The organism is Micromonospora sp. NBRC 110037 (assembly GCF_001652995.1).
In the GTDB taxonomy this organism is placed as follows: domain Bacteria; phylum Actinomycetota; class Actinomycetes; order Mycobacteriales; family Micromonosporaceae; genus Micromonospora; species Micromonospora chalcea.
Genome location: NZ_BBVA01000009.1, coordinates 112098 through 281828 on the forward strand (window position 1 = coordinate 112098; position 169731 = coordinate 281828).

Consider the following 169731-nt stretch of genomic DNA (forward strand, 5'->3'; position numbering starts at 1 on the left):
GGTCGCCGAGATCGCCCCCGCCTACCGGGACACGGTCCCGATCGTCGGCGTCGCCGGGCTCGGCGAGCAGAAGGCGATGAAGGACTTCGTCACCGAGTTCGACCTGGGCGGCACGACCCAGATCGACGACCGCAACGGCGCGCTGTGGCGCCGTTTCAAGGTGACCGAGCAGAGCACGTTCGTCGTCCTGGACCGGACCGGCCGGGTCGTCCACCAGGGATTCCTGGACGGTGAGGCGCTCACCCGGCAGGTCGAGACGCTGGCCCGGGGATGACCGGCGCGCTGCTGCTCGCCCTGACCGCCGGCATGCTCGGCGCGGTCAACCCGTGCGGCTTCGCGATGCTGCCCGCGTACCTGTCACTGCTCGTCGCCGGGCCCGACGGCGGGCGCGGCGCGGTCGGCCGCGCGCTCACCGCGACGGCCGCGCTCACCCTCGGGTACGTGCTGGTGTTCGGCGCGTTCGGGCTGGCCGTGGCACCGGCCGCCGACTGGTTGCGCCCTCGGCTGCCGTGGCTGACGGTGACGCTCGGCGTGCTGCTGGCGCTGGCCGGGTGCTGGCTGCTCGCCGGCAAGCGGCTGCCCGCCCCGGGCCCGCTGCGCGTCGCGCCCCGGCTCACCCGCACCTGGCCGTCCATGGTGCTGTTCGGCGCGGCGTACGCGCTCACGTCGCTGAGCTGCGCGATAGCGCCGTTCCTGGCGATCGTGGTGACCAGCATGCGGGCCGGGTCGCCGCTGCGCGGGCTGGCGCTGTTCGGCGCGTACGCGGTGGGCATGGCGCTCGTGGTCGGGGTGGCCGCGCTCGCCGTGGCGCTGCTGCGCGGCCGGGTCGTGGCGCGACTACGCGGCGCGGGCGCCTGGGCGCCGCGTCTGAGCGGCCTGGTGCTCGTGGTCGCGGGCGGCTACGTCGCCTGGTACGGCTGGTACGAGGTGCGCCTCGCCCAGGGCCGGTACGACGCCTTCACCGACCCGGTGATCCGCGCCGCCGCCCAGCTCCAGCAGACCCTGGTGAAGGCCGTCGACACTCTGGGCCCCGCGGTCCTCGCGGCCCTGCTCCTGGCCGCCGTGCTCCTCACCCGCCGCCGCCCCCTTTCCCGCGATCTTGCGGTTGGGGCCCGGGCGGAAGGGGTGAAGCGGACTTCTCGCGGGCCGGAAGTGCAAGATCGCGGGGAAGGGGCGGGGACGGCGGCGGCGGGGGAGCGGGTCAGCGCGGGGTGAGGCGGTCGGTGCCGAGCTTGTCGCGCAGGACCTCCGGGACCACCACCGAGCCGTCGGGCTGCTGGTGCTGCTCCAGGATGGCCGGGAACAGGCGGCTGGTGGCCAGCGCCGAGCCGTTGAGCGTGTGCACGAAACGGGTCTGCTTCGCGCCCGGCTCGCGGTAGCGGATCGCCGCCCGGCGCGCCTGGTAGTCACCGGCCCAGGAGACCGACGACACCTCCTTGTACTTGCCGGTGCTCGGCATCCACACCTCGACGTCGAGCGTCTTCTTCATCGAGGCGCTGGCGTCACCGGCGGCCAGCAGGCTGGTCTGGAAGTGCAGACCCAGCTTGCCGACCAGGCCCTCGACGTGCCCGACCATCGCCTCCAGCGCCGCGCCCGCCTGCTCCGGCAGCGTGAACTGGAAGATCTCCACCTTGTTGAACTGGTGGCCGCGCACCGTGCCGCGCTCGTCGGAGTGCGAACCGGCCGCCTCGCGCCGGTAGCACGGCGTGTACGCGAACGCCTTCAGCGGCAGCTTCGGCGTCTCCAGGATCTCGTCCTGGTACGCGCCGAGGATCGCCGTCTCCGCCGTGGGCAGCAGGAACTGGCCGCGCGAGGACGACTGCTTGTCGATGTGGTAGACGTCGTCGTGGAACTTGGGAAACTGCCCGGCCGCGTAACCGGCGCTGTCCAGCAGCAGGTGCGGCGGGAGCAGGAACTCGTAGCCGGCCTGGATGTTCTGCTCGATCAGCCAGTTCACCAGCGCCCACTCCAGCCGGGCGCCCAGACCGGTGTACATCCAGAAGCCCGAGCCGCCGAGCTTCACGCCCCGCTCGTGGTCGACCAGGCCGAGCGCGCGGCTCAGCTCCACGTGGTCGCGTACCTTCTCGATGGCCGGCGCCTCACCGAACGTCCGCACCACCCGGTTGGCCTCCTTGCCCCCGGCGACCACGTCGTCGGCGGGCAGGTTCGGCAGCTCGCTCATCACCGCGCGGAGCCGGGACTGCACCTCGTCGAGCTGGGACTCCAGCTCCGCGAGCTGCTTGCGCTCGGCCTCCGGGGCGACCGGCTGCGGCGTGCCGCCGGACCGTTTCGCCTCCGCGTACGCCCGCGCCTCGGCCTTGCGGCGCTGCCGCTCGGCGTCGATCTCCGTGATCAGGGCGCGTCGTTCCTGGTCGAGCCGCTGGATGTCGTCCAGCGTCCGGGTGACCTCGGCGGGATCCAGACGCTTCGCCAGCGCGGTCGCCACCGCCTCGCGATCCTTCCGGATCAACTCCATGTCGAGCATGCTGCTCGTACGCCTCCGTCCAGGCAGTCAGGTGGGACCTCCAGATGCTACCGTCGCGCCCCCGTCGCCCCGGCCCGGCCCGCACAGCCCGCCGCCACGGGGCCCGTTTCGGTGACGGCGCGTGACGGTGGTGTTGTCGGAGGGGTGTACTCACAGTCCGTGACGGTGTGCTGGTGCCCGCTCCGACCCGCGTCCGCTGGTCGGCGTGCTGACCTGGTCAATCTGACGGATTCGCCTTCGGGCGGGTGTGCCCCTTCGGCGACTTTGCTCTGCAGCCACCGACGCGGCGTTCGACGCAGCGTCAGCGTCGCGCGGATGGCTGCAGAGCAAAGTCCGCGAAGGGCAAACATCCCGGGGGAGCGTTCGCATCACGCACAGTCACTGACGTCTTCCGCCGGGGCCTGGCGGAGGCCGGGTGGCGGAGGCCGGGTGGCGGAGGCCGGGTGGCGGAGGCCCGGGAGCGCTGAGCGTCAGAGGCGTACCGGCATCAGGACCGAGAAGGCGTGCGCGTCGTCGGTCCGTCGCACGGCGAGCGGGGCGATCGGGCCGTCCAGCTCCAGCACGAGCTGGCCGTCGCCGGACCCCAGCGCGTCCAGCAGGTACTCCCGGTTGAGCCCAACCCGAAGCGCGTCAGCGCCGGCCGCGCCGGCCGGGTCGACAAGGCGCAGCTCGCCGCGGCCGTCCAGACCGAGCGCCACCACCTCGTGCTCGACGCCCTCGTGCGCGCGGTGGCAGACCGGGACGCCGTCGGCGGTGAGCGCCGCGCGCAGCGCCGCGCCGTCGACCGGGATCCGGTACGCGGGTACGTCACCGAGCTGCGCGCGCAGCAGCCGGCGGTAGTCCGGGAAGTCGTACGGCAGCGGTACGGCGGTCAGCGGCCGGCCCGCCACCGTGACGGTCACCCGGCCGGGGGCGACGACGACCTCGGCGACGTCCGAGCCGTCGAGGCCCGACACCGAGCCGGCAGCGTCCAGCAGCGCCCGCAGCTCGTCGACGGCGGCCACCGGCAGCAGCACGCTCACCGGCGGGCCGTCGACGGTGCCGGCGACCCGGGCCACGGCGAGCCGGTGCCGGTCGGTGGCGACCAGGTGCACCCCGTCGAGGGCGACCTCCAGCAGCACGCCGGACAGGACCGGCAGCTCGGGGTCGGCGCCGACGGCGAAGCGTACGGCGTCCACGGCGGCGGCCAGGTCGGTGCGGGCCAGCGCGAGGCGGGTGGTCACTGTGGGCTCCTCCGGGTCGATCAGGCAACGGATCCGGGAGAGCTCACGACGCGCGTCGGCCAGGCCGTCCTCCAGACGGCGCAGGTGCGCGTCCAGCAGCCGGTGCACCTCGGCCGGCCGGTGCCGGTTCCGCAGCGCCTCGGCGATGCCGGCCAGCGGCATCCCGACCCGGCGCAGCCCGGCCACCAGCCGGGCCGGGTCCACCTGCTCCTCGGTGTACCAGCGGTAGCCGGTCACCGGGTCCACCCGGGCCGGGGCCAGCACCCCGGAACGGTCGTAGAACCGCAGCGCGCTGACCGTCAGGCCACTGGCCCGGGCCAGCTCGCCGATGCTGCGAAGCTCGCTCTCCACGGCCGTCATCCTGTGACCTCAAGCGGGTCGAGGGTCAACCTCACGCCGACAGCGTGCGGAACGTGATGCCCGCGCGTACCAGCCGGTCCAGCAGCGCGTCGCCCATCGCCGCGACCGGCGTGACCTGCCCGGCGGTCTCCGGCAGGTCGTCGAAGGCCAGGCAGAGCGCCGACTCGGCGAGCATCTTGGCCGTCTCGTCGTAGCCCGGGTCGCCGCCGGCCACCTCGGTCACCACCCGGCGGTCGCCACCGGTGCCCACGAACCGCACCCGGAACCACGACTTGGCCCGCTGCTCGGCCGTCGGGCCCTGCCCGGAGGCGAGCCGCCCGAGCAGCCAGCGCCGCGTCGGCGCCACCTTCACCAGCCCCATCACACCGGCCAGCCCGACACCTGCGACGAGCACCGTAGGCAGCCGCTTCAGCGCGGCGAAGTGCCGGTAGCGGAAGTCCGGGCCGTACTCCGGGCGGGCCGCCGCGGACCGGCGGACCACCTGCGGGTCGATGGTGGGCAGGGGCACCGCCCACTGGCCGAACTCGCGTACCCGGCCGACCTTGCCCGGCACCGCGCGGACCCGGCGCCCGTCGGGCTTCGGCTCCATCGCCCGCCGCGCCCGCGCCGCGCGGCTCGTCTCACCGGTACGGGAGAACGCGGTGAGCGCCGAGTGGTACGTGCCGGCGGAGAACCGGCCACCGGCCCGCACGTACCCGTCCACGGCGATCGGCCCGTCTGCGGGCAGTTGCTTGACCGTGTACCAGACGCCCAGGTCGTGCGGGATCGAGTCGAAGCCGCAGGCGTGCACCAGGCGGGCCCCGGTGCGTACCGCCTCGGCGTGGTGCCGCACGTACATCCGGTCCACGAACTCCGGCTCACCGGTGATGTCGAGGTAGTCGGTGCCGGCCGCGGCGCACGCGGCCACAAGCGGCTCGCCGTGGTGCACGTACGGCCCGACGGTGCTGGCCACCACCCGGGCGCACTCCGCCACCGCGCGCAGCGACGCCGGGTCGGTCACGTCGGCGGTGAGCAGCGGCAGCTCGGCCAGGGCCGGGTCGATCGCGGCGAGCCGCTCCCGCACCGCGGCCAGCTTGTCCGGGTTACGCCCGGCCAGCGCCCAGCGCAGCCGCTCCGGCGCGTGCCGGGCCAGGTACTCGGCGGTCAGCCCGCCGGTGAAGCCGGTGGCGCCGAACAGGACGAGGTCGTACCGACGGTCTGCGCGCATCCGCCGAGTGTGCCATCCACGGCGCTCACCTTCACGGCGTGAAGACCACCCGGACGCAGCCGTCGGCCCGGTCGCGGAACAACGCGTACCCGTCGGCGCCGCGCTCCAGCGGCATCCGGTGCGTGGCCAGATGCTCGGTGACCAGCTCGTCGCGGGCCATCCGGGCCAGCAGCTCCGGGATCGCCGTCGCGCCCCGCCGCCGGGCCGCGCGGACGGCGAGGCCCTTGTCCGCGAGCGCGCCGAGCGGGAACCGGTCCACCACCCCGGGCCGGGCGTCGAGCACCACCACGACGCCGCCCTTGCGGCACGCGTGCACCGCCTCGCGCAGCGCCGCCCCGCCGTCCGCCTCGGTCAGCGGCCACCGGTTCGGCTCGGCCGGCACCCCGGAGGCGTCGACGCAGACGTCCGGGCCCCGGCCGCCGCTGCGCTCCCGCAGCTCGGCGAGCACGTCCACGTACCTGTGGTTGAGCGCCTCCACCCCGGCGTGCCGGGCGACCATGCTCATCCGGTCGTCCCGGTCGTCGACCACGATCACCCGGTCCGCGCCCCGGGCCACCGCCGCCCCGGCGGTGAGCTGGCCGACCGCGCCCGCGCCCCACACCGCCACCACGTCGCCCGGGGCGACCTCGCCCAGCTCCGCGCCGTACCAGCCGGCCGGCGCGGCGTCGGCGGCGAACACCGCGCGGTCGTCGCTCACCGACTCCGGTACGGCGAACGCGCCCACGTCCGCGTACGGCACGCGGACGAACTCGGCGTGGCCACCGGCGAACCCGCCCAGCCGGGCCGGCCGGCCGAAACCGCCCGCTGACGGCTGGCCCCACTCCGGCTCGGCCGTCACGCCGCTCGTGCCGTTGTCGCAGCAGGCGAGCAGCCCCTGCCGGCAGAACCAGCACGCCCCGCAGGCCACCGCGGCGCCCACCACCACCCGGTCGGCGACCCGGTGCCGGCGTACCTCCGTACCGACCTCGACCACCTCGCCGAGGAACTCCCGTCCGAGCACCTCCCCGGCGGACGCCTCGGGCACCCGCCCGTCCAGGAGCGGCAGGTCCGCGCCGCAGGTGATGCTGCGCCGCACCCGCACGATCATGTCCTGGGCGTTGCGCAGCTCCGGGTCCGGGACGTGGCGCACCTCCACCGCGTCGGCCCCGGCCCAGCACAGCGCCCTCATCGCACCGGTCCCGGCCGCTCCAGCGGCGAACGGTCCGCCCGCAGCACCTCGCCGGTCTCCAGGAGCTGCTTGGTCTGCCGCAGCACGTGGCGTAGGTACCGGCCCGGGTCGTCACCGACCAGGTGCGCGGCGAACCCCGGCAACGTGCACTCCCCGCCCAGCGGACGGATCGCCAGCTCCGTGCCGCGACCGCCCGGCGCGGGGCGGGCCCACACCTCGACCGCCCCGTCGAGACGGCGCAGCGGCTCGGGCCACCGTCCGGCCGGGAGCACCCGCTCGGGCTCGGCGGCCACCGTCACCTTCTGCCAGCGCCCCGGCCGTGGATCCGTTGCGGCCCGCTGCGGCAGGCGATCGGCCAGCCTCCGCGCCCCGCCGGCCGCCAGCGCCAGCGCGCCCGCCGCCAGCCGTCTGATCCGCGCCACCTGACCTCCCGAGGTCCCGGCCTCGGGCGGCCGGCGCTGCCCGGCCGGCCGCCCGCGTGCCTCCAGGGTGGGCGAGGGGCGGGTGAGCCGGGGTCGCCCCGAAGGGGTGAACCGGCCCGGTTCGGGTAACCGCTGCCCGCGTCGACAGGGGGAGGGATGCATGCCGGAGGAGGCCGACCAGGTCCGGTTCGTGGCCGCGCCGCACGACACCAGCGAGATCACCGGTACGTCCGATCTGCGTACCGCCGGCATCGATTCGCCCGACCTGGCCGGTGGTCCGCTGCCGGGCGGCCCGCCGCTGCTGGCGTCCCGGTTGACGCCGCCGCCGCCACCCGAGCCGGGTCTGCTGCGGCCCCGGCTGGTGGAGCGGGTGGAGCGGGGCGCGAGCGGGCCGGTGACGCTCCTGCTCGCGCCGGCCGGCTGGGGCAAGACGGCCGTGTTGTCCACCTGGGCGCGGGCGGAGCGGGACGGCCCGGCGCCGGCCTGGGTGACGGTGGGTGAGGGCGACACGGCACGGCGGCTCTGGGGCTACCTGGCGGCGGCCCTGCGGACGGCCGCGGTCGACGACCCGGACGAGGGACCACCGCCACCGGTGCCGGACGGCCCGCCCCGGCCGGAGCAACTGGAGTCGCTGGCCGCCGCGCTGGCCGGACGGGAACGGCCGGTGCTGCTGGTCCTCGACGACCTGCACCGGGTCACCGACCCGGCGGCGCTGTCCGGGCTGGAGTTCCTGCTCCAGCACACCGACGGGCGGCTGCGGCTGGTGGCCGGCGCGCGGCGCGAGCCGCCGCTGGCGCTGCACCGCTGGCGGCTGGCCGGCGAACTGACGCTGATCGGCCCGGACGAGCTGGCGTTCACCACCGACGAGGTCGCCGACCTGCTGGTCGCGCACGGTGTGCCGGTGCCCGCCCCGGCGGTGCCCCGGCTGGCCGAGCGCACCGCCGGCTGGCCGGCCGGGCTGCGCTTCGCCGCGCTCGCGCTGGCCGACGGGACCGACCCGGCCCGCGCGGTGGACCGGTTCGCCGGTGACCAGCCGGACGTCGCCGCGTACCTGCGGGACGAGGTGCTCGCGCCGCTGGGCCCGGCGACCCGCGACGTCCTGCGCCGCGTGGCGGTGGCCGTCGCGGTCCGCGCCGACCTGGCCGCCGCGCTGACCGGGCGGGCCGACGCCGGGCAGGTGCTCGCCGAGGCGGCCCGGGACGGCGGCTTCCTCCTCCAGGACGGCGGCAACCCGCAGTGGTACCGGCCGCATCCGCTCCTGGCCGACGTGCTGCGGGACGAACTGGGCCGGCTGCCCGCCGACGAGGTGCGCGAGCTGCACCGGCGGGCGGCGGACTGGTACGCCGCCCATGACCGGCCGGCCGAGGCGGTACGGCACGCGCTGACCGCCGGTGAGTGGACCGCCGCCGCCGAGCTGCTGGTCAGCCGCTGGCCCGAGCTGACCCCGGACGAGCCGACCGCCGCGCCGGCCCCGCCGGAGCCGCCGGCGCACCAGGTCCGCCGGGATCCCGAGCTGGCGCTGGCCGCCGCCGCCGAGCGGGCGTACGCCGGTGATCCGGCCGCCGCCGACGGGCAGCTGCGGCGGGCGCTGGCCCACGCCGACGACCTGCCCGCGCCGCGCCGCGACCGGTTCCGCCGGCTGGCCGCCGCCGTGGAGCTGAGCCTGGCCCGGCTCGGCGGGAACCACCAGGGGGTACGCGAGGCCGCCGACCGCCTGCTCGCCACCGCTTCCGGCCTGGCAGCCGACGCGGGAGCCGACCCGCGTGCCGGGGCGGCCGAGCGCGACGACGTACGCGCGGTGGCGGGCGCCGCGCACGGACTGGTCGCGCTGGCCGAGGGGGAACTGCCGGCAGCCCGTACCCGGTTCGCCGAGGCGCGGGAGGCGGCGCGCCGGGCCGGGCGGCCGCGGACCGAGCTGCTCTGCGTCAGCCGGTCGGCGGCGCTGGAGGCGGCCCGGGGCGCGTTGCGGGCGGCCGAGGAACTCGCCGGGGAGGCGCTGGCGATGCCGGCCTGCCAGGGCTGGTCGGCGCGGGCGGACTGCGGCTACGCGTACCTGGCGCTGGCGCTCGTGGCCTGGCACCGGGACCGGCCCGCGGAGGCCGTGGCCCACCTGGCGCTGGCCGGTCCGGCCACCGCGGAGCCGGGGGGAGCGGCGCTGGCCGCGCTCTGCCGGGCCGGGCTGCTGGCCGACGGCGACGACCCGGCGGGCGCGCTGCGCACACTCGCCGGCGCGCGGGCGGTCGCGCCCGGCACGGAGCTGGGCGGGTGGCTGGCCGCCGAGGAGGCGCAGGTACGCGCGGCGGCCGGTGACGCCGACGGCGCCCGGGCGCTGCTCGACGCCACCGGCGACGGGCCGGCGCCGGCGCTGGCGTCCGCCCGGTTGCTGCTGCGCGCCGGTGACGCCCGCGCGGCCGAGCGGACGCTGCCCGACTGGGCCGGGCCCGGCGCGGCGGACTGGCCGCTGCCGGTGCGGCTGGGCGCCGGGCTGCTCGACGCGGTGCTGGCCGGGGCGTCCGGGGACGCCCGGCGGGCCGGGCGGGCGCTGGAGGAGGTGCTGGCGCTCGCCGAGCCGGACGGCTACCGGCGCGTCTTCACCCGGACCGACCCGGGGGTACGGGACCTGCTGGCCGCGCACCTGGACTCCGGAACCGCGTACTGGGCCACGGTGAGCGAACTGGTCCGGGGCGCGGACGCGCAGCCGGTCACCGGGCCGGCGGACGGCGCGGCGCGCGGGCTGGACGAGCCGCTCACCGAGCGGGAGCTGACCATCCTGCGGTACCTGCAGAGCATCCTGTCCAACGTGGAGATCGCCGCCGAGCTGTCGCTGTCGGTGAACACCGTCAAGACGCACGTGCGCAACATCTACCGCAAGCTCGACGCGACCCGCCGGCGGGACGCCGTCCGGCGGGCGCGCGAGCTGCGGTTGATCTGACTCAGGCGTCGGCCGCGGCGTCCACCGCTGTCAGCAGTTCGGCCAGGTCGTAGCCGCCGTCGTGGCGGACGCCGTTGACGAACAGCGTCGGGGTGCCGTTGACGCCGCTGCGGATGCCGCCGACGAAGTCCTGCCGCACCCGGTCGGCGTACTCCTGGCGGCCGACCTCCGCGGCGATCTCGTCCGGCGACAGTCCGATCTGCTCGACGCCGAGCGACAGGTGCACCGGGTCGAGCTGGTCCTGGTGCTGGAAGAGCCAGTCGTACATCTCCCAGAACCGGCCCCGGGCGGCGGCCGCCTCGGCGGTCTCCGCCGCGCTCTCCGCGTACGGGTGGATGTTGGCGATCGGGAAGTGCCGGTACGCCAGCCGCACCACGTCGGCCCGCTGGCGCAGCACCTCGGTCAGGTTCGGGTACGCGGCGCCGCAGAACCGGCACTGGAAGTCGCCGTACTCGACGATCGTGACCGGCGCGTCCGCCGGCCCGCGGACGTGGTCGTGTTCGGTCACCGGGGTCCGCAGCCGCGCGGTGGTGACCTGAAGTGGCGTGGTCATCGGGCGCTCACCCGCCGATCCGCGTCCAGCCGCTCCAGCGCGTCGAGGATGCCGTCCACGCCCGGGTTCACCTCGGGCGGCGACAGGTGGCTCCAGGCCACCCGGCCGTCCGGGTCGATCACCACGAGCGCCCGGTCGGACTGCCCACGCGGCGCGTACGCGCCGTACCGGCGCGACACCTCGCCTTTGGGCTCGAAGTCGGCGAGCAGCGGGAACCGGATGCCCTGGCTCTCGGCGAACGCCCGGTGCGAGTCGACGCTGTCCACCGAGATGCCCAGCAGCACCGCGTCGTACCGCTCCAGTTCGGGCAGGGCCGCCTGGTAGAGGGCCATCTGCTCGCCGCAGACCGGTGACCAGTCGGCGGGGTAGAAGGCCAGCACCACCGGACGGCCCCGGAACTGCCCGGGACCCACCTGTCGCCCGTCCGGCGCCGCCGGCAGCGTGAACCCGGGGGCGGCCCGCCCGGGTGTGATCAGCCCGTTCGGATCACTCATGCCTCCCACCATGGCGGGCGCCCGGGTGAGGCGGGCTCACCCGGGCGGGGTGGTTCGGCTCAGCGCACGACCAGGTGGTTGTGCACCTCCCGGATGCCGGGGGCGTTCCACACCACCCGCTCGATCTCCGCGCGCTCGCCGGGCGAGTGGACCTGCCCGCCCAGCACGACGGTGTCGCCGTGCACCCGGACGTCGACGCTCTCGGCCTCGGTGGCGGCGTTGCGCGCGAGCGCGTCCACGATCCGTTCGGCCAGGTCGTGGCCGTCGGCGCGGACCGCCGGGCGCACGGCGATCCCGTTGCTCACCCCGCGTACGCCGGTGAGCCGGGCGACCGACCGTTCGGCGGCCCGCCGCTGGTACTCCCACTCGACGTCGCCGTGCAGCGTGACCCAGCCGTCGGAGACCGTCACCTGCAGCGTCTCGACCGGCACGAACGCGTCCCATTCCAGCGCCCGTACGGCCGCGACGGCGATCTCCGGGTCCTCCCGGCCGGCCGCGGTGGCGATCTGGACGGCGAGGTCGTTGGCGACCGCGCGGACCCGGGCGGCCCGGTGCGCGGCCCGCTCGGCAGCCCACTTCTTGGCGTAGCTGTCCACCCGGCCGGTCAGCGTCACCACGCCCTCGGTGACGGTTACGCCGATCTCGTCCGGGCCGACCCGGGGCTCCCAGGTCAGTTCGTCGAGCACCGCGGACTGGATGTCCCGGTCGGTGCGCGTGATCGTGTCGGTGGCCATCCGGCTCTCCCTCCGTCGATGGCGGCGCGGGCACGCGGTCCCGCACCCGCGATCCTGCGCGTTTCCCGGGTGACCGGCCCTCACCCGGTCCGGGTGGGGGAGAGCACCACGCGGCACGGTGGCCGCCCCCGGGAGTGCCGGGAGCGGCCACCGTGCCGGTCGGGTGGGGTTCAGCCGTCCAGGCCGGCCGGGGAGTTCGGGCGGTCCACGTCCACGAACTCGATCTCGTCCGCGGCGCGGTCGCGGCTGCCCGCGGCGCGCGCGGCGGTGCCGGCGGCCCAGCCGATCGCCGCGCCCGCGAGCGCCGCCGCGATCAGCAGCGTCCAGGGCAGGGCGGGCCGGCGTCCGGCCAGCGCGTCGAAGGCGAGCGTGGCCCGCCGGCGCGCCTCCTCGGCGGCGGAGCCGACCAGGTCGGTGGCGTCGTCGGCGAAGCCGGAGGAGTTGCGGCGGGCGCTGCGGGTGGCGTCGCGCACGCTGTCACCGGCGGAGCCGGCCGCGGAGAGCAGGTGCTGCCACGCCTGGTCGGCGACCCGCTCGGCCTTGCCCCGGCGGTCCAGCAGGTTGGATCCGAACATCGTTCTACCTCCTCGGGTGCCGAAGGCCGGCGGCCACTTCGGACTCCGGTGTCCATCCGGCGCGTTCACTGTCTCGGGGCAGTGCCCCACCGGCGCACGCGGCAAACCCTCGCGGTGGTGCCCGGCTCGTGAGCAGCGAACGGGACGAACCACCCGAACGCGCCGGGACCGGTGCCGACGGGACGTGCGCGCGCCCGCTACCCTGGTCGGCGGATCGACGGGTCCGACCGGCCGTACGGCTGGCCGCGGCCCGCGTCGAAGGGGAAACTGGAACCCGGAGGTCCGGATTGGGAGCGCCCAGGTGTGCCCAGTTCGCGAATTGCTCATCCCGGGGGGTGGCGACCGGGCCGTTGGAGGAATACTCTCGGTCGCGGCCCGCGTACTGATGAGGCGCCCGTCAAGGGCGAGTGGAGGTGCTCGCGTGAGCCTGTCGATCGTGAAGTCGGTGCGGCCGGGTGGTGTCGTCCAGATCGCGCCCCGTGGGGAGATCGACGTCGACACCGCGTACGAGGTGCGGGAAGCGATCGCCGAGGTGCTCGCGAAGGGCCGTCCCTCGCGCATCGAGCTGAACATGCGGCTCGTCACGTTCATCGACTCGGTCGGCATCAGCGCCATGGTGGCCGGCTTCCAGACCTGCGAGGTCAGCGGCGTCAAGCTCGTGGTGACCGAGCCGAGCCGGTTCGTGCACCGGCAGCTCTGGGTGACCGGCCTGCTCGGCCTCTTCGGCGCTCCCGAGCCGTGGTTCGCCGACGACACCCCCGAGGTGCTGCCCGGCGCCTGAGCGCCGTTCGCACCCCCTGCGGCCAGGGGACCTTCTACCCGTTGCCAGCCCGGCGTCGGTACGGGACGATCGTCGCGACGTACGACGGCGAGGGGGCCCGCTTGCAGAGCAGCGACAGCTTCAGCTACACCGTGCAGGCCCGGTGCAGCCGGGCCGACGCGGTGGCACTGCTGGGTGACCTGAGTCGCCAGGGCGAGCTGCATCCGCTGATCGTCCGGGTCCGGCAGCTGCCGGCCCGGCCGGGCGCGCTGGCCAGCTACGCGATCACCGACCGGCTGCAACTGGGCCCGCTGCACTTCCCGGTCACGTACCAGGCGGACGTGCTGGTCGCGAGCGAGGACGAGGTGGTCACTGTCGCCCGGCAGCAGCCGGCGACGACGGTGCGCAACCACACCCGGCTACGCGACGAGCCCGACGGCACCGTGCGCATCGACGTGGAGATCACGCTCACCGCGCCGGCGCCGCTGTTCGGGTACGCGTTCCGCCAGGCCCGGGCGGCTCACCTGAGCCTGGCGGCCCGTCTCGGCGCGACGCTGGAGGGCCGGCCCGATCCGGCCGGCCCCCCGGGAGCGCGCTAGTACACCGACAGGTGCACGTGGTTGGTGTGGTCGCTGGACGGGTCTCCGTTGCCGCCGCTGTACGACTTCCACCCGCTGCTGGGCAGCCAGATCTGCTTGAACCAGATCACGTAGAGCACGGCGAGCGGGTCGGCGTTGCGCACGAAGTACGCGGCCAGGTTGTTGCCGTACGTCCGGTCACCGCCGCTGGCCACGCCGCCGAAGCCGTTCTTCTGGGCGGCGAAGTCGCAGGCCCGCCCCTTCGGGTGCTCGCCCGAGCCGCTGGGCCGGTGGCACGAGACGTACCTGGTGAAACCGGCCGCCTTGGCCTGCTGCAGCGCGTGCAGCGTCCGCGGGGTGATGCAGCCGTTGGCCGGGGTCGGGTCGTTGACGCTGCACGACTCCGACGGCCACGAGCCGTCCGAGTTGCGTGGCGCGGGCTTCGCGTTCTTGCTTGAGGTGCCCTGGACGCTGCCGCCGCCGCTGCTGTTGTTGCGGGCGGAACGTTCATTGGCCACTTCGAGCGCGCGCTCGGCCTGCTCCTTGCGCTTGCCCATCACCTCGACCTGCTTGCGTTGCTCGCGGATCTCGGTGTCGAGCGCGGCCCGGGTGCGGGTGGCCTCGTCCCGGGTGGTGATCAGCTCGCGCACCGTGCGGTCCTCGTGCGCGGCGACCTGTTCCAGCGTGGCGGCCCGGTCCATGAAGCCCGCCGGGCTGCTGCTGTCGAGCAGCGCGGCGGCGGTGCCGAGCCGGCCGGCGCGGTACGCCACCCCGGCGATCTCACCGACCTTGGCGTCACGTACGGCCAGCTCGGCGCCGACCTTCGCGAGCTGGTCGTTGAGCTGCTTCTGGCGGTTAACCGACCGGTTCAGCGCGGCCTTCGCCTCCAGCCAGCCCTTGCTGGCCGCGTCGAGTTGGGCGCGCAGCTCGGGCGTGCCGCCCTCGTCGTCGCCGGGCGCGGCGGCGAGCAGGGCGGTCCGGGGCGCCGCCGAGGCGGGGGAGGCCGGAACGGTCGCGACGCCGACAGTCAGCGTCGCGACGAGCAGGGCCGCCAACCGGGCGGCCGTCCGTCGTACAGGTGCCACTGGGGGCATTCACATGTCCTTCCGTCAACCGCCGACCGGGTTAGCTGACGGGTTCGGGACGGAAGATCCCTACCGCTGACGCGGATGCACCCCACGTACGTGGTTCCCCGGCTCGCCCCTTCGGGCGATTAGGCGACGGCCACCCCACCTGCGCCGGTGACGCCGGTGGCTGCGGCCGCGACCGAGCCTACCGGCGCGGCCCGGGCGTGGCTCCGTTGCGCAGTGCCGCATGGTGGGGCAAAACCGACATAAGTGTACAGCAGTCACGGTGATTTAAGTCTGCCCTAATCACCACTCGGTCTTTCCGCACACTCCGGCTGACGCTCCGGGTTCGACCTGCAACGTGGCGTGATCGATGGAGAAGTCCTCGTGCAGCGCCGTCCGCGCGGCGGCCAGCACCCCGGCCGGGTCCACACCCGGGTCGGTGGTCAGGTGCGCCGAGGCCACCTCCATGCCCGAGGTGAGCGTCCAGACGTGCAGGTCGTGCACCTCGGCCACGCCGGGGACCGCGGCCAGCCGGTCGTGCACGGCGGTCACCTGGAGGTGCTCCGGCGCCGCCTGCACCAGGATGCGCACCGCGGCCCGGCCGAGCCGCCAGGTGCGCGGCAGGATGAACAGGCCGATCCCGACGGCGACCAGTGGGTCCGCCCACCACCAGTCGGTCACCGCGATGACCAGCGCGGCGGCGATCACGCCGAGCGAGCCGAGCAGGTCGCCGAGCACCTCCAGGTACGCGCCGCGCAGGTTGATGCTCTCCTTCGCCCCGGCGCGCAGCAGCGCGAAGGCGACGATGTTGGCGAGCAGGCCGAGCACCGCCACCACGAGCATCGGGCCGGCCAGCACCTCCGGCGGCTCGCCGAAGCGGCGTACCGCCTCGATCAGGACGTAGACCGCGACGGCGCCGAGCAGCACGGCGTTGGCGAGGGCGGCGAGCACCTCCAGCCGGTAGAGGCCGAACGTGCGCTGCGGGTCGGTGCCGGCGCGCCGGGTGGCGGTGATCGCCGCGAGGGCCATGCCGATGCCGAGCACGTCGGTGAACATGTGCCCGGCGTCGGAGAGCAGGGCGAGCGAGCCGGTGGTGAAGGCGGCCACCGCCTCGACCACCATCAGGACGGCGAGCAGCGCGAACGCGGCCCAGAGCCGGCCTGCGTGGCGGTGTGCCGCGTTGGCCACCGCGCTGCTGTGGTCATGACCTGCGCCCACGCCAACACCCTCCCTGCCGCGTACCGGCCGGGCCCAATGTATGCTCACATCGCTATGTATGCAAGTGAACTGTGGGTGGCGCGGGCGTGGCCCCTCACCCCACCGGGTCGAGCGTGGTGAGGCGCTGGGTCGCCCGGGACAGCGCCACGTAGAGCGTGCGCACGCCCGAGCCCGGATCGGCCCGGATCTCGCTCGGCGCCACCAGCACCACGCCGTCGTACTCCATGCCCTTGGCCTGGAGGCTGGTCACCACCTGGAGCCGGCCCGCGCCGAGCGCGCCCAGCCAGCCGGCCACCTCGTCCCGGCGCGGCACCGGCGTGATCACGCCGACGGTGCCCTCCACCTGGCCGAGCAGCGCCTCGGCCGCCTCGACGGTGGCCGCCGGCAGCTCGGCGGCGGGCACCGTGCGTTCCACCGGCGGAACGCCGGTGGACCGGACCGCGTCGGGCAGCGGCAGATCCGGGTAGAGCCGGCGGATCTCCGCCGCCGCCACCGCGAAGATCTCCGCCGAGTTGCGGTAGTTGGTGGTCAGCTCGTAGCGGTGCCGCTTGCGCCGGCCCAGCGCCTGGTCCCGGGCCCGGTCCAGCTCCTGCGGGTCGCCGGTCCAGGCGGTCTGCGCCGGGTCGCCGACCACCGTCCAGGACGCCAGCCGCCCGCGCCGGCCGATCATCCGCCACTGCATCGGCGAGACGTCCTGCGACTCGTCCACCACCACGTGCGCGTAGTCGCGGTAGTCGGCCGGACGCTCCCGGGCCGCCGCGCGGGCGGCGCGCTGCCGATCGGCGTACGTGCTCAGCTCGCGCACGCCACCGGCGAGCTGGTACGGGTCGCGCTTGGGCCGGGCCCGCTGCACCGGCTTGCCCAGCAGCGCGTCCAGCTCGTCCAGCAGCGCGATGTCCGCCACCGTCAGCCCGTCGGTCGCGAGCGTGCGGTACGCCTGCCCGAGCAACCGGATCTCGGCCGAGGAGAGGATCCCCCCGGCGTAGCGGCGCAGCCGGTCCGGGCGGGCCAGCCAGTCCAGCACGTGCCGGGGGTGCAGCCGGGGCCACCACGCCTTGAGGAACTCGCGGAACTCCGGCCGCTCGATGATCTCGTCCTCGAACGCGGGCTGCTCCGGCAGCCGTCCCACCCGCAGCGTGCGGGCCTGCGCGTAGAGCGCGGCGAGCACCGCGTCGAACGCCGCCCGGCGTACCTCGTTGCGGCGCGCGCCCCGGGCCAGCGTCCGGTCCCGGATCGCGTCCAGCGCGGGGCGCTCCAGGCGCAGCAGCTCACCCCGGTACAGCAGGCGCAGCTCGGCGGGGGAGTCCGGCACCGCGTCGCGGACCGCGCGTTCCAGCACCCGGCGCATCCGCAGCGAGCCCTTCACCGCCGCCACGTCCGGCGGGTCGGTCCGCGACGCGGACAGGCCGGGGAAGAGCGAGCCGAGCGAGTGCAGCGTGGCGGTCTCCTCGCCCAGTGAGGGCAGCACCGAGGCGATGTACTCGACGAACACGCCGGACGGGCCGACCACCAGGATGCCGCCGCCGGCGTACCGGGCCCGGTCGGAGTAGAGCAGGTACGCGGCCCGGTGCAACGCCACCGCCGTCTTGCCGGTCCCCGGGCCGCCGGAGACGATCGTGACGCCGTTGCCGGGGGAGCGGATCGCCTCGTCCTGCTCGCGCTGGATGGTGGCGACGATGTCGCGCATGCCCCGGCCGGTGGCCCGGGACAACGTGGCCAGCAGCGCTCCGTCACCGACCACCGCCATGTCCGGCGGCGCGGCCTCCGGGTCCAGCAGGTCGTCCTCGATCCGGGTGACCTTCTCCGAGGCCGACTGGATCGTGCGCCGGCGTACCACGCCGCGCGGCTCGGCGGGCGTGGCCTGGTAGAACGCGGCGGCGGCGGGCGCCCGCCAGTCCACCACCAGCGTCTCCGCGTCCACGCCCCGCACGCCGAGGCGGCCGACGTGCAGCACCTGCCCGGTACGCAGGTCCAGCCGCCCGAACACCAGCCCCTCGTGCTCGGCGTCCAGCACGTGCCGGCGCTGGGCGGCGTGGAAGACCATCGCATCCCGCTCGACCAGCGCGCCGAAGTTGCCGACCCGGGCCAGCCGGTAGCCCTCCCGCTCGGCGTCGGCCGCCGACCGGCGCAGTTCGGCCAGCCGGGCGTACACCCGGTCGAGGTGGCGCTGCTCGGCGGCGATCTCCCGGTCCAGCGTGGTCTGGTCGGTCAACGCGGATGCTCCTGTGGTCGGACGGCACGACGGGCTGAATGAGGGTACGGGCCCTCGGCAACCGCAGCGCCGGGGCATGCCGTCCGCGTGGCGTACGTCAGTGCCGTTCCGGAGCGGGAGACGCTCAGAGGCGGGCCGCCGGACGGCCGGTCAGCACCCGGTCCAGCACCCCGGCCACGGCGTCGTTCACCTGGTCCGGGCGCTCCATCATCAGCATGTGACCGGCGCCCGGGCAGACGGTCAGCTCCGTGGTGGGCAGCGCCGCCGCGATCGACTCGGCGCACGGCGGCGGGGTGAGCCGGTCCCGGTCCCCGACCAGCGCGGCGGCCGGCAGCCCGCCCAGCGCGGCGAGCGTCTCCAGCCGGTGCTGCGCCCCGATCGAGGCGCGGAACCCGCCGATCGAGCGCAGCGTGGCCCGGGCCACCGCCGAGGTGACCAGCCGGATGTCCGCGGGGTCGCAGCGGTCGCCGAACAGCATCCAGCGGATGCTCGGGCGCAGCGCGCGCAGCAGGGCGTGCGGTGGCCGCCAGCCGCCGCACCGGGCCAGCACCCCGGCGCCGGTGGTCTCGGCGAGCCGGATCAACCTCGTGATGCGGGGGGACAGGCCGTAGACGGTGTGCGTGTGCCCCTCGGCGGTGGTCGAGACGAAGACCAGCCCGGCGGTACGCGCCGCGAACCGGTCGGCGTGGCGGTGGGCGTACTCCATCACCGTCATTCCGCCCATCGAGTGCCCGACCAGCACGATCGGCCCGGACGGGGCGATCTCGTCGACCACGGTGGCGAGGTCGTCGCCGAGCTGGGCGAGCGTGGCGTCGCGCAGCGCCAGGCAGCTCGACCGGCCGTGGCCGCGCGCGTCGTAGGTGACCAGGCGGACCCGGTCGCCGAACCGTTCCCGCAGCTCGGCGACCTGACGGTGCCAGCTGCGGCCGTCGAGCGTCCAGCCGTGCAGCATCAGCACGGTGACCTCGGCGTCGACCGGCCCGGTGACCGTCACGTGCAGGCGTACGCCGTCCGGAAGCCGCAGTTCCATGTCGCCACCCCCGAGCCCGTCCGGTTTGCGTCCACCGGGTGTCCCGGCGGTGACACCGGCGTTACCCGTCATGACACCACGGCAACCGGGGCGGGGAGAAGATTCGCGTCCGGCCTATGGACGAGCCGGACGCACATCCACCGGCGATCCGCCACCGGTGAGGTGACGCTGCTGCCGCAGGAGCAGACGCGAAACCGCCCGCCGGGGTGATCCCGGCGGGCGGTCGCGGTGGTGCGGGTGAAGGGTGCTCAGCCCTCGAAGACGCCGGCCTCGACCAGGCGCTTCTCGGTGGCCTCCCAGCCGTGGTCCGGGTGGGCGGCGGCGAGGCCGTTGATCTCAGCCCGGATCTTGGCGGCGTGGCCGGCGGCGGCCAGCACCCGGATCTCCTCGACGAAGGCCTCGGAGTCGGTGCGCAGGTGCGCGGTCTTGCCGTTGGTCAGGTTGCGCACGTAGGCGTGCTTGCCGCCGTTGAGCGGGATCAGGTACTTGAACTCGCCCAGCACGCTGAGGGCGCCACCCTGGCCAGCCTGGCCGGCCCGGACTGACGCGCGCGCGGTCTTAGAGGTGTTGCTCGCCACGGAGGTACTCCTTGCAGACGTACGGTGGGGACGGAAAGCCGTCCGGGGGCTGTGCGAGTGACGCCCGGGTTGAGCGCCTGCCCGCGAAGATGTACGGCGGCACACAGAACCGCCCAGAGAACTGTACACGACCGCGACACCTGGCTGGTCGTCGCGGCGTCAGAGGGCACAACCGACTCCACCTCCCGGGTATTTCCCGCCGGCTGGGACCGGCGAATTTTCCGATTCGCTGGCGCACCACCAGTCACACGGGTCATCATGTGTGTCCAGGTACCACTCGGTAGGACGAGGTCGTAGGGGAAGACGCACCTCGGCTCACCGGGAGGTCACCGTGCCAACGCGTGGCGTCGTATACGTCCACTCGACCCCGCTCGCCGTGTGCTCGCACGTCGAGTGGGCGATCGCGCGCGTCCTCGCCGCGCCGGTCAACCTGCACTGGACGGCGCAGCCCGCCGATCCGGGCGCTCGTCGCGCCGAGTGCGGCTGGACCGGCAGCCCGGGGACCGGCGCGGAGCTGGCCGCTGCCCTCCGGCAGTGGCCCATGATCCGTTTCGAGGTCACCGAGGAACCCAGTCCCGGCGTCGACGGCGAGCGTTTCATGTACGTACCGGGCCGGGGCCTGTTCCGGGCCGCCGTCGGCGCGGCCGGTGACATCCAGCTCGGCGAGGACCGGCTGCGCAGCCTGATGGCCGCCGCGCGCAGCCCGGAGGCGCTCGCCCACGCGCTGGACAAGGCGCTGGGCACCGCCTGGGACGCCGAACTGGAGCCCTACCGTTACGCCGGCGACGGCGCCCCGGTGACGCTGCTCACCCGGGTCGGGTGACGGCGGCCGAGTTGCCCCGATACGGTGGGCCGCGTGTCGATTTCCCCGCGGCGCTCCGCCGTCGCGCTCGCCGCACTGACCGCGCTTCTCGTCTCCGGGTGCTCGGACGGGCCGGACCGGCCCCGTCCCACCCCGACGAGTCCGGCGCCGTCGTCGGCCGCGCCCGCGCCGAGCGAGTCGCCGGCCGCTGACCCGGCCGCCCGCGCCGCCGCGCTGGTCGGCACGCTGAGCGACGAGGACCTGGTCGGGCAGGTGCTGATGCCGTACGCCTACGGCAGCTCGGCCACCGAGGTCTCGGCCGGCTCGGCGGCCGGCAACCGCGCGCTGGCCGGCGTCGACACCCCCGCCGAGATGGTGGCGAAGTACCGGCTCGGCGGCGTCATCCTGGTCGGCTTCAGCGCCGACGACCCCACCTCCGGCAACCAGGCCACCACGAACGTCGACAACCCGAAGCAGGTCCGGGCGCTCACCGACGGGCTGCGCGCCGCCGCCGGCAAGCTGCCCGCCGGCGCCGCGCCGTTCCTGATCGGCACCGACCAGGAGTACGGCGTGGTCACCCGGATCACCGACGGCGTGACGCTGCTGCCCAGCCCGCTCGCGGCCGGCGCCGCCGGGAACCCGGCGCTGACCGAGGCCGCCTGGCGGGCCGCCGGGGCCGAGCTGGCCGCGATGGGCATCAACCTCGACTTCGCCCCGGTCGCCGACGTCCTCGTCACCCGCAGCACGGTGATCGGCTCCCGGTCCTTCGGCGCGGACCCGGCGACCGCGTCCCCCCAGGTGGCCGGCGCGGTACGCGGCCTGCAGGCCGAGGGCGTCGGCGCGGCGGTCAAGCACTTCCCCGGGCACGGCCTGAGCGCCGAGGACTCGCACACCGAGCTGCCCGTGATCAAGCAGTCCCGCGCCGACCTGGACCGGATCGCGTTCCCGCCGTTCCGGGCCGGGATCGGCGCCGGGGCCATGGCGGTGATGTCGGCCCACCTGGACGTCAAGGCGGTCGACCCGGGCACCCCCGCCACGTTCTCCCGCAAGCTGCTCACCGACGTGCTGCGCGGCCAGCTCGGCTTCCAGGGCGTGGTGATCACCGACGGGATGAACATGGCCCCGGCCAAGAAGTGGTCACCCGGTGAGGCGGCCGTGCGCGCGCTCAACGCCGGCAACGACCTCATCCTGATGACGCCGAACGTCACCCAGGCGTACGACGGGCTGCGCGCCGCGCTCAAGGACGGCTCGCTGCCCCGCGCCCGCCTGGTCGAGGCGGTCACCCGGGTGCTCACCATGAAGTTCCGGCTGGCCGGGCGGGACACGCCCGCGCTGTCCACGCTCGACGGCGCCGACCACCGCAAGGCCGCCGACGACCTGGCCACCGCCGCGGTGACTGTGCTGCGCGGCAAGTGCGGCGGCGCGGTGACCGGACCGGTCAGCGTGACCTCCTCCGGTGGCCGGGAGCGCACCCGCAAGCTGCTGACCGAGGCGCTCACCGCGGCCGGCGTCAAGGTGGTGCCCTCCGGCGGCACGGTGGTGCACCTGGTCGGGTACGGCGACGGCGCGAAGGACCTGCGCGCCGACGCCGCCGTGACGGTGGCGATGGACACGCCGTACGTGCTGTCCGGGGCGAAGTCCCCGACGCTGATGGCGACCTACTCGTCCACCCGGGCCTCGATGAACGGCCTGGCCGCGGTGCTCGCCGGCAAGGCCCGCCCGGGCGGCCGCTCCCCGGTGCCGGTCTCCGGCCTGCCCGCCACCGCCTGCCGCACCTGACCGCCGCCGCCGGTAACTCGGGTGCGGCCCGGGGCGGCCGGCTGGCAGGGTGGCGCCCATGGGAGAGGCAGCACAGGGATTCCGGTACGTCCAGCGCGCCGACGGCACGGTGGTGATCACGCATCACGGCCGGGTCGCGGGCACGCTTCGCGGCGGCCGGGCGGCGCAGTTCCTGGCCGAGGTCGACGACGATCCGCAGCTGGCCATGGCCCGGTGGACCGGCAACTACCGGCGGGGCAACGAGCGCACCGCCCGCCTACACCCCCGCAACCGCTGAGGTGTAAGGAAGGGCCCCCTGTTAACGCCTGCGGTAGAGGAAGGGCCCCTTGTTAACAGCAGCAGTCGCTGTTAAGAAGGGGCCCTTCCTTACGTCAGGGGCGGGTGAAGACCAGCGCCACGTTGTGTCCGCCGAAGCCGAACGCGTTGTTCAGCGCCGCCGGGATCTCCATGTGCCGCGCCTTGTGCGCGGCGACGTCCAGGGTGAGGCCCTCGTCCGGGTCGTCCAGGTTGATCGTCGGCGGGATCACGCCGTCCCGGATGGCCAGGATGGTGGCGATCGACTCCAGCGCGCCGGCCGCGCCGAGCAGGTGCCCGGTCATCGACTTGGTGGCGGTGAGCACCGGGTGGTCGCCGACCGCCTGGCGCAGCGCGCCGATCTCCAGCATGTCCCCGACCGGGGTCGAGGTGGCGTGTGCGTTGACGTGCACGATGTCGGTACGGGCCACGTCCGCGTCGGCGACCGCCCGGGCGATGGCCCGGATCGCGCCCTCGCCCTCGGCGTGCGGCTGCACGATGTCGTACGCGTCCGAGGTGATCCCCGCGCCGGCCAGGCGCGCGTACACCCGGGCGCCCCGGGCGGCGGCGTGGTCGGCGCGCTCCAGGATCACCACGCCCGCGCCCTCACCGAGGACGAAGCCGTCGCGACCGGAGTCCCACGGCCGGGAGGCCCGCTCCGGCTCGTCGTTGCGGGTCGACATGGCCCGCATCGAGCTGAAGCCGGCGATCGGCAGCGGGTGGATGACCGCCTCGGTGCCGCCGGCCACCACCACGTCGGCCCGGCCGGCGCGGATGATGTCCAGACCCAGCGCGATCGCCTCCGCGCCGGTCGCGCAGGCGCTGGCCACGGTGTGCACGCCGGCCTTGGCGCCCAGCTCCAGCCCGACCCAGGCGGCCGGACCGTTCGGCATCAGCATCGGGATGGTGTGCGGGGAGACCCGCCGGGGGCCCGACTTCTCCAGGATGTCGTCCTGGGCGAGCAGGGTGGTGGCGCCGCCGATGCCCGAGCCGACGCTGACCGCCAGGCGCTCCGGGTCCGGCCCGGCCTCGGCCAGCCCGGCGTCGGCCCACGCCTGCCGGGCGGCGATGATGGCGATGGCCTCCGAGCGGTCCAGCCGGCGCAGCTTCACCCGGTCCAGCACCTCGGACGGGTCCACCGCCAGCTGGGCGGCGATCCGGACGGGCAGGTCCGCCGCCCACTCCTGGGTGAGCGCACTCACCCCGGAGCGGCCGGCGAGCATGGCGTCCCAGGTCGACGCGACGTCCCCGCCGAGCGGGGTCGTCGCGCCGAGCCCGGTGACGACGACGTCGGGACGACTCATGATCAGGACTGCGCCTCGATGTAGCTGACCGCGTCACCGACCGTCTTGAGGTTCTGCACCTCGTTGTCCGGGATCTTGACGCCGAACTTCTCCTCGGCCGCCACCACGACCTCCACCATGGAGAGCGAGTCGACGTCGAGGTCGTCGGTGAAGGACTTCCCCTCGGCCACCTCGTCCGGGTTCACCCCGGCAACCTCTTCGAGGATCTCGGCGAGGCCGGCGGTGATCTCGTCACGGGTCATTACGGTTGGTTCCTCTCATCGGGGGTTACCGGTGACCGGCGTCGCCGGTCACGCGCCTCGGCGCGTTCGCGCCCGAGGGGGTCTCAGGGGCAGCGCACGACCTGACCGGCGTAGGTCAGGCCGCCGCCGAAGCCGAACAGCAGGACCGGGGCGCCCGAGGGCACCTCGCGCCGCTCGACCAGCTTCGACAGGGCCAGCGGGATGCTCGCCGCCGACGTGTTGCCGGACTCGACGATGTCCTTGGCGATGATCGCGTCCGGAATGTTCAGCCGCTTCGCGATGCCGTCGATGATCCGGCCGTTGGCCTGGTGCGGCACGAACGCGGCGAGCTCCGACGGGGCCACGCCGGCCCGCTCGCAGGCCTGCAGCGCGAGCGGGGCCAGCGCGGTGGTGGCCCAGCGGAACACCGACTGCCCCTCCTGCGCGATGTACGGCTGCCAGCCCTCGATGCGTACCGCGTCGCTCTTCTCCGGCGCGGAGCCCCAGACCACCGGCCCGATCCCGGCCGGCTCGTCGTCGGCGGTCGCGGTCACCACGGCCGCCCCGGCGCCGTCGGCGAAGATGATGCAGGTCGAGCGGTCGGTCCAGTCGGTGAAGTCGGAGAGCTTCTCGGCGCCGACGACGATCGCGTTGCGCGCCGCGCCGGCCCGGATCGCGTGGTCCACGGTGCCCAGCCCGTACGCGAAGCCGGAGCAGGCGGTGTTGAGGTCGTACGCGGCGGGCGCGGTGACGCCGAGCTTCGCCGCGACCCGGCAGGCCACGTTGGGACTGCGGTCCACCGACGAGCAGGTGGCCACCACGACCATGTCGATGTCGGCGGCGGTGAGGCCGGAGTTGGCGAGCGCCTTGCCGGCGGCGGCGGTGGCCATGTCGGCGACCGTCTCGTCGCCCGCGATCCGCCGGGTGGCGATGCCGACCCGGTCCCGGATCCATTCGTCGCTGGTGTCCACCATCTGCGCGATCTCGTCGTTCGTGACGACGCGGGAGGGCTGGTAGTGCCCCATCGCGACGATCCGGCTGCCGGCCATTTAGTGCGTTCCTCCGATGCGGACGAGGGGCTGGCCCGGGGCGACCGGGTCGTCGTGGTGCGCGAGCCACTCGGTGAGCAGCCCGTTGTCGTGTGCGGTCACCTCGACCGGCCCCTGCGCTCCGGTGACGTGGCCGAGGACCTGGCCGGCGCGTACCTCGGCGCCCACCGTCGCCTCGGCCGCCCGGGCGAGGCGGCCGGCGGCGGGGGAGACGACCATCCGGAACCACGGCGCGTACGGGCGGGCGGGACCGGCGTGCCGGGCGACCAGCCGCCGCGCGGCGGGCAGGTCGGCGGGGGTGTTCAGGGTGACGATCTCGGGCGCGCCCTCGCCCTTGAGTTCCCGCTTGACCAGTCCGGCGAGGGTGCCGGCGGGCGGCAGCTCGATCACGCCGGTGACCCCGAGGTCGGCCAGCGTACGCATGCACAGGTCCCAGCGGACCGGGGCGGTGACCTGCCGGACCAGCCGCTGCAGCGTCTCCGGGCCGTGCCCGACCGGCGCGCCGTCGAGGTTGGACAGCAGGATCCGGGCCGGGGCGGAGGCGGTGACACCGGCGGCGACGGCGGCCAGCGCGGCCTCGGCCGGCGCCATGTACGGCGTGTGGAACGCTCCGGCCACCTGGAGCCGGATGATCCGGGTGCGGGCCGGCGGTTCGGCGGCGAGCTTGTCCAGCCCGTCGATCGCGCCGGCGGCCACGATCTGACCGGCGCCGTTGCGGTTGGCCGGGTGCAGCCCGTGGGACTGGAGCGCGGCGAGCACCTCGTCCGGGTCACCGCCGAGCACCGCGGCCATCCCGGTCGGTTCCAGCGCGCAGGCCGCGGCCATCTCGTGTCCGCGTACGCCGGCGAGCGTCACGGCGGCCTCGGCCGGCAGTACCCCGGCCAGGGCGGCGGCGCCCAGCTCACCCACGCTGTGCCCGGCGACCAGCGCGACGTCGTGCATCGGCAGGTGCTCGGCGGCGAGCAGCGCGGCGGCGACCAGCAGCGGCTGGGTACGGGCGGTGTCCTTGATCTCGTCCGCGTCCGCCCGGGTGCCCAAATGGATCAGGTCCACCCCGGCCAGGGCCGACCACCAGCGCAGGCGCGCCTCGACACCGTCGAGGTCGAGCCACGGAGCGAGGAAGCCGGGCTTCTGCGAACCCTGTCCCGGAGAGAGTACGGCGAGCACGTGTACGACTCTGACGGATACTCGCGGGTCGCGCTGTAACGCACGGCACGAAACCGCACTAGAACCTTTGGAGGAAACCTACAAAAATCGGTGGGCGGTCATCGCCGGTCGGAGACCCCCGGTACCACCGGGTCGAGCCTACCCACAGTCAGCGCCACCTGCAGCGCGAAGGCGTCGCGCGGGGCCAGCGGCGAGAAGGCGGTCACCTCGGCGATCCGCTTCAGGCGGTAGCGCACGGTGTTCGGGTGCACGAAGAGCGCCCGGGCGGCGCTCTCCAGCGTGCCACCGGCGGCGAAGAACGCGTCCAGCGTCTCCAGCAGCTCGCCGCCGGAGCGGGCCAGTGCCGCGTACACGTCGTGGCGCAACCGGCGGCGGGCCTCGGTGTCGCCGGCCAGCGCCCGTTCCGGCAGCAACTCGTCCGCGGCGACCGGGCACGGCGCGGTCGGCCAGGCCGGCGCGGCCCGGAAGCCGGCCAGCGCGGCCCGCGCCGACTCGGTGGCCTCGTCCAGGCTGGGCACCGCCGGGCCGACCACCACCGGCCCCTCACCGAAGGCGGTACGCAGCTTCTCCGTGGCCGCCACCGGGTCGGCCGCCCCGCCCAGCACGATGACCAGCCGGTCGCCGTGCACGCCGCCGATCACCTCGACGCCGATCCGCCGGGCCTGCCGGTAGACGGTGTGCAGCACGGCGGCCACCTCGCCGCCGGGGGACCGGCCGACCGCCACCGCGACCGGTGGGGCGTCCGTCCAGCCGAGCGCGGCGGCCCGGCTGGCCAGCACGTCCGGGGAGTCGCCGCGCAGCAACGCGTCGACCAGGAGCGCCTGCAACCGGGCGTCCCAGGAGCCGCGGCTCTCGGCGGCCCGGGCGTAGACCCGCGCGGCGGCGAACGCGATCTCCCGGGAGAAGCGCAGCACCGCCTCCCGCAGCGACTGCTCCTCGCCCGGCACGGCCAGCTCCGACACCTGCTCCTCGACCACGTCGATGGTCACCTTGATCAGCGCCACGGTCTGCTGGAGGCTGATCGAGCGGGCCAGCGCCTGCGGCGCGGCGGCGAAGACCTCGTCCGACACCTCCTGGGTGCGGTCGGTGGCGCCGCCACCCTGGCGCAGCCACTGCACCAGTGACCGCACGCCGGCCTGGGCCACGAGCATGACCCAGGAGCGCTGGTCGGCGGGCAGGTCGCGGAACCAGGGCAGTGTCTCGTCCATCCGGGCCACGCTGGCGGTGGCCAGGCCGCCCGCCGCCCGTTCGATACGGCGCAGCGTCGCCGACGTCTCCGTGCCGCCCGGTTCGCTCACCGCACCAGCCTGACATGCGCTGAGCAGCGGTTCCACTCCGAGGTGGCGGCTTCGCCGTGGCGTGACGATCTCCACCGGTACGCGCTGGCGATCTTGTCCGGGTGGGCCAGTACGGTGTCAGGGCGCGCCCGGGCTGTTCCGGCGGGCGCGCGAGGGCGACGGTGAGGAGGCCGGGATGGCGCAGGGGGAGGCCGAGCACGGTTGCGCCCAGGGCGAGCCGTGCCGGCGTGGCCACGACCAGCCGGTCACGGCCACGCACCCGCGTCGGCCGTGCCTGCACCACCAGGGCGAGCAGGCCGTCGGCCGGGCCGCGGAGCGCGCCGAGGACGAGCCGGCGGTGCCCCGTCAGCGGGCCGTCGAGCCGGCGCATCTCGCGGACGAGGCGTCGCCGGAGCAGGGTTGTCGCAGCGATCTGGCGGGCTGGGCGGGCGCCCACCGCCACGGCGCGGTACGCCCGCGCAACCGTACGGTCCGCCGCGAGCGCCCGCCGCGTCGCTGGTGCTGACGCGGAGCCGGGCGGGTTGACGCCGACGCGGTGTCGGGCCGGGCTCAGCGGGTGCGGCGGCGCACCAGCAGCGCGATGCCGGCGAGCCCGGCGGTGATGACCAGCACGACGCCCACGTTGAGCAGCAGCAGCCGCTGGAGTTCGCCGAGGGCGGTGTCGAGTTCGCCCACCGGGTCGAGCGCCTCCTCCGGCAGTACCCGCTCGCCGCCGCCGATGCCACCGGCGAGCGTGTCGAACTGCGCCGGCAACGGCACGCCTACCGAGCGCAGCGTCTCCGGCATGTTGAGCCGCCCGAGGAACCAGCCCGCGCGGAGGTTGCTCCTGTCCGGCTGCTTCGCCGGCCGGTAGACCCGCGGGCCGCCCTTGGCCAGGGGAAAGAGGTCGTAGGTGCGCTGCGGACCGGCGGCGACGTGCACCACCACCGTGTACTTCGGACCGAGGTCCGCGGCGGCCGGGCCGCGCAGCTGGCCGGTCGCGCCCAGCCACTTGACCTGGTCGATCACCAGGTGGACGTCGGCCGACCGGCTGTCGGTGCGCAGCCGCAGCGGCTCGTCGAGCTTGTCGCCGGTGATGTCGACGCCGGTCGGGGCGGGCGCGGGCGTCGGTTTCGGGGCGGCGTGGGCCGCCGTCGCGCCGGTCAGAGCCAGTGTGCACGCGAGGGCCGCCATCGTCCCGGTCACGGCGATCAGCAGCCGTCTCACCTTCCGGATCATCGCCGCCTCCTCGCCCCGTTCGATGGCTGGCTTCCGCTGCAGTCACACTGGACCGGTGTCCACCACAAAGACTCCGCAGAACGGCGCTCGGTTGCAGCAGGTGGAAGAGTATTTGGAACTATTTGCGAGCTGAGACCGACCAACGAGCGGTCGATGATCATCGGCCGGATCTTACCCGGACGGAGGGAACCATGGGGGGCAGGGTCGCCCGTACGGCGCGCACCTGGCTGGTGGTGCTCGGGGTGGTGGCGGCGTTCGCGCTGCTGCCGGCCGCGCCGGCCGCCGCGCACAACTCGCTGACCGGCAGCGATCCGCGCGACGGGGCCCGGCTGGCCGCCGCGCCGGAGCGGATCGAGCTGCGGTTCCTGGCCACGCCGAAGGAAGCCACGACCGAGGTCACCGTCACCGGGCCGGACAACGTGGCCGCTGCCGGCGGCGCGCCGACCTTCTCCGGCAAGCGGGTGACCGTGCCGTTCCGGCCGGGCGCGGCCGGGCTCTACATCGTCACCTACCGGCTGGCCTCCGACGACGGCCATCCGATCAAGGGGGAGATCCGGTTCACCCTGACCACCGGCACCCCCGCCGAGGCGCCGTCGGCGAGCGCGCCGCCCACGAGTGCCGCGCCCGCCGCGCCTACCAGCGCGGCGCCGAGCCCGACCCCGGCCGCCGCCGAGGCGGACGACGGCGGGGGTACGGGCTGGCTGTGGGCGGCCGGCGCGGTGGTGGTGCTGGCCGCGCTGGGCGGCGGGCTGCTACTGCGCCGCCGGGCCGCCCGCCGCTGACGCCGGCCGGTCAGCGGGAGCCGGCTCGCGGGGAATACTCCGCGTGACGCGGCCGGCGCAACGATCGCCGAAAACGCATATGCCTCTGAGTCATAATCATGACTCAGAGGCATATCGCTCGACAGGGTCACCTTCTCCCGGCCACGACACGCCCGGGCCGTCGGCGGGCCTGCCGCTCAGACCAGGCGTACGCGGGCGGCGCGCAGCCGGGTCAGCGTACGGTCGCGGCCGAGCACCTCCAGCGACTCGAACAGCGGCAGCCCGACGGTGCGGCCGGTGACCGCGACCCGTACCGGCGCCTGCGCCTTGCCCAGCTTCAGCCCGCGCTCCGCGCCGACCGCCTCCAGCGTGGCCTTGAGCGACTCCGCGTCCCAGGACTCCAGCGCCTCGAACGCGACGATCGCCGCGTCCAGCAGGTCGGCCGCGCCCTCCTTCATCGCCTTCGCCCACGCCGCCTCGTCGATCAGCGGGTCGGCCAGGAAGAGGAAGTCGACGTTCGGCACGATCTCGCTGAGCACCGCGATCCGGGTCTGCGCCAGCGGAGCCACCGCCGCGAACGCGGCCGGGTCGAACTCCTCGGGCTGCCACGGCGGCGGGGCGATGGTGTCGGTGCCGGTGAGCCACGGCTGGCAGGCGGCGACGAAGTCCTCCACCGGCAGCGCCCGGATGTAGTCGCCGTTGAACGCGCGCAGCTTCTTCTCGTCGAAGAACGCCGGGGACGGGTTGACCTCGTCCAGCCGGAACTCCTCCTCGATCACCGACCAGGGCACGATCTCCCGGTCGCCCGACGGCGCCCAGCCCAGCAGCATCAGGTAGTTGCGCATCGCGTCGGCGAGGTAGCCCTCGTCCCGGTACGCCTCCAGCGCGACCTTGTCCCGCCGCTTGGACAGCTTCTGCCGCTTCTCGTTCACCACCACCGGCACGTGCGCCCAGATCGGCGGCTTGACCCCGAGCGCGTCCCACAGCAGCTGCTGCTTCGGGGTGTTCGGCAGGTGCTCCTCGGCCCGGATCACGTGGGTGATCCCCATCGACATGTCGTCCACGACGTTGGCCAGCAGGAACACCGGGGAGCCGTCGCCGCGGGCGATGACGAAGTCCTCGATCAGCTTGTTCTCGAACGTCGGCTCGCCGCGCACCAGGTCGACCACCACGGTCTCGCCCTCGTCCGGCGTACGGAAGCGCAGCGCCCGGCCCTCGCCCGGCCCCAGGCCGCGGTCGCGGCAGAAGCCGTCGTAGCCGCGCTGCTGCGGCCCGGTACGCGCCTGCACGTCCTCGCGGGTGCAGTCGCAGTAGTAGGCCCGGCCGCCCTCGTACAGCCGCTGCGCGGCGGCCCGGTGCTCACCGGCGTACGAGGACTGGAAGTACGGACCCTCGTAGCTGCCCCGCGCGATGCCGATCCACTCCAGCGCGGACAGGATGCCCTCGGTCCACTCGGGCTTGTTGCGGGCCGCGTCGGTGTCCTCGATGCGCAGCACGAACACCCCGCCCTGCTGCTTGGCGAAGATCCAGTTCTGCAGCGCCGAGCGGGCGCCGCCGACGTGGAACATACCGGTCGGGGAGGGGGCGAAGCGTACACGTACCGTCACGTCCCCCAGCCTACGGCGGGCCGCCACCGAGAAAGGAAGGGCCCCTTCTTAACGCCTCCGGAGGTGAAGGGGCCCCTTCTTAACAAGCGCGGCAGCCGGCGGGCGTCACGGCACGGAGCGGATCTTCACGACCAGCGCGCTGCCCAGCACGGTGACCGCCGCGGTGACCGCGTACAGCGTCGGGTAGCCGCCGAGGTGCACCACGATCGGCGCGGACAGCGCCGGGCCGAGCACCTGCGGCGCCGAGTTGGCAATGTTGATCACGCCGAGGTCCTTGGCCCGGTCGGTGGCGGCGGGCAGCACCTGCGTGATCAGCGCGGCGTCCACCGACAGGTAGACGCCGTACCCGGCGCCGAGCAGCAGCGCCGCGACGATCGCCATCGGCCAGGTGGGTGCCACCGCCAGTAGCGTCGCCGCCACCGCCATGATCAGCCCGGAGGCGATCACGAAGACCTTGCGCCGGCCGGAGCGGTCGGACATGCGCCCGGCGGTCACGGCGGTCAGCATCATGCCGACCGTGTAGAGCAGGATCAGGATCAGCAGCGAGCCCTCGGGGTCGGCCACCCGTACCCCGTCGGTGAGGAAGTAGAGCAGGTAGAGCGTGCCGAGCGCGTTGCCGGTCTGCACCAGGAACCTGGTGAACCACGCCCAGGCGAAGTCGGGGTGGCGGCGCGGGCTGATCCACATCGAGGAGAACAGCGAGCGCAGCCGCAGCGGCGAGCGGTGCTCCCGGGGCAGGTGGTCGTCCTGGGTCAGCAGCGCGAACGGCAGCGACAGCAGCAGCACGGCGAGCGCGATCGCGGCGTACCCGGCGGCGTTGCCGGTCACCACGGCCGTCACCAGCACCGCGCCCAGCACCAGGCCCAGCGCCTGCGGGATGCCCACCCAGCCGGACACGCCGCCACGCTGCGCCACCGGCACCCGATCGGGGATCGCCGCGGTGAGGCTGGCCAGCATCGCGTTGAAGCAGACCTGCGCGGCCACCCAGGCCACCGCCACCCCGGCGATCGTGTTCTGCCGGGCCAGCAGCACCAGGGCGAGCGCGCCGATCACCGCGCCGAACGCGGTCCAGACGTGCCGGCGGCCGAAGTGGCGGTTGGCCAGCCGCAGCGAGGTGCGGTCGGACAGCGCGCCGGCGAGCGGGTTCGCCAGCACCGCGGCGAGCGCGCCGATGCCGGTGACCACCGCCAGCATCGCCTCCTTGTCGGCCGGCGCGATCCGTTCCACCTGCTGCGGCAACAGCACCTGGATCGGGGTGAAGAACGCCATCCAGACGCCCAGGTTGGCCGCGAAGATCAGCGCGATCCAGCTCCGCCGTACCGGCACCGTCGGTTCGGCGAGCGCCGCCGGCAGCGAGGCCGGCGTCGGGTTCACAGTGGTCACCGCCGGACCAGGTCCCGGAACCAGGCGTACGACGACTTCGGCGTCCGCCGCTGCGTGTCGAAGTCGACGTGCACCAGGCCGAACCGCTTGGTGAAGCCCTCGGCCCACTCCCAGTTGTCCAGCAGCGACCAGACGAAGTACCCGGTCACCGGCACGCCCTCGGCCATCGCCCCGCGCACCGCGCGGACGTGCCCGTCCAGGTACGCGATCCGCTCCGGGTCGTGCACCCGGCCGTCGGCGTCCGGCGCGTCGTCGTACGCGCAGCCGCTCTCGGTGATCTGGATCGGCGGCAGCGCGTCGCCGTACCGCCGGTGCAGTTGGAGCAGCAGGTCGCGCAGGCCGTCCGGGGCCACCGGCCAGTCGAACGCGGTACGCGGGTAGCCCTCCAGCGGCACGATGTCGAACGGCAGCGGCGAGCCCGCCTCGGGCGCCCGGATGGCGGTCGGGTTGTAGTAGTTGACCCCCAGCACGTCGATCGGCGCGGCCAGCACGTCCAGGTCGCCGTCCCGGATCACCGCCGGGTCGAGGCCGGGAGCGTCCGGGTAGCCGCGCCCGAGCAGCGGATCGGTGAACAGGAGGTTGTGCAGCGCGTCGTACGCCGCGGCGGCGGCCCGGTCCGCGTCGGTGTCGCCGGCGACCCGCACCGGGGAGTAGTTGTTGGCGATCGCCACCGGGGACGTGGTGCGGGCGCGCAGCGCGGAGACCGCGAGACCGTGCCCGAGAAGCTGGTGGTGGGCCACCGGGAAGGCGTCGAACAGCAGCATCCGGCCGGGGGCGTGCACGCCCATGCCGTAGCCCATGCTCATGTGGATGAACGGCTCGTTGAGCGTGATCCAGAGCTTCACCCGGTCGCCGAGCCGGGCGGCGGCCAGGTCGGCGTACTCGGCGAAGCGCGCGGCGGTGTCCCGGTTCAGCCAGCCGCCGGCGTCCTCCAGCGGCTGCGGCAGGTCCCAGTGGAACAGCGTGGCGACCGGGTCCACCCCGGCGGCGAGCAGGCCGTCCACCAGCCGGTCGTAGAAGTCCAGCCCGGCGGCATTGGCCGGGCCCGTGCCGTCCGGCTGGATCCGGGGCCAGGCGAGCGAGAACCGGTACGCGGACACCCCCAGCCCGGCCAGCAGCGCGGTGTCCTCGGCGTACCTGTGGAAGTGGTCGCAGGCCCGGTCGCCGGTGCTGGCGTCGGCGACCCGGCCCGGCTCGTGCGCGAACGTGTCCCAGATGGATGGACCGCGACCGTCGGCAGTGGTCGCGCCCTCGATCTGGTACGCGGAGGTGGAGACCCCCCAGCGGAAGCCGGCGGGGAACTCGGGCATCGGCGCGGTCGTCAAGGCACCCCTCCAAGACATGAAGCGTGCTCGCGACTCTAGGGCTCGGCGGACCGCCGCGCCATAGGCCGAGATGACTGGGTGGCGCAAGGGAGTTCGGCGTGTCTTTTCCGAACCCGTCCGCTTAAGTCCGATTTACACATAGAGTGCCAAATATCGCGGATGTGATTTAAGTGGGGGAAAGATACTCATGATCCTCGTGGAACGAAGCGCGCACGTGGCGGCGCCGGTGGATGTGGTCTGGGACGTGGTGCAGCGCGCCGAGCAGCTGCCGGCCTGGCTGGCGGGAGTCCGCGCGGCCGAGGTCCTGTCCGGGGAGGGATTCGGGCGGCGGCAGCTGGTCCAGGCCGGACGCGGCGCCGCGCACGAGGCCGAGGTGATCGCCTTCCAGGAGCCGACCCTGATCGGCTGGCGCGAACGCGCGAAGGGTGCCGGCGCCCGAGCCGAGGCGCGCACCGAGATCTACGTCCAGCTGACCCCGGACGAGGAGGCCGGCGGCACCGTCGTACGGCTGATCGTCGTGCGGTGGCCCGCCGGACCCGTCAAGGCGGCCCTGCTCCGGCTCGGCCTGCGCCGGGTCGGCGCCGACCTGGAGGACTCGCTGGCCCGGCTGACCGACCTGGCCGCCGTCGGCTGACCGAGCCCAGTCCCGGCGTCGCCCGCGATGGTGACGGCCCGGCGTTCCCGCCAGGGACGCCGGGCCGTCGTTCTACCCGAGGTGTGAAGAAGGGGCCCCTCCTCTACCGGAGGCGTTAAGAAGGGGCCCTTCCTTTCAGCTGTCGCCGCCGGTCTCGCCGACCGGGGCGGCGTTGACGTCGTCCAGCGCGTACTTGCGGGCCGCGTCGGCCGGCACGTGCGCCGGCACCACACCGCGCAGCGCGAGCTGGCGCAGCGTGGCCACCGCCACCGACTCGGCGTCCACGTGGAAGTGGCGGCGCAGCGCGTGCCGGGTGTCCGACATGCCGAACCCGTCGGTGCCGAGCGAGGTGTAGTCGCCGGGTACCCAGCGGGCGATCAGGTCCGGTACCGCGCGCATCCAGTCGCTGACCGCGACCTTCGGCCCGTCGGCGTCGGCCAGCTTCCGCGCGATGTACGGCACCCGCGGCTCCTCGCCCGGGTTGAGCAGGTTGTGCTCCTCGCACTGGACCGCGTCGCGGCGCAGCTCGGTCCAGGACGTCACCGACCACACGTCGGCGGCCACGCCCCAGTCCTCGGCGAGCAGCTGCTGGGCCTTGAGCGCCCACTGCATGCCGGTGCCGGACGCGAGGATGTTCGCCTTCGGCGCGTCGTCGCCGACCTGCGGCGCGGGGGAGTAGCGGTGGATGCCCTTGACGATGCCCTCGACGTCCACGCCCTCCGGCTCGGCCGGCTGGAAGATCGGCTCGTTGTAGACGGTGAGGTAGTAGAAGATGTTCTCCTGCGCCTCGCCGTACATCCGGTGCAGGCCGTTCTCCACGATGTGCGCCAGCTCGAAGGCGAACGCCGCGTCGTAGGAGACCACCGCCGGGTTGGTGGCGGCGAGCAGCAGCGAGTGGCCGTCCTCGTGCTGCAGGCCCTCACCGTTGAGCGTGGTCCGGCCGGCGGTCGCGCCGAGCACGAAGCCCCGCGCCATCTGGTCCGCCGCCGCCCAGAACCCGTCGCCGGTGCGCTGGAAGCCGAACATCGAGTAGAAGATGTACAGCGGGATCATCGGCTCGCCGTGCGTCGCGTACGCCGTGCCGGCGGCGGTGAACGAGGCCACCGAGCCGGCCTCGTTGATCCCCTCGTGCAGGATCTGGCCGGTGGTCGACTCCTTGTAGGACAGGAACAGGTCCCGGTCGACGGCGGTGTAACGCTGGCCGTGCGGCGAGTAGATCTTCTGCGTCGGGAACAGCGAGTCCATACCGAACGTACGGGCCTCGTCCGGGATGATCGGCACCCAGCGCTTGCCGAACTCCTTGTCCTTCATGATGTCCTTGAGCAGGCGGACGAACGCCATCGTGGTGGCGACCTTCTGCTTGCCCGACCCGCGCTTGACGTCGGAGAACCGCTCGCTGCCCGGGATGGCCAGCGTCTTGCGGGCGGTGCTGCGGGTGGGCAGGTAGCCGCCGAGCTGCTGACGCCGGTCCTTCAGGTAGGTGATCTCGTCCGACTTCTCGCCCGGCGTGTAGTACGGCGGGAGGTACGGGTTCTCCTCCAGCTGCTTGTCCGGGATGTCCAGGTAGAGGCGGTCGCGGAAGAGCTTCAGGTCCTCCAGCGTCAGCTTCTTCATCTGGTGCGTGGCGTTGCGGCCCTCGAAGTGCGAGCCGAGCGTCCAGCCCTTGATCGTCTTGGCGAGGATCACCGTCGGCTGGCCGGTGTGCTCCATCGCCGCCTTGTAGGCCGCGTAGAGCTTGCGGTAGTCGTGGCCACCCCGCTTGAGGTTCCAGATCTCGTCGTCGGACAGGTGCTCGACCATCTTGCGGGTCCGCGGGTCGCGGCCGAAGAAGTGCTCCCGCACGTACGCCCCGGACTCCGCCTTGTAGGTCTGGTAGTCACCGTCGGGCGTGGTGTTCATCAGGTTGACCAGCGCGCCGTCGGTGTCCGCGGCGAGCAGCGGGTCCCACTCCCGGCCCCAGACGACCTTGATGACGTTCCAGCCGGCGCCCCGGAAGAACGCCTCCAGCTCCTGCATGATCTTGCCGTTGCCGCGGACCGGTCCGTCCAGGCGCTGCAGGTTGCAGTTGATCACGAAGGTGAGGTTGTCCAGCTCCTCGCGGGCGGCCACGCCGATCGCGCCGAGCGACTCGACCTCGTCCATCTCGCCGTCGCCGAGGAACGCCCAGACGTGCTGCTGGGAGGTGTCCTTGATGCCCCGGTGCTGCAGGTAGCGGTTGAACCGCGCCTGGTAGATGGCGTTCAGCGGCCCGAGACCCATGGAGACGGTCGGGAACTCCCAGAAGTCCGGCATCAGCCGCGGGTGCGGGTACGACGGCAGCCCGCCACCGGGGTGCGACAGCTCCTGCCGGAACCCGTCGAGCTGGTTCTCGCTGAGCCGGCCCTCCAGGAACGCCCGCGCGTACATGCCGGGGGAGGCGTGGCCCTGGTAGAAGATCTGGTCGCCGCCGCCCGGGTGGTTCTTGCCCCGGAAGAAGTGGTTGAAGCCCACCTCGTAGAGCGACGCGGAGCTGGCGAACGTGGAGATGTGGCCACCGACGCCGATCTCCGGGCGCTGCGCCCGGTGCACCAGCATCGCGGCGTTCCACCTGATGTACGCCCGCAGCCGCCGCTCGACGTGCTCGTCACCCGGGAACCACGGTTCGCGCTCCGGCGGGATCGTGTTGATGTAGTCGGTGGTGGTCAGGGACGGCACCCCGACCTGCCGCTCGCGGGCCCGCTCCAGCAGGCGCAGCATGACGTACCGGGCTCGCTTTGTCCCGCGCTCGTCGATGACACCGTCGAGCGACTCGACCCATTCGCTGGTCTCTTCAGGGTCGATGTCCGGAAGCTGGCTCGGCAGACCAGCGGTGATCACCGGGCGCTTGCGTTCCGTAGCCACAGGCGTTCCCTCGGTTTCGTGTGGGATAGGTCTCTAGCGCCATCCTGCCCCCTGGTGGCGCGTGCCGTCACCTCTCCCACCCTCAGACGCGACGCTGAACACAGGTACCCATCAGTAACTTTGCGCGATCACCGGATGCGCTATCGGCGGGCGGGGCGAGGAACCGGGCGCTGCGGCAGAATGCGCCGTATGCGCAGTGAGGTGATCACCGTCCGGACCGGCTCCCGGCCGACCGTCCGGGACATCACGAGCGAGGCCGAACGGTTCGTGTCCGGCGCCGGCGACGGCCTGCTGCACGTCTTCGTCCCGCACGCCACCGCCGGGCTGGCGATCATCGAGACCGGCGCCGGATCCGACGACGACCTGCTGCGGGCCCTGGACGACCTGCTTCCCACCGACGACAGGTGGCGGCACCGGCACGGCTCGCCCGGGCACGGACGCGACCACGTGCTGCCGGCGTTCGTGCCGCCGTACGCGACGCTGCCGGTGCTCGACGGGCGGATCCAGCTCGGCACCTGGCAGTCGATCTGCCTGGTCGACACCAACGGCGACAACCCCGACCGCCAGGTGCGCTTCTCGTTCCTGCCCGGCTGAACGGCGGCGCAGATAGTGGAGTACGTCAATTGTTGACTGGTCACGTACAATCGACTGATGGCGCACTCCACTGTCTCCGCTGAGCAGCCCGGTCCGGGTGACCGGCCGGGCCTGGCCGGGGACACCGTGCGCCGGATCCTGCACGTCGCCGCCGCGCTGCGCCACCACCAGGACGAGGCGTTCGCCGACCTGGGGCTCACTCCGGCGGCCGCCCGCGCGCTGCACCAACTGGACCCGGACCGCCCGCTGCCGGCCCGTGACCTCGCCGAGCAGCTCGGCTGCGACAGGTCGAACGTCACCGGCCTGGCCGACCGGCTGGAGCGGGCCGGGCTGGTGGAACGACGCACCGACCCGGCCGACCGGCGGCAGAAGGCGCTCGTGGTCACCGAGCGCGGCCGGGAGGTCCGCGAGCGGGTCGCCCACGTCATGTCCGACCCCCGGCTGCTCGACGACCTGAGCACCGCCGAACTGGCCGCGCTACGTGAACTCGTCTTCAAGGTCTCCGACGGCGGCTGTCCGGAGGAGTGCGGCGAGGTCTGAGCCACGCCGGGCGGAACGTGTCCGACTGGGCGCGGCGGGCCCGAGTCGGTAATGCTGTCCGACGTGACCACCCCGCACGATCTCGACGACCGGCTCCGGGCCGAACTGGCCGCGCTCGGGGCGCCCGAGAAGCGGCGCGACCTGGGCGAGCGACTGCCCGACGGCGGGCCGCTGTCCGGGGCGCAGGCGCTGGCCCTGTTCGACGCGCAACTGACCAGCCGGCTGCTCGACCTGGCCGGGCAGTGGCTGCACGGCTTCGGTGAGGGGTACCACACCATCGAGTCGGCGGGGCACGAGGGCAACGCCGCCGTGGCCGCCGCGCTGCGGCCGACCGACCCCGCGCTGCTGCACCACCGCTCCGGGGCGTTCTACTGCCTGCGCGCCGCCCAGGCCGCCGGCGCCTTCCCCACCGCCCCGCCGCCGCCCGTCCCGCCGACACCCGCCCCGGAGGCCGATCCCGACGCCGCCGTGGACGCCTCGCCCGATGCTGGTCCCGGCACCGCCGCCGGCTCGCCCAGGGCTGCTCCGCCGGCTGCCGCCGGCTCGCCCGGCAGCGCCGTTGACGGCTCGCCCGCCGCCGACGGCTCGCCCGGCACCGCTGCCCGCGCCGAGGTTCACGGCTCGTCCGGTGCCGTCCCCGGCACCTCGAGCGGTGTCTCGCCCGACGAGCCGGCCGCATCCTCCGCGCAGCGGGCCACCCCCGCCTCGTCGGCTGTCGCCCCCGCCTCGTCGGCTGTCGCCCCCGCACCGTCTGCTGTCATCCCGGCCCCGTCGGCCACCCCGGCCCCGGCGGCCGCCCCGGCCCTGCCGGCCGCCGTGCACGAATCGCACGACCTGCCCGCCCAGCGCGGCACCGGCCAGGATGCGCACATCAATCCCACCTCCCAGGAGCAACGTTCCACCTTCCGGGAACCGGAGAGATCTTGGAACGAAAGTGCCCCTATAGGGGCCGTTTCGTACCAAGATCTCGAACGGCCGGGGGCGGCGGGTGAGGCGGGCAGCCTTCCGGCGGGAGCGCCCGCGATCGTGGTGGACGCGGACGGTGACGCGACTGTCGGCGTACCCGATCTGCCACAGCCCGCGCCCGACGACGCGTTCGCGGCGGCGGCGCGCGACGTGCTGCGCGGCATTGTCGCGTCCGTGGAGGAACCGGCCGCCGGCGGCCGGCAGAAGCTCTTCGGCCGCGCCGACCTCGCGGTCGTGCCGACCGCCGCGAACGCCGGCTCGCACCTGCCCCGCGCGGTCGGCCTGGGGCTGGCGCTGGAGCGGCTGCGCCGGGGCGCCCGGCCCGCGGACGGCGAGCCGGAAGCGGCGGCCTGGCCCGCGGACTCCGTGGTGGTCTGCTCCTTCGGCGACGCCTCGGTCAACCACGCCACCGTCACCGCCGCGCTCAACACCGCCGGCTGGTACGACCACACCGGCCTGCGTATCCCGGTGTTGTTCGTCTGCGAGGACAGCGGTGGCTCCGCCGACGGGTGGGTGGCGACGACGCTGCGGTCCCGGCCCGGCATCCGCTACTTCGCGGCCGACGGCACGGACGTGGCCGAGAGCTACCGGGTGGCGGCGGAGGCGGCGGCCTGGGTGCGCCGGCACCGCCGGCCCGCCGTGCTGCACCTGGGCGCGGTCCGGCTGATGGGCCAGGGTGACGCGGCCCGCGACCCGCTGCTGGCCACCGCGCGGCTGCTGGTCACCTCCGGGTACGCCGGGGGCGAGGAGCTGCTCAGCCGGTACGACGAGCGGGGCTGGCAGCTGCGCCGCATCGCCGAGGAGGCGCTGGACGAGCCGAAACTGGCGTCCGCTGTCGACGTCGTGCGGGAGCTGGCGCCGCGGCGGCCGGTCCGGGTGGCCCGGGCGGTGGCCGAGGCGGCGGAGCGGGCGGCCGGGCCGGGCGCCGGGGCGCGGGCGGAGGCGTTCGGCGGCAAACCGCCGGAGCTGACCGGGCGGCTGACGCTGGCGCAGAGCATCAACGCGGCGCTCGCCGACGGCATGCTCGACCACCCTCGGATGGCGGTGTTCGGCCGGGACGTGGCCGCCGGCGGCGGGGCGCACGGGGTGACCGAGGGGCTGCGGGACCGGTTCGGGGCGGCCCGGGTGTTCGACACGCCACGGGACGAGACCTCGATCCTCGGGCTCGGGCTGGGTGCCGGCCTGGCCGGGATGCTGCCGGTGCCGGAGATCCGGTACCTGGCGTATCTGCACAGCGCCGAGGATCAGCTGCGCGGCGAGGCGGCCACCATGCGGTTCTTCTCCCGGGGCGCGTTCCGCAACCCGATGGTGGTGCGGGTGGCCGCCCTGGCGGGTGAGGACGGGCTCGGCGGCCACGCGCGCAACGACAACTCGGTGGCGGTGCTGCGGGACGTGCCGGGGCTCGTGGTCGCCGTGCCGGCGCGGCCGGACGACGCCGCGCCGATGCTGCGTACGTGCCTGGCCGCGGCCCGGGTGGACGGCAGCGTCTGCGTCTTCCTGGAGCCGGCCGCGCTCTATGACGCCCGTGACCTCTACGCCGACGGCGACGGCGAGTGGACGGCCGAGTACGCCGAGCCGGGCGCCTGGGCGGACCGGCACGTGCCGATCGGGCGGGCCCGCGTCTACGGGATCGGCTCGGCCGAGGACCTCACCATCATCACCTTCGGTAGCGGGGTGCGGATGTCGCTGCGCGCGGCGGCCACCCTCGCCGCGGAGGGCGTGGGCAGCCGGGTGGTGGATCTGCGCTGGCTGGCCCCGCTGCCGATGGCCGACATCATCCGGGAGGCCTCGGCGACCGGCCGGGTGCTGGTGGTGGACGAGACGCGACGCTCCGGCGGGGTGGGCGAGGGCGTGGTGTCCGCGCTCGTCGACACCGGGTACGTCGGCGCCGCGCGCCGTGTGGCCGGACTTGACTCGTTTGTACCATTAGGTCCGGCCGCTCGTCAGGTTCTGGTCTCCGAGGAAGCCATCACCCAGGGTGCCCGTACGCTGCTGGCACGGTAAATTCCGTTCCACCCGGTGCGCCACTTGCGCGGCGAGCCGCAACTGTGTGGACTGGGCCCGACGGTGTCACCCGACGCCACGAGCAGGGATAGATGAGGAGGCACGCGACAGTGAGCGCGACCGCTGGCCAGGCCGACGGGGTACGCAGCCTGGCGGACCGGTTCGGTATCGAGCCGGGCATGGTCGTCATGGAGATGGGCTACGACGACGACGTCGACACCGATCTCCGGGACGCCCTGACCGACCGCTGTGGGGAACTCGTCGACGAGGACACCGACGAGGTGGTCGACGCGGTTCTGGTCTGGCACCGCGACGGCGACGGTGACCTCTTCGAGCTCCTCGTGGACGCCCTCGGGCCGCTCGCCGACAACGGCGTGGTCTGGCTCCTGACCCCGAAGGCCGGCCGCGACGGCCACGTCGAGCCGAGCGAGGTCGCGGAGAGCGCGCAGACCGCCGGCCTCCAGCAGACCTCCACCATCAACGCCGGCCGCGACTGGAGCGGAGCCCGCCTGGTCATGCGGCGCGGCTCCAAGAGCAAGAAGTAGGAGCGCACATGCCCGTCGAGGTTGGCGCCGAAGCGCCCGACTTCCTGCTCAAGGACCAGAACAACCAGGAGGTACGGCTCGCCGACTTCCGTGGCCGCAAGACCGTGCTGCTCGTCTTCTACCCGCTCGCGTTCACCGGCGTCTGCCAGGGCGAGCTGTCCGAGGTGCGGGACAACCTCGACGAGTACGCCAACGACGACGTCCAGGTGCTGACCGTCAGCGTCGACTCCGTGTACGCCCACAAGATCTGGGCCGAGCAGGAGGGCTTCCAGTTCCCGCTGCTCGCCGACTTCTGGCCGCACGGCGCGGTCGCCCAGGCGTACGGCGTCTTCAACGACGTCGCGGGCATCGCCAACCGGGGCACCTTCGTCATCGACAAGGCCGGCGTGGTCCGCTTCGCGGAGATGAACATGCCCGGCGAGGCGCGCGATCAGCAGGGCTGGCGCAAGGCGCTGGCCGAGGCCGCCGCTGCCTGAGTCCCACACCCAGGTACGTCGTTCGACCGGGCCGGAGGCGGGCAGGTAAGCTGGCCGCTCCGGCCCGCCGTACGGGCGTTCCGGGCGCGTAGCTCAGTGGGAGAGCACTCGCCTTACAAGCGAGGGGTCGCAGGTTCGAAACCTGCCGCGCCCACCTTTCACATCAGCGGGAACCGTCCCGAGAAGATCACTCCTCGGGGCGGTGACTCGACGGGCTCCACGTGTTAGATCCGTTGCCATTGATGCCGGGACCAGGGCGGCTGGGGTCCGGGAGAATGAGCCTGTGGCCTCTGACCAGGAAGCGCTTCCGCGCCTGCGGGAATGCCCTACCGGGCCGGCGCTGCATTCCGCTGCCAGGCCACACCTCGCAGGACCGCTACCTCCCCCGAGCGGTTGCCGCAGACGTAACCCTCGCCTGCACTGCTCCTCGGAGGTGAGACGTGGCTACCGTGGACCCGGGTTTGCGGCCAGAGATGGTGCAACGAGAAGGCCGGGAAGCTTTCGAGCGGCTTCGCACGTACTCCATAATCGCTGTTCAGGCGGGTGTGGCCGCTGGATTGTCCTGGTTCATCGCCAGCGACGTGCTGCACAATCCACAGGCGTTGTTCGCCCCCGCCGCCTCGATCGGCACGGTCGCAGCAGCCCTCGGCAATCGGATCAGGCGAGCGGCGGAACTCATCGCCGGGGTGATCCTCGGGGTGGCGGCCGGGCAGTTGATCATCTTCGCCATCGGGACGGGGCCGATACAGATCGCCGTGATCGTGGCATTCGCGATCTCGTCGGTAGCCGTGATTCGCGGGGGCGGCGCCGTGATGGTGCACGCAGGAAGCACCGCGGTGCTGCTGGGGACGCTGACTGCGCAGCAATCCCACCTGGCTGTGGCGCGGACGGTCAACGCGTTGATCGGGGGCGCGACGGCCATCGCCGTGGCGTTGCTGATCCTGCCGGCCAACCCTGTGCGCGTCGTGCACCGCTCTGCCGGTCCGTCGCTGGATGTTTTCGCCCGTGCTCTCACGGCTGTCGCCGAGGCGTTGGATCGGCGTGAGGTTCAACAGGCCGACGACGCCTTGCAGCGCCTGATCGCGGTAGAGCAGGAAAGAGACAAGACGATCGAGATGGTCGCCGCGGCGGGGGAGATCGCGCTTCTCTCACCCTGGCGGTGGCGACGATTGGGCATCCTGCGCCGGTATCAGCGCGCCTCCGAGCACCTCCAATCCGCCTACTCCAACAGCCGCGAATTGGCGCACTGGGTCGTATCGGCGGTACGGCTGCGTGAACCCGTACCCGCCGGCCTCTCAGCGTCGATCGAGCACCTCGGCCAAGCGGTGCGGCTGCTGCATCGCGATTTCGTCGCCGGCCGAGAGCCCGACCTTGCACGCGCGCGGGCGCAACAGGCCATCGAGGAGGTCAACCAGGCCTGCGCCGAAGAGATCGGATTCTGCGAGATGGTCCTCATTTCCCGGCTGCGCCTTGCCATCAGCGACGTGCTTCAAGCGTCCGGACTGCCAAAGGCAGAGGCAAATCAGCAGGCGGGGTTGGCCGCCGACTCGAGCTGATTCAACAACAGGTGTTCTTGCCGCGTTGCGGAAGCCGCAGCCGCGACTAGCGGCGGACGACACGGGAGAGCAAGCGACAGCTCGCAGCTCCGAACCGGCCGCACCCGCCGCTCACGCCAGCCAAACCGCCGGTGCGGTGACGGCACGAGTAGCCCGTTGACGACCTGCAATGAGGTCAGGCGCTCCAGCCACCGACGCCACCGCTGCCGGTGTTGCCGCCGTCCGTCCGGTTCCGATGGTCGTCGAGCCTGCGGCGGGCCTCGGCGGATGCCTGGAGGTCACGCACTTGGCCGCCGTCGACTGGTGTCTTCCGGCTATGGCGCCACAGTGCGACCGCAGCGACGGCCGCCGCGATGATGATCAGAACGATGAGCCAGCGCACTTCGACCTCCCTGGGTGAGATGCCTGCCCCCACTGTGAGGCAGCCGGTCAAGGCTGGTTCCAGGGCGCCTCGACAACGAATGAGCCGCCGGAGATCAGGCTCGGAGCCGTACCCTCCGGGGCTGTGGAACTGGACGATGCATCGTGGGGCAGGGCACTGGTCCTCGTTCGGGAACTGCGCGACCCCGCCATTCCTGACGTCGAGGGGTTCGGGGCGACCGACCTGCGCCCTGTTGACCTTCATGCGAGGATCTGAGGTGTGATTCTCCACCGAAGGGGCAGTGCCTCGTAGGCAGCCGCAGCCCCGATCACTTCGCCGCCGCGTGCGCATCACGCGAAGCCCGTGGGCCCGTTATCGGGATGTTCCTGGACTCTCCGGTCCCGCGAACGCTGCCATCCGTCTGGTGGAAGGGCGGCGGTGGCTCCCGGGCACGGTGGCCGCCGCCATCAGGATCTGGGGCGCGCATGCGTACGGCAGCCGGCATCGGTGGAAGCCGTGGGAAGCGGAGTTCGCCTGTTCCTGCTGTGGCGAAGCCTGGGCACGACTGCGCTTGGAAGAGGCAATCGTCTCGCTGCCAAGCCATGCCGGGCGAGAGCTTCAGGTAGTTGTCGACCGCCTGGACGACGCATTGTTGAGGCGTACCCATCACGATCCTCAAACGCCCGGTCACGACCCCTGGTGGCTGCGCCGCTGTTGATCAAGCGGAAACGCTCTTACTACGTCGTTTTCGTCGGGTGGAACCGCCGGTAGATGGCAGGTAAGAACAGCAGAATCAGGACGACGATCGCTGCTCCCACGAGTAACGGTGGCCCCAGCGAGTCAGCGAGGCGGATCCCGCTCGGTGCCGAGGTGTGCTGAGGCGCGTTCGGGTTGTCAGGGCTTCCGGCGAACGAGCCCCGATTTGCGATGAACGCCTGGCCGCAGCAGAGGGCCATTGGAATGGTCAGGATGCAGGTCATCGTATGTGCCCACGCTCTGCCTCGCACGAGACCCACCAGCGACAGGAGCAGGCCGGCCATAGCGAGACCGGACAGGACCACCGTCAGCCGGCCGACGACCTCGGCCCCCAGGTCGGCAAGCCCGTTCCGGTTCGCTGCCTCCTCCGGCGACACGTGGTACACGACGTCCCAGTGCGTGAGGTCATAGAGGACTGTTACGGCGTTGAGCGTCAACCCGAGCACCAGTAGGCCGACCGCGACGGCCGGTGCGAACAGCGGCCATCGAGACGTCGACCCTCGCCGGCGGTTGGCCCTCTTGATGATCACTCGGCGGACCATACACAAGCTGATCTGGCGTCAGGGGCACATCGCTCTTGGGGTGACAGCAACGCCGATAGCAAGAGGCCCGGCGAGCGGCGGATGGCTGGAGATCAGGCTTGGAGCCGTACCCTTCGGGCTGCGGATCCTGCGCTGCCCGGACGTCATCACCCTGATGTTCTTCAACCAGCCCGAGTTGACGGACGAGGAGGTGATAGATGGTCGTGCAGGAACGACCGCGCCGCCTCCTTCATGGCCGCCACCGCCTCCTCCGTCTGATCCGGCGCTGCGCCGCAATCGGCGTACAGGTACAGAAAGCGGTAGCCCACCTCGCGCAGCTCCTCAGAGGGAAAGTAGGCCGACTGCCAGTAGATCTCGTGCGCCAGGTCCTCGGGATCGCCCTCTCCGGCGATGATGCTCGCCGCTGCCGCACGCATGAGGTGCAGCCGGGCGCCGCTCTCGTCCGGGACCGGCGAGCCGAGTTCCTCCATCGCCTGCCGGAACAGGTCGACGGCTTCCCGGGACTGGCCCTTCGACAGACCGGCGAGCTCACGCAGGCTCGGCGAGTCGACACCACGGGCCAGAGCGTGCGCGGCCGCCATCGCCAGGTCGTCGCCGACCGGCTCGTCCATCGCCAGCCGGACGGCAAGGTCACGCAGTCGCTCCATCCCCGAGAGGCTAGGCGGTACGCGGGCCGGTATCCGCCCATGGGGACGCGATTGCGCGACGGGTCAGCGAATGCCCGCGTCGTGGAGCCGCCGGGTGGCACCCGGATCGATGGTGGTCCGCACGAGCGAACCGGGCGCGTCTGAGGATCCGGTACTGAACGCGGTCACCACCAGCACGACGACCAGCACCGGCATCAACAGCGTCCGGACCAGCATGGCCCAGCACGCCTTGAGGCCGATCCGGCCGCCGTCCCGGGCTCGTACGAGTTGGGTGCCGGTGAGCAGCGCGCCGAGCGCCCGGCCGTTGCCGTAGCAGAGGCCGTAGAGCAGCGGCACCACCACGAGCAACGAGAGGCTCGCCCCGGCGGCGAGGTTGTCGGACAGGGTGACCGCGCGGTCCACCAGAGACAGGGCGACGACGCCCGCCCCGACACCGAACAGGAACACCGTGAAGTCGACGAGCCAGGCCATGATCTGTGCCCCGGTGCCGGCCCGGACGTACAGGCCGCCGTTGCCGAACGTCGCGATCCGCTTCGCCTTCCGGGGGCCGAGTACGTGCTCCGCGTGCGCCTGGGCGGCTTCCAGTCGGGTCAGTGGCCGGCCCGTGGCGCGGACTGTCACAGCGCTCTCCTGTTGTGTCGTGGGCACCGGGCGTTCCGCTGGATCCGGACGCCGTGCCGTCTCGTACCCCAAGTGCAGAGTAGTCGGCGCCAGAACAAGGCCACGGCGCTATGTCGCTGAGGTGTTGTACCGGTCCAGCGTCGCCTTGGAGGTCGAGGCGTCGCGGAAGACGAGCTCCCACGGGCCGGTGTTCACATCCATGTCTTTGCCGAACCCGACCCACTTACCGGCCATCCGTCGCCCCGTCGGCTCGGCCAGAAGCTGGATCGCCCCGTGATAGCGGGCACCTCGGTAGTAGCCGGCCGGGTCGGTCTGCTCCACCCAGGTGCCGGTGACAACGGCCCCGTCCACGGTCAGGTCCAGCGACAGAGATGAGGACGCCGACCCGGGCAGGCTGCGCGCGGTCAGCCTGTCGCCGTGCTGGAGCAGGACGACGAAGTGCTGTCCGGCGAAGGACTCCTCCCGTCCGCTGGAGTAGTACTGGTAGCGGCTGAGCCACACGCCCTCGTACGACCTGTGCGCCGTGCTGGGCTTGGCAGCCGGCGTCGGCGTGGCCAGGTTCGATACGGGTGAGGTCAGGTCGTGGCCACCCTGTTGGTCGTCGGCCACGTGCCCACCGGGCACCGCGGCGAAGCCGAGCAGTGAGATCGGCAGGCCGGTGACGACCTCCAGCGCGCGGGCGTAGACGGGGCGCGGCGCGGCGATCGCACCGGACTCCCATCGCTGGACGAGTCGCTTGTTGGCGTCGTTGGGCTCGCCGACGCGGTGGCCCGCGGCCTGGAGCGCGCGGGCGAAGTCGTCCTGGCTCATGCGCATCCCGGTACGGACGCCGCGGAGAACCGTGTTGGGGGCGGTCATGCTCGCCACGATAATGCTATGTCGCCTCAATGTCGCCACCTATGTGGCCGGATTGTCGGTCCTTGTGTCGTCGCGATCGGTGACGCCGGGGCGTCACTGTAGACAGGCGGCGGACGAGGGTGTCGCCGCGTTCCCTGGCGGAGGTGGAGATGCCGAGCACTGGCGACCGACCATCGACCGCACTGGCCCGGTACGAGATCGCGTTGCTCCTGCGGCGGCTCGTCGGTCGGTACCTTCCGTCGTCGGCGGTGTCCGGCATCGGTGAGCGCATCCAGGCGGTGGAGCAGGAGATCGCCCGAGGGCGATTGCTGGACCAGGCGCTGGGCGGGCAATGGTCCCCGGCAGACGATGCCTCGCGGGAGCGCCGCGTCTCGTACGACGCTTACCTGTCCGCCGCCGCGTTGACGTTCGCCCGGCGGCATCGGCCGGTGTGGTGCTGGCGGCGGTGGAGACGGGTTTGCCGGTGCGGAGCCGAGCTGCCCTGTCATTCGCGGCATCGGATTCCGATCAATCGCGGTCACTGGCCACAGGCGAGCGACGAGTGATCGCCGGGCCGGAGGAGACGATCCTCGCGGTACACGTGCGGGGACTCGACGGCATGTGTGCCGGGTGCCGGGCGTGGTGGTCGCTGCTCACGCCGTACCCGTGCTGGCAGGCGGAATGGGCGACCAGTCGGCAGGCGCGGGCGATCACCGCACGGTTCTTGGAGGGTGTGCGGTGACCACCCACGGCCCGGTCATGCCGGTCTGGAGTTGCGGCGGCTGCGACCTGCCGTGGCCGTGCCCCACTCGCAGGCGGGAGCTGCGGGCGGAGTACGCCGGCGCGCCGGTGTCGCTGGCTCTGTATCTCGGCGCCTACCTCGTCCAAGCCTCCGAGGACATGCCCTGGGCACCTGCCGGCGCGCTGCACCGCCGCTTCGTCGGGTGGACCCGGGAGGCCGGTCCGCAGGGGCGGTGACTACTCAGAGTCGCCGCTCCCGCAGCCGACGCCGGAACCGCATCCATTCGGCCGGCACGACGAGGCAGCCCGCCACCGCAGGTGGCACGGTCACCAGGAAGTCCGGCCACCGCCAGATCGGCGCGTCCGCTTCCCGCAGGTGGGTGGGGTGTCGGGGGTCGTACCGGACCGCTATCACGTCGCCCGCGGCCGGCCGGTGCACCGGGTTCTCCAGGATCGCCGTCGCGCCCACCGGCCCCGACAGGTAGACGACGTTCAGGGACTTGCCGCGCCCTTCGTAGTTGGCGCGCACCACCTGCGCGTCGCCGATCCGGCCCCTGGTCTCCAACGCGCGGTTCTCCCACACCTGCCAGCCGACGAAGGTCAGGAACAGCGCGGTGAACAGGGAGGTGACGAGCAGCCAGAGACCGGCTGTCAGCACGGTCGCGCCCTCGCCCCGTAGCAGGCCGAGGACGACCTCCTCGTAGCGCGAGGGGCGGCCGTCGGGGCCGGCGCCCGCTCCGTCGACAGCCATCCCGCCGCTCCTTCGCCGACTGCCCCGGACATCCACGGTAGCCAGCGAGTCCAGCCCGGTGAGGAATAGGTGACGAGAAGTCGATATGACTGAGAGGCATATTCATGACTCTCAGTCATATCGCTCGGGAGTGTCAGTCTTCCGGCCGGGCATCACCCTCCGTGACGGAACGACCTGGCACCGCCGGGGCGGTGAGCGGCAGCGTGGGCCACGCCGCGAGGTCGTGGAGCATCTGCCGGTCGTGGGTGGCGACGACCACCGCCGCCCGGGCCGTCAGCAGGGCAGCGGTGAGGTCGTCGACCAGCGGCGCCGACAGGTGGTTGGTGGGTTCGTCGAGGATCAGCAGGTCGGGACGTTCGGCCAGGCGCAGCGCCAGGTTCAGCCGCCGTTGCTGTCCGTGCGACATCCGGCCGACGGGGGTACGCCGGGCCTCGGCGTCGAGCAGGTTCGTCGCGCTCAGCGGCAGGGCCGTGCCGGAGCCGACGCGCCCGGCGGAGCGGAGCCGGCCCACGTGCTGCTCGTACAGGTCGTGCGCGAGCAGCGCCGGTGGCCAGTCGGGCACCTCCTGACCGAGGTACGCGACGCGCGCGCCGGACAGGCGTCCGTCCTGCCAGGCGGCGTCGTCACCGGCGCAGGCGGGCGGAGGCCTCGGCGTCGAGCAGGTCGTTCACCGCCAGCGCCGAGTTGATCAGGGCGAGGTGGCTGAACGCCTGCGGATAGTTGCCGATCTGCTCACCGGTGGCGGCGATCTCCTCGGCGTAGAGGCCGAGGTGGTTGCTGAAGGTGAACATCTTCTCCAGGGTGAGCCGGGCGTCGTCCAGCCGGCCGGAGCGGGCCAGCGCCTCCACGTACCAGAACGTGCACATGTTGAACGTGCCCTCGTGGCCGGGGAGCCCGTCGGGGGAGTGGACCGGGTCGTACCGGTGGACCAGGCTGTCCGAGACCAGGTCCCGCTCGATCGACTCGAGGGTGGACAGCCACAGCGGGTCGGTGGGCGTGACGAAGCCGACCGCCGGCATGTAGAGGAGGGCGGCGTCGAGCACGTTCTCGTCGTACGCCTGCACGAAGCTGCCGCGTTCCCGGTGGAAACCGCGGGCCATGACCTGGTTGTAGATCCGGTTGCGTTGTTCGGTCCAGCAGCTCATGTCCCCGGGGCGGCCGGTACGGGTGGCCAGCCGGATGGCGCGGTCCAGCGCCACCCACGACATCACCCGGCCGAACGTGTAGTTGCGGGGGTGGTGGCGGCTCTCCCAGATGCCGGCGTCGCGCTGGTCCCAGTTGTGGCAGAGCCAGTCGATCAGCCGCACGGTGCTCTTCCACACCTGGTGCGACACCCGGATGCCCTGCTCGTCGGCGAGGTGCATGGCGTAGAGCGCCTCGCCGTGGATGTCGAGCTGGATCTGGTCGGCGGCGCCGTTGCCGATCCGCACCGGACGGGAGCCGCGGTAGCCCTCCAGATGGTCGAGCACCTCCTCGTGCAGGTCCGAGGACCCGTCCACCCGGTACATGATCTTCAGTGGGTCCTGGTGGTCGCCGGCCTCGCGGATGCGTTCGTCCAGCCAGTCCATGTACCGGCTGACCTCCTCGGTGAACCCGAGGCCGAGCAGCGCGTGCACGGAGAACGAGGTGTCGCGTACCCAGGTGTAGCGGTAGTCCCAGTTGCGGGAGCCGCCGACCAGCTCGGGCAGCGCGGCGGTCGGCGCGGCGATCATCGCGCCGGTCGGCGCGTACGTCATGAGCTTGAGCGTGATGGCCGAGCGCTCGACCATCTCCCGCCAGCGCCCGGTGTAGCGGGAGCGCTCGACCCAGCGCCGCCAGTAGTCCCGGGTCCACTCGAACATGCCCTGGACCTCTTCCGGCGGGATGATCCTGGGCTCGTCGCTGCCGGTCTCCAGGACCACCCCGCCGGTGTCGCCCTCCTGCAACGTGCCGTAGGCGATCAGGTCGCCGTCCTCCATGCGGATCTCGCCGGTCTTGGCCCAGAGCTGCCGCACCGGATCGATCGGGTTGAAGGCGAGCGTCGCCGACCGGCTCCGGAACAGGTAGCCGTTGCGGTGCCGCTCCAGCTCGTGGCTCTCCCGGGCGAAGTCGAAGCGTGGCCGGCACTCGACCCGGAAGCGCATGGTGCCCCGCACCATGTTGACCATGCGGACGATGCGGTGCGAGTCGGTGACCCGCTCGCCGGTGACGGGCATGAAGTCCATCACCTCGGCGACGCCGTCCGCGCTGATGAACCGGGTGATCAGGATCGGTGTGCCGGGCAGGTAGAGCTGCTTCGTGACGTACCGGACGTCGTGCGGGGCGATCTGGAAGAAGCCGCCCTTGTCCTTGTCCAGCAACGCGCAGAAGACGCTGGGCGAGTCGAAGCGCGGCGCGCAGAACCAGTCGATCGTCCCGTCACAGGTCACCAGCGCCGCGGTCTGGAGGTCGCCGATGAGCCCGTGATCCTCGATCGCTGGATAGCTCTTCACGTCGCCCCCCAGGTTCCGACTGCCCTCTCCGACTCAACCTAGGGGAAGAATTGTCAGGTTAGAGGGGATTCGTGGTCACCCACCCTCGCGCGTCACGCCGCGCCTCGACCGCCCGGCGGGTCTCCTCGTTCACCAGTTCCGCGTTGATCATCGCCGCGGTCCGGGCACCAGCCGCGGCAGCGGCCCCGACCTGCGCCGACAGGTCGGTCACGTTGCCCGCGACCCACACCCCGGGCACCTCGGTACGCCCCGACTCGTCGGCCGGCAGGTACTCGCCCATCCCGCTGGGGTGCGGTTGCGGGCGCAGGCCCAGTCCGGCCAGGAACCCGGTGCGCGCGACCATCCGGGGCGCGACGGTCAGCACCTCCCGGTCGACGGTGCGGCCGTCGCGCAGGCGTACCCCGGTCACCCGGTCCCCGGCCGTCTCGACGGCCGCGACCTCGCCCTCGACCACCGGCACGCCGCGGGCGGCGAGCTGCTCGGCCTGCTCGTCGGTCAGCGGCGGCGCGGTGTGCCGCAGGTAGACCACGTCGTCGCTCCACTGCCGGAACAGCAGCGTCTGGTGCACCGACATCGGGCCGCTGCCGATCACCCCGATCGGCCGGTCCCGCACCTCCCAGCCGTGGCAGTACGGGCAGTGCACCAGGTCCCGGCCCCAGCGCTCGCGCAGGCCCGGCACCTCGGGCAGCTCGTCGACCAGGCCGGTGGCGACGAGCACATGACCGGCGCGTACCCGCCGGCCGTCGGCGAGCGTCACCTCGAAGCCGTCGCCGTCGCGGCGTACCGCCTCGACCCGGCCCTCGGCCAGGTGCCCGCCGTAGCCGCGGACCTCGTCCCGGCCGCGCGCCAGCAGTTCGGCCGGCGGTACGCCGTCGTGGCCCAGCAGCGCGTGCACGCCGTCGGCGGGCGCGTTGCGCGGTTCGCCGCCGTCCACCACGAGCACCGACCGGCGTGCCCGGGCCAGCATCAGCGCGCCGCTCAGCCCGGCCGCGCCGCCGCCGATCACCAGTACCTCGTAGTCCTCACGTAGCTCGGTCATCGTGACCACCTCCGCGACCAGACTGCGGCGGGGAAGCGCAGAACCGCAAACTCTCTTGCTGATGTGGCAAACTGGGGGCATGGACGTCGACCTCGACCAGGCCCTCGACGCGGTCGGTCCCCGGCTGCGCGCGCTGCGGCGTGAGCGGGAGACCACGCTCACCGATCTCTCCGCCGCCACCGGCATCTCGGTGAGCACGCTGTCCCGGCTGGAGTCCGGCGGCCGCAAGCCCACCCTCGAACTGCTGCTCCCGCTCGCCCGCGCGCACGGCGTGACGCTGGACGAGCTGGTCGGCGCGCCGCCCACCGGCGACCCGCGCGTCCACCTGCGGCCGGTCGCCGCGTTCGGGATGACCATGCTGCCGCTCACCCGCCGCGCCGGCGGCATCCAGGCGTACAAGCTGATCATCCCGGCCGGCGGCCGGTCCGAGCCCGAGCCGAAGACCCACGAGGGGTACGAGTGGGTCTACGTGCTCAACGGGCGGCTGCGGCTCGTGCTCGGCGAGCACGACCTGGTGATGGTCCCCGGTGAGGCGGCCGAGTTCGACACCCGCGTACCGCACTGGTTCGGGCGTGCCGACAGCGAGGGGGTGGAGTTCCTCAGCCTCTTCGGCAGCCAGGGCGAACGCGCCCACCTGCGGGCCCGCCCCCGCGCGTCGAGCTGAGCGGCGACCGCAAACACGCCCGCGGCGGCATCGGCGGCGCGACGATCGGCGGGTGAGCTATGCGGACGTCGGCGGACTGCGGATCTGGTACGAGGAGCACGGGGCCGGCAAACCGCTGGTCCTGCTGCACGGCGAGTACGGCTCGACGGAGACGTTCGCGCCGATCCGCCCGGCGCTGGCCACGCGCCGGCGGCTGATCGCCGTCGACCTGCAGGGCCACGGCCGCACCGCCGACGTGGACCGGCCGCTGCGGTACGAGTCGATGGCCGACGACGTCGCCGGGCTGCTGCGGCACCTCGGCCTGCCCCGGGCCGACGTGCTCGGCTACTCCCTCGGCGGCGGGGTGGCCCTGCGTACCGCGATCCAGCACCCCGACCTGGTCCGGCGCCTGGTGCTGGTCTCCACGCCGTTCCGGCGGCGCGGCTGGTACCCGGAGACGCTCGCCGCGATGTCCGCCCACGACGAGCGCGTCGCACAACGGATGCGCGGCACCCCGCTCCACGAGCGGTACGCGCGGGTGGCGCCCCGCCCGCAGGACTGGCAGGCGCTCTGGGCCCGCGGCGGCGAGCTGCTGCGGCGGGACTACGACTGGTCCGCCGAGGTGGCCGCGCTGCCGATGCCGGTGCTGCTGGTCTTCGCCGACGCGGACGAGATCCCGGTGAGCCACGCGGCGGAGTTCTTCGGCCTGCTCGGCGGCGGCCACCGGGACGCGGGCGGCGACGGAACCGGCCGCCCCGCGTCCCGGCTGGCGGTGCTGCCCGGGCTGACCCACTACGACGTGCTGACCTCGCCCGCGCTGCCGGCGGCGGTGCTGCCGTTCCTCACCCATCCGGCGCGCGCCCCGGGCTGACTCAGCCCACCAGCGCCGGGGTGTCCGCGCCCGCCGTCGTGCGCGGGCGCAGCAGCGCGTACGCGAGCCCGACGGCGACCACGAGCAGCCCGGCGCCGATCGCGAACGCCAGATGGAACCCGCTGGTCAGCGCGGCGGCCCGGTCGTCGCCGAGCGCGACCCGGTCCGCGGTACGGGCGGCGGCCAGCGTGGACAGCACCGCTACGCCGAACGCCATGCCGAGCTGCTGGGTGGTGTTGAACAGCCCGGAGGCGAGACCGGCGTCGTCGGGGCGGGCGGCGGACATGCCGAGCGCGGTCAGCGCCGGCAGCACCAGCCCGAACCCGCCGGCGAGCAACATCACCGGGAGCACGTCGGGCAGGTAGCGGCCGTCCACCGGTACGCGGGCCAGCAGCACGAACATGGCCACCAGCAGGACGAGCCCGGCCAGCAGCACCGCCCGCTCGCCGAACCGGGCGTTGAGCCGGGCCGAGACGCCCAGCGACACCGCGCCGATGACGACTGCCGCCGGGAGCAGGGCCAGCCCGGTGCCTGTGGCGTCGTAGCCGAGCACCTGCTGGAGGTAGAGCGTGACGAGCACCTGGAACGCGAACGTCGACGCCACGGTGAGGATCTGGACCACGTTCGCCACCACCACGCCGCGCGAGCGCAGGATCCGCAGCGGCATGAGCGGGCGGCGTGCGGTCGCCTGCCGGACGACGAACCCGGCGACCAGCGCGACGGCGAGCGCGCCGAGGCCGAGCGTGCGCGCCGACGTCGCCCCGTACCGCTCGATCGTGACCACCGTGTAGATGCCGAGCACCAGTCCGGCGGTGACCAGCAGCGCGCCCGCCACGTCGGCCCCGGCGGCCAGGCCCAGGCCCCGGTCGGCGGGCAGCGTACGGACCGCGAGCGCGATCGTGGCCAGGCCGATCGGCAGGTTGATCAGGAAGATCCAGTGCCAGCCCAGCGCGTCGGTGAGCAGGCCGCCGGCGACCTGGCCGATGGCCGCCCCGGCCGCGCCGGTGAAGGCGAACACGGCGATCGCCCGGCCCCGCTCGGCGGCGTCGGGAAAGAGCGTGACCAGGATGCCGAGGCTCACCGCGACCGCCGCCGCGCTGCCGACACCCTGGAGGAAACGGGCCGCGACGAGCGTGGCGCTGTTCGCCGCGAGCCCGGCCAGCACCGAGGCGGCGGTGAACAGCGCGGTGCCGCCGAGGAACATCGCCCGCCGTCCGACCAGGTCGCCCAGGCGGCCGGCGAGCAGGAGCAGGCTGCCGAACGCGATCAGGTACGCGTTCACCACCCAGCTCAGGCCGGCCGGGGAGAAGCGCAGGTCGCGCTGGATGGCCGGCATCGCCACGGTGACGATGCTGCCGTCGAGGATGGTCATCAGGGCGCTGGTGGCGAGTACGCCGAGCGCGACCTGACGCGAGCGGGGAGCGGACATGGAGTCCTCCTGTCGAGAGGTGCGACAGGAAAGACCGTAACGGATAGTCCCGTTGCAGACAATCTATTGAGGGACTATTGGCGGGCTCGGCGGGCCGGCTTCGGGCTCTGCACCGGCGTGGCCAAATGGCCGGCGGCCAGGCGCTCCAGCGCGCGCAGGAAGACCGCCCGCTCGTCCTCCGGCAGGCTCGCCAGCGCCTCGGCGTGCACCCGGTCGACGATCTCCTGGCTGCGCGCGGCCATCCGGGCGCCCTCCTCGGTGACCGCGATGATCCGGGCCCGCCGGTCGGTACGCGACGGACGCCGCTCGGCCAGCCCGGCCTGCTCCAGAGCGTCCACCGTCACCACCATCGTCGTCTTGTCCATGTCGCCCATCTCGGCGAGCTGGATCTGCGTACGCTCCTCGGGCAGCGCGTGCGCGAGCACGCAGTGCATCCGCGCGGTCAGCCCGATCTCGGCCAGGGCCGCCGCCACCCGGGTGCGCAGCACATGACTGGTGTGGTCGAGCAGGTACGACAGGTCCGGGGTGCTCATCCGCCCAGCGTACCGATGGGTTCGTGGCGGATGATCCGGCGCGGACCCGGTCGGACCGCGGATACGATCTTGTGAGATGTCGTCGGCAGGAGAGGTTCGGTGCGGTGAGCGACGTGCACGGCAGGCAAGTGATGGTGGGTTACGACGGGTCTCCGGCCGCGAGCGCCGCCATCGAGGCGGGCGCGTTGCTGTTCCCCGGCGCGCACGCGTGGATCGGGCATCTGTGGACGCCTCCGTTCGCCAGCGAGGAACTGCGCAAGCGGCTCTGGACCGGCAAGCGCAACATCAACGCGTTCGTGGAGGCGATCGAGCGCGAGGGCGGCCGGGAAGCCGACCGGCTCACCTCCGTCGGCGTGATGCTGGCCCGCGCGGCCGGCTGGGACGCCGAGCCGCTCGTGTGCCGCAGCTACGGCGGTGAGGGGCTCCGGCTCGCCGAGCTGGCCGACGAGAAGCAGACCGACGTGCTGCTGCTCGGCTCGCGCGGTCTGGGCGGCGCCCGGGCCGTGCTCGGCAGCGTCTCGGACATGGCCGTGCACTACAGCCCGCGGCCCGTCCTGGTGGTGCCGCACCCGCTGCTCACCGACGAGCACGACGCGCTCGCCGCCGGCCCGGTGGTGGTCGGCTGGGACGCCTCCGCCGGCGCCGAGGCGGCGCTCGACTCCACCCGGCGCCTCTTCCCCGAGCGGGACGTCGTCGTGGTCGCCGTCGACGGCGACGAGGGCGAGACGCCCACCCCGGATACGGCCGGCGGATCGGTCACCGTCGTGCGGGTGAGCGCCGGACGCGGCGCCCCGGGGCGCGCGGTGGCCGACGCGCTCTCCGCAGTCGCCACCGAGCACAAGGCGAGCGCGGTGGTGGTCGGCTCGCGCGGACGGACGGCGATGCGCAAGATCCTGCTCGGCAGCGTGGCCATGGCCACCCTGCACCGCGCGCACCGGCCGGTGATGGTGGTGCCGCAGAGCCCGGTCCGCGAAGCGGAGTAACCCGGCGGCGCACGGGTGCCTCCCCGGCCGAGGGAGGCACCCGCTTCGTCACCGCTGCCCGCGGCGCGCCGGTCGGGCCCGCGATGGTTGAGGCAGCCGTCCCCGGAGGCGGGCGCTGGCACCCGTCGATGCGCGGCAACTATTCTCGGGTCACAAGCCAGTCGCCGTCTGACGGAGTGGTCGATGCGGAAGGGCCTGGTCGCGGACCGGCATGCGCAGGGGGACGGCCGCAGAGCCAACCTCGGCGCGCTGCTCCGGCGCGTCCACCTGACCGGCCCGGTCACCCGCGTCGAGCTGGCCGAGTGGATGGGCGTCAACCGCAGCACGGTCATGGCGCTCACCGCGGAACTGGCGTCGGCCGGTCTGGTCCGGGAGGTGGCGGCCGGCGGCAGCGGACGGGCGGGCCGACCCTCGCTTGTGGTCCGCCCGGCCTCGGACGCCTTCTACGTTCTCGCCTTCGACATCGCCGTGGACCGGCTCGTGGCCGCCCGCGTCGGGCTCGGCGGCGTGGTGTCGGCCCGTCTGGAGGCGGAACGCCCACGGGCCGGGGCCGACCTCGACTCGGTGGTCTCGGTGCTCGCCGACTTCGGGCGGGCGCTGCACCACGCCGCGCCGCCCGGATCGGTGTGCGTGGGCGTCGGCGCGTCGTACTGCGGGATGATCCGGCCCGGCGACGGCATGGTCCGCTTCGGACCGGACATGGGGTGGGTCGACCAGGCGTTCGGCGCCGAGCTGGCCGGGCGGCTGGACCTGGGCCTGCCGGTCCTGGTTGGCAACGAGGCGCACCTGGGCGCGCTGGCGGAGCACCAGCGGGGCGCCGGAGTCGGCGTGCAGAACGTCGTCTACCTGCACGGTGACGTGGGCGTCGGCGGCGGGATCATCGTCGGCGGTGAGCTGCTCGACGGCGACGGCGGGTACGCCTCCGAGGTCGGGCACATGCTCGTGAACCCGTACCAGGGGAGGCCCTGCGGCTGCGGCTCGCGCGGGTGCCTGGAGGCCGAGGTCGGTGAGCGGGCGCTGCTCGACGCCGCCGGCCGCCCGGCGGGGGAGAAGGGGCGCGAGGCGGTACGGGCCGTGGTGGCAGCCGCCGCGCGGGGCGAGCCGGCGGCCCGGGACGCGCTGCGGCACATCGGTGACTGGCTGGGCATCGGCGTGGCGAACGTGATCAATCTGTTCAATCCCGGCGTGGTGATCTTCGGGGGCACGCTCAGCGAGGTCTTTCCGGTCTGCGCCGCTCACGTCCGCAGCCGGATCGCCGCCAACGTGCTGCCCATCTCCCGCGACAAGGCCCGCCTGCGCGTGTCCGCGCTCGGCTACGACGCCACCTTGATCGGCGCCGCCGAACGGGGCTTCACCCCGTTGTTCGCCGACCCACTCGGCACCCTCACCCGCGCCTCGGCGCTTCGCTGATCTTGGAGTTGTGGCGCCTGGGATGTTGCTTTGGTGAGCCTTGTGAGGCGCCACAACTCCAAGATCGACGGCGGCACTCCGCGCGGGGCGGGTCAGGGGGTCAGGCGGTGGGTCAGCCAAGGGAGGAGAGCCTCGCCCTGTTGGCGCTGGAACGCTCGTACCGTGGGGATGCCGGGTGGGGGTGGCTGGCGGGCGCCGTCCAGGAAGAAGCCGGTGAGGCCGGCCAGCACACCCGTCAGGTCGGCCGGGTCGACATTCGCGGTCAGCGGCCGGGCGGCGAGCAGCGCGTCCGGGTCGTGTCCGCCGTACACCTGGACGTTGACGACGGTGAACAGGGTGTCCAGCCAGGCCGGCCCGCGACAGGCCCACGGCCAGTCGACCACGGTGACCGATCCGTCCGGGCCGAGCAGCAGGTTGTCCGCGCGGACGTCGACGTGGCAGAGCGTGTCGCCGGCGAGCGCGGCCAGGCCCCGGTCGGCGGCGGCGCACAGCTCGGGCAGGTGGGACCGGGCCCACGGGTCGAGGTCGGCCGGCGGGTCGGCGGCGAGGCGCCGCCAGCCGCCGAAGTCGTACGCGAGGTGTTCGGCGGCGGTGGTGGTTCCGGCGGCGGCGGGCGCCGGGGTGAGCGTCGCCGCCATCGCCTCCAGCGTGGACAGCACGGCGGCCAGCTCACCGGTACGCCACGGCGTGGCCGGGTGCCGGCCCTCGACGTCGGTGAAGACGAGCGCGATCCAGTGGCCGTCGTCGTAGCTGCCGAGCAGCCGGGGCGCGGGCGCGTCCGGGGGCAGGGCGGCGGCGATCCGGGCCTCGGCGCGGTGCAGGTGGGGACTGCGGTCGTTCTGCGCCGGGCTGACCGCCTTGACGAAGGCCCGGCCACCACCTGCGGCACGGACGCGGTCGGCGGTGCCGGGGGAGAAGCCGCCCAGCTGCGAGTGCGCCGCCACCACCCGGTCGCCGAGGACGCCCTCGACGCCGTCGCGTACGTGCCCGGGCAGTTCGTGCCAGTGCAGCCGAGTCTTCGTCACCGTCCCACGGTGCGTGCCGCCCGCCGTCCGGGCAACCGGTTAATCGTTGCGCGTGTAGTGCAGGACGACCACGCCGGCGTCGAACGGGCGCGCCGAGGTGAGCGTGAGCCGGCGCGGATCGAAGCCGCTGTCGACGAGCTTGATGCCGCTGCCGACGACCACCGGGTTGAGCTTGACCACCAGCTCGTCGATCTCGTCGAGGAGCTGACCGGCGAGCTGCCCGCCGCCGCAGAGCCAGATGTCGCGCCCGGGTTGCGTCTTCAGCTCGCGGACGAAGGCCACCGGGTCACCGGCGACGACGTTCACGTCCGGGTAGTCGGCAGGGGGCAGGGAGCGGCTGAACACGTACTGCTCCAGGTGGGCGTACGGGCTTGTCACGCCGATCTTCAGGCCGGGCTCGTAGCTGCCCCGGCCCATCAGCACTGTGTCGAAGCGGCCGGCGGGCGGGGAGTCGATGCCGAGCTGGGCGTGGGCGAACGTGGGCAGCGTCTGGGGCCACTCGGCCACCAGGTGGGGCGCCAGGTCGGGCGTCAGCGGGAGGAAGTCGAACGACCCGTCGGGCGCGGCGATGAAGCCGTCGAGGGTGCTGGCGACGAAATACACGAGCTTGCGCAAACCGGCTCCGATGTCCGAGGTGATCCACGACGGCTGTCGTGGTTCAGTGGCGAATCTACAACACCTGTCGTGGTTGTTGCTAGTGTGTTCGCGTGGCCAGGAACCCGGAACGCCGTACCCTGCTCGCCGACGCCGGTCTGCGGGTGCTCGCCGACGCCGGCGCGCGCGGGCTGACCCACCGGGCGGTCGACGCCGAGGCGGGCGTGCCCACCGGCACCACCTCGAACTACTTCCCGTCCCGCGCGGCGCTGCTGGCCGGCCTGGCCGAACGGATCTTCGACCGGATCGCGCCCGACCCGGCCGTGCTGGCCGACCTCGGCCGCCGTGCGCCGTCGCTCGCGCTGATGACCGACTACCTGCGCGACATCGTCGCGCGCACCACCCGCGAGCCGGGCCTCACCCGCGCGCTGTTCGAACTGCGGCTGGAGGCCGCCCGCCGCCCCGAGTTGCGGTCCGCGCTCGGCGGCGTGCTGCGCCGGGGGTACGCCGACGACGTCGCCCACCACCTCGCCGCCGGACTACCGGGCGGGGCGTACGAGGTGGCGCTGCTGCACTACGCCGTCGACGGGCTCCTGCTCGACCTGCTCACCACCTCGATCGACGCCGGGTTCGACACCGATCAGGTGGTCTCCGCCCTCGTCTCCCGTCTGGTCGGCGACGCCACCCGTTGAGTCTCCTCGCCGTGCGTTAACCCGGGGCGGCCAGCGGGAACGCTGGCGCGGACACCCCTGGGAAGGAGCAACGGATGAGGGAACGCACCGGACTGACCATCGGCGTGCTCGGCTCCTACGGCGGTCGCAACCTCGGCGACGAGGCGATCCTCACGGGTCTCCTGGACGATCTGCGCCGACACGAGCCGAACGCCCGGATCATCGTCTTCTCCCGCAACCCCGCGCACACCGCGCTCGCCCACCCCGAGGTCGAGGCGGTGCCGTGGGAGGGCGTCAGCCGCGTCGACTCGTCCCCGGTGCTCAACCAGCTCGACCTGCTCATCCTCGGCGGCGGCGGGATCCTCTACGACAAGGAGGCCCGGCGCTACCTGCGGGTGGTCCGGGTCGCCCAGGAACGCGGGCTGCCGCTGCTCACGTACGCGGTGGGTGTCGGCCCGCTCAGCGATACGCTCGACAGCGGCATGGTGCGCGAGACGCTCGCGCAGGCGGTCGAGGTGACCGTCCGGGACCAGGAGTCGCGGATGGTGCTGGAGGAGGCCGGTCTGATCAATCCCATCACCGTCACCGCCGACCCGGCGTTCCTGCTGGAACCGGAGGAGTTCCCCGAGCAGTGGCTGCGTGAGGAGGGCGTGCCGGCCAACTCCCGGCTGGTCGGGCTGAGCGTGCGCGAGCCGGGCCGGGCGGCCGAACGGCTCGACGTGGACGGCTACCACCGCCTGCTCGCCCAGATCGGTGACTTCCTGGTGCACCGGATCGACGCGCACGTGCTGTTCGTGCCGATGGAACGCGACGACATCCGGCACTCGCACGGCGTGCTGTCGCACATGACCGCCGCCGACCGGGGCCGGATCCTGCACGGCGACTACCGTCCGGCGCAGATCCTCGGGTTGATGCGCCACTTCGACCTCGCGGTCGGCATGCGCCTGCACTTCCTGATCTTCGCGGCCATGATGGGCACGCCGTTCCTGCCGCTGCCGTACGCCGGAAAGGTCTTCGACCTGGCCCAGCGGCTCGGCGTGCCGGCGCTGCGCGGCGTGGAACGGGAGGTCGAGGGCCCGCTGCTGGCCGAGGTGGACCGGCTGTGGGACGAGCGGGCGGCCCGGGCCGACGAGACCGCGCGCCGGGTGGCGGAGGTCTGCGAGCAGGCGCGCGGCACCTCGCAGGTGACCCGCAGCGTGCTGGACAGCATCCGGGCCCGGTCACTGACCCCGGCGGTGTGAGCCGGGTCGTCAGACCGCCGGGCCACGCCAGGCGTAGACCCACTCCCGGCCCGGCTGGGCGTCCGACTCCAGCTCGTAGATCTGCGCCTCCGCGAGCCCGTTGGACCCGAGGTGGTGATGGGTCAGCGGGGGACGGCCGTTGCTGTCCAGCTCGACGGTGACGGTCTCGCCGTCGGCCGCGCCGCCCACCAGGGGGATCTGCACCGTGGAAGCCATGCGCCCATCCTGCCCCGGCCGGCCCGCCCGCGCAGGGGATCACGCGGGGCAGCGAACCGGGCACCGTGCGTACTAGGGTCCGGGGATGGCGCACCCGACGATCGATCCGACTCTCGGTCCGGTCCTCGCCCGTACGGGCGGCGAACGGGCGATCCTCGACGCGTTCCTCGACTTCCACCGGAGCACCGTGCTGCGCAAGGTGCGCGGCCTGACCGACGCCGACGCCAGCCGGCGTCTGGTGCCCTCGCTGACCACCCTGGCCGGGCTGCTCAAGCACCTGACGGTGGTCGAGGGGAACTGGTTCCGCCGCCTGTTCGCCCCCGAGCCGGGCGACGTCTACCTCACCTCCCAGGCCGACGCCGACGCCAGCTTCGCGCTGCGCCCCGGCAACACGGTCGAGACGCTCGCCGCCGCGTACGAGGCGGCCTGCGACGAATCCCGGCGGGTCGCCGCGCGGTTCGACCTCGATCACGTGGTGCCGCACCCGCAACTCGGCGAGGTGTCGCTGCGCTGGGTGCTGGTGCACCTGATCGAGGAGACCGCCCGGCACGCCGGGCACGCCGACATCCTGCGCGAGCTGACCGACGGCGAGACCGGCGCGATCTGACGCCTCAGGCCCGGGGGAGCAGCCCGTCCGGATACTCCATCCCGTCGTGCGTACAGGCCGCGGCGGCCACCCGGGCGGCGTACCGGGCCGCGTCGAGCACGTCCGCGCCGCGCAGCCGGGCGGCGATCACCCCGGCCGCGAACGCGTCCCCGGCGCCGTTGGTGTCCACCACCGGCCCCGGCGGGGTGGCGGCGGGCACGTGTGCGGGCGGCGCGCCGGGGGTGTGCAGCGTCGCGCCGGCCGCGCCGCCGGTGACCAGCACCGTGCGCGGCGCCAGCTCGGCCGCCTCCTTTGCGGCCCGCTCGCCGAGCCGGGTGTCGCTGACGAAGACCAGGTCCGCGATCCGGGCGAACGGACGGTGGTAGTCGTTCTCGCCGTCCCAGTCGTGCAGGTCGGTGGAGACCGACGTGGCGGCGCGCAGCACCGGCAGCGAGTCCCGGGCCCAATCCATGATCGACAGGTGGACGTGGGTCGCCTCGGCCACGAGCGCGGCCAGCTCCGCGTCGGCGAACGGCGCCGGCCCCGACCACGGGCGCGGGTCGTGCAGCGACATCCGCCGCCCGGCCGGGTCGACCAGGTTCACCGAGCGGCGGGTGCCAGCCGGCGCGTCCGCGAGCGTGGACCGCACCGAGGTACGCGCCAGCGCCGCCCGCACCACGTCACCTGCCGGGTCGGCGCCCAGCACGTCGACGAGCGCCACCCGCAGGCCGAGCGCGTGCGCGGCCAGCACCACCCCGGCGCCGGTGTTGCCGATCCGCATGTCGATCGGCGGCACCAGCAGCGAGTCGGCGACGGGCGGCGGCAGCGCGGGCACCTGGACGCGGACGTCCACACCGAGCCCGCCGAGCACGAGAAGGTCGACCATGGCGCCGACGATAGCGACGCCCGGCGGCCTATCCTGACTCCCCGGGCGCCGTCTTCCGGCCCCGGCGTCGGCGAGGGGGAGCAGTGCTGGTCATCCACGGGCTGTGGCTGCCCGGTAGCGGGCTCGCCCTGTGGGCCGAGGACAGCACGCGCCCGGCGCGCGGGCCCCGCCGGCCCGGCCGCGTCCCGCGCGAGCGCCCGCACCCGTTCGCCGCCGACCACGCCACGCTCGCCGCCGCGCTCGACGGCATGCCGGGCGAGCCGGTCTCCGTCCTGCTGGACCTGCCGACCCGCGCCGGCTCGCCGGTGGACTCGCCGGAACTGATCCGGGCCACCGTCGGGGAACCGGTCCGCGGCCCGGTCACCCGCGCCGGATGGCGGGTCCCGGCCCTGGGGTACGCCCCGGACGCCGCGTACGAGCTGCTGCGCGTGCCGGCGCCGGGCCCGGTCGGGGCGAGCCTGCGTCACCTGTGCGAGCTGGCCGAATTCGCCACCGACCTGGTCGCACGCGGCCGGCTGCTGCCGGTCGCGCTCGACGCGTACCCCGGTGGTGGTGGACCCGACGGCGGGCCGGCCGCGACCGGCCGGCGTGCCTCGGCGCGGCGGTCACCGGCGGCCTCCGGCGCGAGGGCCGGGCGGCGGTTGCGGGCCGTCGGGGCGGACGACGTGGCGACCGGGTGGGCGCTCTGGCGGCCGCTGCTCACCGGCACCGACGCGGGCTGGGCGCGCGACCTGGCGACGGCGTTGCCACCGGCGGCCCGCGCCGCCCGGGAATGGGGGCCCGAGCCGTGGGGCCCGGCAGCGGCGTCGGTCGGTGCGGGCGAAGGCCCTGGCGGGGCCGCCGCCCCGGTGTCGGCGGATGTGCGGACGGACGCCGCCGGGCCCATGCCGGGCGGGCGCTCGCCGAGCGGGTCCGTCCGGGACAGCAGCCGGGCGGGCGGACCGGCGGGCGGCGCGTGGGCCGGGCGATCCGGCGACATCGGAGCCGGTGCGCTGGTCGCCGAGGCGCTGGACGCGCTGGTCGACGCCGCCGCCCGGGTGGCGCTGGCCGACACCCGGCTGCACCGGGGAATGCGCCCGGTCGGCGCGGTGCCGCGCTGGCTGGCCGCGCTGACCGGCCCGGAGCGGGCGTTCCCCGCCGAGCCGGACGCGCTGGCGACGCTGCGCGACGAACTGGACGCCTGGCAGCGCGACGCCGCGGGCGGCGCGGTACGGGCCACGTTCCGCCTGGTCGAGCCGGACGTCGACCCGGTCGCCGAGCTGGTCGAGGACGCCGTCTGGCGGGTCGAGTTCGGCCTGCACCCGGCCGACGAGCCGGGGCTCGTGGTGGACGCCGCGCACATCTGGCAGCGGCCCGTGCCGGCGCTGGCCGCCCGGGGCGTGGAGCCGCAGGAGACGCTCCTGGCCGAGCTGGGCCGGGCCAGCCGGCTGTGGCCCGAGGTGGACGCCGCGTTGCGTACCGCCGCGCCGGAAGGCATGGAACTGGACGCCGACGGCGCGCACCGGTTCCTGCGTGAGGGCGCGCCGGTGCTGCACGCGGCCGGGTTCGGGGTGCTGCTGCCGTCGTGGTGGCGGCGTTCCTCGTCCCGGCTCGGCGCGCGGCTGCGGGCGCGCAGCCGGAGCGCGCCGGGAGCGGTGGCCACCACCGCCGGGAAGCTGGGGCTGGACGCACTCGTCGACTACCGCTGGGAGCTGGCGCTCGGCGACCAGCCGCTGACCGCCGAGGAACTGGCGTCGCTGGCCGACCTGAAGTCGCCGCTGGTCCGGCTGCGCGGCCGGTGGGTCGAGCTGGACCCGCAGCGGCTGGAGGCCGGGCTGAAGCTGCTGCGCTCCTCCGGCGAGCTGACGGTGGCCGACCTGCTGCGGATGGGACTGTCCGGTGACGACAGTGCCGGTGAGCTGCCGGTGCTGGACGTGGTCGCCGACGGCGCGCTCGGCGAACTGCTCGCCGGTGAGGCGGAACGGCGGCTCACCCCGGCCGACCCGCCGCCGGGTTTCACCGGGACGCTGCGGCCGTACCAGCGGCGCGGGCTGGCCTGGCTGGCGTTCCTCCAGTCGCTCGGGCTCGGCGGCATCCTCGCCGACGACATGGGGCTGGGCAAGACCGTCCAACTGCTCGCGCTGCTCGCCGGTGACCCGCCGGAGGCCGGGCCCACGCTGCTGGTCTGCCCGATGTCGCTCGTCGGCAACTGGCAGCGGGAGGCGGCGAAGTTCGCGCCCGGCCTGCGCGTACACGTGCACCACGGCGCCGAGCGCGCCCGGGGCGAGGGCTTCGCCACCGCGGTGGGCGAGGCGGACCTGGTGCTCACCACGTACTCGGTGGCCGCCCGGGACGCGTTCGAGCTGGCCGGTGTCGACTGGCACCGGGTGGTGGTGGACGAGGCGCAGGCGATCAAGAACGCCGCCACCCGGCAGGCCGAGGCGGTCCGGTCACTGCCCGCGCGGCACCGGGTCGCGGTCACCGGTACGCCGGTGGAGAACCGGCTCGCCGACCTCTGGTCGATCATGCAGTTCGCGAATCCGGGGCTGCTCGGCCCGGCCGCGACGTTCCGCAAGCGCTTCGCCGAACCGATCGAGCGGCACGGCGACGCCGAGGTCGCCGAGCGGCTGCGCCGGATCACCGGCCCGTTCGTGCTGCGCCGCCTCAAGACCGACCCGACGATCATCACCGACCTGCCGGAGAAGCTGGAGATGGAGGTGGTCTGCAACCTCACCGCCGAGCAGGCAGCCCTCTACCAGGCCGTGGTGGACGACATGATGGCGAAGATCGAGTCCAGCGACGGCATCGAACGACGCGGGCTGGTGCTGGCCACCATGACCCGCCTCAAGCAGGTCTGCAACCACCCCGCCCAGCTGCTGCACGACGGCTCCGCGCTGGACGGCCGCTCCGGCAAGCTGGAACGCCTCGACGAGATCGTCGACGAGGTGCTCGCCGCGGAGGAGAAGGCGCTGCTGTTCACCCAGTACGCCGAGTTCGGCGGCATGCTGCGCGGGCACCTGTCGGCGCGTACCGGCCGGGAGGTGCTGCTGCTGCACGGCGGCGTCGGCAAGGCCGACCGGGACGCCATGGTGACCCGCTTCCAGTCGCCGCAGGGGCCGCCGCTGTTCGTGCTGTCGCTCAAGGCCGGCGGCACCGGTCTCACGCTGACCGCCGCCAACCACGTGGTGCACGTGGACCGGTGGTGGAACCCGGCCGTCGAGGACCAGGCCACCGACCGGGCGTTCCGCATCGGACAGCGCCGCCGCGTGCAGGTACGCAAGTTCGTCTGCGCCGGCACCGTCGAGGAGAAGGTGGCCGCGATGATCGCGGACAAGCGCAGCCTGGCCCGGTCCGTGGTGGGCAGCGGCGAGCAGTGGATCACCGAGCTGTCCACCGACACGCTGCGGGACCTGTTCACGTTGGAGTCCGGGGCGGTGGTCGAGTGAGCCCCCGCTTTGACGACTACCGGCCGCCGCTGCGGGTCGAGGGTGGCCTGCGGGCGCGCAGCACCAGAGGCGCGATCGGGCAGTCCTGGTGGTCCCGGCGGTTCGTGGAGGTGCTGGAGTCGTTCGCGCTCGGCTCCCGGCTCACCCGCGGCCGGGCGTACGCGCGCCGGGGGCAGGTGCTCCGGCTGGACGTGTCGCCCGGCAAGGTCACCGCCGAGGTGCAGGGCTCCCGGCCGCGCCCCTACCCGGTGCGGATCGGGCTGGCCGCGTACCCGGAGAAGGTGTGGCGGCGGCTGGAGTCGGAGCTGGCCGGGCAGGCGTTCTTCAGCGCCCGGCTGCTCGCCGGCGACCTGCCGGCCGAGTTGGAGGAGCTGTTCGCCGAGGCGGGCGCGCCGCTGTTCCCGGCCGAGATCGACGAGCTGGACCAGAGCTGCGGCTGCCCCGACTTCGCGGTGCCGTGCAAACACCTGGCGGCCACGTTCTACCTGCTCGCCGAGGCGTTCGACGCCGACCCGTTCCACCTGCTGCACTGGCGTGGCCGGTCCCGCGCCGAACTGCTCGACCGGCTGCGTACGCTGCGCGGCGCCGTGGCGGACGGCGGTGTGCTCGGCGCGGGCGCGGCATCGGTCCCGGGCGCCGGACCGGACCCGGCGGCGACGACGGGTGTGCCGGTCGTCGGCGCGGCGCGGGCCCTGGCCGGGCTGCCGGCGGTCGAGCCGGACGAGGAGCTGGACCGGTTCTGGCTGGCGCCGGTGGCGCTGCCGGACCGGCCGCCCACGCTCGCCACCGGCCCGGAGCTGCTGCTGCGCCAGCTCGGGTCGCCCGGTGCCGCGATCGGCGGGCCTGGCCTGGCCGAGCGGCTGCGCCGGGCGTACCGGGAGTTCGGCAGCGCCGAGGGCGCGTCGCCCACGGAGTTCGGTCGCGCCGAAGGCGCGCGTTAAGAAGGGGCCCTTCCTCTACCGGAGGCGTTAAGAAGGGGCCCTTCCTTACGCCTACAGCAATCGGCGGCGGAAACGCCACATCACGGCGGCGTTGGCGACCAGCACCACCGCGCAGATCGCCCCGGCCAGCCGTCCGACCAGTACTGTCATCGCCGGTAGCGAGGCCCACAGCACGATCGTCAGCAGCATCATGTACCGGCCCCGGCGTCCCTTTATCCGGCTGTCCAACCGGGCGAAGAACCGAGGGTCGCTCTCCCGCAGACGGCGGGTGATCTGTTCGAACCTGCGCTGATCCTCTTGGCTGAGCATGGCGGTGCCTTCCCCTCACGGCTTCAGCGGTTCGGCGGCATACCCGGATCGGAGGGCGGTCACGCGCCGCCGCTGCTGCTGTTTCGCCGGACCGGACAGGCGGAACGAGGTTCTCAGCGCAGGCTTATCCGTACCTTAAGTTTCGGTGAGGCGGTGAACGCCCCCGGCGGCGTCGCCGGGCTGCGAAACCTCGCGTTCGGGCGGTGCGTGACCGGATCGGCCCTGCTCCGGACGTCGCCGCGCACTCGCCGCCCCGCCGGGTCCTCCGCGGCGGGCCTGAGCACCGTCTTAAGTGCGCTCGCGGGCGCATCCGGCGTGCCTTGAGCGGCCGGGACGGCCTGGCTACTTTCCCGTAGGCAACTTCTCCGGCAACCGTCGCCGCCCCTGCGCCACCCGACCCCCCGGGTGGCAGGCGTGCCGGCACTCGAAGAAAACGGGATAGGTACATGGCCGACCTGAACGTGCCACCGCGTCGACCCCGGGACGACCGCGGCTGGGACGGATACCAGCACCCCCATCCGGACGGGTACCGCGACCCGCACGCCGCGCCGTACGCCGGCGCTCACCCCGCCCCCGCGCCGGGCCCGCAGTGGGTCGGACCGGACGGCTTCGCCCCCGCCGCCGGTGGCTACCCGCCGCAGGGCGGCTTCCCCCAGCAGGGCGGCTACGCCCAGCCCGCCGGCGGGTACGGCCCGCCGCCCGGCCCGGGACTGCCCACGCTGGACGACGACGGCGACGAGCCGCCGAACCGGGGTCGCCGCCGCGCGCTGGCCACCCTCGGTGGGGCCGCGGTGGTCGCCGGTGGCGCCGCCTTCGCGCTGTCTCCGCAGGTACGCGGACTGTTCACCGGTGACGCAGCGGCCGGTGACGCCACCGGCACCGTCACCACCGACGGCAACGCGGCGCGGCCGAGCGGCCAGCAGCCCAGCACCGTGCGGACCTACACCGAGCAGAACGAGAGCTACATGGGCTCCCGGGCGGGCGAGGCGCTCAAGCGCAACGCGCCCACCGGCGGCCGGCTCTACGGCAGCCCGGCCGCCGCCGCCGAGGCGACCAAGGTGACTGTGAAGACGGTGCTCGCCAAGGATCCGATCCGGCACCTCGCCACCCGCACCACGTTCGGCGCGACCCCGAAGATGCTCGCCGACATCAAGCGGCTCGGCATCGACGACTGGCTGCGCCAGCAGCTCGAACCGGAGAAGATCGCCCCGACGAAGGCCGAGCTGAAGCTGGCCGAGCTGCAGTCACTCAAGCTCAGCCCGACGCAGCTGCGCGACCAGCGCGAGCAGCTCAACGAGAAGGGCGTCGACCCGGCCCGGGAGACGGTGGACGCCACCATCGCCCGGCAGATCTGGTCGGACCGGCAGCTGTTCGAGGTGATGGTCGACTTCTGGAACGACTTCCTGCACGTCGCCGCCGACTTCGACGGCGGGGAGAACTACCGCAACGCGTTCGACCGGGACGTCATCCGCAAGCACGCGCTCGGCAGCTACCCGGAGATGCTCGTCGCCGCGAACAAGCACCCGGCGCTGCTGCTCTACCTGAACCAGGTCGACTCGCGCAAGGACGCGGTCAACGAGAACCTGGCCCGGGAGAACCTGGAGCTGTACTCCGTCGGCGTCGACGGTGGCTACACCGAGAAGGACGTACGCCAGGCCGCGCTGCTGCAGACCGGACGCGGTGTCGCCGACGGCAAGTACAAGTTCTTCGCCGAGCGGCACTACCTCGGCAAGGTGAAGATCCTCGGGTTCAGCCACGCCAACAACTCCGACGATCCGGTGGCCGCCGACAAGGTCATCGACTCGTACATCCGTTACATCGCGACGCACCCGTCGACCGCCCGGTACGTGGCGCAGAACCTCGCCACCCGGTTCGTCTCCGACACCCCGCCGAAGTCCGTGGTGGACCGGCTCGCCAAGGCGTACACCACGAACAAGGGGCAGATCCGCCCGGTGCTGGCGACGCTGTTCAGCTCCTCGGAGTTCTGGGCCGCGGTCGGCCAGAAGGTACGCCGCCCGATGGAGTACCTGGTCGCCACGTACCGGGCGCTCGGCGTCTCGCCGGACGCGGCCCCCGGCTACTCCGGCGACAATCGGCGGACCCCGTTCGCGCAGGGCCTGCGGCAGATCCAGGACAAGATGCGCGAACTCGGCCAGTACCCGATGGGCAAGCCCACCCCGGACGGCTACGCCGACGTCTACCTGGCCTGGACCTCGGCCGGCACGATGATCGACGGCTGGAACGAGGCGGGCGACCTGATCGCCGGCTACCGCAAGCAGTTCACCTTCGCCAAGCCGGAGAAGCTGGTGGCGAAGCCGCCGGCCACCGCCGGGGCGTACGTGGACGCGCTGGCCCAGCGGCTGGTGCACCAGAAGCTCAGCGCCAAGGAGAAGAAGCTCGTGCTCGCCGTGGCCGGGGTCGCCGAGAGCGCCAAGGTCGACGCCACCTTCAACGGGGCCATCGCCGCTGTCGCGCGGACGATCCTCGCGTCCCCCCAGCACCACCTCCGGTGAGGCATTCGATGGAGATGACCGTGAACCCGTACCCCCTGCACCCCGAATGCCCCGACCTGCGGCGGCTGGCCGACAACCCGGCCGAGGCGCTGCTGCGCGCGGAGGCGGACATCGTCGCGGCCGAGAGCGCGGCCGAGGCCGACCGGTACCGCCGGCTGGAGGAGATCGAGGAGGCGCAGCAGGACGGCCGGGGCGTCACCCGCCGTACCTTCGTCGCGGGCGCCGCGGCCACCGCGACCGCGCTGGCGACGGCCCAGTTCGTCACCACGTCGGCGTCGTTCGCCGCGACCAAGACCGGCACGCTGATCCACGTCTTCCTCTACGGCGGGCTGGACGGGCTGAGCCTGGTCGCCCCGGCGAGCGACCCGGTGCTCACCAAGGCCCGCCCGGACCTGCTGCTCGGCGAGGACTCGCTGGCGCTGGCCCGCGGCTTCAAGCTGACCAGCGCGTTCGCGCCGCTGGAGAAGTGGCTCAAGGCCGGTCAGCTCGGCTTCGTGCCGGCCGCGTCCGACCCGCGGCTGTCCCGCAGCCACTTCCAGGCCGCCGACGCCTGCAACCTGGGCGGCCTGCCCGGCGAGACCGGCGGCCGGGGCTGGCTGGACAGCCTGGTCGACGCGCTCGGCAAGGGCACCGCGTTCCGCAGCGTCGGCATCGGCAGCACGCTGCCGCGCTCGCTCGTCGGCGTGAACGGCGCGATCTCCCTCAACAGCGTCGGCGACCTGCGGCTCAACGGCGACGACAAGTTCCGGGCGGCCACCGAGAAGGCGATCCGCGGCCTGTTCACCGGCATCAACCACCCGGTGGAGGAGGCGGTCATCGAGGGCATGGGCGCGCTCGCCACCGCCCAGAAGCTCGCCGCGAAGCCGTACGCCGCCGCCGAGGGCGTCGAGTACCGGGGCGTCGGCAACTCGTTCAAGCAGCTCGCCCAGCTCATCAAGGGCGGCGCGAACGTGCGGGTGGCCACCGTCGGCATGGGCGGCTACGACACCCACGAGAACCAGGGCACCCGCGAGGGCGGCCAGCTCTGGCGGCGGCTCAACGAGCTGGCCGCCGCGATGGCCGCGTTCTTCACCGACCTGGGCGACCAGGCGGCGGACGTGACGATCATGGTGTCCAGCGAGTTCGGCCGCCGGGTCGCCTCGAACGGCGGCGGCACCGACCACGGCCACGGCGGTGTGGTCACCGTGCTGTCCGGCCGCAAGCTGGCCAGCTCGCTGCTCGGCACCTGGAACGGGCTGGACAAGTTGGACAGCGGCGACGTGCCGGAGTACAACAACATGTTCAACGTCTACGGATCGGTCGCGCAGGGCCGCTTCGGCCTGACAAACGCCGAGGTGGACAAGATCTTCCCCCGGCAGAAGTTCACCCCGGTCAAGATCTACGCGTGACGTACCAGGAAACCCGCGCCGCCGGCCGTCGTACCGGGCACTCCGCCCCGTACGGCGGCCGTCCGGCTGCTCCCGTACCCCCGGCTCGTCCGCGCCGCGGACCCGGCGCCCGGCGGGCGCTCGCCGCGCTCTTCTGGCTCGGTCTGGTCGCCGCGGTGGTGCCGTGGTGGCTGGACACCCCGGCCGGGTCGCTCACCGACACCGCCGACCTGCTCACCGCGGGCGGCCGGATCACCGGCCTGATCGCCGGCTACCTGCTGCTGGTCCAGGTGCTGATGATGAGCCGGCTCGGCGTGCTGGAACGCGCGCTCGGCGGCGAGCGGATCTCCCGGCTGCACCGGGACCTCGGCGCGACGCTGCTGGTGGCGGTGCTCACGCACATGTCGCTGCTGGTGGTCGGCTACTCCCGGCAGGAGCGCAACTCGGTGCTCGCCGAGGTCGGCGTGCTGCTGACCGACTACGAGGACATGATCACCGCGTTCGCCGCGGCCGGCGTGCTGGTCACCGTCGCGGTCACCGCGGTACGCGCGGTGCGCCGCCGCCTGCCGTACGAGCTGTGGCACCTGCTGCACGCGGCCAGCTACCTCACGCTGCTGCTCGGCTACGCGCACCAGTTCAGCAACGGCGCGCAGCTGCACCAGCCGGGCCTGGTGCGTACCGGCTGGATCGCCGGATACGTGCTGGTGGTGGCCGCGCTGGTGTGGGGCCGGGTGCTCGCGCCGCTGGCGTTCAACCTGCGGCACCGGCTGCGCGTCGCCGACGTCGTGGCGGAGAGCCAGGACACCGTGTCGGTCTACCTGACCGGGCAGCGGCTCAACCAGATCGACCTGCTCGGCGGGCAGTTCTTCCGCTGGCGGTTCCTCAACCCCGGCTGCTGGTGGCAGTCGCACCCGTTCTCCGTCTCCGCCGCCGGCAACGACAGGTGGCTGCGGATCACGGTGAAGGTCGTCGGCGGGTACACCGCCGAGCTGCGCGACCTGACGCCGGGCACCCGGGTCTGGGCGCAGGGCCCCTCCGGCACGTTCACGGCCGCGCACCGCACCCGGGAGCGGACGCTGCTCATCGCCGGCGGCAGCGGCATCGCCCCGCTGCGGGCCATGCTGGAGGAACTGCCGCCCGGCGCGGCGCTGATCTACCGCGCGAGCACCCCGGCCGACGTGCTGCTGCACCAGGAGCTGGACTGGCTCGCGCAGGCCCGGCAGACCTCCGTCTGGTACGTCGTCGGCCGCCGTGACGACCCCGGCCCCCGCCAGGTGATGAACCCGGAGGGGCTGCGCCGCCTGGTGCCCGACCTGACCCGGCGCGACGTCTACCTGTGCGGCCCGGGCGGCCTGGTCGACGAGGCGGTCGCCGCGCTGCGCGCGGCCGGCGTGCCCCGCCGCCAGATCCACCTGACCGCGTTCGAGCTGTAGGAAAGGCACCACCATGCGTCGCGCGCTCCTCGCGATCACCGGACTGGCCGCCGGCACCACCGCGCTCGTGGTGCTCAAGGGCGCGCCGGGCAGTGGGCAGACCCTGCCGGACGCGCCGGTGGCGCTGGCTCCGGTCGCCCCGGGCGGCTCGGCCGCGCCCGAGCCGCCGTCGCCCACCGCCGCCGCGTCCGGCAGCGCCACGCCGTCGTCGCGCGCCTCGGCGAAGCCCACCCCGAAGGCGTCCGCCGACCGCAGCCCGGCCAGCCGGGGCGGCACCCGTACCAGCACCGCACCCGCCGCGCCCCGGACCACCACCAGCGCGCCGAAGGTCACCACCCGCACGGTGACCGGGCCGTCGGTCACCTACGAGTACGGCTCCCTGCAGGTGCGGATCACGCTCAGCGGCAGCCGGGTCGTCGACGCGACGGCGATCGGACTGCCGCTGGGCGGGCAGTCCGGGCAGCGCAGCGACGACGTGCAGGCCCGCTACAGCGGCACGTCCGGTGAGGTGGTGGCCCGGCAGAGCGCCAACCTGAGCACCGTCTCCGGGGCCACGTACACCAGCACCGCGTACAAGCAGTCGTTGCAGGCCGCGCTGGACAAGGCGTGACGGTTCGTTCCGGCCTGCGCCGGGTCGAGCACGTCATGGGTACGGCGATCAGCCTGGACCTGGCCGACGACCTGCCCCCGGGGACCCTGCACGAGCTGGCCGAGGACACGTTCGGCTGGCTGCGCGAGGTGGACGCGCGGTTCAGCACGTACCGGGACGACAGCGAGGTGTGCCGGATCGACCGGGGCGAGTTGCGGCCCGCCGACGCCTCCGCCGACCTGCGCGCCGTGCTGGCGGCCTGCGCCGACCTGTGGACCGCCACCGACGGGTTCTTCGACGTGTACGCGACCGGGCGGCTCGACCCGTCCGGCTACGTCAAGGGCTGGGCGGCGCAGGTCGCCTCGGACCGGCTGGTCGCCGCCGGCGCGCCGAACCACTGCGTGAACGCGGGCGGCGACGTGCGGGTACGCGGCCACGACGCGGCCGGACAGCCGTGGCGGATCGGGGTGCGGCATCCGTTCGACGCGGCAACGACCTGTCTGGTGCTGACCGGCACCGACCTGGCGGTCGCCACCTCCGGCGTGTACGAGCGCGGGCACCACGTGCTGGACCCGCGCCGGGGCGTACCGGCGAAGGGCCTGCGCTCGGTCACGGTGGCGGGCCCGGACCTGGGCGTGGCCGACGCGTACGCGACAGCCGCGGTGGCCATGGGCCCCCAGGGCCTAGCCTGGCTCGACCGCCTACCGTCCCCCTGGCAGCACGCCGTGGTCACCGAGGACGCCCACCTGCACCACTCCCGCACCCTCCCCACCATCCCCACCCCAGCGCGGTGATCAAGGAGTTTGTGTCCGTTTAGCCCGCGCTGGAGGACACAAACTCCTTGATCAACGGCATCGGCGGGGGTGAGGGGTGAGGGGTGAGGGGTGAGGGGGGTCAGCGGAGGGGGCGGTGGAGGATGGCTGGGCGGGAACCCGTCGGGCGGGGGCGGCCGGGGCGGACGCCCAGGGGACGGGTGAAGGCCCACGGGTGCACACGGCGGCGGGGCCGCGCCGGCTCGGTGCCGCCGGTGTGGCGGGCCGCGTCGTCCCTGGACATCCTCAAACCCCCGCTCCGGCGCGCACGCGCCCTCGCCAGGTTCAACGATTCCGGTGCCGGGGAGGTCGCTGTCGGCCACCCGTCCGGGGCGGACGGGTGGGTCAGCGGCCGCGCCGGGGCAACGGGAGGTGGCCGGGGAACAGGTCCGCGCCGAGCGTCACGCCGGCCGCGTGTAACGCGGCGATCAGCGCGTTCTGCACCAGGTACGAGTCGGGCAGTTGCCAGCGGGCCTGCTCCGGGGCGACCGCCCAGCGCACCGTCCCCTCGGGCAGCCGGGTCGGCGGGGCCGGGATCCACGAGCCGGGCCCGTGCCGCACCACGTGGAAACAGTGCTCCAGTTCCGGGCGCAGCGGGTCGCCGGGGCGGACCAGGAACATCCAGCGGCCGGTCGGGGTGACCAGCGCCGGGCCGCGTACGCCGGGCCCGGCGGGATGGGTGGCGACCGCGTCCAGCACCTGCCGGCCCAGGTGGGCGGCGACCTCGAGGACGTCGAACGCGCGGCCGGTGGGCAGCAGGACGCCGTGCGGGCGGCTGCGCCACCAGGTGGCCACCCGGGCCGGGTCGGTGCTGGCGGCGTGCTCCCAGTCCTCCAGGGCGGGGTGGCAGCCCACCGTGGGGCAGCCGGCCCGGCCGCAGACGAAGCGGCTGTTGGCCAGGCAGGCGCCGGGCGTGACCGGCCAGCCGTGCAGCGCGTACCGCACCGCGACGCGGCGCAGGCGGACCCGTTCCAGCGGGGACAGATGAGCGACGCGCGGCCGGACATTCCTCCACATGTCTGACATCCCTCTCGTCCCGCGAAACCGTCCACATGCCACACGTCGAAAGCCGTCACTGCCGAAACTCACGCTCGTTGTGGTGACTAACGGTCGGTGCAACTTGCACGAAAACTACGAGAACTGGCTGGTCGGTGGACGCACAACCTGTGCGATCGGGGCAAGCCTGGGGGACGTGGGGGGACCGGCCGGCGCCGTGAGGGGGAGGGAGCAGGGATGGACGAACTACCCATAGGCCGGCGGGTGGCGTACTGGCGGAGCCGGCGCAAGATGTCCCAGCAGGTCTTCGCCGACCGGCTCGGCAAGTCCAAGAGCTGGGTGGACAAGGTGGAGCGTGGCGTCCGCCGGCTGGACAAGTTCTCCGTCCTCTACGAGATCGCCGACATCCTCCAGATCGACGTGCAACTGCTGCACGGCAAGGACCCGGAGCGGCGCACCGACGCGCTCAACTGCATCGACCAGGTCGAGGTGGAGGAGATCCGCACCGCCCTGGAGCGGTACGACTCGATGAGCGCCTACTTCGACGCGGCACCCTTCCCGCCGCCGCTGGCCGACATGCGCAAGGCCGTCAACCACGCCTGGCTGACCTACCAGTACGGCCGGTACGGCATGCTCACCCGCGCGCTGCCGAAGCTGCTGCGCGACGCCCAGGCGGCGGACGCCGGGTACGCCGCCGACGAGCAGGTACGCGAGGCCGCCCACCTGCTCGGGCAGGTCTACCAGATCGCCTCCTCGGTGCTGCGCAAGCTCGGCGAGTGCGACCTCGCCTGGCTGGCCGCCGACCGGTCGATGGCGGTGGCCCAGCGCGCAGACGACCCGCTGCTCGCCGGGATCGCCACCACGAGGGTCTGCAACGCGCTGGTCGCGATGGGCCGTCCCCGCCCCGCGCTGGAGCTCAACGTGCGCATCGCCGGCCGGCTCGCGCCCGGTGGCGACAACGACGTCCGGCCCGAACGGCTCTCCGTCTACGGCATGCTGCTGCTGCAGGGCGCGATGGCGGCCGCCCGGATCGGCGACTCGGCGACGGTGGACGACCTGCTCGCCGGTGCCGACGAGGCGGCCAAGCTGCTCGGCGGCGACCACAACCACTACTGGACCTCCTTCGGCCCGACCAACCTGGAGCTGCACCGCGCCGCCGCGGCCGTCGAGCTGGGTGACGGCGGCCGGGCGGTGGAGACGCACCTGCGGCTGTCCGAGCCCGCGTTCAACGCGCTGCTGCCGGAGCGGCGCGCGCACCACCTGCTCGACCTGGCCCGGGGCTACTCGCAGATCGGCGACGTGGCGAGCGCGGGGGACATGTTGCTGCGCGGCGACCGGCTCGCGCCGTCCGAGATCCGGTGCCGGCCGATAGCGCACGAATTGATGTCCGAGATTCTCCGTCGCACACGTGGTGCGCCGCCTCCGCCGATCGCGGAGTTGGCTGAGCACATGGGAGTCGGAGTATGAGCGGTCCGGAGACCGCGAGCGAGCACCGGCGGGTGCTCTACGTCATCGCCTGCGGTTCGCCGCTGGCCCGTCACGTCGGCCGGCTGGTCGACCTCGCCCAGCGGGAGGAGTGGACGGTCTGCGTGGTCACCACGCCCGACGGCGCGAAGTTCGTCGACCGGGCGGCCCTGGCCCGGCAGACCGGCCACCCGGTCCGTACGCACTACAAGAACCCGGGTGACCTGGACGTGCTGCCACCGGCGGACGCCATGCTGGTGTGCCCGGCGACGGTCAACACGATCAACAAGTGGGCGGTCGGCATCACCGACACCCTCGCGCTCGGCCTGCTGGTCGAGGCGCAGGGGATGGGGGTGCCGATCGCTGCCGTCCCGTACACGAACGAGGCGATGGCCGGGCACCCGGCGTTCCGGGCCAGCCTCGACCGGCTGGCCGGGTGGGGCGTCCGGGTGGTCTTCGGGGACCACGTCGTACGCCTGCATCCGCCCGGCACGGGGGAGCGGCGCGCAGACGCCTTCCCCTGGGACGCCGGCCTGGCCGCCCTGCGCGGCGCGGACCGGCCGGTCGCCCCGGTCGGCTGACGGTGTGAGCGTGGCTCCCGGCGCGCCCGGGAGCCACGCCCGACGGCGGTCGGCGTGTAGCGGCCCGGACGCCGGTAAGCTGGCCGCCCGTGAGCACAACCGTCGCCGACGTGGTGGCCGCCCTGGACCGCCGTTACCCGCCCGCCTGGGCCGAGGAGTGGGACCGGGTCGGCCTGGTGGTGGGTGAGCCCGACCACCCGGTACGCCGGATCGCCTGCGTGGTGGACGTGGTCCCGGAAACCGTGGACGAGGCCCTCGAAGCCGGCGCGGACATGATCGTCGCGCACCACCCGCTGCTGCTGCGGGGCGTCTCCTCGGTGGCCGCCACCACGTACAAGGGCCGGATCGTGCACCGGTTGATCAAGGCGGACGTCGCGCTGTACGTGGCGCACACGAACGCCGACGTGGCCGATCCCGGCGTGTCCGACGCGCTCGCCGCCCGGTTCGGGCTGACCGGGCTGCGCCCGTTGCACCCGCCCCGCCCCGGCTCGCCCGCCGCCGGGCCCGGCCGGGGCATCGGCCGCATCGGCGAGCTGCCCAGCCCGATGACGCTCGCCGAGCTGACCCGGCTGGCCGCCGCCGTGCTCCCGGTCACCGCCTGGGGAGTTCGCGCCGCCGGGGATCCCGGGCGTATGGTTCGTACCCTCGCCGTCAGCGGCGGCTCGGGGGACGGCTTCCTCGCCGAGGCGACCGCGGCCGGGGTGGACGCGTTCCTCACCGCGGACCTGCGTCACCACCCGGCCGGGGAACACCTCGCCGCGGGCGGCCCGGCGCTACTGGACGCCGCCCACTGGGCGACGGAGCGACCCTGGCTGGACGACCTGGCCGCCCACCTGGCCGGCGCGCTGGGCGTCGAGACCGTGGTGTCCGACCTGGACACCGACCCGTGGACCGTGCACGCCGCCGCGCCCCGGCCGGACGACAAGGAGCCCCGACGTGAAGGCTGACCCGAAGGTGCAGCGCCGCCTGCTCGACCTCCAGGCGATCGACACCGCGCTGGCGCAGCTCGCGCACCGCCGCCGCAGCCTGCCGGAACGCGCCGAGCTGGAGGCCCTGGCGCGTGAGCTGTCCGCGCTGGAGGACGAGCGGGTCCGCGCCCAGGTGGCGGTCGACGACCTGGACCGGGACATCGCCCGGATCGAGAAGGACGTCGACCAGGTGCGGGCGCGCAAGAGCAAGGACGAGGCCCGGCTGGCCTCGGGCAGCGGCCCGGCCCGCGAGCTGGAGGCCCTCCAGCACGAGCTGGTCTCGCTGAACCGCCGGCAGAGCGACCTGGAGGACGCCGAGCTGGAGCTGATGGAGCAGCGGGAGACCGCGCAGGGCGTGCTCGACGGCATCGAGAGCCGGCTCGCCGAGGCCCGCGAGCGCCGCGCCGCGACCGAGCAGCGCCGCGACGAGGCCCTGGCCGAGATCGCCAAGGAGGAGGAGTTCAAGCGCACCGCCCGCCAGCCGCTCGCCGGTGACCTCCCGGCGGACCTGGTCGGCCTCTACGACAAGATCCGTGAGGACACCGGGCTGGGCGCCGCGCTGCTGACCGGGGGCCGCTGCGGCGGCTGCCGGCTGGACCTGTCCGGCGCCGACCTGGCTCGTATCCGCAAGGCCGACCCGGACGACGTGGTCCGCTGCGAGGACTGCCGGCGGATCATGGTCCGGACCAACGAGTCGGGGCTGTAGCCGCCGTGGCGGTGCGCGCGGTAGTGATCGAGGCCGACGGCGGTTCCCGGGGCAACCCGGGCCCGGCCGGTTACGGCGCCGTGGTCCGGGACCCGGAGACCGGCGAGGTGCTGGCCGAGCGGTCCGAGTCGATCGGCACCGCCACGAACAACGTGGCCGAGTACCGGGGCCTGATCGCCGGGCTGGAGGCCGCCGCCGAACTGGGCGCGGCCGAGGTCGAGGCGCGGATGGACTCCAAGCTGGTGGTCGAGCAGATGTGCGGCCGCTGGCAGATCAAGCACCCCGGGCTGCGCCCGCTCGCCGCCCAGGCCGCCGGGCTGGTCGGCCGGTTCACCGCCGTACGCTTCACCTGGATCCCCCGGGAGCGCAACCGGCACGCCGACGCGCTCGCCAACGCGGCCATGGACGCCGCCGCGTCCGGCGCCGCGCCGGAGGCGAAGGCCGAGGCGCGGGAGGCGGCGCTCGTCCGGGCCACCGGCACCGACCCGGCCACCACGCCCGCCTCCTGGGAGCCGCGCCCGACCGAGGAGGCCACCCGGCTGATCCTGGTCCGGCACGGCGAGACCGAGCGCACCGTGCGCAAGCACTACTCCGGCCGGGGCGACGTGCCGCTGACCGAGCGGGGCCGGGCCCAGGCCCGGGCCACCGCAGCCCGGGTGGCCGCCCTGGCGCCGTCCGTCGCGGCGGTGGTCAGTTCCCCGCTGTCGAGGTGTACGGCCACCGCCGAGGCGATCGCCGCGCAGGTTGGCAACCCGCCGGTACGCACCGACGACGACCTGATCGAGTGCGACTTCGGCGTCTGGGAGGGGCACACGTTCGCCGAGGTACGCGAGCGCTGGGCGGCGGAACTGGACGCCTGGCTCGCCTCCACCCGGGTCGCCCCGCCGAAGGGCGAGTCGTTCGTGACCGTCGCCGAGCGGACCGGGCGGGCCGTCGACCGGCTGCGGTCGGCGTACCCGGGGGAGACGGTGGTGGTGGTCTCCCACGTCTCGCCGATCAAGCTGGTGCTGCGCGACGCGCTCGCCGCCGGCGACGCGTTCCTGCACCGGCTCTACCTGGACACGGCGGGCATCTCGGTGCTGGACCTGTACCCGGACGGCGGCGTCGCGGTCCGCTCGGTGAACGACACCTCGCACCTCACGGACGTCTGACGGCCGTTCGGCGCATGCCGGCGGCCGTTTGGCGCATCGACATCACCCGATCGGACGTGACCCTCGTCACAGGGTCGTAGCCTCCGGCCGTCACATGGCCCGCTACGAATGCCCGGAGGGGTGTCACATGTCCGAACCGGAACCGGAGGCGCTCGACACGGCGCGATCCAGGGCGAAGGACAAGAGTCCCTGGAACTGGTTGCTCTTCATCCCGATCGTGGTGCCGCTGATCCCGGCGCTGTTCAACGCCGACTCACCCCGGCTGTTCGGGTTCCCGCGGTTCTACTGGCTGCAACTGGCCTGGATCCTGCTGGGCGTCGGCACCACCACGCTGGTCTACCAGATGACCAAGAAGCGGGGTGACCACTGATGTGGCGGGACCACCTCACCGAGATCATCGTCTTCACGCTTCTGTTCCTGCTGGTCAGCGCCATGGGTTTCGTGGCGGCCCGGTGGCGCAGACCGACCGACATGGCCCACCTCGACGAATGGGGGCTGGGCGGGCGCAGCTTCGGCGGCTGGATCACCTGGTTCCTGGTCGGCGGTGACCTCTACACCGCGTACACGTTCGTCGCCGTCCCGGCGCTGATCTTCGGGGCCGGCGCGGCCGGCTTCTTCGCGGTGCCCTACACGATCGTCATCTACCCGCTGGTGTTCCTGGTGCTGTGCCGGCTCTGGTCGGTCTCACACCGGCACGGCTTCGTCACCCCCGCCGACTTCGTCCGCAACCGGTTCGGCTCGCCGATCCTGGCGCTGCTGGTCGCGATCACCGGCATCGTCGCCACCATGCCGTACATCGCGCTGCAACTGGTCGGCATCGAGGCGGTGCTCAAGACCATGGGCGTGACCGGGGACAGCGCGCTGGCCCGGCACCTGCCGATCATCATCGCGTTCGCGATCCTGGCCGCGTACACGTACCAGTCGGGGCTGCGCGCGCCGGCGCTGATCGCGTTCGTCAAGGACTCGCTGATCTACATCGTGATCCTGGTCGCGGTGATCTGGCTGCCGTACAAGCTCGGCGGCTGGGGCGCCATCTTCGACGCCGCCGACGCGAAGTTCCAGGCGTCACCAGCGCCCGGCGACGGCATCCTGCTCAACCAGAACAACCAGATCCAGTACGTGACGCTGGCGTTCGGCTCGGCGCTGGCGCTGTTCCTCTACCCGCACAGCATCACCGGTGTCCTGGCCAGCCGGAACCGCGACGTGATCAAGCGGAACATGTCCGCGCTGCCCGCGTACAGCCTGCTGCTGGGGTTGATCGCGCTGCTCGGCTACATGGCCATCGCGGCGAACGTGAAGCCGCTGCCGGGCGCGAAGGAGGGCACCACCGACGGCAACACCGTCGTGCCGCTGCTGTTCGACCAGCAGTTCCCGGACTGGTTCGCCGGCGTGGCGTACGCCGCCATCGGCATCGGCGCGCTGGTCCCCGCGGCGATCATGTCGATCGCGGCGGCGAATCTGTTCACCCGCAACATCTACAAGGAATACCTGAAGCGGGACGCCACCCCGGCGCAGGAGGCGAACGTCTCGAAGATCACCTCGCTGGTGGTGAAGGTCGGCGCGGTGGCCTGCATCGTCTTCCTCGACCCGCAGTTCTCCATCGACCTGCAGCTCATCGGCGGCGTGATCATTCTGCAGACGCTGCCGGCGGTGGCGCTGGGCCTCTACACCCGCTGGTTCCACAGGGGCGCGCTGATCGCGGGCTGGGCCGCCGGCATGGGCCTGGGCATGTGGATGCTCTACCAGATCGGCAACCCGGCGACCGGCAAGAAGCACTTCGCCGGGTCGGCGTTCCCGCTGGAGAAGTTCGGCTTCGACACGCCGAAGACCATCTACGTGGGCATCGTGGCGGTGCTGGTGAACCTGGTGGTGGCCGCGCTGCTCACGCTGGTGCTGCGCGCCGCGAAGGTGGCCGACGGCCCCGACCACACCACGGCGGACGACTACTTCGCCGACGAGGATGACCCGCGCGTGACGCCCTCCGCCGACGCCGCCCGCGAGCCCGTGGCATGAAAGGAAGGGCCCCTTATTAACGCCTCGTGCATTGAAAGGGGCCCTTCCTAACACCCTCAGCGGCGGCGGGTGCGCGCGTCGAGCGCCTCGTTGAGGCGGTGCAACATGTCCGCGAGCGTCTCCCGGTCCGCCTCGGGCCAGGCGGCGAGGATGTCGCCGTACAGCCGGGTGCGGGCCGCCCGGACGGCGGCCATCCGCTGGAGCCCGGCCGCCGTCGCGGAGATCACCGTGCCGCGCCCGTCGGCCGGGTCGGGGGTACGCGAGATCAGGCCGTCGCGCTGGAGCGCGGAGACCTGCCGGGTGACTGTGGAGCCGTCCAGGCTCAGCCGTGCGGCGAGCGCCGAGACGTTCTGCGGGCCGGCCGCGTCCAGGTGGCGCAGGATCACGTACGCGGCGCGGTCGAGCAGCCGGTGCTCCATCGTGCCGGTGCCCCGGCGGGTGGCCTCGCCGAGCCGCATCAGCAACGCGACCTCGGTTTCGATCCGGCCGAGGGTGACTTCGGTGCCGTGGACGTCCTCGCTCATAGCTGTATGATACAAGAAAATTACCTGTACGATACAGCTATCTGGGAGGTTGCGGAGTGGATCGCCGATCCGAGCCCAACCGCAGTGCCATCTACGCCACCACGCTCGTCGCGTTCCTCGCCATTGCCGGCATCGCCGTCGTCGACCCGATCCTGCCCGCCATCGGCGAGGCGATCGGCGTCACCGCCTGGCAGGTCGAGCTGCTCTTCACCGCGTACATCGCGGTCATGGCCGTCGGCATGATCCCGGCGACGCTGGCCAGCGGGCGGTTCGGTTTCAAGCCGGTGCTCGTCACCGGCGTCTCCGTCGTCGGCCTCGCCGCGATCCTCGCCTCGTTCAGCAACGACATCGTGCAGCTCTCAGTGCTGCGCGGCGTCTGGGGCCTGGGCAATGCGATGTTCTTCGCCACCGCCATGGTGGTGCTGGTCAATCTCGCGAACGACAGGGAATGGGTGGTCGGCCTGTTCGAGACCGCCCTCGGGCTCGGCTTCGCCGTCGGCCCGCTCATCGGCGGCCTGCTCGGCGAGGTGAGCTGGCGGCTGCCGTTCTTCGTCTGCGGCGTGTTCATGGTGCTCGCGCTCGGCGTCGCCGCCCGCAAGCTGCGCGAACCCGCCCACAAGCAACAGCCGGTACGCCTCGGCCAGATCTTCGCCACCTACCGCAAACCCGCGTTCGTGACGCTCTGCGTGGTCACCGCCGCGTACAACTTCGTCTTCTTCGTCGTACTCGGCTACACGCCGCTGTTCCTGCGCCTCGACGTCATCCCGCTCGGCCTGGCGTTCACCGGCTGGGGCCTCGGCCTCGCCGCCGGCATCCTGCTGATCGGGCACCGGCTGGCCCACCGCATCGGCGCGGTGCAGACCGTCGGCGTCGCCCTGCTCGGCCTGCTGGTCTGCATGGTCGCGTTCGCCACCTCCACCGGCACCGCCATGTCGCTCGTCGTACTCGTCGTCGCCGGCCTGTTCATGGGCCTCGCCAACGCCAACCTGACCGACCTGGCACTCGGGCTCGGCTCCGCCGACCGGCGCGCCGCCACCGGCGCGTTCAACCTGGTGCGCTGGGGCGCCGCCGCACCCGCGCCGATCATCTCCGGCAAGCTGGCCGAACACGGCCTGGCGCTGCCGTTCTGGGTCGGCTTCGCGGTGCTCGCCGCCGGCGTGCTGGTCTACCTCGCGTTCGGTCACCTGATGGCGGCCGGCTACGGCGAACGGGTCATCTGGAACCGGGCCGCCCGCCGTGCCGAGCACGCCCCGGAGGAGCCGGTGGGGGAGGCGTACTGACGCTCCGGTCTTGCCCCGGGCGGCGTCAGGTCAACGCGCGCCACAGCAGGTAGCACCCGATGGCCGTGCCGAACACCACGATCACCGTCTTCAACACCACCTGCGGAAGCCGGCGGGCCAGCCGCGCGCCCGCGTACCCACCGAACAGCGTGGCCGGCGCGACCACCGCGACCGCCGCCCAGTTCACCGGGCCGAACAGGGCGAACACCACCAGCGTGGTCAACCCCACCACGGCCGAGAGCAGGTTCTTCACCGCCGACACCCGGGCCAGCGTCGCGTCCAGCACCAGCGCCAGCCCGGCCACCAGCATCACCCCGAGGGCCGCGCCGAAGTAGCCTCCGTACACGGTGCCGAGCGCGACCATGGTCTGCACCGTGACGGTACGGCGGCGCGCGCCCAGCCGTTCCGGATGGCCGACCAGCCGGCGCAGCGGACCCTGGAACGCGAGTACGGCGGTAGCGCCGAGCACCAGGAACGGCACCACCAGCTCGAACGCCCGAGCCGGGGTGGCCAGCAGCAGCGCGCACCCGGCGATCGTGCCGAGCACGGCGGTCGGCAGCAGCGACCACAGCTGCCGCCCGCGCGGCAGGTCCATCCGGCTGCCCGCCACGCTTGCCACGTACCCGGGAAAGACCGACACCGAGTTGGAGACGTTCGCCGCCACCGGCGGCAGACCGGTGGCGATCATCGCCGGGAACGTGATCAGCGAGCCACCTCCGGCCACCGCGTTGACTGTGCCCGCGGCGAGACCGGCGGCGAGCAGGAGCGCGGCGTCGGAGAGATCCATGGTCCCCCGAGGCTAGTCGGTCGGGCGGGCGAACGCGCATCGCGCCGGTTCGGGGAGGTGGCTGTATCGAGAGCCGGTTGATGCCGGCACCTCCCCGAGGTGGTGGGCGGGAAATGGGCGCGGCGGGTGCGTCGTTAGGATGAGAGCGCGACGGACGAGTCGACCGGGCGGTCGCGTCGACGGGCTCCGGCCCGTCGCCGAGGAACGTCCGGACTCCACAGGGCAGGGTGGTTGCTAACGGCAACCCGGGGTGACCCGCGGGACAGTGCCACAGAAAACAGACCGCCGGCCCGTAACGGGACGGTAAGGGTGAAACGGTGGGGTAAGAGCCCACCAGCACCCCGGGTGACCGGGGTGGCTCGGTAAACCCCACCCGGAGCAAGGCCAAGAAAGGGCCGTCACCGCAAGATGACGACCCGCGCAGACGCTTGAGGGCTGCCCGCCCGATGTCTGCGGGTAGGCCGCTGGAGCCTGCCGGCAACGGCAGGCCGAGATGGATGGCCGCCGCCGGTGCGCCTACGGGCGTACCGGGCACAGAATCCGGCGTACAGGTCGACTCGTCCGTCGCCCACCAGGTGAGCCGCCCGCTCTTGGTCGGCGTTCGACGCCCCTGTGACGGCCCCGACGGCCCAACGACGGCCCAACCACGGCCCAGGAGGGTGGCGGCACTGCCCGCTATCGTCCTCGCATGTTCGTCGAGATCATCGGAGATCAGCCACTACCTGACGCAGTCGACCGGGACGACGTGGAAGACCTCCTGGAGCAGGCCATCGGCGACGAGGGCAGCGTCACGGGTGCCGGCACAGGCGACGGGCGTTGGCACCTGGACGTCGAAGTGGACACCGCCGGACGGCAGGCACAGCTACTCGTGCGGCGGCTCGCACAAGCACTCGTCGACGCTGAGCTCGGCTGGGTGCGCGTCCGACCTGAGGCAGAAGACACGGGATTGCCTGCCTCGGCACTCGTCTGAGCCGTACCGTCGCCGAAGCGCGACGCACGACCTCTTCCTCCCGAAAGACTTTGTCATCCCACCAGCTGGTTGAGTCGCGCACGAGCTATTCGGGTAGCGAGCCCTGGCCCGGCAAGGAGTATGACGAGCATGCCGGCCCCGATCAGCGGGAACGGGGCGAGTGTTTGCACACTGCTGGTCACGTAGCCATCCCTGGTCGCGACGAACTGTGGGTCAGTCTCCGACACATAGATGGTGACGCTTTCGCCTCGCGAGTAGCCGGGCCCATTACCCCAGGCGCTCTCCAAGGGAACGCTCCAGGTTCGGCCACGAGCCACGTACGTGGCATGATCGCCGAACTTGAACCCCTCCATCACTGCTTGGACCGGTTCGCCGGTCGCCACGAGTTGGCGGATGCGAACTTCAGTACGGCGCGGCTGAAGGATTCCCCCGGCGACAGACAGGCACCGACCAGATAGCACAGAACGATGCGCAGCCAGGACCGAGCTATCCAATCGAACAGCGGCACAGGACTGTGAGGCTGGTGTGAAGAGACCTAGGCTGACGTCCATGTCGCGGAGCATGCAGTGATCGACCTGGACGAGCACAATCACCAGTCGGCGGAGTCGGGTACCGCCGTCCACGACCGTCTCGTGGTCAGACAGAAGATGACCCTGCGGCTCGTCGCCGTTTTCGTGGTCGGCGTTGTGCTTGGCGGCTTCGGTGTCAGCCAACTGCGGGACTCGCGTGATCAGCGGGAGCGGAACGCCGTGGTCGCATTCGTGGCCTTCCCTCAATCGGCCGACTCTGGAAGCGCGGCCTCCGCGGGACCCGTCCGACTGTCCGGGTATTTGGCGTTGGCCAACGCCGGCCCCGGGCCGATCACCGTTCGTCGGGTTCACGCAAAGAGGCCGGGCGTCGTGATACACAGCATCGGATCGCCCCGGTTGTTACCGCCTGGCAGCACCGGTCAGCTCGCGGTCGAGCTGTGGTTCGATTGCTCGGTCGCACGCCTCCAGCGAGAGCCGCTGCCGCTAGGGTTATCGGTCGAGACCGAAGACAAGCAAGGCAGAGAGGTCAGCCACCCCGTCGCTCTCGTAGGAAGCGACTGGGAGCGCGAGGCTCTGAGCAAGTGTTCACGCAGAGGCACGATGGGCTGACGCGTAACGAACCAAGGCCAAGCGCTGAAGCGGATCTCTGCGCGGCTGCCCCTCGTGCCCGCTGCGCACTCCGCTACTGCCCCTCACCGCCCCTGAAGTTCTCGCCTACAGTGCCGGCTGTGGATCTCGCTGACTGCGTGGGGCGTGTGCTCGAACTGCGGACGCTCGACCTCGCAACGCAACCTCCACCCAGTCCCGGGCCCGCTGCTCTACCCGTGGTGGGATACGACTTCCTGGCTCTGTATCTGAGTGTCACCGAAGAGTTCGACGACAACGTGCAGGTTCTTGAGGTCCTGGAGCGCTTCGAACAGGACTGCGCCTCTCTCGAAGAGGCGTTGAGCCGGCTGTGGGGACCAGCCGAGAGCGTGGACCTACGGCCGTACATGGATCTCATGGTGCGGGGAGAGAGCGTTCCGGAACTTCCCGGGTTCCTTCTCGGCGTCATGTCGGATGTGGCTGTGTGGCGCTTTGCCGATCGGAGCATCTGTGTCGGCGTCGGGGTGTCGGACACCCACGGCCCGGTGGTCCTGGTAGCCGCAGCGGGCGAGCTGTAGCGGGTGCGTGCTTCGGGGCGTTTGTGCTGGTAGTAGTTCCGGTTCCGCCCATCGGGATCCGTGCTCAGCGAGGATATTCGTGGGGTGGGGGATCTCTTCTGAGCAGCGCGAGCGAGATCACGATCACGGCGAGACCCAGGCCTGCCAGCACGGTCGGCGCCTGCAGGAGAAGATCCTCCGTCGCGTACCCGTCAGGCGTGGCAGCCCTGGTCGGATCCGTCCGGTCGACGCGTACATCGAGTACGTCCCCGACGTGGAACTCACTCTCGTCGATTTCGCTGGAGAACCGCTTCCGGTGCCGTACGCCGTCGAACGTGTAGTCCACGGTCAGCCTCGTGGCGGCGAACGATCGGCTGATCTTGAACCGTTCGACGTGAACCACCTGGCCGGTCGTCTCGGCGCCGGCGAGTACCCGCTCGTCGATCGCCGTGCTCAGCCGATCGTGGAGCAGCATCCCGCCGCCGACCAGAAGGGTGCCCAGGACAACCGCCAGGACCAACTTGAGTTCCCGTCGGCCGAACGGGCTCGCCATTGCCGGTCCTCCCAGCATCCTCGGGATGAGTGCGTTGTAGCACGTCCTCGCTCGTCGCCAGCCGCCATGGCCGCCGGCGCTGCAACCCGTGCCACTCTGCGATGATCAGGTGTGACCTCCTACGTGTCCCACACCACCGTGGACTGTGCCGACGCCTATGCCCTGTCCCGCTGGTGGGCATCGGTTCTGGACTACCGCGAGGACCCGGACGACCCGAACGAGCCGGGCCATGAGGAGTGCATGATCTACTCGCGGGACGGGCGGCACCGCCTGCTGTTCATCGAGGTGCCGGACGCGAAGCAGGTCAAGAACCGCATCCACCTCGACCTGCGCCCGGTCGAGGGGATGCGCGACGAGGAACTGGCCCGGCTGACCGGGCTGGGTGCGGCGGTGGTGGCCGACCGGCGGGAGACCGACGGCACCGGCTGGGTGGTGCTCGCCGACCCGGAGGGCAACGAGTTCTGCATCCTCCGCAGCGACGCCGAGGTGGCCGCCACCCGCCCGTGACAGCGATCGAGCCCAGGTGCTCGACCTGGCTCCCACCGATCTTGGAGTTGTGGCGCCCACAACGCCCCGTTTCGCGAAGTTCGGCAGGCACCACAACTCCAAGATCGACGGGGAGAGCGAGAGGTGGGGGGACGGGGAGGGCGGGGAGAGCGGGCAAGGGCGGGGGGAAAGCCGGCGGGTTGCTTGTGGCACGCTGCGGTGGTGATCGAGCTTGCGGACATCCAGGCGGCCGCCGACCGGATCGCCGACGTCGTGGTGCACACCCCGACCCTGCCCAGCCCGGGACTGACCGAGCTGCTCGGCGTACCTGTGACCGCCAAGCTGGAGCTGCTGCAACGTACCGGCTCGTTCAAGGCCCGGGGCGCGGCGGCCAAGCTGCTCGCGCTCGACGACGCCGAGCGGGCGGCCGGGGTGGTGGCGGTCAGCGGCGGCAACCACGGCATCGCGGTCGCGGTGATGGCCGGCGCGCTCGGGGTGGCGGCGACAGTGGTGATGCCGCGCAACGCGCCCGCCCGCGCGGTCGAGGTTGCCCGCGGGGCCGGGGCGGACGTGCGGCTGACCGAGGACATGGCCGGCGCGTTCGCGCTGATGAACCGGCTGCGGGACGAGGGTGTGACGCTGCTGCACCCGTTCGACGACCCGATCGTGCTGGCCGGGCAGGGCACTGTCGGGCTGGAGCTGGCCGAGGATGCCGGTGAGCTGACCGACGTGCTGGTCAGCATCGGCGGGGGCGCGCTGATCTCGGGCGTGGCGGCGGCGCTGCGGGCGCGCCGGCCGGGGGTACGCGTCTGGGGCGTGGAGACCGAGGGCGCGCAGGCGATGTCGCAGGCAATCGCGAAGGGTGGCCCGGTCGAGGTGCCGTTGTCGTCGATCGTCACGACGCTCAGCGCGCCCAGCGTCTCGCAGCTCACCTACGATCACGTGACCGCGCTGGTCAGCGACGTCCTCGTGGTCTCCGACGCCGAGGCGGTGCGGGGCACGCTGGAGTTGGCCGAGCACGCCAAGGTGTGGGCCGAGCCGGCCGCCGGTTGTCTGCTTCCTGCCGCCCGCCGGGTGGTCGAGCGGGTGGGCGGTGACGCCCGGCTGGGCCTGGTGGTCTGCGGCGGCAACGCCACGGTGGCCGACGTGACCACGTGGGCCGGCCGCTTCGGCGTCTGACCCGCCGAGCACGGGACCGCCGCGCCGGAGCGCGCGACCGCCGCGCACAAGCTACCGAACCTGGGGTACGCCGGCCGGCTCGGTTCGGACGGGTGGGACCGAGCGGCCGGCGTACGTCAGGACGTGGTCGGACTGACCCCGTCGAGCAGCTCGGCGAGCTTGGCCGCGGTGGTCGGGGCGTGCAGGTGCAGGCGCGCCACGTTGATGCTGTCCGTACCGACCACGGCCAGCAGGGCCTGGCCGTTGATCGCGTACACGCTGAGGTAGCCGCCCGCGTTGCGGACCGTGGACTGCTGGAAGTCGCCCTGTCCGAGCCGGAGCCCGACCTGGCGGCCGAGCCCGTACGTGGTGGCGGCGAGCGCGGCCAGGTCGTCCGGGTCGGCGCCGTTCTGCAGGTTGTGCGTGACGAGCAGGCCGTCGACGCCGCCGAGGACGCACCCGTGCACGCCGGGGATCTGCAACCGCAGCGCGGACAGTTCCTGGGCGATGGCCGGGTACGGCAGGGTCGGGTTGCCGGCCAGCGAGGGCGGAAGCGCGCGTGGTGGCGGCAGGGTGCCGGTCTGGGGGCGCGTACGGCGGGGGAGGTCGTCCACCCGGCTCACAGTTCCAGGCTCTCCTCGATCGTGCGCAGTTGGTGCCGCGCCATCGCGAGGTTGGCCCGGCTCTTGCTGACCATCAGGTAGAGGAACAGGCCCTTGCCGGTGCGGTTGCTCAGCGGGCGGATCAGGTGGTACTGGCTGCCGAGCGTGATCAGGATGTCCTCGATCTCGTCGTCGAGCTTGAGCATCTCGATGGTGCGCAGCTTGGCGCGTACGACGTCGGTGTTGCCGGCGGCGGCGACGGTCAGGTCGATCTCGCCGGTGCCACCGGCGACGCCGAGGGTCATGCCACTGGTGTAGTCGACGAGCGCGGCGCCGATCGCGCCGTCGATGTTCATCGCGTTCTTCAGCGCGATGTCAAGGTTGCCCACGATTTCTCTCCCCAACTCGGGCCGCTGTCCGCTGGAAGCGCGACAGCGGATTCGTCCGTCGAGGCTCGCATATGGAGGTGCGAGGTGCACACGGACCACCGGTGATCCACCTGAGCGGGCCCTCCGGACGGGCCACCGGTCCCGCGGGAGGGACCACGCCGTCCATCGCCGATCGCCGTCCGTCTCGGCAAGACGGTGCATCCATGCTATGTAGAGTTCCGATAGAGTGCCGCTGTGCGACTGACCATCCCGGTGGCGAAGGTGCTCTCGGCGCTGCTCGCCGAACCCGAGGCGCCGCGCTACGGCCTCGACCTGATGCGGCTCACCGGCCTGCCCAGCGGGACGCTCTACCCGGTGCTGCACCGCCTCCAGGCGGCCGGCTGGCTCACCGCCGACTGGGAGGCCGTCGACCCGGTCGCCGCCGGCCGCCCGGCCCGCCGCTACTACCGCCTCACCGGCGAGGGCATCCGCTCGGCCCGGCTGGCGCTGGCCGAGCTGCGTGCCCTCGTACCCGCCGAACGTGCCGGCGCGGACCCGGCGTGGTGACCCGGCGGGTGGCGCGTACCGCCGGGGTGTTGCTGTTCGCGCCGCCGGCCTGCCTCGCGGTCCTCGTGGCCGCGGCCGCGGCGATGGCCCTGGCGCAAGGGTGGCTGGAGATGCGCGCCGCCGCGCAACTGCCGGCCTGGTCGGCGCTCACCGCGCTGCTCGGCGTGGCGCTCGCGCTCGTCGTCGCCCGGGCCGCGCGCCGGACCGTACGCGTGGGGGCGCTGCCCACCGCGCTCGGCGTGGTGCTGCCGATCGCCGCGACGGTGACCGCCACGTCGGCGCTGCTCGCCGCCCGGGGCGAGAGCCGGGTGGGGGAGAAGGTGCCCGGGGTGCTGCTCTGGCTGGCGCTGCTGGTCGCGGCGCTGTGGGTCGCCGGGGCGCTGGCACGCCGGGGCCGGGTCCGGGCCGCGTGGCTGGCCGGGCTGCTCGGCGCGCTGGTGGCGGCCGACGCGGCGGTGGTGCTCGCGGTGGTCACCTCGATCCCGGCCGGCGCGCCCGTGGCGGACGGCCTGCCGCCGGACTCGGTGGACCGGATCTCCGCGCCGCTGTGGCTGTTCACCTGCTGGACCGACTCGTCGTTCGGGCTGCCCCGGCCGACCGGCTGGGAACGGTTCCTCATCACCGACCGGGTGCTCGTCGAGCCGATGTTCTACCTGGCGTGCACGCCCTACGTCCTGGCGTACGCGATCGCGGCGGCCCGGCCGGCGGCGGCCGCCGCGCCCGTCCCGGCTCTCGCCTGAAGGGTCAGGAGTTCCAGCTCAGCGCCCGGCCCGCCCGCTCGTAGTGCCGTGCCAGCTCGGCGTCGATCCGCGCGGCCCGCTCCTCGGTGAGCGTCACGGCCGTACCAGCAGCCCGCCGCCGTCGGAGCCGCCCCGGGGCCGGAACAGGTCGGCGGCGTTGCCCAGCATGGTCAGCGCCGGCTGGGTGACCGGCCCGCGCCGTACGTCGCCGTTGACGAAATGGCCCAGCTCGTGCCCCAACAGCGCCACCCGCGCGGGCCCGTCCAGGGCGCCCCACAACGGCAGCCCGAGGCCGAGCACGCGCCGCCGGCGCAGCCCGACCGCTGTCGCGTACGCGTTGATGCCGCCGTCGACGCCGATCACGTGCGGCATCGGCGCGCCCACCGCGGACGCCACCTCGCGGACCAGGGCGTGCAGCTCCGGCGCCTCCTGCGCGGTGAGCACGTCCAGGTCGCCGTCGACCCGGCCGAAGCGCGGGCGCAGCGCCACCGCCAGCGCGATCAGCGCCACGCCGCCGACCACGGCGAGGTTCGGGAAGGGGTACGCGAACAGCAGCCACACGCCGGACACCGCGAGCCCGGCCACACCGAGCAGGAGCAGCACCGAGATGCCGGTGACGAGGAGGCCGGCGAACCCCGGCCCGGTCGACTTCAGCGACCGGGCGACCAGGGCGGCGTACTGCTGACGGGTGAGCCGCGCGGCGAGCCGGTGGGTCCGCCGGTCGACAGGCGACCAGCCGAACTCGGGCGCCTGGCGGCGCGCGTCGTAGGTGTCGAGGTTCCAGTCGCATCCGGGGCACCACGGCAACGCCCCGTCCAGCGACACCGGCGTCGTGCCGCAGCGCGGACAGGCCCCCGTGCCCGTCGTCATGGTGATCACGAGCGCCGATCCTGTCCGGTTCGCACCACTGGCGGTACCCGCCGTTCGGACGAGGACGGGCTTGCGCGGTTCCCCACCGCAACCGTCCCGACCAGGTCTAATGTGGAGAAGCGTGACTATTTGGGCCGTTCCGGTGGCGGACGGGCGGTTACCAGTGCACAGTGATCGCATGAGCGACGACGGAAGTGGTGGGCACTACTACTGGTGCACGCGACACCACCGGGTCGAGACCGATGCCGACGTGTGTCCCGCACGGCACGTTCTCGGACCGTACGCCTCAGCCGCCGACGCGGACAACGCCCTGCAGACGGTGCGGGAGCGGAACGACGCGTGGGACGCCGAGGACGCCCGTTGGGCCGGGGAGGGCCGCTAGACGGCGCGGGAGGGCCCGCGTCGAGGTGATCCGTGCTCCCGCGAGGGCGGGAGCACGTCCCCAGGAAAGGGAACCGAGATGGCCGAAGCACAGCAGGCCACCCGCCCGGCCGCGAAACGGACGACCGCGAAGAGGACCGCCGCGGGCAGGTCGACGACGGTCACCAAGGCGTCGCCGAACGCCTCGGGCGCCGGCGCCGGACGGACGCCGGCGAAGAAGGCGGTGGCGAAGAAGGCGGCCGCCAAGAAGGTCGTGTCGGCGGTCCGCGGGGCGCCGGCCACGAAGGCCACCACCAGGACGACCGCCAAGAAGACGGCCGCGAAGAAGGCTGGTACCCGGACGGCGCCGGCCGGCCGGGCCACCGCCAAGAGCGCGCCCGCCAAGAAGGCCACCGCGAAGAAGACGACGGCGAAGAAGACCACCGCGGCGAAGAAGACGACGGCCGCGAAGAAGACCACCGCCGTCCGGAAGAGCACGGCGGCGAAGTCGACTGTCACCGCGCGCAAGAGCACCACCGCGAAGAAGGCGCCGGCCCGCAGGACGACCGCGAAGAAGACGGCGGCGGCGACGAAGGCGACCGGAGCGCGGAAGGTCACCGCGGCGGCGAAGAAGACCACCGCCGCCAAGAAGACCACAGCGGCGAAGAAGGCTCCGGCGAAGAAGGCCACCGCCTCGACCCGCCCCACGGCGCGCAAGGCGGCGGCGAAGAAGGCGCCCGCGCGCAAGACCACCACCGCGCGCAAGACCACCACCACGGCGAAGAAGACCACAGCGGCCAAGAAGGCGCCCGCCCGCAAGACCACCACCGCCAAGAGCACCGCCCGGAAGGCGCCGGCCCGCCGCGCCTGACCCCCGCCGCCCTCCCGCGGGGCGCCGCACGGACACGGCGCTCGCCCCGAAGGGCGGAACGAGCGGGGCGCTGTCAGGATTGACCACGTGGTGATCCGACGCGTACTGGCGCCCCGTATCGACTTCGGCGCGCTGCGCCGCGAGCTGGGACTGCCCGAGAGCTTCCCGGCCGCGGCGCAGCGCGAGGCCGACGCGGCCGCCGCCGCGCCGCCACCGGCCGTCGCAGACCGGACCGACGTCCCGTTCGTCACCGTCGACCCGGCGACCTCGCGCGACCTCGACCAGGCCATGCACCTCGCCCGCCGTCCCGGCGGCGGCTACCGCGTCCGGTACGCGATCGCGGACGTGCTGACCCACGTACGCCTCGGCGGTGACCTGGAGGCCGAGACGTGGCGCCGGGGGCAGACGGTCTACCTGCCCGACGGCAACGTGCCGCTGCACCCGCACACGCTCAGCGAAGGAGCGGCCAGCCTGCTGCCCGACGCCGACCGGGCCGCGGTGCTCTGGACCGTCGACCTGGACGCCGACGGCGCCACCGTCGCGGTCACGCTGGAGCGGGCGCTGGTGCGCAGCCGGGCCAAGCTCGACTACGGCGGCGTGCAGCGCGACGCCGACGCCGGCCGGCTGCCCGAGCCGATCGCCCTGCTGCCCGAGATCGGGGCGCTGCTCACCGCCCGTGGCCTGAGCCGGGGCGCGATCAACCTGCCGCTGCCGGAGCAGGACGTCGAGCCCGACGGCGACGGGTGGCGGCTGGTGCTGCGCGGCCCCGGCCCGATGGAGGAGCACAACGCCCAGATCTCGCTGCTGACCGGGATGGCGGCGGCCGACATCATGCTGGCCGGGCGGATCGGGCTGCTGCGCACCATGCCCAGTCCCCGCGCGGAGGCGGTCGAGCGGCTGCGGCTGGCCGCCGGACCGCTCGGCGTGCCCTGGCCGGACGGCACCCCCGTCGGTCAGGTGCTCGACGGGCTGGACACCTCCCAGCCCCGGGTGGCCGCCTTCGTCGACCAGGCCGCCGAGCTGATGCGCGGCGCCGCGTACACCGCGTTCGACGGTGAGCTGCCCGAGCAGCCCGAGCACGGCGGGGTGGCGGCCGCGTACGCGCACGTCACGGCGCCGCTGCGGCGGCTGGCCGACCGCTACGCCACCGAGGTCTGCCTGGCGCTGCACGAGGGCCGGGAGGTGCCCGAGCAGGTCCGGGCCGCGCTGCCGAAGCTGCCCGAGGTGATGGCCACGACCGACCGGACCGCCGGCGCGGCCAGCCGCGGCGCCGTGGAACTGGCCGAGGCGGTGCTGCTCGCGCACCGGGTGGGGGAGACGTTCGAGGCGGCCGTGCTCGACGTCGACGAGCCGCGCCCGGCGGGCAACGGCCGGCCCGGCCGACCGCCCGGCGGCACGATCGCGCTGGACGAGCCGCCGGTCCGCGCCCGCTGCACCGGCGAGCTGCCGCTGGGCGAGCGCGTCCGGGTACGCCTCACCGTCGCCGACCCGGCCCAGCGCCGGGTCGCCTTCGAACGGGCCTGACCAGCGGCCATTGTCACAGCATCGGGATGCACCGCACGCCGCCCCGCTTTGCGAGGATGAGCCCATGGCTTACGACGCGACCACGCTGCCCGACGTCTCCGGGCTGACCGTCGGCATCATCGGTGGCACCGGCGACCAGGGACGAGGTCTCGCCTACCGGTTGGCCCGCGCCGGGCAGAGCGTGCTGATCGGCTCCCGCACCGCGGAGCGGGCCTCCCAGGCCGCCGCCGAGATCGCCGCCCTGCCCGGGGTGCCCGACGGCGCCATCGTCACCGGCGGCGACAACGAGGACGTGGCCCGGCGCAGCGACGTGGTGATCGTGGCGGTGCCGTGGGACGGGCACGCGGCCACCGTCGCCGCGCTCGCCGAGCCGCTGGCCGGCAAGATCGTGGTGGACTGCGTCAACCCGCTCGGCTTCGACAAGCAGGGCCCGTACGCGCTCGACGTACCAGAGGGCAGCGCGGTGCAGCAGGCCGCCGGGCTGCTGCCCGAGTCCCGGGTGTGCGCCGCGTTCAACCACGTCAGCGCGCCGCTGCTGGCCGACCCGCAGATCGACCGGATCGACCTCGACGTGCTGATCTGCACCGAGGACCGGGAGGTGGCCGGCGTGGTGGCCGCGTTGGCCGCGCGGATCCCCGGCATGCGGGGCATCTACGCCGGCCGGCTGCGCAACGCCCACCAGATCGAGGCGTTCACCGCCAACCTGATCGCGATCAACAAGCGCTACAAGGCGCACGCCGGCATCCGCGTCACCGACCTCTGAACTGCCGCGCGCCGCGCGCCGCGCGCGCGTGTTAAGAAGGGGCCCCTCCTCTACGCCAGGCGTTAAGAAGGGGCCCTTCCTTACACCCTCAGAAGGTGTGCTCGGCCGCGGGGAAATCGCCGCCGCGTACCTCGTCGGCGAACCGGCGGGTGGCGTCGGTGAGCGCGCCCGCCAGGTCGGCGTAGCGCTTCACGAAGCGGGGCGCCCGGCCGGTCCGCAGCCCGGCCATGTCCTGCCACACCAGCACCTGCCCGTCGGTGTCCGGGCCGGCCCCGATGCCGACGGTGGGGATGGCCAGCTCGGCGGTGACCCGCTTGGCGACCTCGCCCGGCACCATCTCCAGCACCACCGCGAACGCGCCCGCCTCGGCCACCGCCCGCGCGTCGGCGAGCACCTCCTCGGCCGCCTCGCCCCGGCCCTGCACCCGGTAGCCGCCGAGCGTGTGCTCGCTCTGCGGGGTGAAGCCGATGTGTGCCATCACCGGGATGCCGGCGCCGGTGATGGCCTCGATCTGGGCCGCGCAGCGCCGTCCGCCCTCCAGCTTCACCGCGTGGCAGCCGCCCTCCTTCATGAACCGCACCGCGGTGCGCAGCGCCTGCGCCGGGCCTTCCTCGTACGAGCCGAACGGCAGGTCGCCGACGATCAGCGACTGCTTCGTGGCCCGTACCACGGCGCGGACCAGCGGCAGCAGCTCCTCGGCGGTCACCGGCAGCGTGGTCTCGTAGCCGAACACGTTGTTCGCCGCCGAGTCGCCGACCAGCAGCACCGGGATGCCCGCCTGGTCGAAGATCGAGGCGGTGTACTGGTCGTACGAGGTGAGCATCGCCCAGCGCTCGCCGCGCTCCTTGGCGGCGATCAGGTCGCGGGTGCGTACCCGCCGGGTGGCCGGGCCGCCGTAGAGCGCCGTCACCTCGGCCGGGGTGGACTCCACCATGACAATCTCCTTCCTCGAGGCCGCGCACGCGGTCCCCGGGTTCCCCGCGATCGTCGCACCGGGCGACGGCCCGCGGGCAGATCGGAGTGGAGGATGTCACTCCCCCCGGCCGGGAGCGGTCAGCCGTCCTCGCGCCACCGGTTGGTGATCGGCAGCCGCCGGTCCCGCCCGAACGCCTTCATGGAGATCTTGGTGCCGGGCGCGGACTGCCGCCGCTTGTACTCGGCGGTATCCACCATCCGCAGCACCTTGTCCACCACGGCCGGGTCGTGGCCGGACTCGACCAGGCCGTCGCGGCCCAGGTCGCCGTCGACGTAGCCGATGAGGATCGGGTCGAGCACGTCGTAGTCGGGCAGCGTGTCGCTGTCGAGCTGGCCGGGGCTCAGCTCGGCCGACGGCGGCTTGCCGATCGAGTTCTCCGGGATCGGCGGCGTCTGCCCGCGCCGTGCCGCGTCGGCGTTGCGCCACTTCGCCAGCCGCCACACCAGCGTCTTCCAGACGTCCTTGACCGGGTTGTAGCCGCCCACCGAGTCGCCGTAGAGCGTCGAGTAGCCCACCGCCAGCTCGCTCTTGTTGCCGGTGGTGAGCACCAGGTGGCCCTCCTGGTTCGACAGCGCCATGAGGATCACGCCGCGTACCCGGGCCTGGAGGTTCTCCACCGCCACCCCGGACAGCGACATGTTCGCCAGGAACGTGTCCACCATCGGCTGGATCGGCTCGACCCGGTAGTCCAGGCCGGTGCGCTTGGCCAGGTCCTCCGCGTCGGTGCGGGAGTGCTCGGAGGAGTGCTGGCTGGGCATCGAGACGCCGACGACCCGCTCCGGGCCGACCGCGTCCACGGCGATGGCCGCCGCCACCGCCGAGTCGATGCCGCCGGACAGGCCGAGCACCACCGACGGGAAGCGGTTCTTGTCGACGTAGTCGCGCAGGCCCAGCACCAGCGCGTGCCACACCTCGGCCTCGTCGGCGACCGGCTCGATGATCCCGCCGTCCGCAGCCGGTCCGGGCGGCGTGGCCGGGATCGTCGCCACCTCGCCCCGGACCACCCGCATGCCGTCACTGAGCCCACCGGCCTCGCCGGGCGTCCCGGCCGCCGCCGGCAGCTCCAGGTCGTGCACCAGCAGGTGCTCGACGAACTGCGGCGCCCGGGCCAGCAGCGTGCCGTCCGCGGCGACGATCATCGAGTCGCCGTCGTAGACCAGTTCGTCCTGGCCGCCGACCATGTTCACGTACGCGATCGCGGCCCCGGCCTCGGCGGCGCGCCGGCGCACCAGCGGCAGCCGCACGTCGTCCTTGTTCAGCTCGTACGGCGAGCCGTTGATGCTCAGCACCAGCCCGACGCCGGCCTGCCGCGCCGCCGCGAAGGGCCCACCGGCCTGCCACAGGTCCTCGCAGATGGTCAGCGCCACGTCCACCCCGCCGACGCGCACCACGGTGAGCGTGTCACCGGGGACGAAGTAGCGGTCCTCGTCGAACACGCCGTAGTTGGGCAGGTGGTGCTTGAAGTAGGTGGCGACGACCTCGCCCCGGTGCAGCAGCGCCGCCGCGTTGCGGGCGCCCCTGCCCGGCTCCGCGTCGGAGCTGACCTGCGGCGGGCCGTCGGCGTCCAGGTTGCCGACCAGGACCGGCAGGTCACCGTGGCCGTCGGCGGCGAGGTCGGCGGCGAGCCGGTGCAGCGCGGCCCGGGACGCGGCCACGAACGAGCGGCGGAAGACCAGGTCCTCGACCGGGTAGCCGGTCAGCATCAGCTCGGGGAACAGGACGAGCTGGGCGCCGGAGCCGGCCGCCTGGCGGGTCCACTCGCGGACCAGGCCGGCGTTGCCGGCGAGGTCGCCTACCGTCGGGTTGACCTGGCACAGAGCGAGACGCAGGGTGGGCATGTCCTCATCTTCCCCCAGCCCTCCCGGCCGAATCCGACCGGTTGGGGCAGACAGGCGTGCCGGCCCGCGCGTCCCAGCGCGGCGGACACGGCGGGACGGCCGGCCGGGGAGGGCGTAACGTCGGCGTAACGAGCCCGGTGGAGACTGGGCGGTCAGGCCGAGCCGGCCCGGCGCCGGTGCGGACGTACGTGTAACGAGGGGTGGAAGTGGACCGTCAGCAGGAGTTCGTCCTCCGTACGCTGGAAGAGCGGGACATCCGTTTCGTCCGGCTGTGGTTCACCGATGTGCTCGGCACGCTCAAGAGCGTCTCGGTGGCCCCGGCGGAGCTGGAGGCGGCCTTCGACGAGGGCATCGGTTTCGACGGCTCCGCGATCGAGGGCTTCGCCCGGGTCTTCGAGTCGGACATGGTCGCCATGCCGGACCCGACGACGTTCCAGGTCTTCCCGTTCGAGGGCGGCGTCAGCGGCGAGAGCGCCCGGATGTTCTGCGACATCTCGCTGCCCGACGGCAGCCCGTCCTGGGCCGACCCGAGGCACGTGCTGCGCCGCATGCTCTCCCGCGCCGCGGACAAGGGCTTCACGTTCTACACCCACCCGGAGATCGAGTTCTTCCTGCTGGAGAACGGCCCGCAGGACGGCTCGGTGCCGATCCCGGTGGACACCGGCGGCTACTTCGAGCACACCACGCACGCCGTCGCGCGGGACTTCCGCCGCCAGGCGGTGCTGGCGCTGGAGCGGATCGGCATCTCGGTGGAGTACAGCCACCACGAGGTCGCCCCCGGCCAGCAGGAGATCGACCTGCGCTACGCCGACGCGCTCACCACCGCCGACAACATCATGACCTTCCGGCACGTGGTGAAGGAGGTCGCGCTCTCCACCGGCGTGCAGGCCAGCTTCATGCCGAAGCCGTTCACCGACCAGCCCGGCAACGGCATGCACACCCACCTGTCGCTGTTCGAGGGGGAGCGCAACGCGTTCCACGACGCTGGTGACCCGATGAAGCTGTCGAAGGTCGCCAAGTCGTTCATCGCCGGGCTGCTCACCCACGCGCGGGAGTACACCGCGGTGACGAACCAGTGGGTCAACTCGTACAAGCGGCTGTTCCCGCAGGCGCTGCCGGACCGGATCACCGAGAGCCCCGCGTACGTCTGCTGGGGTCACCTGAACCGGTCCGCGCTGGTGCGGGTGCCCGCGTACGGCAAGCCGAACTCGGCCCGGGTCGAGGTCCGCTCGCTGGACTCCGCGACCAACCCCTACCTGGCGTTCGCGGTGATGCTCGGCGCCGGCCTCAAGGGCATCGAGGAGGGGTACGAGCTGCCGCCGGGCGCCGAGGACGACGTCTGGTCGCTGAGCAGCGCGGAGCGCCGCGCCATGGGCTACGAGGCGCTGCCGGAGAACCTGGCCGAGGCGATCGACGTGATGGCCGGCTCCGAACTGGTCGCCGAGGTGCTCGGTGAGCACGTCTTCGACTTCTTCCTGCGCAACAAGCGGGCGGAGTGGGAGCAGTACCGCCGCGAGGTCACCCCGTACGAGCGGCAGCGCTACCTGTCTCTCTAGATCATCCTGGCGCGGTGCCGCTATCGTCTGCGGCACCGTCCCGGCACCTTCGCCGGGCGGGTGAGCCGGGGAGGCGTTGGGTGCTGGGAGACCTGCTCGACGGGGCGTGGCAGAGCATCGTGTTCGGGATCGTCGGGGTGGCGCTGATGGCCGCCGGATTCCTGCTCGTGGATGTGCTCACCCCGGGCAAGCTGCGGGAGCTGATCTGGGTACGCCGCAACGGCAACGCCGCGCTGCTGCTCGCCGCGAACCAGCTCGGCATCGCCGGCATCGTCTTCACCGCCGTGCTGACCAGCTACAGCTCGTTCACCAAGGGGCTCGCCTCCACTGTGGTCTTCGGGCTGGTCGGCCTGCTGGTGATGGCGCTGGCGTTCCTGGTGCTGGACCTGCTCACCCCGGGCCGGCTGGGCGACGTGATCGCCGCCGAGGAACCGCACCCGGCCGCCAAGGTCAGCGCCGCCACCCACTTCGGCGCCGCGCTGATCGTCTGCGCCTGCATCGCCTGAGCGGTGTCGTACCCCCGGGTTAGCGTCCGGGGGTGAACCGCACCGATCGCCTCTACGCCCTGGTCGAGGAGCTGCGGGCGGTGTCGCCGCGCCCGCGCAGCGCGAGCTGGCTGGCCCGCCGCTTCGAGGTCAGCACCCGCACCGTCGAGCGGGACATCTCCGCGTTGCAGGGCGCGGGCGTGCCGATCTGGGCCGAGCCGGGCCGCACCGGCGGCTACGTCGTCGACCGGGCGCGCACGCTCCCGCCGGTCAACCTGACGGCGGCCGAGGCGGTGGCGATGGCCGTCGCGCTGCACCGGCTCGGCGGCTCCCCGTTCGCCGCGGCGGCCGGCGCCGCGCTGCGCAAGCTGGTCGCGGTGATGCCGCCGGCCGCGGTGGCCGAGGCGCACCGGCTCGCCGGCCGGGTGCACCTGGTGGGCGACGGGCCGGGCACGCCCGTCCCGGCCGTCGTCGCCGACGCGGTCGCCGCCGGGCGGGTGCTGCGCCTGCGGTACGCCGACCGCGACGGCGCCGACTCGGCACGCGACGTGGAGCCGCTGGCCTACCTGGGCAACTCGGTGCACTGGTATCTGGTCGCCTGGTGCCGGCTGCGCGACGGTGTGCGGTGCTTCCGCACCGACCGGATCCGCTCGGTGCGTCCGCTCGCCGAGCCGGTGACCCGGGAGTGGCGTGCTGACGACCTCGACGTGCCGGTCGACCGGGTGCGCCCGCTCACGCTGGTCTGATCCCTGTGGAAACACCGACAGGACGCTGTCGTGTCCCGGTACCACGCTGATTCCTGACGACGCCGGCCGACCGCCGGCGCGAACCTCAGGAGGAAGCATGTCCAGCACGCCCGTGACCTGGTTCGAGATCAGCTCCGACCGCCCGGACGAGGCGCAGCGGTTCTACGCCGACCTGTTCGGCTGGAGTTTCGAGGAGCAGGGCGGCCCGGCCGGGTCGTACCGGCAGACGACCGCCGGCGGTGAGCGGGGGATCGGCGGCGCGATCCGGGGCACCGACGCCGGCAACTACGCGATCTTCTACGCCGAGGTGGCGGACGTCGCGGAGATCTGCCGCCGGGCCGAGGCGACCGGCGGCGTCGTGGTGACGGGGCCGGTTACCACGCCGGCCGGTCTGGTTCGGGCTCTGTTGCGCGACCCGTCGGGCAACCTGCTCGGCGTCTTCACCCCGCCGGCCGGCGGCTGACCCCGGTCCGTCCACCCGTGGCGGCCGGCCACCGTGGAGCGACGGCGGGCGAGAGACCGGTCGATGTCGGGTCCGGTGATCGCCGGAGAGGATCTTGGATGCGCCCCCTACCTCGGGTTATGTTCAAGATCCTCCGAGTCGGACGGCCAACACCGGCCGGCTCGCACAGTCAGGAGAAGCGTATGACCAACGACGGCCACCCCTCTTCCCCCGCCACGGACATCACCGGATCCACTGTGAACCGACGCCGCATGCTGACCATCGCTCTCGGTGGCGCCGCCACCGTGGCCCTGCCCGCGCCGGCCTGGGCGGCCGACGACAAGCGCCCCGGATCGAGCCGGAAGCCGGCGCTCACGTCGGACGATCGCAAGATCATCGCCCAGGTCTCGGCCGAGCGGGCGCTGGCGCACCTGCGCGTCCTCAGCGAGGAGATCGGGCCGCGTATCGGCGGGACCGCCTCGGAGCGGCGTGCCGCCGACTACATCGCCAAGCAGCTCGACCGCCTCGGCTACCAGGTTCGGCTGGAGCCGTTCGCGGTGGCGGACAAGTTCCTCGCCCAGCTCGCCTCGCCGGCCGGGCTGCCCACCGACCTGAACTGGCAGGCCGGCGCCTCCCCGCAGGCCGCGCTGGACACCACAGTCCAGGGTGACGTGGTGGACGTGGGCGCGGGTGCTGAAGAGAACTACCCGGCGAGCGTCACCGGCCAGATCGTGCTCGTCGACTACGTGGCCGCCCGGCGCGAGCAGTTGGTCGCCACCGCTGTGGCGCGCGGCGCGGCCGCCGTGGTGTTCCTCGCCGCCGACGGGGTGCCGCCCCGGCGCAGCAGCGCGTTCTCGCCGACCCTGCCGGGCTCGGCGGGCACGCCGGTACCGATCCCGGTGGTCGGCGTCGCGCAGGTGCAGAAGGAGCGGCTGCGTGCCCTGCTCGCGGCCGGGCGGCTCACGCTCACGATCTCCACCGTCGCGCACCGCAACCTGACGTCCCACAACGTCATCGCGGAGCGGGTCGGGCGGTCCGGCGCGAACGGGCCGGTCGTCATGGTCAGCGCCCACTACGACACTGTCATCGGCGCCCCCGGCGCCAACGACGACGGTTCCGGCACGGTGCTCTGCCTCGAACTGGCCCGGGTGATGAAGGCGATCCCGGTCGACGCCACCCTGCGGTTCGCGCTGTGGGGCTCGGAGGAGCAGGGCCTGCTCGGCTCGCGTCACCACGTCCGGCAGCTCCCGCAGGCCGAGCGGGACCGCTTCCTGGCGGTGTACCAGAACGACATGGTCGCCACGAGCTGGGACCCGGCCACCCTCTACTGGCTGCTGTCCTTCACCGGCCAGTCCAACCGGGCCACCGACGAGGTGGCCGCCGCCGGTGTACGCCTCGGCTACGACCCGCGGATGTCGCCGGTGACGCAGCGCGGCTCCAGCGACCACCAGTCCTTCCAGGAGGTCGGCATCGCCAGCGCCAACTTCTCCTGGCGGGGTGAGACGAGCCCGGCGCTGCTGGAGCCGCCGTACCACACCCCGGAGGACACCATCGCCAAGAACATCAGCCTCGAGCGACTCCAGGTCTCCCTCGAACTGATCGGCTGCGCCGCGTACGCGACAGCTCGCTGATTTACTGCCGTCCCCGTGCCGCCGGCCGCGGTGTCACGGGGACGGCGACCGGCGCCGCACCGGGGAGTCCCGGTGCGGCGCCTCTGTCCCGCCCGCCTGGTGTCAGGCGGTGGCCTCGCCGGCGCCGGTCACGAGGAGGGCCGGCCGGCGGGAAACGGCGTGGCCGTGCGGTCACTTGCCGTCCGGGCCGCCCTTGCCGCGCTCGCCGTGCGGGCCGCCCTTGCCGTCGTGGCCGGGGCCACCCGGGAACACGCCCGCCTCGGCGGCCTTGAGCACCGCGTCGGCCTGCTCCTGGGTGAGCTTGCCGTCGGTGACGGCCTGGTCCAGGCGCTCCTTCAGCGCGGCCTGCCGGTCCTCGGTCGACGGCCGCTCCGGCCGCTCCGGGCGGTCGCCCTGCCGCTGCTCGTGCAGCTTCTCCAGCGCCGCGGTGACCTTGTCGGTCGACACGCCCAGCTCCTTGGCGAGCGCCTCGGCGAACTCGGCCTGCCGGTCGGCGTGCTTCTGGCGGCGTTCGTCACCCTGGTCGGTGCTGCTGGCGCTCGAGGACGGCTTCGGGTTCTTGTCGTCGGCGAGCGCCACCGTCGGGGCGGCGATCCCGACGCCGAGCACGCCGGCAGCGGCCAGGCCGGCCAGCAGGTGCTTCTTCGACATCGTGCGGATCATGCGATTCTCCTGTTCGGTGGTGGTGCGATGACGTCACCGACAGTGAGCCCCGGAACTGAGGGCAACCCGTGGCGAACCTGTCAGCAGGCTGGCAATCCCGTCCGGAAGGCCCGTTTTATTCGTGTTGCCGGTGTGCCGGAGCGCCCGCGAGGCTGGGCGAAACCCGACGAAAGGCCACGCCATGACACAGCCTGCCATCCGCGAGATCCCGCTCACCGGGCCGGGCTCCGGCCCGTACTCGATCACGGTCGGGTCCGACGGCGCGCTCTGGCTGGCGCTGGCCGGCTCCGGCGGCGTCGCCCGGCTCGGCCCCGACGGTGAGGTGCGGACCTACCGCGACGACCCACCCGGCAGCCGCCCGCTGATCATCCTCGGCGGCCCCGACGGCGCACTCTGGTACACCCGGTCGGGCGACGACCGGCTCGGCCGGATCACCGTCGACGGCGAGACCGGCTCGGTGGCGCTGCCGCCCGGCTGCGGCCCGTGCGGGCTGGCGGTGGGCCCGGACGGCGCGCTCTGGTACGCCGGCATGAACGACGACACGGCCGGCCGGGTGAGCGTCGACGGGGAGGTGACGTCCGTCCCGCTGCCGGTGGAGAAGGGCTTCCCGTCGATGCTCGCGGCCGGGCCGGACGACGCGCTCTGGCTCACGCTCAACCAGGCGAACGCGATCGCCCGGATCGACCTGGACGGATCGGTGACGCTGCATCCGCTGCCCACCGAGGCGGCCGGGCCGGTCGGCATCACCCGGGGTGTCGACGGCGCGCTCTGGTTCGTCGAGATCGCCGCCGGGCAGGTCGGCCGGATCACGCCGGACGGGCGGATCGACGAGTTCCCGCTGCCGGACCGCGCGGCACGCCCGCACGCGATCGTCGCCGACCCGGCCGGCGGCTGCTGGTTCACCGAGTGGGGCGCCAACCGCATCGCCCACATCGACCCCGACGGCCACCACACCGCCCACGATCTGCCCACCCCCGCGTCCGAACCCCACGGCCTGACGGTCACCCCCGACGGCACGGTCTGGGCAGCCCTGGAGATCGGCGCGGTAGCCCACCTCACCCCGCCCGCGCCGCGTTGATCATGAGGTTGGCGGCAGTTGTGGATCTCTGAACTGCCGCTAACTTCATGATCGCCGGGCCTCGGCCTCGGCCTCGGCTTCAGCGGACGGCGGCGGTCACCGTCAGGGTGCCTGTGGTGGCGTCCAGGACCGCGGGGGTGTTCACCGGGACGGTGAGCTGGTCGGGGCCGTGGCCGACGGGCAGGCCGCCGAGCACCGGAACGCCCAGGTCGCCCAGGCGGTCGGTGAGCACGTCCACGACAGTGGTGTCCCAGCCGTCCGCGCACTCGGTGAACTGGCCCACCGCCACCCCGGCGATGCCGTCCAGCGCGCCGCAGCGGCGCAGGTGGGTGAGCATCCGGTCGATCTTGTACGGCGGCTCCTGCACCTCCTCGACCAGCAGGATCGCACCGGTCAGGTCCGGCATGTCCGGCGTGCCGATCGACGCGGTGATCAGGCACAGGTTGCCGCCGATCAGCCGGCCCTCGGCCCGGCCGGGCACCCGCACCGGGTACGTCTCCTCCGCCTCGACCGCCGCCACCGTCACCGGCTCGGCGCTGGTCAGCGCGGCGTGCAGCGACTCCGCCGAGCGGAGCGGGGTGCGCTCGTCCCGCCACGCCGCCCCCGGGCCGTGCACCCCGGCCAGGCGGGCGCCCCGCCAGAGCGCGAACTGCAACGCGGTGATGTCGGAGAACCCGGCCACCACCTTCGGGTCCCGGCGTACCGCCGCCATGTCGATCAGGTCCACCACCCGCTGCGCGCCGTAGCCGCCCCGCGTGCAGATCACCCCACGGATCTCCGGGTCGGCGAACGCCGCGTTCAGGTCCGCGGCCCGCAGCGCGTCGTCGCCGGCCAGGTAACCGCGCCGGGCGTACGCGTTCGGCGCGGGCACCGGACGCAGCCCCCAGCCGGTGAGCAGTTCGATGCCACGGGCCACCCGCTCGGGACGGGTCGGTCCGGACGGGGACACCAGCATCACCGCGTCGCCGGGACGCAGGGCCGGTGGGCGCAGGCAGTCGTCGGGCACGATCGCGAGCCTAGGGCCTGCCGGACCGTGCCCTGTCGGCCGCACCGGTTAGCCTCGACGTCGTGGCGACCGCGCTGGTGATCGAGAACGACCCGACCGACGACCTCCGCCGCCTGGGGGAGTGGCTCACCGAAGGGGGCCTGGAACTGCGCGTGCTGCGTCCGCACGCCGGTGACGCGCTCCCCGCCGACCTGGAGGGATACGCCGCGCTGGTGGTGCTCGGCGGCGACCAGCAGGCGTACCCGGGGTCCGACGGCGCCCCCGGCGCGCCCTGGTTCCCGGCGCTGGAGGGGCTGCTGCGCAAGGCGGTCCGCCAGCGGGTGCCCACGCTCGCGATCTGTCTCGGCGCGCAACTGCTCGCCACCGCGCACGCCGGCCTGGTCGAGCGCAGCCCGTCCGGGCCGGAGATCGGCCCGGCCCTGGTGGGCCGGCGCGACGCCGCCGAGGACGATCCGCTGTTCCGGTACGTGCCGCTGATGCCCGACGTGCTCCAGTGGCACGCCGACGAGATCACCGAGCTGCCGCACGGCGCGACGCTGCTGGCCGCGTCCACCCGCTACCCGCACCAGGCGTTCCGCCTCGGTGACCGGGCCTGGGGCCTGCAGTTCCACATCGAGTGCGACACCGCGATGATCGCCGAGTGGTCCCGCGACTCGGCGGTGCTGGCCGAGCTGGACTACGACCCGGAACTGGTGGTGGCCGCCTGCGACCGGGTGATGGCCGACGTCGAGGAGGCGTGGCAGCCGTTCGCGATCCGGTTCGCCGCGCTCGCGCTCGGCGAACTCGGCGACGACAACCCGCGCCGCAGCCTGCCGCTGCTCGGGGCCTGACGGTGACCCGGCCGGCCCGCGGACGCCTGGCCCGCTACGGATTCGCCGAGGGGGACGGCGCCACGCGCGCCGCCGACCTGCTCGGCCCGGACGGGCTCGACCTGTGGCGGCCCGAGACGCAGGAGCCGGCCGACGAACGCGCCGCCGAACTGCTCGCCGCGCTGTCCCGCGCCGCCGACCCGGATCTGGCGCTGCGTCAGCTGCACCGGCTGGTCGAGTCCGAGCGGCGCTCCGGCGACGAGGTGGCCGTACGCGACGCGCTGGCCGCCGACCCCGGGCTGCGCCGCCGCCTGATCGCGGTGCTCGGCGCCTCCTCCGCGCTCGGCGACCACCTGGTCGCCAACCCCGGGCAGTGGGCGGTGCTGGCCACCGAGCCGGACGGGCTCGCCCCCACCGCGGACGGTCGGCTCGACCTGAGCGTGGCCGCCCGGCTCACCACCATGACCGGCGCGGTCCCGCTGCTGCGGCAGGCGTACCGTCTCGCGCTGTTGCGGATCGCGGCGGCCGACCTGACCGGCGGGCGCGGCCTGGAGCAGACCATGGCGGCGCTGTCCGGGCTGGCCGACGCCACGCTGGCCGCCGCCTACGACATCGCCGCCGACGAGCTGCCGGAGGGCACGCCGCGTCCCCGCCTGGCCGTGGTGGCGATGGGCAAGTGCGGCGGCGACGAGCTGAACTACGTCTCCGACGTCGACGTCATCTTCGTCTCCGCCACCGACGACGACCTGCCCGCCGCGACCCAGATCGCCACCCGGCTGATCCAGATCTGCGGGCTGGTGGCCTGGCCGGTCGACGCGGCGCTGCGCCCCGAGGGCAACCGGGGCCCGCTGGTCCGCACGCTCGCCAGCCACCTCGCCTACTACAAGCGCTGGGCCCGCACCTGGGAGTTCCAGGCGCTGCTCAAGGCCCGCCCGGCCGCCGGTGACCTGGAGCTGGCCCGGGAGTGGATCGAGGCGCTCGCCCCGCTCGTCTGGACCGCCGCCGAACGGCCCGAGGCGGTCGAGGACGTCCGGTCCATGCGCCGCAAGATCCTCGACAACGTGCCGCCGAAGGAGCTGGAACGCGAGATCAAGCGCGGTCCGGGCGGGCTGCGCGACATCGAGTTCGCCGTCCAGCTGCTCCAGCTCGTACACGGCCGGGGCGACGAGTCGCTGCGGGTGCCGGGCACCGTGCCGGCGCTGCGCGCGCTCGTGGCCGGCGGCTACGTGGGCCGCGCCGACGGGGAGGCGCTGCTGCGCGGCTACCGCTTCCTGCGCGCCGTCGAGCACCGGCTCCAGCTCCAGGCCCTGCGCCGCACCCACACCGTGCCGACCGAACCGGCCGCGCTGCGCTGGCTCGCCGCCGCGCTCGGCTACGTGGCCACGCCGGGCCGCAGCGCCGTCGAGGAGTTCCGCGCCGAGTGGGTCACCCACGCCGCCGAGGTACGCCGGCTGCACGCCAAACTGCTCTACCGGCCGCTGCTGGAATCCGTGGCCCGGGTCCCGGCCGAAGGGCTGCGGCTCACGCCCGAGGCGGCCCGGCACCGGCTGGAGGTGCTCGGCTTCGCCGACCCGGCCGGCGCGCTGCGGCACCTGCAGGCGCTCACCGGCGGTGTCAGCCGTACCGCCGCGATCCAGCGCACGCTGCTGCCGGTGCTGCTCGACGAGTTCGCCGACGCCCCCGAGCCGGACCGCGGTCTGCTCAACTACCGGCAGGTGTCCGACAAGCTCGGCAGCACACCGTGGTACCTGCGCCTGCTGCGCGACTCCGGCCCGGTGGCGCGCCGCCTGGCCCGGGTGCTCTCCTCGTCCCGGTACGCGGCCGACATGCTGTCCCGCGAGCCGGAGGCGCTGCGGCTGCTCGCCGAGGACAGCGAACTGACCCCGCGCCCGCGCGAGACGCTCGTCGACGGGTTCGCCGCGGCCGCTGCCCGGCACGACGACCCGGTCGAGGCGATCCGGGCGGTCCGTGCGCTGCGCCGCCGGGAACTGGTCCGCATCGCCGCCGCCGACGTGCTCAGCCGCGCCGGCTCACTCGCGCCGCTCACCCCGCGCCCGGTCGGCGGCGGCGAGCGGCGGCCCACAGTGGTCGACGTGACGGCGGTGGGTACCGCGCTGTCCCACGTCGCCGACGCCACGCTGGCCGCCGCGCTGCGCGCCGCCCGTACCGTCCACCCCGGACCGCCCGGCCTGCGCTTCGCGGTGATCGGCATGGGCCGGCTCGGGGGGTACGAGTCCAACTACCTCTCCGACGCCGACGTGCTGTTCGTCTACGACCCGCCGCCCGGCGTGGACGAGAGCACCGCGAGCGCGGCGGCGCAGGCCATCGCCGAGGAGTTGCGCCGGCTGCTGTCCGCGCCCGCCCCCGACCCGCCGCTCGGTGTGGACGCCGACCTGCGCCCCGAGGGCCGGCAGGGCCCGCTGGTACGCAGCCTCGCCGCGTACGCCCAGTACTACGCGCGCTGGTCGCGGGTGTGGGAGGCGCAGGCGCTGCTGCGGGCCCGGTTCGTCTGCGGCGACGCCGACCTGGGCGCCGAGTTCGAGGCGATGATCGAGCCGGTGCGCTACCCGGCCGACGGGCTGACCCGCGAGCAGGTCATCGAGATCCGCCGGATCAAGGCGCGGGTGGAAACCGAGCGGCTGCCCCGGGGCGCCGACCCGGCCACCCACACCAAGCTGGGCCGGGGCGGGCTCGCCGACGTCGAGTGGGCCGTGCAGCTGCTCCAGCTCCGGTACGCCGGCCGGATCCCCGAGCTGCGCGGCACCCGTACGCTCGACGCCCTGACCGCCGCCCGCGACGCCGGCCTGCTCGACGCCACCGACGCCGCCGAGCTGGCCGCCGGCTGGACGCTCGCCGCCGAGGTGCGCGACGCGCTGATGCTGGTACGCGGCCGGGCCGGTGACCAGTTGCCCCGGCACGGGGTGGAGCTGGCCGGGGTGGTGCGGCTGCTGGGGCGCGAGGACCAGGGCGAGTTCCTCGACGAGTACCTGCGAACGGGCCGCCACTCCCGCACAGTCGTCCAGCGGATCCTCGAGTCCCCCCTCTAGCCCTCCCGTCCCACCTCCCCTGGGCGTTGATCTTGCACTTGCGGCCCCGACGAAAGGGGCATATGCGGCTCTCGATGGGCCGCAACCGCAAGATCGACGGTGATCAAGGGCGGGGGGAGGGGGTGGGTCAGCTGGTGAGGGTGTAGGTGCCGGCTCGGGGGACCGTCACCGTGGTCCACTTGCCGTCTCGGGTGACTGTGGCGTTGTGGGAGGCGGTGAGCCAGGGGGTGTGGCGGACCCGGATCGGGATCGGGCCGGGGGCGGGGGCGCGGAAGGTGATCGAGGCGCCGTCCTGGCTGATCAGCTCACCCGGCGCGCCGACCAGCGGCGTGGGGTCGGCGACCGCGTACAGCTTCCAGTGCCGGTCCGACCAGACTTCGGTCAGGTACGGCAGGCCCGTCTCCACCAGCTCCGCCTCGGATCGCCCCACCCAGGAGAACTCGGCGTCGGGCACTGCCACGTACTGCACCGCGTTGTCGGCCAGCCAGTCCCGGTAGGTGACGGGGGTCAGCGGAATGCCGGTGCCGTCCGCGCCGGGCACCGTGGTGAAGAACAGCGGATTGCGGTCGATGTCGGCCTGCCGCAGCCAGCCCCGGGCCAGCGGCACCTCGCCCATCCGGGCCGCCTCCCAGTAGTTGCGGGTCGGCGGCACCTCCACCCGTCCGGTGAGCCCGCGCCGGGCCAGTTCCGCGCGCAGCGGCGCGAAGTACGCCGGCTCGGCCGTCGGATCGTCGGCGCTGCGCAGGTCGGCGGTGACCACCGGCGGCTGCCACCAGCAGACGGCAGCGAGCAGCGCGGCCAGCCCGGCCGCACCGGCGGTCCGGGGCAACCGGGGGATGCCCAGCCTCGCCGGTGGCGTCGCCGCGGCGGCCAGCAGCGGCAGCGCGAACATCACCACCAGGCGGGTGGCGTTCAGCCCGACCGGGGTGGGCAGCAACGCCGACGCCAGCACCCCGGCCGCGGACAGCAGCGCGCCCACCCGCACCGGCCGGTACGTCACGAGCGCCGCGACCAGCAGGCTCGTCACCACGGCGTGCACGGTGTCGGTGCGGCTGATGTTCATCCAGCCACCCTCGCCGAACAGCAGCCCGGTCACGGCGAGCGGTCCGGCCGCGGGTACGGCGAGCAGCAGGCCGTCGGCGTACCGGCGGCTCAGCAGCAGCGCGACGCCGGCGAGCCCGACGAACAGCCCGGCCACCGGGCTGGCCGCGGAGGCGAGCAGCGCGGCGACAACGGCGGCGACGGCCGCCCAGACGCTCCGGCCCGCCCAGATGCCGACGGGGGAGGCCGGCGCGCCGGGGCCGGCCGGACCAGCAGCGGCACCGGCCGCACCGGCATCGGTACCGGAGGCGTCGACGGCGGCTCCACGTCGGGCGGGCACGGTGAGCGCGAGCAGCGCGGCCAGGCCGAACGCGACGCCGAGGGCGTACGTGACCCGGCCTGACACCAGGTTGCCGGCGATCGTGACCACGCCGACCAGGCTGCCGAGCAGCGGTCGGGGCACCCGGGTCCGCACCAGCAGGGCGGCGAACGCGGTGGCGGAGGCGAGCAGGGCGAGCGCGCCGGTGACGCGTACGCCGAGCAGTGCCATCAGCGGCGGCGAGACGAGGCTGTAGCCCCACGGGTGCACGCCGCCGTACCAGCGCAGGTCGACCAGGGCGGACGGGTGCGCGGCGAAGAAGTCGGCGCGGGCGACCTGGGCGGACAGGTCCGAGCCGGTGACCGGCAGCGTGAGGTGGAGCACGGCGAGGACGAGCGCGAACGCGGCGGACACCGCCACCACCCGACCGCCCCGCATGCCCACCTCCTGATCGCGAACCACCGTACTGGCAGCATGTCGGGCGTGCCTCACCACCTCTCGCGTTGGATCGGCCTGGCGGGTTCGGTGCTGCTCGCCGTGGCCGCGTTCCTCGGCGGCGCCCTGCCCGACGGCGAGTTGCGTCCCACCCCGGTCAGCATCTGGCAGGGCCCGAACGGGCCGCTGATCATCGCGTTGTGGCTGGTCGGCACCGGGCTGCTGGCGTGGGCGTGGTGGTCGCTGCGGGACCGGGTGCCGTCGTCGCGCTGGGTGCTGGTCACAGTGGCGCTGTGGCTGCTGCCGATGCTCGTCGCGCCGCCGCTGGGCAGCCGGGACGTGTACGCGTACGCCTGCCAGGGCGCCAGTTTCTCGGCCGGGATCAACCCCTACGAGCAGGGCGTGTCCGCGCTGCCCTGCCCCTGGCTGGACACCATCTCCTACATCTGGCGGGACACCCCGGCGCCGTACGGACCGCTGTTCGTGCTGCTCGCCGGCGCGGTGGTGGAGGCGACCGGGTCGCTGCTCGGCGCGGTCGCGCTGTTCCGGCTGCTCGCCGTGGCCGGGGTGGCGCTCACCGCGTGGGCGCTGCCGGTGCTGGCCCGCCGCTGCGGGGTGCCGCCGCGGCGGGCGCTGTGGCTGGCGCTGGCCAGCCCGCTGGTGCCCGTGCACCTGATATCCGGCGCGCACAACGACGCGCTGATGATCGGCCTGCTCGTGGCCGGGCTGGCAGTGGTGGCGGCCCGGCCGGGGCGGCCCTGGCCGCTGCTCGCCGGTGGGGCGCTGCTCGGACTGGCAGCCGCCGTCAAGGTCACCGCGCTGGTCGTGATGCCGTTCGCCGCGCTCGCCGCCATCGTCGGGGCGTACCGGATCAGGTCGCTGGTCCGCGACGGCGGGTGGGTGGTCGGCGGATCGCTCGTGGCGCTGGCCGGGGTGACGCTCGTCTCCGGCCTGGGGCTGGGGTTCATCAGCGGGCTGGAGCAGGGCAGCCTGGTGGTGGCCTGGACGTCGCCGCCGACAGCGGTGGGGCAGACCGTCGGCTATCTGCTGGCGCCGTTCGGGGTGCACGTCGACGCGCTGCCGGTGACCCGGGCGATCGGCATGGTCGTGCTGGTCGGGGTGCTGATCTGGCTGTGGTTCCGCTCGTTGCGTCGCGGTGAGCCGTTCTGGCACGCCGCGCTGGCGCTCACCGCCACCGTCGCGCTGTCCCCGCTGTTCCACCCCTGGTACTGGCTGTGGCCGCTGGCGGTGCTGGCCGCCACCGCGCACCGCACGCTCTGGTTCTCGATCGTCACCGTGGTGTCGTCGTTCCTGGTGCTCGCCGACGGAACCGGGCTGGCCCGGTACAGCAAGATGCCCGGTGCGCCGCTGATGACGCTGTTCGTGATCGGCGTGGTCGTCTGGTTGGTACGGTCGGCTCGCAAGGGCCGGCAGCCGGTTCCCGCGGACTGAGGAGTGTGCCGGTGAGCGAGGTCGACGGACCGGTCCGGCCGATCGCCGCCGCCGTCGCCCGCTACGCCGGTCTCGCCGGGGCGGTGCTGCTCACCGTCGCCGGGTGGCTCGGCGGCGCGCTGCCCGGCCCGCCCCCGCGCAGCACGCTCGCCGCGATCTGGGCGGCCCCGAACGGGCCGCTGACGCTCGGCGGCTGGCTGGCCGGGACGCTGCTGCTGGTCGGCGCCTGGTGGTCGCTGCGGTGGGGCGCGCCGTCCGGCCGGTGGGCGTACGTGACCGCCGGGCTCTGGTCGCTGCCGCTGCTCGCCGCGCCGCCGATCGGCAGCCGCGACGTCTACTCGTACGCCTGCCAGGGCTGGACGTGGACGCAGGGCCTCAGCCCGTACCGGGTGGGGGTCGCGGCGGCTGGCTGCCCGTGGACCGACTCGGTGTCGCCGATCTGGCGGGACACCCCGGCGCCGTACGGGCCGTTCTTCGTGCTGCTGGCCGGGCTCGCCGTTCTCGCCGGCGGCGGCCTGATCGGGACCGTCGTGGCGCTGCGGCTGATAGCGGTGGCCGGGGTGCTTCTGGCCGCGCTCTGCCTGCCCGGGCTGGCCCGCGCCGCCGGGGTGCCCACCCGCCGGGCCGCCTGGCTGGTGCTCGCCTGCCCCCTGGTCGGCGTACACCTGGTGGCCGGCGCGCACAACGACGCGCTCGCGCTCGGCCTGCTCCTGCTCGGCCTGCTGGTGCTGGTCCGCCTGCCGGGCAAGCCGCGCGCGCTGCTGGTGGCCGGGGTGCTGCTCGGCCTGGCGGTGGCGGTGAAGGCGGTCGCGGTGGTGGCGCTGCCGTTCGCGGCGCTGGCCGCCGTGCTCGGCCGCTACACCTGGCGGGCGCTGCTGCGCGACGGCGGGCAACTGGCCGCGTCGGTGCTCGGCACGCTGCTCGTCGTCTCACTCGCCACCGGCCTCGGGCTGGGCTGGATCGGCGGACTCGGCCACAGCGGCGACTCGCAGCAGTGGACCTCACCGCCCACCGCGATCGGGTTCGTCATCGACTACGCCGGCGAACTGGCCGGGCAGCGGCCCCGGGCGGTCCCGGTGGTGCGCGCCGTCGCGCTGGCGTTGCTGGCCGGGACGCTCGTCGCGCTCTGGTGGCGGGCGTGGACGACGCTGCGGCGGCTCAACGACGCCCGGCAGCGGGTGGCCCGGCTGACAGTGGCCCGGCCCCGGGTGGCGCTGCTCGGCGCGGGACTGGCGCTCGCCGCCACCGTGCTGCTCGCGCCGGTCTTCCATCCCTGGTACGCGATCTGGCCGCTGACGCTGCTCGCGGTCGCGGCGGTGCCGCTGGCCCGGGAGGTCTGGTTCGTGGCCCCCTGCGCGGTGGTCTCGCTGCTCACGCTGCCCGACGGCACCAACCTGGCCCGGTTCACCAAGGCGCCCGGCGCGGTGCTGATGACGGTGCTGGTGGGGGTCGTCGCGGTGGCCTGCGTCCGGGCGGCACTGCGCCGCCGAGCCGCGTGAAACGGCCGGGCCGGCTCCGCCATCGCGGAGCCGGCCCGGCCGGTGCTGACGAGCGTGCTCAGCAGTCGAAGTACATCGCGAACTCGTGCGGGGTCGGGCGCAGGCGCACCGGGTCGACCTCGTTGGCCCGCTTCCACTCGACCCAGGTCGAGATCAGGTCCGGCGTGAACACGCCGCCGTCGAGCAGGTAGTCGTGGTCGGCCTCGAGCGCGGTGAGCACCTCCGGCAGCGAGCCCGGGACCTGCTTGACGTCGCCCCACTCCTCCGGCGGGAGGTCGTAGAGGTCCTTGTCGATCGGCGCCGGCGGCTCGATCTTGTTCTTGATGCCGTCCAGGCCCGCCATCATCATCGCCGAGAACGCCAGGTACGGGTTGCTGGACGGGTCCGGCACCCGGAACTCGACGCGCTTGGCCTTCGGGTTGCTGCCGGTGACCGGGATGCGGGTGCACGCGGAGCGGTTGCGCTGGGAGTAGACCAGGTTGACCGGCGCCTCGAAGCCGGGGACGAGACGGCGGTACGAGTTGATGGTCGGGTTGGTGAAGGCCAGCAGCGACGGGGCGTGGTGCAGGAGGCCGCCGATGTACCAGCGGGCGGTGTCGGACAGGCCGGCGTAGCCGGTCTCGTCGTAGAACAGCGGTTCGCCGCCGCGCCAGAGGCTCTGGTGGGTGTGCATGCCGGAGCCGTTGTCGCCGAACAGCGGCTTGGGCATGAACGTGGCGGTCTTGCCCGCGGCCCAGGTCTCGTTCTTGACGATGTACTTGAACAGCTGGAGCTGGTCGGCGGCGTGCAGCAGCGTGGAGAACTTGTAGTTGATCTCCGACTGGCCGGCGGTGCCGACCTCGTGGTGCGAGCGCTCGACGGTGAAGCCGCCGTCGACGAGGCGCCGCACGATCCGGTCACGCAGGTCGGCGTAGTGGTCGACCGGGGGCACGGGGAAGTAGCCGCCCTTGTAGGCGGTCTTGTAGCCGCGGTTGCCGCCCTCTTCGATGCGGCCGCTGTTCCAGGCGCCCTCGATCGAGTCGATGTAGTAGAACGACTGGTGGGCGGAGGTTTCGTGGCGGATGGAGTCGAAGATGTAGAACTCGGCTTCGGCGCCGAAGTAGGCGGTGTCGGCGATGCCGCTGGCGGCGAGGTAGGCCTCGGCCTTCTTGGCGACGTTGCGGGGGTCGCGGGAGTAGGCCTCGCGGGTGAACGGGTCGTGGATGAAGAAGTTCAGCGCGAGGGTCTTCTGCGTGCGGAACGGGTCGATGAAGGCGGTGGCGACGTCCGGCAGCAGGAGCATGTCGGACTCGTGGATGGCCTGGAACCCGCGGATCGAGGAGCCGTCGAAGGCGAGGCCGTCGGTGAACACGCTGTCGTCGAACGACTCGACCGGCAGGTTGAAGTGCTGCATCACGCCGGGCAGGTCACAGAAACGTACGTCGACGAACTTCACGTCCTCGTTGGCGAGGTATCGCAGGAGTTCCTCGGAATTGGCGAACACACGTCCTCCTGGCAGGTCCACTCCGGTAGCTAACTACTGGCGACGCTATGGCCGGGGGGTTGCCCGGCCGTGTCTCGTCTGTTTCCGCCGTGTTACGTCGCTTGCGGAGCGTCACTCCGGCACGCTCTGGTGGCGAATGTCGGATTTTTCGTCAGGGGTTGCGGCGGCGCTACCCTGGCCGCTGTGACCGATACCGCCGCCACACCGGTGCCGCCCGCCACCGACCCCGCCTTCACCCCGCCCAGCCTCGGCCGCCGATTCGGCGCCCTGATCATCGACTGGGTGCTGTGCCTGATGGTCGCCCGGGCCTTCTCCGACCCGGTCCGCGACGGCTGGCCGCCGGTCCTGGTGCTGATCCTGGAGTACGGCTTCTTCATCGGCCTGTTCGCCCAGACCCCCGGCATGTACCTGACCCGGCTGCGCTGCGTCGCCTGGGCCGACGGCGGCCGGATCGGGCTGCTCCGCGGGCTGCTGCGCGGACTCCTGCTGGCCCTCGTCGTACCGGCCCTGCTCATGGACGAGCACAAGCGCGGCCTGCACGACCGGCTCGCCGGCTCCGTCGTCACCGACGCGCCGCGCCGCTGACCCGCACAAGAAAGGAGCCGGCCCCGCACGGGACCGGCTCCTTCTCGCGTACGCCGAAGGTCAGCGACCCCGGGTCTGCCGGAACGCGCCACGCGGCGGCCGCATGTTCTTCGGGACCGCGCCCTTGGGCATCTGCGGCCGCGCGGTCAGCGCCTTGAGCCGCTTGTCGAGGGCGTTGACGTCCTTCGGAGACAGGGCGCGGGGCAGCCGCATCAGCGTCATCCGCAGCTTGCGGACCGGCAGCTCACCCTCGCCCTGCCCGATCACGTAGTCGTGCAGCGGCGCCGTGCCGATCACCTTCGCCAGCCGGCGCTTCTCCTGGCCGAGCAGGCCACGCACACGCTGCGGGTTCCCCTCGGCCAGCAGGATCACGCCCTGGCGGCCCACCACCAGGTGCACCATGTCCATCTGCGTGGTGGAGCTGACCGCCGGGGTGACCCGCCAGTCGCCGCGCATGCTCTCCATGATCTGCGCCGCCGCGCCCGGCTGCCCCTCGGCGGCGTTCATCATCGCCTTGTTGGAGCGCAGGTTGAGCACGATCAGCACGGCCAGCAGGGCGAGCAGGATGCCGATCGGCAACCAGATCCAGCCCCAGGCGATCACCGCGACCACGGTGAGCGCGAGCGGGATCAGCACCGCCGCCGCCGTCAGCGGCGCGAACCACTTGTCCTGCTTGGCGGTGAACCGGAACACCATCCCGATCTGCTTCAGCCGCTGGCCGAACGAGACCTTCTCCTGGGGCTTTGCCATGCCGCAGAGTCTAGTGGTCGGCGCACGTCACGTTGATCCGTGGCCGCCTCTTCCGGAGCGGGCTGAGTACCTTACGGCCGCGCGGCCCCTCGTCGGCCCTCAGGTAAGGAGGCGGCGGGGGCAAAGATCAGGCGGCGTACCCATGTGCCGGGGGCACCTTCGCGCGAAAAGTGGATCTCGACAGCGACGACAGACCCACGACAGGGAGATCCGACATGTTCGGCAACGACGCGGAGTTCATCCTCAGCATCCACCGCAGCCACGCCTCCGAACTGCAGGCCGACGCGGCGCAGGACCGGCTGGCCCGGTCGCTGCCCCGACGGCACCCGCGCGGCTGGCTGAGCCGACAGCACCACGCCCGCATCACCGACGCCCGCCGGTGACCGCGCCGGCGGTCGTCGCCGGTCCGGCCGTCACGGGGGCGGCCGGGCCGGCGGCCACCGACCGCCCGATCGGCCAGGCGAGGCCGTCGGGGGGCCGTGGCATGCTCGACGGCGTGACAGTACGCGCCGCCAGCACCGTCCTCGTCGGCCGCCGGCCCGAGCTGACAGTGCTCGGCGACGCGCTGGCCCGGGCCCGCTCCGGCGACCCGACGACCGTGCTCGTCGGCGGCGAGGCCGGGGTCGGCAAGACCCGGCTGCTGGAGGAGTTCGGCACGCACGTCCACACCGCCGGGGCGCGGCTGCTGGTCGGCCAGTGCCTGGAACTGGGCGAGGCCGGCCTGCCGTTCGCCCCGTTCGCGGCCGCGCTGCGCGACGTGCTGCGCCACGACGGGCCGGCCGCCTTCGCCGGCTACGAGGCGGAGTTCGCGCGGCTGCTGCCCGAGCTGGCCCGGATGCCCGCAGGCGTCGCCGCGCCCGCCGGGCCGGCCCTCGCCGACACCCCGCGCGGCTACCTGTTCGACCTGGTCGCCGACCTGTTCCGGCGCATCGCCGAGGAACGCCCGCTGGTGCTGGTGATCGAGGACCTGCACTGGGCCGACCGCTCCACCCGCGACCTGATCGGCTTCCTGGTGCGGGCCGCCCGCGCCACCCGCCTGCTGGTGGTCTGCACGTACCGCACCGACGAGCTGCACCGCGGGCACCCGCTGCGGCCGTTCCTCGCCGAGCTGGACCGGGTCCGCGGCGTGGACCGGATCGAGCTGGGCCGCCTCGACCGCGACGGCACCGCCGCCGTGCTCGCCGACCTGCTCGGTGTCGAGCAGTTCGCCCGGACCGTGGACGACGTGCACGAACGCACCCAGGGCAACCCGTTCTTCATCGAGGAGCTGGCCGCCGCCGGTGGCCCGGTCGGCTGCGCCACCATCCCGGAGACGCTGCGCGACCTGCTGCTGGCCCGCGTCGACCGGCTGCCCGAGCCGGCCCAGCGGGTGCTGCGGATCGCCGCCGCCGGCGGCACCCGCTTCGCCCACCAGCTGCTCGCCGAGGTGGCCGGCCTGCCCGAGGCCGAACTGGAGGACGCGCTGCGCGCCGCCGTCGCCGGTCAGCTCGTGGTGGCCGACCCGGACGGCGACTACGAGTTCCGGCACGCGCTGGTCCGCGAGGCGGTGCACGACGACCTGCTGCCCGGCGAGCACGCCCGGCTGCACGCCCGGTACGCCGCCGCGATCGAGGCCCAACCCCACCTGGTCGCCGCCGGTCGCGCCCCGGCCGAGATCGCCCACCACTGGTACGCGGCGCACGACCACCCGCGCGCGCTCACCGCCGCCCGGGTCGCCGCCGAGGCAGCCGCCGAACGGTACGCGTACGCCGAGCAGAGCCGGCTGCTGGAGCGCGTCCTCGAACTGTGGGAGCAGGTGCCCGACGCCGCGGACCGGCTCGGCATGGACCACCTGCGGGTACTGGAGGACACGCTCACCGCCGCGGTCACCGCCGGTGACCTCAGCCGGGCGCTCACGCTCACCCGGGCCGCGCTGGCCGAGGTCGACTCCGACGCCGAACCGCTGCGCGCCGCCCGCCTGCTCGACCACCGGGGCCGGCTGTTCGCGCTGCTCGGCAAGAGCGACGGCGCGGCTGAGCTGCGCGAGGCGTACCGGCTGGCGGCCGGCGCCCCCGACGGCCCGGAACGGTTCGCCGTGCTGGCCGACATCGCGTCGCACCTGATGAAGGTCGACCCGCGCGAGGCCGCCACGGTGGCCGCCGAAGCCGCGGCCGGCGCGTCCGAGGTCGGCACCGACCTGGTGCTGCTGCCCACCCGGATCGCCCTGCTGCACCGCCTCGACGGCACGCCGGAGCGCGGGCTGGCCGAGCTGCGCCGGGTCGAGGCGCGGGCCCGTGCCGCCGGTGACTCGTGGGCCCTGGTCAGCGCGCTGGTCTTCCTCTCCGACGTGCTCTACGAGCTGGGCCGCTACGACGAGTCCGAGCAGGCGGCCGCGGCCGGGGTGACCGAGGCGCGCCGGGTCGGCATCAGCCGCTCGATCGGGGCGTACCTGCTGTCGAACCGGGCCGAGGCGCTGATCGCGCTGGGCCGCTGGGACGAGGCGGACGCCACCTGCGCCGAGGCGGCCCGCATCGACCCGCCGGGCGTCTCCGGGCTGCACTGGCTGCAACTGCGCGCCGGGCTGCACCTGGCCCGCGCCCACCCCGCCGCCGACGAGGTCGTCGGGCGGGCGCTGGCGTTCCTCAGCCGCCCCTACCTGTGGCCCAACCACCGGCTGCCGCTGCACGAGCTGCGCGTGGAGGCCGCGCTCGCCGCCGACGACAAGCTGGAAGCGGTACGCGCGGCGCGCGCCGCCCTGGCCGACCCGCACCTGGCCGACCTGCCGCGCGAGGGCTGGCCGGTGCTCGGCGCGGTGGCGCGTACCGCCGCGCTGACCGGTGACGCGACGCTCGCCGCCGACGTGTCCACCAGGGCCGCCGCGCTGCCCGCCCGGCATCCGGCCGAACAGGCGTACGCGGCGCACGTCACCGCCGTCCTGGCCGGGCTCGCGCCCACCGGTCCCGCCGGGGCGCTCGCGCAGTGGCGGGCGGCGGTGGCGGCGTGGCGGACGGCCGGGCAGCCGTACCCGCTGGGCCGGGCGCTGCTCGGGCTGGCCGAGGCGGCCGCCGCGGCGGGCGAGCGGGACGACGTGGCCGCCGCGGTACGGGAGACGGTCGAGGTGGCCGCCCGGCTGGGCGCCACCCCGCTGGGCGAGCAGGCGGCGACGCTGGCCCGCCGGGTCGGGCTGCGCGGCACCGGGCGACCCGGGCCGGACCTGCTGACCAGCCGGGAACGGGAGGTGCTGCGGCTGGTGGCCGAGGGGCACAGCAACAGCCGCATCGCCGAGCGGCTGTTCATCTCGCCGAAGACGGCGAGCGTGCACGTGTCCCGGATCATCGCCAAGCTGGACGTGACCAACCGGGTGGAGGCCGCCGCGCTGGCCCACCGCCTCGGTCTGCTCGACCCGCCACCGGGCCTGCGTCAGCGGCGTGGCAGGTAGATCCGCCAGCCGGCGACCGTGACGACGTCGAGCGCGCCCGGTTCGGGGCCGAGGCGCGCGTCCAGCCGGGCGGCCAGCGGCGAGCCGGCGAGCGCCACCCAGGCGGCGTCCGGGTCGGCGGCCACCTCCCGCCGGTACGCGGGCAGCCGGTCGAATCCGGGGCGCAGGTCGTCCTCGACCACGGCGCAGAGCACGTTCTCGCCGGTGGCGTAGGTGAGCCGGTTGCACGTCCAGTAGCCGCCGCGTACGTGCCGGACGCCGAGCGCGCCGAGCGTGTCCACGAGCGAGCGGTGCCGGTCGGCCTCGGCGTGCACGGCCGGGGCCGCCCGGATCACCTCCACTGTGGTCGCCGCGCCGGTTCCGAGCACACCTGCGAGCACCGCCACCGCCCCGACACCCGCCACGCGGGCCCTAGCCCCGGCCGCCCGCCCGCCGGCCGCCTTGATCGACTCCACCTCGGCGAGTGGGCGGGCGGCCTGCCACAGTGGCCAGAGCAGGGCGGGCACCGCGACCGCCAGGCACGACAGGTACCGGCTGCTCTCGATCGGCGTCCGCCCGGCCGCGTTGCTGACCGCGTAGGCGGCGAGGACCCCGGCCGCGCCGCCGAGCAGCGCCAGCCGCACCCCGGCCGACACCCGTTCCACCGAGCGTGGACCGCCCCAGGTTCGCCGCAGGGTGTGCCACGCGGTGAACGCGGCGAGCAGCAACAGCAGCGGGAACGCGAAGGCCCACCAGAGCTGCCAGGTGGCGCACCGGCCGGGCGAGCAGAAGCCCATCGCCAGCGGCGGCCCGAGCACCAGCCCGCCGTACAGCCGGTCCGCCCAGTCCGCCGACGCGCCCGTACCACCGGCCGCCAGCACGGCGGCCACCGGGTTGCGGCCGTGCCGGAGGCTGTCCACGAGCATCGGCGCCGTACCCAGCAGCAGCGCCCCGGCCAGCACCACACCGGCCCGCCCGGCCAGTTCCCGCCACCGCCACGCCACGAGCAGCGCGCCAAGCGTCAGCACGTACGGCAGGATCAGCGGGTCCACCCAGAGCAGCACCCCGGCGATCAGCCCCCAGGCCGCCCAGCGGGGCAGCCGTGCGCCCGCCCCGGTCACGCAGAGCCCGACGGTGAGCAGCGCCAGCGCCGCGCCGGCCGGGTTCAGCTCCGGATAGCCGCCACCGGCGATGAGCTGGTTCTTCACCACCCGGTCCGCGCCGAGCGCCAGCACGGCGACGACCAACAGGGCGTACCAGCGGTCACCGCCGAGCCGCCGGGTCAGCCGCCAGGACAGCAGCAGGAACAACGCGTACAACGCCAGCGTGGGCAGCCGCAGCACGAGCACCGACGGTCCGGCCAGCGCGATCAGCGGCGCGGCCAGGTACGCCTCCAGCGTGCCCATGTACGCCTGGCCGTAGAACCAAACCGGGAAGCCGTCGCCGCGGGCGATGTGCAGGGCGGCCAGCCCCATCGTCGCCTCGTCGCTGTTGGTGGGCGGCACGTCGGCGAACAGCAGCGCCAGCCGGTAGCCCACAGCGGCGAACCCGACGAGCACGGCGAGCAGCGTCGGCAACGGCAGCCGCCGGGGCGTACGGGAGCGCACGGTCTCGCGTGGCTCCTCGCGTACCCCGGCGGTCATGCCTGTGATCATGGCATCCGCCGGGCGGCCGGCGGCGGGTGACGCGGTCGACGGCCGGCCTCAGCCGGCGGCGACGACCTCCCGGCGGGCGTCGAGCGCCTGCTGGTAGAGGCGGCCCGCGCGGTACGACGAACGGACCAGCGGGCCGCTCATCACGCCCGCGAAGCCGATCTCCTCGGCCTCCTCGCGCAGCTCGACGAACTCCTCCGGCTTGACCCAGCGGGTGACCGGGTGGTGCCGGGGGGAGGGGCGCAGGTACTGCGTGATGGTGATCAGCTCGCAGCCCGCCTCGTGGAGGTCGCGCAGCGCCTGGGACACCTCGGCGCGCTCCTCGCCCATGCCCAGGATCAGGTTGCTCTTGGTGACCAGGCCGTCGGCGCGGGCCTGGCGGATCACGTCGAGCGAACGCTCGTAGCGGAACGCCGGGCGGATCCGCTTGAAGATGCGCGGCACCGTCTCCACGTTGTGCGCCAGCACCTCGGGCCGCGAGCCGAACACCTCCGCCAGCTGCTCCGGCACCGCGTTGAAGTCGGGGATCAGCAGCTCGACACCGCAGCCGGACTGCAGCGCGTGGATCTGCCGGACCGTCTCGGCGTAGAGCCAGGCACCACCGTCGGGCAGGTCGTCGCGGGCGACACCGGTGATGGTCGCGTAACGCAGACCCATCGCGGCGACCGACTCGGCGACGCGCCGCGGCTCGTCGGCGTCGAACTCGGCCGGCTTTCCGGTGTCGATCTGACAGAAGTCGCAGCGCCGGGTGCACTGGTCACCACCGATGAGGAAGGTGGCCTCCCGGTCCTCCCAGCACTCGTAGATGTTGGGGCAGCCGGCCTCCTGGCACACGGTGTGCAGCCCCTCGCGCGAGACGAGCCCGCGCAACTGGGTGTACTCCGGGCCCATCTTGGCCTTGACCTTGATCCACGGCGGCTTGCGCTCGATCGGCGTCTCGGCGTTGCGTGCCTCGATCCGCAGCATGCGCCGCCCCTCCGGGGCGACCGTCGCGGGGCGCGCGGGCTGCTCAGTCGTCGGCGCGGATTGCTCGATCGTCACAAAACCGAGCGTACGCCGGTCGGCGCCGGTCGATGAACGGCGGGCGACCGCCGTCACCCCGGAATCGCTGTGACACCGGACACGAAGGGCCAAAAATCCCGGTCACACCGCGAGGCGCCCGGTGCTAGCGTGCCGGGCAGAGCTGTGACGGAGCCGAGTAACGGACCGATCCGCCAGTCGAGAGAGCCGCCGGTTGCTGCGAGGCGGTCTGGCGCCGGGCCGTGAAGACCCTCCCGAGCTGCGGGAAGAACAGCGCCTGTGCGCCCAGTAGAGCCCGCCCGGCCGGCCCCGGTGAAAAGGCGACGAACGAGGCTCCCGCCCCGGCGGGGGCGAAGGTGTGGTGGCACCGCGAGGTTCCCGCTCGCCCACACCTCCCTGGGGATCGCGTTGCGATTGGTCAAGGAGGTAGTCGTCGTGCAACGCATCCTGTCCTCTCAACTCCCCGCCCATGTGGGCGCCACCGTGCGGCTCGCCGGCTGGGTCCACCGCCGCCGGCTGCTCAAGTCGGTGGCCTTCCTGGTCCTCCGCGACGGCGGTGGGCTCGCCCAGGTGGTGGTCACCGCGCCCGCCGTGCGCGCGCAGGTCGAGGCGCTCACCGAGGAGACGGTCGTCGAGGTGGTCGGCACGGTGGTCGCGAACCCCGCCGCGCCCGCCGGGGTCGAGGTCGTCGAGCCGACGGTACGTCCGCTCGGGCCGCCCGCCGTCCCGCCCCCGTTCGACCTGTACCGGCCGGTGCTGACGGCCGGCCTGTCCACCCAGCTCGACCACGCGCCGGTCGCGCTGCGGCACCCGAGCCGATCCGCCGCGCTGCGGATCTCGGCGGCGGCCGTGTCCGGCTTCCGGGCCACGCTCGACGGGCAGGGCTTCGTCGAGGTGCACACGCCGAAGGTGGTCGCCTCGTCCACCGAGAGCGGGGCGAACGTGTTCGCGCTGGACTGGTTCGGCCGTCCCGCCTACCTGGCCCAGTCGCCGCAGTTCTACAAGCAGCTCATGGTGGGCGTCTTCGAGCGGGTGTACGAGGTCGGGCCGGTGTTCCGCGCCGAGCCGCACGACACGGCGCGGCACCTGGCCCAGTACACGTCGCTCGACGTCGAGCTGGGGTTCGTGGCCGACCACCGGGACGTGATGGCGGTGCTGCGGGAGACCCTGGCCGGGATGGTGGCGACAGTCGCCGACCGGGCGGACGGCGCGCTGGCCACGCTCGGCGTGACGGCGCCGCAGGTGCCGGCCGAGATCCCGGCGGTGCACTTCACCGAGGCGTTGACGATCGCCGGCGCGCCGCCTTCCGAACCCGATCTGGCCCCGGCGCACGAGCGGGCGCTGGGGGAGTGGGCGCTCCGCGAGCACGGCAGCGACTTCCTCTTCGTCACCGGCTATCCGATGGCGAAGCGCCCCTTCTACACCCACCCGGACCCGGCGCGGCCCGCGTACTCGAACGGTTTCGACCTGCTGTTCCGCGGCGTGGAGCTGGTCACCGGCGGGCAGCGGCTGCACCGGCACGCCGACTACCTGGCCGCGCTGGCGGCGCGCGGCGAGCCGGTCGAGCCGTACGCCGGTTACGTGGACGCGTTCCGGCACGGCATGCCGCCGCACGGCGGGTTCGCGATCGGGCTGGAGCGGTTCGTCGCGCGGCTGACGGGCGCGGCGAACGTCCGGGAGGTGACCGCCTTCCCGCGCGACCTGCACCGCCTCGCGCCCTGACGGCTGCGCCCTCGCGCGGCTTGCTCCGTGCCGGTCCGCGGCGGCGGGCTCGCTCCTAGCCGGTCCCGGTCCCGGTTCCGACCCCGATGGCGGGCGCGGGCTCGGCATCGGGCCGGCGGTCTCGCCGCCGACCTCCGGAATCGGTTCGGATCTGCCACTGAGCGTGACGAGAGATCGCTCGGCCTAGTGGTCACTCTCGGTGAGGGTTGTTGCGGGGCGGTCGAGAGGCCCTCGGCGTCGGCGGATTGCGCTGAGCTGGGGTTATGGCGGACTGCCGTCCGGAGGGAGGGAAGGGTGTCTGCGCCCTTTGCTCTGCAGCCACGAGCGCAACGGTCGACCGGGCGTGATCGTTGCGGATCTGGCTGCAGAGCAAAGTCGGCGGGAGGTCACATGCCGCGGACGCGGCGTTGTCACTCACCGTGACCGATGGCGGGGTGGGGGCTGGGCGAGCGGCGGTTCTGGGCGGACGGCGATCCGGCCCGGTCGGCCACCGCGCCGCCGAGCGGTCGGGCCGGGCCGATCGGCCGGACCGGGCGGTCAGGCCGGGCCGAGCAGGTCCCAGAGGTTGCCGGCGATGTCGCGGAAGACCGCGACCCGGCCGTACGGCTCGGTGCGGGGCGGCCGGACGAACTCGACCCCCGCGTCGGCCATCCGGCGGTACACCGCCTCGAAGTCGTCGACCTGGAGGAAGAAACCCACCCGGCCGTGGGTCTGGTCGCCCACCGCACCGGCCTGGTGCTCACCGTCGGCGCGGGCCAGCAGCAGGCCGGTGCCACCGCCCGGCGGGCGTACGACCACCCAGCGCTTGGGCCGGCCGTCGTTCGTCAGCGAGGGCTTGTCCTCGGCCAGATCGAAGCCGAGCACCTCGGTGAAGAACGCGATCGCCGGGTCGTACTCGGCGACGACGAGCGTGACCAGGTCGAGCCGCACGGGGCTCAGACCTGCGTCAGCGTCGGCAGGTGCCGCTCGACGACCGGCAGCACGTCGGCGACGGTGATCGGCCGGCCCAGCTCGGCGGTCAGCGAGGTGACCCCGGCGTCGCGGATGCCGCAGGGCACGATCCGGTCGAAGAAGCCCAGGTCGCAGTCGCAGTTGACGGAGAAGCCGTGCAGCGTGACGCCGCGGGCCACCCGGATGCCGATGGCGGCCACCTTGCGGGCCGGGCCCCTGTCGTCCTCCGGCACCCACACGCCGGAGCGCCCCTCGACCCGGCCGGCGGCCAGCCCGAACTCGGCGCACACGTCGATCAGCAGCTGCTCGGTGCGGCGGACGTACGCGACCACGTCGACCGGGTCGGGCAGCCGGACGATCGGGTAGCCGACGAGCTGCCCCGGACCGTGCCAGGTGATCTTCCCGCCGCGGTCCACGTCCACCACCGGGGTGCCATCCATCGGGCGGTCCCACGGCTCGGTGCGCTTGCCGGCGGTGTAGACGCTGGGGTGCTCCAGCAGCAGCACCGTGTCGCCCTGCTCGCCGGCCACCACCGCCTCGTGCAGCCGGCGCTGCTCGTCCCAGGCGGCCTGGTAGTCGAGCAGGCCGGCGCGGACGGCGGTCAGCCCGGAAGTCGTCACGCTCACCCGTCCAGCCTAGTCCCGCCCCCCGGGAACCGGACCCGTGAGCCTCGTCGCCATCGGGCCGAGGTGGCGGTCAGTCCGGCACCCGCCACAGCCAGACGTCCTCCACCCGCTCCGGCTCGCCGAGCAGCGCGGTGGCGGTACGCCGCAGCGCGTCCTCGTCGACGTCGTACTTCGCGCCGTGCACCCGGTCCGGCAGCACCACCGCCCGCACGCCCCAGTGGCGCAGGTCCGCCCGGGACTCGCGGATGCTGCCGTCGGTGATGATCGGCACCAGCCCGGTCCGGCCGGCCTGGTCCATCAGTGAGTCGAAGGTGCGCGGCACCGGCCCGATCCGGCCCCGGCCCTCCGGACCGCCCGGGCCGAGGAAGAACCCGGCCGGGATGCGGAACTCACCCTGCCGGTGGGCCAGCGCGTACGCCTGCCAGCGTTGCCCGTCCGGGTAGACGTCCACGGTCAGCGGCAGCGGGGTCAGCACCCCGTCCGGCGGGACATAGCGCTGCCAGGCGCCACTGGTGATGAACGCCGGGATCGGTTCGCGGACGCTGGTCAACAGCGGCGTCGGCACCAGCGGCAGCAGCGCGGCGACGAACCCGAGCGCCCAGGCCACGCCGATGGCGCGGCGCCGGGGCGGCCGGGCCCGCAGCGCGTCGATCGCGTACGCCAGCAGCAGGCCGATCACCGGCGCGACGACAAGGGCCAGCCGCGACGGCAGCGCCGCGTTGATCACCGGCAGGTTGTCCAGCACCCCGAACGGCAGCGTCTGCTCGAAGCGGCGGCCGTTCCACTTCACCGTCGGCCCCCACGACAGCACCGCGAAGACCACCGCGGTCACCCCGAGCGCCGCGAGGGTGGCCCGGAACGCCCGGTCCGCGCGCCACCACAGTAGCGCGAAGCAGGCCAGGCCGAGCACGAGCAGTGGTACGCCGAAGAACGAGTTCTCCTCCGTCGGGTTGGGCGCCAGCGAGGTGCCCCACCCGGCCCAGCCGGCCAGCGACCGGCGCGGGTACGACCCGTACGCGGCGATGTCCTCGGAGTGGATCAGCGGGTCGAAGCCGGTGCCGTGGAACCGCTGCGGCCCGAGGAAGTGCAGCCAGAGCGGGTACGCCAGCAGCGCTCCGGCGACGAGCGCGGTGACTCCGAGTCCGGCCGCCATCCGGGGCAGCGCGGCGCGTACCTCCGGCCACCGGGCCGGGTGCAGCGCCCAGACGGCGAGGAACACGCCGAGCGCCAGCGCGGTGAAGAACAGCCCTTCGGCGGCGATCGAGAACGCGGCCGCCACCAGCAGCCCGAGCACGATCCCGCCGGTGACCGCGCGGCCGGGGCGGCGCAGCCGGAACACGCCCCAGATCAGCAGCGGCACCAGCCAGCCGGCGGTCCAGTTCAGGTGCGCGTTGGCGTGCGACACCATCGCCGGGCAGAAGGCGATGAACAGCGCCCCCACACCGGCGGCCAGCCGGCTGCGCACCAGGTACCAGCTCAGCAGCCAGTACCAGGCCACCGCGGTGGCGGCGAGGTTGAGCGTGAGGATCACCAGGAACGTCGCGGGCGGCCCGATCAGGTACGTCAGTGGCGCGAAGACCGCCGCGTACACGGTGATCGAGGTGTTCACCGCGAGGTTCACCCCGTCCGGGACGTTGATCAGCGTGGTGTAGAGCGGGTTCTCCCCGTGGGTGAGCGCGTGCCCGCCGAACGCCAGCAGCCACTCGAACAGCGCCTGGTCGCTGGAGTTGACGGTGATGGCGCGGCTGTTGGGATCACGCCACATGCCGCTGGTGACCCAGAAGGCCAGCGCCAGCGCGGCGAGCGTCACCAGCAGGTCGGCCCGCCGGTCACGGACGCGGGTCGTCGACGGCCCGGTGGCCAGGAACGGGGAGGACGGCACGCAGCGGACGTTACCAACCGGACCTGGGCAGACCGCCCGGACACGAAACTCGCCCGCACACTTCGGCGGTCGTGAATGTGTGAGCGGCGGCCATTCCGGTGTGACGAAACACGGCCGTAACGTCGCGGCAACTCGGAGGTGACTCAGTTCACATTCCACGATCGGGAGGTTCCCGTGCCCCGCTCCTCATCCCTCATCGCCCGCGTCGCCGGGGCGGCGGCCGGGGTCGTGCTGGCCGCGGCCACCGCGCTGGTCGCCGCCCTTCCCGCCCAGGCCGCCTCGCTCACCCAGGTCACCGGCTTCGGCTCCAACCCCGGAAACCTGACCATGTACGCGTACCGCCCGGACGGCCTGCCGGCCGGCGCGCCCGCCGTGGTGCTGCTGCACGGGTGCGTGCAGAACGCCTCGACCTACGTCGCCAACTCCGGCTGGCAGAAGTACGCCGACCAGTGGAAGTTCACGCTCATCGCGCCGCAGCAGCCCAGCGGCAACAACGCCAACTCCTGCTTCAACTGGTTCGAGACCGGTGACACCGCGCGCGGCCAGGGCGAGGCGCTGTCGATCAAGCAGATGGTCGACTACGCCAGGACCACCTACGGCACCGACGGCGCCCGCGTGTACGTCAGCGGCCTCTCCGCCGGCGGCGCGATGAGCGCGGCCATGCTCGCCGCCTACCCCGACGTCTTCGCCGGCGGCTCGATCATCGCCGGCATCCCGTACCGCTGCGCCACCAGCACCGTCACGGCGTTCAGCTGCATGAACCCGGGTGCGGACAAGACCCCGGCCCAGTGGGGCGACCTGGTCCGCGGCGCGTACGCCGGATACACCGGCAAGCGGCCCCGGGTGGCGATCTGGCACGGCACCAGCGACACCACTGTGGCGACCGCGAACGCCGCCGAGTCCCGGGACCAGTGGACGAACGTGCTGGGCCTGCCGACCACCCCGACCAGCACGTCCACGCTGCCGTCCGGCACGAGCCTGGAGGTCTACGGCAACGACCAGGTCCGCCTCTACCGGGTCTCCGGCATGGGCCACGGCACCCCCGTCGACCCGGGTACCGGCGCGGACCAGTGCGGCACCGCCGGGGCGTACTTCCTGGACACCATCTGTTCGACGTACCGGGACGCGCTCTTCTTCGGGCTCGGCGGTGGCGGCGCCTCGCCGAGCCCGACCCCGACGGCGACCGCGTCGCCCACGCCCACCGCGTCACCCTCGCCCACGCCATCGCCGACCGGCGCGCCGGTCTGCGTCACCGCCAGCAACTACGCGCACGTGGTGGCCGGGCGGGCCTACCAGTCCGGCGGGTACGCCTACGCGCTGGGTAGCGGGCAGCGGATGGGCCTCTACAACACCTTCTACACGAGCACGCTCAAGCAGACCGGGCCCGCGTACTGGGTGATCGGCTGCTGAACGGCCACGCCGCGCCGCCCTCGCGGGCTCACTCCGTGAGGGCGGCGCGCAGCGCGCCCGGCAGGTCCGGATGCGTCCAGGGAAAGCCGGACTTGTCGAGTACGCCCGGCAGCACCCGGGTGCTGGTGAGCGCCTCCTGCGAGAAGCCGCCGAGCACCACCTTCAGCGCCACCGCCGGGATCGGCATGATCGCGGGGCGGTGCAGCTGACGGGCGAGTTCCCGGGTGAACTCGGCGTTGGTGACCGGCGCCGGGCCGACCACGTTGACCGGGCCCGCCACGTCGTCGCGGTCGAGCAGGAACGTCGCCGCGTTCAGCCAGTCCCGCATCGAGATCCACGGCAGCCACTGCCGCCCGTTTCCCAGCTTGCCGCCGACGCCGAGCCGGAACGGCAGCAGCTGCGGCTTGAGCAGGCCGCCGTCGCGGTGCAGCGGCAGTCCGGTACGCAGCCGCACCACCCGTACGCCCGCGTCCTCGGCCGGCCGGGTCGCGGCCTCCCACACCCGGCAGACGTCGGCGAGGAACCCCTCACCGGCCGGCGCCTCCTCGGTGACCGCGCGGTCACCGGTGTTGCCGTACCAGCCGACCGCCGAGGAGTTCAGCAGCACCGCGGGCCGGTCCGCGGCGGGCAGACCGGCGATCGTGATGGCGAGCGTGGTGGTGCTGTCCACGCGGCTGGTCCGGATCAGCTTCCGGTACTCGTCGTTCCAGCGCTTGTCGCCCACCCCGGCCCCGGCCAGGTTCACCACCGCGTCCGCCTCGGCGACGCACTGCGGGTCCAGTTGCGCGGCGGACGGGTTCCACTGGCGCTCGGCGGGTGTGCGTGGTGGGCGGCGGACCAGGCGGGTGACCTGGTGGCCGTCCGCGGTGAGGCAGTCGACCAGTCGGGTGCCGAGGAAACCGGACGCGCCGGCCATGAGGATCCGCATGCTCACATCTTCGAGTACGCGGCGCTATTCGGATGCGTGGAGCGAAATCACTCACTCGTCACGCCCACCCGTCACGCGCGCTGAACGCGTTGCGTTTTTTTCGAATAGCGATACCCTTGTGGTCATGAGCAGCGCGCTGCGTGAACGTACCGTCCTTCCTCCGGACGACCCGGCTGAGCTGGCCCGGTTCGTGCACGAACTGCGGAGCGCCAGCGGTCGTGCGCGGGCCAGGCTGGTCGGGCCGGACGGGTCCGAGATCGAGATCCCCGACGAGTTGTACGGAGTGCTGCGGGACGTGGTGACGGCACTGTCCGAAGGGCTTGCGATCTCCATCGCACCGCACAACACGATGCTGACGACCCAGGAGGCGGCAGACCTGCTCAACATCTCCCGGCCCACGCTGGTCCGGTTGCTGTCCGAGGGCGAGATGCCGCACACGATGCGCGGCCGTCACCGGCGAGTCATGCTCCGGGACGTTCTCGACTACCAGGAGCGGACCCGGCAGGCACGCCGCCGGACGCTCGACCGGATGACCGCCGAAGCCGAGGAAGACGGCCTGTACGACGCGACGGCCACACCGCGCAGGACGAGATGAGCGTGACCTGAGTGGCGTTCCCGGCTTTTCTCGACACCTGCGTCCTCTACCCGGCGCATCTCTGCGACACCCTGCTGCGGCTGGCCGAGGTCGCCGCCTACCGGCCCCTCTGGTCCAGGGACGTCCTTGACGAGCTGCGACGCAACCTGATCGCACGAGGCATCGCGGAGGAGCGGGTCGACCGCCGGATCGGCCAGATGTCCGAGGCGTTCCCGGACGCCATGGTCAGCGGGTACGAGTCGCTCATCGACGGCATGTCCAACGATCCCAAGGACCGGCACGTGCTGGCTGCCGCCGTCCGGGCGAACGCGGAAGTGCTGGTCACGTTCGACGTCGGTGATTTTCCCGAGGCGTCGCTCAAGTCCTTCGACATCGTGGCGATGCACCCGGACGACTTCCTGCTCGACCAGCTGGACCTCTACCCGGGGCAGACACTGGACGTCCTGCACCGCCAGGCGGCCGCCTACCGCAGGGAGCCGACGACCGTACCGGGTCTGCTCGTACTGCTGGGACGCACCGGCCTGCCCCGGTTCGCCGCGGAGGTCCGCCGGCACCTCTGAGGCGGCCCCCCCCCGCGGCGGGACAGAGCGGTCAGGCGTCGGCCGGGGCGGTGCGCAGGTCGGCGAGCAGGCGTTCCACCTCGGCGAAGGCCGCCTCCGGCAGCGGCCCGTACGCCAGCGCTCCCAGGTTCTCCTCGGCCTGCGCGACGGTCCGGCAGCCGGGAATCGGCAGCGTGTGCGGGCTGCGGGCGAGCAGCCAGCCCAGCGCGCCCTGGGCGAGCGTGCGGCCGTCGGCGGTCAGCGCCGCACGGACCCGGGCCACCCGCTGCGCCCACTCGGCGCGCGGTACGCCGCCGGTGAACCAGTCCAGCCACTCCGGTGCCACACCGCGGACGTCGTCGCCGCCCCGGGCGGTCGGCGCGTCCTGGTACTTCGCGGTGAGCAGGCCCATCGCCAGCGGCCCTCGATTGAGGCTCGCCAGGTCGAACTCCGCGCACACCGCGAGCATGGCGGCGTTGTCCCGCAGCACCGACTGGTCGTGCTGGATCGCCGCGCAGTGCGGTCCCGCCTCGGCGAAGGCGCGCGCCGAGGCGGGGTCGTCGGTGCTCCAGCCGTACGCCCGGATCTTCCCCTCCGCGACCAGGTCCTCCAGCGTGCCGACGAGGTCCAGCGCCCGTGGCACCGGCAGACCGCCCAGGTGGAGCTGGTAGAGGTCGACGTGGTCGGTGCCGAGCCGGCGCAGCGAACCCTCCAGGCTGCGCCGCGCGTACTCGGGACTGGCGTCCTCGCCGAGCGCCTGGCGGGTCTCCTCGTCGGTGGGATAGCCGAACTTGGTCGCGATGACCGCGCGGTCCCGGCGGCCCGCCAGCGCGCGCCCGAGTACCCGCTCGCTGTGCCCGGCGCCGTAGTTGCTGGAGGTGTCGAACAGCGTCGCGCCCAGGTCGAGGGCCCGGTGGACGGTACGCACCGACTCGTCGTCGTCCACCTCGCCCCAGCCGAGCGGTTGGGTGCCGTCCCAGAGCGGGCCGCCGATCGCCCAGCAACCCATGCCGATCGCGCTGACCTCGATGCCGCTGCGGCCCAGCCGTCGTGTCGTCGTCATGCGCCCAGTGTTCACTTTCGAGTGTGCTCGAAGTCCAGCGCTTTTCCGGCCAGCCGGGGCAGCAGCGGCGCGAGCGGCGCCACCGCGTCGGCGCGTACCGCGAAATGGGTGACGCCCCAGCGGCGCTCGTGCCCGGCCACCGCCGCGACGATCTCGTCGGGCGTGCCGGCCAGCACGAACGGGGTGGCCAGCACCTCCTCCGGGGTGAGCCCGGTCTCGGCGGCCGTTGTGGCGGCGGCCGCCTCGGCGTCGTCGGTGACCGCGACGTGCTGGACCAGCGCCTCCAGCACCGGCGGCGTCTCCCGGCCGTCCGCTCCGGCCGCGACGTGCGCGAGCTGCGCCTCGATCTGGTCGGCCCGCCACCGGACGGTGTGCTGGTGGCCGTCGGCCAGGGTACGGCCGAAGCCGGTCAGACCGACCACGTCGGCGTGCTTCCCGGCCCAGCGCAGCAGCGTCGAGTTGGCCGTGCCGACGGTCAGCGGGATCCGGTCCTGCACCGGGCGCGGCCGGTGCAGGCGTGCCGCGTACGCGGTCAGCTCCTCGGTGTCCACAGTGACCTCGTCGCCGGCCAGCAGCGCCCGTACCGCCTCGGCCACTGCGACGCAGCGGCGGACCCGGGCGGCGACGTCCGGGCGCTCGCGCCCGACGGCCCGCCACTCGGCCGGGGTGTGGCCGGCGCCGAGCCCGAGCCGGGCCCGCCCGCCGGAGACCACGTCCAGCGTGGCCACGTCGGCGGCGAGCAGGATCGGTTCCCGGACGGCGGCGTTGGAGACGTACGAGCCGAGGCCCAGCGTGCTGGTCACGGCTCCGGCGGCGGCCAGCGCGACGAACGGCGACGCGCAGTCGCCCGGATGGTCGGCGGCGAACAGCGCGTCGAAACCGGCCGCCTCGACGGTGCGGGCCAGCTCGGTCCAGCTCGCCGCGTCGGTGGGATGGGCCTGTACGGAGAAGGTCGCCATCGCCTCAGCATCGGCGCGCGCCGGGCCGCGAGCCACCCCGCGCGCGCCGATTCTGCCGACGGCCGAACGTCACACGGCGTCGAGGCGGGCCAGGTCGGCGGGGGAGAGGCGCAGCGCGGCGGCGGCGACGTTCTGCTCCAGGTGCGCCGGGTCGCCGGTGCCGGGGATGGCCAGCACGTTCGGGCCGCGGGCCAGCGTCCACGCCAGCCGGACCTGGGCCGCCGTCACGCCGTGCTCCCGGGCCACCGCGAGCACCTCCGGGTGCTCCTCGCCGGTCGCGCCGGCCTCCCGACCGCTGGTGACGAGGGAGAAGAACGGCACGAACGCGGTGCCGTGCGCGGCGCAGTCACGGATCAGCTCGTCGTGCTGACGGCGGTAGCCCAGGCCGTACGAGTTCTGCACACACACCACCGGTGCGATGGCGCGCGCCTCGGTGACCTGGTGCGGGCGTACGGCGGAGACGCCGAGGTGCCGGATCAGCCCGGCGTCGCGCAGCTCGGCGAGCGCGCCGAAGTGCTCGGACAGCGGCTCCGGGCCGTGCACCCGCAGGTTCACCACGTCCAGGTGGTCGCGGCCGAGCTGGCGCAGGTTCTCCTCCACCTGCCCGCGCAGCTGGTCCGGGCGGGCCGCCGGCAGCCACTGCCCGGACGGGTCCTTGCCCGGCCCGACCTTGGTCACGATGACCAGATCCTCCGGGTACGGCCACAGCGCCCGGTTGATCAGCTCGTTGGCCGAGCGCAGCGGCGAGAAGTAGAACGCGGCCGTGTCGATGTGGTTGACGCCCAGCTCGACGGCGCGGCGCAGCACGGCGACGGCCCGGTCGCGGTCGCTCGGGCTGCCGTCGGCGTTCGCGGTCAGCCGCATCGCGCCCAGGCCCATCCGGTTGACGGTCAGGTCGCCGAGCTGCCAGGCGCCGGCCGCGCCGGCGTGGACGGTGTCGATGGTCATGTGGCCCCCGTATCCCTCAGGTGTGGCCCCGCGGCGGGGCCGACAGGTTTCACGGAGGCGGCGGGCCGCTGGTTCACTCGCCTTCGTCGCGGTCGTCGGGCCGTTCGTGCCAGCGGGCCCGCCAGGCCGCCTCGTGCGCCTCGTGGCTGGCGCGTTCCTCGAAGACCAGCTTCCGCAGGGCCCGCCGGCCCTCGTCGAAGACGATCACTTCGACGGCCACCATACCCACCGTGATGGCGGTGAGCATGCCCAGCGCGGCCAGCCCCGGCACCCGTTCCGCGACCGGGATGCTCAGGCCGAGCAGCAACGCCGTCGCGACCCGCGTCCAGCTCAGCGTGCGCAGGGTACGGAGTTGGAACAGCATGTTGCCGCAGAGATAGCAGATCACGCCGCCGAACAGCAGCGGCACGCTCGGCCCGTGCCCCGGCTCGCTGGGCGGCACGTTCGGGTCGGCGATGCCGTGCACTATCGTCTCGGCGCCGAGCGCGAACAGGATGATGCCCGCGATCATCGGCAGGAACAGGTAGGCGTACGCGTCCCGGGCCATCGCCACCCGGGGGCCGTCCTGCGCGACGTGCAACGCGATCCGGGCGGCCGGCCCGATCATGTCGTAGTGCGCCCACCAGAGCGCGGCGGTGAAGAAGATGCCGAGCACGGCCGCGGTCACGGCCGGCCAGGTGGGCGGCTGGCCGAGCAGGTTGCTGCCGACGCCGACCGAGATCACGGACTCGCCCAGCGCGATGATCAGGATCAGGTCGTACCGCTCGGTCCAGTGTTCGGCCGATGCGACGCCCCAGCCCCAGGTCCCGGCGAGGATGCCGGTGCCGTACTGGAGCAGGACGACCACCGCCCACAGCACGTCGCGGAGCACCGCCGCGGAGAACAGGTCGTCGATCCTCGGCGGCAGCAGCGCGGCGACCAGCAGCAGCGCGGTGCTGCCGATCAACTCCGGGGCGAACCGGAGGAGTTGCCGGCGCTCGTTCGGGCTGTCCCGGACCGCGTGCCGGTACAGCAGCAGGTGGATCAACCGCAGGACGGTGTAGCTGAGCGCCGCGACCATCGGCCCGGCCGCGTTGCCGGTCGGGTCCCGGAACGCCTGCGGCAGCGACAGCGCGAACGTGAACAGCGCGGCCATGCCGACTGTCATGAGCACCGGGACGAAGCCCTCGCCGAGGCGTACCCGGGTGGCGACCACGCTGTGCACCACCCACGACCACCAGAGCACGGCGAGGACCAGCAGCGCGTGCAGCAGCGCCCCGCCGGTCACCTGCAGGGCGGTGGCCCGGGTGATGATGAAGAACGAGAAGACGAAGACCAGGTCGAAGAAGATCTCGAACCGGTCGACGCGGGCGCCCGGGGCCACCGGCACCGCCGGCCCCAGGCGTCCCCGCCACCGGTTCGAGCCCACCGGCCGAGTCTGTCAGCGCAGGTCGGGCCGGGTGGCCGATTCGGTCAGCCCGTCCGGTGGCGCAGGCCGTCCATCAGCAGGTCGAGCAGGCGTCCGGCCTGGGCGCGCTGGTCCGGCTCGCCGGCCACCAGGGACACCCCGCTGAGGCTGGCGAGCACGTCGGCGGCGGCCACGTCGGCGCGTACGGCACCGGCCGCCGCGCCGGCGGCGAGGAGTTCGCCGAGCGCGGCCAGCAGCAGGTCGCGGCTCTGCGCGTACGGGTTGGCGCCGGAGGCGATGACCAGCCGCAGGGCGTCGGCCATGCCCCGCTTGGTGGCGAGGTAGTCGACGAACCGGTCCATCCACGTGCGCAGCGCCACGTCGGCGGGCCGGGTGGCGAGCAGCGTCGACGCGGCGTCGCAGAGCTTCTCCAGCTCGTTGCGGTACGCCGCCTCGATGAGCGCTTCCCGGCTGGGGAAGTGGCGGTAGAGCGTGCCGATCCCGACCCCGGCCTCCTTGGCGACGCGGTCGAGCGTTACCTCCGCGCCCGCCTGGGAAAACGCCTGCACCGCGGCGTCCAGCAGGCGCTGCCGGTTGCGCAGCGCGTCGGCGCGCAGCGGTCGGTCGGGCACGGTTCCTCCTCGGCTCGACCGGGTCGCGGGCCCGGGTCGGTGGTAACCGGAGTCTCCTCCGGTTATGCTGAGCAAGTAACGGAGGATCCTCCGCTTCTCATCGTAGCGGGCGGACATCGGTCCGCGTCGCCGTCGACAAGGATGGACCATGACAACCCCGACACCAGTCACGACCCCGTTCGACTCCGAGACCACCGCCCTGGAAGTGGTCCGCGACCTGGACCTGACCGGCCGGCGGGCCGTCGTCACCGGCGGCGCCTCCGGGATCGGCGTGGAGACCGCCCGCGCGCTCGCCTCCGCCGGAGCGGACGTCACCCTCGCCGTCCGCAACACCGAGGCCGGTCAGCGCGCCGCCGCCGAGCTCACCGGCGCCACCGGCAACGACCGGATCCTGGTCGCCCCGCTCGACCTGGACGATCTCGCGTCGGTGGCCGCGTTCGTCCGGAACTGGGACGGGCCGCTGCACATGCTCGTCAACAACGCCGGGATCATGGCCTCCCCGGAGATGCGTACCGAGCAGGGCTGGGAGATGCAGTTCGCCACGAACCACCTCGGGCACTTCGCGCTCGCCACCGGACTGCGCCCGGCGCTCGCCGCGGCCGGTGGCGCGCGGATCGTCTCGGTCAGCTCGGCCGCCCACCTGCGGTCGCCGGTGGAGTTCTCCGACATCCACTTCCGGCAGCGGCCGTACGACCCGTGGCTGGCGTACGGGCAGTCCAAGACCGCGAACGTGCTGTTCGCGGTGGAGGCGACCCGCCGCTGGGCCGACGACGGCATCTGGACCAACGCGCTGATGCCCGGCGCGATCCGGACCAACCTCCAGCGCTACATCACCGAGGAGGAGTTGGCCCGGATGCGCGCGCAGAGCGGTGGCGGTGCGGCCTCGTTCAAGACCCCGGAGCAGGGCGCGGCGACCTCGGTGCTGGTCGCCACCTCACCGCTGCTCGACGGCGTCGGCGGCCGGTACTTCGAGGACTGCCAGGAGGCCGGGCCGAACCAGCCGGGCACGCGGACCGGCTGGGCGCCGTACGCCCGGGACCCGGAGGCCGCCGAGCAGCTCTGGACGGTATCCGAGGAGCACCTGAAGGGCTGAGGCCGCTGACGACGAAGGGGGCGCACGGCATGTCGCCGCGCGCCCCCTCGCCGTCTCGGATCTACAGACCCAGCTCGGCCTCGAAGTTGCCGGCCTCCAGCCGCTCCTTCACCGCGGTGAGGAAACGGGCCGCGTCGGCGCCGTCGATCAGCCGGTGGTCGTACGACATGGCCAGGTAGACCATCGACCGGATCGCCACGACCTCGCCCAGCTCCGGGTCGTTCACCACGACCGGGCGCTTCACCACAGCGCCCGTGCCGAGCATCGCCGACTGCGGCGACGGCACGATCGGGGTGTCGAACAGGGCGCCCCGGCTGCCGGTGTTGGTGAGCGTGAACGTCGCCCCGGCCATCTCGTCCGGGGTGATCTTGTTGGCCCGGGTGCGCTCGGCCAGGTCGGCGATCCGCTTGGCGATGCCGCCCATGTTCAGGTCACCGGCGTTGTGGATGACCGGCACGAGCAGGCCGCGCTCGGTGTCCACGGCGATGCCCAGGTGCTCCGCGGCCGGGTAGGTGATCGTCCCGCCCTCCAGGTCCATGCTGGCCTGGACGATCGGGTACGTCTGGAGCGCCTCGACGGCGGCGAGCGCGAAGAACGGCAGGAACGACAGCTTCACGCCGTGCTTGGCCTGGAACGACTCCTTCGCCCGCGCCCTCAGCTTCGCGACCCGGGTGACGTCCACCTCGACCACGGTGGTCAGCTGGGCCGTCTCGTGCAGCGACTGCTGCATCCGCTTGGCGATGGTGGCCCGGATACGCGGCAGCTTCTCCGTCGTACCCCGCTTGGCGCTCGGCTGCGGCTTGGCGGCCGGCTGGGCCGGCGCCTCCGCCTTCGCGGCCGGAGCGGCGGCGGTCGGCGCGGGCTTGGCGGCCTTCGCCTTCTCCGCCGCCTCCAGCACGTCCTGCTTGCGGATGCGGCCACCCACGCCGGTGCCCTTGACCGAGCCCAGGTCCACGCCGTGCTCGGCGGCGAGCTTGCGCACCAGCGGCGTCACGTACCCGGCGGAGTCCTCGCCGTGCTCGGCCGGAACGCTCCGGCGCTGCGTGGCGGCCGGCGCGGCCGGCTGGGCCGCCGCCTCGGCCTTGGCCGGCTGCGCGGCCTGCTCCGCCTCGGCGGCCGGCTCGTTGTAGGCCGCGCCCGGCGTCGGCTCCTCGACCTTCGGCTCCGGCTTGGGCTCGGGCTTCGCCTCGGCCTTGGGCTCCGGCTTCGGCTCCGCCTTCGCGGGCGCGGCACCGGCCACCCCGACGATCGCCAGCACGGCGCCGACGTCGGCGGTCTCGTCCTCGGCGACCTTGATCTCCTGCAGCGTGCCGGCGACCGGCGACGGGATCTCGGTGTCGACCTTGTCGGTGGAGACCTCCAGCAGCGGCTCGTCCACCTCGACGGTCTCACCGACCTGCTTGAGCCAGCGGGTGACGGTGCCCTCGGTGACGCTCTCGCCCAGGGCCGGCATGGTCACCGGCGTACCCTCGCCCGACGACGCCGCCGGCTGGGCCGGCTCCTCGACGGCCGGCTGCTCGGCCTCGGCGCCCGGCTCGGCGGCGGCCTCCTCGGCCTGCTGCTCCGGCTCGGGGCCGGTGCCCTCGGCGGCGGCGGTCGGCTCGGTGGCCGGCTCGGCCTCCTGCTTCGGGGCCGCGCCCGCGTCCTCGCCCTCACCGGCGATGACCGCCAGCTCGCTGCCGACCTCGGCGGTCTCGTCCTCGCCGACCACGATCCGGCTCAGCACGCCCGCCGCGGGGGACGGGATCTCGGTGTCGACCTTGTCGGTCGACACCTCGAGCAGGGGCTCGTCGACCTCGACGGTGTCACCCTCCTGCTTGAGCCAGCGCGTGACGGTGCCCTCGGTGACGCTCTCGCCGAGCCGGGGCATGGTGACCGATACCGGCATGTTCTCCAGACTCCTTCATTCCCTGGTGGGATTCTCGCCCGTCGCCGGACGCCGCGGTTGTCGTGTCAGGCGTGCGCGTGCAGCGGCTTGCCGGCCAGGGCCAGGTGCGCCTCGCCCAGAGCCTCGTTCTGCGTCGGGTGGGCGTGCACGAGCTGCGCCACCTCGGCCGGGTACGCCTCCCAGTTGTAGATGAGCTGCGCCTCGCCGATCAGCTCACCGACCCGGGCGCCGACCATGTGCACGCCGACCACCGGGCCGTCGTCCACCCGGACCAGCTTCACGTGGCCCGCGGTCTTGAGGATCTGGCTCTTGCCGTTGCCGCCCAGGTTGTAGTTGTACGTCTTGATCTTGTCGGCGCCGTACTGCTCCTTGGCCTTCGCCTCGGTCAGGCCGACCGACGCCAGCTCCGGGTCGCAGTACGTCACGCGCGGGATGCCGGCCTCGTCGATCACGGCCGGGCTCTTCCCGGCGATCTCCTCGGCGACGAAGATGCCCTGCTGGAAGCCGCGGTGGGCGAGCTGCAGGCCGGGCACGATGTCGCCGACCGCGTAGACGTTCGGCACGCTGGTGCGCAGCCGCTCGTCGGTCAGCACGTAACCGCGGTCCATCTTGACGCCCTGCTCCTCGTAGCCGAGGCCGGCGGTGTTCGGGCCGCGGCCCACGGCGACCAGCAGCAGCTCGGCCTCGACCGTGTCGCCGCCCTGAATCGTCAGCTTCACGCCCTTGTCGGTCTTCTCGACCTTCTCGAACGGCTTGCCGACCTTGAAGTTGATCTTCCGCTTGCGGAACGCCCGCTCCAGCGCCTTCGACGACTCCTCGTCCTCGGCGGCGACCAGGCGGGGCAGCGCCTCGACGATGGTCACGTCCACGCCGAAGGACTTCCAGACGCTGGCGAACTCGACGCCGATCACGCCGCCGCCGAGCACGATCGCCGAGGACGGCACGCGGTCCAGGGTCAGGGCGTGGTCGCTGGTGATGATCCGCTCGCCGTCGACGTCCAGGCCGGGCAGGCTCTTCGCGTACGAGCCGGAGGCCAGCACGACGTTACGGCCGGTGTAGCGCTTGCCGTCCACCTCGACGACGTTCTTGCCGACCAGCTTGCCGGCGCCCGCCACGAAGGTGATCTTCTTGCTGCTGCCCACCAGGCCCTGCAGGCCCTTGTACAGGCGCGAGATCACGCCGTCCTTGTACGAGTTGACCGCCTTCATGTCGATGCCCACCAGCTCGGCCTTCACGCCGAACTGCTCGGACTCGCGGGTCTGGTCGGCGATCTCGGCGGCGTGCAGCAGCGCCTTGGTCGGGATGCACCCGTTGTGCAGGCACGTCCCGCCGAGCTTGCTCTTCTCGATGAGGGCGACGGAGAGGTCCAGCTGGGCGGCACGCAGCGCCGCCGCGTAGCCGCCGCTACCACCTCCGAGGATGACGATGTCGAAGGTCGTGTCGTTCGGCTCGCTCACATCCAACTCCCAGGTCGCGTCACTGCATCGGGGGTTACGGCGGAGTAACAGGCACACCCCACCTCGGTCATCTTGTCACCACCACGGACCGGGCGCGTACCGAGGTGCCCAACGACACGTCGGTGACACGTACCCTTGGCACCGTCCTCGATGACGGCTTGGGGGAGGAGTGGATTCGGTGGGGTTGTTCCGACGACGAAAGCGGGCCGCCCCGGCGAGCCGCGACCGTGCCGCCGACCGCGCCGATCTGGACCACTTGGAGAACTTCGTCCGGACCCGTAAGGGCGTCGAGGCGTACATCGAGCCCCGTACGACGGTCACCGAGACCACAATCATGCTGATCGCCGACGACGGCGAGTGGACCCGGCGGCGCGTGGGCGGGCCGGACGAGGCCCGCCGCTGGGCGCACCGGATCGCCATCCCGATCTACGACGTGCGGCTGATGGGCTATCCGCAGCGCATGCGCGACTACAACGAACGCCGCAAGCGTCGTCCCGAGCTGTACTGAGCTGTCTGCGCGCGGGTGTTAAAAAGGGCCCCTTCTACAACGCCAGGCGTTAAGAAGGGGCCCTTCCTTACACGTCAGCCGTTGGTGGCGACGTCCTCGACCAGGTGCACGAGCGTGCGCACCGGCACGCCGGTGCCGCCCTTGGTCCAGTAGCCGGTCGCCTCGCCCGAGTGGTAACCCGGACCGGCGATGTCGATGTGCGCCCACGCCACGTCGTCGGTGACGAATTCGCGCAGGAACACGCCGCCCTGCAGCATGTGCCCGGCCCGGTCCATCCCGGCGTTGACCTGCGAGATGTCCGCGACGTCCGACTCCATGCCCTTGCGCACGTCGTCCGGCAGCGGCATCGGCCAGGCCGGCTCACCGGTCGCGTCACCGGCCACCCGCACCCGCTCGCACAGCTCCGGGGTGCCCATCACACCGGCGATCCGCTTGCCCAGCGCGATCACCTGCCCGCCGGTCAGCGTGGAGGTCTCGAACAGGTAGTCCGCGCCGTCCGCGCAGGCCCGCGCCATCGCGTCGGCCAGCACCATCCGGCCCTCGGCGTCGGTGTTCAGCACCTCCACCTTCTTGCCGTTGAACATGCTGATCACGTCGCCCGGCCGGTAGCTGGCGCCCGACGGCATGTTCTCCGCCATCGGCAGGTAGCCGGTGACGGTGACCGACGGCTTGAGCGCCGCGATCGCCAGCATGGCCGCGCCGACCGCCGCCGCGCCGGCCATGTCCGACTTCATCTCCCACATGCCCTGCGCCGGCTTGATCGAGATGCCGCCGGTGTCGAACGTGATGCCCTTGCCGACCAGCGCGACCCGCTTGCCGTTGCCGCCGCCCTCCGGCGTCCAGGTGAGCTTCACCAGCCGCGGCGGGGCCTCGGAGCCCTGGCCGACGGCGAGGATGCCGCCGTAGCCACCGGCCTTGAGCGCCGCCTCGTCCAGCACCTCGACCTCCAGCCCCGCCTCGCGGGCGGCGGCGGAGACGGCGTCGGCGAACGCCGGGGGACGCAGCTCGTTCGGCGCGGTGTTCACCCAGTCCCGGCTGGTCCGCACCGCGCCGGCCACCGCCTGCGCCCGCGCGACCTCGGCCTGGGCGGTCGCGTCGGCCGCGTCCGGCACCGCCACCAGCACCTCGGCCACCGGCTCACGGCGGGCCGGCTGCGGCTTGGTCTTGTAGCCGGCGAACCGGTAGCCGCCCAGCAGCGCGCCCTCGGCGACCGCGCGCAGCGCGGCCGGGGCGTCGGCGTCGTCGGGCAGGGGCAGGGCCAGGGCGACGCGCGCCGCGCCGGCCAGCGCCCGTACGGCGGCGCCGGCGGCCCGGCGCAGCGACTCCGGGGCCGGAGCGGCGCCCGAGGGCTCCGGGCCGAGGCCGACGGCCACGACCAGCGGGGCGGTCACGGTGCCCAGCGTGGCCAACTTGATCACCTCGCCCGGGCCACCTGTCGCGCCGAGCAGGGCCAGCGTCTCGGTCAGCTTTCCGTCGAACGCGGCGGCGATGCTCTCCCCGCCGGTGGCCAGCAGCAGGGCGTGGGCGGGTGCGCCGCTGCCCGGCTCGGTGGTCTGGCTGTGCACGCCGATCACGATCGCGTCGACGGCGAGTTCGGCGGGGTCGGTGTCGACCAGGCTGAGGGTGGTGCGGGGCGATGTCACGAAAGCTACTCCGGGCGGGCCGGGCCGGCCGCGTCGTCGCGTACCGGCGGTGAAGGTGTCTCCGGCGGCAACCTACCCGCCGGAAGGCGTGGGTGTCCCGCCGATGCGCGCCGACGGGATCCCGCCGATGCTAACCACAGTCGTCGCGGCCGGTAAGTTGCCACCCATGACCGAGGTGACCTCCGACGCCGCCGAGACCCGGCTGCGCCGCTCCCCGCTGCACGAGCGGCACACCGCGCTCGGCGCGAAGTTCGCCCCCTTCGGGGGCTGGCAGATGCCGCTGGAGTACGCCGGTGGCGGCGTGCTCAAGGAGCACACCGCCGTCCGTGAGGGCGTCGGCGTGTTCGACGTCTCGCACCTGGGCAAGATCCGGGTCACCGGGCCGGGCGCGGCGGACTTCGTCAACGCCTGCCTCACCAACGACCTCGGCCGGATCGCTCCCGGTCAGGCGCAGTACACGCTCTGCTGCGACGACGCCACCGGCGGCGTGGTGGACGACATCATCGCCTACCTGCACGCCGACGACCACGTCTTCCTGATCCCCAACGCCGCGAACACCGCCGAGGTGGCCCGCCGGCTGCGCGCCGCCGCGCCCGCCGGTGTCACCGTCACCGACGAGCACGAGGCGTACGCGGTGCTCGCCGTCCAGGGCCCGCGCTCGGCGGACCTGCTGGGCGCGCTCGGCCTGCCCACCGGGCACGACTACATGAGCTTCTCCACCGCCACGCTCGACGGGGTGGAGCTGACCGTGTGCCGCACCGGCTACACCGGCGAGCTGGGCTACGAGCTGGTCGTGGCGTCCGAGCACGCGGTCGCCGTCTGGGACGCGCTCTTCGCCGCAGCCGGCGACGTCCGCGCCTGCGGCCTGGCCGCCCGGGACACGCTGCGCACCGAGATGGGCTACCCGCTGCACGGGCAGGACCTGTCCCCGGAGATCACCCCGGTGCAGGGCCGCTCCGGCTGGGCGGTGGGCTGGGACAAGCCGGCGTTCTGGGGCCGCGACGCGCTGCGCGCCGAGAAGGCCGCCGGACCCGCCCGTACGCTGCGCGGCCTGACCGCTGTCGACCGGGCCATCCCGCGCCCCGGCATGGCCGTGTACTCGGGCGACCGGCAGGTCGGCACCGTCACCAGCGGCACGTTCAGCCCGACGCTCAAGCACGGCGTCGCGCTGGCGCTCGTCGACACCGACCCGAAGCTGGCCGACGGCGAGGAGCTGGAGGTGGACATCCGGGGCCGCCGTGCCCGGATGCGCCTGACCCGGCCGCCGTTCGTCAAGCCCTCGGTGCGCTGAGGCCGGAGGCGGATCGGCGCTCGGCGCGCTGAGCCGCGCGGGTCAGTCCTCGCCGCGCTCCCCGGCGTCGAGGACTGCCTGCGTCCAGCCGCCCTCCAGCACGCCGGTGCCGTCCAGCACCGCCCAGTCGACCACGTCCGACGCCTCCACCACCACGGGGGAGCCGATCCGTACGTTCGGGTCGGTGTTGGCGTCGCTGGCGCTCGCGCCGACGATCCGTTCCGGGCTCTCCCACGAGGTCACCCCGGCCCAGACGTACTCGGGGCCGTCGTCGCCGGGCAGCCCGTACTTGACCACGAGCTGGCTCTCCTCGGGCAGCCGCCCGGCCAGGAACCGGGCCCGGATGTCGCCGAGCGCCTCCCGGGCGGTCTCCACCGCGCGGCTCATCGCGTCCCCGGTGCGGGTGTAGCGCACGTCCGGCTGGATGCCGTTGAACAGCGTCGCGCAGGCGGCGGCGAAGTAGCGGCCGGGCGGACCCGGATGCCCGGGCGGCGGGTTGAGGCTCAGGAACGAGTCGGCGTCCGGGTCGGTGGCCGGGTCCAGCTCCAGCCGCAGCAGCACCGGTGCGGTCGCGCCGTGCTGCTCCGGATTGCCGTACGCCACGGCGATGTCGTGCCCGGTCACCGTGGCCAGCACGGGAAGCTGCACGAACGCCGGCACCTCCTCACCGGCGAGCCCGTCGGTCCAGTCCCGCAGCAGCCGCCGGGCCGCGCCGGTCATCACCGCGCCCCACGCCCGGGTCAGGTGGTCCGGCACGCCCTGGGCCTGCAACTCCAGCAGCCCGAACCGGCGCAGCCCCTTCGTGGTGAACCACAGCCCGTCGGAGTCCGAGGAGTAGGGCACCAGCACCCAGTCGACGAGCCGGATCCGGCCCTGCTCGTCGGGCAGCGAGCGCAGCGCCGCCGCCGGGTCGAGGAACTGGAGCCCGAAGACGTCCACCACGTCCCCGCCGACCGTCTCGGCGACCGCCGCGGCCACCGCGCGGGCGGCCCACTCGTGCGCGGGCGGCCAGCCCGGCCGGTACTCGGCCTGCACCACCACCAGGTGGGTGGCGGCGGCCAGCCGGGCCAGTTGCTCCTCGGTGGCGCCGAACGCGGTGAGCAGGTCCGGCGGCAGCTCGGGGAACTCGTCGACGGTACGGGTGTCGACGGTCATCAGCGGGCTGTCGAGCATCTGCTTGGCCAGCCCGTGCACCGGCTCGGCGAGCCGCCCGGCCAGCCCTTCCACTGCGGTCTTCGGGCTCACCTTGGGCAGGCCGGTGATCGGCACCAGATAGGTCGCGTCGAGCGACTCGGGCACCGGTACCGGCAGGAAGTCGTCCGTGATGAGCATGCCGTCCCCCTCGACCGCGCCGGTGCACTCGCCCCGAACGCTACCCGCCCGGACCGGTGACGCTCAGCCGGTCAGCACCAGTCCCAGGTAGGACAGCGTGGTGACGATCTCCACGAGCGCCCCGAGCACGTCGCCGGTGATGCCGCCGAAGCGGCGTACCAGGTGCCGGAGCAGCCCGGCCGCGACGGCGAGCGCGCCGAGCACGGCGATCGGCCCCTGCCACGGACGGTCCGGCGCCGCGGGCACGGCCGCCAGCGCGACGGCGACCGCGCCGAGCGCCAGCGCGCCCCACCCGACGGTGCCGGCCACGAGCGCGCCCAGGCCCTCCGGCCGCGCGGCCGGCACGCCGCGCCGGCAGGCCAGGCCGACGGCGAGCCGCCCGGCCGCGGTGGCGGCGACCACGGCGGCGAACGCGGCGAGCGCGTCCCGCCCGGCCAGCTCCGCGAGCACCGCGCTCTGGAGCAGGAGTACGACCACCAGCGCGACCACCCCGAACGGGCCGACGTCCGGCTGCTTCATGATCTTCAGCGCGGCCGGACCACGCCGGTACGAGCCGAGCGCGTCCACGGTGTCGGCCAGCCCGTCCAGGTGCAGCCCCCGGGTGAGCAGCGCGCCCAGCCCCACCGTGACCACGGCGGCGACGAGCGGTGGCGCGAGCGCGCCGGTGAGCAGCAGCGCCCCGCCGAGTACGGCGCCGAGCAGCGCGCCGACCAGCGGGGCGAGCGCCATCGCGGTGCCGGCGGCGGCCCGGTCGACCCGGCCGGCGCGTACCGGTGCGGTGGTGAACGTGGTGAGCGCCAGCCGGATGCCGTCGGCGAGCCGCGCCTCAGTCGGCACGTCGGCCGGGGGAGACCGGCTCGTCGGACCCGATCGTGGTCGGTCCCGGCCCGGCCGGCTCCGGCTCGGCGAAGTCCGGTTCGTCGCCGGTCCGGCCGTCGCCGGTGTCGCCGTCGTCGTCGGGGCCGCCCAGCGACGGATGCGCCGGCAGCGTGGCGGCGAGCGTCAGCGCGGAGCGCAGCAGCGGCAGCGCGGCCAGCGCGGTCGCCCCCTCGCCCAGGTCGAGCCGCAGGTCCACCAGCGGGGTCAGGCCGAGCACGTCGGCGGCCAGCCGCACGCCCGGACGGCCGCCGTGGTCGGGCAGCAGGCACCAGTGCCGCGCCTGCCCGGCCAGGTCGCGGCTGACCATGGCGGCGGCGGTGCCGACCGGGCCGTCCAGCAGCACCGGCACCTTACGGGCGGTGGCGCCCAGCAGGACGCCGGTGGCCAGCGCGATGTCGCCGCCACCCAGCTCGGCCAGGATGTCCTTGGCCTCGCGGGACGAGCGGCGGGTGCGGTGCAGCGCGTCCCGTACCGCCGCGCAGCGGACCATCCAGGCGGTGTCGTCGATCTCGCCCTGCTCGGTGATCACGCGGCCGAGCACGGTGGGCGGCTCCGCGCCCGCGGTGGCCGCGAGCACCGCCGCGGCGGCGGCCTCGGCGCCCGCACCGCACGCGGCGAGCACCAGCAACTGCACCCCCGCGTCGGCGGCCTGCTCGGCGAGCCGCCAGCCGTAGCGCAGCGCCGCCTCGACCTCGTCGCCGGGCAGGGCCGGGCGGTCCTCGATCGGCGCCGACGTGGGCGCCTCGACGATCTGCAGGTCGGCGCGGTTCTCGGCGGCCAGCCGGGCCAGCGCGCCCCGGCCGGCGCGGGCCTGCCGGGCCCGGCGGGCCGACTCACCGGCCGCCGCGCCGGCCGACACGCCGCCTTCGTGGTCGCCCTGGATCAGCAGTACGCGCACCGAGTCCCACGGCCGCGGCATCGAGGTGCCCTGGGTGGCGGCCGCGAAGCCGACCACCTGCTCCAGCACGCCCAGACCGGCGCCGGGAAGGTCGAGCGTGGCGAGCCGGTCGACCGCCTGCGGACCGGTGTAGTCATCCGGCATCGGCAGTTCCATGCCCGGCTGGATCACCAGGCCGGTGGCGATCATCGGCAGCGCCATGGTGGGGGCGGCCCAGTCGCCCGTGCCGGGCTCGTCGGACGTGGCCGGGGCGGGCAGCGGGGCGGCGGCCGGGGTGAGTACCTCGGGCAGCGTCACGTCCCCGGCGCCGAGGTCGGCCGGTACGGCCTGAGCCGGCGCGGTCCGGCTCGCGGCGGCTCCGGTCGGCGCGGCCTGGTCCGGCGCGGGCCGGGGTGCCGTGGCCCAGGATGTCGCGACCTGGGGTGCCGCGTCGCGGCTCGGCCCGGCCTCGGGCGACGTGCCGGCGGGCGGCACGGTGTGCGCGGGGGCGGCCGGCTTGAGCCATGTGGTCTGACCGGCGACCACCAGCGCGACCGCGTCGCAGGCGTCGGCGACCGCGCGGTTGGCGGCGCCGAGCGCGTCAGTGAACGCCCGGCCGAGCGGCGTGGTGGGCACCAGGGACAGGCCCACCTCGGGGCTGACCAGCACCAGCCGGGCGGTGCTGGAGCGCACCGCCGCGGCCAGCTCGGCGATCGTGGCGGTGTCGTCGGCCGGCTGGTGGGCCGGGTCGAGCAGCACCGTCACCCAGCCGCCCAGGTCGTCCACGAGCAGCGTCTCGTTCGGCCCGGCGGCGGCGATCACCTCGACCAGTCGGCCCGGGTTCGCGGCCGTCTCCTCGGTGGTCCAGCTCCCCGGCCGGCGGGCGCGGTGCGTCGCGAGGCGGGCCGCCCACTCGGTGTCCTCGGGATCCCCGGCCGGGGCGGTCGCCACGTACCGGACCGTGGGCGCGTCGGCGACCAGCGACTCGGCGATCTCGGACTTGCCGGAGCGGATACCGCCGAGCACCAGGAGGGTGTGCCACCCGTCAACGGACATGCCCCGTACCTTAGATGCCGCCGCCCCGGCGGGGCAGTGAGAGGTGGCTCATCGCGGTCGGCGCTCGGGGGCCTCGAAGCGATAGTCGTTGGGATTCACGTCACCCGGCTTCGGATCCTCCTGCCAGGCTCCCTCGCCGGGGCGGGCGAGAAGCGCGTCGAGCAGCTCCTCCCGGTCCATCTCGTGGGCCGCCTCGATGCCGCCGCGTACCGCCATCGCCCGTATCTCCTCGGTGTCCATCTCCCGCAACGGCCGCATGGTGTCCTCCCTCGCTGACGACGTCCGGCGTGGATACCCCGCTGGTGACGGCCGAACCTTGCGGGCACCCGCGCGTCGGCCCGCGCCGGTCGAGGGGTGAAGCGTCGTGGGCGGGCGACTAGGCTTGCGGAGGTTTGGCGTCCTGCGGGACGACGGCGGCGAGGGGAGACGCGGCATGGCGTGGAGCTGGCGGTACGAGGGCACGAACGGCGACGCGGTCGACGGGCCGGACGAGTCGTTCACGAGCCAGGCGGACGCCGAGTCGTGGATCGGCCAGACCTGGCGGGAGCTCGCGGCATCCGGCGTCACCACCGTCGTGCTGGTCGAGGACGACCGGGTGGACTACCGGATGAGCCTGCAACCCCCGGCCGAATGACCGGCTACGACCGTCCCGGCGAGCCGCTGGTCCTCGGCGTGCCCCGGGCGGCGTTCCGGCCGAGCCCGATCTTCCTGGCCCTGGTCGCGCTCTTCGTGGCCAGCGGGGTGATGGCCTGGAACCGGTACGGCAACGTCCGGTTCGACGTGTTCCTCTTCGTGGTCTCCGGCTGGCTGGTCTCACTGTGCCTGCACGAGTACGCCCACGCCGTGGTCGCGTACCGGGCCGGTGACCGGGACATCGCCCACCGGGGCTACCTGACGCTCAACCCGCTGAAGTACACCAGCCCGCTGCTGTCGATCGTGCTGCCGGTGGTCGTGGTGCTGCTCGGCGGCATCGGCCTGCCCGGCGGCGCGGTCTGGGTGGACCGGCACGCCATCCCGGGGCGGCTGCGGCACACGCTGGTCAGCCTGGCCGGGCCGGCCACAAACGTGCTGTTCACGCTGGTGCTGGTGGCCGCGGTGGCGTGGGGCCCCGAGCTGGGCGGGCCGCTGGAGTTCTGGGCCGGTGTCGGGCTGCTCGCGTTCCTCCAGCTCACCGCCAGCGTGCTCAACCTGCTGCCGGTACCGGGCCTGGACGGCGGCAACATGCTCCAGCCCTGGCTCAGCCCCGCCTACCGGCGGATGTACGACCTGTTCGCCCCGTACGGCTTCATCCTGCTGTTCGCGCTGCTGTGGAGCCCGCAGATCAACCGGGCGTTCTTCGGCGCGGTGTTCGCCGTCGGCGACGCGCTCGGGCTGCCGCGGGAGCTGTACCAGATCGGCTACGCCCTGATCCGCTTCTGGCAGTAGCCGACCGGCCGTTCCCGGGCCGGAGCGAGCCGGCCCGGGAACGACGCGACGTCACGGACGCTGCGCCGGGCTCTCGGTCTTCGCCGGGTCCCGCTCGGTGACCGGCTCGACGATCTCGTCGATCGCCTTCAGCAGGTCGGCGTCGAGCTTCACGCCCGCCGCCTTCACGTTGTCGTGCACCTGCTCGGGCCGGGACGCGCCGACGATCGCCGAGGCGACGTTCGGGTTCTGCAGCACCCACGCGACGGCGAGCTGCGCCATCGTCAGCCCGGCCTGCTCGGCCAGCGGCTTGAGCCGCTGCACCCGGGTGAGCACGTCGTCGTTGAGGAACCGCGCGATGAAGTTCGCGCCGGACTTCTCGTCGGTGGCGCGGGAGCCGGCCGGCGGCGGCTGGCCCGGCAGGTACTTGCCGGACAACACGCCCTGCGCCATCGGCGACCAGACGATCTGACCGATGCCCAGCTCCTCGCTGGCCGGGATCACCTCGGTCTCGATGACCCGCCACAGCATCGAGTACTGCGGCTGGTTGGAGATCAGCGGGATGCGCAGCTCACGGGCGAGCGCGTGCGCCTCGCGCAGCTGCGACGCCTTCCACTCGGAGACGCCGATGTAGTGCGCCTTGCCGGAGCGTACGACGTCGGCGAAGGCCTCCATCGTCTCCTCCAGCGGCGTGCTGTAGTCGTACCGGTGGGCCTGGTAGAGGTCGACGTGGTCGGTCTGCAGGCGGCGCAGCGAGCCGTCGATCGACTCCATGATGTGCTTGCGGGACAGGCCCCTGTCGTTGCGGCCCGGCCCGGTCGGCCAGTAGACCTTGGTGAAGATCTCCAGCCCTTCCCGGCGCTCACCCTTGAGCGCGCGGCCGAGCACCGACTCGGCCCGGGTGCCGGCGTACACGTCGGCGGTGTCGAACGTGGTGATGCCGCTGTCGAGAGCGGCGCGGACGCACGCGAGCGCGGCGTCCTCCTCGACCTGTGAGCCGTGGGTGATCCAGTTGCCGTACGAGATCTCGCTGACCATCAGGCCGGAGCGGCCCAGGTGACGGAATTCCATGCTCCCGACCCTAGTCCTGCCCGGTGGCGACCGCCGTCCGGCGCTCCCCGCCGGGCGCGGGTCAGAGCACCGGGCTGGCGTCGGCGAGCAGACGGTCGATCTCCGCTACCACCGCCGCGCGGCCGGGATGCACCGGGTCGATGAGCGGGTCGCCGCGCCGGTCCAGCGCGCCCCACCGGCCCGACTCCGTGGCGACCATGAACGCCACCGGATGCACCACCACAGTCGGGTACGCCGGCGTGACCACCACCCGCCCGGCGCGGTCCACCACGCCCCGGCGGCCGGCCAGCTCGACCACGGCCAGGCCGTCGGCGGTGAACCCGTCCACCTTCCGTCCGTCGGCCAGCGGCGTGCCGAGACCGTGGTACCGGGTCGGCACCACCACCTCGCCGGTGAGGTCCACCGCGCCCCAGCCGCCGTTCTGCCGTACCGCCGCCAGTCCGTTGCGGAACGACCTGACCTCCTCGTACCCGGGCGGGATCCGCACGATGTTCATCCGGTCCACGGCCATCCAGCGGCCCTTGCCGTCCATCGACACCCAGGACAGCCCCTCGGAGAAGGCGCCCACCGCCCGGTAGCCGTTGTTCGCCTCGATCAGCGCCGCGCCGGACGTGTCGATCAGCGCCCAGCGGGACGCCTCCGGACGGCGTACCCAGGCCAGCCCTTCGTGGAACGGCTGCACCTCGGCGTACCGGTGCGCGATCACCATCTCGCCGTCGGCGTTCGCGTACCCCCAGAGCTGCTGCTCCTCGTCGAACGTCGCCACCGGGAGACGCGGCGCGCCGAGCACCTCCTCGGGCCGGCGCGGCGCCGGACCGAAACCGTCGGCGGCGGCCCGCTCCGCGACCGCGTCCAGCGCCACCTCGACGCGCGCGTTCATCGCCGCGTCCTCGCCGTGGCGCAGGTCCAGCGCCCGCTCGAAGTGCAGGCACGCCTCGGTCAGCCGTCCCTGGTCGTAGCAGCTCCGCCCGGCGTGCTCGTGCAGCAACGCGCGCAGCGGGTCCGGCAGCTCCGGCGAGTTCGTCTCGGCGAAGAGCCGGTCGGCCTCCGCGTGGTCACCCCGCCACCGCAGCGCCTCCGCGAGACGGGCCCGGGCCAACGCGGTACGCCGCAGCTCACCCGTCGTCTCCGCGTACGTGACTGCCAGCCGCGCGTCCCCGAGCGCGTCGTCCAGGTCGCCGAGGATCCGCGACGCCACCGCGCGCAGGCTCAGCAGCCGGGCCCGGCCACGGTTGTCCAGTGTGGTGTCGAGCTTGCCGGTCAGGCCGTCCCGGATCAGCCGCAACTGCGCCGGATCGGGCGCCTCCTCGCGCAGCGTACGCGGATCCAGCCGCCAGCCGACCGCGGCGAGGGCCTGCTCCGGGTCCGCCGGGGGCGGCGGCGGTCCGGCCGGTTCGGCGTCCGCTTCGGTGTCCGCTTCTTCGGTACGGGGAGTCGGCGCGTCGTCGGTCTGAGCGGTCGGCTCGTCGGCGGGCTCGGGTGGTGCGGGCTCGCGGTCGTGCTCCGGGTCGACGGTTGTGGTGTCGGTGTGAGGTGCGGGCTTGCCGCCGGCCGCGGGCTCGGCGGGGGCGCGGTCCGGGTCACCGGTCGGTGCGGTCTCGCCGTCGGAGTCCTCGCCGGGCGCGGTGGCCGGGGTGTCGGCGGCCTGTGGCTGCGGGATCGTGATGCCGGCGGGCTCGATGCCGGCGGGTGCCGATTGCGGGGTCGCGATGCTCGTGAGGTCGGCTTCGGCTCGGCTGCCCGGAGACTCCAGTGGCGAGGCGGTGATGTCGGCGCGGTCGGCGTCGGCCCGGATGCTGCCGGTCGGCTCCGGTGTGGTGGCCGGTTCCTCGACGTGACCGGCCCCGCCCGGCTCGCCGGCTGTCTGGCTCCCGCCGCCAGCCTCTGAATCCGTGGCGTCCTGCCCGGCATCCACAGTGACCGGCGGCTCGGCGTCGGTGACCGGCCGGCCGCTTCCGGTGTCGGCGGACGTGCCGGTGGCGGGCATGCGGTTGCCCGCGTTCTCCCCGCCGGAAGCGGTCCCGTCCGGTGTGTCCAGGTGTCCGGCCGCCGGGTCCGCGGTGCTCGTGGATTCGTCGGTGTCGGTGTTTGCGTTGGTGCTGATGTCGGTGGCGGCAGGGGCGCTCGGTGTGGCGTCGCTGGTTGCGGCGTCGGATGGCGTGGTGACGCCGGTAGCGGGCGGCGTCGAGCCGGTACCGGACCCGGCCTCGGCCACCTCGGGGGTACGAATCGTCGCCGGCTGGGCCCGGTCTGCCGGAGATCCTGGTACGAAATGGCCCCCAGGGGGGCCGGAATCTTCCAAGATCTCCGGCGGTTCCGGTGTCTGGGCGGGGGCGGCGGGCTGGCTGGGACGGAACCATGCCTCGGCGCCGGAGTCCGTGGCCGGGGAGGGCGGAGCGGTTGTCGCCCCCGGGCGGGGGTGCTCGGCTCGCTCCGATGGCTCGCCGGTCCGGTCGACAGCCGGGCCGGTTTCCGTCCGTCCTGTGCCGGGCGCGGGACGGGCACTGGCGTCGGCGTAGGGCCGGTCGGTGTCAGGGGCCGACGTGGACGGAGCCTCCACCTCGGACTCGCGCCGTCGACCGGCATCCACATCCGACGGCTTGGCCTCGGCGTCCGGTCCGGCCTCTGGCTCGCCGATGGCGCCGCTCTCCACGACTGGCCGGGGCGCGATCGGGGCCGGGTGCTCCACCGAGTCGGCGGGCCTGACGTCGGATTGCTGCTCGGCCGGTGTGGGTACGGGCGGCCTGCCCGCGGTCTGCTGTGCGGGCACGGAACCGGAGTAGGCAGGCGGTGCCGGGCGAGCCCTCGCGGGTTGCGCCGTGTTCACCGGGTCGGAAGAAGGCGGGCCGTGACGCTCGGCGGTCCCGTCCTGCGACGGCGTGGGCCGGGCCGCGCCCTCGCTCCGGTCCGTCGGTGCCGCGCCACCCGGCCGCTGCGCTCCAGAAGTGGGCGCTCCGGACGTGGGCGCACGGGAGACGTGCGCGTCGGAAGGAGGCGGAACGGGGGTGACCGCGCCGGAAGCGGGGCTGCCCGCGCCAGGCATGTCGGCCTGCGGCGCGGCGGGGGCGAGCGCTCCGGAAACGGGAGCGTCCGCGACGGGCACGCCGGCCTGCGGCGCAGGAGGTGCCGGACGCGGGGTGTCGCCGGTCCGAGGCGCGGCCGAGCCCTCCCCGGAACGCCCGGGCGTGGCCGGCGGCGGCACCGGATCGGGCCGTACCGGGGCGACCCGGGGACGGTCATCGGGACGGGTGTGTGCGGCCGGCTCGACAGGTGCCGTCTCCCGGCCGTCGACGACCCGGGGCGGCGGGTGACCGGCCGGCCGCACCGGCCACTGCACCGGCGGCGCCGACCTGCGCTCGTCGGGCGGTGCCGACCTGCGCTCGTCCGGCCGCACCGGCCACTGCGGGGCACGGGTCTCGGGGCGGGCGGCGGCATCCGGCTGTGGCCGACTGGGCTCGGGACGGGGCATTGCGGTGGGCGGCCGGGTGGCGTCGGACGGCGGCATCGGGTACCGCTGCGGCGCCGGCCGCTCCACGGGTGGGCGCTGCCGTTCGTCCGGCCGGCGCGTGTCCGTCTCGGGACGGGGCCGCGGCTCGATGATGGGCCACTCGCCCTGGTGCGGGCGGGACCGGTCGACCGGCGGGCGCTGACCCTGCCACCGCTGGTCGGCGCCGGGACGCGGTGCGCCGTACCGGTCGGGCTCGGTCTGCGGAGGCCCGTTCTCGGGCGCCCGGCGCTGGGTCTCCGGGTACGCGGCGGCCTCCCGGCCCGGCGCACGTCCGTCTGCCAAGGGCCGGCCGTCCACCGGCTCACGCCGCTCCGCCGGGGGACGCCGGCTCGGGTCACGCCAGCCGTCACCGTCGGTGCCGCGCCAACCGTCCCGGCCCGGCTGGCCCCACCCGGCCGCGCCCCGCTCCAGCGGCGGCACGGCGTCGTCGCGCCGATCGGCCGGGCGCCCGGCGCCGTGGTCACGCCGCCCGTCGGACGGCGGCTCCCGGCGCTCGTCCGGGAAGCGGTCGCGGCGTCCGTCGGGCATGGACTCGCGGCGCCCGGCGGGGGAGTGGTCCCGCCGCGCGTCGGACGCCGAGCCCCACCGCTGTTCCGACACGGCAGGCGGGCCCTCGACCGGGGCGCGGCGTCCGTCGGCCTGGTGCGGGCGGTCGGCCCGGCGCTCGCCATGGTGCGGGAACTCGTTCGGCTCCGGCATCCAGCCGGGCTGGGACGGCCGGCGCGGTGCGGCCTCGGGGCGTACCCAGCGTTGGTCGAGCCGCTGCTCGGGCGGCGTGGGCGGGCCGGTGCGGCGCCGATCCTCCGGCCAGGGCCGCCGCCCGTCCGCGGGGTGCCCGCGGCGGTCGTCCGGAGGGCTGCCGGCAGGGCGCTGGCCGCCGTGATCCGTGGGCCCGGCCGGGTACGCCCCGCGGGACGTGGCCGGACCGGCCGGGCCGCCACCGCGTGGACCGCCGGACCCCGGCTGCTCGGCCCCGCGCGGACCGGCGGGACCGGTCGGGTACGTGCCGCGTGGGCCGGCTGGACTGGTCGGGTACGTGCCGCGTGGGCCGGCTGGACTGGTCGGGTATGTGCCGCGTGGGCCGGCCGGACTGACGGGGTACGCGTCGCGCGGACCCGCGGGACCCACCGGGCCGGCGGGGTGCGGGCCGTGCGGACCTGCCGGGCTGACCGGGTGGAATCCGGCGGGACTGACCGGGTTCGCGCCGGCCGGGCTGACCGGATACGGATCGGTGTCGGGCGCGGGACTGACGGGGTGGAACCCGGCCGGGCTGACCGGGTGCGCGCCTGCTGGGCTGACCGGGTACGGGTCGGCGTCGGGCGCGGGGCTGACCGGGCGTACCTCGGCGCGGCCGACCACGGTACGGCGGCGCGGCGTCAGGTTCTCGATGCCGATGTCACCCGGGTAGCGCTGCCCCGGGAACTGCGGCTGCCACTCGTGGGTGGGCTCGGCGGCCCAGGCCGGTTCGGCCGGCTCGCGCCAGCTCCCCCAGCCACTCATCGGCAACCCCTCCGGCCGCTCGCGCGGGACGGCCCCGGGGCCGGCTCGCGTCGCTCGCTCACGGCGGTGTCACCTCATTGGAAATTCGCGCGCTGGGGCGCCGGACGTGCCGGTACAGTCGCCCGGTCCAGCACGTCGTGGCTGCGGAAGGAGGGTAACGGCGTGGGCTCGGTCACCGCCACTGTGGCACCACCCACCGGCGCACACGTTACCCCATGGTTTCGGACATTCGGCGCGATCGCGGCGGCCGGGTTCCGGCGGCACGCGACCTACCGTCAGGCCGCCGTGGCGGGGCTGTTCACCAACACCGTGTTCGGCTTCCTGCGCTGCTACATCTTCCTCGCCGCGACCGGCGCGGCCGGCACCGTGGCCGGCTACGACAGGGCGCAGCTCGCCACGTTCGTCTGGGCCGGCCAGGGGCTGCTGGCGGTGATCGCCATCTGGGGCTGGACCGACCTGGCGGACCGGATCCGTACCGGTGAGGTGGCTGCCGACCTGCTGCGACCGGTGCACCCGGTGACCAGCTACCTCGCCACCGACCTGGGCCGGGCCGGGTTCGCGGCGCTGGCCCGGCTGGTGCCGCCGCTGGTGATCGGCCCGTTCTTCTTCGCGGTGTACGTGCCCCGGCACTGGGCAACGGTGCCGCTGTTCCTGCTCTCCGTGCTGCTCGCGGTGGTGGTCTGCTTCGGCTGCCGCTACCTGGTGAACGCCACCGCGTACTGGCTGCAGGACGTCCGAGGGCCGATGATCCTGTGGACGCTCGGCTCGGGCGTGCTGGCCGGGCTCTACTTCCCGCTCGGGTTCCTGCCGGGTCCGCTGGAGACGGTCCTGCGGTACGCCACCCCGTTCCCCAGCATCCTGCAGGTGCCGCTGGACGTGCTGGTGGAGCGGGAGCCGATGTCCACCGGTCTCGCCCTGGTCGGGGTGCAGGCCGCCTGGGTGGTGGCGCTGCTGGCGCTGTGCCGGCTGGTGCAGCGCCGCGCCGAGCGCCGCCTGGTGGTCCAGGGTGGCTGAGCGCGACAGCGCGCCCAGGGTGGCTGAGCGCGACAGCGCGCCCAGGGTGGCTGAGCGCGACAGCGCGCCCGGGGTGGCTGAACTGCGGGCGTACCGGGCGCTGCTCGGCGCGCAGGCGCGTTCGCAGGCGGCGTACCGCACGTCGTTCGTGGTGGACCTGGTCGGCAACGTGGGCGCGACGGTGTTCGACGTGGTCACGGTCCTGGTGATCTTCGGTGTGACGCGGGAGCTGGGCGGCTTCACGCTGCGCGAGACGCTCGTCGTGGTCGGGCTGTCGGCGTGCGGCTTCGCCACCGCCGACCTGCTGGTCGGCAACATCGAACGGCTTCCCCGGTACGTGCGCACCGGCCTGTTCGACGCGGTGCTGGTCCGTCCGCTCGGCGCGCTGCCGCAGCTGCTGCTGATGGACCTGCCGCTGCGTAAGCTGTCCCGGGCCGTGTTCGGGCTCGCCGTGCTGCTGTTCGCGCTGGTCTCGGCGGGGATCGACTGGACACCGGGCCGGGTGGCGCTGGCGGTCGTCGCGCCGCTGGCCGCCGTGGTCTTCTTCGCCTCGGTCTTCGTGCTGACCGCGACGGTGTCGTTCTACTGGGTCGACTCGGGCGAGCTGGCCAACTCGGTCACCTACGGCGGGCGTGACTTCACCTCGTACCCGGTCACCGTCTACGGCGGCTGGTTCCGCGCGTTGTTCGCGTACGGGATGGGGTTCGCCTTTGTCAGTTACCACCCGGCGCTGGCGTTGCTGGGCCGCGCCGACCCGCTCGGCCTGCCGTCCTGGGCGGGCTGGGCCGCGCCGGGCGTCGCGGTGGTCGCGGCGGCGCTGGCCGGCCTGGCCTGGCGCGTCGGGGTCCGTCACTACCGGAGTACGGGGTCATGAGCGTCATCGAGATGGACGGGCTGCGTAAGGAGTTCACGGTCCGGGTCCGGGCCGGGCGGTTGCGGCGCGAGAAGCGGACGGTGACCGCCGTCGACGGGGTCGACCTGCGGGTGGAGCGCGGCGAGATGCTCGGCTACATCGGCCCGAACGGCGCCGGGAAGTCGACCACGTTGAAGATGCTCACCGGCGTGCTGACGCCGTCGTCCGGGCGGGCCCGGGTGTGCGGGCTGCGCCCGGTGGCCGACCGGACCCGGCTGGCGCTGCGCATCGGCGTGGTGTTCGGGCAGCGCTCGCAGCTGTGGTGGGACCTGCCGCTGCGGGACTCGTTCGACCTGCTGCGGCACGTCTACCGGGTGCCGGCCGGCGAGCACGCGGCCCGGCTGGCCCGCTGCCGGGACCTGCTCGACCTGGACGGGTTCCTGGACACGCCGGTCCGGCAGCTCTCGCTGGGTCAGCGGATGCGCGGTGAGCTGACCGCGGCGCTGCTGCACGGCCCGGAGGTGCTGTTCCTGGACGAGCCGACGATCGGCCTGGACGTGGTCAGCAAGCAGGCGGTGCGCGGTTTCCTGGCCGAGCTGGGCCGGGCCGGCGACACCACGCTGGTGCTCACCACGCACGACCTGGCCGACATCGAGCGGCTGTGCCGGCGGCTCGTGGTGATCGACCACGGGCGGGTGGTGCACGACGGGTCGATCGCCGAGCTGCACCGCCGGTACGGCTCGCGCCGGATGGTGGTCGCCGAGCTGGACGCGGCGCTGCCCGAGCCGCCGGTGCTGCCCGGGGCGCCGGTGCAGCGGGTGGAGGCGGACGGGCGTCGGCTGGTCTTCGCGCTGGAACGGGCGAGCGTCGCCGAGGTGGTGGCCGGGCTGGCCGGCCTGGCCACGCTGCGGGACATCTCGATCGTGGAGCCGGACATCGAGGAGGTCGTGGCGCGGCTCTACCGGGCGCCGGCCGCGGTCACGGGTGCTCCATGACGAGTACGGCGAACGTGCCGGGGGCCAGCGCCTCGTACCGGTGCGGGGTGTCGCCGGGGAAGGTGACGTAGTCGCCGGGTCCCAGCTCGACCGGGTCGGTCTCCGGGCCGACGCGCATCCGTCCGGCGGCGACCACGACGTGCTCGACGCTGCGCGGGGTGTGCGCCTCGGCGATCCGTACCGCGCCGGGTTCCAGCTCCATCACGTAGACGTCCCGCCGGGCGTGCGGCGCTCCGGCGGCGAGCAGGGTGGCGGAGAAGTCGGCGTGCTCGGAGCGGATCCGGGGGCCCTCGCCGGCCCGGACCACCCGCACGGCGGCGGCGGGTGGTTCGACCAGGCGGCTGAACGGTACGTCCAGCGCCACGCCGAGCGCCCAGAGCGTCTCCACGCTGGGGTTGCCGGAACCGGACTCCAGCTGGGACAGGGTGGACTTGGCGATGCCGGCGCGGCGGGCCAGCTCGGTGAGCGACAGGCCGGCCCGTTCGCGCTCGCGGCGTAGCGCGGCGGCGATGGTCGCGAGTGGGGGAGCGGGGTCGATCGCCATATGTTCGCTCCAACGGTCGGTTTGTTCGGTTTGACGAACAAGCGTTCTCGCGTTCAGGATAATGGACATGCGTACGGCATACCGAACGGGCGACGACCGGGTGCTCCGCGACGTCGCCGCCATCGGCGCGGCGATGCTCGCCGTGGGCGCGTCGTTCGGCGCCGTGGCGGTGGCCGCCGGCCTGCCCGCCTGGGCCACGCTCGCCATGTCCGCGGTCGTCTACGCCGGTGGCGCCCAGTTCATGGCGGTGGGGCTCGTCGTGGCCGGCAGTCCGCTCGCGGCGGTCCTCGCCGGCCTGCTTCTCAACGCCCGCCACCTGCCGTTCGGCCTGGCTCTCGGCGGCGCGCTCGGCTCGCGGCGCTGGCAGCGGCTGCTGGGCAGCCACCTGATGACCGACGAGGCGACCGCGTTCGCGCTGGCCCGCCCGGCCGGTCCGGGGCGGCGCCGGGCGTTCTGGCTCGCCGGGGTGCTGCTCTTCCTGGCCTGGAACACCGGCACCGCGCTCGGCGTGCTCGCCGGCGGCGCGGCCGGCGACCCGGCCGCGCTGGGACTCGACGCCGCGTTCCCGGCCGGGCTGGCCGCGCTGCTGCTGCCCAGCCTGCGCGACCGGGAGACCCGCCGGGTGGCGCTGACCGGCGCCGGCCTGGCCGTGCTGGCCACGCCGCTGCTGCCGGCCGGGTTGCCGGTGCTGCTCGCGCTCGCCGCGCTGGCCCTGCCGCTGCTGGCCCGCCGCCGCCCGCCCGCCGCGCCACCCCGGACCGCTGACGAGGCGGCTGATGATCGGAGCGTGCGGGCCGGGGAGGTCTCGTGCTGATCGCCGTGATCCTCGCGCTGGCCGCCGGCACCTACGGCTTCCGCGTCGCCGGGGTGCTGCTGCGGGACCGGCTGGACCTGCCCGAATGGGCCCGCCACCTGCTGCCGGTCGGCGCCGCCACGCTGCTGGCCGCGCTCGCCGCCACCGCGGCGCTGACCGAGGCCGGTGGCTTCGCCGGGTACGCCCGCCCCGTCGGGGTGCTGATCGGCCTGGTGCTCGCTTGGCGCCGGGCGCCGTTCGTGCTGGTCGTGGTCGCGGCGGCGGCCACCACAGCGGTGCTGCGCCTGCTCGGCGTGGACTGACGCCGGCCCTCGCACGAGAACGGCCCCGCACCGCCGGAGCGGGAAGGGGCCGATTTCGGAGCGGGGCCGGTCAGACCTTGTCGCCGATGTTCACCCGGGGCGCGGGAGCGCGCATCCGGCGGAACGTGATCGACCGCATGATCGCGTAGAAGTAGAGCGAGCCGAGCTTCTCGGTGCTCTTCGGGAAGCGCTCGCGCACCAGCCGCTTGATCTTCCGGGAGATCAGCACCGAGTCGATCAGCACGCCGAGCGCCAGCGCGCCCCACAGCAGGTTGGACAGCAGCCGCACGATCGGCGGCATGGCCTGGTTGGAACCGACCAGCACGATCAGCGCGCCGCCGAAGAACCAGGTGCCGACCGTACGCCGGGAGTCGACCACGTTGCGGGCCAGCAGCCGCTCGGGCCCCCGGTCACGCGGGCCGCCCTCGCGCCGGAACTCGGCGGCGGCCTCGGCGCGGGCGGCGCGGCGCTGCGCGCGGGCCTCCTCCTTGGTCAGCGGCTTGGCCGGCGCGGTCGGCCGGCGGCCGGCGACCGGGCGCTTCGGCGTGACCTGCCCGAGTTCCTTCTTGCTGGGCGTGTAGCCCCGGGGACGGGCGGCGGCGGACTCCTCGTCGGTCGTCACAGTGGTGACGGACTCCTCGACGAGGTCGGCGGACTTGCGGCGAAACAGCGACGGCACGCGGCAAGGGTAGCCAACCGGCCGCGCCCGGTGCACATCACGGGTGCACCGGGCGCGGCCGGTCGAGTGAACGGGACGCCTCAGGGACGCTCGACGTGCGCGCCGAGGTCGGCCAGCTTGGCCTCGAAGTCCTCGTAGCCGCGGTTGATCAGGTCCACGCCGTACACCCGGGAGGTGCCCTCGGCGGCGAGCGCCGCGATGAGGTGGCTGAACCCGGCCCGCAGGTCCGGGATGACCAGGTCGGCGGCGTGCAGCTTGCTCGGCCCGGCGATCACCGCGGAGTGCTTGAAGTTGCGCCGGCCGAAGCGGCACGGGGTGCCGCCGAGGCAGTCCCGGTAGACCTGGATGTTGGCGCCCATCGTGTTCAGCGCCTCGGTGTAGCCGAGCCGCTGCTCGTAGACCGTCTCGTGGACGATCGACAGGCCGCGCGCCTGGGTGAGCGCGACCACCAGCGGCTGCTGCCAGTCGGTCATGAAACCCGGGTGTACGTCGGTCTCCAGCGCCACCGCGTTCAGCTCGCCGCCCGGGTGCCAGAAGCGGATGCCGCCCTCCTGGCCGGGGCTGCCGCCGCGCGGCGGGCGCAGGTCGGTGACCTCGTACTCGCCGCCGACCGAGCGGAAGATGTTCAGGAAGGTCATCATGTCGGCCTGCTGGGCGCCCAGCACCTCGACGTGACCGCGGGTCGCCAGCGCCGCCGCCGCCCAGCTGGCCGCCTCGATCCGGTCCGGGATCGGCCGGTGGGTGTAGCCGTGCAGCTTCTTGACGCCCTGGATCTCGATCACCCGGTCGGTGTGCACCTTGATGATCGCGCCCATCTTCTGCAACACGCAGATGAGGTCGATGATCTCCGGCTCGACCGCCGCGTTGCGCAGCTCGGTGACGCCCTCGGCCATCACCGCGGTGAGCAGCACCTGCTCGGTGGCGCCCACGCTCGGGTACGGCAGCGCGAACTTCGTGCCGTGCAGCCCGTTGGGCGCGGACAGGTGCAGGCCCTCCGGCGTCTTGTCGACGGTGGCGCCGAACTCGCGCAGCGCCTGGAGGTGGAAGTCGATCGGACGCGGGCCGATGTGGCAGCCGCCCAGGTCGGGGATGAAGGCGTGGCCGAGCCGGTGCAGCAGCGGGCCGCAGAACAGGATCGGGATCCGGCTGGAACCGGCGTGCACGTTGATCTGGTCGGTGCTGGCGCTCTCGACGTTCGAGGGGTCGAAGACCAACTCGCCCTCCTCGTCGCCGTCGCTGACCTTGACGCCGTGCAGGCCGAGCAGACCGCGGACCACCTCGACGTCACGGATACGCGGCACGTCGAACAGCCGGCTGGGTGTGTCGCCGAGCAGGGCGGCGACCATCGCCTTGGACACCAGGTTCTTCGCGCCGCGGACGCGGATCCGCCCTTCCAGCGGAGTGCCTCCGTGTACGACCAGGACGTCGTCGGTCAACGCAACCTCCAGCGCGTTGGGTGCTGCCGTGTCTAGTGATGGGTGCACGAAGTTCATCGCTACCCGGAACGCGGTCATGGGAAAACGGGCCGCGTGTGTCGTCGCCCCGGCAGCATAGCCCTCCGTGACGAAAATGGAATCGGTCACATCACCAGCGAGGGCACGAACCGGGGTGTCCGGTGCGTTTACGTGCCAGTCAGGTGACCGAGGGTGATCAGGCTCCCGGAAGCGCGAGCATCTGGTCCAGCGCCGACCGGGCGTGTCGGGCGGTCTCCGGATCGACGGTGATCTGGTTGACCACGCGGCCGGCGACCAGCTCCTCCAGCGCCCACACCAGGTGCGGCAGGTCGATCCGGTTCATCGTCGAGCAGTAGCAGACCGCCCGGTCGAGGAACATGATCTGCTTGTCCGGGTGGGCCAGCGCGAGCCGGCGTACCAGGTTCAGCTCGGTGCCCACCGCCCACGCCGAGCCGGCCGGGGCCGCCTCGATCGTCCTGATGATGAACTCGGTCGAGCCGACCAGGTCGGCGGCGTTCACCACCTCGTGCCGGCACTCCGGGTGCACCAGCACGTTCACGCCCGGCACCCGCTCGCGTACGTCGTTGACGCTGTCGAGCGTGAACCGGCCGTGCACCGAGCAGTGGCCGCGCCACAGGATCATCTTCGCGTCCCGCAGCTGCTCGGCGGTCAGCCCGCCGCCCGGCTTGTGCGGGTCGTAGAGCACGCAGTCGTCGAGCGAGAAGCCCATCTCCAGCACCGCGGTGTTGCGGCCCAGGTGCTGGTCGGGCAGGAACAGCACCTTGCGGCCCTGCTCGAACGCCCAGTCCAGCGCGCGCTTGGCGTTCGACGACGTGCAGACCACGCCGCCGTTGCGGCCGACGAAGCCCTTGATGTCGGCCGAGGAGTTCATGTACGTCACCGGGACGGTCTCCGCCGCGATGCCCAGGTCGGTGAGCGTGTCCCAGGCGGCCTCGACCTGCGACAGCACCGCCATGTCGGCCATCGAGCAGCCGGCCGCGAGGTCGGGCAGGATCACCTTCTGCGCGTCCGAGGTCAGGATGTCCGCGCTCTCGGCCATGAAGTGCACGCCGCAGAAGACGATGTACTCCGCATCAGGGCGCGCCGCCGCCTCCCGGGCCAGCTTGAACGAGTCGCCCGTCACGTCGGCGAACTGGATCACCTCGTCGCGCTGGTAGTGGTGGCCCAGCACGAACACCTTCGTGCCGAGCGCGGCCTTCGCGGCGGCGGCGCGGGCCACCAGGTCGGGGTCGCTCGGCGCGGGAAGATCACCCGGACACTCCACGCCACGTTCGGTGGCGGGGTCGCTGCCGCGGCCGAGGAGCAGCAGCGCCGTGGCGGTGTTGGACGGCTCAACCCAGGTCGAAGTCACGCCCCCATGGTCCCACAGCGCGACCACCGCGCAGCCGTCCCCGATGTGGCCTGCCACACTGCTGCGCATGCGCGTGCTGCTCTGCCCGGACAAGTTCGCCGGCACGTTGTCCGCCCCCGAGGTGGCCGCCGCGGTGGCCGAGGGCTGGCGGGACGTCGCCCCCGGCGACGAACTGCTGGTCCGGCCGCTGGCCGACGGCGGACCGGGGTTCGTCGAGGTGCTCGCCGACGCGCTCGGCGGACGCCGGCTGCCGGTGCCCACGGTCGACCCGCTGGGCCGCCCGGCCACCGGTGAGATCCTGCTCACCGACGACGGCACGGCGTACCTGGAGAGCGCCCAGGCGTGCGGCCTGCACCTGCTCTCCGACGCCGAACGGGACCCGAAGGCCACCACCTCGTACGGGCTGGGGCTGCTGGTCACCGCCGCGGTCGAGGCGGGCGCGCGCACCGTGGTGGTGGGGCTGGGCGGCTCGGCCACCAACGACGGCGGCGCCGGGATGCTCGTACCGCTGGGTGTCACGCCGCTCGACGACGCCGGCCGGGCGCTGCCGTACGGCGGCGCGGCGCTCACCGCGGTGGCCGCGCTCGACGGCGAGCCGCGGCTGCGCGGCGCGACGCTCGTCGCCGCCACCGACGTGGACAACCCGCTGCTCGGGCTGCACGGCGCGAGCAGCGTCTTCGGCCCGCAGAAGGGCGCCGACCGGGCCGACGTGCTGCTGTTGGACGCCGCGCTGACCCGCTGGGCGGACGTGCTTACCGAGCGGCTGCCGGGCTGCCCGCCCGGGCTGGGCGCGCTGCCCGGCGGCGGCGCCGCGGGCGGCCTCGGCGCGGCCGTGCTGGCGCTGGGCGGCCGGTGCGAGTCGGGCATCGGGCTGGTCACCCGCGCGGTGAGGCTGGACGCCGCGCTCGACGCCGCCGACCTGGTGATCACCGGCGAGGGCTCGTTCGACCACCAGTCGCTGCGCGGCAAGGTGGTCGCCGGCGTGGCCGGCGCCGCCCGGGACCGGGGCGTGCCCTGCGTGGTGCTGGCGGGACGGGTGAGCACCGGGCGGCGGGAGGCCGCGGCGGCCGGCGTGACCGACGCGTACAGCCTGGTCGACCACTTCGGCGGCGAGGAGCGCGGGGGAGTGGACGCGGCGATGACCCGCCCGGCCGAGGGGCTGCGCGCGCTCGGCGCGCGGCTGGCCGGGCAGTGGAGCCGCTGACCGGTTCCGCTGGTCACGCCGCCGGGTGGTGACGCCGACGGCGGCGTACGATCGAAACGGACCACACCGGGAATCACTGGCGGACGTGCGGCGTTGGCCAGGACGTCCGGACCTATACCGCGCAGGGAGACTTCCACGTGACCACGCCAGCGCAGACCGAGTCGACCGAGGCCAAGGCCCCCAGCACCGTCGTCCTCACCGACGTCGCGGCGCAGAAGGTCAAGGCCCTGATCGAGCAGGAGGGCCGCGACGACCTGCGGCTCCGGGTCGCCGTGCAGCCGGGTGGCTGCTCCGGCCTGCGGTACCAGCTGTTCTTCGACGAGCGCTCGCTCGACGGTGACATCGTCACCGACTTCGACGGTGTCGAGGTCGTCGTCGACCGGATGAGCGCCCCCTACCTGACCGGCGCCACCATCGACTTCGCCGACCGGATCGACGCCCAGGGCTTCACCATCGACAACCCCAACGCGGGCAACTCCTGCGCCTGCGGCGACTCCTTCAGCTGAGTCGACGCACCGACCGCAAGCGGCGGGCCGTCCCGGTGGGGCGGCCCGCCGCTTCGTCGTACCCCCTGGGGGTGACGTCCGGATGTGCGCTGATCGACCGGTTGGTGACCGACCGCCGTCCGTCCGGTCCGGGGGCCGGTAGGCTGACCGCGCCGTGCTCCCGACCCCGAGGGTTGACATGAAGATCGCCGTGACCGGCTCGATCGCGACCGACCACCTGATGAGCTTCCCCGGCCGCTTCGCCGACCAGCTCATCGCCGACCAGCTCGACAAGGTCTCGCTCTCCTTCCTCGTCGACGAGCTGGTCCTGCGGCGCGGCGGCACCGCCGCCAACATCGCGTTCGGCATGGCCCAGCTCGGGCTGCGCCCGGTGCTGCTCGGCGCGGTCGGCGCCGACTTCGCCGACTACCGCTCCTGGCTGGAGCGCCACGGCGTCGACTGCGACTCGGTGCACGTCAGCGAGGTGGCGCACACCGCCCGCTTCGTCTGCACCACCGACACCGACATGTGCCAGATCGCCTCCTTCTACGCCGGGGCGATGAGCGAGGCCCGCAACATCGAGCTGCACCCGGTCGCGCAGCGCCTCGGCGGCCTCGACCTGGTGCTGGTCAGCGCCAACGACCCGGCCGCGATGATCCGCCACTCCGGCGAGTGCCGGGACCGGGGCTACGCCTTCGTCGCCGACCCGTCCCAGCAGCTCGCCCGGATGGACGGCGCGGACGTGCTCGGCCTGGTCGAGGGCGCCGACTACCTGATGACCAACGAGTACGAGAAGTCGCTGCTGCAGAGCAAGGCCGGGCTGACCGACGAGCAGCTGCTCGACCGGGTCAAGGTGCGGGTCACCACGCTGGGCAAGCAGGGCGTGGAGATCGCCGGCCGGGAGGTCGGCACGATCCGGGTGCCGATCGCGCGGGAGATCCAGGCGGTCGACCCGACCGGCGTCGGCGACGGCTTCCGGGCCGGGTTCTTCGCCGCGCTCGACTGGGGCGTCGGCCTGGAGCGGGCGGCCCAGGTCGGCTGCCTGCTGGCCACGCTGGTGCTGGAGAACTTCGGCGGCCAGGAGTACGAGGTCCGCCGCGACCTGTTCGTGAAGCGACTCGCCGAGTCGTACGGTGACGCGGCCGCCGAGGACGTCCGGCCGCACCTGCTGTGACCGGCGCGGCCGTCCCGTCGGGCGGGGTGGATCCGGAGGCGGTCCGCCCCGGCTCCGGCGGCCCGGTTCTGGTCGCCTTCGCCGGGCTGCCCGGCGTGGGCAAGACCACCCTCGCCGCCCGGGTCGGCGTCGCGCTGCGCGCCCCGGTCCTGCCGGTCGACCCGGTCGAGCGGGCCCTGCACCGCTACGGCCTCACCGGCGACGTGCCGGGCATGGCCGCGTACGGCGCGGTCGCCGGGCTGGCCGAGGTGCAGCTCGGCCTGGGTCTCAGCGTGGTGGTCGACGCGGTGAACCCGGTCGCCAGCGCCCGGGGCCTCTGGCACGACGTGGCCGAACGGGCCGGCGTGCCGCTGCGGGTGATCGAGGTGCACTGCGGCGACGAGGAGGAGCACCGGCGCCGGGTCGAGGCCCGCCCGCCCGAGGACGGCACCTGGGAGCTGACGCTGCGCCGCCGCGCCGAGTACGAGCCGCTGATCGGCCCCCGCCTGGTGGTCGACACCGCCGTGGCGGCCGACCCGCTGCCCGGCATCCTCGCGTACCTGAGCTGAACGTCGGGCGTTAAG

Annotated in this window: 161 protein-coding genes, 1 tRNA gene, 1 other RNA gene, 2 pseudogenes and 1 riboswitch (1 of these 166 cut by a window edge); of the genes and pseudogenes, 86 read left to right on the forward strand and 79 right to left on the reverse strand. The window is 73.6% G+C overall.

The genetic code is table 11. The features are described 5' to 3' along the window. Window positions 1–274, forward strand: the 3' end of a protein-coding gene (locus A4R25_RS24485) for a redoxin family protein (protein ID WP_064448216.1). The gene continues 311 nt to the left of window position 1, outside the view; the window shows 274 of its 585 coding nt (coding positions 312–585); its start codon lies off the left edge, out of view; its stop codon occupies window positions 272–274. Beyond that, entirely contained in the window at window positions 271–1215 is a 945-nt protein-coding gene (locus A4R25_RS24490; RefSeq protein WP_064448217.1) for a cytochrome c biogenesis CcdA family protein, read from the forward strand. The genes A4R25_RS24485 and A4R25_RS24490 overlap by 4 nt, the downstream gene beginning before the upstream one ends. On the opposite strand, the gene serS is transcribed toward A4R25_RS24490, so the two are convergent. From serS to A4R25_RS24515, 5 genes are all read right to left on the reverse strand, one after another. After that, window positions 1202–2485 (reverse strand): serine--tRNA ligase, encoded by a 1284-nt coding sequence (serS, locus tag A4R25_RS24495; RefSeq protein ID WP_043329159.1) that lies wholly within the window; start codon window positions 2483–2485, stop codon window positions 1202–1204. The genes A4R25_RS24490 and serS overlap by 14 nt on opposite strands. Before the next feature lie 470 nt (window positions 2486–2955). Next, window positions 2956–4068 (reverse strand): MerR family transcriptional regulator, encoded by a 1113-nt coding sequence (locus A4R25_RS24500; protein ID WP_064448218.1) that lies wholly within the window; start codon window positions 4066–4068, stop codon window positions 2956–2958. Between the two features lie 31 nt (window positions 4069–4099). Next, complete coding sequence (locus A4R25_RS24505; protein WP_064448219.1) at window positions 4100–5275, reverse strand: trans-acting enoyl reductase family protein; 1176 nt, start codon at window positions 5273–5275, stop codon at window positions 4100–4102. 31 nt (window positions 5276–5306) lie between these two features. Further along, window positions 5307–6443, reverse strand: coding sequence for an alcohol dehydrogenase catalytic domain-containing protein (locus A4R25_RS24510; protein ID WP_064448220.1), 1137 nt, complete (start codon window positions 6441–6443; stop codon window positions 5307–5309). Next, window positions 6440–6865, reverse strand: coding sequence for a hypothetical protein (locus tag A4R25_RS24515; protein ID WP_064448221.1), 426 nt, complete (start codon window positions 6863–6865; stop codon window positions 6440–6442). The genes A4R25_RS24510 and A4R25_RS24515 overlap by 4 nt, the downstream gene beginning before the upstream one ends. Before the next feature lie 160 nt (window positions 6866–7025). Here A4R25_RS24515 and A4R25_RS24520 point away from each other — a divergent pair, with 160 nt between their 5' ends. Further along, window positions 7026–9797: a LuxR C-terminal-related transcriptional regulator gene (locus A4R25_RS24520; protein ID WP_064448222.1), complete on the forward strand. Its 2772-nt coding sequence runs from the start codon at window positions 7026–7028 to the stop codon at window positions 9795–9797. A gap of 1 nt (window position 9798) precedes the next feature. Here A4R25_RS24520 and A4R25_RS24525 read toward each other — a convergent pair whose 3' ends face one another. From A4R25_RS24525 to A4R25_RS24540, 4 genes are all read right to left on the reverse strand, one after another. Next, on the reverse strand, window positions 9799–10350 hold the full coding sequence (locus A4R25_RS24525) for a DsbA family protein (RefSeq protein ID WP_064448223.1): 552 nt from the start codon (window positions 10348–10350) through the stop codon (window positions 9799–9801). Next, entirely contained in the window at window positions 10347–10844 is a 498-nt protein-coding gene (locus A4R25_RS24530) for a redoxin domain-containing protein (protein ID WP_043329170.1), read from the reverse strand. Before A4R25_RS24530 ends, A4R25_RS24525 begins: the two co-directional genes overlap by 4 nt. A gap of 59 nt (window positions 10845–10903) precedes the next feature. Then, window positions 10904–11578 (reverse strand): BON domain-containing protein, encoded by a 675-nt coding sequence (locus tag A4R25_RS24535; protein ID WP_064448224.1) that lies wholly within the window; start codon window positions 11576–11578, stop codon window positions 10904–10906. Between the two features lie 170 nt (window positions 11579–11748). After that, entirely contained in the window at window positions 11749–12153 is a 405-nt protein-coding gene (locus A4R25_RS24540; RefSeq protein WP_064448225.1) for a hypothetical protein, read from the reverse strand. Between the two features lie 421 nt (window positions 12154–12574). Between A4R25_RS24540 and A4R25_RS24545 the strand changes: the two genes are divergently transcribed. Next, entirely contained in the window at window positions 12575–12934 is a 360-nt protein-coding gene (locus tag A4R25_RS24545) for an STAS domain-containing protein (RefSeq protein WP_013287849.1), read from the forward strand. A 41-nt stretch (window positions 12935–12975) separates the two neighbouring features. Further along, window positions 12976–13512: an SRPBCC family protein gene (locus A4R25_RS24550; protein ID WP_231915621.1), complete on the forward strand. Its 537-nt coding sequence runs from the start codon at window positions 12976–12978 to the stop codon at window positions 13510–13512. Here the strand turns inward: A4R25_RS24550 and A4R25_RS24555 are convergent. The 5 genes from A4R25_RS24555 to A4R25_RS24575 all read right to left on the reverse strand — a co-directional run bounded on the left by A4R25_RS24555 (window position 13509) and on the right by A4R25_RS24575 (window position 19599). Further along, window positions 13509–14585 carry a hypothetical protein gene (locus tag A4R25_RS24555; protein ID WP_043329177.1) on the reverse strand — a complete coding sequence of 359 codons (1077 nt, stop codon included), beginning with the start codon at window positions 14583–14585 and terminating at the stop codon, window positions 13509–13511. The two genes, A4R25_RS24550 and A4R25_RS24555, sit on opposite strands and share 4 nt — an antisense overlap. A 4-nt stretch (window positions 14586–14589) precedes the next feature. Next, a riboswitch (cyclic di-AMP (ydaO/yuaA leader) is annotated at window positions 14590–14721 on the reverse strand. A 143-nt stretch (window positions 14722–14864) separates the two neighbouring features. Continuing rightward, entirely contained in the window at window positions 14865–15779 is a 915-nt protein-coding gene (locus A4R25_RS24560) for a cation diffusion facilitator family transporter (protein WP_043329179.1), read from the reverse strand. Between the two features lie 94 nt (window positions 15780–15873). Next, on the reverse strand, window positions 15874–17991 hold the full coding sequence (locus A4R25_RS24565; RefSeq protein ID WP_064448226.1) for an AAA family ATPase: 2118 nt from the start codon (window positions 17989–17991) through the stop codon (window positions 15874–15876). A 124-nt stretch (window positions 17992–18115) separates the two neighbouring features. Next, window positions 18116–19021, reverse strand: coding sequence for an alpha/beta fold hydrolase (locus A4R25_RS24570; protein WP_064448227.1), 906 nt, complete (start codon window positions 19019–19021; stop codon window positions 18116–18118). Window positions 19022–19269: 248 nt separating this feature from the next. After that, the gene (locus A4R25_RS24575) at window positions 19270–19599 is read right to left on the reverse strand and encodes a hypothetical protein (protein ID WP_043329183.1); all 330 of its coding nucleotides are present in this window, start codon (window positions 19597–19599) and stop codon (window positions 19270–19272) included. A gap of 331 nt (window positions 19600–19930) precedes the next feature. Here A4R25_RS24575 and A4R25_RS24580 point away from each other — a divergent pair, with 331 nt between their 5' ends. From A4R25_RS24580 to A4R25_RS24590, 3 genes are read left to right on the forward strand one after another with little or no spacing between them, the layout of a single operon-like run. Continuing rightward, complete coding sequence (locus tag A4R25_RS24580; RefSeq protein WP_013287841.1) at window positions 19931–20422, forward strand: DUF3145 domain-containing protein; 492 nt, start codon at window positions 19931–19933, stop codon at window positions 20420–20422. A gap of 33 nt (window positions 20423–20455) precedes the next feature. Then, window positions 20456–22180 (forward strand): glycoside hydrolase family 3 protein, encoded by a 1725-nt coding sequence (locus A4R25_RS24585; protein ID WP_064448228.1) that lies wholly within the window; start codon window positions 20456–20458, stop codon window positions 22178–22180. Between the two features lie 58 nt (window positions 22181–22238). After that, window positions 22239–22457: a hypothetical protein gene (locus tag A4R25_RS24590; protein ID WP_064448229.1), complete on the forward strand. Its 219-nt coding sequence runs from the start codon at window positions 22239–22241 to the stop codon at window positions 22455–22457. Window positions 22458–22551: 94 nt separating this feature from the next. Here A4R25_RS24590 and fabF read toward each other — a convergent pair whose 3' ends face one another. From fabF to A4R25_RS24615, 5 genes are all read right to left on the reverse strand, one after another. Then, window positions 22552–23778: a beta-ketoacyl-ACP synthase II gene (fabF, locus tag A4R25_RS24595; RefSeq protein ID WP_030503633.1), complete on the reverse strand. Its 1227-nt coding sequence runs from the start codon at window positions 23776–23778 to the stop codon at window positions 22552–22554. A gap of 2 nt (window positions 23779–23780) precedes the next feature. Then, a complete protein-coding gene (locus A4R25_RS24600; RefSeq protein WP_064448230.1) occupies window positions 23781–24020 on the reverse strand; it encodes an acyl carrier protein in 240 nt (79 codons plus the stop codon). Window positions 24021–24103: 83 nt separating this feature from the next. Beyond that, complete coding sequence (locus A4R25_RS24605) at window positions 24104–25048, reverse strand: beta-ketoacyl-ACP synthase III (protein ID WP_043329189.1); 945 nt, start codon at window positions 25046–25048, stop codon at window positions 24104–24106. Beyond that, a complete protein-coding gene (locus A4R25_RS24610) occupies window positions 25049–26215 on the reverse strand; it encodes an acyltransferase domain-containing protein (RefSeq protein WP_064448231.1) in 1167 nt (388 codons plus the stop codon). Window positions 26216–26313: 98 nt separating this feature from the next. Next, on the reverse strand, window positions 26314–27588 hold the full coding sequence (locus tag A4R25_RS24615; RefSeq protein WP_274479170.1) for a CdaR family transcriptional regulator: 1275 nt from the start codon (window positions 27586–27588) through the stop codon (window positions 26314–26316). A gap of 100 nt (window positions 27589–27688) precedes the next feature. Between A4R25_RS24615 and A4R25_RS24620 the strand changes: the two genes are divergently transcribed. Then, the gene (locus A4R25_RS24620; RefSeq protein WP_043329196.1) at window positions 27689–28018 is read left to right on the forward strand and encodes a hypothetical protein; all 330 of its coding nucleotides are present in this window, start codon (window positions 27689–27691) and stop codon (window positions 28016–28018) included. 44 nt (window positions 28019–28062) lie between these two features. On the opposite strand, the gene A4R25_RS24625 is transcribed toward A4R25_RS24620, so the two are convergent. After that, window positions 28063–28731: a hypothetical protein gene (locus A4R25_RS24625; protein WP_064448232.1), complete on the reverse strand. Its 669-nt coding sequence runs from the start codon at window positions 28729–28731 to the stop codon at window positions 28063–28065. A 191-nt stretch (window positions 28732–28922) separates the two neighbouring features. On the opposite strand from A4R25_RS24625, the gene A4R25_RS24630 reads away from it, so the two are divergent. Then, entirely contained in the window at window positions 28923–29513 is a 591-nt protein-coding gene (locus A4R25_RS24630; protein WP_064448233.1) for a copper resistance CopC family protein, read from the forward strand. 176 nt (window positions 29514–29689) lie between these two features. On the opposite strand, the gene gltX is transcribed toward A4R25_RS24630, so the two are convergent. The 3 genes from gltX to A4R25_RS24645 form a co-directional block, all read right to left on the reverse strand. Then, a complete protein-coding gene (gene gltX, locus A4R25_RS24635) occupies window positions 29690–31099 on the reverse strand; it encodes a glutamate--tRNA ligase (protein WP_082931128.1) in 1410 nt (469 codons plus the stop codon). Window positions 31100–31204: 105 nt separating this feature from the next. Beyond that, window positions 31205–32482: an MFS transporter gene (locus tag A4R25_RS24640; protein WP_064448234.1), complete on the reverse strand. Its 1278-nt coding sequence runs from the start codon at window positions 32480–32482 to the stop codon at window positions 31205–31207. Beyond that, window positions 32479–33792: a GH1 family beta-glucosidase gene (locus A4R25_RS24645; RefSeq protein ID WP_064448235.1), complete on the reverse strand. Its 1314-nt coding sequence runs from the start codon at window positions 33790–33792 to the stop codon at window positions 32479–32481. The genes A4R25_RS24640 and A4R25_RS24645 overlap by 4 nt, the downstream gene beginning before the upstream one ends. A 202-nt stretch (window positions 33793–33994) precedes the next feature. Here A4R25_RS24645 and A4R25_RS24650 point away from each other — a divergent pair, with 202 nt between their 5' ends. Next, window positions 33995–34441 (forward strand): SRPBCC domain-containing protein, encoded by a 447-nt coding sequence (locus A4R25_RS24650; RefSeq protein ID WP_030503643.1) that lies wholly within the window; start codon window positions 33995–33997, stop codon window positions 34439–34441. A gap of 135 nt (window positions 34442–34576) precedes the next feature. Here the strand turns inward: A4R25_RS24650 and aceE are convergent, their stop codons facing one another. Beyond that, window positions 34577–37321, reverse strand: coding sequence for a pyruvate dehydrogenase (acetyl-transferring), homodimeric type (gene aceE, locus A4R25_RS24655; protein ID WP_043329212.1), 2745 nt, complete (start codon window positions 37319–37321; stop codon window positions 34577–34579). 189 nt (window positions 37322–37510) lie between these two features. On the opposite strand from aceE, the gene A4R25_RS24660 reads away from it, so the two are divergent. The 7 genes from A4R25_RS24660 (at window position 37511) to A4R25_RS24690 (ending at window position 44002) form a co-directional block, all read left to right on the forward strand. Beyond that, the gene (locus A4R25_RS24660; RefSeq protein ID WP_197494962.1) at window positions 37511–37915 is read left to right on the forward strand and encodes a secondary thiamine-phosphate synthase enzyme YjbQ; all 405 of its coding nucleotides are present in this window, start codon (window positions 37511–37513) and stop codon (window positions 37913–37915) included. Window positions 37916–37972: 57 nt separating this feature from the next. After that, on the forward strand, window positions 37973–38455 hold the full coding sequence (locus A4R25_RS24665; RefSeq protein ID WP_064448237.1) for a MarR family winged helix-turn-helix transcriptional regulator: 483 nt from the start codon (window positions 37973–37975) through the stop codon (window positions 38453–38455). Between the two features lie 63 nt (window positions 38456–38518). Continuing rightward, a complete protein-coding gene (locus A4R25_RS31910; RefSeq protein ID WP_231915622.1) occupies window positions 38519–41425 on the forward strand; it encodes a transketolase C-terminal domain-containing protein in 2907 nt (968 codons plus the stop codon). 110 nt (window positions 41426–41535) lie between these two features. Next, complete coding sequence (locus A4R25_RS24675) at window positions 41536–41970, forward strand: DUF3052 domain-containing protein (RefSeq protein WP_013287823.1); 435 nt, start codon at window positions 41536–41538, stop codon at window positions 41968–41970. Window positions 41971–41978: 8 nt separating this feature from the next. Next, on the forward strand, window positions 41979–42446 hold the full coding sequence (locus A4R25_RS24680; RefSeq protein ID WP_043329219.1) for a peroxiredoxin: 468 nt from the start codon (window positions 41979–41981) through the stop codon (window positions 42444–42446). Window positions 42447–42528: 82 nt separating this feature from the next. Then, window positions 42529–42600, forward strand: a tRNA-Val gene (locus A4R25_RS24685). Window positions 42601–42886: 286 nt separating this feature from the next. Beyond that, window positions 42887–44002 carry an aromatic acid exporter family protein gene (locus tag A4R25_RS24690; RefSeq protein WP_223201351.1) on the forward strand — a complete coding sequence of 372 codons (1116 nt, stop codon included), beginning with the start codon at window positions 42887–42889 and terminating at the stop codon, window positions 44000–44002. 175 nt (window positions 44003–44177) lie between these two features. Here the strand turns inward: A4R25_RS24690 and A4R25_RS31260 are convergent, their stop codons facing one another. Then, window positions 44178–44384, reverse strand: coding sequence for a hypothetical protein (locus A4R25_RS31260; RefSeq protein ID WP_043329221.1), 207 nt, complete (start codon window positions 44382–44384; stop codon window positions 44178–44180). A gap of 123 nt (window positions 44385–44507) precedes the next feature. On the opposite strand from A4R25_RS31260, the gene A4R25_RS32035 reads away from it, so the two are divergent. Then, window positions 44508–44639 (forward strand): hypothetical protein, encoded by a 132-nt coding sequence (locus A4R25_RS32035; RefSeq protein ID WP_255358637.1) that lies wholly within the window; start codon window positions 44508–44510, stop codon window positions 44637–44639. Between the two features lie 461 nt (window positions 44640–45100). Here A4R25_RS32035 and A4R25_RS24695 read toward each other — a convergent pair whose 3' ends face one another. From A4R25_RS24695 to A4R25_RS24710, 4 genes are all read right to left on the reverse strand, one after another. Continuing rightward, window positions 45101–45649 (reverse strand): hypothetical protein, encoded by a 549-nt coding sequence (locus A4R25_RS24695; protein ID WP_147265135.1) that lies wholly within the window; start codon window positions 45647–45649, stop codon window positions 45101–45103. Window positions 45650–45822: 173 nt separating this feature from the next. Further along, on the reverse strand, window positions 45823–46308 hold the full coding sequence (locus A4R25_RS24700; RefSeq protein ID WP_064448239.1) for a hypothetical protein: 486 nt from the start codon (window positions 46306–46308) through the stop codon (window positions 45823–45825). A 63-nt stretch (window positions 46309–46371) separates the two neighbouring features. Then, window positions 46372–46929: an RDD family protein gene (locus A4R25_RS24705; protein ID WP_064448240.1), complete on the reverse strand. Its 558-nt coding sequence runs from the start codon at window positions 46927–46929 to the stop codon at window positions 46372–46374. Between the two features lie 108 nt (window positions 46930–47037). Then, window positions 47038–47796 (reverse strand): DNA-binding transcriptional regulator, encoded by a 759-nt coding sequence (locus A4R25_RS24710; RefSeq protein ID WP_064448317.1) that lies wholly within the window; start codon window positions 47794–47796, stop codon window positions 47038–47040. A gap of 322 nt (window positions 47797–48118) precedes the next feature. On the opposite strand from A4R25_RS24710, the gene A4R25_RS31915 reads away from it, so the two are divergent. Then, the gene (locus A4R25_RS31915; protein ID WP_082931129.1) at window positions 48119–48508 is read left to right on the forward strand and encodes a hypothetical protein; all 390 of its coding nucleotides are present in this window, start codon (window positions 48119–48121) and stop codon (window positions 48506–48508) included. Next, a complete protein-coding gene (locus A4R25_RS24725; RefSeq protein WP_064448242.1) occupies window positions 48505–48744 on the forward strand; it encodes a hypothetical protein in 240 nt (79 codons plus the stop codon). Before A4R25_RS31915 ends, A4R25_RS24725 begins: the two co-directional genes overlap by 4 nt. 4 nt (window positions 48745–48748) lie before the next feature. On the opposite strand, the gene A4R25_RS24730 is transcribed toward A4R25_RS24725, so the two are convergent. From A4R25_RS24730 to A4R25_RS24745, 4 genes are all read right to left on the reverse strand, one after another. Beyond that, a complete protein-coding gene (locus A4R25_RS24730; RefSeq protein WP_064448243.1) occupies window positions 48749–49258 on the reverse strand; it encodes a hypothetical protein in 510 nt (169 codons plus the stop codon). 133 nt (window positions 49259–49391) lie between these two features. Then, window positions 49392–49856 (reverse strand): ATP-binding cassette domain-containing protein, encoded by a 465-nt coding sequence (locus A4R25_RS24735; RefSeq protein WP_373888017.1) that lies wholly within the window; start codon window positions 49854–49856, stop codon window positions 49392–49394. Between the two features lie 25 nt (window positions 49857–49881). Beyond that, window positions 49882–51729: a glycoside hydrolase family 15 protein gene (locus A4R25_RS24740; RefSeq protein WP_064448245.1), complete on the reverse strand. Its 1848-nt coding sequence runs from the start codon at window positions 51727–51729 to the stop codon at window positions 49882–49884. Window positions 51730–51787: 58 nt separating this feature from the next. Beyond that, window positions 51788–52768 carry an NAD(P)/FAD-dependent oxidoreductase gene (locus tag A4R25_RS24745; protein ID WP_064448319.1) on the reverse strand — a complete coding sequence of 327 codons (981 nt, stop codon included), beginning with the start codon at window positions 52766–52768 and terminating at the stop codon, window positions 51788–51790. Between the two features lie 79 nt (window positions 52769–52847). Between A4R25_RS24745 and A4R25_RS24750 the strand changes: the two genes are divergently transcribed. Beyond that, window positions 52848–53432, forward strand: a complete 585-nt coding sequence (locus tag A4R25_RS24750; RefSeq protein ID WP_064448246.1) for a helix-turn-helix domain-containing protein — start codon at window positions 52848–52850, stop codon at window positions 53430–53432. 52 nt (window positions 53433–53484) lie between these two features. Beyond that, window positions 53485–54282 (forward strand): alpha/beta fold hydrolase, encoded by a 798-nt coding sequence (locus tag A4R25_RS24755; protein ID WP_064448247.1) that lies wholly within the window; start codon window positions 53485–53487, stop codon window positions 54280–54282. Between the two features lies 1 nt (window position 54283). Here A4R25_RS24755 and A4R25_RS24760 read toward each other — a convergent pair whose 3' ends face one another. Continuing rightward, complete coding sequence (locus A4R25_RS24760; RefSeq protein ID WP_064448248.1) at window positions 54284–55711, reverse strand: MFS transporter; 1428 nt, start codon at window positions 55709–55711, stop codon at window positions 54284–54286. Window positions 55712–55785: 74 nt separating this feature from the next. After that, a complete protein-coding gene (locus A4R25_RS24765; protein ID WP_064448249.1) occupies window positions 55786–56244 on the reverse strand; it encodes a MarR family winged helix-turn-helix transcriptional regulator in 459 nt (152 codons plus the stop codon). Between the two features lie 131 nt (window positions 56245–56375). On the opposite strand from A4R25_RS24765, the gene A4R25_RS24770 reads away from it, so the two are divergent. Together A4R25_RS24770 and A4R25_RS24775 are read left to right on the forward strand one after the other, a co-directional pair. Beyond that, window positions 56376–57227: a universal stress protein gene (locus A4R25_RS24770; RefSeq protein ID WP_064448250.1), complete on the forward strand. Its 852-nt coding sequence runs from the start codon at window positions 56376–56378 to the stop codon at window positions 57225–57227. Window positions 57228–57410: 183 nt separating this feature from the next. Beyond that, complete coding sequence (locus tag A4R25_RS24775) at window positions 57411–58637, forward strand: ROK family transcriptional regulator (protein ID WP_064448251.1); 1227 nt, start codon at window positions 57411–57413, stop codon at window positions 58635–58637. 92 nt (window positions 58638–58729) lie between these two features. Here A4R25_RS24775 and A4R25_RS24780 read toward each other — a convergent pair whose 3' ends face one another. Continuing rightward, window positions 58730–59662, reverse strand: coding sequence for a phosphotransferase family protein (locus A4R25_RS24780; protein ID WP_064448252.1), 933 nt, complete (start codon window positions 59660–59662; stop codon window positions 58730–58732). Window positions 59663–59701: 39 nt separating this feature from the next. Then, window positions 59702–60277 (reverse strand): dihydrofolate reductase family protein, encoded by a 576-nt coding sequence (locus tag A4R25_RS24785; protein ID WP_064448253.1) that lies wholly within the window; start codon window positions 60275–60277, stop codon window positions 59702–59704. A gap of 92 nt (window positions 60278–60369) precedes the next feature. Between A4R25_RS24785 and A4R25_RS24790 the strand changes: the two genes are divergently transcribed. Together A4R25_RS24790 and A4R25_RS24795 are read left to right on the forward strand one after the other, a co-directional pair. Continuing rightward, complete coding sequence (locus A4R25_RS24790; protein WP_064448254.1) at window positions 60370–60948, forward strand: TetR/AcrR family transcriptional regulator; 579 nt, start codon at window positions 60370–60372, stop codon at window positions 60946–60948. Window positions 60949–61022: 74 nt separating this feature from the next. After that, complete coding sequence (locus A4R25_RS24795; RefSeq protein ID WP_064448255.1) at window positions 61023–62168, forward strand: polysaccharide pyruvyl transferase family protein; 1146 nt, start codon at window positions 61023–61025, stop codon at window positions 62166–62168. A gap of 9 nt (window positions 62169–62177) precedes the next feature. Here the strand turns inward: A4R25_RS24795 and A4R25_RS24800 are convergent, their stop codons facing one another. Continuing rightward, window positions 62178–62384 (reverse strand): hypothetical protein, encoded by a 207-nt coding sequence (locus tag A4R25_RS24800; protein ID WP_064448256.1) that lies wholly within the window; start codon window positions 62382–62384, stop codon window positions 62178–62180. 85 nt (window positions 62385–62469) lie between these two features. Between A4R25_RS24800 and A4R25_RS24805 the strand changes: the two genes are divergently transcribed. Next, window positions 62470–62991 carry a DinB family protein gene (locus A4R25_RS24805; protein WP_064448257.1) on the forward strand — a complete coding sequence of 174 codons (522 nt, stop codon included), beginning with the start codon at window positions 62470–62472 and terminating at the stop codon, window positions 62989–62991. Window positions 62992–62995: 4 nt separating this feature from the next. On the opposite strand, the gene A4R25_RS24810 is transcribed toward A4R25_RS24805, so the two are convergent. Next, window positions 62996–63856 (reverse strand): carbohydrate kinase family protein, encoded by an 861-nt coding sequence (locus A4R25_RS24810; RefSeq protein WP_064448258.1) that lies wholly within the window; start codon window positions 63854–63856, stop codon window positions 62996–62998. A gap of 83 nt (window positions 63857–63939) precedes the next feature. Between A4R25_RS24810 and A4R25_RS24815 the strand changes: the two genes are divergently transcribed. Together A4R25_RS24815 and A4R25_RS24820 are read left to right on the forward strand one after the other, a co-directional pair. Then, window positions 63940–67281, forward strand: a complete 3342-nt coding sequence (locus A4R25_RS24815) for a DEAD/DEAH box helicase (protein WP_064448259.1) — start codon at window positions 63940–63942, stop codon at window positions 67279–67281. Continuing rightward, a complete protein-coding gene (locus A4R25_RS24820; RefSeq protein WP_043329244.1) occupies window positions 67278–68222 on the forward strand; it encodes an SWIM zinc finger family protein in 945 nt (314 codons plus the stop codon). Before A4R25_RS24815 ends, A4R25_RS24820 begins: the two co-directional genes overlap by 4 nt. A gap of 51 nt (window positions 68223–68273) precedes the next feature. Here the strand turns inward: A4R25_RS24820 and A4R25_RS24825 are convergent, their stop codons facing one another. Next, complete coding sequence (locus tag A4R25_RS24825) at window positions 68274–68531, reverse strand: DUF3040 domain-containing protein (RefSeq protein WP_043329246.1); 258 nt, start codon at window positions 68529–68531, stop codon at window positions 68274–68276. A gap of 446 nt (window positions 68532–68977) precedes the next feature. On the opposite strand from A4R25_RS24825, the gene A4R25_RS24830 reads away from it, so the two are divergent. The 5 genes from A4R25_RS24830 to A4R25_RS24850 are packed head-to-tail and all read left to right on the forward strand — an operon-like array spanning window position 68978 to window position 75227. Beyond that, a complete protein-coding gene (locus A4R25_RS24830) occupies window positions 68978–71044 on the forward strand; it encodes a DUF1800 domain-containing protein (protein ID WP_064448260.1) in 2067 nt (688 codons plus the stop codon). A gap of 14 nt (window positions 71045–71058) precedes the next feature. Next, window positions 71059–72432, forward strand: coding sequence for a DUF1501 domain-containing protein (locus A4R25_RS24835; RefSeq protein WP_223201459.1), 1374 nt, complete (start codon window positions 71059–71061; stop codon window positions 72430–72432). Beyond that, window positions 72429–73844, forward strand: a complete 1416-nt coding sequence (locus A4R25_RS24840) for a ferric reductase-like transmembrane domain-containing protein (protein ID WP_064448261.1) — start codon at window positions 72429–72431, stop codon at window positions 73842–73844. The genes A4R25_RS24835 and A4R25_RS24840 overlap by 4 nt, the downstream gene beginning before the upstream one ends. Window positions 73845–73857: 13 nt before the next feature. Then, complete coding sequence (locus A4R25_RS24845) at window positions 73858–74454, forward strand: FMN-binding protein (protein ID WP_064448262.1); 597 nt, start codon at window positions 73858–73860, stop codon at window positions 74452–74454. Between the two features lie 35 nt (window positions 74455–74489). Then, window positions 74490–75227 (forward strand): FAD:protein FMN transferase, encoded by a 738-nt coding sequence (locus A4R25_RS24850; RefSeq protein ID WP_064448320.1) that lies wholly within the window; start codon window positions 74490–74492, stop codon window positions 75225–75227. A gap of 363 nt (window positions 75228–75590) precedes the next feature. Here A4R25_RS24850 and A4R25_RS24855 read toward each other — a convergent pair whose 3' ends face one another. Beyond that, window positions 75591–76262 carry a bifunctional DNA primase/polymerase gene (locus A4R25_RS24855; protein WP_064448263.1) on the reverse strand — a complete coding sequence of 224 codons (672 nt, stop codon included), beginning with the start codon at window positions 76260–76262 and terminating at the stop codon, window positions 75591–75593. Between the two features lie 216 nt (window positions 76263–76478). On the opposite strand from A4R25_RS24855, the gene A4R25_RS24860 reads away from it, so the two are divergent. The 7 genes from A4R25_RS24860 (at window position 76479) to mctP (ending at window position 83124) form a co-directional block, all read left to right on the forward strand. Further along, complete coding sequence (locus A4R25_RS24860) at window positions 76479–77708, forward strand: helix-turn-helix domain-containing protein (protein ID WP_064448264.1); 1230 nt, start codon at window positions 76479–76481, stop codon at window positions 77706–77708. Further along, on the forward strand, window positions 77705–78286 hold the full coding sequence (locus tag A4R25_RS24865; RefSeq protein ID WP_030504216.1) for a flavoprotein: 582 nt from the start codon (window positions 77705–77707) through the stop codon (window positions 78284–78286). The genes A4R25_RS24860 and A4R25_RS24865 overlap by 4 nt, the downstream gene beginning before the upstream one ends. A gap of 110 nt (window positions 78287–78396) precedes the next feature. After that, window positions 78397–79233, forward strand: a complete 837-nt coding sequence (locus A4R25_RS24870) for a Nif3-like dinuclear metal center hexameric protein (protein ID WP_064448321.1) — start codon at window positions 78397–78399, stop codon at window positions 79231–79233. Then, the gene (locus A4R25_RS24875) at window positions 79223–79960 is read left to right on the forward strand and encodes a zinc ribbon domain-containing protein (RefSeq protein WP_064448265.1); all 738 of its coding nucleotides are present in this window, start codon (window positions 79223–79225) and stop codon (window positions 79958–79960) included. Before A4R25_RS24870 ends, A4R25_RS24875 begins: the two co-directional genes overlap by 11 nt. Window positions 79961–79965: 5 nt before the next feature. After that, a complete protein-coding gene (locus A4R25_RS24880; protein WP_064448266.1) occupies window positions 79966–81111 on the forward strand; it encodes a bifunctional RNase H/acid phosphatase in 1146 nt (381 codons plus the stop codon). Window positions 81112–81238: 127 nt separating this feature from the next. Then, the gene (locus tag A4R25_RS24885) at window positions 81239–81481 is read left to right on the forward strand and encodes a DUF3311 domain-containing protein (protein ID WP_043329258.1); all 243 of its coding nucleotides are present in this window, start codon (window positions 81239–81241) and stop codon (window positions 81479–81481) included. Further along, window positions 81481–83124: a monocarboxylate uptake permease MctP gene (gene mctP / locus A4R25_RS24890; protein ID WP_064448267.1), complete on the forward strand. Its 1644-nt coding sequence runs from the start codon at window positions 81481–81483 to the stop codon at window positions 83122–83124. The genes A4R25_RS24885 and mctP overlap by 1 nt, the downstream gene beginning before the upstream one ends. A 56-nt stretch (window positions 83125–83180) precedes the next feature. On the opposite strand, the gene A4R25_RS24895 is transcribed toward mctP, so the two are convergent. Then, window positions 83181–83648, reverse strand: coding sequence for a MarR family winged helix-turn-helix transcriptional regulator (locus tag A4R25_RS24895; RefSeq protein ID WP_064448268.1), 468 nt, complete (start codon window positions 83646–83648; stop codon window positions 83181–83183). Window positions 83649–83704: 56 nt separating this feature from the next. On the opposite strand from A4R25_RS24895, the gene A4R25_RS24900 reads away from it, so the two are divergent. Further along, window positions 83705–84928: an MFS transporter gene (locus A4R25_RS24900; protein ID WP_064448269.1), complete on the forward strand. Its 1224-nt coding sequence runs from the start codon at window positions 83705–83707 to the stop codon at window positions 84926–84928. A 25-nt stretch (window positions 84929–84953) separates the two neighbouring features. Here the strand turns inward: A4R25_RS24900 and A4R25_RS24905 are convergent, their stop codons facing one another. Beyond that, complete coding sequence (locus A4R25_RS24905; protein WP_064448270.1) at window positions 84954–85715, reverse strand: sulfite exporter TauE/SafE family protein; 762 nt, start codon at window positions 85713–85715, stop codon at window positions 84954–84956. A 155-nt stretch (window positions 85716–85870) separates the two neighbouring features. On the opposite strand from A4R25_RS24905, the gene rnpB reads away from it, so the two are divergent. The 4 genes from rnpB to A4R25_RS24925 all read left to right on the forward strand — a co-directional run bounded on the left by rnpB (window position 85871) and on the right by A4R25_RS24925 (window position 88378). Further along, window positions 85871–86279: RNase P RNA component class A (gene rnpB / locus A4R25_RS24910), an RNA gene on the forward strand. Between the two features lie 124 nt (window positions 86280–86403). Then, on the forward strand, window positions 86404–86685 hold the full coding sequence (locus A4R25_RS24915) for a hypothetical protein (protein ID WP_043329266.1): 282 nt from the start codon (window positions 86404–86406) through the stop codon (window positions 86683–86685). Between the two features lie 566 nt (window positions 86686–87251). Next, window positions 87252–87824, forward strand: coding sequence for a hypothetical protein (locus A4R25_RS24920; protein WP_064448271.1), 573 nt, complete (start codon window positions 87252–87254; stop codon window positions 87822–87824). Between the two features lie 119 nt (window positions 87825–87943). Beyond that, window positions 87944–88378, forward strand: a complete 435-nt coding sequence (locus A4R25_RS24925) for a hypothetical protein (RefSeq protein WP_124779027.1) — start codon at window positions 87944–87946, stop codon at window positions 88376–88378. 64 nt (window positions 88379–88442) lie between these two features. Here A4R25_RS24925 and A4R25_RS24930 read toward each other — a convergent pair whose 3' ends face one another. After that, entirely contained in the window at window positions 88443–88910 is a 468-nt protein-coding gene (locus A4R25_RS24930) for a DUF3592 domain-containing protein (RefSeq protein WP_064448273.1), read from the reverse strand. Window positions 88911–89021: 111 nt separating this feature from the next. On the opposite strand from A4R25_RS24930, the gene A4R25_RS24935 reads away from it, so the two are divergent. Together A4R25_RS24935 and A4R25_RS24940 are read left to right on the forward strand one after the other, a co-directional pair. After that, window positions 89022–89417: a VOC family protein gene (locus tag A4R25_RS24935; RefSeq protein ID WP_064448274.1), complete on the forward strand. Its 396-nt coding sequence runs from the start codon at window positions 89022–89024 to the stop codon at window positions 89415–89417. Window positions 89418–89618: 201 nt separating this feature from the next. After that, the gene (locus A4R25_RS24940; protein WP_064448322.1) at window positions 89619–90575 is read left to right on the forward strand and encodes a threonine/serine dehydratase; all 957 of its coding nucleotides are present in this window, start codon (window positions 89619–89621) and stop codon (window positions 90573–90575) included. A gap of 116 nt (window positions 90576–90691) precedes the next feature. Here the strand turns inward: A4R25_RS24940 and A4R25_RS24945 are convergent, their stop codons facing one another. Both A4R25_RS24945 and A4R25_RS24950 read right to left on the reverse strand, forming a co-directional pair. Beyond that, the gene (locus A4R25_RS24945; RefSeq protein WP_043329275.1) at window positions 90692–91177 is read right to left on the reverse strand and encodes a roadblock/LC7 domain-containing protein; all 486 of its coding nucleotides are present in this window, start codon (window positions 91175–91177) and stop codon (window positions 90692–90694) included. Further along, window positions 91174–91545, reverse strand: coding sequence for a hypothetical protein (locus A4R25_RS24950; RefSeq protein ID WP_013287772.1), 372 nt, complete (start codon window positions 91543–91545; stop codon window positions 91174–91176). Before A4R25_RS24950 ends, A4R25_RS24945 begins: the two co-directional genes overlap by 4 nt. Window positions 91546–91779: 234 nt before the next feature. Between A4R25_RS24950 and A4R25_RS24955 the strand changes: the two genes are divergently transcribed. Beyond that, window positions 91780–92091 carry a PadR family transcriptional regulator gene (locus A4R25_RS24955; RefSeq protein ID WP_043329277.1) on the forward strand — a complete coding sequence of 104 codons (312 nt, stop codon included), beginning with the start codon at window positions 91780–91782 and terminating at the stop codon, window positions 92089–92091. Next, a complete protein-coding gene (locus tag A4R25_RS24960; protein WP_231915623.1) occupies window positions 92085–92831 on the forward strand; it encodes a hypothetical protein in 747 nt (248 codons plus the stop codon). Before A4R25_RS24955 ends, A4R25_RS24960 begins: the two co-directional genes overlap by 7 nt. Window positions 92832–92924: 93 nt before the next feature. Here A4R25_RS24960 and A4R25_RS24965 read toward each other — a convergent pair whose 3' ends face one another. Further along, entirely contained in the window at window positions 92925–93701 is a 777-nt protein-coding gene (locus A4R25_RS24965; RefSeq protein ID WP_157539158.1) for a M48 family metallopeptidase, read from the reverse strand. Between the two features lie 178 nt (window positions 93702–93879). Here A4R25_RS24965 and A4R25_RS24970 point away from each other — a divergent pair, with 178 nt between their 5' ends. From A4R25_RS24970 to npdG, 4 genes are all read left to right on the forward strand, one after another. Continuing rightward, window positions 93880–94083, forward strand: coding sequence for a hypothetical protein (locus A4R25_RS24970; RefSeq protein ID WP_018787041.1), 204 nt, complete (start codon window positions 93880–93882; stop codon window positions 94081–94083). Between the two features lie 78 nt (window positions 94084–94161). Continuing rightward, complete coding sequence (locus A4R25_RS30830) at window positions 94162–94932, forward strand: histone (protein WP_082931132.1); 771 nt, start codon at window positions 94162–94164, stop codon at window positions 94930–94932. Window positions 94933–95019: 87 nt separating this feature from the next. Beyond that, window positions 95020–96456, forward strand: a complete 1437-nt coding sequence (locus A4R25_RS24980; RefSeq protein WP_064448277.1) for an RNB domain-containing ribonuclease — start codon at window positions 95020–95022, stop codon at window positions 96454–96456. A 64-nt stretch (window positions 96457–96520) separates the two neighbouring features. Beyond that, complete coding sequence (gene npdG, locus A4R25_RS24985; protein WP_064448278.1) at window positions 96521–97219, forward strand: NADPH-dependent F420 reductase; 699 nt, start codon at window positions 96521–96523, stop codon at window positions 97217–97219. A gap of 88 nt (window positions 97220–97307) precedes the next feature. On the opposite strand, the gene panB is transcribed toward npdG, so the two are convergent. Then, on the reverse strand, window positions 97308–98153 hold the full coding sequence (gene panB, locus A4R25_RS24990; protein WP_043329285.1) for a 3-methyl-2-oxobutanoate hydroxymethyltransferase: 846 nt from the start codon (window positions 98151–98153) through the stop codon (window positions 97308–97310). Window positions 98154–98272: 119 nt separating this feature from the next. After that, the gene (locus A4R25_RS24995; protein ID WP_064448279.1) at window positions 98273–100033 is read right to left on the reverse strand and encodes an NAD+ synthase; all 1761 of its coding nucleotides are present in this window, start codon (window positions 100031–100033) and stop codon (window positions 98273–98275) included. Between the two features lie 206 nt (window positions 100034–100239). On the opposite strand from A4R25_RS24995, the gene glnA (A4R25_RS25000) reads away from it, so the two are divergent. From glnA (A4R25_RS25000) to A4R25_RS25020, 5 genes are all read left to right on the forward strand, one after another. Next, entirely contained in the window at window positions 100240–101589 is a 1350-nt protein-coding gene (gene glnA, locus A4R25_RS25000; RefSeq protein ID WP_036344036.1) for a type I glutamate--ammonia ligase, read from the forward strand. An 80-nt stretch (window positions 101590–101669) separates the two neighbouring features. Further along, window positions 101670–102095: a DUF350 domain-containing protein gene (locus A4R25_RS25005; RefSeq protein WP_043329290.1), complete on the forward strand. Its 426-nt coding sequence runs from the start codon at window positions 101670–101672 to the stop codon at window positions 102093–102095. Window positions 102096–102127: 32 nt separating this feature from the next. Then, window positions 102128–102820 carry a YafY family protein gene (locus A4R25_RS25010; protein ID WP_043329292.1) on the forward strand — a complete coding sequence of 231 codons (693 nt, stop codon included), beginning with the start codon at window positions 102128–102130 and terminating at the stop codon, window positions 102818–102820. Between the two features lie 97 nt (window positions 102821–102917). Continuing rightward, entirely contained in the window at window positions 102918–103283 is a 366-nt protein-coding gene (locus A4R25_RS25015; RefSeq protein WP_064448280.1) for a VOC family protein, read from the forward strand. A 251-nt stretch (window positions 103284–103534) separates the two neighbouring features. Beyond that, the gene (locus tag A4R25_RS25020) at window positions 103535–104893 is read left to right on the forward strand and encodes a M28 family peptidase (RefSeq protein ID WP_231915624.1); all 1359 of its coding nucleotides are present in this window, start codon (window positions 103535–103537) and stop codon (window positions 104891–104893) included. A 171-nt stretch (window positions 104894–105064) separates the two neighbouring features. Here the strand turns inward: A4R25_RS25020 and A4R25_RS25025 are convergent, their stop codons facing one another. Next, complete coding sequence (locus A4R25_RS25025) at window positions 105065–105556, reverse strand: hypothetical protein (protein ID WP_043329298.1); 492 nt, start codon at window positions 105554–105556, stop codon at window positions 105065–105067. 181 nt (window positions 105557–105737) lie between these two features. On the opposite strand from A4R25_RS25025, the gene A4R25_RS25030 reads away from it, so the two are divergent. Then, on the forward strand, window positions 105738–106634 hold the full coding sequence (locus A4R25_RS25030) for a hypothetical protein (protein ID WP_064448282.1): 897 nt from the start codon (window positions 105738–105740) through the stop codon (window positions 106632–106634). A gap of 79 nt (window positions 106635–106713) precedes the next feature. Here the strand turns inward: A4R25_RS25030 and A4R25_RS25035 are convergent, their stop codons facing one another. Next, a complete protein-coding gene (locus A4R25_RS25035; protein ID WP_205797432.1) occupies window positions 106714–107589 on the reverse strand; it encodes an LD-carboxypeptidase in 876 nt (291 codons plus the stop codon). Between the two features lie 113 nt (window positions 107590–107702). Between A4R25_RS25035 and A4R25_RS25040 the strand changes: the two genes are divergently transcribed. Continuing rightward, entirely contained in the window at window positions 107703–108470 is a 768-nt protein-coding gene (locus A4R25_RS25040) for a type 1 glutamine amidotransferase (protein WP_030504183.1), read from the forward strand. Window positions 108471–108472: 2 nt separating this feature from the next. Then, window positions 108473–111496, forward strand: coding sequence for a bifunctional [glutamine synthetase] adenylyltransferase/[glutamine synthetase]-adenylyl-L-tyrosine phosphorylase (locus A4R25_RS25045; RefSeq protein ID WP_064448283.1), 3024 nt, complete (start codon window positions 108473–108475; stop codon window positions 111494–111496). A gap of 127 nt (window positions 111497–111623) precedes the next feature. Here the strand turns inward: A4R25_RS25045 and A4R25_RS32250 are convergent. Together A4R25_RS32250 and A4R25_RS32255 are read right to left on the reverse strand one after the other, a co-directional pair. Next, window positions 111624–112298: pseudogene (locus A4R25_RS32250) on the reverse strand (hypothetical protein); the annotation flags it as partial. A 57-nt stretch (window positions 112299–112355) separates the two neighbouring features. After that, a pseudogene (locus tag A4R25_RS32255) lies at window positions 112356–113294 on the reverse strand (hypothetical protein); the annotation flags it as partial. Between the two features lie 45 nt (window positions 113295–113339). Here A4R25_RS32255 and mptB (A4R25_RS25055) point away from each other — a divergent pair. Further along, window positions 113340–114743, forward strand: a complete 1404-nt coding sequence (gene mptB / locus A4R25_RS25055) for a polyprenol phosphomannose-dependent alpha 1,6 mannosyltransferase MptB (RefSeq protein ID WP_197494963.1) — start codon at window positions 113340–113342, stop codon at window positions 114741–114743. An 11-nt stretch (window positions 114744–114754) separates the two neighbouring features. Then, entirely contained in the window at window positions 114755–116242 is a 1488-nt protein-coding gene (gene mptB, locus A4R25_RS25060) for a polyprenol phosphomannose-dependent alpha 1,6 mannosyltransferase MptB (protein ID WP_064448286.1), read from the forward strand. 58 nt (window positions 116243–116300) lie between these two features. Here the strand turns inward: mptB (A4R25_RS25060) and glnA (A4R25_RS25065) are convergent, their stop codons facing one another. After that, window positions 116301–117725, reverse strand: coding sequence for a type I glutamate--ammonia ligase (glnA, locus tag A4R25_RS25065; RefSeq protein WP_064448287.1), 1425 nt, complete (start codon window positions 117723–117725; stop codon window positions 116301–116303). A gap of 183 nt (window positions 117726–117908) precedes the next feature. Between glnA (A4R25_RS25065) and A4R25_RS25070 the strand changes: the two genes are divergently transcribed. Beyond that, window positions 117909–118310, forward strand: coding sequence for an RDD family protein (locus tag A4R25_RS25070; RefSeq protein WP_064448288.1), 402 nt, complete (start codon window positions 117909–117911; stop codon window positions 118308–118310). A 60-nt stretch (window positions 118311–118370) separates the two neighbouring features. Here A4R25_RS25070 and A4R25_RS25075 read toward each other — a convergent pair whose 3' ends face one another. Then, complete coding sequence (locus A4R25_RS25075) at window positions 118371–119060, reverse strand: DUF4191 domain-containing protein (protein ID WP_043329318.1); 690 nt, start codon at window positions 119058–119060, stop codon at window positions 118371–118373. Between the two features lie 215 nt (window positions 119061–119275). Between A4R25_RS25075 and A4R25_RS31585 the strand changes: the two genes are divergently transcribed. Together A4R25_RS31585 and A4R25_RS25080 are read left to right on the forward strand one after the other, a co-directional pair. Beyond that, the gene (locus A4R25_RS31585; protein ID WP_197494964.1) at window positions 119276–119443 is read left to right on the forward strand and encodes a hypothetical protein; all 168 of its coding nucleotides are present in this window, start codon (window positions 119276–119278) and stop codon (window positions 119441–119443) included. A 113-nt stretch (window positions 119444–119556) separates the two neighbouring features. Further along, window positions 119557–122478 (forward strand): AAA family ATPase, encoded by a 2922-nt coding sequence (locus tag A4R25_RS25080; RefSeq protein WP_231915625.1) that lies wholly within the window; start codon window positions 119557–119559, stop codon window positions 122476–122478. Here A4R25_RS25080 and A4R25_RS25085 read toward each other — a convergent pair. Then, window positions 122460–124100 carry a DUF423 domain-containing protein gene (locus tag A4R25_RS25085; RefSeq protein ID WP_064448325.1) on the reverse strand — a complete coding sequence of 547 codons (1641 nt, stop codon included), beginning with the start codon at window positions 124098–124100 and terminating at the stop codon, window positions 122460–122462. The genes A4R25_RS25080 and A4R25_RS25085 overlap by 19 nt on opposite strands. 60 nt (window positions 124101–124160) lie before the next feature. Further along, window positions 124161–125207 carry a lipoyl synthase gene (gene lipA, locus A4R25_RS25090; RefSeq protein WP_166456624.1) on the reverse strand — a complete coding sequence of 349 codons (1047 nt, stop codon included), beginning with the start codon at window positions 125205–125207 and terminating at the stop codon, window positions 124161–124163. A 357-nt stretch (window positions 125208–125564) separates the two neighbouring features. On the opposite strand from lipA, the gene aspS reads away from it, so the two are divergent. Further along, window positions 125565–126851 (forward strand): aspartate--tRNA(Asn) ligase, encoded by a 1287-nt coding sequence (gene aspS / locus A4R25_RS25095; protein WP_064448289.1) that lies wholly within the window; start codon window positions 125565–125567, stop codon window positions 126849–126851. A gap of 537 nt (window positions 126852–127388) precedes the next feature. On the opposite strand, the gene A4R25_RS25100 is transcribed toward aspS, so the two are convergent. From A4R25_RS25100 to A4R25_RS25110, 3 genes are all read right to left on the reverse strand, one after another. Further along, window positions 127389–127781, reverse strand: a complete 393-nt coding sequence (locus A4R25_RS25100; RefSeq protein WP_064448290.1) for a VOC family protein — start codon at window positions 127779–127781, stop codon at window positions 127389–127391. Window positions 127782–127786: 5 nt separating this feature from the next. After that, the gene (lipB, locus tag A4R25_RS25105; protein ID WP_043329324.1) at window positions 127787–128428 is read right to left on the reverse strand and encodes a lipoyl(octanoyl) transferase LipB; all 642 of its coding nucleotides are present in this window, start codon (window positions 128426–128428) and stop codon (window positions 127787–127789) included. 70 nt (window positions 128429–128498) lie between these two features. Beyond that, window positions 128499–130310 carry a hypothetical protein gene (locus tag A4R25_RS25110; RefSeq protein ID WP_064448291.1) on the reverse strand — a complete coding sequence of 604 codons (1812 nt, stop codon included), beginning with the start codon at window positions 130308–130310 and terminating at the stop codon, window positions 128499–128501. A 174-nt stretch (window positions 130311–130484) separates the two neighbouring features. On the opposite strand from A4R25_RS25110, the gene A4R25_RS25115 reads away from it, so the two are divergent. Then, entirely contained in the window at window positions 130485–131720 is a 1236-nt protein-coding gene (locus A4R25_RS25115) for a PHB depolymerase family esterase (RefSeq protein WP_064448292.1), read from the forward strand. Between the two features lie 28 nt (window positions 131721–131748). Here the strand turns inward: A4R25_RS25115 and A4R25_RS25120 are convergent, their stop codons facing one another. After that, window positions 131749–132648 (reverse strand): TIGR01777 family oxidoreductase, encoded by a 900-nt coding sequence (locus A4R25_RS25120; protein ID WP_043329328.1) that lies wholly within the window; start codon window positions 132646–132648, stop codon window positions 131749–131751. A 124-nt stretch (window positions 132649–132772) separates the two neighbouring features. On the opposite strand from A4R25_RS25120, the gene A4R25_RS25125 reads away from it, so the two are divergent. Continuing rightward, entirely contained in the window at window positions 132773–133243 is a 471-nt protein-coding gene (locus A4R25_RS25125) for a helix-turn-helix domain-containing protein (RefSeq protein WP_043331068.1), read from the forward strand. A gap of 11 nt (window positions 133244–133254) precedes the next feature. Continuing rightward, entirely contained in the window at window positions 133255–133803 is a 549-nt protein-coding gene (locus A4R25_RS25130; RefSeq protein WP_064448293.1) for a PIN domain-containing protein, read from the forward strand. A gap of 31 nt (window positions 133804–133834) precedes the next feature. Here A4R25_RS25130 and A4R25_RS25135 read toward each other — a convergent pair whose 3' ends face one another. From A4R25_RS25135 to A4R25_RS25155, 5 genes are all read right to left on the reverse strand, one after another. After that, window positions 133835–134845 carry an aldo/keto reductase gene (locus A4R25_RS25135; protein WP_064448294.1) on the reverse strand — a complete coding sequence of 337 codons (1011 nt, stop codon included), beginning with the start codon at window positions 134843–134845 and terminating at the stop codon, window positions 133835–133837. A gap of 11 nt (window positions 134846–134856) precedes the next feature. Further along, window positions 134857–135804, reverse strand: a complete 948-nt coding sequence (locus tag A4R25_RS25140) for an LLM class flavin-dependent oxidoreductase (protein WP_064448295.1) — start codon at window positions 135802–135804, stop codon at window positions 134857–134859. Window positions 135805–135873: 69 nt separating this feature from the next. Next, window positions 135874–136752 (reverse strand): oxidoreductase, encoded by an 879-nt coding sequence (locus tag A4R25_RS25145; protein ID WP_064448296.1) that lies wholly within the window; start codon window positions 136750–136752, stop codon window positions 135874–135876. Between the two features lie 73 nt (window positions 136753–136825). Next, window positions 136826–138160 carry a low temperature requirement protein A gene (locus tag A4R25_RS25150; protein WP_043329334.1) on the reverse strand — a complete coding sequence of 445 codons (1335 nt, stop codon included), beginning with the start codon at window positions 138158–138160 and terminating at the stop codon, window positions 136826–136828. Window positions 138161–138204: 44 nt separating this feature from the next. Continuing rightward, window positions 138205–138771, reverse strand: a complete 567-nt coding sequence (locus tag A4R25_RS25155; RefSeq protein WP_064448297.1) for a TetR/AcrR family transcriptional regulator — start codon at window positions 138769–138771, stop codon at window positions 138205–138207. Between the two features lie 148 nt (window positions 138772–138919). Here A4R25_RS25155 and A4R25_RS25160 point away from each other — a divergent pair, with 148 nt between their 5' ends. Continuing rightward, window positions 138920–139864 (forward strand): SDR family NAD(P)-dependent oxidoreductase, encoded by a 945-nt coding sequence (locus tag A4R25_RS25160; RefSeq protein WP_043329336.1) that lies wholly within the window; start codon window positions 138920–138922, stop codon window positions 139862–139864. Window positions 139865–139925: 61 nt separating this feature from the next. On the opposite strand, the gene sucB is transcribed toward A4R25_RS25160, so the two are convergent. Both sucB and lpdA read right to left on the reverse strand, forming a co-directional pair. After that, window positions 139926–141752, reverse strand: coding sequence for a 2-oxoglutarate dehydrogenase, E2 component, dihydrolipoamide succinyltransferase (sucB, locus tag A4R25_RS25165; RefSeq protein WP_064448298.1), 1827 nt, complete (start codon window positions 141750–141752; stop codon window positions 139926–139928). Between the two features lie 65 nt (window positions 141753–141817). Next, complete coding sequence (lpdA, locus tag A4R25_RS25170; RefSeq protein ID WP_043329337.1) at window positions 141818–143209, reverse strand: dihydrolipoyl dehydrogenase; 1392 nt, start codon at window positions 143207–143209, stop codon at window positions 141818–141820. Window positions 143210–143387: 178 nt separating this feature from the next. Between lpdA and A4R25_RS25175 the strand changes: the two genes are divergently transcribed. Next, complete coding sequence (locus A4R25_RS25175; protein ID WP_064448299.1) at window positions 143388–143717, forward strand: hypothetical protein; 330 nt, start codon at window positions 143388–143390, stop codon at window positions 143715–143717. A 74-nt stretch (window positions 143718–143791) separates the two neighbouring features. Here A4R25_RS25175 and A4R25_RS25180 read toward each other — a convergent pair whose 3' ends face one another. Then, complete coding sequence (locus A4R25_RS25180) at window positions 143792–145360, reverse strand: leucyl aminopeptidase (protein WP_064448300.1); 1569 nt, start codon at window positions 145358–145360, stop codon at window positions 143792–143794. Window positions 145361–145526: 166 nt separating this feature from the next. On the opposite strand from A4R25_RS25180, the gene gcvT reads away from it, so the two are divergent. Next, complete coding sequence (gcvT, locus tag A4R25_RS25185) at window positions 145527–146651, forward strand: glycine cleavage system aminomethyltransferase GcvT (RefSeq protein WP_064448301.1); 1125 nt, start codon at window positions 145527–145529, stop codon at window positions 146649–146651. A 42-nt stretch (window positions 146652–146693) separates the two neighbouring features. On the opposite strand, the gene A4R25_RS25190 is transcribed toward gcvT, so the two are convergent. The 4 genes from A4R25_RS25190 to A4R25_RS25205 all read right to left on the reverse strand — a co-directional run bounded on the left by A4R25_RS25190 (window position 146694) and on the right by A4R25_RS25205 (window position 151053). After that, window positions 146694–147983, reverse strand: a complete 1290-nt coding sequence (locus A4R25_RS25190) for a DUF2314 domain-containing protein (protein WP_064448302.1) — start codon at window positions 147981–147983, stop codon at window positions 146694–146696. Window positions 147984–148046: 63 nt separating this feature from the next. Continuing rightward, window positions 148047–148820, reverse strand: coding sequence for an adenosylcobinamide-GDP ribazoletransferase (cobS, locus tag A4R25_RS25195; protein WP_064448303.1), 774 nt, complete (start codon window positions 148818–148820; stop codon window positions 148047–148049). Further along, window positions 148810–150795, reverse strand: coding sequence for a bifunctional adenosylcobinamide kinase/adenosylcobinamide-phosphate guanylyltransferase (locus A4R25_RS25200; protein ID WP_064448304.1), 1986 nt, complete (start codon window positions 150793–150795; stop codon window positions 148810–148812). Before A4R25_RS25200 ends, cobS begins: the two co-directional genes overlap by 11 nt. Window positions 150796–150843: 48 nt before the next feature. After that, window positions 150844–151053: a hypothetical protein gene (locus tag A4R25_RS25205; RefSeq protein ID WP_064448305.1), complete on the reverse strand. Its 210-nt coding sequence runs from the start codon at window positions 151051–151053 to the stop codon at window positions 150844–150846. Between the two features lie 175 nt (window positions 151054–151228). Here A4R25_RS25205 and A4R25_RS25210 point away from each other — a divergent pair, with 175 nt between their 5' ends. Next, a complete protein-coding gene (locus A4R25_RS25210) occupies window positions 151229–151429 on the forward strand; it encodes a hypothetical protein (protein ID WP_043329344.1) in 201 nt (66 codons plus the stop codon). Next, the gene (locus tag A4R25_RS25215) at window positions 151426–152220 is read left to right on the forward strand and encodes a site-2 protease family protein (RefSeq protein WP_043329346.1); all 795 of its coding nucleotides are present in this window, start codon (window positions 151426–151428) and stop codon (window positions 152218–152220) included. The genes A4R25_RS25210 and A4R25_RS25215 overlap by 4 nt, the downstream gene beginning before the upstream one ends. Before the next feature lie 51 nt (window positions 152221–152271). Here the strand turns inward: A4R25_RS25215 and A4R25_RS25220 are convergent, their stop codons facing one another. Together A4R25_RS25220 and A4R25_RS32125 are read right to left on the reverse strand one after the other, a co-directional pair. Further along, window positions 152272–153270 (reverse strand): aldo/keto reductase family protein, encoded by a 999-nt coding sequence (locus tag A4R25_RS25220; RefSeq protein ID WP_030500117.1) that lies wholly within the window; start codon window positions 153268–153270, stop codon window positions 152272–152274. A 61-nt stretch (window positions 153271–153331) separates the two neighbouring features. After that, complete coding sequence (locus A4R25_RS32125; RefSeq protein ID WP_304441238.1) at window positions 153332–158278, reverse strand: WG repeat-containing protein; 4947 nt, start codon at window positions 158276–158278, stop codon at window positions 153332–153334. Between the two features lie 162 nt (window positions 158279–158440). Between A4R25_RS32125 and A4R25_RS25230 the strand changes: the two genes are divergently transcribed. The 3 genes from A4R25_RS25230 to A4R25_RS25240 all read left to right on the forward strand — a co-directional run bounded on the left by A4R25_RS25230 (window position 158441) and on the right by A4R25_RS25240 (window position 161140). Next, complete coding sequence (locus A4R25_RS25230) at window positions 158441–159292, forward strand: ABC-2 family transporter protein (RefSeq protein WP_064448306.1); 852 nt, start codon at window positions 158441–158443, stop codon at window positions 159290–159292. 73 nt (window positions 159293–159365) lie between these two features. Next, window positions 159366–160166 carry an ABC transporter permease gene (locus tag A4R25_RS25235; protein WP_064448307.1) on the forward strand — a complete coding sequence of 267 codons (801 nt, stop codon included), beginning with the start codon at window positions 159366–159368 and terminating at the stop codon, window positions 160164–160166. Beyond that, window positions 160163–161140 carry an ATP-binding cassette domain-containing protein gene (locus A4R25_RS25240; RefSeq protein WP_064448308.1) on the forward strand — a complete coding sequence of 326 codons (978 nt, stop codon included), beginning with the start codon at window positions 160163–160165 and terminating at the stop codon, window positions 161138–161140. Before A4R25_RS25235 ends, A4R25_RS25240 begins: the two co-directional genes overlap by 4 nt. On the opposite strand, the gene A4R25_RS25245 is transcribed toward A4R25_RS25240, so the two are convergent. Next, on the reverse strand, window positions 161124–161684 hold the full coding sequence (locus A4R25_RS25245; RefSeq protein ID WP_043329354.1) for a helix-turn-helix domain-containing protein: 561 nt from the start codon (window positions 161682–161684) through the stop codon (window positions 161124–161126). The genes A4R25_RS25240 and A4R25_RS25245 overlap by 17 nt on opposite strands. A 67-nt stretch (window positions 161685–161751) precedes the next feature. On the opposite strand from A4R25_RS25245, the gene A4R25_RS25250 reads away from it, so the two are divergent. Together A4R25_RS25250 and A4R25_RS25255 are read left to right on the forward strand one after the other, a co-directional pair. Beyond that, a complete protein-coding gene (locus A4R25_RS25250) occupies window positions 161752–162498 on the forward strand; it encodes an AzlC family ABC transporter permease (RefSeq protein ID WP_064448326.1) in 747 nt (248 codons plus the stop codon). After that, complete coding sequence (locus tag A4R25_RS25255) at window positions 162492–162800, forward strand: AzlD domain-containing protein (protein ID WP_064448309.1); 309 nt, start codon at window positions 162492–162494, stop codon at window positions 162798–162800. The genes A4R25_RS25250 and A4R25_RS25255 overlap by 7 nt, the downstream gene beginning before the upstream one ends. A 70-nt stretch (window positions 162801–162870) precedes the next feature. Here the strand turns inward: A4R25_RS25255 and A4R25_RS25260 are convergent, their stop codons facing one another. The 3 genes from A4R25_RS25260 to nadA form a co-directional block, all read right to left on the reverse strand. After that, the gene (locus tag A4R25_RS25260) at window positions 162871–163479 is read right to left on the reverse strand and encodes a DUF3043 domain-containing protein (protein ID WP_043329355.1); all 609 of its coding nucleotides are present in this window, start codon (window positions 163477–163479) and stop codon (window positions 162871–162873) included. 80 nt (window positions 163480–163559) lie between these two features. Then, window positions 163560–164915 carry a UDP-N-acetylglucosamine 1-carboxyvinyltransferase gene (murA, locus tag A4R25_RS25265; RefSeq protein WP_030500128.1) on the reverse strand — a complete coding sequence of 452 codons (1356 nt, stop codon included), beginning with the start codon at window positions 164913–164915 and terminating at the stop codon, window positions 163560–163562. A gap of 214 nt (window positions 164916–165129) precedes the next feature. Further along, window positions 165130–166305 (reverse strand): quinolinate synthase NadA, encoded by a 1176-nt coding sequence (nadA, locus tag A4R25_RS25270; RefSeq protein ID WP_187693530.1) that lies wholly within the window; start codon window positions 166303–166305, stop codon window positions 165130–165132. A 43-nt stretch (window positions 166306–166348) separates the two neighbouring features. On the opposite strand from nadA, the gene A4R25_RS25275 reads away from it, so the two are divergent. From A4R25_RS25275 to A4R25_RS25290, 4 genes are all read left to right on the forward strand, one after another. Then, window positions 166349–167509, forward strand: a complete 1161-nt coding sequence (locus A4R25_RS25275) for a glycerate kinase (RefSeq protein WP_197494965.1) — start codon at window positions 166349–166351, stop codon at window positions 167507–167509. Between the two features lie 137 nt (window positions 167510–167646). Further along, window positions 167647–168015 carry an iron-sulfur cluster insertion protein ErpA gene (gene erpA, locus A4R25_RS25280; protein WP_043329360.1) on the forward strand — a complete coding sequence of 123 codons (369 nt, stop codon included), beginning with the start codon at window positions 167647–167649 and terminating at the stop codon, window positions 168013–168015. A 178-nt stretch (window positions 168016–168193) separates the two neighbouring features. After that, window positions 168194–169168, forward strand: a complete 975-nt coding sequence (locus A4R25_RS25285; RefSeq protein WP_064448311.1) for a carbohydrate kinase family protein — start codon at window positions 168194–168196, stop codon at window positions 169166–169168. Beyond that, on the forward strand, window positions 169165–169716 hold the full coding sequence (locus tag A4R25_RS25290) for an ATP-binding protein (protein ID WP_043329365.1): 552 nt from the start codon (window positions 169165–169167) through the stop codon (window positions 169714–169716). Before A4R25_RS25285 ends, A4R25_RS25290 begins: the two co-directional genes overlap by 4 nt. Window positions 169717–169731: the final 15 nt, after the last annotated feature.

Coding starts and splice junctions, on each gene's coding strand:
- A4R25_RS24965 (WP_157539158.1), bottom strand. CDS start 93,701: ATGACGACGGGCACGGGGGCCTGTCCGCGCTGCGGCACGACGCCGGTG.
- A4R25_RS24850 (WP_064448320.1), top strand. CDS start 74,490: ATGGGTACGGCGATCAGCCTGGACCTGGCCGACGACCTGCCCCCGGGG.
- A4R25_RS24885 (WP_043329258.1), top strand. CDS start 81,239: ATGTCCGAACCGGAACCGGAGGCGCTCGACACGGCGCGATCCAGGGCG.
- A4R25_RS31915 (WP_082931129.1), top strand. CDS start 48,119: ATGGTCCCCGGCAGACGATGCCTCGCGGGAGCGCCGCGTCTCGTACGA.
- npdG (WP_064448278.1), top strand. CDS start 96,521: ATGGCTTACGACGCGACCACGCTGCCCGACGTCTCCGGGCTGACCGTC.
- A4R25_RS25135 (WP_064448294.1), bottom strand. CDS start 134,845: ATGACGACGACACGACGGCTGGGCCGCAGCGGCATCGAGGTCAGCGCG.
- A4R25_RS24775 (WP_064448251.1), top strand. CDS start 57,411: ATGCGGAAGGGCCTGGTCGCGGACCGGCATGCGCAGGGGGACGGCCGC.
- A4R25_RS25190 (WP_064448302.1), bottom strand. CDS start 147,983: ATGCTCATCACGGACGACTTCCTGCCGGTACCGGTGCCCGAGTCGCTC.
- A4R25_RS24520 (WP_064448222.1), top strand. CDS start 7,026: ATGCCGGAGGAGGCCGACCAGGTCCGGTTCGTGGCCGCGCCGCACGAC.
- A4R25_RS25015 (WP_064448280.1), top strand. CDS start 102,918: ATGTCCAGCACGCCCGTGACCTGGTTCGAGATCAGCTCCGACCGCCCG.
- A4R25_RS24645 (WP_064448235.1), bottom strand. CDS start 33,792: ATGCCCGAGTTCCCCGCCGGCTTCCGCTGGGGGGTCTCCACCTCCGCG.
- A4R25_RS24510 (WP_064448220.1), bottom strand. CDS start 6,443: ATGAGGGCGCTGTGCTGGGCCGGGGCCGACGCGGTGGAGGTGCGCCAC.
- A4R25_RS24525 (WP_064448223.1), bottom strand. CDS start 10,350: ATGACCACGCCACTTCAGGTCACCACCGCGCGGCTGCGGACCCCGGTG.
- A4R25_RS25140 (WP_064448295.1), bottom strand. CDS start 135,804: ATGGCGACCTTCTCCGTACAGGCCCATCCCACCGACGCGGCGAGCTGG.
- A4R25_RS24805 (WP_064448257.1), top strand. CDS start 62,470: ATGGCGCACCCGACGATCGATCCGACTCTCGGTCCGGTCCTCGCCCGT.
- A4R25_RS24825 (WP_043329246.1), bottom strand. CDS start 68,531: ATGCTCAGCCAAGAGGATCAGCGCAGGTTCGAACAGATCACCCGCCGT.
- A4R25_RS24570 (WP_064448227.1), bottom strand. CDS start 19,021: ATGGAACTGCGGCTTCCGGACGGCGTACGCCTGCACGTGACGGTCACC.
- panB (WP_043329285.1), bottom strand. CDS start 98,153: ATGGTGGAGTCCACCCCGGCCGAGGTGACGGCGCTCTACGGCGGCCCG.
- A4R25_RS24765 (WP_064448249.1), bottom strand. CDS start 56,244: ATGAGCACCCCGGACCTGTCGTACCTGCTCGACCACACCAGTCATGTG.
- A4R25_RS25275 (WP_197494965.1), top strand. CDS start 166,349: ATGTGGCCTGCCACACTGCTGCGCATGCGCGTGCTGCTCTGCCCGGAC.
- A4R25_RS24535 (WP_064448224.1), bottom strand. CDS start 11,578: ATGGCCACCGACACGATCACGCGCACCGACCGGGACATCCAGTCCGCG.
- A4R25_RS25085 (WP_064448325.1), bottom strand. CDS start 124,100: ATGACCGCCGGGGTACGCGAGGAGCCACGCGAGACCGTGCGCTCCCGT.
- A4R25_RS24680 (WP_043329219.1), top strand. CDS start 41,979: ATGCCCGTCGAGGTTGGCGCCGAAGCGCCCGACTTCCTGCTCAAGGAC.
- A4R25_RS25285 (WP_064448311.1), top strand. CDS start 168,194: ATGAAGATCGCCGTGACCGGCTCGATCGCGACCGACCACCTGATGAGC.
- A4R25_RS24700 (WP_064448239.1), bottom strand. CDS start 46,308: ATGGAGCGACTGCGTGACCTTGCCGTCCGGCTGGCGATGGACGAGCCG.
- A4R25_RS24540 (WP_064448225.1), bottom strand. CDS start 12,153: ATGTTCGGATCCAACCTGCTGGACCGCCGGGGCAAGGCCGAGCGGGTC.
- A4R25_RS24855 (WP_064448263.1), bottom strand. CDS start 76,262: ATGTGGAGGAATGTCCGGCCGCGCGTCGCTCATCTGTCCCCGCTGGAA.
- A4R25_RS24490 (WP_064448217.1), top strand. CDS start 271: ATGACCGGCGCGCTGCTGCTCGCCCTGACCGCCGGCATGCTCGGCGCG.
- A4R25_RS24600 (WP_064448230.1), bottom strand. CDS start 24,020: ATGACCCGTGACGAGATCACCGCCGGCCTCGCCGAGATCCTCGAAGAG.
- mctP (WP_064448267.1), top strand. CDS start 81,481: ATGTGGCGGGACCACCTCACCGAGATCATCGTCTTCACGCTTCTGTTC.
- A4R25_RS25145 (WP_064448296.1), bottom strand. CDS start 136,752: ATGACCATCGACACCGTCCACGCCGGCGCGGCCGGCGCCTGGCAGCTC.
- fabF (WP_030503633.1), bottom strand. CDS start 23,778: ATGAGTCGTCCCGACGTCGTCGTCACCGGGCTCGGCGCGACGACCCCG.
- A4R25_RS24760 (WP_064448248.1), bottom strand. CDS start 55,711: ATGTCCGCTCCCCGCTCGCGTCAGGTCGCGCTCGGCGTACTCGCCACC.
- A4R25_RS25215 (WP_043329346.1), top strand. CDS start 151,426: ATGACCGGCTACGACCGTCCCGGCGAGCCGCTGGTCCTCGGCGTGCCC.
- A4R25_RS24795 (WP_064448255.1), top strand. CDS start 61,023: ATGAGGGAACGCACCGGACTGACCATCGGCGTGCTCGGCTCCTACGGC.
- A4R25_RS25125 (WP_043331068.1), top strand. CDS start 132,773: ATGAGCAGCGCGCTGCGTGAACGTACCGTCCTTCCTCCGGACGACCCG.
- A4R25_RS30830 (WP_082931132.1), top strand. CDS start 94,162: ATGGCCGAAGCACAGCAGGCCACCCGCCCGGCCGCGAAACGGACGACC.
- A4R25_RS25160 (WP_043329336.1), top strand. CDS start 138,920: ATGACAACCCCGACACCAGTCACGACCCCGTTCGACTCCGAGACCACC.
- gcvT (WP_064448301.1), top strand. CDS start 145,527: ATGACCGAGGTGACCTCCGACGCCGCCGAGACCCGGCTGCGCCGCTCC.
- A4R25_RS25120 (WP_043329328.1), bottom strand. CDS start 132,648: ATGCGGATCCTCATGGCCGGCGCGTCCGGTTTCCTCGGCACCCGACTG.
- A4R25_RS24665 (WP_064448237.1), top strand. CDS start 37,973: ATGGCGCACTCCACTGTCTCCGCTGAGCAGCCCGGTCCGGGTGACCGG.
- sucB (WP_064448298.1), bottom strand. CDS start 141,752: ATGCCGGTATCGGTCACCATGCCCCGGCTCGGCGAGAGCGTCACCGAG.
- A4R25_RS24995 (WP_064448279.1), bottom strand. CDS start 100,033: ATGCCCACCCTGCGTCTCGCTCTGTGCCAGGTCAACCCGACGGTAGGC.
- A4R25_RS24835 (WP_223201459.1), top strand. CDS start 71,059: ATGACCGTGAACCCGTACCCCCTGCACCCCGAATGCCCCGACCTGCGG.
- A4R25_RS24530 (WP_043329170.1), bottom strand. CDS start 10,844: ATGAGTGATCCGAACGGGCTGATCACACCCGGGCGGGCCGCCCCCGGG.
- A4R25_RS24905 (WP_064448270.1), bottom strand. CDS start 85,715: ATGGATCTCTCCGACGCCGCGCTCCTGCTCGCCGCCGGTCTCGCCGCG.
- A4R25_RS24505 (WP_064448219.1), bottom strand. CDS start 5,275: ATGCGCGCAGACCGTCGGTACGACCTCGTCCTGTTCGGCGCCACCGGC.
- A4R25_RS24810 (WP_064448258.1), bottom strand. CDS start 63,856: ATGGTCGACCTTCTCGTGCTCGGCGGGCTCGGTGTGGACGTCCGCGTC.
- A4R25_RS24860 (WP_064448264.1), top strand. CDS start 76,479: ATGGACGAACTACCCATAGGCCGGCGGGTGGCGTACTGGCGGAGCCGG.
- A4R25_RS25205 (WP_064448305.1), bottom strand. CDS start 151,053: ATGCGGCCGTTGCGGGAGATGGACACCGAGGAGATACGGGCGATGGCG.
- A4R25_RS24630 (WP_064448233.1), top strand. CDS start 28,923: ATGGGGGGCAGGGTCGCCCGTACGGCGCGCACCTGGCTGGTGGTGCTC.
- A4R25_RS25025 (WP_043329298.1), bottom strand. CDS start 105,556: ATGATCCGCACGATGTCGAAGAAGCACCTGCTGGCCGGCCTGGCCGCT.
- A4R25_RS25075 (WP_043329318.1), bottom strand. CDS start 119,060: ATGGCAAAGCCCCAGGAGAAGGTCTCGTTCGGCCAGCGGCTGAAGCAG.
- A4R25_RS32125 (WP_304441238.1), bottom strand. CDS start 158,278: ATGAGTGGCTGGGGGAGCTGGCGCGAGCCGGCCGAACCGGCCTGGGCC.
- A4R25_RS24555 (WP_043329177.1), bottom strand. CDS start 14,585: ATGCCCCCAGTGGCACCTGTACGACGGACGGCCGCCCGGTTGGCGGCC.
- A4R25_RS24730 (WP_064448243.1), bottom strand. CDS start 49,258: ATGGCTGTCGACGGAGCGGGCGCCGGCCCCGACGGCCGCCCCTCGCGC.
- A4R25_RS24590 (WP_064448229.1), top strand. CDS start 22,239: ATGGGAGAGGCAGCACAGGGATTCCGGTACGTCCAGCGCGCCGACGGC.
- A4R25_RS24970 (WP_018787041.1), top strand. CDS start 93,880: ATGAGCGACGACGGAAGTGGTGGGCACTACTACTGGTGCACGCGACAC.
- A4R25_RS24830 (WP_064448260.1), top strand. CDS start 68,978: ATGGCCGACCTGAACGTGCCACCGCGTCGACCCCGGGACGACCGCGGC.
- A4R25_RS24625 (WP_064448232.1), bottom strand. CDS start 28,731: ATGATCCGGAAGGTGAGACGGCTGCTGATCGCCGTGACCGGGACGATG.
- A4R25_RS24895 (WP_064448268.1), bottom strand. CDS start 83,648: ATGAGCGAGGACGTCCACGGCACCGAAGTCACCCTCGGCCGGATCGAA.
- A4R25_RS25200 (WP_064448304.1), bottom strand. CDS start 150,795: ATGTCCGTTGACGGGTGGCACACCCTCCTGGTGCTCGGCGGTATCCGC.
- A4R25_RS24915 (WP_043329266.1), top strand. CDS start 86,404: ATGTTCGTCGAGATCATCGGAGATCAGCCACTACCTGACGCAGTCGAC.
- A4R25_RS25240 (WP_064448308.1), top strand. CDS start 160,163: ATGAGCGTCATCGAGATGGACGGGCTGCGTAAGGAGTTCACGGTCCGG.
- A4R25_RS24660 (WP_197494962.1), top strand. CDS start 37,511: ATGCGCAGTGAGGTGATCACCGTCCGGACCGGCTCCCGGCCGACCGTC.
- A4R25_RS25210 (WP_043329344.1), top strand. CDS start 151,229: ATGGCGTGGAGCTGGCGGTACGAGGGCACGAACGGCGACGCGGTCGAC.
- A4R25_RS24770 (WP_064448250.1), top strand. CDS start 56,376: ATGGTGGGTTACGACGGGTCTCCGGCCGCGAGCGCCGCCATCGAGGCG.
- A4R25_RS24500 (WP_064448218.1), bottom strand. CDS start 4,068: ATGACGGCCGTGGAGAGCGAGCTTCGCAGCATCGGCGAGCTGGCCCGG.
- A4R25_RS24650 (WP_030503643.1), top strand. CDS start 33,995: ATGATCCTCGTGGAACGAAGCGCGCACGTGGCGGCGCCGGTGGATGTG.
- A4R25_RS25220 (WP_030500117.1), bottom strand. CDS start 153,270: ATGGAATTCCGTCACCTGGGCCGCTCCGGCCTGATGGTCAGCGAGATC.
- A4R25_RS24620 (WP_043329196.1), top strand. CDS start 27,689: ATGGCGCAGGGGGAGGCCGAGCACGGTTGCGCCCAGGGCGAGCCGTGC.
- A4R25_RS24605 (WP_043329189.1), bottom strand. CDS start 25,048: ATGGCCGGCAGCCGGATCGTCGCGATGGGGCACTACCAGCCCTCCCGC.
- A4R25_RS25245 (WP_043329354.1), bottom strand. CDS start 161,684: ATGGCGATCGACCCCGCTCCCCCACTCGCGACCATCGCCGCCGCGCTA.
- A4R25_RS24800 (WP_064448256.1), bottom strand. CDS start 62,384: ATGGCTTCCACGGTGCAGATCCCCCTGGTGGGCGGCGCGGCCGACGGC.
- A4R25_RS24745 (WP_064448319.1), bottom strand. CDS start 52,768: ATGACCGAGCTACGTGAGGACTACGAGGTACTGGTGATCGGCGGCGGC.
- A4R25_RS24930 (WP_064448273.1), bottom strand. CDS start 88,910: ATGGCGAGCCCGTTCGGCCGACGGGAACTCAAGTTGGTCCTGGCGGTT.
- A4R25_RS25020 (WP_231915624.1), top strand. CDS start 103,535: ATGCTGACCATCGCTCTCGGTGGCGCCGCCACCGTGGCCCTGCCCGCG.
- A4R25_RS31585 (WP_197494964.1), top strand. CDS start 119,276: ATGTTCGGCAACGACGCGGAGTTCATCCTCAGCATCCACCGCAGCCAC.
- A4R25_RS25030 (WP_064448282.1), top strand. CDS start 105,738: ATGACACAGCCTGCCATCCGCGAGATCCCGCTCACCGGGCCGGGCTCC.
- serS (WP_043329159.1), bottom strand. CDS start 2,485: ATGCTCGACATGGAGTTGATCCGGAAGGATCGCGAGGCGGTGGCGACC.
- A4R25_RS25035 (WP_205797432.1), bottom strand. CDS start 107,589: ATGCTGGTGTCCCCGTCCGGACCGACCCGTCCCGAGCGGGTGGCCCGT.
- A4R25_RS24865 (WP_030504216.1), top strand. CDS start 77,705: ATGAGCGGTCCGGAGACCGCGAGCGAGCACCGGCGGGTGCTCTACGTC.
- A4R25_RS24845 (WP_064448262.1), top strand. CDS start 73,858: ATGCGTCGCGCGCTCCTCGCGATCACCGGACTGGCCGCCGGCACCACC.
- A4R25_RS24750 (WP_064448246.1), top strand. CDS start 52,848: ATGGACGTCGACCTCGACCAGGCCCTCGACGCGGTCGGTCCCCGGCTG.
- A4R25_RS25250 (WP_064448326.1), top strand. CDS start 161,752: ATGCGTACGGCATACCGAACGGGCGACGACCGGGTGCTCCGCGACGTC.